The 230,686-nt window shown below is 48.9% G+C and carries 217 protein-coding genes, 1 tRNA gene, 1 other RNA gene, 2 pseudogenes, 2 riboswitches and 1 other annotated feature (2 of these 224 cut by a window edge); of the genes and pseudogenes, 156 read left to right on the top strand and 65 right to left on the bottom strand.

Annotated features, from left to right (window positions below; all coding sequences use genetic code 11):
• Positions 1–1,253: the 5' portion of an O-antigen ligase family protein gene (locus tag EXIG_RS13110; RefSeq protein ID WP_012371441.1), read on the bottom strand. It extends 37 nt beyond the left edge of the window; only the first 1,253 of its 1,290 coding nucleotides appear in the window; it begins with the start codon at positions 1,251–1,253; its stop codon lies beyond the left edge, outside the window.
• A gap of 328 nt (positions 1,254–1,581) precedes the next feature.
• Between EXIG_RS13110 and EXIG_RS13105 the strand changes: the two genes are divergently transcribed.
• The 13 genes from EXIG_RS13105 to EXIG_RS13045 are packed head-to-tail and all read left to right on the top strand — an operon-like array spanning position 1,582 to position 16,084.
• Positions 1,582–2,232, top strand: coding sequence for a YveK family protein (locus tag EXIG_RS13105; protein WP_012371440.1), 651 nt, complete (start codon positions 1,582–1,584; stop codon positions 2,230–2,232).
• Positions 2,233–2,254: 22 nt separating this feature from the next.
• Positions 2,255–4,126, top strand: coding sequence for a polysaccharide biosynthesis protein (locus tag EXIG_RS13100; protein WP_012371439.1), 1,872 nt, complete (start codon positions 2,255–2,257; stop codon positions 4,124–4,126).
• Positions 4,127–4,138: 12 nt separating this feature from the next.
• Positions 4,139–5,401: an oligosaccharide flippase family protein gene (locus EXIG_RS13095; protein WP_012371438.1), complete on the top strand. Its 1,263-nt coding sequence runs from the start codon at positions 4,139–4,141 to the stop codon at positions 5,399–5,401.
• 13 nt (positions 5,402–5,414) lie between these two features.
• Positions 5,415–6,707: a hypothetical protein gene (locus EXIG_RS13090; protein WP_012371437.1), complete on the top strand. Its 1,293-nt coding sequence runs from the start codon at positions 5,415–5,417 to the stop codon at positions 6,705–6,707.
• Complete coding sequence (locus tag EXIG_RS13085) at positions 6,697–7,734, top strand: NAD-dependent epimerase (protein WP_012371436.1); 1,038 nt, start codon at positions 6,697–6,699, stop codon at positions 7,732–7,734. The genes EXIG_RS13090 and EXIG_RS13085 overlap by 11 nt, the downstream gene beginning before the upstream one ends.
• Positions 7,724–9,073, top strand: coding sequence for a phenylacetate--CoA ligase family protein (locus EXIG_RS13080; protein WP_012371435.1), 1,350 nt, complete (start codon positions 7,724–7,726; stop codon positions 9,071–9,073). Before EXIG_RS13085 ends, EXIG_RS13080 begins: the two co-directional genes overlap by 11 nt.
• Before the next feature lie 12 nt (positions 9,074–9,085).
• A complete protein-coding gene (locus tag EXIG_RS13075; protein WP_012371434.1) occupies positions 9,086–10,429 on the top strand; it encodes a nucleotide sugar dehydrogenase in 1,344 nt (447 codons plus the stop codon).
• Positions 10,417–11,526: a glycosyltransferase family 4 protein gene (locus EXIG_RS13070; protein ID WP_012371433.1), complete on the top strand. Its 1,110-nt coding sequence runs from the start codon at positions 10,417–10,419 to the stop codon at positions 11,524–11,526. Before EXIG_RS13075 ends, EXIG_RS13070 begins: the two co-directional genes overlap by 13 nt.
• A gap of 16 nt (positions 11,527–11,542) precedes the next feature.
• Positions 11,543–12,163: a sugar transferase gene (locus EXIG_RS13065; protein WP_012371432.1), complete on the top strand. Its 621-nt coding sequence runs from the start codon at positions 11,543–11,545 to the stop codon at positions 12,161–12,163.
• On the top strand, positions 12,144–13,211 hold the full coding sequence (locus tag EXIG_RS13060; protein ID WP_012371431.1) for a lipid II:glycine glycyltransferase FemX: 1,068 nt from the start codon (positions 12,144–12,146) through the stop codon (positions 13,209–13,211). Before EXIG_RS13065 ends, EXIG_RS13060 begins: the two co-directional genes overlap by 20 nt.
• The gene (locus EXIG_RS13055) at positions 13,208–14,362 is read left to right on the top strand and encodes an aminotransferase class I/II-fold pyridoxal phosphate-dependent enzyme (RefSeq protein WP_012371430.1); all 1,155 of its coding nucleotides are present in this window, start codon (positions 13,208–13,210) and stop codon (positions 14,360–14,362) included. The genes EXIG_RS13060 and EXIG_RS13055 overlap by 4 nt, the downstream gene beginning before the upstream one ends.
• A 23-nt stretch (positions 14,363–14,385) precedes the next feature.
• A complete protein-coding gene (locus EXIG_RS13050) occupies positions 14,386–15,126 on the top strand; it encodes a hypothetical protein (protein ID WP_012371429.1) in 741 nt (246 codons plus the stop codon).
• Between the two features lie 34 nt (positions 15,127–15,160).
• Complete coding sequence (locus EXIG_RS13045; RefSeq protein ID WP_012371428.1) at positions 15,161–16,084, top strand: LCP family glycopolymer transferase; 924 nt, start codon at positions 15,161–15,163, stop codon at positions 16,082–16,084.
• A gap of 316 nt (positions 16,085–16,400) precedes the next feature.
• Here the strand turns inward: EXIG_RS13045 and EXIG_RS13040 are convergent, their stop codons facing one another.
• Both EXIG_RS13040 and EXIG_RS13035 read right to left on the bottom strand, forming a co-directional pair.
• The gene (locus EXIG_RS13040; RefSeq protein ID WP_012371427.1) at positions 16,401–17,012 is read right to left on the bottom strand and encodes an AmiS/UreI family transporter; all 612 of its coding nucleotides are present in this window, start codon (positions 17,010–17,012) and stop codon (positions 16,401–16,403) included.
• 152 nt (positions 17,013–17,164) lie between these two features.
• Entirely contained in the window at positions 17,165–18,418 is a 1,254-nt protein-coding gene (locus EXIG_RS13035; protein WP_148206637.1) for an SH3 domain-containing protein, read from the bottom strand.
• Positions 18,419–18,577: 159 nt separating this feature from the next.
• Here EXIG_RS13035 and EXIG_RS13030 point away from each other — a divergent pair, with 159 nt between their 5' ends.
• Positions 18,578–19,486, top strand: coding sequence for a Gfo/Idh/MocA family protein (locus EXIG_RS13030; RefSeq protein ID WP_012371425.1), 909 nt, complete (start codon positions 18,578–18,580; stop codon positions 19,484–19,486).
• A 68-nt stretch (positions 19,487–19,554) separates the two neighbouring features.
• Here EXIG_RS13030 and EXIG_RS13025 read toward each other — a convergent pair whose 3' ends face one another.
• The 3 genes from EXIG_RS13025 to EXIG_RS13010 form a co-directional block, all read right to left on the bottom strand.
• Positions 19,555–20,184, bottom strand: a complete 630-nt coding sequence (locus tag EXIG_RS13025) for a hypothetical protein (protein ID WP_012371424.1) — start codon at positions 20,182–20,184, stop codon at positions 19,555–19,557.
• Complete coding sequence (locus EXIG_RS15630; protein WP_012371423.1) at positions 20,181–20,870, bottom strand: zinc ribbon domain-containing protein; 690 nt, start codon at positions 20,868–20,870, stop codon at positions 20,181–20,183. Before EXIG_RS15630 ends, EXIG_RS13025 begins: the two co-directional genes overlap by 4 nt.
• A 188-nt stretch (positions 20,871–21,058) precedes the next feature.
• Positions 21,059–24,616, bottom strand: a complete 3,558-nt coding sequence (locus EXIG_RS13010) for a CDP-glycerol glycerophosphotransferase family protein (RefSeq protein ID WP_012371422.1) — start codon at positions 24,614–24,616, stop codon at positions 21,059–21,061.
• Positions 24,617–24,758: 142 nt separating this feature from the next.
• On the opposite strand from EXIG_RS13010, the gene EXIG_RS13005 reads away from it, so the two are divergent.
• Complete coding sequence (locus tag EXIG_RS13005) at positions 24,759–25,835, top strand: glycerate kinase family protein (protein ID WP_012371421.1); 1,077 nt, start codon at positions 24,759–24,761, stop codon at positions 25,833–25,835.
• 106 nt (positions 25,836–25,941) lie between these two features.
• On the top strand, positions 25,942–26,511 hold the full coding sequence (locus EXIG_RS13000) for a hypothetical protein (protein WP_012371420.1): 570 nt from the start codon (positions 25,942–25,944) through the stop codon (positions 26,509–26,511).
• A 108-nt stretch (positions 26,512–26,619) separates the two neighbouring features.
• On the opposite strand, the gene EXIG_RS12995 is transcribed toward EXIG_RS13000, so the two are convergent.
• Positions 26,620–27,099, bottom strand: a complete 480-nt coding sequence (locus tag EXIG_RS12995) for a glutathione peroxidase (protein ID WP_012371419.1) — start codon at positions 27,097–27,099, stop codon at positions 26,620–26,622.
• Between the two features lie 171 nt (positions 27,100–27,270).
• Between EXIG_RS12995 and EXIG_RS12990 the strand changes: the two genes are divergently transcribed.
• The 6 genes from EXIG_RS12990 to EXIG_RS12970 all read left to right on the top strand — a co-directional run bounded on the left by EXIG_RS12990 (position 27,271) and on the right by EXIG_RS12970 (position 33,494).
• Positions 27,271–27,465, top strand: coding sequence for a hypothetical protein (locus tag EXIG_RS12990; RefSeq protein ID WP_012371418.1), 195 nt, complete (start codon positions 27,271–27,273; stop codon positions 27,463–27,465).
• Between the two features lie 217 nt (positions 27,466–27,682).
• A riboswitch (cyclic di-AMP (ydaO/yuaA leader) is annotated at positions 27,683–27,835 on the top strand.
• 219 nt (positions 27,836–28,054) lie between these two features.
• Positions 28,055–28,135, top strand: a complete 81-nt coding sequence (locus EXIG_RS16245) for a potassium-transporting ATPase subunit F (protein ID WP_081432758.1) — start codon at positions 28,055–28,057, stop codon at positions 28,133–28,135.
• Between the two features lie 20 nt (positions 28,136–28,155).
• A complete protein-coding gene (kdpA, locus tag EXIG_RS12985; protein WP_012371416.1) occupies positions 28,156–29,796 on the top strand; it encodes a potassium-transporting ATPase subunit KdpA in 1,641 nt (546 codons plus the stop codon).
• Between the two features lie 17 nt (positions 29,797–29,813).
• The gene (gene kdpB / locus EXIG_RS12980; RefSeq protein ID WP_012371415.1) at positions 29,814–31,877 is read left to right on the top strand and encodes a potassium-transporting ATPase subunit KdpB; all 2,064 of its coding nucleotides are present in this window, start codon (positions 29,814–29,816) and stop codon (positions 31,875–31,877) included.
• Between the two features lie 13 nt (positions 31,878–31,890).
• Positions 31,891–32,412: a potassium-transporting ATPase subunit C gene (locus tag EXIG_RS12975; RefSeq protein ID WP_012371414.1), complete on the top strand. Its 522-nt coding sequence runs from the start codon at positions 31,891–31,893 to the stop codon at positions 32,410–32,412.
• Complete coding sequence (locus EXIG_RS12970) at positions 32,409–33,494, top strand: universal stress protein (protein WP_012371413.1); 1,086 nt, start codon at positions 32,409–32,411, stop codon at positions 33,492–33,494. Before EXIG_RS12975 ends, EXIG_RS12970 begins: the two co-directional genes overlap by 4 nt.
• Positions 33,495–33,614: 120 nt before the next feature.
• On the opposite strand, the gene EXIG_RS12965 is transcribed toward EXIG_RS12970, so the two are convergent.
• The gene (locus tag EXIG_RS12965) at positions 33,615–37,199 is read right to left on the bottom strand and encodes an SH3 domain-containing protein (protein WP_012371412.1); all 3,585 of its coding nucleotides are present in this window, start codon (positions 37,197–37,199) and stop codon (positions 33,615–33,617) included.
• Between the two features lie 198 nt (positions 37,200–37,397).
• Positions 37,398–39,431, bottom strand: coding sequence for a thioredoxin domain-containing protein (locus EXIG_RS12960; protein ID WP_012371411.1), 2,034 nt, complete (start codon positions 39,429–39,431; stop codon positions 37,398–37,400).
• A 761-nt stretch (positions 39,432–40,192) separates the two neighbouring features.
• Here EXIG_RS12960 and EXIG_RS12955 point away from each other — a divergent pair.
• On the top strand, positions 40,193–42,940 hold the full coding sequence (locus EXIG_RS12955) for a DUF8508 domain-containing protein (RefSeq protein WP_012371410.1): 2,748 nt from the start codon (positions 40,193–40,195) through the stop codon (positions 42,938–42,940).
• 24 nt (positions 42,941–42,964) lie between these two features.
• Here EXIG_RS12955 and EXIG_RS12950 read toward each other — a convergent pair whose 3' ends face one another.
• Positions 42,965–43,321, bottom strand: coding sequence for a hypothetical protein (locus EXIG_RS12950; protein ID WP_012371409.1), 357 nt, complete (start codon positions 43,319–43,321; stop codon positions 42,965–42,967).
• A gap of 355 nt (positions 43,322–43,676) precedes the next feature.
• Here EXIG_RS12950 and EXIG_RS12945 point away from each other — a divergent pair, with 355 nt between their 5' ends.
• Positions 43,677–44,555 carry a CAP domain-containing protein gene (locus tag EXIG_RS12945; RefSeq protein ID WP_012371408.1) on the top strand — a complete coding sequence of 293 codons (879 nt, stop codon included), beginning with the start codon at positions 43,677–43,679 and terminating at the stop codon, positions 44,553–44,555.
• A gap of 408 nt (positions 44,556–44,963) precedes the next feature.
• Here EXIG_RS12945 and EXIG_RS12940 read toward each other — a convergent pair whose 3' ends face one another.
• The 5 genes and pseudogenes from EXIG_RS12940 to tnpB all read right to left on the bottom strand — a co-directional run bounded on the left by EXIG_RS12940 (position 44,964) and on the right by tnpB (position 50,244).
• Complete coding sequence (locus EXIG_RS12940; protein WP_012371407.1) at positions 44,964–45,779, bottom strand: MetQ/NlpA family ABC transporter substrate-binding protein; 816 nt, start codon at positions 45,777–45,779, stop codon at positions 44,964–44,966.
• 34 nt (positions 45,780–45,813) lie between these two features.
• On the bottom strand, positions 45,814–46,479 hold the full coding sequence (locus tag EXIG_RS12935) for a methionine ABC transporter permease (RefSeq protein ID WP_012371406.1): 666 nt from the start codon (positions 46,477–46,479) through the stop codon (positions 45,814–45,816).
• Entirely contained in the window at positions 46,469–47,482 is a 1,014-nt protein-coding gene (locus EXIG_RS12930; protein WP_012371405.1) for a methionine ABC transporter ATP-binding protein, read from the bottom strand. The genes EXIG_RS12935 and EXIG_RS12930 overlap by 11 nt, the downstream gene beginning before the upstream one ends.
• Before the next feature lie 83 nt (positions 47,483–47,565).
• Positions 47,566–47,669, bottom strand: a riboswitch (SAM riboswitch).
• A 62-nt stretch (positions 47,670–47,731) separates the two neighbouring features.
• On the bottom strand, positions 47,732–48,919 hold the full coding sequence (locus EXIG_RS12925) for an aminotransferase class I/II-fold pyridoxal phosphate-dependent enzyme (RefSeq protein ID WP_012371404.1): 1,188 nt from the start codon (positions 48,917–48,919) through the stop codon (positions 47,732–47,734).
• Between the two features lie 162 nt (positions 48,920–49,081).
• Positions 49,082–50,244 (bottom strand): annotated as a pseudogene (gene tnpB, locus EXIG_RS12920) (IS200/IS605 family element RNA-guided endonuclease TnpB).
• 176 nt (positions 50,245–50,420) lie between these two features.
• Here tnpB and EXIG_RS12915 point away from each other — a divergent pair.
• Positions 50,421–52,031, top strand: coding sequence for an alpha-glucosidase (locus tag EXIG_RS12915; RefSeq protein ID WP_012371403.1), 1,611 nt, complete (start codon positions 50,421–50,423; stop codon positions 52,029–52,031).
• A 102-nt stretch (positions 52,032–52,133) separates the two neighbouring features.
• Here EXIG_RS12915 and EXIG_RS12910 read toward each other — a convergent pair whose 3' ends face one another.
• The 4 genes from EXIG_RS12910 to EXIG_RS12895 all read right to left on the bottom strand — a co-directional run bounded on the left by EXIG_RS12910 (position 52,134) and on the right by EXIG_RS12895 (position 54,742).
• Positions 52,134–52,862, bottom strand: a complete 729-nt coding sequence (locus tag EXIG_RS12910; protein WP_012371402.1) for an MBL fold metallo-hydrolase — start codon at positions 52,860–52,862, stop codon at positions 52,134–52,136.
• A gap of 103 nt (positions 52,863–52,965) precedes the next feature.
• Positions 52,966–53,769, bottom strand: coding sequence for an SMP-30/gluconolactonase/LRE family protein (locus EXIG_RS12905; RefSeq protein ID WP_012371401.1), 804 nt, complete (start codon positions 53,767–53,769; stop codon positions 52,966–52,968).
• 36 nt (positions 53,770–53,805) lie between these two features.
• Complete coding sequence (locus tag EXIG_RS12900; RefSeq protein ID WP_012371400.1) at positions 53,806–54,330, bottom strand: YceI family protein; 525 nt, start codon at positions 54,328–54,330, stop codon at positions 53,806–53,808.
• 148 nt (positions 54,331–54,478) lie between these two features.
• On the bottom strand, positions 54,479–54,742 hold the full coding sequence (locus EXIG_RS12895) for a metal-sensitive transcriptional regulator (protein WP_012371399.1): 264 nt from the start codon (positions 54,740–54,742) through the stop codon (positions 54,479–54,481).
• Positions 54,743–54,971: 229 nt separating this feature from the next.
• Here EXIG_RS12895 and EXIG_RS12890 point away from each other — a divergent pair, with 229 nt between their 5' ends.
• From EXIG_RS12890 to EXIG_RS12880, 3 genes are all read left to right on the top strand, one after another.
• Complete coding sequence (locus EXIG_RS12890) at positions 54,972–55,517, top strand: RNA polymerase sigma factor (protein ID WP_012371398.1); 546 nt, start codon at positions 54,972–54,974, stop codon at positions 55,515–55,517.
• Positions 55,517–56,275 (top strand): anti-sigma factor, encoded by a 759-nt coding sequence (locus tag EXIG_RS12885; RefSeq protein ID WP_012371397.1) that lies wholly within the window; start codon positions 55,517–55,519, stop codon positions 56,273–56,275. Before EXIG_RS12890 ends, EXIG_RS12885 begins: the two co-directional genes overlap by 1 nt.
• Positions 56,276–56,471: 196 nt before the next feature.
• The gene (locus EXIG_RS12880) at positions 56,472–58,514 is read left to right on the top strand and encodes a putative bifunctional diguanylate cyclase/phosphodiesterase (protein ID WP_012371396.1); all 2,043 of its coding nucleotides are present in this window, start codon (positions 56,472–56,474) and stop codon (positions 58,512–58,514) included.
• A 255-nt stretch (positions 58,515–58,769) separates the two neighbouring features.
• On the opposite strand, the gene EXIG_RS12875 is transcribed toward EXIG_RS12880, so the two are convergent.
• Genes EXIG_RS12875 through EXIG_RS12865 form a run of 3 tightly spaced genes read right to left on the bottom strand, consistent with a single transcriptional unit; the run spans position 58,770 to position 60,802 of the window.
• A complete protein-coding gene (locus EXIG_RS12875) occupies positions 58,770–59,117 on the bottom strand; it encodes an iron-sulfur cluster biosynthesis family protein (protein WP_012371395.1) in 348 nt (115 codons plus the stop codon).
• 51 nt (positions 59,118–59,168) lie between these two features.
• Entirely contained in the window at positions 59,169–59,897 is a 729-nt protein-coding gene (locus EXIG_RS12870; protein WP_012371394.1) for a TspO/MBR family protein, read from the bottom strand.
• Between the two features lie 59 nt (positions 59,898–59,956).
• On the bottom strand, positions 59,957–60,802 hold the full coding sequence (locus EXIG_RS12865) for a DegV family protein (RefSeq protein ID WP_012371393.1): 846 nt from the start codon (positions 60,800–60,802) through the stop codon (positions 59,957–59,959).
• Between the two features lie 186 nt (positions 60,803–60,988).
• On the opposite strand from EXIG_RS12865, the gene EXIG_RS12860 reads away from it, so the two are divergent.
• The 6 genes from EXIG_RS12860 to EXIG_RS12835 all read left to right on the top strand — a co-directional run bounded on the left by EXIG_RS12860 (position 60,989) and on the right by EXIG_RS12835 (position 65,971).
• Complete coding sequence (locus tag EXIG_RS12860) at positions 60,989–61,534, top strand: type II toxin-antitoxin system RelB family anti-toxin (RefSeq protein ID WP_012371392.1); 546 nt, start codon at positions 60,989–60,991, stop codon at positions 61,532–61,534.
• A gap of 13 nt (positions 61,535–61,547) precedes the next feature.
• Positions 61,548–62,645, top strand: a complete 1,098-nt coding sequence (locus EXIG_RS12855) for an ABC transporter ATP-binding protein (protein WP_012371391.1) — start codon at positions 61,548–61,550, stop codon at positions 62,643–62,645.
• Entirely contained in the window at positions 62,645–63,451 is an 807-nt protein-coding gene (locus EXIG_RS12850; protein ID WP_012371390.1) for an ABC transporter permease, read from the top strand. Before EXIG_RS12855 ends, EXIG_RS12850 begins: the two co-directional genes overlap by 1 nt.
• Positions 63,448–64,251 carry an ABC transporter permease gene (locus EXIG_RS12845; RefSeq protein ID WP_012371389.1) on the top strand — a complete coding sequence of 268 codons (804 nt, stop codon included), beginning with the start codon at positions 63,448–63,450 and terminating at the stop codon, positions 64,249–64,251. Before EXIG_RS12850 ends, EXIG_RS12845 begins: the two co-directional genes overlap by 4 nt.
• Positions 64,252–64,254: 3 nt before the next feature.
• Positions 64,255–65,328 carry an ABC transporter substrate-binding protein gene (locus tag EXIG_RS12840; protein ID WP_012371388.1) on the top strand — a complete coding sequence of 358 codons (1,074 nt, stop codon included), beginning with the start codon at positions 64,255–64,257 and terminating at the stop codon, positions 65,326–65,328.
• A 133-nt stretch (positions 65,329–65,461) separates the two neighbouring features.
• Positions 65,462–65,971, top strand: a complete 510-nt coding sequence (locus tag EXIG_RS12835) for a hypothetical protein (protein WP_012371387.1) — start codon at positions 65,462–65,464, stop codon at positions 65,969–65,971.
• Positions 65,972–66,003: 32 nt separating this feature from the next.
• On the opposite strand, the gene EXIG_RS12830 is transcribed toward EXIG_RS12835, so the two are convergent.
• The gene (locus EXIG_RS12830) at positions 66,004–66,612 is read right to left on the bottom strand and encodes a YktB family protein (protein WP_012371386.1); all 609 of its coding nucleotides are present in this window, start codon (positions 66,610–66,612) and stop codon (positions 66,004–66,006) included.
• Between the two features lie 128 nt (positions 66,613–66,740).
• Between EXIG_RS12830 and EXIG_RS12825 the strand changes: the two genes are divergently transcribed.
• Complete coding sequence (locus EXIG_RS12825; protein ID WP_012371385.1) at positions 66,741–68,438, top strand: GGDEF domain-containing protein; 1,698 nt, start codon at positions 66,741–66,743, stop codon at positions 68,436–68,438.
• Between the two features lie 422 nt (positions 68,439–68,860).
• Here the strand turns inward: EXIG_RS12825 and EXIG_RS12820 are convergent, their stop codons facing one another.
• From EXIG_RS12820 to EXIG_RS12805, 4 genes are all read right to left on the bottom strand, one after another.
• Positions 68,861–69,511, bottom strand: coding sequence for a homing endonuclease associated repeat-containing protein (locus tag EXIG_RS12820; RefSeq protein WP_012371384.1), 651 nt, complete (start codon positions 69,509–69,511; stop codon positions 68,861–68,863).
• 269 nt (positions 69,512–69,780) lie between these two features.
• Positions 69,781–71,430, bottom strand: a complete 1,650-nt coding sequence (locus EXIG_RS12815; RefSeq protein WP_012371383.1) for a peptide ABC transporter substrate-binding protein — start codon at positions 71,428–71,430, stop codon at positions 69,781–69,783.
• Positions 71,431–71,756: 326 nt separating this feature from the next.
• Positions 71,757–72,206 (bottom strand): thioredoxin-dependent thiol peroxidase, encoded by a 450-nt coding sequence (bcp, locus tag EXIG_RS12810; protein WP_012371382.1) that lies wholly within the window; start codon positions 72,204–72,206, stop codon positions 71,757–71,759.
• Positions 72,207–72,218: 12 nt separating this feature from the next.
• Positions 72,219–73,061, bottom strand: a complete 843-nt coding sequence (locus tag EXIG_RS12805; protein ID WP_012371381.1) for a hypothetical protein — start codon at positions 73,059–73,061, stop codon at positions 72,219–72,221.
• A 112-nt stretch (positions 73,062–73,173) separates the two neighbouring features.
• Here EXIG_RS12805 and EXIG_RS12800 point away from each other — a divergent pair, with 112 nt between their 5' ends.
• The 11 genes from EXIG_RS12800 (at position 73,174) to EXIG_RS12750 (ending at position 85,145) form a co-directional block, all read left to right on the top strand.
• The gene (locus EXIG_RS12800) at positions 73,174–73,461 is read left to right on the top strand and encodes a HesB/YadR/YfhF family protein (RefSeq protein WP_012371380.1); all 288 of its coding nucleotides are present in this window, start codon (positions 73,174–73,176) and stop codon (positions 73,459–73,461) included.
• A gap of 127 nt (positions 73,462–73,588) precedes the next feature.
• Positions 73,589–75,133: an L-glutamate gamma-semialdehyde dehydrogenase gene (gene pruA, locus EXIG_RS12795; protein ID WP_012371379.1), complete on the top strand. Its 1,545-nt coding sequence runs from the start codon at positions 73,589–73,591 to the stop codon at positions 75,131–75,133.
• Positions 75,134–75,210: 77 nt separating this feature from the next.
• Positions 75,211–76,722 carry a sodium/proline symporter PutP gene (gene putP, locus EXIG_RS12790; protein ID WP_012371378.1) on the top strand — a complete coding sequence of 504 codons (1,512 nt, stop codon included), beginning with the start codon at positions 75,211–75,213 and terminating at the stop codon, positions 76,720–76,722.
• A 174-nt stretch (positions 76,723–76,896) separates the two neighbouring features.
• Positions 76,897–78,093, top strand: a complete 1,197-nt coding sequence (locus EXIG_RS12785) for an Nramp family divalent metal transporter (RefSeq protein WP_167315852.1) — start codon at positions 76,897–76,899, stop codon at positions 78,091–78,093.
• Between the two features lie 201 nt (positions 78,094–78,294).
• A complete protein-coding gene (gene gatC / locus EXIG_RS12780) occupies positions 78,295–78,585 on the top strand; it encodes an Asp-tRNA(Asn)/Glu-tRNA(Gln) amidotransferase subunit GatC (protein ID WP_012371376.1) in 291 nt (96 codons plus the stop codon).
• 16 nt (positions 78,586–78,601) lie between these two features.
• A complete protein-coding gene (gatA, locus tag EXIG_RS12775; RefSeq protein WP_012371375.1) occupies positions 78,602–80,044 on the top strand; it encodes an Asp-tRNA(Asn)/Glu-tRNA(Gln) amidotransferase subunit GatA in 1,443 nt (480 codons plus the stop codon).
• Positions 80,045–80,057: 13 nt separating this feature from the next.
• Positions 80,058–81,491, top strand: a complete 1,434-nt coding sequence (gene gatB, locus EXIG_RS12770) for an Asp-tRNA(Asn)/Glu-tRNA(Gln) amidotransferase subunit GatB (protein ID WP_012371374.1) — start codon at positions 80,058–80,060, stop codon at positions 81,489–81,491.
• Between the two features lie 146 nt (positions 81,492–81,637).
• Positions 81,638–82,606, top strand: a complete 969-nt coding sequence (locus tag EXIG_RS12765; protein ID WP_012371373.1) for a diacylglycerol kinase — start codon at positions 81,638–81,640, stop codon at positions 82,604–82,606.
• A gap of 29 nt (positions 82,607–82,635) precedes the next feature.
• Positions 82,636–84,000, top strand: coding sequence for a 23S rRNA (uracil(1939)-C(5))-methyltransferase RlmD (gene rlmD, locus EXIG_RS12760; RefSeq protein WP_012371372.1), 1,365 nt, complete (start codon positions 82,636–82,638; stop codon positions 83,998–84,000).
• A gap of 178 nt (positions 84,001–84,178) precedes the next feature.
• Positions 84,179–84,823 carry a hypothetical protein gene (locus tag EXIG_RS12755; protein ID WP_012371371.1) on the top strand — a complete coding sequence of 215 codons (645 nt, stop codon included), beginning with the start codon at positions 84,179–84,181 and terminating at the stop codon, positions 84,821–84,823.
• A 16-nt stretch (positions 84,824–84,839) separates the two neighbouring features.
• Positions 84,840–85,145 carry a hypothetical protein gene (locus EXIG_RS12750; RefSeq protein WP_041261716.1) on the top strand — a complete coding sequence of 102 codons (306 nt, stop codon included), beginning with the start codon at positions 84,840–84,842 and terminating at the stop codon, positions 85,143–85,145.
• A 274-nt stretch (positions 85,146–85,419) separates the two neighbouring features.
• Here the strand turns inward: EXIG_RS12750 and EXIG_RS12745 are convergent, their stop codons facing one another.
• The 3 genes from EXIG_RS12745 to EXIG_RS12735 form a co-directional block, all read right to left on the bottom strand.
• Positions 85,420–86,601, bottom strand: a complete 1,182-nt coding sequence (locus EXIG_RS12745; protein ID WP_012371369.1) for a CDP-glycerol glycerophosphotransferase family protein — start codon at positions 86,599–86,601, stop codon at positions 85,420–85,422.
• Between the two features lie 21 nt (positions 86,602–86,622).
• Positions 86,623–87,777: a helix-turn-helix domain-containing protein gene (locus EXIG_RS12740; RefSeq protein WP_012371368.1), complete on the bottom strand. Its 1,155-nt coding sequence runs from the start codon at positions 87,775–87,777 to the stop codon at positions 86,623–86,625.
• Positions 87,778–87,945: 168 nt separating this feature from the next.
• Positions 87,946–90,189: a methyl-accepting chemotaxis protein gene (locus EXIG_RS12735; RefSeq protein WP_012371367.1), complete on the bottom strand. Its 2,244-nt coding sequence runs from the start codon at positions 90,187–90,189 to the stop codon at positions 87,946–87,948.
• Positions 90,190–90,365: 176 nt separating this feature from the next.
• On the opposite strand from EXIG_RS12735, the gene EXIG_RS12730 reads away from it, so the two are divergent.
• Together EXIG_RS12730 and EXIG_RS12725 are read left to right on the top strand one after the other, a co-directional pair.
• Positions 90,366–90,788 carry a CBS domain-containing protein gene (locus tag EXIG_RS12730; protein ID WP_012371366.1) on the top strand — a complete coding sequence of 141 codons (423 nt, stop codon included), beginning with the start codon at positions 90,366–90,368 and terminating at the stop codon, positions 90,786–90,788.
• A gap of 138 nt (positions 90,789–90,926) precedes the next feature.
• On the top strand, positions 90,927–93,728 hold the full coding sequence (locus EXIG_RS12725) for a putative bifunctional diguanylate cyclase/phosphodiesterase (RefSeq protein ID WP_012371365.1): 2,802 nt from the start codon (positions 90,927–90,929) through the stop codon (positions 93,726–93,728).
• Positions 93,729–93,921: 193 nt separating this feature from the next.
• On the opposite strand, the gene EXIG_RS12720 is transcribed toward EXIG_RS12725, so the two are convergent.
• Positions 93,922–95,628, bottom strand: a complete 1,707-nt coding sequence (locus tag EXIG_RS12720; protein WP_012371364.1) for a M3 family oligoendopeptidase — start codon at positions 95,626–95,628, stop codon at positions 93,922–93,924.
• A gap of 174 nt (positions 95,629–95,802) precedes the next feature.
• On the opposite strand from EXIG_RS12720, the gene EXIG_RS12715 reads away from it, so the two are divergent.
• From EXIG_RS12715 to EXIG_RS12680, 8 genes are all read left to right on the top strand, one after another.
• Positions 95,803–96,306, top strand: coding sequence for a PTS sugar transporter subunit IIA (locus EXIG_RS12715; RefSeq protein WP_012371363.1), 504 nt, complete (start codon positions 95,803–95,805; stop codon positions 96,304–96,306).
• A 164-nt stretch (positions 96,307–96,470) separates the two neighbouring features.
• The gene (locus tag EXIG_RS12710; protein ID WP_012371362.1) at positions 96,471–97,232 is read left to right on the top strand and encodes an ABC transporter ATP-binding protein; all 762 of its coding nucleotides are present in this window, start codon (positions 96,471–96,473) and stop codon (positions 97,230–97,232) included.
• A complete protein-coding gene (locus tag EXIG_RS12705) occupies positions 97,219–99,135 on the top strand; it encodes an FtsX-like permease family protein (protein ID WP_012371361.1) in 1,917 nt (638 codons plus the stop codon). The genes EXIG_RS12710 and EXIG_RS12705 overlap by 14 nt, the downstream gene beginning before the upstream one ends.
• Before the next feature lie 82 nt (positions 99,136–99,217).
• Complete coding sequence (locus EXIG_RS12700) at positions 99,218–99,904, top strand: response regulator transcription factor (protein ID WP_012371360.1); 687 nt, start codon at positions 99,218–99,220, stop codon at positions 99,902–99,904.
• Positions 99,901–100,893, top strand: coding sequence for a sensor histidine kinase (locus EXIG_RS12695; RefSeq protein ID WP_012371359.1), 993 nt, complete (start codon positions 99,901–99,903; stop codon positions 100,891–100,893). Before EXIG_RS12700 ends, EXIG_RS12695 begins: the two co-directional genes overlap by 4 nt.
• Complete coding sequence (locus tag EXIG_RS12690) at positions 100,886–101,650, top strand: ABC transporter ATP-binding protein (protein WP_012371358.1); 765 nt, start codon at positions 100,886–100,888, stop codon at positions 101,648–101,650. Before EXIG_RS12695 ends, EXIG_RS12690 begins: the two co-directional genes overlap by 8 nt.
• Positions 101,616–103,550, top strand: a complete 1,935-nt coding sequence (locus EXIG_RS12685; RefSeq protein ID WP_012371357.1) for an ABC transporter permease — start codon at positions 101,616–101,618, stop codon at positions 103,548–103,550. The genes EXIG_RS12690 and EXIG_RS12685 overlap by 35 nt, the downstream gene beginning before the upstream one ends.
• A 25-nt stretch (positions 103,551–103,575) precedes the next feature.
• Positions 103,576–104,205, top strand: coding sequence for a helix-turn-helix domain-containing protein (locus tag EXIG_RS12680; protein WP_012371356.1), 630 nt, complete (start codon positions 103,576–103,578; stop codon positions 104,203–104,205).
• 107 nt (positions 104,206–104,312) lie between these two features.
• On the opposite strand, the gene EXIG_RS12675 is transcribed toward EXIG_RS12680, so the two are convergent.
• From EXIG_RS12675 to EXIG_RS12665, 3 genes are all read right to left on the bottom strand, one after another.
• Positions 104,313–104,744 carry a hypothetical protein gene (locus EXIG_RS12675; protein WP_012371355.1) on the bottom strand — a complete coding sequence of 144 codons (432 nt, stop codon included), beginning with the start codon at positions 104,742–104,744 and terminating at the stop codon, positions 104,313–104,315.
• A 66-nt stretch (positions 104,745–104,810) separates the two neighbouring features.
• The gene (locus tag EXIG_RS12670) at positions 104,811–106,013 is read right to left on the bottom strand and encodes an ABC transporter permease (RefSeq protein WP_012371354.1); all 1,203 of its coding nucleotides are present in this window, start codon (positions 106,011–106,013) and stop codon (positions 104,811–104,813) included.
• On the bottom strand, positions 106,003–106,896 hold the full coding sequence (locus EXIG_RS12665) for an ABC transporter ATP-binding protein (RefSeq protein WP_012371353.1): 894 nt from the start codon (positions 106,894–106,896) through the stop codon (positions 106,003–106,005). Before EXIG_RS12665 ends, EXIG_RS12670 begins: the two co-directional genes overlap by 11 nt.
• Positions 106,897–107,074: 178 nt before the next feature.
• Between EXIG_RS12665 and EXIG_RS12660 the strand changes: the two genes are divergently transcribed.
• Both EXIG_RS12660 and EXIG_RS12655 read left to right on the top strand, forming a co-directional pair.
• The gene (locus tag EXIG_RS12660) at positions 107,075–108,013 is read left to right on the top strand and encodes a VOC family protein (protein ID WP_012371352.1); all 939 of its coding nucleotides are present in this window, start codon (positions 107,075–107,077) and stop codon (positions 108,011–108,013) included.
• A complete protein-coding gene (locus tag EXIG_RS12655; RefSeq protein ID WP_012371351.1) occupies positions 108,010–108,609 on the top strand; it encodes an alpha/beta hydrolase in 600 nt (199 codons plus the stop codon). The genes EXIG_RS12660 and EXIG_RS12655 overlap by 4 nt, the downstream gene beginning before the upstream one ends.
• Before the next feature lie 61 nt (positions 108,610–108,670).
• On the opposite strand, the gene EXIG_RS12650 is transcribed toward EXIG_RS12655, so the two are convergent.
• Positions 108,671–109,138, bottom strand: a complete 468-nt coding sequence (locus EXIG_RS12650) for a hypothetical protein (protein WP_012371350.1) — start codon at positions 109,136–109,138, stop codon at positions 108,671–108,673.
• Positions 109,139–109,498: 360 nt separating this feature from the next.
• On the bottom strand, positions 109,499–110,239 hold the full coding sequence (locus tag EXIG_RS12645; protein ID WP_012371349.1) for an SGNH/GDSL hydrolase family protein: 741 nt from the start codon (positions 110,237–110,239) through the stop codon (positions 109,499–109,501).
• Positions 110,240–110,282: 43 nt separating this feature from the next.
• Between EXIG_RS12645 and EXIG_RS12640 the strand changes: the two genes are divergently transcribed.
• Entirely contained in the window at positions 110,283–111,350 is a 1,068-nt protein-coding gene (locus EXIG_RS12640; RefSeq protein ID WP_012371348.1) for an acyltransferase family protein, read from the top strand.
• A 51-nt stretch (positions 111,351–111,401) separates the two neighbouring features.
• On the top strand, positions 111,402–111,734 hold the full coding sequence (locus EXIG_RS12635; protein ID WP_234944539.1) for an Asp23/Gls24 family envelope stress response protein: 333 nt from the start codon (positions 111,402–111,404) through the stop codon (positions 111,732–111,734).
• 50 nt (positions 111,735–111,784) lie between these two features.
• Here EXIG_RS12635 and EXIG_RS12630 read toward each other — a convergent pair whose 3' ends face one another.
• Together EXIG_RS12630 and secA2 are read right to left on the bottom strand one after the other, a co-directional pair.
• Positions 111,785–112,543: an SLAP domain-containing protein gene (locus EXIG_RS12630; RefSeq protein ID WP_012371346.1), complete on the bottom strand. Its 759-nt coding sequence runs from the start codon at positions 112,541–112,543 to the stop codon at positions 111,785–111,787.
• Positions 112,527–114,887, bottom strand: coding sequence for an accessory Sec system translocase SecA2 (secA2, locus tag EXIG_RS12625; RefSeq protein ID WP_012371345.1), 2,361 nt, complete (start codon positions 114,885–114,887; stop codon positions 112,527–112,529). The genes EXIG_RS12630 and secA2 overlap by 17 nt, the downstream gene beginning before the upstream one ends.
• A 276-nt stretch (positions 114,888–115,163) precedes the next feature.
• Between secA2 and pgmB the strand changes: the two genes are divergently transcribed.
• Positions 115,164–115,826, top strand: a complete 663-nt coding sequence (pgmB, locus tag EXIG_RS12620) for a beta-phosphoglucomutase (RefSeq protein WP_012371344.1) — start codon at positions 115,164–115,166, stop codon at positions 115,824–115,826.
• A 151-nt stretch (positions 115,827–115,977) separates the two neighbouring features.
• Here pgmB and EXIG_RS12615 read toward each other — a convergent pair whose 3' ends face one another.
• On the bottom strand, positions 115,978–117,432 hold the full coding sequence (locus EXIG_RS12615; RefSeq protein WP_234944538.1) for an N-acetylmuramoyl-L-alanine amidase: 1,455 nt from the start codon (positions 117,430–117,432) through the stop codon (positions 115,978–115,980).
• A 319-nt stretch (positions 117,433–117,751) separates the two neighbouring features.
• On the opposite strand from EXIG_RS12615, the gene EXIG_RS12610 reads away from it, so the two are divergent.
• The 4 genes from EXIG_RS12610 to chrA are packed head-to-tail and all read left to right on the top strand — an operon-like array spanning position 117,752 to position 121,643.
• Complete coding sequence (locus EXIG_RS12610) at positions 117,752–118,153, top strand: Rok-like winged helix domain-containing protein (RefSeq protein WP_012371342.1); 402 nt, start codon at positions 117,752–117,754, stop codon at positions 118,151–118,153.
• Between the two features lie 57 nt (positions 118,154–118,210).
• On the top strand, positions 118,211–119,254 hold the full coding sequence (locus EXIG_RS12605) for a glycosyltransferase family 4 protein (RefSeq protein ID WP_012371341.1): 1,044 nt from the start codon (positions 118,211–118,213) through the stop codon (positions 119,252–119,254).
• A 55-nt stretch (positions 119,255–119,309) separates the two neighbouring features.
• Complete coding sequence (locus EXIG_RS12600) at positions 119,310–120,431, top strand: DUF418 domain-containing protein (RefSeq protein WP_012371340.1); 1,122 nt, start codon at positions 119,310–119,312, stop codon at positions 120,429–120,431.
• A gap of 54 nt (positions 120,432–120,485) precedes the next feature.
• Positions 120,486–121,643: a chromate efflux transporter gene (gene chrA, locus EXIG_RS12595; RefSeq protein WP_012371339.1), complete on the top strand. Its 1,158-nt coding sequence runs from the start codon at positions 120,486–120,488 to the stop codon at positions 121,641–121,643.
• A gap of 80 nt (positions 121,644–121,723) precedes the next feature.
• On the opposite strand, the gene EXIG_RS12590 is transcribed toward chrA, so the two are convergent.
• From EXIG_RS12590 to EXIG_RS12580, 3 genes are all read right to left on the bottom strand, one after another.
• The gene (locus tag EXIG_RS12590; protein WP_012371338.1) at positions 121,724–122,155 is read right to left on the bottom strand and encodes a GNAT family N-acetyltransferase; all 432 of its coding nucleotides are present in this window, start codon (positions 122,153–122,155) and stop codon (positions 121,724–121,726) included.
• On the bottom strand, positions 122,130–123,161 hold the full coding sequence (locus tag EXIG_RS12585) for an LCP family protein (protein ID WP_012371337.1): 1,032 nt from the start codon (positions 123,159–123,161) through the stop codon (positions 122,130–122,132). The genes EXIG_RS12590 and EXIG_RS12585 overlap by 26 nt, the downstream gene beginning before the upstream one ends.
• 68 nt (positions 123,162–123,229) lie before the next feature.
• Entirely contained in the window at positions 123,230–123,871 is a 642-nt protein-coding gene (locus EXIG_RS12580; RefSeq protein WP_012371336.1) for a YigZ family protein, read from the bottom strand.
• Positions 123,872–123,970: 99 nt separating this feature from the next.
• On the opposite strand from EXIG_RS12580, the gene EXIG_RS12575 reads away from it, so the two are divergent.
• The 14 genes from EXIG_RS12575 to EXIG_RS12510 all read left to right on the top strand — a co-directional run bounded on the left by EXIG_RS12575 (position 123,971) and on the right by EXIG_RS12510 (position 134,773).
• Positions 123,971–125,143 (top strand): sensor histidine kinase, encoded by a 1,173-nt coding sequence (locus EXIG_RS12575; protein WP_012371335.1) that lies wholly within the window; start codon positions 123,971–123,973, stop codon positions 125,141–125,143.
• Complete coding sequence (locus EXIG_RS12570; protein WP_012371334.1) at positions 125,140–125,835, top strand: response regulator; 696 nt, start codon at positions 125,140–125,142, stop codon at positions 125,833–125,835. The genes EXIG_RS12575 and EXIG_RS12570 overlap by 4 nt, the downstream gene beginning before the upstream one ends.
• Before the next feature lie 134 nt (positions 125,836–125,969).
• Positions 125,970–126,815: a fatty acid kinase binding subunit FakB gene (locus EXIG_RS12565; RefSeq protein WP_012371333.1), complete on the top strand. Its 846-nt coding sequence runs from the start codon at positions 125,970–125,972 to the stop codon at positions 126,813–126,815.
• Between the two features lie 159 nt (positions 126,816–126,974).
• On the top strand, positions 126,975–128,189 hold the full coding sequence (locus EXIG_RS12560) for a helicase-related protein (RefSeq protein ID WP_012371332.1): 1,215 nt from the start codon (positions 126,975–126,977) through the stop codon (positions 128,187–128,189).
• Positions 128,190–128,428: 239 nt separating this feature from the next.
• A complete protein-coding gene (locus tag EXIG_RS16100; protein ID WP_234944537.1) occupies positions 128,429–128,833 on the top strand; it encodes a ComF family protein in 405 nt (134 codons plus the stop codon).
• 42 nt (positions 128,834–128,875) lie between these two features.
• Entirely contained in the window at positions 128,876–129,256 is a 381-nt protein-coding gene (locus EXIG_RS12550; RefSeq protein WP_012371330.1) for a flagellar protein, read from the top strand.
• Positions 129,257–129,292: 36 nt separating this feature from the next.
• On the top strand, positions 129,293–129,541 hold the full coding sequence (gene flgM / locus EXIG_RS12545) for a flagellar biosynthesis anti-sigma factor FlgM (RefSeq protein ID WP_012371329.1): 249 nt from the start codon (positions 129,293–129,295) through the stop codon (positions 129,539–129,541).
• Positions 129,542–129,636: 95 nt separating this feature from the next.
• Positions 129,637–130,044: a flagellar protein FlgN gene (locus EXIG_RS12540; protein ID WP_012371328.1), complete on the top strand. Its 408-nt coding sequence runs from the start codon at positions 129,637–129,639 to the stop codon at positions 130,042–130,044.
• A gap of 12 nt (positions 130,045–130,056) precedes the next feature.
• A complete protein-coding gene (gene flgK / locus EXIG_RS12535) occupies positions 130,057–131,586 on the top strand; it encodes a flagellar hook-associated protein FlgK (RefSeq protein ID WP_012371327.1) in 1,530 nt (509 codons plus the stop codon).
• A 7-nt stretch (positions 131,587–131,593) separates the two neighbouring features.
• Complete coding sequence (gene flgL, locus EXIG_RS12530) at positions 131,594–132,556, top strand: flagellar hook-associated protein FlgL (RefSeq protein WP_012371326.1); 963 nt, start codon at positions 131,594–131,596, stop codon at positions 132,554–132,556.
• A gap of 14 nt (positions 132,557–132,570) precedes the next feature.
• Positions 132,571–133,149 carry a DUF6470 family protein gene (locus EXIG_RS12525; RefSeq protein WP_012371325.1) on the top strand — a complete coding sequence of 193 codons (579 nt, stop codon included), beginning with the start codon at positions 132,571–132,573 and terminating at the stop codon, positions 133,147–133,149.
• Between the two features lie 4 nt (positions 133,150–133,153).
• Complete coding sequence (gene fliW / locus EXIG_RS12520) at positions 133,154–133,594, top strand: flagellar assembly protein FliW (RefSeq protein ID WP_041261712.1); 441 nt, start codon at positions 133,154–133,156, stop codon at positions 133,592–133,594.
• The gene (gene csrA, locus EXIG_RS12515; RefSeq protein WP_012371323.1) at positions 133,594–133,821 is read left to right on the top strand and encodes a carbon storage regulator CsrA; all 228 of its coding nucleotides are present in this window, start codon (positions 133,594–133,596) and stop codon (positions 133,819–133,821) included. Before fliW ends, csrA begins: the two co-directional genes overlap by 1 nt.
• Before the next feature lie 127 nt (positions 133,822–133,948).
• Positions 133,949–134,773, top strand: a complete 825-nt coding sequence (locus tag EXIG_RS12510) for a squalene/phytoene synthase family protein (protein WP_012371322.1) — start codon at positions 133,949–133,951, stop codon at positions 134,771–134,773.
• 49 nt (positions 134,774–134,822) lie between these two features.
• On the opposite strand, the gene EXIG_RS12505 is transcribed toward EXIG_RS12510, so the two are convergent.
• The 4 genes from EXIG_RS12505 to EXIG_RS12490 form a co-directional block, all read right to left on the bottom strand.
• Positions 134,823–135,725 (bottom strand): alpha/beta hydrolase, encoded by a 903-nt coding sequence (locus tag EXIG_RS12505; protein ID WP_012371321.1) that lies wholly within the window; start codon positions 135,723–135,725, stop codon positions 134,823–134,825.
• 30 nt (positions 135,726–135,755) lie between these two features.
• Positions 135,756–136,637, bottom strand: a complete 882-nt coding sequence (locus EXIG_RS12500; RefSeq protein WP_012371320.1) for a YitT family protein — start codon at positions 136,635–136,637, stop codon at positions 135,756–135,758.
• 81 nt (positions 136,638–136,718) lie between these two features.
• The gene (locus EXIG_RS12495) at positions 136,719–139,544 is read right to left on the bottom strand and encodes a sensor domain-containing protein (RefSeq protein WP_012371319.1); all 2,826 of its coding nucleotides are present in this window, start codon (positions 139,542–139,544) and stop codon (positions 136,719–136,721) included.
• A 530-nt stretch (positions 139,545–140,074) separates the two neighbouring features.
• Positions 140,075–141,217, bottom strand: coding sequence for a hypothetical protein (locus EXIG_RS12490; protein ID WP_012371318.1), 1,143 nt, complete (start codon positions 141,215–141,217; stop codon positions 140,075–140,077).
• A gap of 129 nt (positions 141,218–141,346) precedes the next feature.
• On the opposite strand from EXIG_RS12490, the gene EXIG_RS12485 reads away from it, so the two are divergent.
• Both EXIG_RS12485 and EXIG_RS12480 read left to right on the top strand, forming a co-directional pair.
• Complete coding sequence (locus EXIG_RS12485; RefSeq protein ID WP_012371317.1) at positions 141,347–142,006, top strand: response regulator transcription factor; 660 nt, start codon at positions 141,347–141,349, stop codon at positions 142,004–142,006.
• A complete protein-coding gene (locus EXIG_RS12480; RefSeq protein WP_012371316.1) occupies positions 142,003–143,268 on the top strand; it encodes a HAMP domain-containing sensor histidine kinase in 1,266 nt (421 codons plus the stop codon). The genes EXIG_RS12485 and EXIG_RS12480 overlap by 4 nt, the downstream gene beginning before the upstream one ends.
• Before the next feature lie 53 nt (positions 143,269–143,321).
• Here the strand turns inward: EXIG_RS12480 and EXIG_RS12475 are convergent, their stop codons facing one another.
• On the bottom strand, positions 143,322–143,825 hold the full coding sequence (locus EXIG_RS12475; protein WP_012371315.1) for a hypothetical protein: 504 nt from the start codon (positions 143,823–143,825) through the stop codon (positions 143,322–143,324).
• Between the two features lie 137 nt (positions 143,826–143,962).
• Between EXIG_RS12475 and EXIG_RS12470 the strand changes: the two genes are divergently transcribed.
• The 6 genes from EXIG_RS12470 to EXIG_RS12445 all read left to right on the top strand — a co-directional run bounded on the left by EXIG_RS12470 (position 143,963) and on the right by EXIG_RS12445 (position 150,598).
• Positions 143,963–144,445, top strand: coding sequence for a hypothetical protein (locus EXIG_RS12470; protein WP_012371314.1), 483 nt, complete (start codon positions 143,963–143,965; stop codon positions 144,443–144,445).
• 77 nt (positions 144,446–144,522) lie between these two features.
• Positions 144,523–145,353, top strand: a complete 831-nt coding sequence (locus EXIG_RS12465) for a GNAT family N-acetyltransferase (RefSeq protein ID WP_012371313.1) — start codon at positions 144,523–144,525, stop codon at positions 145,351–145,353.
• 411 nt (positions 145,354–145,764) lie between these two features.
• A complete protein-coding gene (locus tag EXIG_RS12460) occupies positions 145,765–146,157 on the top strand; it encodes a hypothetical protein (RefSeq protein WP_012371312.1) in 393 nt (130 codons plus the stop codon).
• A gap of 62 nt (positions 146,158–146,219) precedes the next feature.
• Positions 146,220–146,455 (top strand) — a binding site (T-box leader).
• A 94-nt stretch (positions 146,456–146,549) separates the two neighbouring features.
• Positions 146,550–148,064, top strand: coding sequence for a peptide ABC transporter substrate-binding protein (locus EXIG_RS12455; RefSeq protein WP_012371311.1), 1,515 nt, complete (start codon positions 146,550–146,552; stop codon positions 148,062–148,064).
• A 198-nt stretch (positions 148,065–148,262) separates the two neighbouring features.
• Entirely contained in the window at positions 148,263–149,546 is a 1,284-nt protein-coding gene (locus EXIG_RS12450; protein WP_012371310.1) for a methyl-accepting chemotaxis protein, read from the top strand.
• A gap of 224 nt (positions 149,547–149,770) precedes the next feature.
• A complete protein-coding gene (locus EXIG_RS12445; protein ID WP_012371309.1) occupies positions 149,771–150,598 on the top strand; it encodes a flagellin N-terminal helical domain-containing protein in 828 nt (275 codons plus the stop codon).
• Positions 150,599–150,998: 400 nt separating this feature from the next.
• On the opposite strand, the gene EXIG_RS12440 is transcribed toward EXIG_RS12445, so the two are convergent.
• Positions 150,999–151,829 carry an LAGLIDADG DNA endonuclease gene (locus EXIG_RS12440; protein ID WP_012371308.1) on the bottom strand — a complete coding sequence of 277 codons (831 nt, stop codon included), beginning with the start codon at positions 151,827–151,829 and terminating at the stop codon, positions 150,999–151,001.
• 128 nt (positions 151,830–151,957) lie between these two features.
• Between EXIG_RS12440 and EXIG_RS12435 the strand changes: the two genes are divergently transcribed.
• From EXIG_RS12435 to EXIG_RS12415, 5 genes are read left to right on the top strand one after another with little or no spacing between them, the layout of a single operon-like run.
• Positions 151,958–152,314: a flagellar protein FlaG gene (locus tag EXIG_RS12435; protein WP_012371307.1), complete on the top strand. Its 357-nt coding sequence runs from the start codon at positions 151,958–151,960 to the stop codon at positions 152,312–152,314.
• A 17-nt stretch (positions 152,315–152,331) separates the two neighbouring features.
• On the top strand, positions 152,332–153,894 hold the full coding sequence (gene fliD, locus EXIG_RS12430; protein ID WP_012371306.1) for a flagellar filament capping protein FliD: 1,563 nt from the start codon (positions 152,332–152,334) through the stop codon (positions 153,892–153,894).
• 12 nt (positions 153,895–153,906) lie between these two features.
• The gene (fliS, locus tag EXIG_RS12425) at positions 153,907–154,278 is read left to right on the top strand and encodes a flagellar export chaperone FliS (RefSeq protein ID WP_012371305.1); all 372 of its coding nucleotides are present in this window, start codon (positions 153,907–153,909) and stop codon (positions 154,276–154,278) included.
• Positions 154,275–154,628 (top strand): hypothetical protein, encoded by a 354-nt coding sequence (locus EXIG_RS12420; RefSeq protein WP_012371304.1) that lies wholly within the window; start codon positions 154,275–154,277, stop codon positions 154,626–154,628. The genes fliS and EXIG_RS12420 overlap by 4 nt, the downstream gene beginning before the upstream one ends.
• 27 nt (positions 154,629–154,655) lie before the next feature.
• Positions 154,656–154,835, top strand: a complete 180-nt coding sequence (locus EXIG_RS12415; RefSeq protein WP_012371303.1) for a hypothetical protein — start codon at positions 154,656–154,658, stop codon at positions 154,833–154,835.
• Between the two features lie 36 nt (positions 154,836–154,871).
• On the opposite strand, the gene EXIG_RS12410 is transcribed toward EXIG_RS12415, so the two are convergent.
• The 8 genes from EXIG_RS12410 to EXIG_RS12375 all read right to left on the bottom strand — a co-directional run bounded on the left by EXIG_RS12410 (position 154,872) and on the right by EXIG_RS12375 (position 161,979).
• Positions 154,872–156,620 carry a GGDEF domain-containing protein gene (locus EXIG_RS12410; protein WP_012371302.1) on the bottom strand — a complete coding sequence of 583 codons (1,749 nt, stop codon included), beginning with the start codon at positions 156,618–156,620 and terminating at the stop codon, positions 154,872–154,874.
• Between the two features lie 96 nt (positions 156,621–156,716).
• Entirely contained in the window at positions 156,717–157,385 is a 669-nt protein-coding gene (locus EXIG_RS12405; RefSeq protein ID WP_012371301.1) for a DUF2225 domain-containing protein, read from the bottom strand.
• 23 nt (positions 157,386–157,408) lie between these two features.
• Complete coding sequence (locus tag EXIG_RS12400; RefSeq protein ID WP_012371300.1) at positions 157,409–157,849, bottom strand: YaaR family protein; 441 nt, start codon at positions 157,847–157,849, stop codon at positions 157,409–157,411.
• 18 nt (positions 157,850–157,867) lie between these two features.
• Positions 157,868–158,758 (bottom strand): flagellin N-terminal helical domain-containing protein, encoded by an 891-nt coding sequence (locus EXIG_RS12395; protein ID WP_012371299.1) that lies wholly within the window; start codon positions 158,756–158,758, stop codon positions 157,868–157,870.
• Entirely contained in the window at positions 158,758–159,150 is a 393-nt protein-coding gene (locus EXIG_RS12390) for a flagellar protein FliS (RefSeq protein WP_012371298.1), read from the bottom strand. Before EXIG_RS12390 ends, EXIG_RS12395 begins: the two co-directional genes overlap by 1 nt.
• Positions 159,147–159,437 (bottom strand): EscU/YscU/HrcU family type III secretion system export apparatus switch protein, encoded by a 291-nt coding sequence (locus tag EXIG_RS12385; protein WP_012371297.1) that lies wholly within the window; start codon positions 159,435–159,437, stop codon positions 159,147–159,149. The genes EXIG_RS12390 and EXIG_RS12385 overlap by 4 nt, the downstream gene beginning before the upstream one ends.
• A gap of 9 nt (positions 159,438–159,446) precedes the next feature.
• Positions 159,447–161,378: a hypothetical protein gene (locus EXIG_RS12380; RefSeq protein WP_012371296.1), complete on the bottom strand. Its 1,932-nt coding sequence runs from the start codon at positions 161,376–161,378 to the stop codon at positions 159,447–159,449.
• A 94-nt stretch (positions 161,379–161,472) separates the two neighbouring features.
• Positions 161,473–161,979, bottom strand: a complete 507-nt coding sequence (locus tag EXIG_RS12375) for a competence protein ComK (RefSeq protein ID WP_012371295.1) — start codon at positions 161,977–161,979, stop codon at positions 161,473–161,475.
• A 250-nt stretch (positions 161,980–162,229) separates the two neighbouring features.
• Between EXIG_RS12375 and EXIG_RS12370 the strand changes: the two genes are divergently transcribed.
• The 15 genes from EXIG_RS12370 to EXIG_RS12300 all read left to right on the top strand — a co-directional run bounded on the left by EXIG_RS12370 (position 162,230) and on the right by EXIG_RS12300 (position 181,315).
• Positions 162,230–162,430: a cold shock domain-containing protein gene (locus tag EXIG_RS12370; protein WP_012371294.1), complete on the top strand. Its 201-nt coding sequence runs from the start codon at positions 162,230–162,232 to the stop codon at positions 162,428–162,430.
• 283 nt (positions 162,431–162,713) lie between these two features.
• On the top strand, positions 162,714–163,277 hold the full coding sequence (hpf, locus tag EXIG_RS12365) for a ribosome hibernation-promoting factor, HPF/YfiA family (RefSeq protein WP_012371293.1): 564 nt from the start codon (positions 162,714–162,716) through the stop codon (positions 163,275–163,277).
• Between the two features lie 217 nt (positions 163,278–163,494).
• Entirely contained in the window at positions 163,495–166,014 is a 2,520-nt protein-coding gene (secA, locus tag EXIG_RS12360) for a preprotein translocase subunit SecA (RefSeq protein WP_012371292.1), read from the top strand.
• Positions 166,015–166,081: 67 nt separating this feature from the next.
• On the top strand, positions 166,082–167,182 hold the full coding sequence (gene prfB / locus EXIG_RS12355; protein ID WP_012371291.1) for a peptide chain release factor 2: 1,101 nt from the start codon (positions 166,082–166,084) through the stop codon (positions 167,180–167,182).
• A 67-nt stretch (positions 167,183–167,249) separates the two neighbouring features.
• Entirely contained in the window at positions 167,250–167,753 is a 504-nt protein-coding gene (locus tag EXIG_RS12350) for a GNAT family N-acetyltransferase (RefSeq protein WP_012371290.1), read from the top strand.
• Between the two features lie 101 nt (positions 167,754–167,854).
• On the top strand, positions 167,855–168,724 hold the full coding sequence (locus EXIG_RS12345; RefSeq protein ID WP_012371289.1) for a YitT family protein: 870 nt from the start codon (positions 167,855–167,857) through the stop codon (positions 168,722–168,724).
• A gap of 110 nt (positions 168,725–168,834) precedes the next feature.
• Positions 168,835–169,197: a cytochrome c551 gene (cccB, locus tag EXIG_RS12340; RefSeq protein WP_012371288.1), complete on the top strand. Its 363-nt coding sequence runs from the start codon at positions 168,835–168,837 to the stop codon at positions 169,195–169,197.
• Between the two features lie 194 nt (positions 169,198–169,391).
• Complete coding sequence (ftsE, locus tag EXIG_RS12335) at positions 169,392–170,078, top strand: cell division ATP-binding protein FtsE (protein WP_012371287.1); 687 nt, start codon at positions 169,392–169,394, stop codon at positions 170,076–170,078.
• Positions 170,068–170,967 carry a permease-like cell division protein FtsX gene (gene ftsX, locus EXIG_RS12330; RefSeq protein WP_012371286.1) on the top strand — a complete coding sequence of 300 codons (900 nt, stop codon included), beginning with the start codon at positions 170,068–170,070 and terminating at the stop codon, positions 170,965–170,967. The genes ftsE and ftsX overlap by 11 nt, the downstream gene beginning before the upstream one ends.
• A gap of 41 nt (positions 170,968–171,008) precedes the next feature.
• Positions 171,009–172,412 (top strand): M23 family metallopeptidase, encoded by a 1,404-nt coding sequence (locus EXIG_RS12325; protein ID WP_012371285.1) that lies wholly within the window; start codon positions 171,009–171,011, stop codon positions 172,410–172,412.
• Positions 172,413–172,507: 95 nt separating this feature from the next.
• Entirely contained in the window at positions 172,508–173,929 is a 1,422-nt protein-coding gene (locus EXIG_RS12320) for a S41 family peptidase (protein WP_012371284.1), read from the top strand.
• A 19-nt stretch (positions 173,930–173,948) separates the two neighbouring features.
• Positions 173,949–175,112: a PDZ domain-containing protein gene (locus tag EXIG_RS12315; RefSeq protein ID WP_012371283.1), complete on the top strand. Its 1,164-nt coding sequence runs from the start codon at positions 173,949–173,951 to the stop codon at positions 175,110–175,112.
• A 166-nt stretch (positions 175,113–175,278) separates the two neighbouring features.
• Positions 175,279–177,246: an excinuclease ABC subunit UvrB gene (gene uvrB / locus EXIG_RS12310; protein ID WP_012371282.1), complete on the top strand. Its 1,968-nt coding sequence runs from the start codon at positions 175,279–175,281 to the stop codon at positions 177,244–177,246.
• Position 177,247: 1 nt separating this feature from the next.
• A complete protein-coding gene (uvrA, locus tag EXIG_RS12305; RefSeq protein ID WP_012371281.1) occupies positions 177,248–180,103 on the top strand; it encodes an excinuclease ABC subunit UvrA in 2,856 nt (951 codons plus the stop codon).
• A gap of 108 nt (positions 180,104–180,211) precedes the next feature.
• Entirely contained in the window at positions 180,212–181,315 is a 1,104-nt protein-coding gene (locus EXIG_RS12300) for a DUF4097 family beta strand repeat-containing protein (protein WP_012371280.1), read from the top strand.
• A 105-nt stretch (positions 181,316–181,420) separates the two neighbouring features.
• Here EXIG_RS12300 and EXIG_RS12295 read toward each other — a convergent pair whose 3' ends face one another.
• Positions 181,421–181,813: a hypothetical protein gene (locus tag EXIG_RS12295; RefSeq protein WP_012371279.1), complete on the bottom strand. Its 393-nt coding sequence runs from the start codon at positions 181,811–181,813 to the stop codon at positions 181,421–181,423.
• Between the two features lie 120 nt (positions 181,814–181,933).
• On the opposite strand from EXIG_RS12295, the gene hprK reads away from it, so the two are divergent.
• The 11 genes from hprK to EXIG_RS12240 all read left to right on the top strand — a co-directional run bounded on the left by hprK (position 181,934) and on the right by EXIG_RS12240 (position 191,094).
• Positions 181,934–182,869, top strand: coding sequence for an HPr(Ser) kinase/phosphatase (gene hprK, locus EXIG_RS12290; RefSeq protein WP_012371278.1), 936 nt, complete (start codon positions 181,934–181,936; stop codon positions 182,867–182,869).
• Positions 182,869–183,702: a prolipoprotein diacylglyceryl transferase gene (gene lgt / locus EXIG_RS12285; protein ID WP_012371277.1), complete on the top strand. Its 834-nt coding sequence runs from the start codon at positions 182,869–182,871 to the stop codon at positions 183,700–183,702. The genes hprK and lgt overlap by 1 nt, the downstream gene beginning before the upstream one ends.
• A gap of 4 nt (positions 183,703–183,706) precedes the next feature.
• On the top strand, positions 183,707–184,363 hold the full coding sequence (gene ppaX, locus EXIG_RS12280) for a pyrophosphatase PpaX (protein WP_012371276.1): 657 nt from the start codon (positions 183,707–183,709) through the stop codon (positions 184,361–184,363).
• Complete coding sequence (locus tag EXIG_RS12275; protein ID WP_012371275.1) at positions 184,347–184,829, top strand: acyltransferase; 483 nt, start codon at positions 184,347–184,349, stop codon at positions 184,827–184,829. The genes ppaX and EXIG_RS12275 overlap by 17 nt, the downstream gene beginning before the upstream one ends.
• 29 nt (positions 184,830–184,858) lie before the next feature.
• On the top strand, positions 184,859–185,239 hold the full coding sequence (gene kapB, locus EXIG_RS12270) for a sporulation phosphorelay system protein KapB (protein WP_012371274.1): 381 nt from the start codon (positions 184,859–184,861) through the stop codon (positions 185,237–185,239).
• Between the two features lie 96 nt (positions 185,240–185,335).
• Entirely contained in the window at positions 185,336–186,820 is a 1,485-nt protein-coding gene (locus tag EXIG_RS12265) for a tetratricopeptide repeat protein (protein ID WP_012371273.1), read from the top strand.
• Positions 186,821–186,880: 60 nt separating this feature from the next.
• The gene (gene trxB / locus EXIG_RS12260) at positions 186,881–187,843 is read left to right on the top strand and encodes a thioredoxin-disulfide reductase (protein WP_012371272.1); all 963 of its coding nucleotides are present in this window, start codon (positions 186,881–186,883) and stop codon (positions 187,841–187,843) included.
• 112 nt (positions 187,844–187,955) lie between these two features.
• Positions 187,956–188,825, top strand: coding sequence for an RNase adapter RapZ (gene rapZ / locus EXIG_RS12255; RefSeq protein ID WP_012371271.1), 870 nt, complete (start codon positions 187,956–187,958; stop codon positions 188,823–188,825).
• Positions 188,825–189,823: a gluconeogenesis morphogenetic factor MgfK gene (mgfK, locus tag EXIG_RS12250; protein WP_012371270.1), complete on the top strand. Its 999-nt coding sequence runs from the start codon at positions 188,825–188,827 to the stop codon at positions 189,821–189,823. Before rapZ ends, mgfK begins: the two co-directional genes overlap by 1 nt.
• A complete protein-coding gene (whiA, locus tag EXIG_RS12245; protein ID WP_012371269.1) occupies positions 189,820–190,776 on the top strand; it encodes a DNA-binding protein WhiA in 957 nt (318 codons plus the stop codon). Before mgfK ends, whiA begins: the two co-directional genes overlap by 4 nt.
• A gap of 81 nt (positions 190,777–190,857) precedes the next feature.
• Positions 190,858–191,094 (top strand): hypothetical protein, encoded by a 237-nt coding sequence (locus tag EXIG_RS12240; RefSeq protein WP_012371268.1) that lies wholly within the window; start codon positions 190,858–190,860, stop codon positions 191,092–191,094.
• A gap of 114 nt (positions 191,095–191,208) precedes the next feature.
• On the opposite strand, the gene clpP is transcribed toward EXIG_RS12240, so the two are convergent.
• On the bottom strand, positions 191,209–191,820 hold the full coding sequence (gene clpP, locus EXIG_RS12235) for an ATP-dependent Clp endopeptidase proteolytic subunit ClpP (RefSeq protein ID WP_255412930.1): 612 nt from the start codon (positions 191,818–191,820) through the stop codon (positions 191,209–191,211).
• A 153-nt stretch (positions 191,821–191,973) separates the two neighbouring features.
• Positions 191,974–192,049 (bottom strand) — tRNA-Arg (locus EXIG_RS12230).
• 167 nt (positions 192,050–192,216) lie between these two features.
• Between EXIG_RS12230 and EXIG_RS12225 the strand changes: the two genes are divergently transcribed.
• From EXIG_RS12225 to EXIG_RS12180, 10 genes are all read left to right on the top strand, one after another.
• Positions 192,217–193,359, top strand: coding sequence for an RNA polymerase factor sigma-54 (locus tag EXIG_RS12225; protein WP_012371266.1), 1,143 nt, complete (start codon positions 192,217–192,219; stop codon positions 193,357–193,359).
• Positions 193,359–193,619: a glutaredoxin family protein gene (locus EXIG_RS12220; RefSeq protein ID WP_148206692.1), complete on the top strand. Its 261-nt coding sequence runs from the start codon at positions 193,359–193,361 to the stop codon at positions 193,617–193,619. Before EXIG_RS12225 ends, EXIG_RS12220 begins: the two co-directional genes overlap by 1 nt.
• 117 nt (positions 193,620–193,736) lie before the next feature.
• Positions 193,737–194,762 carry a sugar-binding transcriptional regulator gene (locus EXIG_RS12215; protein ID WP_041262016.1) on the top strand — a complete coding sequence of 342 codons (1,026 nt, stop codon included), beginning with the start codon at positions 193,737–193,739 and terminating at the stop codon, positions 194,760–194,762.
• 53 nt (positions 194,763–194,815) lie between these two features.
• Positions 194,816–195,823, top strand: coding sequence for a type I glyceraldehyde-3-phosphate dehydrogenase (gene gap, locus EXIG_RS12210; RefSeq protein WP_012371263.1), 1,008 nt, complete (start codon positions 194,816–194,818; stop codon positions 195,821–195,823).
• Positions 195,824–195,946: 123 nt separating this feature from the next.
• Positions 195,947–197,131, top strand: coding sequence for a phosphoglycerate kinase (locus tag EXIG_RS12205; RefSeq protein ID WP_012371262.1), 1,185 nt, complete (start codon positions 195,947–195,949; stop codon positions 197,129–197,131).
• A gap of 27 nt (positions 197,132–197,158) precedes the next feature.
• Positions 197,159–197,911: a triose-phosphate isomerase gene (gene tpiA / locus EXIG_RS12200; RefSeq protein ID WP_012371261.1), complete on the top strand. Its 753-nt coding sequence runs from the start codon at positions 197,159–197,161 to the stop codon at positions 197,909–197,911.
• Entirely contained in the window at positions 197,912–199,459 is a 1,548-nt protein-coding gene (gene gpmI, locus EXIG_RS12195; protein ID WP_012371260.1) for a 2,3-bisphosphoglycerate-independent phosphoglycerate mutase, read from the top strand.
• Positions 199,460–199,532: 73 nt separating this feature from the next.
• Entirely contained in the window at positions 199,533–200,825 is a 1,293-nt protein-coding gene (gene eno, locus EXIG_RS12190; protein WP_012371259.1) for a phosphopyruvate hydratase, read from the top strand.
• A 323-nt stretch (positions 200,826–201,148) separates the two neighbouring features.
• Complete coding sequence (locus EXIG_RS12185) at positions 201,149–202,051, top strand: acyl-ACP desaturase (RefSeq protein ID WP_012371258.1); 903 nt, start codon at positions 201,149–201,151, stop codon at positions 202,049–202,051.
• Between the two features lie 13 nt (positions 202,052–202,064).
• On the top strand, positions 202,065–202,319 hold the full coding sequence (locus EXIG_RS12180) for a hypothetical protein (protein WP_012371257.1): 255 nt from the start codon (positions 202,065–202,067) through the stop codon (positions 202,317–202,319).
• A gap of 496 nt (positions 202,320–202,815) precedes the next feature.
• Here EXIG_RS12180 and EXIG_RS12175 read toward each other — a convergent pair whose 3' ends face one another.
• The gene (locus tag EXIG_RS12175) at positions 202,816–203,136 is read right to left on the bottom strand and encodes a hypothetical protein (RefSeq protein ID WP_012371256.1); all 321 of its coding nucleotides are present in this window, start codon (positions 203,134–203,136) and stop codon (positions 202,816–202,818) included.
• Between the two features lie 139 nt (positions 203,137–203,275).
• Here EXIG_RS12175 and EXIG_RS12170 point away from each other — a divergent pair, with 139 nt between their 5' ends.
• From EXIG_RS12170 to ssrA, 12 genes are all read left to right on the top strand, one after another.
• On the top strand, positions 203,276–203,608 hold the full coding sequence (locus tag EXIG_RS12170) for a hypothetical protein (protein ID WP_012371255.1): 333 nt from the start codon (positions 203,276–203,278) through the stop codon (positions 203,606–203,608).
• A gap of 158 nt (positions 203,609–203,766) precedes the next feature.
• Positions 203,767–204,747: a LacI family DNA-binding transcriptional regulator gene (locus EXIG_RS12165; RefSeq protein WP_012371254.1), complete on the top strand. Its 981-nt coding sequence runs from the start codon at positions 203,767–203,769 to the stop codon at positions 204,745–204,747.
• On the top strand, positions 204,744–205,622 hold the full coding sequence (gene rbsK / locus EXIG_RS12160; protein ID WP_012371253.1) for a ribokinase: 879 nt from the start codon (positions 204,744–204,746) through the stop codon (positions 205,620–205,622). The genes EXIG_RS12165 and rbsK overlap by 4 nt, the downstream gene beginning before the upstream one ends.
• Positions 205,619–206,008 (top strand): D-ribose pyranase, encoded by a 390-nt coding sequence (gene rbsD / locus EXIG_RS12155; RefSeq protein ID WP_012371252.1) that lies wholly within the window; start codon positions 205,619–205,621, stop codon positions 206,006–206,008. The genes rbsK and rbsD overlap by 4 nt, the downstream gene beginning before the upstream one ends.
• A gap of 14 nt (positions 206,009–206,022) precedes the next feature.
• Entirely contained in the window at positions 206,023–207,501 is a 1,479-nt protein-coding gene (locus EXIG_RS12150; RefSeq protein WP_012371251.1) for a sugar ABC transporter ATP-binding protein, read from the top strand.
• A gap of 1 nt (position 207,502) precedes the next feature.
• Positions 207,503–208,471, top strand: coding sequence for a ribose ABC transporter permease (gene rbsC, locus EXIG_RS12145; RefSeq protein ID WP_012371250.1), 969 nt, complete (start codon positions 207,503–207,505; stop codon positions 208,469–208,471).
• A gap of 27 nt (positions 208,472–208,498) precedes the next feature.
• Positions 208,499–209,413 (top strand): ribose ABC transporter substrate-binding protein RbsB, encoded by a 915-nt coding sequence (gene rbsB, locus EXIG_RS12140; protein ID WP_012371249.1) that lies wholly within the window; start codon positions 208,499–208,501, stop codon positions 209,411–209,413.
• Positions 209,414–209,554: 141 nt separating this feature from the next.
• A complete protein-coding gene (secG, locus tag EXIG_RS12135) occupies positions 209,555–209,788 on the top strand; it encodes a preprotein translocase subunit SecG (RefSeq protein WP_012371248.1) in 234 nt (77 codons plus the stop codon).
• Positions 209,789–209,888: 100 nt separating this feature from the next.
• Positions 209,889–210,629: an alpha/beta hydrolase gene (locus tag EXIG_RS12130; protein WP_012371247.1), complete on the top strand. Its 741-nt coding sequence runs from the start codon at positions 209,889–209,891 to the stop codon at positions 210,627–210,629.
• Positions 210,630–210,643: 14 nt separating this feature from the next.
• Entirely contained in the window at positions 210,644–213,001 is a 2,358-nt protein-coding gene (gene rnr / locus EXIG_RS12125) for a ribonuclease R (RefSeq protein ID WP_012371246.1), read from the top strand.
• Between the two features lie 32 nt (positions 213,002–213,033).
• Positions 213,034–213,504 carry an SsrA-binding protein SmpB gene (gene smpB / locus EXIG_RS12120; protein WP_012371245.1) on the top strand — a complete coding sequence of 157 codons (471 nt, stop codon included), beginning with the start codon at positions 213,034–213,036 and terminating at the stop codon, positions 213,502–213,504.
• A gap of 58 nt (positions 213,505–213,562) precedes the next feature.
• Positions 213,563–213,921: a transfer-messenger RNA gene (gene ssrA, locus EXIG_RS15785) on the top strand.
• A 245-nt stretch (positions 213,922–214,166) separates the two neighbouring features.
• Here the strand turns inward: ssrA and EXIG_RS12115 are convergent.
• Genes EXIG_RS12115 through EXIG_RS12105 form a run of 3 tightly spaced genes read right to left on the bottom strand, consistent with a single transcriptional unit; the run spans position 214,167 to position 216,775 of the window.
• A complete protein-coding gene (locus EXIG_RS12115; protein WP_167315851.1) occupies positions 214,167–215,963 on the bottom strand; it encodes an AIPR family protein in 1,797 nt (598 codons plus the stop codon).
• 18 nt (positions 215,964–215,981) lie between these two features.
• Positions 215,982–216,536 (bottom strand): BglII/BstYI family type II restriction endonuclease, encoded by a 555-nt coding sequence (locus EXIG_RS12110; protein WP_012371243.1) that lies wholly within the window; start codon positions 216,534–216,536, stop codon positions 215,982–215,984.
• The gene (locus EXIG_RS12105; RefSeq protein ID WP_012371242.1) at positions 216,536–216,775 is read right to left on the bottom strand and encodes a helix-turn-helix domain-containing protein; all 240 of its coding nucleotides are present in this window, start codon (positions 216,773–216,775) and stop codon (positions 216,536–216,538) included. Before EXIG_RS12105 ends, EXIG_RS12110 begins: the two co-directional genes overlap by 1 nt.
• Positions 216,776–216,873: 98 nt before the next feature.
• Between EXIG_RS12105 and EXIG_RS12100 the strand changes: the two genes are divergently transcribed.
• Positions 216,874–218,352 (top strand): DNA-methyltransferase, encoded by a 1,479-nt coding sequence (locus tag EXIG_RS12100; protein WP_012371241.1) that lies wholly within the window; start codon positions 216,874–216,876, stop codon positions 218,350–218,352.
• Between the two features lie 60 nt (positions 218,353–218,412).
• Complete coding sequence (locus EXIG_RS12095) at positions 218,413–218,922, top strand: GNAT family N-acetyltransferase (protein ID WP_012371240.1); 510 nt, start codon at positions 218,413–218,415, stop codon at positions 218,920–218,922.
• Positions 218,923–218,977: 55 nt separating this feature from the next.
• Here the strand turns inward: EXIG_RS12095 and EXIG_RS12090 are convergent, their stop codons facing one another.
• Positions 218,978–219,343: a winged helix-turn-helix transcriptional regulator gene (locus tag EXIG_RS12090; protein ID WP_012371239.1), complete on the bottom strand. Its 366-nt coding sequence runs from the start codon at positions 219,341–219,343 to the stop codon at positions 218,978–218,980.
• 204 nt (positions 219,344–219,547) lie between these two features.
• On the opposite strand from EXIG_RS12090, the gene hxlA reads away from it, so the two are divergent.
• The 3 genes from hxlA (at position 219,548) to EXIG_RS12075 (ending at position 221,658) form a co-directional block, all read left to right on the top strand.
• Complete coding sequence (gene hxlA / locus EXIG_RS12085) at positions 219,548–220,183, top strand: 3-hexulose-6-phosphate synthase (protein WP_026827605.1); 636 nt, start codon at positions 219,548–219,550, stop codon at positions 220,181–220,183.
• Positions 220,184–220,732, top strand: coding sequence for a 6-phospho-3-hexuloisomerase (gene hxlB / locus EXIG_RS12080; RefSeq protein WP_012371237.1), 549 nt, complete (start codon positions 220,184–220,186; stop codon positions 220,730–220,732). It begins immediately after the preceding gene.
• A 158-nt stretch (positions 220,733–220,890) separates the two neighbouring features.
• Positions 220,891–221,658, top strand: coding sequence for a hypothetical protein (locus EXIG_RS12075; RefSeq protein WP_012371236.1), 768 nt, complete (start codon positions 220,891–220,893; stop codon positions 221,656–221,658).
• A gap of 74 nt (positions 221,659–221,732) precedes the next feature.
• On the opposite strand, the gene hisJ is transcribed toward EXIG_RS12075, so the two are convergent.
• The gene (gene hisJ, locus EXIG_RS12070; protein WP_012371235.1) at positions 221,733–222,527 is read right to left on the bottom strand and encodes a histidinol-phosphatase HisJ; all 795 of its coding nucleotides are present in this window, start codon (positions 222,525–222,527) and stop codon (positions 221,733–221,735) included.
• A gap of 131 nt (positions 222,528–222,658) precedes the next feature.
• Between hisJ and EXIG_RS12065 the strand changes: the two genes are divergently transcribed.
• The 11 genes and pseudogenes from EXIG_RS12065 to EXIG_RS12010 form a co-directional block, all read left to right on the top strand.
• On the top strand, positions 222,659–223,480 hold the full coding sequence (locus EXIG_RS12065; RefSeq protein ID WP_012371234.1) for an ATP phosphoribosyltransferase regulatory subunit: 822 nt from the start codon (positions 222,659–222,661) through the stop codon (positions 223,478–223,480).
• A complete protein-coding gene (hisG, locus tag EXIG_RS12060; protein WP_012371233.1) occupies positions 223,481–224,089 on the top strand; it encodes an ATP phosphoribosyltransferase in 609 nt (202 codons plus the stop codon).
• Complete coding sequence (gene hisD, locus EXIG_RS12055) at positions 224,089–225,306, top strand: histidinol dehydrogenase (RefSeq protein ID WP_012371232.1); 1,218 nt, start codon at positions 224,089–224,091, stop codon at positions 225,304–225,306. The genes hisG and hisD overlap by 1 nt, the downstream gene beginning before the upstream one ends.
• Positions 225,306–226,277 (top strand): pyridoxal phosphate-dependent aminotransferase, encoded by a 972-nt coding sequence (locus EXIG_RS12050; protein ID WP_012371231.1) that lies wholly within the window; start codon positions 225,306–225,308, stop codon positions 226,275–226,277. Before hisD ends, EXIG_RS12050 begins: the two co-directional genes overlap by 1 nt.
• Complete coding sequence (hisB, locus tag EXIG_RS12045; protein ID WP_012371230.1) at positions 226,250–226,831, top strand: imidazoleglycerol-phosphate dehydratase HisB; 582 nt, start codon at positions 226,250–226,252, stop codon at positions 226,829–226,831. Before EXIG_RS12050 ends, hisB begins: the two co-directional genes overlap by 28 nt.
• Positions 226,828–227,415: an imidazole glycerol phosphate synthase subunit HisH gene (gene hisH, locus EXIG_RS12040; RefSeq protein WP_012371229.1), complete on the top strand. Its 588-nt coding sequence runs from the start codon at positions 226,828–226,830 to the stop codon at positions 227,413–227,415. The genes hisB and hisH overlap by 4 nt, the downstream gene beginning before the upstream one ends.
• Positions 227,388–228,092: a 1-(5-phosphoribosyl)-5-[(5-phosphoribosylamino)methylideneamino]imidazole-4-carboxamide isomerase gene (hisA, locus tag EXIG_RS12035; RefSeq protein ID WP_012371228.1), complete on the top strand. Its 705-nt coding sequence runs from the start codon at positions 227,388–227,390 to the stop codon at positions 228,090–228,092. Before hisH ends, hisA begins: the two co-directional genes overlap by 28 nt.
• The gene (hisF, locus tag EXIG_RS12030; RefSeq protein ID WP_012371227.1) at positions 228,086–228,835 is read left to right on the top strand and encodes an imidazole glycerol phosphate synthase subunit HisF; all 750 of its coding nucleotides are present in this window, start codon (positions 228,086–228,088) and stop codon (positions 228,833–228,835) included. Before hisA ends, hisF begins: the two co-directional genes overlap by 7 nt.
• A pseudogene (gene hisIE, locus EXIG_RS16265) lies at positions 228,832–229,447 on the top strand (bifunctional phosphoribosyl-AMP cyclohydrolase/phosphoribosyl-ATP diphosphatase HisIE). The gene hisF and the pseudogene hisIE overlap by 4 nt, the downstream one beginning before the upstream one ends.
• Before the next feature lie 222 nt (positions 229,448–229,669).
• Positions 229,670–230,335: a PAQR family membrane homeostasis protein TrhA gene (gene trhA / locus EXIG_RS12015; protein WP_041262008.1), complete on the top strand. Its 666-nt coding sequence runs from the start codon at positions 229,670–229,672 to the stop codon at positions 230,333–230,335.
• Positions 230,332–230,686, top strand: partial view of a TVP38/TMEM64 family protein gene (locus EXIG_RS12010; protein ID WP_012371223.1) — the 5' portion only. The gene runs 320 nt beyond the window's last position; only the first 355 of its 675 coding nucleotides appear in the window; the start codon lies at positions 230,332–230,334; the stop codon falls past the right edge of the window. The genes trhA and EXIG_RS12010 overlap by 4 nt, the downstream gene beginning before the upstream one ends.

Below are 230,686 nucleotides of genomic sequence, written 5' to 3'. Positions count from 1 at the left end.
CGGGTCGCATAAATCAAAAGACTGAGCCAGATGAAATAAAATCCGCTCGGTCGAATCAAAACACTTTCCGTGAACTGAAGCAACAGTAACCAAAGACTAAGCAACAACAAGCTGATCGATAACGGATCGTCGTGACGGTAATCCTGAATGAACCGGATGAGGATCAACAGAAAAGATCCGGCATATAGCAACAGTCCGAAAAATCCCAGTTCATACAGATAGACAATAGGCGTACTGTGAAACGTATACAGTGTACTCGGTCCGAGTTGTTGTTCAAGGCCGATCACAGCGGAGCCGATTCCGTGTCCGAACCAAAACCGGTCGAGAGAAGCGGTCAGGCCGGCTTGCCATAACTCACTCCGTCCGTTGAGGCTGATCAACTTTACGAATAACGGCTGGTTGAGGGACAGTGAGCCGATGAGAATCGCGGCACCAATCAGATAAAGCCCCGTCACCTGATAACGCAACCGATGGGCCGGGATCAATAAGATCGTCGTCAACAGCGCAAGCAGACAAAACGAGTAGAGACCGGTCTGTGAAGCACTGAGGACCAGACCGATGAAAATCACAAGCAGGATCATCCCGAACAGAACGAATGACCGGAGACTCCGGCGAGCAATCGACTGCAGGACAGACATCCAGGCGATGAGACCGCCGGGAACGAGCCATGCCGCCAACGTATTCGGATTATTGGTCAGACTGGCTGACCGGAGAAAACTGCCTTGCTCACCGACATAAAGTTGGGATAAGGACACGGGACCAAGTTGCAGCGTCTGAATGTTCTCGATCGGAACGTATTGTTTTCCGAATGAGACGATGAATGCATAAACAGCGAGACAGAAGGCCTGATAGAGAAGGATGAGGTTCAACAGCTGAAACCAACGGATGAAAGGTTGAAGCGTCAGTGATAGAACGATGATGACGAAAAGCCATGTCGTAAACAGATGGAGTAGGGCAAGCGAAGAATCGACAGCTGGACGAAAAAAGAAAATGATAGCGTGAAACGTGAGATAAAGTAAAAACGAAGTGACAAGTCGTTGGGTCAAGGCGCGTGGCGGAAAATACAAGGGACGGGTAACAAGATAAAGACCAGCGAACAGGATCAGATAGATCAGAGCAATCCAGATGTTCCAATGACTCGGCAGGACTTCGTCCGTGAAGGTGAGAGGACGTGTCCATAAATCGATCAGGACCCAGAGAGTCAGGAGGAATAAGCCAATCGATTCAGGTATATTGTCTGATTTTAACATCATTACTAGTATCTATCCACCCTTCATATAGGACTTATTACCGAATTTTCAGTATTTTAATCATCAAATTGGTATTTACCCTTCATTTACTAAAATTCATGCAGTTTTCACGGATGATTTTGAAACAACGGCGATCATTTTTTTGTGAATCGTCTTTTTTTTGTGAATCAATCTTTTTCGATGAACTAACGACACGCAAACATGATGACTCCTCAAAAAAATATAATCATTTCCACCAAGCTCTAATTGTTTTGGCAGTCGTTTGGAAATAAGGTGTAACCATAACCAGTGTCCATCCAACATGTCAGGTAGCGAGAAAGAGGTGAACCATGTGAATTCCATCCATCAAAAAAAGACATTCGGTGACCATCTGATGACATTAAAGAAAGGGTGGTGGGTACTCTGCTTACTGACACTGCTCTTAGCGGGTGCCGGATATGCCGTCAGCACCTATGTGATTCCACCGACGTATGAAGCGACTGCCTATATCCTGGTTGTCCCGCAACAAAATGCGGAAACGACTTCAACGACGACGCTTGTCAGTACCTACCAAGATATTTTAAGAAGCCCGGAAGTCATCGATCAGGTTGCTCAAAAAATGGACGTCACGGATAAGCGGATTTTCGATTTGACGAATCGTCTGACCGTCGCCAGTAATCTCGATTCGCAAGTTATCGCCTTGTCGGTCACAGATCGGTCGGCGGAGCAGGCAGCGATCCAGGCGAATACGATGACGGAAGTCTTCCAGGATTATGTTCCGCAACTGATCAAAACGAGCAGCACCGAAGTATTCTCGACAGCCCGGATTCCGACAGAACCGGTCTCGCCGAACATTCTGATGAATACCGCAATCGGCGGCATCCTCGGACTTCTCTTCGGCTTACTGATCGTCTACTCCCGGGCACTCGGAAAAAAGTCAGTCGCTGAAGAAACGAAAGAAACCTCTTACCCGCAAGCTGTCAGTCATCCCAGTCGTTCTTGATTTGAGAAAGGAGGAGCCGCTCATGCAAGCCCCGCCATTCCAGCAATATCGCCGGCATATGAAGATCGGTCTATTGCGACTGATCGATGCCTCGATCATCATTGCTGCGACGGTCGTGACCTTTTACTTTTTTAATCCGCTGAACCTCACGGCCAACTTTGAACTGATGGATGCTATCGAAATCGCTTTGATTCAATGGGTCGCCTTGACACTCGTCGCCCACTGGATGCGTTTTTACCAAATCATCTGGCGGTATGCCAGCCTGCGTGATTTAGGCGTACTGCTCGTCGTCGTTGTTGCGAGCAGCTTCGTTCTTCTCGGACTCGAGTACGCTCTGTTCGATTTTGCCGTCGAGCGTGCCGTCTTCCTTCAGACCGGTTTAGTCCTGAATGGCATCTTGTTCGTCCGACTGTTGATCCGCGGACGAAGTCTCGAGCTGAAACGGGAAAACCGGACGCTCGGGAAACGGACGTTAATCATCGGTGCCGGTGCCTCGGGGCAGATGATCACAAAAGAGCTGAAACAGAAAAAAGCCCATATTCTGAACGTCGTCGGGTTGCTCGATGACTTGACGGAACTGAAAGGAATGATGATTCACGGTGTCCCCGTCATCGGAACGATTGATCAACTCGAATGTATCATTGAAGAACATAAAATTGAAGCTGTCGTCCTGGCCATTCCGTCACTTGCCTATCCGGACCGGGTTGCTTTACTGAACCGGATCAAACAGACGAAAGTCGAAGCCCATACATTACCGATGCTTGTCGAACTGGCTTCCGGCAAGGTCTCCGTCAATCAGATGCGCGAAGTATCAATCGCTGACCTGCTCGGCCGGGAACCGGTTGAACTGGATATCACGGAGATTGAAAAGAGTGTCAGTCAAGCAACGGTGCTCGTTACCGGAGCCGGGGGATCAATCGGCTCCGAGATTTGCCGACAGCTGATTAAGTTCAAACCGGATCATCTGATTTTACTCGGTCACGGCGAAAACAGCATTTATCTGATCCGACGTGAACTGGAAGCCGTCACAGAAGGAATCACGCTCCATTCCGTCATCGCCGATGTCCAGGATGCGGACCGGATGATGGATGTGATGGAACGGTTTAAACCGGATCTCGTCTACCACGCGGCAGCACACAAACATGTGCCGTTGATGGAAGACAATCCAAGCGAAGCAGTCAAAAATAACATCTACGGGACGCGGAATGTCGCTCTTGCGGCAGAAGCGGCCGGAGTCAACCGATTCGTCATGATTTCAACCGATAAGGCGGTCAATCCGACCAGTGTGATGGGAGCGACGAAACGAATTGCCGAGATGGTCATCCAGCAGATTGCCCGCAACAGTGAGACGACGTTCGCTGTCGTCCGGTTCGGCAACGTGTTAGGGAGCAGGGGTTCCGTCATCCCGCTCTTTAAGGACCAGATTGCGAAAGGCGGTCCGATTACGGTGACGGACCCGGCCATGACGCGGTATTTCATGACGATTCCGGAAGCGAGCCGGCTCGTCATTCAAGCGAGTGTCCTCGCGGAAGGGGGAGAAGTCTTCGTCCTCGACATGGGCGAACCCGTCAACATCACGACGCTCGCCCGGAACCTGATTCATTTAAGCGGCTTTACCGAACAACAGATTCCAATCGTCTACAGCGGCATCCGAAAAGGTGAAAAGTTATACGAAGAGTTGCTCGCGACGGAAGAAGTACATGAAGAACGGGTCTTTGACAAGATTCTTGTCGGGAAAACACGACCGTTCGGATCCATTGATCCTTATTTACGGAACATCGCCTTGACGCTGGATGATGAACAGGCGTTACGGATGTATTTACTTGAAGCGACGAACCGGACCGACATGATGCCGGAGACGATTCCACCGGCGATTCGGATCGCCCGCGAATGAGGGGGAGACGAGATGAAATCTGTTCGGCAACTGTCACGATTTAATCTGATTTTCATTGCAGATACGGCCTATTCCCTCCATCAGTGGATGATTTTGACGCTGCTGATCAAGTGGAGCACACCGCTCAACATCGGTTACTTCAATTACGCGCTCGCCTTAACGGCACCGATCGTCATGTTTTGTTGGTTAAATGCCAGCACGATCCTGACGGCAGAACGGTCAGGCTTAAAAAACTTCAACCTGTTCATCAAGACCCGCTTTTCCTTATTATCGGTCGGAGTCTTCGTCCTGCTCGGCGTCTATTATTTCTTTGGGGAAGCCGATATCCTCTGGCTGACGTTACTCGTTTACCTGAACAAGTATATGGAATCCTTCGCTGATCTTGCCTACGGATTTCTTCAAGGGCATATGGCGTTCAAGGAAGTCGCCTTATCCAAGATTTTCCGCAGTCTCGTCAACGTCTCCGGGGCAGCCTTGATTCTTTTTACGACCCATTCGATTCACGGCTTCGTCTTAGCACTCGTCGCCGGAAACCTGATCATGTTGATCCTTTACGATTTACCGACCGTCCGGCGTGTCGGTCACGGATTTGATAACCAGCAGATGAGTGAACGGTATCAAACGGGACGGCAATTGTTCTTTAAAGCAGTCCCGCTCGGATTTGTCGCCTTATTGATCGCTCTCAATGCCAACATTCCCCGCCTGTTCGTCGGACATGCGATCGGAACGGAAGAACTCGGTTATTATGCGAGCATCGCGTATCTCCTGGTTCTTGGCAGCCTGTTCATTCATTCCCTTGTCGCCGTGTTACTACCGAACTTCTCTTCCGACAGCGGAGAGCGGCAAAGCTTACCGGAATTGCGGAAGCTGACCCGGTCGATGCTGCTCATGACGAATGCGGTCGGTATCCTGTTGATCATCGGGTCGATTTTCTTCGGCAAGTGGGGCTTGACGATTTTCTACAACGCCTCGTTTGTCCAGTACCATACGATTTTCGTCCTGATGATGGTCGCCTCGCTCTTCTTTTATAATTCGACCGTCATCCAAGCCTTGTTGACCGGATTTCAACAATTCCGGGTTCAGACGATTGCCATCTTCGGCAGTGTCATCGTCAATATCGTCGCCTGCAGCATCCTGATTCCGATGTACGGTTTATACGGAGCGACGACAGCTTACGGATTATGTGCCGTCACCCAAATCGGGCTGTTGATTCCGGCCCTTTATCGTTCGCTTTATCCACGAAAACTGACACTGGCAATTGAACAAAGCAGCTAAAGGAGGGAAAAGCATGCGGCCGATTCTGATTGTCGTCGTTCTCGAAGCCTTGCTCAGCCAATTGGTCCGACCGCTCTTTTTGACTTCTGAAGGTTACGTCGCAACTGTTCTTGCCATCAACTCGGTCTTGCTGATGTTTTATCTTCTCCGGCAAGCCGAGACGACACCGTTGTTCCTGATTTTCGTGACGGCGTTCCTGATCCGGCTGACATTGATGCTGGTTGATTTGGAACTGTTTCGGCTCCCGCCGCACAGCGGTGACGATACGGAAGCGTTTCATCTCGAAGGACTGCTGATTTATACCGACCCGACGATGTTCAACGAAGTCGTCCGGGGAAGTTACTCCAAATTTTTAGGAATCTTTTATCTTGCGTTTGGTCCGGAGCGGATGCTCGCCCAGTACTTCAATGTCATTCTCGGCGTCGTCTCGATCGTCATCCTGTCGAAAACGTTGCTGCTTTTGAAACTGCCGATGCATTACGTCCTTATCGCAACCGGTGTGTTTGCCTTCTTTGCCCAGGGCCTGTTGTTATCACCGATCCTCTTACGCGATCAGCTCGTCGCACTCGGAATCGTCTATACGCTCTACTACATGGTGCGCTGGACGCTTGATAAATCGGTGGCGAGTCTGACTTTCGCCTATCTCGGTTATTTGATCAGTACGATGTTTCATTCGGGTCTCGCAATCGGGATTCTGGTCCTCCTCATCTACTTCTCCTTTTATAATCACGAGACGCAACGGATGGATTTTGAAGCTTCGAAAGTACAGCGGTTGCTGGTCCAAGTCGTTATCGTCGGGTTCATCGTCTACAGCTTCCAGGACGTGCTGTTCGCGAAGTTCACCCACGTCTCGGAAAATGGTCAGCTGTTCAGCGGAATGAGTTATGACCGCGGAGGGTCGGCTTACTTGAACGGGCTGTCGGTGACCGGACCGTCGGATATGGTCCTGTACGCACCGTTGCGGATGATTTACTTCCTGTTCTCGCCGTTTCCATGGCAATGGTCGAGTGTGATGAACATCGCGATTTTCTTCGCCGATGCGGCTTTTTATCTCCTGTTAGCCGTCTTGACCCTGATGCATCTGAAGTATTTAAAACAACATTCGCTCGGAAGTGTGCTGCTGTTCATGCTGATTCTCTTCATCGTCAACGCCGTCATCTTCGGTCTCGGGACAGGGAATGTCGGAACAGCGATCCGCCACCGGTATAAACTGTTTCCGATGCTGCTGATTGCTTATACATCAATTCATTACATCCGCTATCAAGTGCTCCACCACTTCGAGGAGGTTGAGAAACGTGCAGAATAAGACGATTTTAATTACCGGGATTGCAGGATTCATTGGATTTCATGCGGCACGTCGCTTTATGGCGGAAGGGTACCGGGTCATCGGGCTGGATGAAGTCAACGATTATTATGATCCGACATTAAAAGAAGCCCGCTTGATGGAACTGGATCCGAATCGGTATACGTTTTACCGGGTGTCACTCGAAGATGCGACGGCGATCAACCGGATCTTCGAGACGGAACAAATTGACCTCGTGCTCCATTTAGCCGCCCAAGCCGGTGTCCGGTACAGCATTGATCGTCCCGATGTCTACATCACATCGAACATCGTCGGATTCCTGTCGATCCTCGAAGCCTGCCGGCATCATCCGGTTGAACAATTGATTTATGCTTCTTCGAGTTCCGTCTACGGATCGAATACGAAGATGCCGTTCGCGACGACGGACGCCGTCGATCATCCGCTCAGCCTTTATGCGGCTTCGAAAAAAGCGAATGAGCTGATGGCGCACACATACAGCAGCCTGTACGGCATCAAGACGACCGGTCTCCGGTTCTTCAGTGTCTATGGACCGTGGGGACGACCGGATATGGCCTTGTTCAAGTTCACGGAAGCAATCGCAAACGGACAGCCGATTGATCTTTACAACTACGGAGAGATGGGGCGGGACTTCACTTACGTCGACGACATCATCGAAAGCATTTACCGGCTGATGCAGACAGAACCCGCCGCCGACCCGGCATTTGATCAGGAAAATCCGTTGCCCGACCGGAGTAATGTTCCATACCGTGTCTTTAACATCGGCAGTCACAGTCCGATCCGGCTGAACGAATTCGTCTCCCTGATTGAAGAGCGGCTTGGTAAAAAAGCGATCAAACATGAAATGCCGCTGCAAGCGGGAGACGTTCCTGAAAGTTTTGCTGATGTTGAATCGTTGTTCGAGACGATTGGTTACCGACCGCAAACGACCATTGAAGCAGGTGTCCATGCATTCATCGACTGGTACGAACAGCATTACCGGCTGAAGGAGGAAGTCCAGGATGGCGCTTAAAGAAGAGATTTACTACAACTCCCCGATATTTATTCAGAATATTTTGACATCGATGTATGGAAAAAAGCTGATGCAGGAACGGTACGGTCCGGGATATGAGAAAAAACTTCAGGAGTTACGGGTCAAAGACCGGACCGTCGATTACCGCATCGAACAGCTCGAACGGTTGAATACGTTTCTCCTGTTCATCCAGGAACACACACCATATTACCGGAAGCTGTTTCAGGAGCACGACATCCGTCTTCCTTTTACGTCACTCGACCAGCTACAGACGATTCCGATCCTTGAAAAAGAAACGTTACGGCAACAAAACGAAGCCTTCATGTCAGAAGTCGATGCGCCGGTACGCGGCCGGACCGGCGGGACGAGCGGGAAATCGCTCCAAGTCGCCTTCATGCGGGAAGACGTCCAGGAACGGATGGCGCATCTTGATTACTTTAAAGAGTTGCACGGGTTTCGTTCCGGGATGCGACGCGCGAGCTTCACCGGGCGGACGTTAACCGCGATCAATCAGAAAAAACCGATCTTTTGGCGGAAGAACCGGCCACTCAATCAATTGTTATTATCCATCTTTCATATGAAAGAAGAAAATTTTCCGGCTTATATCGAAGAGTTGAACCGGTTTCGGCCGGCGGCACTCGATGGGACACCAACCGCGATGCTGGAAATTGCTTTATATCTTCTGAAACATGAGTTACGGCTCGACTTTCCCTTGGTTGCGATTTTCCCGACATCGGAAACGGTGACGCCGGAAATGCGGCGCTTACTCGAAGAGGCGTTTCAAGCGCCAGTTTTTGACCAATACGGTTCGTCGGAAGGGGCACCGATCATCTCGGAATGCCGGGAACGCAAACTTCATCTCCATCATGAGACGGGCATCATCGAACCGTACGGAGATGGAGGCGAAGTCGTCGTCACATGTTTTACGACCCGCGGTACACCGCTCGTCCGGTACCGGATCGGCGACCGGATGACACTCGGACAAGAGGCTTGCACCTGCGGACTGAACGGTCCGGTCATCGAGTCGATTGACGGCCGGGGAACGAGTTATATCGTCAGTGAGAAACGCGGCAAGGTTTTTGAAGGCGACATCACGACGATTGCCCGGGAACTGCCGAACTCGGTTCTACGCCTGCAGGTCGAACAACATGAGCTGAATCATGTAACACTGCGCTACATTCCCGACGAGCAACGATTCGTACCGAAACATGAAAAAATCCTCTTGCGGGAGATGCAGAAACTCCTTGGATCCTCGATGAAAGTCACGCTCGAGCCGGTCCAGCAGATGAAGCAGGAGCCGAATGGAAAAACACTGATCGTCAAACAGTCGATGAAATAGGAGGAATCCATCATGAACAAGGCAGTCAAACACATCGTAGATACGACAGCAGCCCAAACACGATCACTCCCCATCGCCAACCGTTCGATTGCCGTCGTCGGTCTAGGATATGTCGGGCTTCCCGTCGCTGTCGCCTTTGGTGAAAAAACGGAAGTCGTCGGCTTTGACATCAAAGAACAGCGGGTTGCCGAACTGAAAGAGGGCATCGATGCGACGCTTGAACTTAGTCCATTCGTTCTTAAGAATGCCGACGTCGAATACGTCACCGACGCAGCGGCACTCGGAGCAAGCGACTTCATCATCATCGCTGTTCCGACACCGATCAATGCGCAAAATCAGCCGGATTTGACGCCGCTCCTCCGTGCGTCGCAACTCGTCGGACGCCAGTTGAACAAAGGGGATATCGTCGTCTACGAGTCGACGGTCTACCCGGGAGCGACGGAGGAAGATTGTATCCCGGTCCTCGAAGAAGCATCGGGTCTGCAGGCCGGGGTCGACTTCTTCGTCGGCTACTCGCCGGAACGGATCAATCCCGGCGATCATGAGCATACATTTAAAACGATCAAAAAAATCGTCTCGGCCCAAAATCAAGAAACACTTGATATCGTCGCTGAAGTCTACGAAGCGGTCGTCGAAGCCGGCGTCCACCGGGCATCTTCGATCAAAGTCGCCGAAGCCGCTAAAATCATCGAGAATACACAACGCGACCTGAACATCGCCTTGATGAACGAACTGGCGATCATCTTCGACCGGATGAACATCGATACGCTCGAGGTCCTCGAGGCTGCCGGAACAAAATGGAACTTCTTACCGTTCCGTCCGGGACTCGTCGGTGGTCATTGCATCGGTGTCGACCCGTTCTACTTGACGATGAAGGCAGAATCACTCGGTTATCATCCGGAAGTCATCCTCGCCGGACGGCGGATCAACGACACGATGGGACGGTTCATCGCCACGTCGCTCGTCAAGAATCTGATTAAACAAAACATGCCGGTTCTTGGTGCACGAGTGACGGTGCTTGGTCTGTCATTCAAGGAAAACGTCAGCGATATCCGGAACTCGAAAGTTGCGAACCTCGTCAAGGAAATCGAAGAGTTCGGAATTGAAGTCCAGGTGACGGATCGTCTCGTCGAAAAAGGGGACGCGAAACGCGAGTACGGCATCGATTTAGTCGATTTAGCAGACTTAAAACCAGCCGATGTCGTCATCTTCGCCGTCTCGCATGAAGAGTACGTCGAAGGCAACTGGCTGCTTGCGCAACACCTGCTCAAAGTCGGTCGCGGCATCGTCATCGATATCAAAGGGATGTTGACGCCGTCAGAAAAACCGGAAGGGGTGCATTTATGGCGACTTTAAAAATCCTTCAGGTCTGCGCCCTCGATACGACGGCCGAGACGATGTTGCAACCGTTGCTGCTAGCCTTGCAAAATGCCGGACACGAAGTCGGGATTGCCTGTGCCGACACCGGGGCGGCATCGAAACTCGCTGCCCAAGGATTTACGATGCATGACATTCCGATCGAACGGAAAATCGACTGGACGAGTAACTGGAAGACGATTCGCTCGATCGTCCAGATTTTAAAAGACGAACAGTATGATGCCGTGCACGTGCACACACCGGTCGCGGCGGCCCTTGGCCGGGTCGCGGCGAAGCGGGCGGGAACGAAACACATCGTCTATACGGCACACGGTTTTTATTTTCACGAAAAGATGGGACGTGTCACGTATCAGCTGACGTATTCCGTTGAGAAATGGCTGGCACGGTTCGCGACGGATTATCTGTTGCTCCAAAGTCAGGAAGACTACGAACTGGCGAACCGGAAACGATTTAAAAATACGACCCGTCTGATGCATCTCGGGAACGGGATTGACTTGACCCGGTTCTATCCCCGACCTCGCCAAACGACCGGACCATTCACGTTTTTATTCATCGGCCGGATTGTTGAAGAGAAAGGAATTCTCGAACTGCTGACCGCTTTCGAGCAGGTCGTCTCGGTCCAACCGGACGTCCGGCTGATGATTGCCGGTGAGATGATGGAAAGCGAACGCGATCAGACGACGAAGCATACGTTCAGGAAACGGATCCGGGAAATCCCGAACATCGATTATCTCGGTTTCGTCGAAGATGTACCGGAACTGTTGCATCAAGTCGATGCGTTCGTATTACCGTCGCATCGGGAAGGTGTTCCCCGTTCGATCATCGAAGCGATGGCGACGGCGAAACCGGTCATTGCGACGAATATCCGGGGCTGTCGGGAAGAAGTGGTCGACGGAAAAACCGGTTACCTGGTCGAAGTACAGGACGAAACACAACTGGCCCGACGGATGCTCGAACTGGTCGAACAGCCGGACGTCGCGTCCGAGATGGGGCGGGCCGGATTCGAACGGGCGATGAAACACTTTAACGAAGCAGATGTCATCAAGCGGCAACTCAATCTCTTTTCGAACTTATGAGAAGGAGGACGTCATCATGAAACGGACATTCGATTTCACTGTCAGTCTACTCGCCATCATCGTCCTGTTGCCGGTCTACGCCTTCGTCGCCGTATTAATCTACACGAAGCTCGGACGGCCGCTTTTCTTCAATCAAGTCCGTCCGGGGTATAAAGGTGAACTGTTTAAGATCTATAAGTTCCGGACGATGTCGAACGAAACCGATGCGGACGGAAAGCTGTTGCCGGACGCCGACCGGATTCCAAAGTCGGTTGAATGGATCCGCCGTCTGAGTCTCGATGAAATTCCCCAGTTCTTTAATATCCTGCGGGGGCAGATGAGTTTCGTCGGACCACGTCCGTTGCTCGTCAGCTATTTGAATCATTACACGAAAGAACAGATGACCCGGCATGACGTTCTGCCCGGTCTGACCGGCTGGGCCCAAATCCACGGACGAAATGCAACGACGTGGCAGCAACGGTTGGAACAGGATCAGTGGTATGCTGCGAATCATACATTCCGACTCGATCTATACATCTTGTGGAAAACCGTGAAGATTGTCATTTCTTCAGAAGGGAACTCGACCGATCACCAAACAGGCATGGGCGAATTTAAAGGCCTTGACGGGGGTGTCCCTCATGATGTCGCTAAGCAATGAACGGCTGATTCACGATCCGTTGGAATGGGATGCGCTCGTCGCCCGGTACGGACTCGATTGTTATTATGAGTACGCTTACTTTAAACTGGCCCAAGAACCGGAAGCCGTGCCGGAGATGTACGTTCATCCTTCGGAGTTCGGGATTCTGATTTATCCGTACTTGAAACGCCGGATCTCCGGGACACCGCTTCAGGATTTGACGACGCCATACGGATACGGCGGACCGGTCTTCGTCGGACTTTGGTCGAGCGATCAAATCAAAGACATCCGGCGGCACTTTCTCGAGTATTGTCAGGCGGAACGGATTGTCAGCGAAACGATCCGGTTTCATCCGCTTCTTGAAAATGATGAGCTCGGGCGAAGCTGGTGTGAAACGACGACTGTCCTGCAGCAGACGGTGACGGTCGCGTTGAGCGAACCGTTCGAGGCGATTGAAAGTCAGTTCTCTTCGATGACACGGCGCAACATCAGAAAAGCCGTGCGGGAAGACGTGACGGTCCGGGTCGCCGGACAGGAGGAGTATGCCAAGTTCATCCGGCTTTACCGGCTGACGATGGACAAACATCAGGCGGATGCCCGCTATTACTTTACCGATCACTACTTTCGCCAGTTTCATGACGGGCGGCTGCCGGCGGAGTTGCTGGTCGCCGAACGGGAAGGGAAAATCATCGCCGGCTGTATCGTTCTCTACGGTCAACAGTTTGCGCACTATCATCTCGGCGCATCCGATCCGGCAGAACTGTCCGCCCGCCCGAATCATCTTCTGTTTGCGGAAATGATCCGCCGTGCCAAAGCACTCGGAAAAACAGCCCTGCATCTCGGAGGCGGAACGACACGAAACGAAGACGACAGCCTGCTCGCCTACAAACGTTCCTTCAGCAATCGTCAGACCTCATTCACGCTCGGCACATCGGTGCTTCACCCTTTACTGTACCGTCAACTATCCGAACAGCACTTCGCACACAACGTCCTGTCGTCACAGGACTGGTTTCCGGCCTACCGGACACCTGTCCGCCAACTGTCACCAAGGGGGGAGCAGTCATCATGAAACACATCCCGTTATCGATCCCACATCTCAGTGGTCAGGAAATGCGTTATGTCACGGAAGCCTTGGAAACGAACTGGGTTGCGCCGCTCGGTCCGAATGTCGAAGCCTTCGAAGCAGCAATGAAAACATACAGCGGTTCCGCTGCGACACTCGCGACGAGCAGCGGGACAGCCGCCATCCATTTGGCACTGGCGACACTCGGCGTGACGGCCGGAGATGATGTCTTCTGTCAGTCGTTGACTTTCATCGCTTCGACAAATCCGATCCGTTATGTCGGTGCACGGCCGGTTTTGATTGATTCCGAACCGGAGACGTGGAACATGTCACCGGCAGCACTGCGACGGGCGATGATTCAAGCCGCGACCCGGGGACGCCTGCCGAAAGCCGTCATCGTCGTCCATCTGTACGGCGTTGTCGCGAAGGTCGAAGAGATTGCCGCCATCTGTGAGGAGTATGATGTACCGCTGATCGAGGACGCGGCAGAATCACTCGGATCGACGATCAACGGTCGGATGACAGGCACGTTCGGAACATTCGGTATCTATTCGTTTAACGGCAATAAAATCATCACGACGTCGGGCGGGGGTATGTTGGTCTCAAATGACACCCGCTTGATCGAACGGGCCTTTTATCTCGCGACACAAGCCCGTCAGCCCGTCTTACATTATGAGCATACGGAAGTCGGCTTCAATTACCGGATGAGCAATGTCTCTGCCGGAATCGGACGCGGCCAGCTGGAAGTGATTGAAGAGCGGGTCGAAGCACGGCGGACCATTTTCGAACGGTATGTCCGGGCCTTTGAGACGGTCGACGCGTCACATTACCAGCAGGAAATCGAAGGAAGCCGCGCGAACCGTTGGCTGACGGCACTGACATTACCGGGCGGCATGCAGCAACGGGATGCGTTGATTCAGCAGTTGAAGCAAAAAAACATCGAGGCGCGTCCGGCCTGGAAACCGATGCACTTGCAACCTGTTTACCGGGATGTACCTTACATCACGGCGAATGAAGAAGATGTCAGCCGTCGTCTGTTCGAGGAAGGAATCTGTTTACCGTCCGCTTCACAAATGAGCTTTACGGATCAGGCACTCGTCATTCGTTTTGTTCGCCAAGGACTCGTTGAAGATGTTCGACGAAATGTTCAGTTATGAATGTGTGGGAGGGAGACATCGTGATGAGCGATTTGGAGGAAGCGATTGAAGCACTCCGTCTCGCTGCGAACGGGAAAAATGAACTGACGGCAAATACCTACTTTCGCTGGCAACTGAATACCCAGTATCCAAGCGTCGCGGAAATCCTGATTTTATTCGGATCATGGCAGATCGCTCTCGAACGGGCCGGCATCGGTACCGTCCGGGTAGCCTTCACCAAGTCGGATATCATCGAGGCCTTACGGGCCGCGAAGGAGGAACTGGAACCATTCACAAGTGCGACATATCGTGAATGGGCTCAGCAACATCAGGCGCCGAGCTTGACCGATATCGTCCATCAATTCAACTCGTGGCAGCAGGCATTATCGGAAGCAGAGATCTTAAAGGAACGGGTGCAGGAGATGGAGCGCCGGATCATCGAATCGTTACTCGAAGCACAAGAGACGTTATCCGTCCTGACGAGCCAGACTTATACGAAATGGGCAGCGGGCAAAAACCGGCCGACGGTGGCGACGATTGCGAGACGTTACGGATCGTGGAGCAATGCCCTGGAAATCATCGGGATTGAACAACCACGCAAACGCTGGACAGAAGAGGAAGTGTTACGCATTTTACGGGAAGCGGCAGCTGAAATGGATGGCTTGACGATTGCTCATTATCAGCGATTCAGTGAGGGACGGGAGGCACCGAGCATCGGTGTCATCACAGCCTTGTTCGGCAGTTGGAGCAATGCGGTGATGATCGTCTCCGACGAGCAATCGTAAATCGACTTGATCCGAAAGAAAAGGGGATATCGTGATGAAAAAATGGACGTGGCTGATCATAACAGTGGTTGGTATCGGGTTACTCGTTTTTTTCGGATCAGGTGGGTACATCCAACAGGCGGATCACCAGACGGGCAAGCAGGCGGAGGTGACGGATCCGGCACATGTCGAGGCGACGCCGCCGTCCCAACCGGCAAAAACCTCGAAGAGCAAACCGGCCAATCAGCAAAAGGCATTGTCGTTTTTATTACTCGGTGTCGATCAGCGGGGGAACGAAGCCGGGCGGAGTGATACGATCATCGTCGTCACGGTTAATCCGGCAACCGGAGAAAGCAAGATGCTCAGCATTCCCCGCGACTTGAAGACAGAAATCATCGGCGTCGGTTCGAACGACAAAATCAATCATGCCTATGCTTTCGGAGGTCCGGAAATGGCACGGGATACGGTCGAGCATTTATTGGACCTGAATATCGACTACTTCGCCGAAATCAATCTGAAAGGGTTCACCGATTTAGTCGATGCCGTCGACGGGGTGACGGTTGAAAATGATATTGATTTCTCTTACTACGAGATGCAGTTCCCGAAAGGTCAAGTCTCGTTGAACGCGAAGGAAGCGCTGGCCTACGCCCGGATGCGTCATGACGATCCGCGGGGCGACTTCGGACGGCAAATCCGGCAACGGCAGGTCGTCCAGGCCGTCGTGGATAAACTGACGGATGATTTTTCTTTGACACGCTTTAACGATGTGTTGACGGCACTCGGTCAAAACGTCAAAACCGATATTCCGTTCCCGGTCGTCCGGAAGCTTGCGACCGATTACCGGGACAGTCTGAAACAGGTCGAGACCTTGTCTCTTGAAGGAAGTGGCGGCATCGAATCGGATCACATCTACTACTGGCATCCGACAGCGGCTTCGCTGAAACAGGTCCAGACCGAGTTGAAAAAGGAACTGAAGTGATGGTTCAGCAACTGAGAAAAGCGTAATTCTTGTTAGGCGAGAAAAGGAGCTGACTCAAAAAAGAAACACTCATTCTTTCACGCCTTTTCCTCAGGCGAGACATACACCAGTTTTCCTGCCTGAATCAGGCAAAAACCCGGGTCTTATTTGTCTCTGACAGCGCAACATGCGCTTTTTCCTGTAGGAGTCGCGTGAAAAGAGTGTTTCTTTTTTTACGCGAAAAGGGTGGCAGATTCCAATTCTGCCACCCTTCTCTTTGTAGAATTTGACTTTTGAGTCAGCCTCTTGACGTCTGAGTCGGAATAAACGAAGCTTTTTAGTTTTTTGAACGGACGATTGTACGGACAGGGAGAAACTTCACAGCCGCATAGATGAAATATAAGACCGTCATGATGGCGGCTGCACTCCAGATGAGCTGGTAGTTGGCACCTGTCGTCCCGAACCGGAGACCGACGAGGGCAGGCACGATCAACGTCAACCAGCTGAGGACGATCGCGACACGAGCCGTCAGCGCATCGAGGCTCATATTCAATCCCATCCCGAGGAAAAACAGTCCCCAGAGGATGACCCAGAATAACCACGTCGCACCGCCGATGATGTCACCGGTACTGAAGCTGACACCGGCATAAAACAGCGCAGAGATGGCGACGAACAATGAGAACCAGCCGACACCGCTGCCGTCGAGACCAAACAAAAACGTGATGCCGACATACAGGTACGTAAAGGCGAATAAATAGATGCTCGCATACCCGAACGTCAGCGCCGGATCACCGGCTGCCCCGATGACGAGCCAAGTCGCGATGAAGGTCTGCAATAAACCGGTCAACAAACTAAAAAGACCGGCGCTCTTCAAATCGACTTTCCCGAACAGCGACAGACTATTTAAAAAGAGGGCGACGCCTCCGAATAACAAACTTACATTTCCCACGTGAATTCCTCCATTAAGACGTCAGACGTCTGATTGTTACTTCCACCATATGATGAATTCGCTTCCATTGCAAGTGAAATTTTTCAGGTGGAAATAACAAAAAAAGACTCCGGATATCACTTTCAGCAGAAAGCGAATCCGAGAGTCTGGTCTTAACGGTTGAGGACGGAACGTAATGTCGTTTCGGTTTGCGGAAGTGTTCCTTTTAACGTAACGAGACCGTAACGTGTCGATCCTTTTTTGATGAAGAAGACGCGTGTATAGGCAGATTCCGGCGTATAACCGGTCTTGCTCGCATAAACACGTGTGTCGCCTGGAAGTGACGTGTTCGTATGATACCACGTCAACGTCCGGGCATAAGGTCCTTTGACGGTCGTCTGGAACGATTTACGTCCGCTGACCGTCATCAGATAACTGTAATTCGCATACGTATTGGCAAGCTTCTGCATATCCGCTGCCGTCGTATAGTGGCTTGGATGATAGAAGCCGTGCGGATTCATGAAATGACTGGCCGACATACCGATGCGGCTCGCACGGCTGTTCATGAGCGAAACGAACTTCGATTCCGAACCGGCAGTCCGAACGGCAATCGCTTTCGCAGCATCGTTGCCGGAGCGGATCAACATCCCGTTTAACAGTTGGCGCATCGTGACTTTGTCACCTGAACGGAAACCGGCGGTGCTGCTGCCGGAGGGAACGGCTAACATCGAGTACGTCAACGTAAAGGTCTGATCGAGCGTTCCTTTTTGTGCCGCCGCGTCATAAGCGACGATTGCCGTCAGTAACTTCGTCGTACTGGCCGGATAACGGCGGGCAAAACTTTCTTTCGTCAGTTCATAGCCGGACGAACCGAGTTTGAAGTAACGCATCGATGCGACCGGATAGCTGCCGCTTGCCGGAGCCGGCGAACTTGTCGTCAGCTTTTTCGCAACCTGGTTCGAGACATAATAGTAGTTCGTTTTTCCTTTGACCTTATACCAGCCATTCGAATAGGAAACAGCGTTGAACTTTGATTTATATGTAGCATGCCGTTTGATATTTTTAGAAGAGGCCGTACTTGGTGACGTCCGGACATTCGCGCCTGCCGTCGAGTAAACGATAATCTTATATGTCTTGACGGAGCTGGATCCGACTTTTTTCGCGACCTGATTCGACAGGTAACGATAGGCGCCTCCGTCCTTGATCTTGTACCAACCGTTCGAATAAGACACAGCGGTAAACTTAGCTTTGTACGGGGCACGACGGGTAATGGTTGCAGATGAACTTGTGCTTGGCTTCGACCGGATGTTTGCCCCAATCGTCGACGTGACGATGACCTGATAGCTTGCTGCTTGAGCAGGCAGGGTCGGGAGACATAAGGTAAGAAGCAGGACGAGTGTCAAACCAATCCTGAATAATGATTTCATAAAAAAACTCATTCCCTCCTTTTGCAAAATATGTTCTTATCATAAAACAAAAAAAGGAAATTATCTTCTTTTTTAAAAAAATACTTTCACTACACGAACGGCATGAAACCGGCTAACATAGGGAATGAGAGCAAAAGACGTGTTCAAGGAGGAAATCAGATGAAGATTGCAATAATTGGTTTAGGGGATATCGCCCAAAAGGCGTATTTACCAGTCTATGCGGAGCGGACAGACTTAGAAGTCTATCTCGTTTCGACGGATCAGGACAAGGCAGAACGGTTGCGGAACGCTTACCGGTTTGCCGGGACGTTGTCTTCACTGGATGATGTCATTCGGGAAGGGATTCAAGTCGCGATGATTCACTCAGCGACGAAAGTCCACGCGGAACAGGCGAAGCAACTGCTTGCAGCCGGCGTCCATCTTTACATTGATAAACCGGTCTCACTCGAAGTCGAGGAAGTCCGGGCCTTAACAGAACAGGCGGAAGAACAAGGACTGCATTTCATCACCGGCTTCAATCGCCGGTTTGCATCAGCACACCGGGCATTACTTGAAGTCGAAGAACCGAATCTGGTCGTCATGCAAAAAAACCGGACATCCTTCATCGAAGATGCCAAGACATTCATCTTGGATGATTTCATCCATGTCGCGGATACCCTGCGTTTCTTGACCGGTCGAGGTGAAATCGAACAGTTGCAAGTCCGGGGTAAGAAAGTCGACGGATTGCTGCATCACGTGACGATTCAATTCGAATCGAACGGCATCACGGCGATCGGTATCATGAACCGGAACAATGGCGTGACGGAAGAACGTGTCGAAGTGATGGGACCAAATGAAAAACGGATTGCGACAGATGTGACGTCTGTGGAACGGTTAACGAAAGCCGGTACGTTACGCCTGCCGCTCGATAACTGGGAACCGACCCTGCAACGCCGCGGATTCGTCGAGATGGTCGATGCCTTCATTGAGACCGTCCATGGTCATCCGTCAGCGTCCGTCACGGGAAAAGACAGCTTGGCAACCCATGAGCTTTGTGCGGAAATCGTGAAACGGTTGGACGCACTGTAAGGCAGTTGAGACAGAAAAAACGACCGTGTCCTCTTCGATCATCGAGAGAACGCGGTCGCTTTTTTGTGTTAATCGACTTTTTTTAATTGATAGATCCGTTTTCCGCCCGGACCTTCGAAAGTTAAGGTCAGACCCGCGCGGCTGAAGACATAACTGACGAGCCATTCGGAGAGGGCGAGGCGGGCTGATAAATCCGGTTCGAAGCGGACTGTCTCCGTATCACTCCGCGGAGCATCGGGCATTCCGAAGTGCTGATACTGAACCGTCGCAAGCAACGTGTGCGGTTTACCGAACGAGATGTTGAGTTGACCCGTGGCCGGGAAGGTTGTTTCTTCCTGCCCATTATCGAGAATGCTGCGCTCGATTTGATAAGTACCCGCTGCCTGTTTCAAACGATCGAGCATCGCTTCAGCACTCAGCTGAATCGACTTCGCACGCAGGCGGATCGGATTATCCTGAGGCAATGGTAACTTTTCAATCGTTCTTGCAGTAGTGATGCTGTCTTCAAAACGGTAACTCGCGAACTGCGTTTCGAGCCGCACCATCAACTGAGCCGCATCATGCATCGGATCTTTACGGGACGATTGATCAACCGCCTGCGTATATTGTCCGAGGTCCAGCTCGTCCTGGATACGCGACGGTTCCTGCGAACATCCCATCAATAGACTACAGAACAGAAGCAGAATGACAATTCTCATGCGTCCACCTCCGTCCGGACGATGTGGATGATTTGCAGATGATCCGTATGTAACCGGACATTATAGCGGACATCATACGTGACGAGCTGTTGATTGACAGGCAGTTGATAGGTTTCGACCGTTCTGACCTGATAAGAATCCCCTTTTGAGACGAACCGTTTAAAATCAACGGTTTGGAGGCGCGGCGGAACCGGGCTGTCGGAAGCGGCATGAATCGTCCGTAAGGCATCGACTTCTGACTGGAAGACATCCAAGGTCGCGAACTGGATCGCGGAGAATGTTTCCAGCGTATCCGTCGTTTTGGAATAATTGGCCGTTTCCGGAACCGTTTGTGTATATTGGCGGACGAACTTCAGGATATCGTAAGAGGCCGGAGGACTTTCCGACGAATAAGTTTGATTGTAAGCAGAGGTCTCGTCAGACCAGTCCGACAGGGACAGGGCCTGGACGGGTGCAGCAAGCGTCGTGTGGGTCGAGTCGGTTTGCGTTAAAGCGTACCATGTCCCGATCGCTCCGACTGCAATCGCAAAAACGATAATAAAAGATAGGACGTAACGGTTGGACTTGACGGGTGTGACAGATGATTCTTCATCGAATTGCCGTTTTTTGAGGACAGGATGTTTGCAGTAGGAACATGCTGTCGCTTCTGTTTCCAACGGTGTTCCGCAAAGTGAACAACGTTCCATGAACCATCCCTCCTAATTGAAATGACACATTATTTTTTACAGAGAATAATATTTTTGAAATTCTAATTTAGAGTAACATTAATTGGAAATCAAATCAAAAAGCAATTGGCTGAAGCCGACGGTTGTTCGTCAGACCCCAAAAAAAGATTCCTTCCACCGTGTGGAAGGAATCTTAAAAACATAAGCTCTTAGACGGAATAACTGCCGTCCGACTGCTCGGTCATTTCAAGTGTATCTTCTGCAAAGTAGGTGTCAACGACACGTGATGCCGCCGACCCGTCTTCCATCGCACAATAGGATTCCCGGAAAGCATCGAGTCGTGACCGGTAGTCGCTCGTCAACTGCGGAATGTTGGCCAAGGCTTCAACGAAAGCATCTTCGGTCTCGAGAATCGGTCCCGGCAAGTCCTTGTAGTAGTCAAGATAGAAGCCGCGTAATGTATCGCGGTATAAATCGAGATCGTACGCATAAAAGAACATCGGGCGGTTCATATTCGCGAAATCAAAGAACACGGACGAATAGTCGGTAATCAATAAATCCGTGATCAAGTAGAGTTCCTGAATATCCGGATAACTCGTGACATCGATGAAACGTTCCCGGTGTTCAGCAGGAATCCGAGGTTTCTTCGTCACAAGAACGTGCGTCCGGATCAGGAAGACGTATTCGTCACCGAGTGCTTCCGCGACACGGTCGAAATCGAACGGATAGTCAAAGAAGAACTTTCCGTTTCCGAGCGACTGATGATCGCGGAACGTCGGTGCATACAAAATGACTTTCTTCTCATCCGACAATTGCAGTTTCGTCCGGATACTCTCGATGGTCTTCGGCTGATTGTTCGAGAAGAACAGATCATTCCGCGGATAACCGGATTCTAAAATCGGTCCATCATACCGGAAAGCACTTTTAAAGATCGTCGAGGCGTAAGCACTTGGAGACAACAGGACGCTCCATTGTTTGATCGAGTTCGTGACCCGGTCGACATACCCTTCGTCCCGTCCGTGAATCTCGTCCAAATCGAACAACATCTTTTTAAGTGGTGTCCCGTGCCACGTCTGAATGTACGTTGTCTCTTTCCGGCGTGTGAAGTAATGCGGGAAGTTTTGGTTGTTGACCCAGAACTTCGCCGTCGCCAAGTAATAGAAGTAAGCAGGAGACAGACGCTTGATGACTTTGGCATTCGGATCCCCGAGGTAAAGCCGCTTATTGTAGACCCAGACGACTTTGTAATCGAGGTTACGCCGTTTTAACTCTTCATAGATATAACGCGGGCTGTCGGAATACTGTTTCCCGAGTCCGCTCTCAAACACAACGAGTTTCGGATCGACCGGCAGTTTTTGCATGAGACGATAGGCCAGCTTCATCGACGGGAAGTAGTAACGATTTTTTCTATACAAGCGGTATAGAATATTCGCAGCTTCACTCGTCTCTAAACGTTCTAACCAGCTGGTTTGCTTTTTAAAATCAGTAATGTTTTGGTAAATCGTTTCTGCATAGGATGAATTGACCGGTCTCAAGAAAATATCCGCTCGCTTTTCATACTCATCTTCCATTTGGAACTGACGTGCAGCGGAAAGTTCCAATTGATCCAGTACTTCATCCGGTGTTTTGGAGATTGGACCCGGTAATTCTTTTTCCAGATCGTAATGGGATCCTTTAGGTCCAATGAAACGTCGACTGTCAAACTGGAAATAGAAAACAGGTCGTTTCAAGAAGCTGAAGTCAAAAGCAACGCTTGAATAATCTGTAATCATCAGCATACTTTCTTTCATTAGATCCTGAACATCACGTTCTCCCTGATTGATGACCGTAATCGGCAAGTCTTCGAAATGACTCGAATATTGTTGCATGTTCGGGTGCAGACAAAAAATAATTTCCATGTCATGAGCCGAAGCGAACTGATGGAGTCTTTCGCTCGATAACAGGGTCCGGTACTGCTCGTAGTACTCAGATTCAAAGAATTGGAGCGGTGTCTGTAACCAGGTACGCCATGTAGGAATAATTAAAATTTGACGTTTTACTTCGCAATCCTTTGCGAGCAAGGTATCGAAACGTGCCAGTCCAGTGACTCGAACTTCATGTTCCGGATAACCCATATCTTCTGTAACGACACGTTTTTCACGTTCGGAACTGACGAAAAACAAATCAGTATGGAACGACGGTGAATGCTTGCCGTAATGATTTTCTAAATTCTTCGTTCCGAGTACACCGTGTTGGAGGAAAACATGTTCTGCGTTCATCTTGTGATCAAAACGTTTTGAACGAACAGGATATAAATAATCTCCATGGTGCGTACCAATCACTTTTTTCGCCATAAGCGTGTGATAGATATGTTCTTTGGATTTAAACGGTAAGGCATGTCCCAGTTGATTTACTTTCTCAAATTCCGGCGAATTTTCGTCAATGACATAATAAACAGGACGGTCAGGATAGGTATCGCGCATATATTTGAAGAAGTGATAACCGTTATCCTGTGCCTTATAAGGACGTTCTCCGACAATCCATGTATTCTTTTCAGCAAACAACCGGTAAACCGGTGCGAATTTCATCATATGATTCAGATAATCATAGTTTTCATTCGTGAATTCCGTCATTTCGAACGAGAGATTTCGATGTCCGATCGTAAAGTAAGGATTGATGAGCATCGTGTGTCGATCGCTTCGGGCTTTTGTTTCTGAAATCAATTGGCGGGTGATGTAACGAGCACGACCGAGACGGAGCAATGTAGTCTCTGAACGATGATAGTATTCGAGCGAGACGAATGTATCATATACGCCTTCTTTTAAAAGTTGTTGCTGATGGTAAATATCTGTCCAATCAATCAGTGCTCGATAGGTATACCGGTAAAGTCCGAATTTCTCAGCACTTTTGGCATTGTCATACATCCAATCGATCGGGACTGCAACTTGTTCTCCTGTTTCCCGGTGGACCAGTTGCAATGTTCCTTTTTGAATAAAAGCATGGCGGGTAAAGATTTTCCCTTTAATTTCAGTTTGATTCGCAACAGGACGCTCGATGGAATCGATTTGCATCTTCGGTTTAACTTTAGGTTCTTTGTTTAACAGTAATCTTAAATTCCCTTTTAAATCCGTGTAGATATGAGCCGAATTTTGAAATTCTGAATCAATCAACGGCTTTAAAGGAGAAGAAATTCGAGTCTCGAGAAAACGTCCTAAGATAATTTCGCGGGTAAACAGTCCACCGTTAATCGAAGAACGACTCGGTAATCCTTTTGTTTCCCATTTTTTGAGCGTCGTTGGACGAAAATCTTCGAGGTTTTTTGAAAACTTCAACCAAAAAGAAAATCGACCGGTCGGCAAGTCCGTTTCGGATTCTGAATCAGTTTCTGCTAAATCTTCCGAAGCATCTGCCTCCAAGATCGAGATAGCCTCTTTCGTATCTTCTTCAAGAGACAGTTGTTCTTGCTCCGCTAACAGTTTGTTTTCTAATACCTGTTCAACGAGAGCAGGCAAGATATCATGTGTTAGAGAGAAAGAGAACTGGCCATCACCTGTCGGATGGGTATTTTGTAATTGAACTACTTCATTCAATCGATTATCACGAATGATCAGAGACTCAACATTCACTGAAGGATCAGACAAACGTCCACTCAAAATATGTTCTTGAAATGTTGAACTGAGTTGTAGCGTTTGTTTAAACTTAGCGCGACGTGAAATCGTCTTTTTGGGTTTTGGTAAAACTGAACTGCCGAATCGTGCCATTCGTAAAAGTGTCTTGGAAAGACTCACGGGGTAGAACCTCCTCATAAAAAATCGTTTGTTTTCGACGGCGAAAACAAACAGAACGTGTCGTGTGCATGACAATTATCATATCATATTTTCTTTTTTTTTGGATGGTCAAATTAAAGACAAGTCAGGGGAGGCAATCAAGATGCATCATTTCATCTGTATCGACAGCTTTAAAGGCTGTATCGGCTCGGAAGATGCAGCGCGTGCCATTGAACGGGGCATCCGGCATGCCGATCCTGACGCGACGATTGACTGGAGTCCGGTCGCAGACGGCGGAGAGGGCACGATTGATACGTTATTTGCCAACGGCTTTGAAAAAATCTGGGCTGCAACAATCGATTTAGCCGGTCGTCCGATTGACGTGGCCTATGCGCAAAAAGACCGGATTGCCGTCATCGAGGCGGCAAGCGTCTGCGGACTTCACTTGAAACGACCGGAAGATGAGGCCTTTTCGGTGCATACACGGGGCGTCGGTCGTCTCGTCCGGCAGGTGTTGACGACGGGTGTATCTGACGTATTTTTGGCTTTGGGCGGTACGGCGACGACCGATGGCGGACTTGGTTTCTTGGCAGAGCTGGGGGCTGACTTAATGACAGAAACCGGGGCACCGATTTCGTGGCAAACAAACCCGTTGATGGAAACGAAATACCTCCGTCTTCCAGCCATGTCCGTTCCCTTACATGTCTTGGCAGACGTCACGGCTCCATATGCCGGTGAACTGGGAGCCGCGTCCGTCTTCGGACCGCAAAAAGGATTGACTGCATCGGAAATTATTTTACTGGATGGACGGTTAAAGGAAATCGGACACCGGCTGCATATCAATCAAATCAAAGGAGCAGGGGCGGCCGGTGGTCTCGGCGGAGCGGCATACGCGCTTGGTGCTTCAATCGAATCGGGGGCAGACTTTATCTTGCCGATGATTAATGCGAGGGAACGGATGGAACGAGCCGATTATGTCTGGGCGGGGGAAGGACGGGTCGATCGTCAGACTGCAATGGGGAAGCTCCCGGCAAAGGTCATGGCATTAGCGGATCAGGCGGACGTTCCTTGTATCGTCCTTGCGGGTGAAGTGACGGAAAGGATGGAACAGGCATGGATTTGCGAAGTGATTCATGATCCGGATGAAGAAAAGACGCTTGATCCGTTCGTGACGAAACAACGTTTAACGCGGCGTGCTGAACAAATCGTCCGAAGGTTGCCGGCAGTGCGAGACAGGTGAATTCTTTTAAAATCAGGTGAATAGTTGAAAGGAACAGGTATGAACGGATAGGGCTTAGGGTAAAAGAAACTATATTACTCTATCAATTGGAAGGCAGGTCAACCTCATGATCAATCAGTCGATTCAACTGTCATTTCGACAAGTCCGTGCACTCGTCGAACATACCTTATTATTATTCAAGGAGCTCGATCAACAACTCGCCAACCGGGGATACGAACCGACTTTACCGGATGTCGTCCAGACAGAACACGGCATCAGTATTCATCAGACGAAGGACAGCGCCGAATCGCTTGTCCCGCATTTTTTGACCCGGTCTTACACACGTCAAAATGAAAAAGTGTTGAATCATGCTCTGATTGTGTCCGTTCAATACACGCATCCGCTTCATGAACGATTTGATCCTGTTGTCCTGGTCGGCGATGTCATGTTCAAAAATCCGAAGCAGACGACAAAACTGTTGCTTGATAAACCGTGGTTGCTGAAGTACGCCGCCTTCGAATCAACGGCTGCCGGATCATTTGAGCCGACCGGCAAACGTTTCCGGACCCAGCCGATTGAAGAAATCGAATGGCTGGATGTCTGGGGACATCCGTTTACGGAAATGCGAGATGTCGAAGATGTAAAAGTATTGGCGGAAGAAATGATTAAAGGGCATTTGGATCCGGGAACACCTTGAGTTACGTTGGATCAGCAATAAGAAAATAGAAAAAACGGGGGAACGGACGTTAAATCCGCTCCCCCTTTTGTCTGTTTGATGGAAAGATGTGCTTCGTACGAATCGATCTTAAACCGGAACGACAATCCGTTCGATAGCTGCGACAAGATCTGTCGGATTAGTTTTTGGTGCGAATCGTGTGACTTCCCCGTCACGCGTCACTAAAAATTTCGTGAAGTTCCATTCGACGTCCTGCTCGCCCGTCGTGTTCGGGGCAAGTGCTTTAAGTTCTGCGAACAACGGATGTGTCCCTTTCCCGTTGACTTCGATTTTTGAGAAGACAGGGAACGTCACGCCGTAGTTCATTTGGCAAAAACTCTGGATTTCTTCGTCTGTTCCCGGATCCTGTCCGGCGAACTGGTTACAGGGGAAACCGAGGACGACGAGTCCTTGTTTCCGGTAGTCCTGATGAAGTTGTTCCAGTCCTTCAAACTGGGGTGTCAAGCCGCATTTACTCGCTGTATTGACGATCAGCCAAGCTTGTCCCGGATAATCTTTTAACGTCGCTTCCGTACCGTCGATCCGTTGAAATGTCTGCTCCTGTAACATATCTGAATTCCCCCTTATGGTCTTAATCCCAGTGTAGCAAATGCCTCCGGCTTTCGCCTGAATGACGGTTATCAAGATGACAATCCCTTCACAATCCGGTGTCAGTCACCCTGAATCGTGCCGATATTTGATAAAATACAAAAGACTTTGGAAGGAAAGGAGAGATGCCACATGAGAAAGATGTTGAAACAATCGCGTTTTGTCATGATCGCGACGCTTTGTCTCGTCTTGGTCGCAAGTGTTGTGACACTGCTGACCCTCGGATTCGAACGTGATATTGTGATTCTTGTTTCTGGAGTGGTCGCCCTGTGGGTGACGATGCTAGCTCCTTTGACGGTCCAGGCCAAACTGAATGAGCAATCATAACCGGTGTTGATTCAAAAAAACCGCAGTCCGATTTCCTGCTGAAGGAATCGGTTTCTGCGGTTTTTTTTCTTCTATAGCATAGGCTAAAAAACACTATTTTTATAAAATAAGTCATCAAAAAGTCTGACTATATTTTTTTTAGAAATTCTATTTACAACGTCAAATAATCGGAGTAATATCCATCTCATCAACGAACACTAACATGTTAATGCTTCGATCTCAAAGTACGCCGAGTTCATGATTGAAGCGGGGGACCCAACCGTCACGACACGTGACACGGGGTGAATCTTCTCAGACAAGAGAAGTAGGGCAAAATCCTAGGTATGCCCGAATCCGACAGCTAACCTCGCAGGCGTTTTAGGAGGGAACGACTCTTATTCAGTGCTACCATTTTTTAAGGCGATGCTGGGGCCGTTACTGCCTCGCATCGTCTTTTTGTCGTGTTTAATTGTAAAAATATTGAATAATATGGAGGTAATTTCAACATGGGGGATATTTGGAGCATTCTTTTATTCGTCTTCTTTTTCGGAAGCTCGTTTTTGATGATCGGTCTGATTGAACGGATTCAATGGCGGGCAGGTGACCGGAAATGACATGGTTTTTGTTGGCAGTCGGTTGTCTCGTCTTTTTTTATCTGAGCTATTGTTTAATTTATCCGGAAAAATTCTAATCGCATAGGAGAAACAAATCATGTGGACTCAATTTTTACTTCAATTTTGGATTTTACTGGTCATCGCACTCGGAGCGGCCGTTTTGCTTGGGCGGTACATCGGAACGGTCTTTGCACCTGTAGGTATTCGAAAGACTGACTGGATTGGTAAGCTGGAGCGGCGTTTGTTGTTGCTGCTCGGTGTCGATGAACGAAAACAAGACCAGTCGTGGGTCGGGTATTCGAAAAGTCTGTTACTCGTCAACTTGCTGTTTTTTGTCGGAGGATACCTGTTACTGCGTTTTCAAGGGAGTTTGCCGCTGAATCCGAATGGAGCCGTCAATCTGGATTGGTCGACTGCTCTGCATACGACGATCAGCTTCATGACGAATACCGATCAACAGCACTACTCTGGTGAAGCGTTATCGTATCTGTCCCAGACATTTGTCCTCGGTACGATGTTGTTCGTCGCACCGACGATGGCCTTCACGGTCTGTATCGCCGTTATCCGCGGACTGGCGAATCAGCCGCTTGGAAATTTTTATGCGGATTTCGTTCGTTTTATTCTCCGGATCTTAATTCCGGTGTCCTTCCTGTTTGGATTGTTGCTGATTTTACTCGGCGTTCCGCAGACGTTTGGCGGAACGGTGACCGTGACGACACTCGAAGGAGCAAAGCAACTGATTTACCGTGGACCGATCGCGGCGTTTGAAGTCATCAAACAGCTTGGGAACAACGGCGCCGGATTCTTCGGAGCGAACGGAGCACATCCGTTTGAGAACCCGAACCAGTACGTTAACTTCATTCAGATGTTTTTGATGCTGCTGATTCCGATGTCACTTCCGGTCGCTTACGGAAAAATGATCGGTTCAGCGAAGCAGGGCCGTCTGTTCCTCGGCGTGATGACGCTCCTGTTTATCATGATGACGTTCGGCATGGCCGGCAGTCTCCTCGCAAATCCGACCGCACATGGTCAGGAACTCCGGTTTGGTCAAATCGGGACGATCTTATACAGCTCGATTACGACAGCGGCTGAAACCGGTGCTGTCAATGCGATGCATGATTCGCTTCATCCGCTTGCCGGGCTGATTCAGCTGGGCAACATGATGCTGAACGTCGTCTACGGCGGAACAGGAGCCGGTTTCCTGAACGTGTTGTTGTATGCGTTTGTCGCCGTCTTCCTGACCGGATTGCTGATCGGCCGGACACCGACCTTCCTCGGCAAAAAGCTCGAGACGTTTGAAGTCAAGCTGATGGCGATTACCTTACTCGTTCCACCGTTCCTCATTCTCGTCGGAACAGCAGTTTCAATGTACGTGGCACCGGGTGTCGGAGCGATTTCAAATCCCGGCTACCATGGTCTGTCACAAGTCTTGTATGAGTTCACTTCGGCTACCGCCAACAATGGTTCCGGTTTTGAAGGGCTCGGTGACGCGAATGTCTACTGGAATGTCTCGACTTCATTTGCCTTATTCTTTGGTCGTTACATTCCGTTGATTCTGATGCTGGCGATTGCAGGATCACTGAAAGCAAAACCAGCTGTTCCGCAAGATGAATTTTCGTTTAAAACAGATACCCCACTATTCGGTACAGTTTTCCTCGGTACGGTCGTACTCGTCGGTGCATTGACATTCCTGCCAGTGCTTGTACTTGGACCTATCGCGGATTGGCTGACGATGTGAACAGGAGATAATGAAAGATGATGGAACCAATCAAAGATCAACCTACTGGGCAGGAACCGAACGTTCCGGAAAAAGCGTCAACATCAGCCGTTAATCCGTCAATTGCAAAACAAGCGACACTGGATGCCTTTAAAAAATTAAATCCGGCGCATATGGTCAAACAACCGATCATGTTCGTCGTCTGGATCGGTTGTCTGCTGGCAATCGGTTATACGATTTTCATCGACGAGATGCGTGGTTTTAACTTAGCCGTCAGCATCATCCTGTTCCTGACCGTTCTGTTCGCGAATTTCGCCGAATCAATCGCCGAAGGACGCGGGAAAGCCCAGGCAGATTCTTTAAAAGCCTCAAAAGCGGATGTCATGGCGCGCAAACGGGTCGGGCAGATGATCGAGACTGTCTCCTCGGCGACACTGCGGAAGGGTGACGTCGTTTTCGTCCGGACCGGTGAATATGTACCGGGGGACGGCGAAATCATTAAAGGTCTCGCTTCGATTGATGAGTCGGCGATCACCGGAGAATCAGCACCGGTCATCAAGGAAGCCGGGGGTGACTTCTCATCTGTCATCGGCGGCACGTTAGTCGTCAGTGACGAAATTGAAGTCCGGATTACGAGTAACCCGGGTGAATCGTTCCTCGACCAGATGATTGCGCTCGTCGAAGGAGCAAGCCGGCAAAAAACACCAAACGAATTGGCGCTGTCGACGTTACTGACAAGCTTGACACTAATCTTTTTACTCGTCGTCATGACACTACCTGTCTTTACGAATTATTTAGGCTTTGATTTGTCCGGTCCGATTCTGATCGCCTTGCTGGTCTGTCTGATTCCGACGACGATCGGCGGATTGTTATCGGCGATCGGGATTGCCGGGATGGACCGCGTGACCCGCTTTAACGTCATTGCGATGAGCGGGAAAGCGGTCGAAGCAGCGGGAGACATTCAAACGATCATTCTTGATAAGACGGGTACGATTACATTCGGGAACCGGATGGCGTCCGACATTCTGCCGGTCGGTGCTGCGACGACGGAAACTGTCTTTTCCGGTGCGACACTCTCGTCACTCGCAGATGAGACACCGGAAGGCCGTTCGGTTCTGGAACTGGCTGAACTGCGAAACATGCCGATTGAACAAAAACAGTTGGACGGGGCGGAAATCATTCCGTTTCGGGCGGAAACGCGGATGTCGGGTCTTGATTTAGCCGACGGCCGCCGGGTCCGAAAAGGAGCCGGACAAGCGATTCAACAGTGGGTCGCGGACCAAGGGGGAGAGATTCCTAGCAATCTGCAGGAAACAGTCGATCAGATTTCACGGCTCGGCGGGACACCACTCGTCGTCGCCATCGATACGGAAATCTTAGGTGTCATTTATCTGAAGGATACGGTTAAGCCCGGCATGCGGGAACAGTTTGACCGCCTGCGGGAGATGGGAATCAAAACGGTCATGTGTACCGGCGACAATCCATTGACGGCAGCAACGATTGCCCGCGAAGCCGGAGTCGACGATTTCGTCGCCGAATGTACGCCGGAAGATAAAATCCGTGTCATCAAACGTGAGCAGGACGCCGGACACCTGGTTGCGATGACAGGCGACGGAACAAACGATGCACCGGCGCTTGCCCAGGCCGATGTCGGTCTTGCGATGAACAGCGGAACGCAGGCGGCAAAAGAAGCAGCCAACATGATTGATCTCGACTCCAATCCGACGAAAATCATCGAAGTCGTTGAAATCGGTAAACAGTTGCTGATGACACGCGGTGCGTTGACGACGTTCTCGATTGCCAATGATGTCGCGAAATACTTTGCGATCATTCCGGCAATCTTCATGGTCGCGATTCCGCAAATGGAACTGCTGAACATCATGCGTCTCGATTCCCCGACGACGGCCATCCTGTCGGCACTGATCTTTAACGCGATCATCATTCCGATGCTGATTCCGCTGTCGATGAAAGGTGTCTCGTATAAACCGATGACAGCGGATCAACTGCTCGGCCGGAATTTACTCATCTACGGTGTTGGCGGCGTCATCGTCCCGTTCATCGGCATTAAAATCATTGATGTCTTGCTCGCAAGCATCCTATAAGGAGAACAGAATCATGAAACAGGCCATTCGTGTGACGGTCTTCGTCACTGCGTTGTGCGGGATTGTTTTTCCCGCTTTGCTGACCTTGTTCGGTCAATTACTTGTTCCGGACAAAGCAGCCGGTTCACTGGTGCAGGAAAACGGAAAATTCATCGGATCGGAATTGATTGCGCAACCTTTCACGTCAAAACAATATTTCCACGGACGTCCGTCAGCAGTCGATCAATTAGCGGGATCATCTGCTGGGGATAACCTGGCCGCTTCGAACCCTGAGCTTGGCAAGAAGATGGCGGAATTCGCGAAACAGAATCAAGTGGACGGCGCTTCGCTTCCGGACGATGCCCGCGTGACGTCCGGTTCTGGCTTCGATCCGCACATCTCGCTCGACTATGCGCGGGCACAGGTCAAACGGATTGCAACCGAACGAAATCTCTCGCGTGATGCTGTTCAGCGATTAATCGATCAGGAAGCAGGGAATAATCAATATGTGAACGTTTTGATGTTGAATCTGAAACTTGATCGGAGTCCATCATGACACGCGGAAAGCTGAAGCTGTATATCGGCTCGGCTCCCGGTGTCGGGAAGACGTATAAGATGCTGGCGGATGCCCATGCGTTGGTCCGGGAAGGCAAGGATGTCGTCATCGGTTTGATCGAGACGCACGGCCGTCGGGATACGGCAGAGATGATCGGGGGGCTCGAACAGGTGCCGTTACTCGAAGTCCACTATAAAGAGAAAGTGTTTCTTGAAGTGAACGTCGAAGCGATCATTGCCCGCAAACCGGACATCGTGTTGATAGACGAACTGGCACATACGAATGCGCCGGGATTGATTCGGAAAAAACGATATCAGGATGTCTCCGTCCTGCTTGAAGCGGGCATCAATGTCTATTCGGCCGTCAACATCCAGCATTTCGAAAGCCTGCTGTTTAAGGTGAAAGAAATGACAGGGGTCGAAGTCCGGGAGCGGATTCCGGATCCCTTCCTCGGGGAGGCGGATGAGATTCTACTCGTGGACGTGACGCCGCAAACCTTGCGTGAGCGATTGGAACACGGAAAAATCTATAAAAAAGAGAAGATTGAACAGAGCTTAAATTCTTTTTTCTCCTTGCAAAACTTAGCGAGCTTACGGGAGTTATCGCTCCGGCAGGTCGCGGATGAAGTCGACGATCAAGTGTATCAAGCACGTCTCTTGATCGAAAAAGATCCGACCTTATTACAGGAACGAATTTTAGTCTGTGTCCAGTTGAATGAAAATGCGCGAAAGTTGATCTATCGTGGATTTCGGATGGCGAGCCGGATGAAAGCCGATCTTTACATTTTGACGATTCTACCCAAACCGGAAAACCAGTTGACGGCATCGCAAAAAGAAGTACTGGCGATGTTACGCGAAAGTGGAGCCCTGTTTGACGCAGAAGTCTTAATTCGGATTCAAGGGGAACGTTCGATTGCGGAAACCATCACGGCAGCCGCAAAACATCATCGCATCACACAAATCGTGCTCGGTCAATCCGCACGGACCCGGTGGCAGGAAATCCGGCGCGGTTCGATCGTCAATCAAATCATGCGCCAAAACCGGGGCATTGATTTGCAAATCGTCGCTGATGATCAAGTCTGACAGGGTGTCTCTTCCGCGTAAATGCAGGAGACGTCTTCCGTCAGATGGTGGCGGTCAAAGCACACAAAAAAATCCAGACCACGAATCGATGGATTCAAGGTCTGGATTTTTTTGTAGTTCTTAACGCGTAAAGACTGGAATATCAAAGACGGCCGTATAGCTGTCCATCTGTTCATACAGCTTGTAGATTTGGGTTGTTTGTTTGACCGCCCAGCCCATATCCGTCGCGTACTGGTGAACACCCGGACGCATCGGACTCCAACGCATTTTGTAGAGCGTGTTTTGGTCGTAAGCATTGTGGATGTATGTCGTACTGATGAATTCCGCACCACCGACGATGGCGGCTTCCGGTGTGAACCATCCTTTGCTGTACGCATACGCAGCACCTGTATTGATGGCATCGTAGTCATACGCACCGATTCCGTACATGTTGTAGACTGTTCGTCCGTTCCAGATGACACCTGTCGCAAGTTTCGACGTCCCGTTCCCTGTCTCGAGTAAAGCATGTGAGATCAGGTACGCTTCGTTGACCGAATACTTCGCGCCGGCATCGATGAAAGCTTGACCGCAACTGCCTGTCGTACATTTACCGAAGATACCTTTTGTCGCGAGGATGTTGTTCAACGTCGCCGCTGAAGCACCTGTTGATTTGGATAAATCAAGGAACTGGTAATAGGCAGACGATTGACGATCAACTTTGAGCGGATCCGCCGCATTCCGGACATCGGCTTCGAGTGCGTTCAACCAGTAAATCGTTGAATACTTTGTCGTCGTTGTGTAGACGCGCGGATACGTCGTGTAGAAGCCGCTGACGTTTTGATAGACCTTGATCATCACGCTTGGTTTGAACTGACCATAAACGTGACTGGCCGTCGTCGCACCGGAGCGGATGTTCAGCGGTGTCGTTGCCGTGACCGTGGCAATCGTTCCGTTGACCGGATCGAGGGCACCGCCGAGGCGAACGTAGTCAGCACTGACGTACATCAGTTTTGAAGCATACAAATCGGTTTGTGGGGGAGGATTCAGTTTCATTTGGGCACTGATGAAGCTGTCAAACGTATACGGTGTTGCGACTGAATTATAGACGTTCAGCTTGGCTGATGTCATGACCATTGTCCCGTTATACGCATAAAGCGTCTTCCCTTCATAAGAAACTTCATACCAGCTGCCGATTTTTCCGGTGACCGGTAAAACCGTATTCACAGGAATGGAAGCGACGAGTTGATATGCATCCCCGACATAAGAGCGGAGCGAAGTCGTTCCGGTTGCCCGGACAAACGATTTTTCGATCGGCTCATAAGCGATCGGTGAAGTCGGCTGACCAAGCTTGATATAACCTGTTTTTCCGTTGACCGTGACTTGATGCCACTGACCATTGGCGGATGTCGTCACAAGCGTTTTCGTCGTGTAGACATTCCCTTTGTTTAAGTTGGCGATGGTTGTGGCCGTATCTTTCGCATCACTTTTGACAGCAACCGGGGCGTCGAGCAGGAAGCGGGCTTCCGCAATCGTCGTCGTCTCCGAAAACTCCGTCAAAGTAGACGCTACTGCATAACCGCTCTTACCGGCATAGGTGATCTTCACCCAGTTGCCGATTCGTCCTGTCACCGTGATGACCGTTTTGTTTGGAATCGTCGTGACGGGAGCGTAAGATGGTCCGGCATAAGACCGGAGCGGTGTTGCTGCTGACGTTTTGTATTTTGTTGCCGGTAGGGCTTCGTAGGCAATCGATGTTCCTTGGTTGACGCGGACGTAACCGGTTTTTCCATCAATCGTCATCCGGTGCCACTGTTCCGCACGACCGTTCGTGATGACTTGTGTCGTATAGTAGACGTCATTTACCGAGAGTGTCGTCAACGTATCGGCTGTCGAGTGGTGCGATTTCTTTACGTCGACTGACTTCGATAAGACGAATCGTGAAGCCGGCAGTGTTTTTTTCGTAATCAATTCAGTCATCGTATCCGCAACAACATAACCGGTTTTCCCGTTAGCCGATACTTTATACCAATCTTGAATTTTTCCGATGACCTGAACATTCGTATTTGTCGCGATGGTTGCGACAGTCGCATAGGAATTTCCTGCATATGTACGCAGTATAGTCGTTTCTGTTGCTTTCATTGCCATGTTCTCTGAACTGTAATCGACAGGTTTCCCTTGATCGACCGGGATGTATCCTGTCTGACCGTCTTTTGTGACACGATGCCATTTAGACGAACCATTCGTGACGAGTTGATTCGTTTGATAAATATCCTTTGTCTTGAACATCGTGACGGTCGCAGCGTTGGCTTTCGGTGCTGCTTTCATCGCGACATCCGTTTCAAGTTGGATATCGGTCGCCGGAATCGGTTGTGTCGTCACATAATCCGTAAAGGTCGTACCGGCTGCGTAACCTGATTTTCCGTCATAAGAGACTTTATACCAGTTGCCGATCTGTCCTTGGATTTTGACGACGGTCCCGTTTGGAATCGTTTTGATGACACCGTACGAAGGACCGGCATACGAGTGCAACGCCGTTGCTGTCGTCGTCTTTAGAGAAAGATCATGGACCGTATAGTACTTGATCGTTTTTCCTTGATTGACTTTGACATAACCGGTTTTGCCGTCTTTTGAGACTTTATGCCACTGCTCGCCAAGTGGATTTGTCACGAGTTGCGTCGTATAGTAGACGTTTCCCGTTTGCAGGCTGGCAAGTGTCGCGACGGATGAAGCCGGTGTGGCTTTGATTTCAACGGAGTTCGACAACAGGAAGCGTGACGAGGCTAACTTGACCTTTGCCGTGTACTCTTTCAAAGCAGCAGTCAAAACGTAACCTGTTTTCCCGTCATACGTGACACGATGGTAGAGACCCGAAACTGCAGTCGATTTAACGATTGCTCCTTTTGGAAGTGTGACGAGCGGACGTTTCGTTCCGTCCGTCGTATCGTACAGGACAAGAGCCGATTTCGTTTGGAACGTCGTTTCCGGAATCGTCGTCACTTCCTGTTTAGAAGAGCCGGCGAATGCACCTTTATGCATATAACCTGACTTGCCTGCATAAGTGACATTGTACCAGTCACCGATTCGTCCGGTTGTTTGCAGGGAAGTCCCTGTTGGAACGACAATCTGCCGCGGATAGGCTGTACCGGCATATTGACGGAGGATGTAACCGTCTGTCGTTTTTAAAGCAGTCTTCGACATTTTCGTGTAGGCAATCGGTGTCGCGTTTAAGGCACGGGCATAAACCGTCTTGCCGTCATATTTGACACGATAAAAGATTTCGCCAACCGAATTCGTGATTTTTTGTGAACTGTAGTACGCATCCTGTTCATTTAAAGTAGCGATGACAGGAGCTGTCGCCGACGCTGATGTATAAAGGGGCGTCTTTTTCGAAACGAGGAACCGTTGTCCTTTAATCGTTTCTTTCTGATCAAATGCTGTTAGATATTTTGACGCGACATATCCCGTTTTTCCGCCGTATGCTACTCTTCTGAAATAGCCAGAAGACGACTCATACGTGGATGAAACGATAGTTCCGGTCTTGATCGTCAACAAGCGTTTCCGTGAAGATGTCGTCTTGTCATACAGATAAGTATCGGCAGACAGACGGTAGGTCGTTGCTTTGGTCGTCGCAGCTTCGAGTGAAGGGCTGTAAGAAACAAATATGCCGAGGACCAGGATAAAGCTGACCAGCATCTTCAAGGGTTTCGTGAATAGTGTCGTGTTCAAAGATCGTATCCTCCTAGTTAGAATTCGTCCGAAGACGTTTCGGGCTCTAGGATGTCAATTCTAAGATGTGAAATTAATTTGCCTATACTTACTATCGACAATAAAACATTTATCTACAGTATATTTAGAATTTTTTTGAAAAAAGGGGTTTAGTTTTTTAAAAAACCCTTCTGCTTTAGGAAACAGAAGGGAATTAAGTCATATTATGATTTTTTGAAGGAGTTCGGACAGGTTGGTCGTCGGTCGGTCGCACTGGAAATCATGGCACAGGTAGGCGGTCGGCTGTTGAGTCGGAGCATCGTACGTGGCAAGGAATGGAGCGATTTCGAGCAAGTCCGTTTTTGAACCGACGAGCAGTGAAAGTTCAGGCAGGCGGCGCTGATGGAGCTGCGTCAGAAACGAGGCGACGTCCGTGTAAGATTCCGTTAACACGATTAATTCCTTTGGTTCCATCAACGTCCGCGTGTAGACACTCAGAAGACTGGCGAAACCGGTCGGTTGAGATTTAATTTCGGAAGCAAGCGTCGAGAAGTTCCGCTGGGCCTGATCCCGGTAGTCGGTCCGGCCTGTCAGCTGGGATAAACGAAGCAGATTCGAGACAGCCGTGCTGTTACCGGCCGGTTTGACGACGTCATAAACATCTTTAGGCCGCATGAGTAACGTCTCATCCTCAAATGAAGTAAAGAAAAAGCTGCCGTCTTCGTCAGAGAAGTCCCCGATCATCCGTTCCGTCAGCCGGATTGCCTGCTTGAGATAGGGGATGTGCTGTGTCGTTTGATGCAGCTCGAGATAAGCTTCCGTCAAGAAACTGTAGTCATCGAGATAACCGTTTCCTTGAATATGACCTTGACGGTACCGGACGTGTAACCGGTCGTCGTCCATCAAATGGGTCTCAAGGAACGTCAAAGCCTGTCGGGCAAACTTTGTATACCGCTCATCGTTAAAAACACGTCCTGCTTTCGCATAGGCAGAAATCATCAAGGCGTTCCAAGACGTCAAGACCTTATCGTCACGGAACGGACGGGTCCTTTGACTACGGAAGAGCAACAAGGTCCGGCGCTCCTGCTCGAGTTGGATCAGGATATCTTGGACAGCGGTATTTCGATCAGCCGAGAGTTGCTGAATCGATTGACCGGTCCGCCGAAAAACAATCCGCCCTTCGAAGTTTCCTTGAGGCGTGGCTTGATAGAGGAGCGGGAAAACGGCGTCTTGTCCGAGTAAATCCGTCAGTTCATCGAATGTGAACGTATAAAAAAGACCTTCGCGACCTTCGCTGTCCGCATCTTCTGCCGAATAAAAGGCACCGTCCGGAGAGGACAAATCGCGTTCGATGTACGCAAAAATTTCTTCCGCATATTGTTTAAACCGTTCTCTGCCCGATACTTGATACGTTTCGATACATAATGTCGCAAATAAGGCATTGTCATACAACATTTTTTCAAAATGCGGGATTTCCCAGCGTTCATCGACCGTATACCGGTAAAGACCGAATCCAACGTGATCGGTGATTCCGCCATCCCGCATCGCGGTTAAGGTCCGCATGACCATTTGCAAGGCGGTCTCATCTTCTGCGAACCGGTAATAATCGAGCAGGAAAGTCAGCAACGAAGGCGATGGGAACTTAGGAGCTGTGCCAAACCCGCCGTTCTCCACATCATACTGACGCATCGCCTGATCAAATGTCTCGTGGACCAATGCCTCATCCAGTGGATCCTCTGAGTCGAAGGTCGTGACCGCCGTTAACGCCTGAATGATTTCTTGTCCGACTCGTTTGATTTTGTCCGGATCGGTCCGGTAATGTTCACTGAGTTGCAACAGAACCTGCCGGAAGCTTGGGCGGTTGAACTGCGGGGTCTTCGGAAAATAGGTGCCGATGTAAAACGGCGTCTGATCGGGGGACATGAAGACGCTGAGCGGCCAACCGCCCTGTCCGTTCATCATTTGGGCCGCTGTCATATAAATCTGATCGATATCCGGTCGTTCTTCCCGGTCGACTTTGATCGAGATGAACCGGTCATTCAGCATCCGGGCCGTTTCTTCGTCTTCGAAGCTTTCGTGTGCCAAAACATGGCACCAATGACAGGTCGAATAGCCAATCGACAGGAAAATCGGTTTGTTCGCCGAACGGGCAGCGGCAAACGCTTCTTCCCCCCATGGATACCAATCAACCGGATTGGTGGCGTGTTGGAGTAAATAAGGACTTTTTTCATTGATCAGTCGATTCGTCGCCATCTCTAAAACCTCGTTTCTTCTATAGTAATAGTCAGTCGTCTTTTGATAACCTTAACGATACCGGTGTTCGGGAAATGAATCAACAAAAGGACCCGTATCCAAAATAGAAGTTTCTTAAAAAAGATTGACTTTATAAAAAGAAACGTGGTATATTAAATTTTGTCATGAATCGGGGATGATCACTCATGTGAGAATCCATCACAAAAATACACAATTTAATAATCAGGTCAGGATTTTTAGACCTTACTGACAAATGAGTCAGACATAAGTCATCGCTTTTATTTTGTCCTTCTTCTGTTGAACGAGAAGAAGTTGACCCAGCAAGATAAACCTTCCATTCGATACTTTTCAGCTCATTTCCGAGCGAAATTCTAAAAATCCCAGTAAATACGCAACCCAACGCGTAACTTGATTCTTGCTAAAACGCTTGATTCAGCTGGCGCGGCCAAGGAGCCGTAACAACGAAAGAGAGGTAGGGCTTTCGTCGTTTCAGGTGTTTTGATCACCTGTATCCTCGATTCTCATGACACCTAAAAAAACAGACACGCTGAAAAGGCGTTTTTTTTTATGCCTTTTTTTAAAATTAATATACAAATGAATCTTAACATTCTTTACGTAAAGACGAATGATTATTTTTTGTAAGCGTTAACAATTAATTCTTTTACGAATATTAGTGTCTTTTTTTACATAAAATATACACTATTCATGAATTAATCTGATAATATAAAGAAGTGTCAGAAAATTCATAGGGGGTCAACATCATGAAGAACGTCAGTACGTTTGGGAAGTGGGCATTGGTCGGAGCATTAACAGCAGGAATTCTTCCACAAGCAGGCATTACGGTCGGGGCAGAAGGCGAAGGCGTCATCTTGTCCGAGTACATAGAGGGGTCAAGCAACAACAAAGCGATTGAAATTTATAATGGTTCGGGTCAAATCATCAATCTTTCAGATTACACGCTTGTTCAATATACGAATGGTGGACCGACAGAGTCAAAAATTACCCTGTCCGGAACGCTTGAGCCGGGGAAAACATTTGTCATTGCCAATTCAAGTGCAAACGCAGACATTAAAGGAAAAGCCCAACAAACAACAGGTTCACTCAACTTTAACGGAAACGATCCGGTTGCCTTGAAAAAGGGTGATGTCGTCCTTGATATCATCGGTCCGGTCGGCTCCAGTGCTGATTTCGCGAAAGATACGACACTTGTCCGGAACTCAAACGTAACAGCCGGTTCGAAAACATACGAACCGTCACAATGGACAAGCTTCCCGGTCGACACGTTAACAAATCTCGGGACGCACGCTGCTGAAGCCGGAGACATTTTAGTCGCACCGACGGCATCACCGGTCGGAGAAGTCGATCGCGGCGATCAAGTGACGTTAAACGGAGAAGGTACGATCCATTATACCGTTGACGGATCAACACCGACTGCTGAGAGTCCGGTCTACTCGGGTCCGATTACAATTAATGAAGAAATGACGATTCAGGCAGTAGCTGTCAAAGACGGAAAAACGTCTGCTGTTTCGACATTCAAATACTACATCGCACCTCCAATCACGAAAATCAGCAGCATTCAAGGAATCGCGCATACATCACCATACGCGGATCAACTTGTCCGGACGACGGGTGTCGTAACCTATGTCGTCGATGCGAATAACTTCTACATGCAGGATCCAAATCCGGATAACAACAGTAAAACGTCTGAAGGAATTTTAGTGTATGCGAAGAACCACGGCGCAGCCGTCGGACAGACCGTTGCAACGACAGGATACGTCAAGGAATGGTTGCTTGGCGGATACAGCGACAAGTTTGATACGGATCTCGCGGTGACGGAAATCAGTACCGTCAATCTTGTGAAGGGCACATTGAACTCAGGATTGCCGGCAAGTATCGTTCTCGGGGAAAACGGTGTCTTGATTCCGACGAAAGTCATCGACAACGATTCATTTGCTGAATTTGATCCGGCTGAAGATGCGATTGATCTATACGAAAGTGTGGAGGGGATGCGTGTCGCACTTCCGAATGCCATCGTTACGGGACCACAGGCCAACCGGACGATTCCAGTTCGTACGCAAACAGCAGATAAAATCTATACGAAACGCGGTACACCAATCCTGACAGAAGATAACGCCAATCCGGAGCGACTGTTCGTTGAAATGGGCAGCAGCTCGTACCGTGCGAAATCAGGGGACCGTTTCGAAGGAACAATCGAAGGGGTCATGAGCTATAACTATTCGGCGTATAAAGTACTCGCGAAAGCAGCGGATCTGCCGAAGCTGATTACGAGTGAAGTCGATCGTCAACCGACGAACATTGAAACGGGCGATTCACGTCTGACAGTTGCTTCATACAACGTGGAAAACTTTGCTTCGACGGCAGATGCCGGAAAAGTCGATCGTGTATCGGAAGGGATCGCGACATTCCTGAAAACACCAGATATCGTCGGTTTGACAGAAATGCAGGATAACGATGGTGCGACAGACAGCGGTACGGTCGATGCATCGAAATCGTTTGAGACATTGATTGCAGCCATCGAAGCGAAAACAGGTGTCCGCTATGCGTATACGGATATCGCACCGGAAGATAAAAAAGACGGCGGACAACCGGGCGGAAACATCCGTGTCGGCTTCCTCTACAATCCGGCGCGCGTCTCACTTGCACCAGGCGTAAAAGGAACAGCGACACAAGCCGTTGCCGTCGAAAACGGTAAGCTGACGAACAACCCGGGTCGGATTCAGCCGAACGATCCAAACTTCGACAGCTCACGTAAACCACTCGTCGGAGAATTCATCTTCAAAGGCGAATCGTATCATGTCATCGTCAACCACTTTAACTCTAAAGGCGGCGATGGAGCAGACTTTGGTAAAAATCAGCCGGTCGTTCGTAAGAGTGAAGTACAGCGTCATGCGATTGCCGGAATCGTCCAAAACTTCGTTAATGAACTGGAAACAGAAGTCAAAGATTCAAATGTCGTCGTACTCGGTGACTTGAATGACTTCCAGTTCTCGAAAACACTGGATATCTTAAAAGGCGACAACCTTTGGAATACAGTGGAAGATCTTCCGAAATCGGAACGTTATTCTTACGTCTATAACGGAAACGCACAGGTTCTCGACCATGTTCTGATTTCAAAAAACCTGAAGCCGTATACGTCTTCTGATATCGTCAACATCAACTCGGATTATATGGAAGCAGACGGTAGCGCGAGTGACCACGATCCAGCCATCATTTCGATTCAAGGGATGGAAAGTGCTGTCGCCGTTAACGGAAAAGCGGAAATCGGAAAATGGCGTGCCGTTCAAAAAGGGAACCATATCTTCATCGAACGTAAACTAGCCGGGAAATGGGACAAAGCGAGCGAAACACATGCCGGTCAACAAGGTGATTTACTTGAACTCCGTGTTTCTCAAGGACGTCCGTATATCCAGGTAAAAACGAAAAAAGGCAAAACGATTTGGCTTGAACTGTCGAATGGTTACAAATTAAAAGAAACAACGAAATACTAAGCGGTTGTATTAAAAAAAGCGGACTTAATTGTCCGCTTTTTTGTGTATTCGGATAAAGAGAGAGAAAAAGGACAGCAGACTAATCGTGAGGGTAAGCAGTAACGCGAGGTTTAACGGGATGACACGGAACATGTACGTAAAATGAATGATGATCAATAACAGGATAATGGCAAGACCGGGAAGAAATTGTTTGCGTAACAGATGACCGACACCCGGAACAAGGAGTTCGAAACCGAACCGTTGACTGATATGGACTTCTTCATGGGCATTAGCGAGACTGAATGAGACAGTCAACAACACTAAAATGAGCCATCCGGAAAACAGATACTGTTGAATCGGTAAAAACGTAATCGATTCATAGATAAAATAAAGTAGAATCATGGCATACTCCTTTGGAAGTAGAGGTTATATAGAATTTCCTTATTTTTTCCTTACGAGTTCTAATGATAGCGAGGGTTTTCAGGAACGGCAACAACATTTAAAGGGAATAAAAATAAAAGAATGTTCACACATTTTAACAACAGGGAAAGAATAGTTTATTTTATGTATGATAATGGTGTGAGAATGCGATAAATAAAGACGTCAGACCTCTTTTGCACAAAAAATCTGAGATGTGTCAAAACTGTGAAGCGGAACAGGGAATCGTGTGATTTCACTTGAAACGATAGCTTAGACTGTTCGAACAGACAGGTTTCTTTTAAAATGAAGTCAATGGAAGAACCGAGGAGGCAAGCAGATGAAAAAGTGGTTAGTACTCGGAGTAGCAGCGGTCGCTTTCTTTAGTTATGAAAATACCCCGATGGAACAAGCAGAAGCAGATTATCCGAAAAGCGGCGGAACGCTGATTGATCGATATACAAGTGAATATCCGGGTTATGACTGGGAAGTCAGACGGACGGCGACGGAAGAGTTCGTGGCGTTAACGAAAGACGGCAAGGATTACGGAAAGTACCGTTCGAAAAACGGTGTGACGACGCAAGGGGCCGTCTTAAATAAAGACACGGAAACGACCCTTGCGAAAAAAGGCTGGAAAGCCGTCAAGTCGTACCGGAAAGGCAATACGAACTATTTGCTGAATCTCGATCATGCCGCCGTCTATGAAAAAAAGGACCGGTATGTGACCTACTTCTTTGACCAGCACGACGGCAACAAAGTGAAAGCGACACTCGCGATACCAAAAGAGGTCGAAGCGAAGAAAAGTGGATTTTATGGCAAGGCGTCCAGTGCATTGCGGACAACGGACGAGAAGTTGATGTTGCGTCTGATGAACTGGGACCGGGCCGATTATAACCTCGGAGCACTGACGCCGTACAGTCCCTTAAAACCGGTCACACGGGCACACAGTGAAAACATGGCGAAGAATAACTTCTTCTCTCATACCGATCCGGAAAGACGTGATCCGTTTGACCGGATGAAAGAAAACGGAATTCGCTTTTCGGCAGCCGGAGAAAATCTGTCGATGGGCTATCCGAATGTCTTTGCAGCGCACTGGGGCTTGATGAACTCCAAAGGACACCGCGATAACATCATGAACAAGACCTTCGAACAGGCGGATACCGGTGTCGCGTTCCGTGACAATGCACCGTACTTTACGATTAATTTCCGGACACCCTGAAGCAACATTTAAAACGAAGTGTAAGTATCACCCCGATTTTGCGAAAGCAGAATGGGGGTTCTTTTGTGTGGATCAATCTGTAGATGGATGACGCACCACCTAGATTTGAATTCTATCTTGAAAAATGAGAGAAGGCTTTTGATTGACGAAGCCTTGTCTTCTCCGCTCGCTTTTCTCGGGCGGAACGCAAGCTAGCTGTCATCTGTTTGATGACCGGGTCTCGCCTGTTCCTGACGGAAGCGAAGCTTCCTTTTCCCATAGAAGTCGAGCGGAAGACGTGACTTCTCCAAGAGTCATCATTCAATGGAAAACCCCTGAAACCGTTCCACCTCTTTTTTGTAAAGGGAGGCAGCTGTTTCAGGGGTTTTATATCATTTTTAGATAAACTGATATACAAAAAGAGTTATGTTAGTTTGCCCAGTCCGGTTTACTGAATCCTTTGAATGATTTTTCGATAACGTTATTAAAGTCATCCGATTTGACGACAGCCGTCAAATCTTTCGCCAGTTGTTTATCGGCATTCGATGTTTTGATAGCGACCAGATTCCGGTACTGCTCGTCCATTTTTTCGAGTGCCAGTGCATCCAGTAAATCAAACTTCGCGGCTAACGCAAAGTTTCCCGGAACGGCAGAAATATCGACACTGTCAATGGCACGCGGCAGTTGGGCAGCTTCGAGCGGTTTGATGACCAGTTTCTTCGGATTTTTGACGATATCTTTTTCGGAGACTGTCAGTGGATCCACGTCGGCTTTCAGTTCAATCCAACCTTGGTCAGCGAGCAGGTTCAGTGCTCGGGCCTGATTCGTCGGATCGTTTGGTGTCGCGACTTCCGCTCCTGTCTTGACGTCATCCAGCGATTTGTAGGATTTGCTGTACAATCCCATCGGTGCCGTCGGGACAGTGATCAGTCCTTTGAGATCGAGGTTCTTTTCCTTGGCAAACGTCTTCAGGTAGATGGAGTGTTGGAACAGGTTGGCATCAATATCACCACTGCCGAGCGCGATGTTCGGTTGAATATAATCGCCGAACTCGACGATTTCGACGTCGTAGCCTTTCTTTTCAAGCCCGGGTTGAATTGCTTCTTTGACCATGTCACTGTAGGGACCGCTCGTTGCGCCGATCTTGATCGATTTATTGTCTTCTTTGGCACTGCTGTCACCGCAACCGGCAAGAATTCCGGCACCGAGTAATCCTGTTGCTAAAAAGGCATAACGTTTTTTCATCTTCATTCTCTCCCTTGAAGTTCTCTATTTGTAGTTACCGTTTATCAGCACGACGGGCCAGAACATTGCCGAGCCCTTGAATACTTTGAACAATGATGACGAGGACGACGATTGTCACAATCATGACGACATTATCGTACCGGTAATAGCCGAAGCGGATAGCCAGGTCACCGACACCGCCACCGCCGACGATACCCGCCATGGCGGAAAAACCGATCAGGCTGATCGTCGTTAAGGTGACGGCTTGAATAATGCTGGGAAGGGCTTCCGGTAAGAGTGCACTGATGATGATCCGAAACGGTGTCGCGCCGCATGCTTCCGCTGCTTCAATCAATCCCGGTGGAATCTCACGGAGCGATGTCTCGACGAGCCGGGCGAGAAACGGGATGGCAGCGACACTCAGACTGACGGAAGCCGCTGTCGGACCAATCGTGTTATCGAGTAATAATTGTGTCAATGGAATCAACGCGACGAGCAGGATGATGAACGGTAACGAACGGACGATATTAACGAAAAAGTCCAAGATGCTGCGAACGAAGACGTTCTGGAAAAACAATCCGCGGTCCGTGATGAACAACAAAATCCCGAGTGGAATGCCGACGATGAGAGCAAAGCCCAGTGAAATTCCGACCATTAAGGCGGTCTCACCTAACGCTTTCGCAAGCTCCGGTAACATGATTTCAATGCGTTCAAGCCACATCCTGGATCACCTCAAGTGTGTGAAGTTGTTCTTCGAGCCATGTCAGGGCCTTATTCACGTGAAGCGTCGGACCGGTCAAACTGACGATCAGCACTCCGAAAGCGACGTTCTGGATATAATCGACCTTGCCGTGAAGAATGCTGACGGAGATATCAAACTGTTTGATTGCTTCCGATAACGTACTTTCACCGGTCTTTTCACCCGTGAATTGCAGGCGGATGATTTTTCCCGGTGTCGTCCGCAAAATCCGTTCCGGCAACTCGATCTGGAGTGCCGTATCGACATAATGTTTCGTGACATCATGGGCCGGCTGACTGAACAGGTCATATGTACTGGCGACTTCGACGACTTCACCTTGTGCCATGACGGCAACACGGTGACAGATCTGTTTGACGACTTCGATTTCATGGGTGATAAGAATAATCGTCAGGCCAAGCCGTTCATTCAAGTCTTTCAGCAGTTCGAGAATTTGCAGCGTCGTGACCGGATCAAGAGCGGACGTGGCTTCGTCACATAACAGGACGCTCGGATTATTCGCAAGGGCACGGGCAATCCCGACCCGTTGCTTTTGACCGCCGCTGAGCTGACTCGGGAAATTCGTCTCGAAGCCTTCAAGCCCGACCAGGGAGACGAGCTCTTTAATCCGTTGCGGGAAGTCAGTCCGTTTGACGCCGGCAGCCTTTAAAGCGAAGGCGATATTGTCGGCGACATTCCGGGATTGAATCAGTTGAAAGTGTTGAAAAATCATCCCGATGTTCAATCGCAGTTCGCGTAAGCTGCCTTTTGAGAGATCCGACAGATTGATACCCGATACTTTAACCGTTCCTTGTGTCGGTGTCTCCAGTCCATTGATCAGACGGAGCAGGGTGCTTTTTCCGGCACCGGATTCACCGATGATGCCAAAGATTTCACCTTGCTGAATCGTTAAATTGACGTCGCGTAATGCAAAGATTGGTGTCCGGTCACGAACGAACCGTTTGGTGATTCCTTTAAATTCAATCATCTGTCGTTTCCTCCCTATACAAAAAAATCGCTTTTTTCCAGTTAAGAGCAACCAGAAAAAAGCGACGAAGTGTAAGATTTCGTAACTTATCTCTCAGAATGAAACATTCTGTAGGATGTGGCACCGTTCCTTAAAGGTGGTTGCCGGACGTCGTTGGGCCTAATCCCTCGGTCGCTCTCGATAAGTAGATATGCTGTTGGGACTTACTGTAACGGAAATCATTCCCATTTGTCAAACGTTTTTTCAGAATTATTCCGCAACGGTCTGACGAAACAGATTCAATTGACCAATCCGTTCTGCCGCTTCGACCAATCGTTCGGCGTCGGCAATCAGACTGATCCGGACGTAACCTTCCCCGTATTCGCCGAAGAAATGTCCCGGTGTGACGGCGACATGCGCTTCGTCGAGCAGGTGATCGGTAAAGCTTTGGGACGTGTAGCCGGACGGGACCGGCAACCAGACGAAGAACGAACCGCCCGGGATCGGTCCGTCCCAACCGATTTCCTGTAACTTTCCGAACAAGGCATCACGCCGGGCTTCATACAGAGCGCTCAGTTCGCGGACACACGTCTGATCGCTTGAAAGAGCGACGGTTGCTGCCTGTTGAATCGGCGTGAAAGCACTGACGTATAAGTGTTCCTGGTACGTCTCGATACTTGCGATGACGGACGGATTCCCGATGGCGAAGGCGATTCGGAAACCGGACATGTTAAAACGTTTCGATAATGAAAACAGTTCGATTCCGACGTCTTTTGCGCCTTCCGTCTGGAGGAAACTGCGGGTCGGACCGTCGAAGCTGATTCCGCCGTAGGCGAGGTCGTGGACGACGCAAATGTCGTTCGCATCAGCGAAGGAAACCGTTTGCTCGAAGGCTTCCGCTGTTGCCGTCGCCCCGGTCGGATTGCTCGGGTAGTTGAGGAACAACATCCGGGCCCGTTCGACATCTGTCGTATCAAGTAACGTGTAGTCAGGTAAAAAGGCATTTTCCGCAAGGAGCGGCAATGTGATCGGGTAAGCTCCGGCAAGGGCGGCGCCGGATAAGTAATCCGGGTATCCGGGATCAGGAACAATGACACCTTCACCGGGATTGACGATCGTTTGCGGTAAAGCGACGATACCGGCTTTGCTGCCGAGCAAAATGGCGACTTCAGAGGCCGGATCGATGTTTACGCCAAACTCTGACTGATAAAAATCCGCGACAGCCTGTTTGAGGAAATCGTGTCCGCGAAACGGCGGGTACTGGAGGTTTGAAGCGTCATTGATCGCTTCTTTCAAGGCATCCAGAATATGTACGGGTGTCGTCTGATCCGGTGTTCCCTGACCAAGCGTGATGACGTCATGACCGGCAGCCTTGACTGCACCGATCCGCTGGGCGAGCTCGGCAAAGACCGGAGCGGGTAACCGATCAATCGCAATAGATGGGGCGAAATGTTTCATCTGTCTTCCTCCTTGTTGGGTATTGTCGTCAAGGATAACGAATTTTCAGAAAAAAGAAAAGAGTTTTTTAATAATTGCTGATAATTGTTGAACTACCTCCACCTTCGCTTCGCTTAGAGGTGGAGGATTCCTGAGTTATCCGACCTAACGGTCGAAAATTGATCAGGCTAACCCCGTCGTCCCGACGGTTGAAGAAGCTAAGATACGTTCAGCTTCTCGTTTGAGATTCAATCCTGCGTTCACATCACGATTATGGTGGATCCCACAATTCGGACATGTCCATTCTCGCAAGCCTAGATGTTTCACGTCCTTGTGTTGATGACCGCAACTCGAGCAGAGTTGACTTGATGCGAAGGTCTTTCCGACCTTCACGACGGTTTTCCCATACCAGTCCGCCTTGTATTTGAGCATGCGGAAGAACTCCGACCAACTGACGTCTGAGATGGCTTTGCTTAACTTGCGATTCTTCTGCATGTTCTTCACCTGCAAGGTCTCGATGCCGATGACGTCGTGGTTTTTGACGATCTCAGTCGATACCTTGTGCAGGAAGTCAGTGCGCTTGTTGGCAATCTTCTCGTGGATACGGGCAACCTTTCGCTTCTGCTTCTGATAGTTCCTCGCCTCGGAAAGCTTGACTTTTTTATTCAGAGCGACGCGTTGACGACTGGAGAGCTTACGCTGTTCGCGTACCAGTTTCTTCTCAAGTGTTTGGAAGTAACGATCGTTCTTGTACATCGTTCCGTCCGACAGGGTGGCGAAGTTTTTGAGTCCGACATCGACGCCGATGGACGAACTGGCTTTCGGCATTTCGTGGATTTTCTGCTCAACGAGCAGGGAAACGAAATACTTACCTGAATCGTGGCATTTAAGATACGGCCTGTGATCTGTTTCGAATAGGCGAAACGTACCCATTTCAGCTTAGGAAGTTTGAGCTTTTTGCACACAATCGAGACTTCAGGAAGTTGAGACTTGCCCTGTATGTTGGTCTTGTACGACTGGACGGGGTTTCGCTTCGACTTGAATCGAGGGCGTTCATTCTGCTTCTTGAAGAAGCGGTCAAACGCATCGGCAAGGTATTTGACGCTCGTTTGAACAGATGTACTATCGACTTCTTTCAACCAGTCGAATTCCTGCTTCAACAAGGGAATTTCTTTGGAACAAGAGCCGTAGGACAGTCCTTTTCCAGTGGTCTTGTACGTTTCATCCCACTTCGCCAGGAAGTGGTTGAAGACGAAACGCGAACAGCCAATCGTCTTCGCGATCAGGATTTCCTGCTCTTTTGTCGGATAGATTCTGAATTTGTAGGCCTTGTGCTTCAACACCATTTTTCACCTCCTTTGAAGGGAATATACCCGAAAGACAGGCTGGCGATTCATCTCCCACTTTCACTTCGTTTAGAAGTGGGAGTATTCTCGCCTAATTTTGGTAAAAAGAACCGATGGCTTTCGTGTTTTTGATACACTAAACTAGAATACGATTGAATCACAAAGGAGATGATGGGATGAATCGGGCCTGGTGGAAAGAAGCCGTTGTCTATCAAGTGTATTGGCGCAGTTTTAAAGATTCGAACGGAGACGGGATGGGCGATTTACGCGGAGTAATTGAAAAACTCGATTACATCGCTTCCCTGGATGTCGATATCATCTGGTTAAATCCCTGTTATACATCACCGGATGTCGATAACGGATACGACATTTCGGATTATTACTCGATTATGCCGAAGGCGGGAACGATGTCGGATCTGGAAGAACTGATTGCGTCCGCCCATGAACGAGGACTGAAACTGATTCTTGATTTGGTCGTCAATCATACGAGTGATCAACATACGTGGTTTAAAGAATCCCGCAGCAGTCGGACGAACGAGAAAGCCGATTGGTACATTTGGCGGGACGGGGTCAAAGGAACGCCGCCGAACAATTGGCGGTCGTATTTCGCGCCGAGTCCCTGGACGTGGGATGAGACACGCGAGCAGTATTATTTCCATTCCTTTGCATCGGAGCAACCGGACTTGAACTGGGAGCATCCTGCTGTCCGGCAGGCCGTATATACGATGATGCGGTGGTGGGCCGATAAAGGAATCGACGGCTTCCGGATGGATGTCATCAATCTGATCAAGAAACGGGCGACGTATGATGATGTCGCAGATCCTTTGGAATTATCCTACTTAGGGAATCAACCGGGCATTCACGAGTTCTTACAGGAGATGCACCAAGAAGTACTGGCGGGAACCGATCTCTTTACCGTCGGTGAGATTCCGTTTGTCGGCCCGGAAGACGGGTTGCTGTATGTCGGGGAGGAACGGAATGAGCTGCGAACGCTGTTTCACTTCGAAGTCGCGGACGACATGGAGACGATGGATTTACCGCGCTTTAAACAAATCCAGAAGCGTTGGTATGAGGCGCTTTATCCGAGCGGTGTCGCGTCCCAATTCTTGAATAACCATGACCACACCCGTCAGGTGACCCGGTTCGGAAGCGAACGGTATCGCGTCGAAAGTGCCAAGTTACTGGGTTTGATGCTCCACACGTTACCGGGCATTCCGTACATTTATCAGGGCGAAGAAATCGGTATGACCGGCATTCGTTTTTCTGATCCGGAGTCCTATCAGGACGTTGCGTTTCGAAATCAGTACGCCGAACGGATTGCGGCCGGTGAATCACCCGGAACGGTCCTGTCATCGATGCAGTTGCGGGCGCGTGACAACTCACGAACACCGATGCAGTGGAATACGGACCAATCAGCCGGATTTACTATAGGGACACCATGGATGGCGGTCAATCCGAACTACCGTGACATTAACGTCGAAGCAGCGGAACAGGATCCGCATTCCGTGCTGGCTTTTTACCGGCAACTGATTGATTTACGGAAGACTCATCCGGTCATGGTTTACGGGGTTTATCGTGATTTGGCGATTCAAGATCCGTACCTGTATGTCTATGAAAGGGTCCTAGACGGAGTGGTTTGGCGGATTGTCTTAAACGTCCATGATGAACCGGTGACGACGACGTTCGGTTTACCGGAAGAACAGTTGATTTTGACGAATTATGAGACGGCGGACATCAATCGATTGGCACCGTACGAAGCCCGGTTGTACCAATACGAGATGCCTTAATTGGCGGTGACGGTCAACAGAAAAAATCCGGACATCTTCTACTCTTCATTTCTAAATGAGGAGCAGGAAAATGTCCGGATTTTTTTGAACCAGCTGATTTTTTTACGTATAACCGTTGCGCTTTTTCGAGGATAAGAGCTGTTCGAACCGGTCGACTGCCTGGCGCATATCGAAGCTTGGTGCGACGACGAGCGGTCCGTGACCAACCGCGAGGACGTCCGGTGTCAATTCCGTCAACTGATGTGCCGATTGGAGGGCGACTTCCTTATCCCAGGTCGCAAGCGACGGGAAGGGGAACTGCCAACGTGTGTCCCCCGACACCGCCAGACCACCTTGGGTTTGGAAGGCGTCACCGGCAATCAACGTCCTGCTGCCTTCATGCCACAGGGAGATGGAACCTGGTGTGTGTCCCGGAGAAGCAATGACACTTAAACTGCCGACCTGTTGACCGCTTTCGAGCAACCGATCCGGACGGGTTTTGATGTTTTTCGGAATCCCGCCTTTCAGCGGTGTCGTCTCGCCTTCACGCAACGACTCATCGCCGCTGAGGAGAGCGGCGTCCCGGTAACTGATTGAGACTTTGGCAAGCGGAAAAGCGCTCGCTAAAAAATCAAGGGATCCGACATGATCGGCATGAGCATGCGTCAGGATGATCGATTGTAACGGTTTGTCAAACGACTTGATGGCAGAATAGATGGCTTTGGCATTCAGTGAAATCCCCGTATCAATCAGGGTGAGACTGTCGGCTTCTTCGAATAAGTAACAGTTGACCGGAAAGAAGGACGGAGTTGTTTGCAGTTGATGAAGTCGTTCAATCGTCGAAATATGCATCCGGTTACACTCCCTCGTCATTAATATACACTTCTGTTTTAGTATCGCCTGTTTTAGTACAGACGTCCACAAAAAAACTCCCTCTCATGAGGGAGTAAATGTGTCAATACGTCACTTCGAAAACGGCTCCAGCATGTTCGGAATCGTCCCCGTCTGCTGCTGTCGTGACGAGTAACCGGTCTTCATACAGAATCGGGCAAGTCGGATTTGAAACCGGGAAATCGATATGGGCGAGTTTTTCACCGGTTTCAAGATTCCAGCGTGTTAAGCACGACCCAGCGTAATGGGCGATGAAGACATGACCTTCCGTATCTTTTGTCATGCCGTCCGGGAAACCATCTTCGTCCTCTAAATCGATTGCCACCCGACGGTTCGTCAAAGGTTGATCCGCAACATAGTCGAAGGCATAGACTTTTTTCGTTGGCGTATCGATGTGATAAAGTGTCTTACCGTCCTCGGACCAAACGAGTCCGTTCGAGTTCGTTAAGTTTTCGAGGAGGACATCGACGGAACCGTCATGACGCAGACGATAGAGGGAAGCGGTCTCGCCGTCCTCTTCATTGATACTTCCGGCCACATACTGACCCGATGGATCAAGTTTCCCGTCATTCATCCGGTCGGAGTCAGGAAGCGTCAATTGGGTTTCCAGTGAGAGGTGTCCTTCCTTTAAATCAAACGTTCCGAAACCATGTGCCGACGTGACACGAAGGAAATCCGGCGCATCCGTCAAAGCGATCGAGGTGATGGCACTTGGTACTTGGTACGGTTTTAAAGCCTCTGTCGTTAAATCATATGAAAAAAGAAGCTTGCCCGGAATATCGACGAAATAAAATCGTTTTGTTTTAGCGTCATAGACGGGCGACTCCCCGGTCTTACATGCAACATCAATAAAAAGTGAAACTGTCATCTGATTTCCCCCTACATCTACTATGATCTCTAATAATTACCCGTGAATGAACTCGAGGTGCAATTGGAACTTCACATCACTGCCGACCAGAACACCTCCGGCTTCGAGCGCGACGTTCCAGGTGAGATTGTAGTCTTCCCGTTTGATCTTCCCGTCGACTTCAAAACCGGAACGTGTATTACCCCAAGGATCAACACCGCTGCCTTCATACTCGACCTTAAACGTTTCTGTCCGCGTAACATCCTTAATCGTCAAATCACCGGTCACTTCATATTCGTCACCGGCGTGTTTTTTAAACGAAGTCACACGGTAAGTAATGTTCGGATACTGCTCGACATCGAAGAAATCAGCTGATTTCAAATGTGTATCGCGGTCCGCACTGCGTGTGTCTATCGTAGCGACCGGAATCGTTACGACAGCAGAAGCGTTTTCCAAATCATGTGCTTCTCCACTGACATCGAAGGTAAAGTCACGAAACTCTCCTTTAACCTTTGAAATCATCATGTGTTTGACTGAGAATGTGATGGAGCTGTGGTCCTGATCGAGTTGATACGTAGCCATATTCGGTTCCTCCTCATGTTCAAGTCACTTTTCGTCATGCCTTTTATTGTTCCTTTTTATCTCGATTCCAAAACATACAGCGGAAACAAAAATAAGTCTTGCACCGCATCCAAGCAGAGCAAGACTATCAACGATTCCAAGGAATCGATTAGCGGCTTTTTACCAGCAAGTTCACGGCTTCCTTAACCAATTCCTCCGTCTGTCCTTCGCCGGATTGTTCGGCTTCTTTGACACACTCGATCAGATTGGAGCTGACGACGACACCAATCGTCCGGTCAATGGCGGAGCGGGCAGCCGACAGTTGCGTGATGACATCACGGCAATCCTGTCCTTCTTCCATCATTCGCAAGATACCGCGAAGTTGTCCTTCGATCCGGCTGACCCGGTTCTTCATTTTACGATCGTAATCCATTCATTTTCCTCCATTCTAAGATGCAATCCGTCTGTTCGATACCTTTATGCTATGCCCATCACGGTATTGCTGTCAATCTAACCGCTTTTTTCAGCTATATTTTTTAGCGGAATAGGGAATATGGATGTGGTGGACAAAAAAATGAAATAAAGTGAAAAAACTAAAACGATTTTGCGTCAGCTTGCGTATACTATATGATAAGGCTGACTGATCACCAAGGAGGAGAAGGATGCATACTCAATCCGATGAATCGCTTTATCATCAGATGCGCAGTGGAGATGAACAAGCTCTCGAAGTACTGTATGACAAGTATGAAAGGCTGTTGTTTTCATTCGCTCATCGCTTTACGAACAATGATCGTTTATCAGAAGAAGTCATCCAGGAAGTCTGGATGAAGATTTGGAACGGACGGGTCGATTTTAATACCGATAAAGGAAAGTTCTCCTCTTGGATATTAACGATTACCCGCAATGCAGCGCTCGACTGTCTGAGACGCGAGAAACGCCAACCGACGATTGAAGTCGAGGAGCGGGACGGCGGATATGATGAACCGGTCGAACGGACGGTCATGCAGCGGGAAACAGCGACGGAAGTCCGCGATGCCGTCAATGAACTGAAACCCGATCAACAAGAGTTAATTGAACTCGTTTATTTTAAAGGCCTGACACAACAACAAATTTCAGATCAGCTTAATTTACCGCTTGGAACGGTGAAAACCAGAATAAGGAGTGCTATCCAGGCACTCCGGAAATTACTAGACGGGAGGGAACGTTGATGGAAGAACGTTGTCATGATTTAATCGATTACTTCAACGGAACATTATCAGCTGCCGATCGCGACGCGTTCGAGGCACACTTGGCGACTTGTGATGACTGCAAACAGGCGCTCCAAGAAATGCAAGACTTGATGCTGCCCATCGCGGAATCACTTCCGGAACGACCGATACCAACCGGCATGAAGTCAAGAATTCTCGGTGAAGTCCTTGGATCGACGAAACAAGGACAAAAACCGGTGCAAGCAGCAGTTGAAAAACCGGCTGTAGAGGAGACGCACTTGTCTGACCTCGACGCAGCACGATCGAAGAAAGAGAAAAAACGGTCTGTGCCGCTCGGATGGTTGATGAGTATCGCAGCCGCCTTGATCCTGTCACTTGGTGCCAACGCCTACTTCTTGTCGCAAGACGAGTCTTCTCCGGCGGAAGAGTTTGCGATGGACGAAGTCAAAGGAATGGGCAACTTTGAAAGTACGACCTCAATTAAGGGGTCAAGCATGATTTTTACAAAAGATGATCAGGAATTCATGCTTGTCCAACTGAAAGATTTACCGCCGCTGAAGAAGGGTGAGTTGTATCAACTTTGGACGATTCAAGGTGATACGCCTCGTGCGAACGGGGTCATCGAACAGGACGGGGAAGCGGCAGCTGTCTTCCCGATCAAAGGAGACGGAACAATTGATGCGGTCGCCATCACAGTCGAACCTGAACCGGATTTAGAAAAACCGACCGGCGAAGTCGTGGCTTCCGTCGCGTTATAACAATCAGTGAATGAGAGATAACAGTAAGGGGATGCGATATCAACAGCATCCCTTTTTTTGTTCGTTTTTCGAGTATATCCGCCTATTTTAGAAAAAAGCACACGCATTCTAATGAAATTTCTTCAGAAGACTGAAAAAATACCGGTAAGCAGACGATACTAATAGGAATGTCAGTCAAAAAAGAGAGGCACTTATCATGAATGAATGGATCACCTTAACGAAACATTACGAAGAGACATTGGTCATCCTATCGGTCATCGTGGCCATTGTCGGATCCTATGCCTCACTTGAATTAAATCGCCGGTTGGCAAAAGCCGTATCTTTAAAGAAAAGAGCATTGTTCGTCTCTTGCTTGACGATGGGATTATCCATTTGGGGTATGCACTTCGTTGGCATGGGGGCATTTGAGTTGGCGGTACCGGTCAAATACGACTGGGTGCTGATGTTCCTGTCAATCGTCCCCGCCGTGACGGCTGCCTGGATTGCCTTTTATCTCTTATATTATTCGGAGCTGACACGGAAAAAAGTCATCATTGCCGGAACGTTAATGGGGACGGGAATCGCCATGATGCATTATCTTGGTATGGTTGCGATGCAGTTCGATGGGGATGTCCGCTATGATGCGGCGTTATTCACGTTATCGATTGTGATTGCCATCACGGTCGCTTATGTCGCCCTCCTGTTGCTGTATATGACACGGCATGTCGATAAAAAACGAATTTTGATTCCCGTTGCCATCTTAATGGGGTTTGGTATTTCAACGATGCACTATGTCGGAATGCTCGGGACGACGTTTTGTGTTCCCGGTGCTTCGGGAGTGGACGTCTCAGCCAGCCCCGTCACATCAAATATCTTAAGCGACGTGGCAGTTCCGGTCTTTTTAATCGTTCTGTTGATCGTCGGACTGTATATTCATCTTGAACGGCGGGCCTTACAGATGATGGCGTATACGGATCATTTGACCGGATTGCACAATCGCCGTTGGCTGGATCATCATATGTCAAAAGTCGACGGACAATACAGCCGGACGAAAAAGCGGATGACGATGGCGTTGCTCGATCTGGACGGGTACAAATGGATCAATGATACATTCGGCTTTGATCAGGGAGACATCGTCATTCGGCAATTCTCGGACCGGATCAAAGCGTTACTTCGAGAAGATGAAGCCTGTATCCGTTACAATGGAACCCAATTTTTCCTGATTCAAAACATCCATCCCGATCTGCTCGAAGAGGCCTTCACGGATGTCCTGGAAGCAATCCGGCAACCGATTTTTCTCGACGGGCAGGAGATTCATTTGACTGCGACCATCGGCATCATCGTTCCGAATATTACGGATACACTGGAAATGCGGATTGGTCAGATGGAAAGCGCCCTGCGTGCAGGGAAAAATGAAGGACGGGACCGTTTTGTCATCTACGATGAACTGCTCCATTCGGATCGCCGGGAACAACAAATCGTCGGTTCCCTCCGTCGGGCCATGACGGACTTTAAAGAGTTTAATCTCGTCTATCAACCGAAAATTGCGCTGGCAACAGGCAAGGTCGAGCAGGCAGAAGTCCTGATTCGCTGGAATCATCCGAAATTCGGTTTCATTTCACCGGCGGAATTCATTCCGCTCGCTGAAAAGTACAGTCTGATCCATCGGCTGACCCAGTGGGTACTGCAGGAAACTGTCAAGCAAATGGAAGTCTGGCGGGAAGAGGATCACTTCATCCGTCAAGTCTCCGTCAACCTGTCAGCGATGCATTTCCGGTCGGAATCGCATAATTTGATGATCAAGGAAATCGTTCATCATTCGTTGAAGAACGGCGGAGAATTGCAACTTCAACTGGAGATTACGGAGACATCCGTCATGGAAAATCTGGAGCGGGCCTTATTGATGCTCGGAGAATTGAAGCAATTGAGTTTGACGATTGCGCTCGATGACTTCGGGACAGGACTGTCCTCGCTGACGCATTTAAAGCATTTACCGATCGATATCTTGAAGATTGATAAATCATTCATTGATGAAGTACCGCATGATGAGCGGGGAACGGCGATTACCGAAATGATCATCCAGTTGGCGAAGAGTCTTGGGATTGAAGTGGTGGCGGAAGGCGTCGAGACGCTTGAGCAGCATGAATTCCTGAAACGACTCGGATGTGACTATGGGCAGGGTTATTATTACAGCCGTCCGGTCAAGGTCAAGGATCTCGACCAGCAGACGATTGAACGAACTGTCCTGGATGTGGGCTGACAGCACATCCGTTCAATCCAATCCGTGTCTTTTTACGTATACTGGATAAGCACACGAGGAATATGTGTGCGATCATGGGGGACGCAATGGCTTCGTGAACGAATTCCGGGCAGGAATTTGTTCGACTTGTGCAAGATGCAGACAGAATCGCCGTACATTTCGATGGTTGCTCAGCTCTCTACTCAATCCAGTACCTGTCTGTCCATCACACTACAAAGGCAGCTTTCCACAAGGGAAGCTGCCTTTTTTGTCGTCTTACCGGTTGGCTGTCAACTGGCAGCCGGTCTGATCTGTAACGAGGACGTTCGTATTGAAGTATTGACCATCACTTTTTAGAATCAATGATTTTTTCTCGGGAATGTAATCAAGCGTCATTTCCTGATCGAGAAAATGGCTCGACCACCGTTTAACGAGGACCGGTCCGACGTTTGAATCAATCGTCATATCTTCGTCCGCCGCCCCTTCGACGAGCCGGATGCTGAAGATGCCGGAGTTCCCGCAACCGCATCCTTCCGTATCATAATAAAGATGCAGTTGACCGGGAGTATCCCCGCGTAACTGGTCGATGCGTGCCAGAGCCGTTTCTGTAAATGTGATATGCATGACATTCACTCCTTTGACTTCATTATACGCCGAACCGGGCAGAAAATAACGTTAGTTGCTCACGCGCATTTGCCGGCGCATCCGGACGAGCAGGAAGACATATCCGGCAAGCAGGACGACGACACTTCCGAGAACAACTGTATCAACAAGCCCGTTATCCGACTGGAAGTTGATTGCAATGTAAGCCCAGACGAAGACGAGCGGATAAATCGGATCGCGGTTAAAGAACATGAACAACAAGGCGAGAACTACACCAACACCAAGCATGATCATCGTCCAACCGGCATCGCCGATTCCAAGCCATGAGTTGATGTTTTCGGTATCGATGGTCAAGAAGATATTGGCAATCGTCGCAACCGATACCCAACCGAGGTAAAGCGAGAACGGCAATTTAAAGCGTAAGGCTTTTGTCTCGCGGTCGATTTTTGAGTAAATCACGATCAGTGAAACGAGAAGACCGACGATGACGACGACCGACAGCGGGAATAACTTGTATGAGAACGTAACAATCCAACCGGCATTGAACAGACAACTGATCAAGAACCACGGTCCGATTTTTTTTGCGATATCATGTTCCTTGAATTTCGGAATCGTCTGCATGATCAACCAGACGAGCAAAACAAGATAGATAAGTCCCCAAATCGAGAAAGCATAACCTGCGGGTTTGAAATAGGTCATGATCGTGTCCGAAATCCGTCCTGTCTTTCCACCGTCAAGCGCATTGACAGCGATCGTAAAAACAAAACCAAGCCAGTTGAGCCAAATCCATTTGTTTTTCAATACAAAAACCTCCTTTAATCTCTAAAGGAGGTTTACCCGGATATTTGACTCTTTAGACATCAGCGTCGGCTCGTCGGATTTAAGAACGACATGCCGATGGCCGGATTACCGGTATGTGAACCGAGAACAGGCGTTAAGTTATCGATGCGAACTGTGACATCGAACCGCTTTTCGAGATTCGTTTTCCACTCGAACGCCAAATCGTAGGCAGTTGCATGGAATAATGAAACATCAGTGACCGTTCCGCTCTCAAGCATTTCAACGAGATGGTCATAAATCTTCCCATGCGCTTTCTTGAACGTTCGAACCGTCTGATACGGTACGATTTTCCCTTCTTCGAAATGAAACAGAGGCCGCAATTGAAGTAAGTTACCGACAAACGCCTTCGTCGAGGAAATGCGTCCGCCTGCCTGCAGCTGATCGAGGTTCGCGACCGTGAACTCGATATGATGATCGAAGCGGCGCTCTAAAATATACTGCTCGATTTCTGTGACTGCCATTCCATCTGCTGCGAGTTGCATCGCTTCCGCAAGCAATTGGCCCGCCGGATAGATGCCGCAACGGGAATCGATGGCAATCAACCGGAATCCGGCAATTTCAGCCCCTTGAACAGAAGCGTTATACGTCCCGCTCAGCTCGCTTGAAAGATGGATCGCAAAGCCGATATCATACTGCTCTTTTAACCGTTCATAGTGTTCCGTGAACGTACCGATCGACGGTTGGCTGGTCGTGACCTTATGTTTCGCATCGATCCATTGATAGACGGTCTCGGCCTCGACATCGATGCCGTCCGTAAAACTTTCACCATCCTTCATGACAAGAAGAGGGACGACGGTCAAGTCTTCGTGCTGAGAAATCGAATCGGGCAAAATCGTCGTACTGTCTGTAATCCATGCAATCTTCATGCTGTTTCCTCCTTATTTTAGTACCTGGTATTAATTGTAGTTGTAAGCGTTATCGCTGTCAAATGAACCTTTAAATTTTTGAAACATTTTAGTTGATTAACTGGCCCAATACGCTATAATCGGTACGTGATTAGTAAACTTGAAGTCGTCTTATACTAAACTGTTATTTGGAAAGGAGGGCGCGGATTGCGGACGATCGGAAACAAAATCAAAAATCTGCGTCTTCAAAAAGGCTTGACGCAAGAGGAGCTTGGCGAACGGACGGATTTAAGTAAAGGATACATCTCGCAAATCGAACGTGAGATCAGTTCACCGTCGATCGAGACGCTGTTCAGTCTTCTGGAAGTACTCGGCATCTCGGCGAAGGATTTCTTTGATGAAGACACATTAAATCAAAAGGTCGTTTATTCGCAAAAAGATGTCACGCGTTATGAGGACCCGGAACAAGGGTATCATGTGACATGGCTGATTCCGGAATCGAATGAAAAGGAAATGGAGCCTGTCTTACTGCGATTGGCACCGGGCGGACACTTTAAAGCATACGAACCGTCCGGATCGGAAACGTTCGTCTATGTACTTGAAGGGGCGGTCACGTTGAAGCTTGGCCGGGAATCATTCGTGGCGACGCAAGGCGAGACGCTCTATTATAAAGCTTCAGAAATTCATCAGTTACGAAATGATTCAAAGGCGGAAACGAAAGTACTCGTGACGGCCACGGATTCGTACTTATAAGGAGGAATAAGATTTGGCAGACAACAATACGATCATTCAATTTACAGACGTGACAAAACGTTTTGACGATCAGACGGTTCTTGAACGCGTCAGTTTTGAAATTGAACGTGGAAAATTTTATACGCTGCTCGGACCATCCGGTTGCGGGAAAACGACGGTTTTACGGCTGATTGCCGGGTTCACTGAAGCGACGGAAGGCGATATTCTGTTCAATGGAAAACGGATCAACGATGTTCCCGCCAACAAACGGCAGGTCAACACGGTCTTTCAGGATTATGCGTTGTTCCCGCACCTCAACGTCTTTGAGAACATCGCGTTCGGATTGCGGATCAAAAAGATGAAAGACGCGGAAATCAAGACACGTGTGCTCGATGCGTTAAAGTTCGTCAACTTATCCGGATACGAAAACCGCGAAATCACGGAGATGTCAGGCGGACAGCGCCAGCGTGTCGCTATCGCCCGGGCGATCGTCAACGAACCGGAAGTCATCTTACTGGATGAACCGTTATCGGCACTCGATCTGAAACTGCGGACGGAAATGCAGTATGAGCTACGTGATTTACAGCGTCGTCTCGGCATCACGTTCATTTTCGTCACGCACGATCAGGAAGAGGCACTGGCGATGTCGGACGAAATCTTTGTCCTCAATCACGGTCTGATTCAGCAGTCGGGTACACCAACGGATATTTATGACGAACCGATCAACCGTTTCGTCGCTGATTTCATCGGGGAATCGAATATCATCCCGGGACGGATGTTGATGGATTACCGGGTCTCGTTCGCAGAAAAAGAATTTGAATGTGTCGACCGCGGTCTCGAATTAAATGAACCGGTCGAAATCGTCATCCGTCCGGAAGACTTGGAAATCACCAGCGTCGCCCAAGGGAAGTTGCGCGTGACCGTCGATTCCCAGCTGTTCCGCGGTGTTCACTATGAGATTGCCTGCATGGATGAAGTCGGAAACGAATGGCTCGTCCACAGTACGAAAAAAGCGACGGTCGGGGAACAGATCGGCTTGACGTTTGATCCGGAAGCGATTCACGTCATGCGTCTGAATGAGACGGAAGAGGAATTCGACAAACGGCTTGAGTCCTACGATGGGGTGCTGTGATGCAGAAGACACGTAACTGGTACCTGATTCCGTATAGTTTCTGGATTGCGTTGTTCGTCATTGCGCCGATCGTCCTCGTCGTCTATTATTCGTTTCTCGATCTCGAAGGACATTTCTCACTCGTCAACTACCAGAAGTTCTTCACCTCGACGTATCTGACGATGACGCTCAGCTCGTTTTGGTATGCCTTTTTGATCACACTGTTTTCACTGGCAATTGGTTATCCGACTGCCTATCTGCTGACGAAAACAAAGCATAAACAATTGTGGCTGCTGTTGATCATCTTGCCGACCTGGATCAACCTGCTCTTAAAAGCCTATGCTTTCATCGGTCTGTTCAGCACATACGGGTGGGCGAACCAGACGCTTGAAGCGATCGGAATCGGCCGGAAACAGATTTTGTTCACGGACTTCAGTTTCGTGTTTGTTTCCGTCTATATCTTCATTCCGTTCATGATCCTGCCGATCTTTAATGCGATTGAAAAATTGAACCCGTCACTTGTGTTTGCGGCCCGCGATCTCGGGGCCTCGAATTTCATGACGTTCCGCCGTGTCGTCTTTCCGTTGACGCTTGACGGTGTCAAATCGGGCTGTCAGCTCGTCTTCATTCCGGCGCTGTCGTTATTCATGATTACGCGTCTGATTGCCGGGAACCGGGTCATCACGCTCGGAACAGCGATTGAACAGCAGTTTCTTGTCACGCAAAACTGGGGAATGGGCGCGACGATTGCCGTCTTCCTGATTATTGCGATGGCAATCATTCTGGCATTAACGAGTACGAAACGGAAGAAAGGAGCGACGACATGATGAAACGATTAAAATTAGCGAATCTGTACCTGATCGGTGTCTTCATCATCTTGTACGCCCCGATTCTTTATCTGGCCTTCTACTCGTTTAACAGTGCCGATAACATGACAAACTTTGATTCCTTCACGTGGGATTGGTACAAGGAAGTGTTCCAGGATTCCCGTCTCTTGATCATCGTCTTAAATACGCTGGTCATTGCGCTTCTGTCCGCAGCGATTTCGACGATCATCGGTGTCCTTGGAGCGATCGGGATACAGGCGGTCCGCAAGAAACGGATTGAGACGTCGTTGTTGACGCTCAACAGTATCCTGATCGTCAGTCCCGATGTCATCATCGGGGCGTCGTTCCTGATCTTCTTTACGATGCTCGGCATTCAGCTCGGCTTTACGTCGGTCCTGTTGTCACACATCGCGTTCTCCGTCCCGATTGTCGTCATTCTGGTCCTGCCGAAACTGCAGGAAATGAGTCCGACACTCGTTGATGCAGCGCGTGATTTAGGAGCGAGCCGGCTTGATGTTCTGACGAAAGTCATCCTGCCGTACATTACACCCGGTATCTTTGCCGGCTTCTTTACGGCATTGACGTATTCACTCGATGATTTTGCGGTGACATTTTTCGTTACCGGAAATGGATTCACGACATTGTCCGTTGAAATCTATTCGCTTGCGCGGCAGGGGATTTCGATGAAAATCAACGCCTTGTCGACCGTGATTTTCCTGTTTACATTCTTACTCGTCATCGGCTATTACTTCCTGAACCAACGTTCTGCGATGAAGTTGTCCCGACCGGAGGTGAAATAATCGATGAAAAAACTCATTCAATTGTTTGTCGCGATTTTCTTGATTTCCGGTATCATCCTGTTTGCGTTGAACCGGTTGAACACGACGCAAGGTTATTCGGGCAAAAATGTCCTGAACATCTATAACTGGGGCGATTATATCGATCCGGAACTGATTGATCAGTTCGAAAAGGAATCCGGTATTAAAGTCGTCTATCAGACGTTTGATTCAAACGAAGCGATGCTGACGAAAATCGAACAAGGCGGAACGACGTACGATATCGCTGTGCCGTCCGATTATGCGATCGCAAAGATGATCGAAGAGGATTTAGTGTTGCCGATCGATCAACAAAAGATTCCCAATTTGAAGAACATCGATCCACGGTTCCTCGATTTATCGTTTGATCCAGGTAACAAGTATTCGATTCCTTATTTTTGGGGAACGGTCGGGATCGTCTACAATCAAAAACTGATTGACGGAAAAAAACCGACCAGCTGGAAAGATATCTGGGATCCGGCATTGAAAAATCAAATCCTTCTCGCAGACGGAGCACGTGAAGTGATGGGGATGAGTCTGAACAGTCTTGGCTATTCCTTGAACGAGACCGATGAAACGAAACTGCAGGAAGCCAAAGCCAACTTGATGGATTTGACACCAAACGTCAAAGCGATCGTCGGGGATGAAATTAAGCTTTTGCTTGCCAATGAAGAAGCAGGAATCGGTGTCGTCTGGTCCGGTGATGCCAATGAGATCATGAGTGAAAATGAGAATTTGAACTATGTGATTCCAAAGGAAGGATCAAATGTCTGGTTCGATAACGTCGTCATTCCGAAAACGGCTAAAAACGTCAAAGGTGCCCATGAATTCATCAATTTCATGCTGGACCCGAAAAATGCCGCTAAAAATGCGGATTATGTCGGATACTCGACGCCAAACAAAGCAGCGTTGAAATTGCTCGATCGGGACGTACGGGAAGACAAACGTTTTTATCCCGATAAAGAGGTCACGGATACACTTGAAGTATATGAAAACTTAGGAAAAGAAATGCTCGCTCATTATAATGAACTATTTTTAGAGTTCAAAATGCATAAGAAATAACAAGAAAAGTTGTTGCCCAAACGGGTAACAACTTTTTTTGAAATATTTTTTAAAGAAATGTATGTAAAGTGAATATTATTTCGAAAATGGGGGAATGAGATATTTATCAAAGCATTTCAAGGGGGAGCACATCATGAAACAAATTTTTGGTCTTATCTTAACTGCCGCACTTACCATGAGCCTCGTCTCAGGTCCTTCATATAACCAGTCTGCCGAAGCTGCGAAGCCGACGGATATCGATTGGTTGAAACAAGTTAAAACGACAGCGTCAAAAGCCAAATCCGTCGATGGAAAAGTGACATTGGAAAAAACGACGTTAGCCCAGGTACATAGCGCGTACAAAGGGGAAAAAAACTCGACGTGGTGCCAAAGCGGTAAAGGATTGGTCGCTCCGAACAAAGCAGTTCACTACTGCTCGACATTCGGTGTGCCTGACCGCAAAGCGAAAGTCTCAGCCATCGTCTACAATCCAAAAGTGATCGGCCGGACAATTACCGTCAAAGAAGTCAAAAAAGCGTACTCAACGGCAAAACTCGACAAAACATTCAACCTGATGACCGTTTCAACAAAAGAGGTCAACATTTATCTAAATTTAAATTCTGAACGTACACAAGTCATGTCAATTCTAGTAAAATATAACTAACGAACAAAGGATGACCTTTTGGGCCATCCTTTTTATTGAATTTTTTTATAGATTGGCACGAGTTGTTCATAGGTATTTCGAATCAATTTTACTAGATCTTCGTGCGACATCGCACTGACTTCTTCGGCAGAGACATGACGGCCGACCAAAAATTCCGCTTTCTTGACATCACGGAATCGTACCAGTCCTTGTTCCAGACCGGTCTCGTCAATCTGTTGTGCCTCTTTCTTCATATGATCGTAAGAAACAACGAAATCAGACGGAAGAGCGTGCAACAGTTCCTGATGATTCAGGAGTTTTGTCGCGTACTGTGATTTATTCGGAAGTTCGTAAATGTAAGCGAGCCAGATGAACAGATGATCATCAAATAAGCCGACTTGGAAATGCGGATGCTTTTTGTAGCCGCGTTTGTTTGGGGAAAAAGCCATCCATGTGTCCTTCGGGGGATTTACTTTCCGGCGGGCATGCTGTGCAATATGCACATACATATCTTCTGCCAGGTTGACCGTTAAATCGGGTGAGACTTCCTGTCCGATTTGTTTGAAAACGGGTTGAATCCGTTCCCGAATCGCGTCCATCCGTTGTTCCAGTCCTTCAATCTCAAATGTATCAAATGCTTCTTTCGTAAAATGTGTAGTCACTGATTTATCACCTCTATTGCTAGTGTAACAAATCAAAGCTTGAAGAATAGACCTCAATGCTCAAATGAGTGATAATCAGATTGTTTTTTTCATATATACACAAAATGTGTTAGGAAGGGGAAGTCAACATGCGTCGCTTTCAACAATATCTCCTTCGAAGCTGGATTGTATTTTTTCTTGTCGTCATCGGAATCGATTTACTGGCGAAATCAAGAGATTACAACCTGAGCATCGACTTTTTTACGTTTACGCTTGTTGTTGCACTCTCCACCATCTTTGTTATTGATCCGGTGCGCAGAAGACATATGAGCTTTACGTTCCATTTCGGATTCGTCCTGTTTACGTTTTTAACGTATGGACTCCTGTCTGCCATCTGTGTTGGACAATTGACGATGTTGATTTACCAATTGCGGACGTTCCATACCGCAATCGGCCGCCGGCGTATGCTACATAATTACCCGTTTAATGTCACGCTCGAGCTGTTATTGATTTTGCCTGCCGGACTAGCTTACAATGCGCTCGGCGGGACGCACGGAAAAGATTTTTTATTGATTGAAAACGTCGGACCGTTGCTCGTCATGGTCTTGATTTTATGGATCGTCTTACTGTTCCAGTATAAATTGTCGAACTTTTTACTTGGTGAAAACATCCCGAACAGTGTCATGCTACCGTTGCTTCGGTTTGAGGCAGTTGTCATTGCCGCCGAATTGCTGTTTGGAATTTTCAGTACGTTGATGGTTCAAAACAACGGCAACAGCGGTCTTGTCATGACAGCTTTTGCGCTGTTCATCATCAAACGGTCGCTTGGCAGTTCCGTCCATGCCAGTGACCGGATCGAGCACTGGGAACAGATTGAACGATTGAAGGAAGCAGCCTGGAAAGACGGCGATGCCCAGTTCATCATCGAACGGTATTTACGCCAATTGAACCATTTCGTTCGTCCGGATATCGCCTGGATTAAGTTTGATTTCGGTGAAGGGGAGTCGATTTATTATTCGTTAAAGGACGGTCGGAAATTAAAAGCGGATCATGTCCACGGCATCATCATTGAAGATATCATTGACGAAAAAGAAGAAGTGTTGCTTTACGGTATGCAACAGGAATGGGATATCCGCCTGTATGATTGTGTCCCGGAAGAAACGCAATCGATTCTGTTTATTCAGCCGGAAGCAACCGAAAAAATCAATTGCTCTTTATTTTTAGCATCTGAAGCGAGCGGCGAGTTCACAAAAGACTTTGGTTATGAATTGTACCGCGCGTTACGTGTCCTCTCCTGGGCAGTTGAACGGGCACAGGAGCGGGAACGTCTGTTGACGGACAGCCGGACGGACGCGATGACGAAATTACCGAACTACCGGGCGTTGCAGGAGTGGGGCGATCGCCGGATTCGGCAACGTGATTTATATCCATTCTCAGCCTTGATGATCGATTTGGACCATTTTAAACAGATCAACGATACATATGGGCATGAAGTCGGGGATATCGTTCTGTTTGAAGTCGCCAAGCTGTTAATGCAGGCGACGCGAATCACCGATCTTGTGGCCCGTTACGGCGGCGAGGAATTTGTTGTCTTGTTACCGAATACGGATCTGGAATCGGCTCAAATCGTTGCCGAACGGATTCGCGAGACGTTACATGCCAATCCGATTCAGGTTGAAGGAGATTCGTTAAGGATTACGGCAAGTATCGGTGTCGATACGTTAAACGAGCTGGGTGATTTAGCGAGTCTGATCCGCAATGCCGACCGGGCAATGTATATCGGTGCGAAGTTCCAAGGACGCGACCGTGTCGCATCATACCAAGAGTGGAAAGAACGTGTCATCTAAGCTTAAGATAAAGGTGCTGACTCAAAAGTCAGATTCTACAAAGAGAAGGGTGGCAGAATTGGAATCTGCCACCCTTTTCGTGTAAAAAAACACTCTTTTCACGCGACTCCTACAGGGAAAAGCGCGATTTTGCGCTGTCAGAGACAAACAAGACCCGGGTTTCTGCCTGATTCAGGCAGGAAAACTGGCTTGTGTCTCGCCTGAGGAAAGGGCGTGAAAGAATGAGTGTTTCTTTTTTGAGTCAGCCCCTTTTAACGTTCTGATAACGTGTGTAGATCGTGTGGAGAGCTCTTAAGTACCCGTAGTAAGAGGTAAGAACAGGAAGCTCTCTGAGGGCGTTAAATGAGACAAAAAAGCCCCGTTCTGCAAGAGAAGGAGGCTCAGTGATTATGAATGTATTTGAAGGAAAAATAAAAGCAGGATTATTGAGCTTGCTGGTTGCTCGTACGGATTTCGCTTTCAATCGCATGGATGGCCGCAGACCAAGAACCATACCGGTGCAGTAGAGCTTTCGTCGACGGTTTGTTGTTTCGTTTCGCCCATTCACGATAGGCTTCGAATGAGAGCGAGAAACCGACTTCTTCAATCGCTTGGCGCAGCGACGCAGCAAGCTCGGCTTTTGAATAGGTGACGCTCGCTTCTAATCCTGCGGCCGTACAGGCATCATGCCAAGATCCGAACATCTTCACGATATGATAATGACTCGGAGCATGATGAACCGATTTACGCCAGATTTGATATTTCTTTAAGGTGATGGTCGATCCGACATCCTGGGCGTACCGGTGAAACGATTTCAGGATTTCATCTTTTGTATATTTCGGAGCCCGCTCGAGTTCTTCCGGCTGTTGATCGATATGCCATTCATAACCGGCTGCTGATAAAGCTTCCGGCCAAGATCCGAACTGACGAATGATGGTTTCCGGTTGCGGCCAACCATGTTCGATGGCATAACGACGATAAATCGTCCGGCGGGGACGATCCTGGATGAGTTCGCCTAAAGCTTGGATGGCTTGAATCATTTCAAGTTGTTCTTCCGTCCATGTTTGCTGACTCGTAAGTACACGTTGTTTCAAGGGTGAGTCCTCCTTCCTAGTAAATCGTAATAGTTGAGGCAAAAGTCCTCTGTATAGAATATATCGGCACTTTTCCATTAATTATGAATAATTACCGTGAAATATTGTAAATAAAGTGAAAATCATTCTTCTGCTAAGTATAAATGGAAGTAATCCAAATGAAAACAGAATGTTACCAATTTTTAATGAACCGTATAAAAACAGTACATTTGTCTCATATGGAAAAAAAGACCAGACCCGCATGGAGCGAGACTGGTCTTAGGTCATACTTATTTTCCTTCGATATACGTCCATTTGAACGAAGTATCCGCACCGACTTTATGGTTGACGATTCCTTTAACGTACGGTTTACGTAAGAGGGAAGCACCGCGTTGGTACATAACTGAGATCGCTTGATCGTCTTCAAGTAAGACTTTCTCCGCATCTTTCAGTGACTGCCAACGTTTTGCTGCATCTGTTTCTTTCATCGCCGACTTGATGAGTGAATCGTACTTGTCGCTTGTGTACTTACCGCGGTTGTACGGTCCATCTGTCATCCACATGTCGAGGAATGTCATTGGATCCTGGTAGTCAGGGCCCCATCCTGCGAATGAAAGTTCGAACTGACCTTTAGACTCGAGGTCCAATTTGTTTTTGAACGGTTGCTGTTTGATTGTAACTTCAAGACCTGGAAGGTTTTTCTCCCACTCGCCTTTGAGGTATTCGGAGATTTTCTTCGAGTTGTCGTCATCGTATGAAAGAAGCTCAAGCTTGACGGATTTCTTACCGATATCCTTCAGACCTTTTTCGAACGAAGCTTTAGCCGATGAAGCATCGAATGATCCGAAACCTTCGTTGCCGTCACGGAAGTCTTTTCCGTCCGGACCTTTAGCGAATTCTTTTGGTACATAGTAGTAAGCAGGGATCGATCCGTTGTTTAAGAGGACGTTCGCCATCTGCTCTTTATCGTAACCAGAGTCGATTGCTTTACGGATGTCTTTGTTTTTGAGCAATTCGTTTTTGAAGTTCATTTGGATGTAGTACATCGACGCGTCAAGACGTGTATCGAAGTCTTCGCTATCTTTGTACTGATCAACGAACTCACTTGTCAGACCAACTGTATCGATATCACCTTTTTCGTACAGGTTGACGGCTGTTGATACTTCTTTAACGACTTTATAGTTGACTTCTTCGAGTTTGACCGTATCTGCATCCCAATACTGATCGTTTTTCTTGTAGCTCCAGCCGACTTCTGTTTTCCAGTCCGTCAGTTGGAACGGTCCGTTGTAAAGGAAGTTCTCCGGGTTCGTCGCGAAGTCTTTGCCTTTTTCTTCAACAAATTCCTGTTTGAGTGGCATGAATGAACCGAAGCCAGTCAATGCTTTGAAGTATTCAGCCGGTTGTGTCAGTTTGACTTCAAGTGTCTTGTCGTCAACTGCTTTGACACCGACGTCAGCCGGTTTTCCTTTTCCTGTGTTATACGCTTCAGCGCCATCGATGATATACATGATGTACGCATATTGCGATCCGCTTTTCGGATCAAGAACACGTTTCCACGCATATTCGAAGTCTTTTGCCGTGACGTCACTGCCGTCCGACCATTTAGAATCACGTAATTTAAATGTGTATGTAAGACCATCTTCAGAGACGTCTACACTTTCCGCAACACCAGGTGTCGGCTCTTGTTTTTCGTCGAGACGGAAGAGACCTTCCTGGACGTTGTTTAAGACTGTGAATGAAACTGAGTCTGTCGCAACGGTCGGGCTGAGTGCCGGGATGTCTGAACCGCTTGTCAGGTTAAGAACCTGTTTGTCCGACGCCTTTTTCGTATCAGTCGAACCTGAAGTATCTTTTGAATCATCTGTCGATGTACAAGCAGCGAGGCTTGATCCGGCGATGGCTAAAGCACCAACAAGTGCAAGTGTTTTTTTCGTTTTCATAATAATAAGTTCCCTCCCAAGAATGAATATATATGATTGAAAAATGAGTACCGATTAGAATAGCGATCCGGTGTCCTATTAAAAAAATAAGAGGGGTCATCGCCTTTTATTTTGTTGAAGAAAAGCACCGGATCAACTTGTTACCAATAATAAATACAATATTCAGAAAAATCAATAGTTTATTTTCAGATTATTTCAAATTGATTAAAATTTCGTGTAATATCAACGGTTTTTTTGTAAAAATAATTTTTCGGAAGGATAATATTGGGAGGTAAAAATGATTCCAAAATTAAAACACGCACATCAAATGGCGTGTTTTAATCCGGTCAGTTCAGTTGTTCGAGGAAGGAAAGTGCTTCTGTGACGTGATCTTTGACTTTCACGGAACGCCATTCCTGAATCAATTCACCAGATTCATTGATTAAAAAAGTAGAACGAACGATTCCATAATATTCCTTTCCGTAATTCTTTTTCAACTGCCAGACACCGTATTGCTCACAGACGGTATGGTCGACATCAGACAATAATTCGAATGGAAGTTCGTATTTTGAAATAAAATTCTGGTGACGTTTTTGACTGTCTGCCGAAATGCCGAGAATGACCGTGTTCTTTGCGGCAAAGGCTTCCGAAGCATCACGGAAGTCACACGCCTCCGTCGTACACCCAGGTGTCGAATCTTTCGGATAAAAGTAGACGATGACTTTTTTTCCGCGGAAATCACTTAGTGAAATCATCTCTCCCTGCGCATTCGGCAATGTAAAATCGACTGTATTCATGAATGGTCCTCCTCAACCCAGTTCCATATTCAACTGGTCAGCGTATTTTTCGAGTTTCTTTTGCAGACTTTCCTTTAACGGATCGAGCGCAATCAAATACTTTTCAAAGTCGGTGCCGGCTTTTGCCGTCTTCAGTAATAAGGATTGTTCCTCCCGGTACCAGTCGGCGTAATCCTCATAGTAATGGACAAGCGTCTCCGGATTTCCCTTGTTACCGAGGGCCGGACCATAAATCATCAGGATGTTACTGTTCATTTCAAGCGCCATGTAGTCCGTCTGGGCATTGACCCGGGTAAAGACTTCATCCTGCTTATCTTCTTTCGTATTCCCGACGGCTTCCGCCGCTTTCGCATTGACGCCGTATTCATCGGCATTAAAGGATTCAAACAGCGAGGCGAGGGTCGTAAAGACTTCGGGATCAAACTTCGTCGGCACGATGACGACTTTCCATTCGCCGTCCTGTTTTAAAAACAGTTTTGAAGCGCGGTTCGGTAAAGGCAATCCGTCTTCATCGTTGAATTCGTGAATGATGTAGGCGACGTTACCTTCCTGAAAACTTTTGACGACTTTACCCGGTTTGATCTTTAAATTCTTGGCGCCGAGTGTCGCGGCCCGCAACAACTTTTGATCCCCCGTATACTCAATCGCGGCAAGTGCTTCAGCATCAGCTGTACCGGACTGACCAACAGTTTGTTGATACGTCTTGTAGACATCAAGAACGTCTTGACTTGCCTGTTTCGTTTGTTTCGTTTCCGTCGACTTCGGGGATTCAGTATCAGTAGACGGAGCGGAATCGTTTCCGCATCCGGCGAGGATGATTCCCGTTGATACGAGTACCGTCAATAATCGTTTCATATTTCAGTTCCTCCTATATGAACAACATCTTTCATTATGTCTTCACCATACAGGAAATTCGCTTTTTTGAGTAGGGAATAGGTACACTAGCATAAAGGAGAGTGGGTTCACCATGAAAATTCACGTAACAGACGAAGCACTACAATATTTCAAAGAAGAGATGGAAGCAAAGGAAGGCGATACGATCCGCTTTTTCGCCAAGTACGGCGGCTCTACCGATTTAACGCAAGGGTTCTCAGTCGGAGTCCACATGGAGACCGTTGACCGGGCAGCGGTTGAAGAAACCGTCGACGGGATTCATTTCGTCGTCTCCGATCAGGATGACTGGCTGTTCCAGGGACAGGATGTCGAAGTATCCGTCCAAAATGAAGAGATTGTCTTTTCACAAGCTAAGCAATGAACAGCGGATGAAGAGGGCCGAAACGGTCTTCTTCATTTTTTTGTCTAGAATAATTGTAAGCGGCGACATGCTTCTGTACAATGGAGAATGTAAGCGATTAAAAGCAAGTATAAAAGGGGGAATAGAGATGATTCCGTACAAACACGAACCATTCACGGACTTCTCACAGGAAGCAAACAAGAAAGCGTTCGAAGAGGCGCTTGAACTTGTATCGAAAGAGCTTGGAAAAGATTATCCGCTCGTCATCGGGGGAGAACGTGTGACGACAGAGGACAAAATCGTTTCTGTCAATCCGGCAAACAAAGAAGAAATCGTCGGACGCGTTTCGAAAGCGACACAAGCACACGCTGAAGATGCCATGCAGGCAGCTGTCAAAGCATTTGAAACGTGGAAATTCGTCAATCCGAGTGTTCGTGCGGACGTCTTATTCAAAGCCGCAAACATCATCCGGAAACGCAAACATGAATTCTCGGCTTACCTCGTCAAAGAAGCAGGTAAACCATGGAACGAAGCAGATGCGGATACAGCGGAAGCGATCGACTTCCTCGAATACTATGCGCGTCAAATGCTTGTCTTAAAAGAAGGCAAAAAAGTCGAGAGCCGTCCGGGCGAATACAACCGGTACGACTACATTCCACTTGGTGTCGGTGTCATCATCTCACCATGGAACTTCCCATTGGCCATCATGGCAGGAACAGCGGTTGCTGCGATCGTGGCAGGTAACCCGATCCTCTTGAAACCAGCATCGACGACACCGGTTGTCGCTGCTAAATTCGTTGAAGTCATGGAACAGGCAGGTCTTCCGGCCGGCGTCTTGAACTTCATTCCGGGACCTGGGGCGGAAGTCGGCGACTATCTCGTCGATCACCCGAAAACACGTTTCATCAGCTTCACAGGTTCGCGTGATGTCGGACTCCGCATCAACGAACGTGCTTCAAAATTGAACGACGGTCAAATCTGGCTTAAACGCGTCATCGCGGAAATGGGCGGAAAAGACACGATGGTCATCGACGAGTCGGCTGATCTCGACTATGCGGCAGATATGATCACAAAAGCGGCATTCGGTTTCTCGGGACAAAAATGTTCAGCTTGTTCACGTGTCGTCGCACTCGATTCGGTTTATGACGAGTTGCTTGCGAAAGTCGTCGAAAACACAAACAAACTCAGTATCGGTAACCCGGTCGACGTGACGAACAACGTCGGACCTGTCATCGATGCAGCAGCGTTCAAGAAAATCACATCGTACTTCGATGTCGCGAAACAAGAAGGCCGGATTGCAGCAGGTGGTACAGCGGATGATTCGACAGGATACTTCGTCGCACCAACAATCGTCGCTGATGTCCAACCGACAGACCGTCTGATGCAGGAAGAAATCTTCGGACCGGTCGTTGCGTTCACAAAAGCAAAAGACTTCAAAGAAGCAATCGACATTGCCAACAACACGGAGTATGGTTTGACAGGTGCCGTCATCACTCAAGATCGTACGAACCAGGAATACGCACGTGCGAACTTCCATGTCGGTAACTTGTACTTCAACCGCGGTTGCACAGGTGCAATCGTTGGGTACCAACCGTTTGGCGGATTCAACATGTCAGGGACGGATTCAAAAGCAGGCGGACCGGATTACTTGACTTTACATCTTCAAGCAAAAACTACTTCTGAAATGTTCTAAAATGATGTTTAATAGATGAAACGGGTATGCAACCTGCATATCCGTTTTTTTTTTTTTTAGAAAAGGGGGAGCACGAGATGAACGGAATGTGGTTCGCGATTTTGTTGTATCTGGGTTTGATGGTCACACTAGGTGTCGTCGCGTATTATCGGACAAAAAACATGAACGATTATATGCTGGGAGGACGAACAATCGGACCTGTCGTCACAGCGCTCTCAGCAGGAGCCAGTGATATGAGTGGGTGGCTGTTGATGGGATTACCGGGTGCCATGTTTGCAACTGGTCTGTCCAGTGGTTGGATCGTCATCGGGTTATTGCTCGGTGCCTATGCCAACTGGCTACTCGTCGCACCACGTTTACGTGCGTATACAGCGCATGCCGGGGATGCCATCACGATTCCCGACTACTTTGAAAAGCGGTTCCACGATAAAAGTGGTGTCCTGCGTACAGTTTCAGCTGGAGTTATCTTAATATTCTTTATAATGTACGCTTCAAGTGGTTTTGTTGCCGGTGGTCGTCTGTTTGAATCCGTCTTCGGACTCGAATATACAACCGGCTTATGGATTTTGGCGGCTGTCGTCATTGCGTATGTCTTCCTCGGCGGATTCCTTGCCGTCAGTTGGACGGACGTCGTGCAGGGCATGATCATGGTCATCGCCTTGCTGATCGTTCCGGCTGTCACGCTGACGCTCAGCGGCGGAATCAATGAAACGCTTGAGACGATCCGTTCGACGGACGGTTCGAAACTCGAGCTGTTCAAAGGGCAGACTGTGATTGGGATCGTTTCCCTGCTGGCATGGGGACTTGGTTACTTTGGTCAGCCGCACATCATCGTCCGTTTTATGGCGATTCGAAACCTGCATGAAATGAAAGCGGCGCGCCGGGTCGGGATGATCTGGATGACGTTTTCGATCGTCGGGGCCATGATAACGGGATTATTCGGATATGCCTATTTCACACAACAAGGCGGAATACTCGAGAATCCGGAGAACGTTTTCATTCAATTGTCGCGTGACTTGTTCCCGGGTTTCATCACAGGGCTATTACTCGCAGCATTGCTCGCGGCCATCATGTCGACGATCTCGACGCAATTGCTCGTCTCGTCGAGTGCTGCAACCAATGATTTTTATCAGCGTTTCCTGAAACGGAATGCATCAGATAAAGAGTTGATGGTTATGGGGCGGATCATGGTTCTCGTCGTTGCACTGCTTGCGATCGCCTTATCATTTGGCGCGCAAAAATCCATTCTGACGTTGGTCGGATATGCGTGGGCCGGATTCGGTGCCGCCTTTGGACCGGTCGTCCTGTTCAGCCTATTATGGCGCCGGATGAACAAACATGGTGCCCTTGCTTCGATGATTACGGGATCGGTCGTCGTCATCGCCTGGATTTTAGTGAAGATGTACGTCAAAGATCTTCCGTTCTACATCTCGGAGATGTATGAAATGATTCCTGCATTCATCGCGTCTACCGTCGCACTTGTTGTCGGCAGTCTCTTGACGAAGGCACCAAGTCAAGCGATGTATGATGAATTCGATGAAGTACAAGCTCAACTTAAAGGAGCGGAGCAACAACGGAAAGTAGTTTGATGTTAGCAGAGAGAATGTCCGGTGCCTTGTGCGCCGGACATTCTTTTCTATAGAAGAAACTAACTTGGTGAACATATCTTTACATAAAGCATATATGTTGCCTATACGCAAAAAAAGCGTATACTAACAACTAAAGAGAGGTGAGGCAAAGTGGTAAGTCAACCGATCGTTCCAGTGGAGCGTTTGAAAAAAAGACACTATATCGGACCGGCTTTTGTCGCCGCCGTCGCTTACCTCGATCCGGGGAATTTTGCGATGAACATGACGGCAGGAGCCCAGTACGGATTTTTACTGTTGTGGGTAATTGTTGCCGCCAACCTGATGGCCGTGATGATTCAGACACTATCGGCCAAACTGGGGCTGGTCAGCAATACGAGCCTTGCGGAAGTCATTCGGGATGAACTGTCGCCGGTCATGCGAATTCTTTATTGGGCGCAGGCCGAACTCGTCGCGATGGCAACGGATTTAGCGGAGTTCGTCGGGGCGGCACTCGGTTTTAACCTGCTGTTCGGCATCGATTTGAAAATCGCCGCCTTGCTGACAGCGGTTGCTTCGTTCGTCATCCTTGGATTTGAACGGAAAGGGTTACGTCATTTTGAAGCTGTCATCGGAGCGTTAGTCCTCGTCATCGCTCTGGCGTTTGCGATTCAGGTCATTGAAGTTAAACCGGTCCTGCGCGATGTCGCCGGCGGATTGATTCCCGGATTTTCCGGAACGTCGAGCATTGTCCTTGCAGCAGGGATGCTCGGGGCGACGGTCATGCCGCATGCGATTTATCTCCATTCCGATCTAACGAAACGCCGGATGGGGACAATTGCGGATAAAAAAGGGTTGTTACGGATTCAAAAGATGGATATTTGGGCTGCGATGCTGATTGCGGGGGCAGTCAACGGCGCAATGCTTGTCATTGCCGCGACGGTCTTCTTCGGAACGAGCCAACAGGCAGAGACACTGGAAAGTATTTTTCACGGACTCGGGACGTCGCTCGGCGGCGCGGCACCTTATCTGTTTGGCGGAGCGTTACTGATTTCCGGACTTGCCTCGTCGAGTGTCGGGACGATGTCCGGGGATGCCATCATGCGCGGATTCCTGAAGATGGAGATTCCGATTTTCCTCCGGCGCAGTGTGACGATGTTACCGGCGATCCTCTTATTGTTATCCGGCTTTGACCCGACCAGGGCGTTGATTTGGAGTCAAGTCGCCTTATCGTTCGGAATTCCGTTTGCGTTAATCCCGTTGATCCGTGCCACATCCAGTGAACGGATCATGGGCAAATATAAAAATCAGCCGTTAACGAAAGGGATTTCCTGGACGATCGTCAGTATCGTCATCGTCTTCAATGTCTATCTGCTGGGGGATCTTTTATTTTGAATAATCAGACTTTTTGTTTTGCTTATCCACAGCACGGGTAATTCATTACTAGAAGCTTTCTGCCCGGAAGCTTTGCTACCCCTATAAGGACGATGGTGCGGACCTCCCCCCGATGCACCATCGTCTTTTTTGTCTGGACAAAAAGTGCTATGATTAGAAATAGTGTAAAATATATTGAAAAAGTTCCGGAGGTGGAATCAGATGGCAAAGATCAATGAAGAACAAGTCCGCCATGTGGCGCATTTAGCACGTCTCGCCGTAACAGATGAAGAGGTTCAACAATTTACCGTTCAACTCGAGAAGATTCTCGGGTTTGCTGAACAATTAAATGAGCTCGATACGACAGGGATCGAACCGACGACACACGTCCTCGATCTTAAAAACGTCTTGCGTAAAGACGAAGTACGCCCGTCACTTCCGCGTACGGAAGTAGAACGACTCGCACCTGATTGGGAAGACGGACAAGTCCGTGTCCCGGCAGTGTTCGAATAAGGAGGAGACCACCGATATGTCACTTTTTGAACATGGTGTAAAGAACTTACACACACTCGTCAAAGATGGGGAGGTCAAAGTATCTGAACTTGTCCAGGAATCCTTTGACCGGATTGACCGCGTTGATGGAAAAATCGGAGCCTTTTTGTCTCTGAATGAAGATGCTTTCGAACAGGCAAAACGGATGGACGAAATCGCGAAACACGAAGCGAACCCATTATTCGGTTTACCGATTGGTGTCAAAGACAACATCGTCACGAAAGGGATGACGACGACATGTGGTTCGAAGTTCCTCGAAAACTTCGTTCCGGCGCATGATGCGACGGTCGTCGAGCGTCTGCATGAAGCAGGAGCCATCACAATCGGTAAACTCAACATGGATGAGTTCGCGATGGGCTCATCAAACGAAAACTCGGCCTACAAGCCGGTTCGTAACCCATGGAACACAAAACACGTACCGGGCGGTTCGTCAGGCGGATCAGCAGCAGCTGTCGCGGCAGGCGAAGTTTTGTTCAGCCTCGGTTCGGATACGGGTGGTTCGATCCGTCAACCGGCTGCTTACTGTGGTGTCGTCGGCTTAAAACCGACATACGGTCTCGTCTCGCGTTACGGTCTCGTTGCCTTCGCCTCATCACTTGACCAAATCGGTCCATTGACACGGACGGTCGAAGACAATGCGTACTTATTGAGTGCGATTGCCGGACATTGTGACATGGATTCGACGTCAGCGAACGTCAACCCGACGGATTATACACAAGCACTGACAGGGGACATCAAAGGACTGAAGATTGCTGTTCCGAAAGAGTACTTCGGCGAAGGAATCAGTGAAGGCGTTAAGGAAAATATCCGTGCTGCCATCAAGAAACTTGAATCGCTTGGTGCGACGGTCGACGAAGTCTCACTTCCGAACTCGAAATATGCGCTCGCGACGTATTACCTGCTTGCTTCTTCAGAAGCCTCATCGAACTTGGCCCGTTTCGACGGAATCCGTTATGGTGTCCGCGCCGAAGCCGATGCACTCGAAGATGTCTTCAAGTATTCACGCGCTCAAGGTTTCGGTGACGAGGTCAAACGCCGGATCATGCTCGGCACATATGCCCTCAGCTCAGGTTACTACGATGCTTACTATAAAAAAGCACAACAAGCGCGGACGCTGATCAAACATGACTTCGACCAGGTCCTTGCCAACTACGACGTCATTATCGGACCAACTGCTCCGACTCCAGCCTTTGAACTCGGTGCCCAAAACGACGATCCGGTCACGATGTATGCCAATGATATCTTGACGATTCCAATCAACTTGGCAGGTGTTCCGGCAATCTCGGTCCCGGCCGGTCTTGTCGACGGATTACCGGTCGGTCTGCAAATCATCGGAAAACACTTTGACGAGGCGACGATTTATCGTGCGGCGCATGCATTTGAGCTTGCGACCGGCGGATTCGCGCTTCCGAAGTTATAAAGGAGAATGCCTTATGAACTTTGAAACGGTCATCGGTATTGAGGTCCATGCCGAATTAAATACAAATACGAAGATGTTTTGCGGCTGTGCCCGGGAATACGGTGCAGAAACGAACACGAAGACGTGCCCGATCTGTCTCGGACATCCCGGCGTCCTGCCGAAAATCAACGAAAAAGCGGTTGAACTCGCGGTTCGTGCTGCCATGGCGTTAAACTGTCATGTCGCCGATCAAACGAAATTCGACCGGAAAAACTATTTTTATCCGGATACACCGAAAGCCTATCAAATTTCACAGTTTGATCAGCCGATCGGTTTTGACGGCTACATCGATGCTGAGGTCGACGGCGAAACAAAACGTTTCCGGATTGAACGCGTCCACCTCGAAGAAGATGCCGGGAAGATGAACCACACCGGTGCCAACCATTCAGTCGTCGACTTCAACCGGACAGGTGCCCCGTTGATTGAGATCGTCAGTGAAGCGGACATGCGCTCACCAAAAGAAGCGGTCGCTTACCTCGAACGACTCAAGGAAGTCCTGCAATATGCCGGTGTCTCGGACGTTAAGATGGAAGAGGGTTCGTTACGTTGCGACTGTAACATCTCCGTCCGTCCATACGGTCAAGAGAAGTTTGGAACGAAAACCGAGTTGAAGAACTTGAACTCGTTCGGAAACGTCTTAAAAGGTCTGGAGTTCGAAGAAGACCGTCACCGTAAGCTGTTGTTATCCGGCGGTGTCATGCGTCAGGAAACACTTCGCTTTGACGAAACGAAAAAACAAACGGTCCTGATGCGGGTGAAAGAAGGCGCGTCCGATTATCGTTACTTCCCGGAACCGGATCTCGTCAAGCTGGTCCTCGACCACGACTGGAAAGAAGCAATCCGCGCCGGCATTCCGGAATTACCGGATGCCCGTCGTGTCCGCTACCAGGAAGCGCTTGGTCTGTCGGCGTATGATGCGAAACAATTGACGGTCACACGTGAGATGGCCGAGTATTTCGAAGCGACGATTGCAGCCGGTGCGGAACCGAAAGCCGCTGCCAACTGGACGGTTGGGGAAGTCCAAGGTCACTTGAACAAATCGACAGAAACGTTCGACACGATCAAGCTCACACCGGCCCGTCTTGCTGAAATGATCGAACTGATTGCCGGTGGAACGATTTCATCGAAAATCGCGAAACAAGTCTTTACGGCAGTCATCGAACAAGGTGTCGAACCACGCGCTTACGTCGAAGAACAAGGACTCGCGCAAATCTCGGACGAAGGACTGCTTCGCGGACTGGTCGTCGAGATGTTCGAAGCCAACCCGGCAGTCGTTGAAGAACTGGTCAACGGCCGTGATCGGAAAAAAGGGTTTGTCATCGGTCAAATCATGAAAAAAACAAAAGGAATGGCGAATCCGGCTCTGCTCGATCAGCTGTTCTACGAAGAACTCGAAAAATTAAAATAAGTCTTGCTGAAGCGCCGCTCTCCTCTCCTAAACCAAGAGAAGGAAGCGGGGCTTCTTTTTTTGCCTTTGTAATGTGCCGGTACTTCATGTAAAATAAAACAGTTATGTATCAAATGGATCGGTTGAGTAAAAAAGGAGAAAATCTTATGAGACCTAGAGCGCGAGTGATTTATAACCCGACTTCCGGGAAAGAGATGGTAAAGCGAAATCTGCCGTATATCTTAGACCGGCTGGAAGCAGCGGGTTATGAGACTTCCGTCTATTCGACGAAAGCGGTCGGTGACGCGACATATGAAGCAGCACGGGCCTGTGAAGCCGAATTTGACCTTGTCGTTGCTGCAGGTGGAGATGGCACGTTAAACGAAGTGATCAGTGGCATGGCATCGTATCCGGTGCGTCCGAAACTCGGTGTCTTACCGGTCGGAACGACGAATGACTTTGGCCGGGCGATGCGGATTCCTTTGACGATTGAAGGGGCGATGGATGTCATCTGTACCGGGTACACGATGCCCGTCGACATCGGAAAAATCGAAGGGACGACAGGCACCCACTACTTTATCAACATCGCAGGTGGTGGCATCATGACGGAACTTTCGTATGAAGTTCCATCAAAACTGAAGACGGCACTCGGACAGTTGGCGTATTACGTCAAAGGGATGGAAAAACTCCCGCAAATCCGTCCGACCTATGTCGAGCTCGAACACGAACGCGGGATTTTTAAAGGCGAAGTCATGTTGTTTTTGACTTCGAACACCAATTCTGTAGGCGGTTTTGAAAAACTTTCACCGAATGCTTCCCTCAATGATGGACGCTTTGATTTATTCATTTTGAAAAAATGTAATCTCGTTGAGTTAATCCGCGTCATGCGGTTGGCGTTAAAGGGAGACCACTTCTCTGATCCATGTATTGAACATGTGACGACGTCATTCGTCCGGATGCGAAATACATCCGAGATGAGCTTGAACATCGATGGCGAGTTTGGCGGAATTTGTGAAGGGGAGATGACGAATCTTCAATCGCATTTCGACGTCATGACGCCGAAGTTCCGGATCGACGAGATGGAAACGATCAATTTACAGCTACAGGCACAAGAACAGGAAACGAATCTCGCGTAAGACGCGGGATTTTCTAGGAGGAAAACAATATGATTCCAGTACAAAAAAACGATGAGCACGTCGTCGATATCGTCGACTTGACGCACGACGGTTCAGGAGTTGCCCGGATTGACGGCTACACGGTCTTCATTCCCGGTGCTTTGCCGACGGAACAAGTCAAAATCAGAATTACAAAAACGACGAAATCATACGGTTTCGGACGGATCATCCGTCAAAAAACGAAGAGTGTCGATCGTGTCGAGCCGCCTTGCCCGGTCTATAACCAGTGCGGCGGTTGCCAGTTGCAGCACCTCTCGTATGATGCGGAACTGAAATTCAAACACAACCGTGTTCGTGATGCGTTCGCGCGTCTTGCCGGTCTTGAGATTCCGGTCCACGAAACGATGGGCATGGAAGATCCATGGGGTTACCGCAACAAGGCACAAGTCCCGGTCGCGTTCCAATCCAACAAGTTAATGGCTGGTTTTTATCAAAAACGCAGTCACCGGATCATCGATATGGATTACTGTCTGATTCAAAATAAAGAGAATGACGATGCCATCCAAGCTGTCCGGAAAGTACTGGCTGACCTGAAGGTTCCGGCTTACGATGAAAAGAAAAACAGCGGTGTCATCCGTCACATCATGGCACGCCACGGGTACCACACAAACGAATTGATGATCGTCCTCGTGACGAAGGTCAAACAATTGCGCGGTGCTGATAAAATCGTCGAAGGCATCTTAAAAGCTGTCCCGAACGTTACATCGATTCAGCAAAACATCAACCCGGATGAGACGAATGTCATCCTCGGAAAACGGAACATCGTCTTACACGGACCGTCTGTCATCCGCGATCAAATCGCCGGATTGACGTATGAAATTTCACCGCATTCGTTCTTCCAGGTCAATCCGTTGCAAACGGAAAAACTGTACGGAAAAGCGCTGGAATACGCGCAATTGACAGGCGATGAAATCGTCGTTGATGCGTACTGCGGAATCGGTTCGATTTCATTATCGCTCGCCCAAAAGGCAAAACACGTCTACGGCATTGAAATGGTACCGCAAGCGATTGACGACGCACGCCGGAATGCAAAAGCTAACGGCATCGATAACGTTTCGTTCGAATACGGAACGGCAGAAACGGTCATGCCGGCACTCGTTAAAGGCGGCATCAAGCCGGACGTCATCGTCGTTGACCCGCCGCGTAAAGGCTGTGACGAAGAATTCCTCCGTGCTGCTGCTGAAGTCGCGCCAAAGCGGATCGTTTACGTTTCTTGTAACGCTTCAACACAAGCGCGTGACGCGAAGCTTCTTGCTGAACTCGGCTACAAGCTGATGGAAGTCACACCGGTCGATATGTTCCCGCATACGACACACGTCGAGAGCGTTGCCTTGTTCGTACGTGAAGAAAACTAATCAATCTAACCTTGAGACTCCATCGACGGAACGGAAATTTCGTTTCATCGTTGGAGTCTTTTTTTGTTCGAATTAGAGGTTATCAAGGGAAATCCGGACGAAACATTTTATTTTAAAAATGTGATAAAATGTAAATGTAAATTTATTTATTCCATTTTGAAGGGGAGAATGGTCAAGTATGGCTCATCAGAACGTTCAAGCATTTGGTACTTTTGTAAAAGTAGGGGACCGGATTCATCGGAATGAAACGTATCTGCAATGGGGCGAAGGGACGAACTCACTTGGCGCCTGCCTCTTGCTTAATCCCGGATCCGCAAGATTAACAAAGGATCTAGATACGGTTCTTCATGCGACTGGACGAGCGACTGGACCGATCCACGCGAATGATCCAACTATGAAACAGCTGATCCGGATCGTTGAACAGATTCATACGGATCATCAACCCTTATCCGGAAGATTCCACTTGTATAACTTGTTTCAACTTCGTCACGGGCAGAATGTTGAGTCCATTAAATACTTCGAAGAATTATCCCGACTTGGAATGTATGATTCGAGTGACTCCTTTGCGTCTGTTGAAGAATTAAAGACGCATCCCTGGTTGCTTATCGGTTGGGGTGTCGAAAATCGGAAATCATGGCTTCATCTCAATCAAGCGAAACAAGAGTGGATGAGACGAATTAAAGCATCAGGGGTTCCTTTTTTCGGAAAAGAAAAGCAGGGAACGACAGACTACTATCATCCGTCTCCTCAAAGGGTAGCCGATCGAAATGTTCGCTTTGGAGAACTTGTCGAGTTGCATCAAACCAAATTTCGTGGGAATTGAAACGGGGGACAATCATTTGAAGGGAACATGGGAAGAAATACTGGTACTACGCTTTGAAGGTGGACGTGTCACCTTGATGGGACAGAAACAACCGGACGGACAATGGGTGTTCCTAAAAGAAACAAACGAATCCGCATTTTTTGACGAAGAAGATGAAGATAATCTGAACGCCCTTCTTCAGACGAAGTCGTCTGTCGTTCATAGTTGGGAAGAAGCGACAAAGTTACTGGGAAAAGATTGGGAGAGAAAAAGACCTGCTTATGTTCATCCGGAATTTGAAGAGCTGGTGCCAAAGCAATCGCTCCGACGACCAAGAAGATGAACTAACTTAATCGGGTTTTTCTTAAAGTGATATACAAAAAACCGGAATGACTTTCTTCTTCTTGTATAGAAAAAGAAAGTCATTCCGGTTTTTTAGTGGTGCCGCAAAATAAAAATGCGTATGCAAAAGAGCAGGAAAGACGAAGACTCCTGCGGGAAAAGCGAAACCGGTGAGACCCCGGAAGACGCGTATGCGTCGAGGAGGCTCGCCGTTCGCCCGAGGAAAGCGAAGTCTTTCCTGCGAATCAATGCAGGTAAGGAAGCTTTATTTAATTTTATTTAAACAAAGCATCAACAACCCGTTGACTGGCTTTCCCGTCATCGAGGCTGCAAAAGCGTTCCTGGAACGCGGTGTATTTCTCTTCGTACTGTTTGGACTGTGTTGCAATGTCTTCGATATAATCGATGACCTGATCACTTTCTTTTAACAGTGGACCGGGAACGACCGCTTCAAAATCAAAATAGAATCCCCGGAGGATGGAAGCGTATTTCTCTAAATCATACGTAAAGAATAACATCGGACGGTTCAAGTGAGCATAATCGAAGAAGACGGACGAGTAATCCGTAATCAACAGATCACTGATCAGATACAGTTCCGCGATATCGCCGTAAGCGGACACGTCGTATGCAAACCCGTCAAACGCCGTCAAGTCCAGGTGTTCCGCAATCAAGTAGTGCATCCGTAACAGAACGATGTAGTCGTCACCTAAACGGGATTGAATCTGTTTCAAATCCAGTTTGAGATTAAACCGGTACTGACCTTTCGTTACGAACTCGTCGTCCCGCCAGGTCGGTGCATACAAGATGACTTTTTTACCGGGCGGCAATCGCAGTGACTGTTTGATCTGTCCGGCTTGTTGCTGACGGTCCGGCGCATACAACAGGTCATTTCGCGGATAACCGGTTTCAAGAAGCAGTCCCCGGAAATCAAAGGCCCGTTTGAAAATGGCGCTGGAATAGAGATTGGGTGAAAGCAGATAGTTCCATTCCTTGGCCTGGGCAGAAAAGTTCTTTTTGTACTGTTCGGTATTCGTACCCGGCATATGGACCTCATCCATGTCGAGTCCGAGCCGTTTTAAAGGAGTCCCGTGCCAGGTCTGTAAATACATCGTTTCCCGTCGTTTTTTTAAGCTGAGCGGCTGACGGGTGTTAAATATCCAGTACTGCGCCCGGGCCATCAGGTAATAGTATTTCGGGCTGTTCCGCAATACCCAGTTCGGACAAGCTGCCTTGACTGCGGCGTTCGGTTCTTTGGCAAAAATCCAGACGAGTTCAAGTTCCGGACGCTGTTTTTGAAGTGTCAGGTAGAGCGCTTTCGGATTGTCCGAATAACCGCGACCTAAAAAGCTTTCAAACAGGACAAGATTTTTTTGAACCGGAAGCTGTTGAAACAGCCGATAGAGAAGCAATCCTTTATGGATTTTCTTGCGGCGGATTTTCGTAAGTAGCTGTGTCATGTCATACTCCTTTAAAAAAGATTAAAAATGATGTTGTCTGTAATGAGTCGGTGTCTCGCCGGTCGTCTGTTTGAACGCCTGACTAAAATGACTTTGACTCGAGAAATGTAACTTGTTCGAGATCGTCAGCAGGGAATCATCCGTCGAACGCAACAGCCGTTTCGCTTCACGAATCCGTTCACGAATGACGTAACGCGCGAGCGGAAGTCCCGTCTCTTCCTTGAACAGGACGGATAAATAATTTGATGAAACGTGAATCGCCTGGCTGATGGACGAGACTGATAACGGATCATACAAGTGCTGCTGGATATAACGGATCGCGGCGAGTACGTGCGGCGAATGGCGCAACTCCTGAATCTGTTTGACGGCCTCTGCAAAGCTGACCGTGATCCGGACGTGGCGGTTACGCAGCTCGGAAATACTGTTTGCCGCTTCAATCGATTCAATCATCCGGTCGCTGAGCATAAAGGATTCATCCGGTTCCAGCCCGCCGTTAATCGCAGCCCGGGCGCTCAATAACACTGTGCCGAGCAACAGATTTTTTTCCGCCCGTAACGGCTGGTGCCGCGCGAGTGATCCGAATTCACCGTAAGCGGGTAGAGAGTAGGTCGTCGCCAAGCGTTCGCTTTGTCCGGACGAAATCCATTCGATGATCTGCTGTTCCCGCTCCCAGGCCTTGATGTAGGCAGTCGTTGCAGTATGAGGGGAAACATCGGCAATCAGCGGAATTTCCTGCTCTTCGCTTTCCGATTCGGTTCGGATGTCCCGTTTAGCGAGTTGCTGGCCGGTCAGTAAACGGTGGACCAGATGAGCGCAGTCGATCAACCGGTTTTCCGTCGTCCGGGTCAAGGCTTTATAAAATTGATGGAACGCTTCATCCTGAATGTGCGCACGGAACAGAGCCGATTGCAGTAAGACCGGACCGATCCGGTACTGTCCTTGTTCCTGGACGGGAATAAACAGGTAAGCCGTTCCATCTTTTAAGGTATACAGGAGCGGTGTCTGATCCGGTGCCGGCCATTCCTGTTCGATCGATAACCGGCTCGGATGCGAAGGCGCGGCAGGACTGATATCCAGTTTCTCACCGGTCAGGGACTGGTACGAAACAAAAAAGCCCGTCGTCCCGTAAAGACTTTCCGCGATTTGAATCAAATCTTCTGTTGATAAGGGCGACACTGGAGTTCCTCCGTTCTTTAAAAACGTGTTGTTTTCAGTTTACGTCGTGTCCCGATGATTGTATAGCAAGAATCATTTGAAGCCGAGAAGACATTTAAAAAAACAAAAGACATCAACGGCCCGTTTGTTCAGGCGGTTGATGTCTTTTTGAGTTGGAAGGAAAATCGTTTACCGGGGAGCATCGTCAGAAGAGTCTGAGTCAGCCGAATCAGCCGATTCATCGTCCTTTGACGTTTGCTCGGGTTCAGCATGTTCATCGAGTGAAGCCGCTACTTCGTCGTAAGACAGGTCGTGTACGAGTGGTTCAGATGTTTCAGCCGGAGGGAGAAGTTCGTCCCCGTCGATCGGTTCATCGACTTGGAAGTCGACGGTCAAGGCATGGAGTTCCGTTGCGATTTGCGCGAGATGAGCCGCTGCTGTCGTGACGGCTTCGATCGTCGCATTTGTTTCCTGGATGCTTGCGGCACTCGTCTCGATGCCGGCAGCATTTTCTTCCGTCAAGGCAAGAATCGTTCCCATCGCGTCAGAAACCTCTTCGGTCGCATGAGTCAGGGCACTGATATCTCCCGTCAAAGATTCTGTCCGGTTCGAGACATGCTGGACGGACCCGGCAATCTGTTCGAAATCGACTCCGGTCGTCTTGACCGATTCGAGCGAGTGTTTTAAGTCATCCATGACGCCGTTCATCGCACCCATCGCCGTCTGCGTTTCATGTTGGATGTTATCGAGTAACTGTTTGATTTGTTTCGCGGACTGATCACTTTCTTCGGCCAGTTTCCGCACTTCACTCGCGACGACGGCAAACCCGCGTCCCTGTTCCCCGACACGTGCCGCCTCGATGGCCGCGTTTAAAGCCAAGAGATTGGTTTGACTAGAGATGGCCTGTAACGTTCCGAGAATCTTGCCGATTTCTTCAGAGCGTTTGCCGAGGAAGTCGGATGTATTTTGAATCTCCTGTTCCAATGAATCAGAATGCTGTAACAGATCCGTGATAGTCTGTTTCGTCAGGCGACTGCCACGTGTCGCGGCAGAGGCGACAGATGCGACTTCGGTCAGTGTTTCGGTAGCGGCAGTCTGCATTGCGATCGATCGTTCTTTGACACCGTAAACCGCATGGGAAGAACGTTCCGCTTGTTTCGTCTGCGTTTCACCGGCAGCAGCGATTTCTTCCATTGTCTGTCCGATTTGAACCGATGCATTTTGAACATGAACGGCATTTGACGATAAATCGTGCGAAGCATCCCGGACGGTGCCGGCGGACTCGGTCATCGCTGTAATTGTTTGCCGGAGCTTTTGGCGCATGGCGTCAAAGTTTTCGCCGAGATCCGACAGTTCATCGCGGATCCAGCGTTTCGTGCGGTTCGTTGTGCGTAAATCACCGTTTGCGATGGCTAACGCCTCACGGCGAAGACCGGCTAACGGTCGATGGATGGAACGGCCGATGAGCCAGGCGATTAAAGTTGCCAAGGCGATTGCAATGACGAAGTTGATCAACGATTGTGTCAGCATTGCGTCCTTAGGAGCATACAACGAGTCATAATCGAGAACGACCGCCAGTTTAAAGCCCGTCTTCGAGGACAGTTGCCAGATGACGACGGATTTTTTTCCGCCGACCTCCATGATCGTCGAACCGGATTCCTGACTGATCATTTGTTTAGGGGCTTCGAAATACGCTTTTCCATCTTCGCGTAACTGGTCGACTTTCTTAAAGAAATAGTTTTTATTCGGATGCGTGACGATCTGACCGTCTTTTGTATAACTGAAGACAAATCCTTTTTGACCGATTTCAATCCGTTTCATGTCTTCCGATAACCGGTCGACACTTTTATAGACGGATAAGACACCTTTGATATTCGCCTGATCATCGAGCGCTGCTTTTGAAAAACCGATGACCGAAAGCTTGGTAGCTTGATCATAGTACGGTTCGCTCATCGCGACCGTACTCGAATTTTCCAACGCCTGTTTGTACCAGACGTCCTGGCGTGGATCGTATCCCGACGCGGCTTCCTGTTTCGGCCAATTTAAATAACCGCCCTTGGTATCCGCATATTGGACAAAGGAATTTTCGATTTTGGATGAACCGTATTTTTCGAGGACGCTGTAGATGTCTTTCGCTTTTTGGGACGGGAGTTCCGCTCCCGGTTCCGGTGTATTGCTTATGTAACTCGGCAGTTGTCCGTTCGTCCGGTTAAACGGGAGACCGGCCAACAGGGTCGTATCTTTTTTTGTGTCATCGATGATACGGGAGAAGGATTGCTCAAGCTGTTTTAAGGCCGTTTGGGAGGTCGAATCGACCAACCGTTCGACAGTCTGACTCGTCTGATTATATGAAAACCAGGTCGAGACTCCTAACGTGAGAGCGGGCAGTAAAATCAACCCGATGAAAAGCCGGCGTGTAATCGGAAGACGCATGTGTAATTCTCCTATCTTTTTAAATAGTCTTTAAAATCTGTCTATTCTGATTATCGGAAGGGTAGTACTAAATATGAAGGAATTGTGGGGAGATTTTCATGATTTGGGAACTGAACGAAACCTGAGTTCATGATAAAATAGAAGCGGTGTCACAGAGTGGCTAGGGAGGAACGAACATGAATATTGCTTTTTTCTTATTACCAAAAGACGAAGTGAAATACTTAGATCCTGAATCAACGGTCAGACAAGCACTTGAAAAGATGAAACATCATCGATTCACATCGGTCCCACTCGTTGATGACAAAGGAAAATATGCAGGAACCCTGACGGAAGGGGATGTCCTGTGGGCACTTGAAAAAAATCTTGAACATGCGGATTACGATCATGTTCTGCAAACCCGTTTAACGGATATCAAACAGCGTGTCCGGTACAAACCGGTCTCGATCACAGCACAGATGGAAGAGATGATTGAAGTCATCACCGATCAAAATTTCGTACCGGTCATCGATGACGGGAAACACTTTATCGGCATCATTCGTCGCCGTGACATCATTGACTATTTTGCTAAAAAAGTGGCACGCGAGAACGTTCAATACTAAAATCTAGTATAAAAAGCACTGATTTTCACGAAAAGTGGGAAGAAGTGCTTTTTATTGACCCTTTTTAACTGCTTTTGACTTCACGAACCGTCCCGACAAGACGATATAGAAACATAATGACAAGTTAGGGAGGACGATGTGTTGCGACGTTTATCACCAGTCTCCATCGTAGAAGCATTCCGAAAACGCTCCTACTACAAAACGTTCTCATGGATGATTTCAGTTATTGGTCTGTTAGCGTTGTTGATCGCGACGCAACAACTGGTAAAGAATCTGGAAGAAGGATATCAGTTCAAACGCTCAAGCGAGATGATGGATATTTTTGAACGACTCAATCAGGTTGAACGGGATGTGACGAATGAGTATTACCTCACCTTAAGTGAAACGACGGGAGATGCCGTTGCGACACGGACCGAGACGTGGCAACAAACGAAAACGGAACTGACGGCACTTGGCCGGCAGATCAAGCAGCTCCGGATGGAAGGACCTGCTCAAAAAGAACTCCTGTCTGAAATCAACCGGCTGCAGACCGGCGGATATCAGTCGGAGCATCAATTTTTTCAGGCAGCGACTGCCTATAAAAGCGAAGTCCTGTTCAACCAACTGTATTTGAGCGGCGAGACCGGGACCTATTACACGTTTTTCTCGAATCTCTTTTTGATGCAGGAAGAGCTTGGCCGGGCGGGACAGTTTTTAGTGAGCATTAACCGGGAGAATCAATTGAACTCGATTGATCTGTTGCGCCTTCGTCAGACACGCCAGGAGCTGAACTCACGGAACAACGCTTTGATCCAGTCCTTTTACGCAACGATGCGGCCGGAAGATGAAGAGCTTCGCCGGGATATCTCGGTGATGAGCAATCAGATGTACGCCTATTTACGAATGATCGATGCGACCATCAATCAACCGGAACTGAAACAATACGGAACGATGGACGAAGTGGCAAAGCGGTATCAAACCAGTATGTACCGGTCGTTTGATCAAGGGATTGCCGATGTTCAGACCGAAATGACGGATCATGGAAATACGTTGATCCGAAATGCCTGGCTGATGTTCATTGCGACGTGCTGTGTGATTCTGCTTCTGCTTTGGCTGACCTTATCCCTGTTACGGGCATTCCGAAAGGACTTACATATTTTGCAGGCGGAAGCCGACTTTTTTGCGGAAGGTCCGAAACAGTCGCATCATCAGGTGCCGGAGTTAAATGACTTCCATCCGGTCGTTGAAGCGTTCCGGACGATGACGACGATCATTTCCGGATTACTCGATTATAACGATAAAAAAACGATGGAAATCAAACAGAAGAAAGCAGAAATCGAATCCTTATTTTCTCAAAATACGAATCCGATTGTTGCACTCTCCTCTGATTTTCAACTGCTCAGCGGAAATGACCGTTTCAAACAGTTGGCCCAGTCGTCTGAATTGATGACAATCGAGGAACTGATTCATCCGGCAGATTTAAACCGTGTCCGCCGGACCCTCAACCGGGCAATCGACGGGTACAGCCAGACCATCCGTTGCCAGATGATTTTCAAGCAGGACATTCGGAACATGTTCGTCAACATCATTCATGTTCCTTCGAAAAACGGCAACGGAACGGCACTTTATCTGACCTGTCATGATGAGACCGATCAATTTAAGCGCGAAGAAAAGATCACGCAACTGGCCCTGTTTGATGTGCTGACCTCTTTGTTGAACCGGAACGGGTTTGAGCAAAAGATGGAGGAAGCCATCGCTGCGCCGCAACCGGGAGAACTGGTGACGATCGGCGTCCGGCAGTTCAGACGGATCAACGATATCTACGGACACAGTGCCGGTGATCAAATCCTAAAAGAACTGGCAAACCGCTTGCGTCACCATTTCATCGGGACAGGTTCAGCAGCCCGGATTGGCGGCGATGAGTTTGCCGTCCTGATTTTCCAACAGGAGATCGTTGATTACCGCGATCTGAAAACGATTTTGGAACGTCCTTACCGGATTGACGGTGAAAAAATCGATGTCAGTATCAGTATGAGTATGGTCCGTTATCCGGATGATGCGGTCGCGGTGACGTCGTTGCTGTCTTCCGTCGACATCGCGATGCAGCATGCGAAACGGGAACAGACCGGTGGACCGATCTGGTTTGAGTCCTGGATGAGTGAAGAATACCGGGAATCCGTCGTTCTCGAAGCCGAGTTGCGGGAAGCAATTGCCCGGAACGAACTGCAACTGTTTTATCAGCCGCAAGTCAATCTGAAAACTAAAACGGTCGACGGATGCGAAGCCTTGTTGCGCTGGTTCCATCCCGAGCGTGGGATGATCAGTCCGGCTGTCTTCATCCCGATTGCCGAACGGTCGATGCTGATTGAAGAAATCGGAATGTGGGTGGTCCAGGAATCCGTCAATCAGGTCAGACGATGGGAAGGGACACCGCTTGAGTCACTTCGTGTGTCCGCCAATCTATCCGTCAAAGAACTGGTCTCCGGCCGGATCGTCGAGTTGTTGACGAATGTCCGGGATCTTTATCCCGGGATTGAACAACGGATGGAGCTGGAAATTACCGAATCATTTGGTGTCTTTTCCGATACACGGGTCTTTGATGCCTTACAGACGCTGCATCGACTCGGTTACCGGCTGGCGATTGACGACTTCGGAACCGGCTATTCCTCGCTGTCGTATTTGAGCCGTTTGCCGATTCAACGACTGAAGATTGACCGTTCGTTCATCAGTGGAACGGATGCCTGTTCAAATGCTCCGTTAATCGAGACAATCATCCGACTCGCCCATACGTTAAAGTATGATGTCGTGGCGGAAGGGATTGAACAGGCCGAACAGGGAGAGAACTTACGAAAGCTCGATTGTGAGTATGGTCAAGGGTTCTATTACTCTCGTCCGATTCCGGCTGATGAATTCGAAATCTGGTATGACCGTTATCAAGAAGATATTAAACAATCCGGATGATCCATTCATCCGATATCATCTGCATACGAAAAGTGACCGCTTCCCGGCTGGTGTCGGGAGCGGTCACTTTTCGTTTGAATGGAACCGTCTTTAAATTCTTTTGATGAAATCAGAAACTAAAAAAACGAACCAAAGGATTTCCCTGATCCGGGATCCATCGGTTCGTTTTTTGATGTTTTTTCCTGCGAATCAATCACACACGATCGAGTGCAAGATCATCCGTTTCGGATAAATAGGCCTTGATCGGTTCGACGGCTGTCCCGACCGTTCCAGGAGCGAACGGGGATTTCAGTCCGGCACGTTCGACGAGTGTCAGGAAGCTTTCCGACCCACCCGCCTTACAGAGTTCAAGATACGATTTCCAGGCAGCTTCCCGGTCTTGCTCCATCCAGGCATAGAACTGGAAGGCACAGACTTGCGCCAGCGTATAATCGATATAGTAGAACGGGCTGCCGAAGACGTGGCCCTGTTGATGCCACCAAGCGCCTGAATCAAGATAATCATTTTCTTCATAGTTCCGGTGCGGCAGATATTTCTTCTCAATATCACGCCATGCCGTCCGGCGTTCAGCCGGTGTCAGTTCCGGTTGATTGTAGATGACATGTTGGAACTCATCAATGGCGACTCCGTAAGGCAGGAACGTCACGCCGCCTGCAAGGTGACTGAACTTGTACTTGGCCGTCTGATCGCCGAAGAATTCTTCCATCCACGGATAAGCAAAGTATTCCATCGACATCGAGTGGATTTCACAGGCTTCATACGTCGGGAAGCCGTATTCCGGCACGGTGAAGTGACGGCTTTCGTAGACCTGGAACGCATGTCCGACTTCGTGCGTCAGGACATCGATATCACCGGCCGTTCCGTTAAAGTTCGAGAAGATGAACGGGAGTTTTTCGTCCGCGATGTACGTACAATAGCCGCCGCCCGCTTTCCCCGGTTTCGCCGTCAAGTCGAGCGCACCGCGTTCAAGCATGTATTCGAAGAACTCATTCGTCTCCGGTGACATGTCGCGGTACATCTTTTTCCCGCCTTCGATGATGAACGCTTCTTCACCCTGCGGTGTCGCATTGCCGGTTTTAAAAGCAAATCCTTCATCGTAATAATAGAGAGAATCGACGCCGATCCGGCGCTGCTGGCGTTCTTTGAGAGATGTCGCAATCGGGACGATCGTCTCGAGAATTTGTTCACGGTAGTTTTCGACCATCGATTGATCGTAATCGACACGCAACATCCGGGCATAGCCGAGCTCGACGAACGACGGGAAACCAAGTGTCTTCGCGATGTCGGTCCGGACATGGACGAGTTTATCGTAAATCGTATCGATGGCGTCACCGTGTTCTTTTAAATAGCCGTAGCGTGCTTCAGAAGCGGCTTTCCGGACAGTCCGGTCGGCTGACTGGAGATAGGGGCCGAACTGGGACAAGTTCAATGTCTTGCCGTCGAATTCGATTTGCGCCGCCGACATCAGTTTCGTATATTCACTGGCCAGGCGATTTTCTTCCTGGAGTTTCGGAATGATTTCGTCAGAGAATGTTTTCAGACTGGCTTCCGCAAGTAAGAAAAGCTGTTTGCCCCACGTCGATTCGAGCGAAGAACGGAGAGGATGAGTCGTCAGTGCCTGATAATAACTCGAGACGTATCCTTGGTAAACCGGACCGGCTTCGTCAAAGAAACCCTGTTCTGTTTCGTAGAAACCGTCACGCGTATCGATCGTATGACGGATCTCCACCAACTGACTGGCTGTTTCAAATTGATTTCTAAGGGTATTAATCTCAGAGATGGCATTGTTTGCTGTATCGACATCTGTTGCTTCACGCAAGCGATCGATAGCAGCATGCATAGAAGTTTCAAGGACGTTCAGGTCAGGACGGACATATGTAAGTTCTGAAAATGTTAACATGTAAGCGCCTCCTTGTGATTTCTAACTATTATCACACAAAAATACTTGCAAAACCAGAGTTACAAACGTATGCTTTTTGTGAGAACGTGAGCGAGTTTGCATTTAACTGGCTCCTATAAAAAAATCGAATCTTCTTTAAGAAGAAAACGATCGAGAAAGTAGAGGGATAGTATCATGGGATTCTTTAAAAAATTGTTTGGTGGTAATGACGCAGGAAACACAAAAATCGCTTCTGCCCTTACAGGTAAAATCGTCAGCATCGAGAACGTACCTGATCAAGTTTTCTCGCAAAAAATGATGGGTGACGGTATCGCAATCGAGCCGACGGAAGGTAAAGTCGTTTCACCAATCAACGCAACGGTCGAAACAATCTTCCCTACAAAACACGCAATTGGTCTTAAAGGCGAAGATGGTCTTGAGTTGTTGATCCACGTTGGATTAGACACAGTTAACCTTAAAGGTGAAGGCTTCACGGCACACGTTCAGTCTGGCGATAAAGTTAAAGCCGGTGACGTCCTCGTTGAGTTTGATCTCGAATTCATCCGTGCAAACGCACCATCTACAATCACACCAATCATCGTGACAAACCACGATCAATTTACACTTTCTGCAGTACCGGCTGAAGGAACATCTGTCGTCGCAGGCGAAACAGAACTCTTCAAAGCAACACATAAATAATCATGTAACGAATACGTCCCCTCGTCTTAGACGAAGGGGCTTTTTTGTCGTCTCCTACCCGAACTTACTATTTTGTAAGATGAATGAAAGTCTGACCGATTCTTTGAAAGACGGATTGCTCGGTATACTGACAGCAAGATCAAGAATACGGGAGGAAACACATCATGAAAGCCATCTTACACGCAGAACAGATCACGAAAGTCTACCATACGAAAAACGCACGGCACGAGGCGCTCCGACCGACGACACTGACGATTCACGACGCAGAGTTCGTCAGTATCATGGGACCGTCAGGCGCAGGGAAGTCGACCTTATTAAATTTGTTGTCGACCATTGACCAACCGACGGATGGGACAATTCATATCAATGGAGAAGACGTGACGGGGATGAAAGAAAAACAGTTGGCCCGGTTTCGGCGGGAACAGCTCGGATTTATTTTTCAAGACTTTAACCTGCTCGACACGATGACGGTCGAAGAAAACATTGCCTTACCGCTGGCGTTACAACACATGCCGAAAGCCGATATTCTCGTCCGGGTCACATCCGTCGCCCGGGAGCTTGGAATTGAGGATCTGCTCGCAAAACGGCCGTCTGAACTGTCGGGAGGTCAAAAGCAACGGACAGCTGCTGCACGCGCCATCGTTCATCAGCCGTCACTGATCTTGGCGGATGAGCCGACCGGAGCACTCGACTCGAAATCAGCGACCGGTCTGCTTGAAGCCATGGTCGGCTTGAATGAACAGGGTGCAACGATTTTAATGGTGACCCACGATCCGGTGACCGCATCGTACGCGGAACGGGTGCTGTTCGTCAAAGACGGAGAATTGTTCCGGGAAATTCACCAGTTCGGGACACGCAAGGAGTTTTTCGAACAGATCATGGAAGTCCAACGTGAACTCGGAGGTGCGGTCCGTGAACTTGTTTAAATTAGCTTTCCGGAATTTAAAAAACATCCGGCAAAACATGATGTATCTCGGCGCAGTTACGTTCGCGATTTTGATTTATTATACGTTTTTAGCCATCCGTTCCAATGAGGCGATGTTACAAGCCAATGAACTATACGGGAAACTCGGGACGGTCTTTACCGGTTCAAGCGTCATCCTGGCTCTTTTTTCCGCCGTCTTCATCTGGTATTCGAGTGACTTTTTCCTGCGGCGCCGGAAACAGGAAATTGGTCTGTATGCGTTACTCGGTCTCGAACGTCAACAGATTGCCAAGTTGCTGTTTCTTGAGACGATGGGGTACGGACTGATCGGTCTACTGATCGGTGTTTTACTCGGAACGATTGCCTCAAAATACTTTGTCCAACTGTTGGCCTACGTCATGGGAATGACGATTGAAGCCGATTTCTCCATCAATGCCGGAGCAATCGGTCAGACGGTTGTCGTCTTTTTGACAATCTTCCTTGTGATTGCGCTCCGGTCAGCCCGGACGATTTATCGGTTTACCCTGATCGAGTTGTTTAAGGCGAAACAGCAGGTCGAAACGATTCCGAAAGTCCATCCGGTCCTGGCTCTTGTTTCCGTCCTGTTGATTGGTGTCGGGTATTATTTGACCGGGGAACCGTTGCTCGCACACTTTACGATTGTTGCGCCGGTCTTGATGCTCTGCATCATCGTCGGAACGTTCGGTACGATGAGCTATTTCACGATTTTTTTACTCCGTCTCCTCAGCAAACGTGGTCGCCATTATCGCGGTACGAACCTGATTTTACACGGACAGTTGCTGTCGCGGATTAAATCAAATGCCGTCATGTTGTCGACGATTACCGTCATCACGGCCGTCACCTTGACGACGGTCGGAACCGCGACGTCAATCTATTATTATATTGACCGAACAGTCGAGGAACAGATGCCATATAGTTTATCGATTGCAAGCCAGCAACAGGCAGCCGAAAAATTAATTCGGTCATCCGACCAAACGATTGAATCGCGGACGATGGTCAACGTCAAAACGGTGAATCATCCATTGAAGGAGTTACCAAATCCGTTGTCGTTTACGATGTCCTATCAGACATTCGGATTTGACGGCGAGCCGGGACAGTTCAGCTACATCAGTTATTCCGACTATCAGAAGTTGGCCAAAAGCAACGGGAAGAAGCAGTTGCCGGAACCGGGAGCCGGTGAAGCAATCGTGCTTGAGACGTTCAAAGGGAACGATTTGCTGAAGGAATCGGTCAAGTCACCGGTGGGCGTGACGTTTAAAGACGATCACTCGTCCTTTCGGATTACCGGTGCGACGAATTTACCAATCACTCAACTCTATGCGAAAAAACGGCTGGCTTTTGCCGTTTCGGATGATGTCTTTGCCATGATGCCGGAAAAAGCAGCGATGCTGACAAACTATCAGTTCTCGAACGAACGTTCAGATGACGGACTGATCGACCGACTGGAGCAATTGTACGGCAAAAAAGCGGAGACGGAGATGGCCGCTTATTATCCGGTCTATGCCATGACGACAGCGACGACAGGTCTGCTTGCCTTTGCCGCCGGATTCCTCGGACTCGTCTTTTTACTGGCGACGGGATCCATCATCTACTTTAAGATGCTCGCAGAGGCGGAAGAATCGAAACAACGGTTTACGATCATCCAAAAAATCGGCGTCGATCAGCAAGAACAGACCGGTATCATCCGGCAATCAGTCGGATTCATGTTCGTCCTGCCGTATCTGCTCGGTCTTGTCCACAGCCTGTTTGCGATGCAGGTCCTGGAAAAGTTATTAAATTATGATTTACGGTTACCGATGTCGCTTGCAATCGGTTGTTATACCGTCGTTTATCTCGTGTACTATCTCGTCACGGTACGCGCATATCGACGGATTGTCATCTAATGTAAATGGACAGGAGACGATTAATCGTTTCCAGTCCATTTTTTGTTCGGTATCATGGAAGAAGAAGGAGTTGAATCTGCAGATGGAAACGATTTTATTGGTAGAAGACGATCAACAGATTGCACTGTTATTAAAAGAATTGTTGGAACGGTATGATTTTAACGTCATTCATGAAGATGGATTAGGAGACGTCGTCGCTCGATTTGAAGAAACGCAACCGGACGTCATCCTGCTTGATGTCAATTTACCGAAGTTTGACGGATTTTACTGGTGCCGCCAGCTCCGAATGAAGACGCGGGCACCGATTCTGTTCATCTCGGCCCGGGTCGGGGAGATGGATCAAGTCATGGCACTCGAATACGGCGCGGATGATTACATCGTCAAGCCGTTCCAGGGAGCCGTCGTCATCGCGAAAATCAAAAGTCAGATTCGACGCGCTTACGGGACATTGTCGCAGGAAAGTGACGAGCGGACGGTCAGTCGTGACGGACTGACGTTATATTTGGACCGGTATATCGTCGAGCACGAGGACCGATCGATCGAGCTGTCGAAAAAAGAAGGACTGATTTTAGAGATGTTGTTGACGGTGAGTCCGCGGATCGTCAGTCGGGGTGACTTGCTGGAACGGATTTGGGATGATGAAGCGTTCGTCGATGAAAATACCCTGAACGTCAACATCACCCGTGTCCGGAAACGGTTGGCGGAAATCGGCATCGGGGGTCTTGAGACGGTTCGGGGAGTCGGCTACAAATTGGTCCTCGACAAATGAGACTTTTCTTTAAACATGCGATTCCGGGGGTTCTGTTCTTCAGTGGGCAGTTGGTAGCCTTGTTTCTTATCCTGTGGTTATACGATCTGTATCGTCCGGCAGCCTTTTTTTACATCGCGCTCTTAAATGCAATCGCCTTGCTGATTTATTTAAGTTACCGTTTCTTCAGTATGTTACCGTTGCTCAAACGATTGCAGACACCGATTGAGTCGGTTGCGGAACCGATCCGGGCCGACAGTGACGAACCGCTGGCAGCAGCCGTCGAGCACTTCTTGGAACGCCAACAGACCGTCTTTCGGAACAGCTTGTTTGCTGAACGACGGAAGGAAAAGGAACGGCACCGGTATGTCGACCAATGGATTCATCAAATGAAGACGCCGCTGTCGGTCATCGAGTTGATTCTGGAACATCCGGGCGAACAGTTCCAGGCGGACTTACGCCATGAAGTCGACCGGTTGCGGATCGGACTGGATCAGATGTTGTATTCGTCACGTCTCGAAGCGATCGAGACGGACTTAAAGGCGGAACGGCTAAATCTGCGGACGTTAGTGACGAGCATCATCAATCAGGAAAAACGGCTGTTCGTTAAAAATAAAGTGTACCCGAAGCTTGAGCTTGCACCGGAGCTGTATATCTATACCGACTCCAAGTGGTTCCGTTTTGTGGTCCTGCAGTTGCTGACGAATGCCGTCAAATACACGGCCGGTCACGGACATGAAGTCTATATCCGTGCCGTCGAACAAGCGGGGAAAATCGTGCTGACGATTGAAGATGACGGCGTCGGCATACCGAAACGCGATCTGCCGCGTGTCTTCAACGCCTTCTTCACCGGGGAAAACGGCCGGCGTTACGGCGAATCAACCGGAATGGGATTGTACTTCGTCAGTCAGATTTGCCTCAAGCTCGGCCATACCATTGAACTCGACAGCACGGAAGGGGTCGGGACGACCTGTCGTCTGACGCTCGTAGGAGGGAAACAAGATGATTGAAGTCAAACAGTTAGGAAAAGTCTATCCCGGAAAAGTGACGGAACAGCCGTTGACCGACATCAATTTTCGTGTGGAAGAAGGGGAGATGGTCGCCGTCATGGGACCGTCCGGCAGCGGCAAGTCGACCTTGATCAATCTGCTTGCGACACTAGATCAGCCGAGTTGGGGCTCGATTTTGATTCAAGGCATCGATACGGCGACGTTCAAACGGAAAGAAACAACCCGCTTCCGGCGCGAGACGCTCGGAATCATCTTTCAGGAATTCAACCTGCTTGATTCGTTGACGGTGGCTGAGAATATACTTGTTCCTTTGATGCTCAGCGGTAAAAAAACGAAGGAAGCCCGGGAAGAGATGCAACATCTCGCAAAACGGTTACAGATTGATGAGTTGCTTGATAAACAGGTCGACGAGGTCTCGGGCGGGCAACGGCAACGGACGGCCATCGGACGGGCTTTAATTCACGCACCGCGTCTGATGCTCGCCGACGAACCAACGGGGGCACTTGATTTTCAGGCGACGAAACACGTCATGGAGTTGCTGGCAGAATTGAATGTAGCCGGTATGACGATGGTCATCGTCACCCATGATCCGACGGTCGCCTCGTATTGCAATCATGTCCTGTTTCTGAAGGACGGCAGCATTCAGACGGAACTGTTCCGCGATGAACCGCGCCGGGTCTTTTTCCAGCGTGTCATCGAATCGCTCTCGTTATTAGGAGGGGATGAACATCACTTATCTGCAATACGCCCTACGTAACATCAGACGTTATCAACGTCTTTATTATGGCTATGCGTTAACGATCATCGTCGCGATGACGATTGCGACCAGTTACTGGAATCTCGTCGTCAGTGAATCGTTTCAGAACATCGCCAAAGTCCTGAGCCAATTGAATCAGGTCATCGAACTGACGATGATCTTTGTGTTCATTGCCGAAGTCATCATTCTGTTTTTCAGTATTTTATTCATCTATTCGACGACCTATACGATGCTCGAGCACCGGAAAAACGACTTACGGATCATGCGGACGCTTGGAAGCGGATTTTCACATTTTCTGAAATATTTTATGATTGAAATCCTGATTGTCGGCGGGCTCGCGATTATGGGCGGCATCACGCTCGGTGTTGTCCTGACGAAGCTGATGTTACTTTCGATTGAAAAAGTCATGTTCTTACCGCGCCTGACGATTGAGCTTTCCGTTCTTTCTTTTTTAGTATTGATTGCAGGAGCGATGTTGACGCTGTTGATTGCGACGGTCCTCGCGATTTATAGATTCCGTCCGGACCGGCCTGTCCGGACCCGTTCCCGGCTTCGTGTCCGGTTCGGTCTTGTGATGCAGGGAACGGCCGTACTGATCCTGTTTTACGGCTATTTCATGGCATTGACGCGGCAGGATAATTTTCTATTTGTCTTTCCCTTCATCATCTTCGTCGGTTCGTTCTTTTTCTGCCGCCACGTCATTCCGGTGGCGCTCAAACTCTACCGGCCCCGCCGGTTGTCGTTACGCAAGTTAATCGTCTCGGAAATCGCGGTTCAATTACGGACGAACAGTACACTGGTTGCCTTGGGGACGATTTTGACCTCCTGTGCCTTAACGGCTGTCGGTCTGATCTTTATCTTTCAAATGATCGGGTTTGACCTCTCGTCTGACAATCAGTTCGGACTGGTCTATTACGAGGAATCGTCTGTTCCGTCCGGTCGTCTGGAGACTCTGGAACGGACGATGACAAAAGCGTTTCCGGATAAATACCGGCAGGATGTCCGGCTCAAAGGCGGGAAGAGCCGGTACATGATTCCGTTGTCGGACTACAATCAGCTGATGAAGCATTTGGGTTACGAGCAACGGACGTTGTTGACGGACAAACAGACGTTTATGATTCCGGCCCGTCCGGTTCAAGTCGAGGAAGTGACGCCGACGATGAAAAAAGCAAAAGCGGAAATGAAGCAAGCCGGCTATCAGCTAGAACCAATGGCGGAGCACGGCCTGTTATTCGGATACAACGACCGGATTAAAACATTGTTCGTCGTCAGTGACCGAGCGTTTGCGACGATGAATCGTCCGGTCGCCCGGATCCGTGTCTTTGATACACCCTCGTACGCCGATTACGGGACAGAGCGTTGGACAAATTGGATGTCGATTGTCCGGGACATCCAATCGAAAACGGAGCTCGGTAAAAAAGCATCGGTTCCTTATCAATTGATCAATGAGACGGAAGATAAACTGGACGGGATCCGGATCATTCGTCTTGTCTCGTTTGTCGTCATCCTGTTGACGATCTGGCTGTTTGTCATCAATGCAAGCTTCCTGCACGTCTGGATGCAAATGACGGCGGAGCGTGAACAAAAACGGCTGAAGACCCTGTTTGCGCTTGGTTTCAGTAAAGAGAGCATTCGCCGTTTCCTGTTCATCAAATACGGTACGGTGTTGATGGTTCCGTACTTTATTTCGATTTTTCATGCCTGGTTACTCTTTCAAGTCATCATATCGGAAGGGGGACTCGAGATCGGTCCGTTTCTTCCGTTGTCCTTCACCTGGATCGGAATCGTCACCGGCTGTTATTTCATCAGTATCCTGCCGTTATGGGTCCGCTATCCGCGTTATTTATTAAAAAAATCGTGCGAAAGTTCGATGTATCCGATACCGGATTCGAGGGTATGATAATAGCATAGCGAGGAGGGGTAATATGCTGGACCATTCACCTTACCGGGGATACGGTGACCGCATCCGAATCTTACGGGAACGCGCCGGAATCTCCATCGATCAGTTAGCGGACAATCTCGGGGTCGCTCCCTATTTCATCCGCCGGACGGAACTCAGCGAAGTGTATCCGACAAAAGCTTATATCGAATCCTTGGCGGAAGCCCTGCATATCGATTCCAGTTATCTGGCACGGCATATCTGGACCGGGGAGTCCTTAAAATTCGTCATGCAGGAAAAAACGCCGCTTGAAGAAATGCGATTGGCGTATGAACAGACAATGGGACAAGACGAAACGATGATTGAACAGCAGCTGGAAGAACGGATGCGCCTGTTTGATTTGATGTATGATGAGGACGTCAAACGGATTGAACAGACGATGAGTGCCACGGAACAACGGATTTTTCATGAGCTGGTGGAGGCGGTCATGGAGGCGGGGGAATTGCAACGGGAAGACGCGGCAGAGACGTTTGAACTGTTTGCCGACAAACTCCCGACGATGCTTCAACTCGATGAATACCTCAACCGTCTGACGGAAGACACTGAGACGACGACAACCGATTGTTATACGGAGTTCAGCCGAAAGATTGACCGAACACGTTATCACCGCAAATGAACGACCGGAATTGATGTTCAGCCAAACAAAAAGAGGAAGACGGATCAAATGTCCGTTTTCCTCTTTTGTGTACACCGACGCTAAAGCCGGTGATGTTTTTTTAACGATTAACGCTGTGGCGCAGGACGTGGAGCCCGGCGTCCCTTTTGTCGTGTCCGTCCAATCAAGAAACCGATGATGGCATTTGCGATGACAAGCACCCAGCCGACATAGCCGAAGTTTAAAGTCAGACTGCCGAGCATGGCCTGCCATTTTAAAATCATCATGAAGTCTCCCCGAATCAGGAAACGAGCGACACAAACGAGTAAAACCGTCGTTCCGCCGATAAAGACGCCGATCCAGCTTCCGAATAAACGCGAGGACTGGATCCGTACAGCGACGAAAGACCAATAAAATAAACTGACGATGAATGTCACTCCGCCGTAAGCGAGGACCAGCTTCCATGTCTCACTTGCTTGTGGAAATTTCGTGAACATGACAAGGGACGAGACGATGGCGGCAGCTGTGAATAAAATCGCTGCCCAAAAACGAGACCGCATAACGTAATTCCTCCTCAAGGCTTTTTCTCACCTAACGATAGCGGAAACGGTTCGTCTTGTAAACTACTACTGGCGTCCGCCTAAAATACGGCGCAATTGCTTCAGCGGATTTGATCCGTAAAAGAGGACACCCCCGCGGTAGAATCGTGCTCCGACGAACAGGGCGAGTGAGATGCTGATCACCATCAGGATGAGTGATAACGCGACTTGCCAGACCGGGACTTCCGTCAGCATGACGCGTAGGAACATCAGCATCGGGGTAAAGAACGGCACGAATGACAGAATGACGACGGCCTGGTTCGTCGGAGCGTTCAGGCTGAAAATCGACACCGTGAAAGCAGCGACGATCAACATGATGACCGGTAAAGTGACTTGTTGGGCATCTTCGACCCGGCTGACGAGCGAACCGAGTGCGGCGAGGAGCGTCGCATACAGCAGATAACCGAGCAGGAAAAAGACGAACAGGTAAACAATCGTCTTGACGCTCAGGGAATCAAGCGACAGCTGATCAAACAGGCTGCTGCTTTGGGCACTGTAATAACCGACTCCGACGAGTAACGATAATTGAATCAGACTGACGGTGGCGATCGATGTGATCTTGGCCAGCATATGTTGAATCGGACTGGCGGCGGAAATCAACAACTCCATGACACGTGATGATTTCTCATTGGCGATTTCCGTCACGATCATGCCGCCGTAGATGGCAATCGTAAAGTACATCAGGAACAGCAACACATAGACGAGAGCCGACGCGGCGAATAATTCGTCCTCGCTCTTACCGCCGGTTGAGGTCAATTCCTGTTTCACGTCGATCGGAGCAGCAAGCGAAGCAAGCAATGCCGGATCGACGTCGGCGTCCGTAATGATCGTCTGGTCACGGACTTGTTTTAAAGCAGTCGACAGTTGTGTCTGCAACTCCTGTTCCGGACTGGCACTGATTAACGTCACCCGGTACGGATCGTCGGACAACAAAGCGACTGCGTCATACGTCCCTTTGTCGACGACTTGTCGTGCCTGCTTCAGGGAATAATCTTTTTCGGTGATCTTTGTTTTGATGCCGACTTCTTTTAGAACCGGAACGATCGGAGCTTCAAGCGAGCTGACGACCGCGATTTTCGGATCGTCTCCCGAGAACCAGTCGATGATCCGCTCGATGTTGCTGAATCCGACAAGGAACACGACCATCAGGACGGTCGAAATCAGAAAACTTTTCGCCCGTAATTTTTGAAACAGACTGAAACGATACAATGTCAGGAATTTACGGTTCATAACGTTTTCCAACCTCCTCAATGAAGATGTCTTGCAGGGATAATTGATCCCATACGAATCGCTCGACATGGAATCCTTCTGTAATCAAATGACGGAGCAGCAAGTCGGCCGCCTCTTTTGACTCGACTTGTAAGCTGTGACCGGTTCCGTCCGATTCGACTTGAAGAATTCCCGGCAGTGCATCCCAAAGCAGGGCAGGCGCATCGGTCGTCAATAAGACACGTGTCTTGCCGTATCCTGCCTTGATCTCCGGAAGATACCCTGCGACAACCGGTTTCCCGTGATCGAGAATGGCGACATGTTCACACAGTTCCTCGACATGATCCATCCGGTGGCTTGAGAAGACGATTGTCGTGCCTTCTGCCGTCAGTTTCCGGACCGCTTTTTTCAACTGTTCGACGTTGACGGGATCAAGTCCGCTGAACGGTTCGTCGAGGATTAATAAGTCGGGTTTATGTAGGACGGCAGAAATCAGCTGGATTTTTTGCTGATTTCCTTTTGATAATTGTTCGACCCGCATCTTTTCGTACTGCGGAATCTGGAAGTAGTTGAGCCATTCGAGTAAAGAGGCTTTGGCATCTTTTCGTTTCATGTCGCGGAGTTCAGCTAAAAAAATCAATTGTTCATCGACCCGGATTTTCGGATACAAGCCACGTTCCTCAGGAAGGTAACCGATTTTTGATAAAGGAATCGGTTGTCCTTTCCACGTGATCGACCCTTCTGTCGGTTGCAATAAACCGAGCAACATCCGGAACGTCGTTGTTTTTCCGGCTCCGTTCGCTCCAAGTAATCCGAAAATCTGTCCTTCCGGCACTTCGAATGATAAATCGTCGACCGCTGTGAACGACCCGAATCGTTTCGTGATGGCTTTAATTTCAAGCATGGAATCAGTCCTCCTTCATTCAGATAAAGTGCATGGTCCAGTTGAAGTATCTCTTATTCTTACGGGTAAATGGAAGAAAGGTTCCAAAAAAGAGATGTTTAAGCATAATGGTTTACTTTTAGTAAATGAGTTACTATTATTGTGTTAAAGGAAATGAAAGAAGGGAGTGCGAACGAATATGAAAACGAAAGGCATTCATCACATTTCAGCAATGGTCGGTAATCCACAGGAAAATCTTGATTTTTACGGTACGACGCTTGGTCTGCGTTTCGTCAAGAAAACGGTCAACTTTGACGATCCGGGAACCTATCACTTTTATTTCGGCAATGAATCGGGTAAACCTGGAACAATCATCACTTTTTTCCCGTTTGAAGGCATGCAGCAGGGGAAAGTCGGAGCGGGTCAAGTCGGAACGACGGCATATGCGATTCCGACAGGCAGCTATGACTTTTGGAAAAACCGTTTAACGGAAAAGTTAGTGACGTTCGAAGAAGCAGAACGCTTCGGCGAAAAGCAGCTTGTTTTCCAAGATCCGCACGGATTACAGATTGAGTTGGTTGAACGAAGCAAAGGTCCGAACAGTCGCTTTGAAATCGACGGGATCTCGACGGATGTCGCGATCAAAGGATTTGCCGGTGCGACGTTGTTGTCGCGTGATCCGGCCGATACGGCACGTCTTTTGACGGAAGCATTCGGATTAACGATTGCGAAACGCTCCGAGACGATGGACCGCTATACAGCGGAAGGCGAGTTCGGCAATACCATCGATATTTTGCATGCGAACGTACCGGTCGGCCGTCCGGGTGCCGGCACAGTCCACCATATTGCGTGGCGGGCCGACGACCAGACCCAACAACTGGACTGGATGAAACAAATCAATGCATTCGGATTGATGACGACGGAAGTGAAGGACCGTAATTACTTTACATCGATCTACTTCCACGACCGGGGGCGGATTCTGCATGAAATCGCAACGGACAATCCGGGATTTACGGTCGACGAAGCGTTTGAGCTGCTTGGAGAAGATTTGAAATTACCGGAACAGTTTGAAGCACACCGGGCGACGATTGAAGGACATGTCGCACCGATTACACTACCAAAGGGGAGACTTGTATGATTCATTTATTTGAACCGGCGAAACGACCGGGCGCACCGATTTTTCTTTTATTACACGGAACAGGCGGGACTGAACAGGATTTAGTCGGGCTCGTTCGACTTCTCGATCCGGAGGCCGGTTATCTGTCGGTCCGGGGTGAGGTGACAGAAAACGGGATGCCGCGGTTCTTTAAACGATTGGCGGAAGGTGTCTTTGATGAAGAGGATCTCGCTTTGCGGACAGCCCGTCTGATTGATTTCGTGAAAGAGACAAGCCGTACGTCCGGTTTTTCCCTTCAAGACGTCATCCCGGTCGGTTATTCGAACGGTGCGAATATCGCGGCAAATATGATGTTCGAAGAACGGTTGTTTGAACAGGCGATCTTGTTGCATCCGATGGTCCCGCGTCGCGGCGTGACGTTACCGGATTCGTCACAAGTTCGCGTCTTTATCGGAGCCGGAACCAATGATCCGATTTGTCCGGCTTCGGAGACGGAAGATTTAAAAGTGATTTTCGAACAGGCAGGGGCTACGGTCGATGTGACCTGGTCGAACCATGGTCATCAGCTCATCATGCCGACGATTGAAGCAGCAGCAAGTTGGCTTGCCCAAAAATAATCATAGAAAAAGAGCATGGAATCCAGGAAGCGTGTCCTGATTTTCTATGCTCTTTTTCCATTCAAGCAGGATGGTCACTCTTAGGACGGGAATAGACGATGAGGATACCACGTTCGACCAGTTCGTTCGCAAGTGTCTCGATGGCTTCTGGTGAAGTTTTCGTTCGGGTAATGTGTCGATAGAGATGACGGAGTTCACGGCGCATCGGTTTACGGATCAACCACATGCTGTCGATGATGAGGCACCAGGTCACGACGGTTTCATGACCGATGTAAAACTGGGTTTGCCGATTGAGGTACCGGATCCACCATTCATCCCGGGCCATCTTTAATAAAACGCCGGTAGTCAAGAGGACAGCCAATACAAGCGGAATGCTTTCGTAGATGGGGAGGCTCGCCAATCGATCGCGAAGTCCGGTTACGAAACTGAGCATCGTCCATCCAATGAGACCGATGACGAACCAATAACTAAAGTTGACTAGACTTCGTTGCTTCATCTGAAGTCGGGGTTTCAGGATTGGGGTTGACATCAGAATCACCTCCTTGTTAAATAATCGAATTTTCTGACAATTTATAGTTGTCTTTCTACTATAGTTACTTTTTCCCGAAACGTCTAGTCGTTAGACATAGAAAATGTGTTTCTTTCTTGACGAATTTCGTGTACGCTAAAAAAAGAAAGTGAACGGTTACATACAAGGGGGAGAAATGATGGATCAAGTCGTATGGATTGCAGTCGGTATCGTCGCGATTGCTGTATTTTCAGCATCGAGCGTCGCCGCATACATGGGTGTTAAAAACCAGGAAGACTGATGACATGGTGCCTGTCACCGCGTAGATGAACGTCGAAAAAAGGAGACTCCGTAAAAAACGGAGTCTCCTTTTTTCGACGTTCATTTGTTTTCCGTAATCTGAATCCGTTCCGCAAATGGTTTTAACGCATCACTCCATCGCAGGTAGCCGCCGCCGACTAGATGGAGTCCGTCGTACGTCATCCGGTTTTGAAGATAACCCTGTTGATTCGTCAACTCCGGACGTAAATCGACAAACGGAACACCGGCTGATTTGGCAAGCTGCTCGAGATTCCGGTTCAAGGCTTCGACGTCACGATTGACACGGACCGAATCGGAGTACTTGGGTGCGACGGGTAACGTTGACTGAATGACGACATCAATGTTATTTTTTCGCAGTGTCGTCACGATTGTCGTCATGTTTTCCGTGATCGTCGGAATCGGGGTGAAGTGCCGGATGTCGTTGATGCCGCCCATCAGGAAAACACGTTTCGGTTTCATCTCGACAATCAGGTCGAGGCGGGTCAGAAAGCCTTCCGTCGTATCACCGGGAATTCCGAAATTGACAATTGTCGGATCATTGAGCAGGATCCGCCAATCACCAAAATTCGTCATCGAGTCACCGAGCATGACAGAATTCGGTGATTTTGGGTATTGATAAGTATGGAAAAGACTATTCAAGCGGACGTAGTTCGGATTTTTCGTATATTGGAATGTCGAAATAGGCTGTGTGTTCGTCGCAGGAAAGGCCTGCTCGAATAACTCGATCGGTTTACGTCCGAGCAATAACGCGAGGAGGACGACGTTGGCGACGATCGAGAGAATGACTAGTGCTTTTTTCATAAAACAATCGTTCCTTTCGAGGGAGTATAAGGGGTAGTGTAACATGAATCGAAATCCGTGGTTTGATAATATCAAAGGATTCCTTGTCATTTTCGTAGTAATTGGTCATATGCTGACGGATTTACGGTTTGATTACGATGGAAAGTTACTCGAAACAGTGTACCTGGTCATTTATTCGTTTCACATGCCATTATTCATTATTTTAAGCGGCTACTTCTTCCGGGAAAATAAATACTTACATGTCATTCAACTGTTTGCCGTCTATTGTGTCTGGCAGATTTTGATTGGCTCATGGGCAACGTTTGGAGAAGGACTGCCGTTGTTATCCGGACAAAATCTCGGAACGCATCTGCTCCGGCCGTACTGGGCACTCTGGTATTTATTCGTCATGGTCGTCTGGTATATCGTCACGCCGTATGTCATCCATCTGCGCGGCTATGTCTGGTTCGGACTCGCTTTTGCCTTATTATACGGTTTTGAATTAGAAAACACCGGATTTCTGGCTTTACGAAAATTAATCATGTTCTATCCGTACTTCCTGCTCGGGAACTACTTGTCGGAACACGAATTCATCCGGATTTTCGAAATGCCGAAAAGCTTTAAACGGCGGATGAACGTCCGATTGATCGGCGGACTGGCTTTCGCAAGCGTCGTCGGTTTCCTTCTCTATGAAGCATGGCGCGACACACCACAGGAAATCGTCGCCTTGGCAAATGCATTCAAGCATCGTTTCCCGTATGTCGAACAGTATGACAGTGATGCCTGGGTTGGTGTGTTGAAGCACAGTGTCATCTATTTCCTGTCGATTACGGCGTCTCTAGGCTTTATGATGCTCGTCCCGATGCGTCGTCTGCCGCTCGTGACACGGGCCGGAGAGCTCAGTTTATATGTCTATCTGTTGCACGTTTTCTTCGTCATGGCATGGCGGCAGTATGTAACGACAGCCTTCGTACCGCAAACCTGGCTCGCCCTGCTGATCGTCATCGGTGTCGCCTTGTTGATTGTCGGCGTCATCATTCATCCGTTGATTGTCCGTCTGATGCGTCCGTTGATCGAAATCGATATTCGTCCGATCGTCGAAGAACGACAAGACCTTTCAAAAAAAGGTTAAATGCTATACACTTTAAAGTAGAGCGATTAATAGATGAAGGGCGTGGAAAGTATGTCGTATAACTTAAACAATGCGGATGGTGTCGTCAACGTTTCTCAACAAGTGATTGAAGTGATTGCCGGGGTAGCGGTTCAGGAAACAGAAGGAATTGCTTTTACTCAGGACGATTCGAAGTTACAGGAAAAACAGATGGTTAAGCTCGTGAAGGTCGAAGACGAGGACGGTGCCATTACGGTCAGTCTTTCGGTTCATATCAAATACGGGATGTCGATTATCAAGACAGCAGGAAAAGTACAGGAACGGATTGCCCAAGACATGGAAAACATGTTGGCATTCCAGCCGAAAGCGGTCAACGTTCGTGTCATCGGTTTATTAAAAGGATAATCCAAAAGGGGCTTTTCGTCATTGACGAGAAGCCCTTTTTTTTGAAGGAATTATTCCGGCAGGTACCGTAAAGCCAAAGCATCACTCGGATGTGCCGTGCAGTCAAACAGCAGGCGGACCGCTTGTTCGCTTTGCGGAGACACGGTCACCGAGGCATGCCGGGTTACGGCGACCACCTGATCACCAAGCAACAACTCAAACGCAAGTGAGTCGAGTTCGAGCGTTTGTCCACTCGGATTGCGGACCAGTAAAATGGACTCGACGATCTGTTCCTGTTTGAAAATTGAGACCGGCAACAAGGACCAGCCGTCTGTCGGTGGAGCAGGATGAGAGAAAGCAATTTGACGAATCAGGCGTTGCTCCGAAGCAGTAAAGGAATCATCGATGACGAGATCCGTTAACTGTTCATTGGAGAAAACCAGTTCGAGCGAAGCATCAAGCGTCGACAACTCGACGAACTGCTCTTCCTCCGAAAAGTCGAGCCAAAGCGGTAAGGTCGCTTTCGGAAGCAACACCGGTACCTCTTCAATCGTAAATGTCTTCCTTGCGACGAGCTGATCGCCTGACAGGACGAGGACAACCAGATCATTGAGCTGGAAAGAACGTTCAAGTGTATTTTGGAACAACGCAATCAGTTGCAACGGTTCCGTCTGCAATACTTGAAAGAGGTGGATAGCCAACTGATTCGGTCCGAGTTTCGGTAACTGATTGAGTGCGTACCGAAAAACATACTCGTCTTCTTTGACGATCGGCATATCTTCGGTAAAGTAAAGCGCAGGTTGAATTTCATCTTCAATCGACGGTTGCATGAAGCAGTCCTCCTTGCAGAGTGGTTTCTTCCAGACGGCATAGTCCGGAAACGACTTGTTTTTCAAAACTGAAGATCGCATAACGGAAATAATCCATACCTTCCCGTTCGAAAATCCGGACCGGCTGTTCTTGACCGTAGCTGCGTAAATGAATCCCTTCCTTGAGGGAATTCATCGCTGTCAAATGACTCGTCCACTGCTCATCGAGTGCCAGTAACATGAACCGTCGCGCCGTTTCTTCATCTTCGGTGATCTGTAAGGCCATTCGCTGGTCGACCGCAGCAATGAACGGTTCCAGTTGCTGTTTGATTGTTTCAATCGAGTCAGCCAGAGGCAGTTCGACCGGCTGATGCAACAATTGTTCCAGTTCCGTCGTCAATAATTCAATCGGCCATTCTTCCGGAACGAGGTCGTCCGTCAAATACTGATCGAGATAGGCGTGGACGGTCCGGGCGGCAAACGGCTGGACGAATTGGTCCAGTGTCGCCGAATCAACGATTTGATTGCGGAGACGATAGATGGCAAGACGTTGTTCACTGATGACTTCCTCGAGTTGGACGAGATCGTCACGGACGCTGCGGTTGACCGATTCGCAGGTTTCCTGCGCATAAGCCATCAGCTGCTGAGCTTCTTTTGCACTGATCGGACCGGTGACGGAACCGAGCTTCTTTTTGACGCGCTCTAACCGTTCACGGGCAAACCGTCGAGGCAGTTCATCTTCGAGCGACAGGTAGAAACGTGTCAGACCGGGATCTCCTTGACGTCCCGCCCGGCCACGCAACTGGTTATCGATCCGGACTGATTCGTGACGTTCCGTGCCGATGACGAACAGACCGCCTTGCGCTTTCGCCGCATCATCGAGCAGGATATCCGTTCCGCGTCCTGCCATGTTCGTCGCAATCGTCACCCGGCCGTGGCGGCCGGCGGACTCGATGATCCGGATTTCCTGGTCGACCGTTTTGGCGTTCAGAATCTCGTAAGGAATGTGCCGCTGATCGAGGACGTCGGCGACCTTTAAGGATTGTTCGATCGAAGTCGTTCCGATCAAGACCGGTTGCCCCGTCGAATGAGCTGTTTCGGTCGCTGCCGCAATCGCGCTGTATTTCTCAGGACTCGTCAAGAACAGGACATCCGCTTCATCGATTCGGATTTTCGGACGGTTCGGTGGAATCGATACAACATCCATCCGGTACGTCTTCAAAAATTCATCACGGGAAGTGGCAGCGGTCCCGGTCATCCCGCACACGTGTTGATAGAGACGGAAGTAATGCTGGATCGTGATTTGCGCTGTCGTCCGATTTTCTTCGGTCACGCTGACGTGTTCCTTCGCTTCAAGCGCTTGGTGGAGACCGTCCGATAAACTGCGTCCTTCCATCAACCGACCGGTGAACAGGTCGACGAGTGCAATCTTATCGTCCTTGACGATGTAATCAACGTCTCTTTGGAGAACGACATGAGCCCGCAGCGCCTGAATGACATAATGGAACAAGACAGCATGTTCCGCTGCAAACAGCTGATCGATGCCGAAAGTCCGCTCAATCGTCTCGATGCCTTGATCCGTTAAGGCGACCGCCTTGATTTCTTCATCGAACGTATAATCGGCGTCTTCTTTAAAGTCTTTGACGACATGACGGACCAACTGTTGTAAACCTTCGTGAACGGTGTCCCGTTCCGCCATGATGAGAGGGGTTTTGGCTTCGTCGATCAAAACACTGTCGACTTCATCGATTAACGCGAAGCGGAGGGGACGTTGCAGACGATCTTCCTGCCGCATGACCAAATGGTCCCGCAGATAGTCGAAGCCGAATTCCGTTCCGACTCCGTATGTAATATCAGCGGCATAAGCCTGCTGTTTTTCTTCGAATGACAGTTCTGCTGAATTGATGCCGACCGTCAAACCCAGGAAACGGTGAATCTGACCAATCTGTTCCGCATCACGCTGAGCGAGGTATTCGTTGACGGTGATGACATGGACCCCTTGACCGTGCAGGGCCTGGGTGAAACTAGCGAGTGACGCGACGAGTGTTTTTCCCTCACCGGTCGCCATTTCGGCGATATGTCCGGACAGAAGGGCGAGTCCGCCGATCAACTGGACATCGTAATGACGAAGACCGAGTGTCCGCTTGCTGGCTTCCCGGACAAGGGCAAAGGCCGTCACGGTGATTGCCTCGATTTTCTCACCGGCCTGCAGACGATTTTTCAAAGATGTGGTCAAAAGCTGTAGTTCTTCATCCGTTTTTTGTTCCATTTCTGCTTCTAAGCTGTTAATTAATAAAACGGTTTTTTCATAACGACGCATTCTGCGACTCTGTTCATCTATTAATTGTTTAACGCGCTGAAACATGATTGGTCACTCCTTCGGTTCGACTGTCAAACTCGCTTTTATTATAACAGTTAAAAATTGTAAAACGAATAGAAAAGAACGAAATAAGTAAAACATTCCCTTGAAATTGAAAACGGTTTCTTTCTAGAAAGGGAAACGATTTGGATTTGTTTTTTGATAACGCTTGCAAAGGGGAAGGGGAACAGGTAAAATAATTCTTGAGGCAAGTGCAATCGTTTGCGCAAATCATTCGATTTCTTGTCTTTCATGTACGATGGATGAAAGGATGGATGTCGGATGGCACCAACGATTGAAGCGGTCATTTTTGACTTGGACGGCGTAATTACCGATACAGCCGAGTATCATTATCTGGCTTGGAAACAACTGGGTGAGGAGTTGGACATTCCGTTCGACCGGGAGTTCAACGAAACACTGAAAGGCGTCAGTCGGACCGATTCACTGGAGCGGATTTTGATACTTGGCGGGAAGCAGGATGCTTTTACCGCTCAGGAAAAAGAAGCGCTCGCAACGAAAAAGAACGACCATTACGTCACGTTGATCCAACATATTTCAGAACAGGATCTTTTACCGGGAATCATTGCATTCCTGGATGAAATCCGTGCGACTGGGCTGAAAATCGGAATGGCGTCAGCTTCTAAAAATGCGTTGACTGTCGTTGAGGCACTTGGAGTCCGGCACTATTTTGATGACATCGTCGATGCGGCAACCGTCGCCCAGTCAAAACCACACCCTGAAGTGTTTTTACGGGCAGCAGAGGCGCTTGGCGTCGCACCTGAACGTTGCATCGGTGTAGAAGATGCAGCGGCAGGAATCACGGCCATTCACGCAGCGGGTATGTATGCTGTCGGAGTCGGTCCGGAAACGACGTTACATGAGGCAGACTATCGTGTCGATTCGACGGATTTGCTTTCCCTTGAGCAGATTCTAGCTAGTCGCTAATGAACATCCGCCATTCCCTGATGGCAGATGGTTTTATATGATCAATCTCTTTTCATGTGAGTACAAAAGGACCGCTTCCCTGAGCGGTCCTTTTGTCATATAAAAAACGCTCGTTCCGATAGACGGAATGAGCGTTTTACAGTCTTTGAACTTAAAGTGTCGCGAGAATACCGTCGGCAATCGCTTGGGCATAACGTGCCTGATAAGCGGGGTCTGCCAGTTTCGCACGATCTGACGCATTCGATAGGAAACCGAGTTCCGCCAGGACGGCCGGTGCCTGCGTTCCGCGAATGACAGCATAATTGGCAAAGTGGACACCGCGGTCGCGCATGCCGGCGTAACCTGTCAGCCGTTGCTGAATCGCCTGTGCGAGCTGAACGGAAGTTGTTCCCTTATAGTAGTAACTTTCCGCACCGGACGCACTGGTACCATTCGAAGCATTGATATGGATGCTGACGAACCGTGACGTCGACAAAGCGTTTGCCATCGCACTCCGGTCGCCGAGTGACGGATAATAATCGTTTGTGTAGCGTGTTAACGTCAAATCCACTTTTCCTGCCAGCAGACCGGCGACTTGACGGGCAACAGACAGGACGATGTCCCGTTCTGCGAGTCCTGCCCGGACAGCGCCCGGATCGTAAGCACCGTGTCCGGGATCGAGGACAATCAATGGACGATTAGCCGGACTCGGTTGAAAGAGCGTCAAATAAGTAGCTTCCACATAACCGCGACGTCCGTCAGCTGTTTGGACAGCTAAAAAACCACGTGTCTTATGAAGATTGTTTGTCACGACAACCGGTGTACCACGGCCGAGACGGGTGATTTGTCCGCTGAGAACGGAAGCGGATGCCCGTAAGGCGACGGTGCTTCCGGCATCAATCAGAACGTACATCTTGCTACCGCTGTAATCCGCCGTTCCGGCAGTCGGGACGGTCGGAGAAGCCGTCTCTTTTTTTAAATACGTCCCCATGACATATCCAGTTTTCCCACCGTAACTGATTTTGTGCCAGTTGGAGCTGACGGATAAGGACTGGACGACTTGATTGCTCGGAATCGTCATCAATAGAGCGCCAGATGTCGTCGGTGCAGTCCGGAAGTTCAGCCGTTCCGTCGTCGTATAGGCTGTCGACGATGCCGTCACTTTCTTTAGATAGGCACCCGATACGAAACCGGTTTTATTGTTATACGTCACTTTGTACCAATTGCCGTCACGGAAGCTCGACGTAACCGTCGTCTTGACCGGAATGGTCAAAAGGCGGACTGAAGATGTCGAAGCATCCTGACGCAACGATAAAGCATCCGTCGTCTGGTAGGCCGTCTTCGCGAAGGCCGTCCCGCTGACGACTTTCGTTAAGTATTGACCGAGTACGTAACCGGTCTTTCCGTTGTGGGTGACAAGGTACCAGTCACCGATCCGGTAGTTGGACGTCAGCGACGTTTTTTTCGGGATCGTCGTTAATTTTTTGGAGGAAACTGAGTCGGACGAACGTAAATTCAGTAAATCTGTCGTTTGATAGGTCGTTTTCGTAAACGTTACGCCGGAAGCAGCCGATACTAATGAGGACGGAAAAGCGATGGTCACCAGAAGCAAAAGTACTAGCGTCATTGTGAGGATTTTAGTTAATTTGTCCATTAAATTTCCAGTCTCCTTTTAAGTAGAATGAATACTTAGAAATGCTTATATAGTCAATTAAGTATTTTTAAAATAGTTTAATTTATAATTTATCTGTTCCGTTCTATCTCCTTTCTGTTAATATGAAGTGTAGTCAAGTGACAACCAACGAGAGAAAAATATTACAGAATAATTAAATGTATAATAAAATTATATATTAAAGAGGAAAATTGTATCTTATTTTATTTCAAAAAACATACAATTGAAACATAATTGAAATATTTATGTTTAATTTAGGAAAGTGGGTTAACAAATGGGATCGAGTGAACATATCTACCGAGAACTGATGGAAATTGAAGAGGAATACCGTCGTCTGCAACGGCGCGCTGAATATTTAATCGCAGAATTAAGTCGGGGAACAAGTGATTCGGCAAAAGAAGTTGCCGTGACACAGGAGCGTCCGCTCAAGCAACGCCGAGTCAACCAACGTTACCCACTGGAAGTTTATGTCCATCAAATCAGCGACTTGATGCGTGAACGTGAATCAATGTCGGCACGGGACATTCAAATGGAACTGGAACTCCGGTACCGTCACCAAATCAGCAACATTTATCAACTGATGGCAAAAGTGGAACAAGCGAATCCGGCGATTAAAAAAGTCGGACGTGGCATCTATACATATGATCCATCTGCAGAAGTCCCAATCTTCATGTGAGCCGCTCGTCGGCTCTTTTTTTTTATGATATAATTCGCGCAGGAGCGTGATGTTATTATGTTATGGACGGCGTCCATTGTCTGTTTTATCGCGGCCTTACTGATCACACCCGTCGTAAAACGCTTTGCGATTGCCGTCGGTGCCGTTGACAGTCCGGACGCGCGAAAGGTACACGTACGAATTATGCCGCGTTTAGGCGGTCTTGCGATTTACATTGCATTTATGATCGGTTACTTTATTTTGCAACCTTCAAGCCCGTATGCGACACATATTCTGGTCGGAGGCTTTGTCGTGATTTTGACAGGCGCACTCGATGACCGTTTTCAATTAAATGCCCGGCTGAAACTGATGGGGCAGATCGTCGCGGCCGTGGTCGTCTTAAACGGCGGGATCCGGATTGAGTTTATCAATCTGCCGTTTGATCAACAATTGTATCTCGGCTGGTGGAGTGTCCCGCTGACGTTTCTCTGGGTCATCGGCATCACAAATGCCGTCAATCTGATTGACGGACTCGACGGACTGGCGGCAGGGGTTTCAAGTATTGTCCTGCTGACGCTGATCAGCCTGGCCGTCATTCAGGGCAATGTCTACGTGACGATTGTCGCGATTCTTTTATTGATGAGTACATTTGGTTTTCTGTTCCACAACTTTTATCCGGCCAAGATTTTCATGGGAGACACCGGTGCGTTATTCCTCGGATACATGTTGGGTGTTTTGTCGTTGCTTGGTTTCAAGAACGTCACCCTGTTTTCACTCGCGGTGCCGGTCATCCTGCTCGGCATCCCGATTTCCGATACGCTGTTTGCGATTGTGCGCCGGGTATTACAAGGAAAACCACCGTTTGCACCGGATAAAGCCCATCTTCATCACCGGTTACTCGATCTTGGATTTACGATGCGGCAGGCGGTACTCGTCATTTACGGATTGTGTGCCGTCTTCGGGATGACAGCGGTCCTCTTTTCACAAACGACTTCGCTTGGAGCACTCGTTTCCTTGCTGATGTTATTGCTCGTACTCGATATTTTAGTCGAATCGCTTGGATTACTGGGCGAGCGCTATCGACCGTTACTGAATTTGCTGGAACGAATGACATCAAAATGACCAATCAGCCGCTCAAAGGAATTTGGGCGGCTGATTTGGCGATAGGGGAGTCGAGATGAATCCGATTGAAAGAGCCGACCGAATTATCTATCTGGATGTGTTGCGGGGATTCGCTTTATGCGGCATCCTCTTTGTTAATATGCCGAGCTTTCTCGGCGAACGTTTCACGCGCGAAATGGGGAGCACCGATCAGCTGTTGCGTCTCCTGTTTGACTTGTTCATCCAAACGAAATTCTATACGCTGTTCAGCGTTTTATTCGGAGCCGGCTTCATTCTATTCATCCACCGGTTACGGATGAAGCGAAAATCACTGTGGATTTTCGTCCGCCGTTTACTCGCTCTATTTCTGTTCGGTCTCATCCATCTGCTGTTCTGGAGAGGAGATATCCTGCAGACCTATGCCCTGTGCGGTCTGATGCTGCTTGCGTTCGTTCAGACACGACCGTCGACGAAGCTGTGGGCCGCTCTCGCCTTACAGCTGTATGTCTTCTTTCGGTATCTGTCGATTTATCAATATGCCGAGTCCGTCGGCGACCGGTCGATTCCGGACCCGGATACGACGCTGCAATCAATCGTGGCGGCACATGACGTCGCGGCATTCGTCATCTATCATGCGACCGTTCAATTGCCGCACGGTTTAACGAATTCTCTGGCAATCTGGCCGGAAATTCTTTCCCTGTTTTTAATCGGAGCCTACTTGATGGAACGATTCACGGTCCGTCCGCCGGCGACCCGGACGATTCGTCTTGTGTTTGGTGCCAGTCTGTTGCTGTCGTTGCCGTTGCTCTATCCGATTGTTCAGATTCATCAAGGGCGTTTCCCGGACGGATTGGCCAATTACTTTTTCGTCTGGCTGTCGGGTCGTACCCTTGCTGTCGCATATGCGGCGGGAATTGCCTTACTCGTCCGGTTTGGGCGTCCGTTAAGCGGATTTCAAGTATTGGGACGGATGGCGTTGACGAATTACCTCATGCAGACGGTCATCTTTACACTGGTGTTGTTCATGACCGGACGGTACGGGACGATTCCGCTCTGGCAAGGTACGTTGCTCGTCATCGCGGTATTGGTTGTACAAGTCATCTTCTCGAGCTGGTACTTAAAGCGCTATCGTCAAGGGCCGGTCGAGACTTTTTGGAGAACTGTCACATATGGACGGAAAAAATCACGAAACACCTGAATGGTCACAGAAAATTTACAAAGTTTTCGTATAATTCAGCGTAGAGGTGATCGGATGAACAGATGGATCGAAATTTTCATCGTCTCATTAAAACTTGGATTAACGTCATTTGGCGGACCTGTCGCCCATTTAGGGTACTTTTACGAGGAATATGTCAAACGAAGGAAGTGGGTGGGTGAGAAAGCATACGCCGATCTTGTCGCCCTTTGTCAATTTCTGCCCGGACCGGCTTCGAGTCAGGTCGGGATGGGGATTGGTCTCGTTCGGGGAGGCGTCGTCGGTGCGATCGTCTCATTCATCGGCTTTACGTTACCGTCGAGCATTTTACTGATTCTGTTCGCAGTGCTCGCAACCGAATTCGATTTGACGGAAGCAGGCTTCATTCACGGTCTCAAGCTTGTTGCCGTCGCGATCGTTGCAGACGCCGTGCTCGGTATGGGGACAAAACTTGCCGTCGGTCCGAAACGGTTATTTTTGATGTTGCTGGCGTTGGCCGGTGTCTTGTTGATCGCCCATCCGCTCGCGCAAGTCGGTGTCCTGCTGCTTGCAGCCGTGCTTGGATTATTTCTGTTTAAGGACGAACCGGAAAGTGGAGGCGGACTCAATATCCGTGTCCCGAAATGGCTCAGTATCAGTGCTTTGATCCTGTTCATCGTCCTGCTTGTCGTAACACCGTTCCTTGCGGCGAATGCCGCGGGGAATCTTCAGCTGACGAGTATCATGTACAGTGCCGGTGCCCTCGTGTTTGGTGGTGGACATGTCGTCCTGCCGTTTTTACAGCAATCTCTGGTGCCGGACTTTTTGACAGGTGATAGTTTCCTGGCCGGTTATGCGGCAGCGCAAGCTGTTCCGGGGCCACTCTTTACGTTCGCGACGTATCTTGGGACGGTCGTGAACGGACTAATGGGCGGAATCCTGGCGACGCTCGCGATTTTCCTGCCCGGATTTTTACTTGTCCTTGGAGTCTTGCCGTTTTGGGACCGGGTCCGCGGCAATAAACAGGTCGGACGGATGTTGATTGGTGTCAATGCAGCAGTCGTCGGTATTCTGCTCGCTGCGTTATATGATCCGATCTTCACGTCGAGTGTCAAAACAGGAATCGATTTTTTGATCGTTTTCGGACTGTTTTGCCTGCTCCGTTTCTACAAACAATCACCGCTCCGGATTGTGATCCTCGGTGCAGTGATGGGATCGATCATGGGATGGTTCTGATTGACGTCAAACGTACGAGTATTTACAGCTAAAAAGGGGTGACGGATATTGATATCCGTCACCCCTTTTTCTATGATTCGTTACACATCAAGTGCATCGTCACGTTCGAGTGTCACGAGAACGATTGCATCCCGTCTGACTTGATGAACAGGCCGGAATCCGAATTGGCGATACAAGGTGATGGCCGGTTCGTTTAAGGCGGCCGTCGAAACGATACGAAGCGCTTGATGTTCCAAGGTATGCCGGATCAATTGCGTCGCGATGCCCTGACGAAAAGAATCCGGGGAGACGAGCAACCGGGTGATCGTTTCCCCTTCGACGGTCAAAGCGCCGACGAGCCGTTCGTCGAGACGCGTGATGTAACCGGCCGGTTGTTCTTCGTGAAGTGCTGCTTCCGATTGAAGAAGCGGCGGAAAGAAAGTGGCGCCGATTAAATCGGCCTCGACGCGGTACGCTTGTTGCTGGAGCCGGTACAGTTCGGGATAATCAGTTGCTTTCAACGGTCGAATCATTGGAAACCTCCGGTGTAGTGGTCGAATCGTCAGCCGTCTCCGGTAAGTTCAGCTGTTCCTTTAACATTGTTTTCGCATCGGCGAGTGAACTCGGGTCGAGCTGATAATAGTAGGCACCGTTGATTTTTGTATCCGTTCCCTTTAAGTCAATCCGGTTGACGGTGTTCAAGGATTTGACGAACGGTTGTAATTGGAACGCTTCCGTCAGGGACATGTTCGTCGTGAAATTATCACTCGTCGCATCCATCAGTTTATTCAGCTTCGTGATGGATCCAAATGACGTCGATTGGTCGATGATCGCCTGGACGACCTGTTGTTGGCGTTTGGTCCGGCCGATATCGCCTTCCGGATCCTCGTAACGCATCCGGGCGTAGGCAAGGGCTTCCTCACCATTTAACCGTTGAAGACCGGGTTCGAGCTTGACGCCGCCTTTTTTATCGGAGGAGTTCAACGTATCGATCGGTAATTTGACATCAACGTCAATGCCGCCGACGGCATCGACGATCGCCACAACACCGTTGAAGTTGATCGAACCGTAATAATCGATCGGGATATCAAGTAACGTTTCGACGGTCTCAATCGTTGAATCAATGCCACCGAATGCATAGGAATGATTGATTTTATCTTCGTACCCGACAGACGGAATCATGACGAGGGAATCACGGGGAATACTCAGTAAATTGACTTGTTTATCCGTTTTGTTGAACGTTGCGACAATCATCGTATCGGCGCGTGAAGACGTATCGCCGGGACGTTCATCCGTTCCGACGAGCAGGACGGAAAAATGATCTTTCGTTAAGTCAACGGCAGCAGCCCGTTTGTCTGATTTATCTCCGCGCGACAGTTCGACTTCCGATTGTTTAGCTGTTTGAAACGTTTTGTTGGCGACATAGGCAAATGCAGCACCTCCGGCGATGAACACGACCAGAAAGACGGTGACGAACACTTTAAACCACGACCGCTTTGGTTTTGGTTTGGCAGAACGGGATCGTTTGGAATCATCCACGGTTCATTACTCCTTACTTTACTGAATTATTAGAAAACTTTTAAATTCTTTACAATCAGTATAGCAGGTCAAGGTTGAATGTCACGGTCGACGTAGCGCGAATCGGTTTTCTCAAGCAGAGCCTGTCCGTTCGTCAAATTCGTCATCCACTCAAAAAAAGCAGGGACGGCGGTTTCTTCGACCCAGACATCGATTTTGACATGATCGAGATAATGAATCTGATCGATGATGTGTTCGGTTGCCCGTAACTCATTCTCCAGCTTTCCGAGCCACGTATAATCGACTGTGACTTCGACTAAATCGTGGGCAATCCGCTCCACGATACCGACAGCGTTCAACCCTTCCGAGACACTGGAACCGTAAGCCCGGATCAAGCCGCCGCCGCCGAGCTTGATGCCGCCGAAGTAGCGCGTGACGACGACGACCGTATTGCGGAGATTCCGTTTTTTTAAGACTTCCAGCATCGGGACGCCTGCCGTTCCGCTCGGTTCCCCGTCATCGTTGGCTTTTTGAATCTCATTGTGTTCACCGATGACGTAAGCGGAGCAATTATGATTGGCATTCGAATGTTTCTTTTTGAGATCGGCAATGAAGGCTTGAGCCTCTTCTTCCGAGGTGGCACGCGCCAAATATGTAATAAATCGTGACTTTTGGATAATGATTTCATGGAAACCGTTTTCTTTTACTGTATAATAATTAAATAATGTCATAATCAAAAATGTCCTCCTCGTTAACTAGTTCTTTCTAGCATAACGACGATTTGAGAGAGAGACAACCGTGGGGGACTGGCAAGGAACGGAGGGAGTAGTATGACGAATGAGATGGGGGAGCGACTGTCCTTGAATGATATCGTACAGAACATCATTGGTGTCGTAGAAGAAAGCCGGGAAGAAATCGTCCGGATTACGGAAAGTTCACGGGAACAGTATGCTGAAATCCAGCAGGAGTTACGGGAACTGAAGACACGCGTTCACGACTATATTAAAGAAGCGGAACGGCTAGAACGACATATTAAGGATTCGAAAGCGCGACTCGTCATCGTGAGCAAGAACTTCGACAACTACTCAGAACAAGACATCCGGACTGCTTATGAGACAGCCAACGCACTCCAACTCGAATCGTTCATCAACCAACGTGATGAGATGAACTGCCGAAAGCGCCGGGACGAGCTGGAACGCCGTCTCGTTCAACTGGATGAAACGATTGAACGTGCCGACATGTTGATCAGCCGGGTTTCCGTCGTGCTGAACTTCCTGACGGACGACATGCAGGTCATGAACGAAAAGTACGAAAAAGCAATGCAAAAACAGGAGATGGGCTTAAAGGTCTTCCAATCGGCAGAAAATGAACGGCGCCGCCTGTCGAGGGATATGCATGACGGTCCGGCGCAGACACTTGCACATGTTTTGATCCGCGCCGATTTAATTGAAAAGATTCACCAACATAACGGTGCAGAAGCGGCCTTTGAAGAGATCCACCGTCTGCGGAAATTGATCCGTGACGGACTCGCCGATATTCGCCGTATCATTTACGATTTACGTCCGATGACGCTTGACGATCTCGGATTCGTCCCGACACTGGAACGGTATTTACGGCATATGCAGGAAATTTCTAATATTCCGATTCACTTTAATTATCTCGGTGGCGGGGAACGGATTGAATCCACCTATGAAGTCGCTGTCTTCCGAATTGTTCAGGAAGCGGTCCAAAATGCAGTTAAGCATTCCAAAGCAGTGGACATTCGTATTATCATAGAACAGTATCAACATTCTGTTAGGATTCATGTCAAGGATAACGGGATTGGATTTGACTTTAATTCCATTGTCGAATCGTGTGATGAGTCATTCGGACTGATCGGGATGCGGGAACGGATTGAATTGATAGACGGTGAGTTTGAGATTGAGACGCAGCCGGGTAAAGGGACAGTCATCAAGGTAAGGATTCCAGTTGAGGAATCCGGAGCGAGAGGAGAAACACTGTGAATAACGAGCAAGTAAAAGTAGTCATCATCGACGATCATCAGTTATTCCGGGAAGGCGTCAAACGGATTCTTGATTTCGAAGAAGAATTCGTCGTCGTCGCGGAGGGCGAGAGTGGAGCAGACGTGATTCCACTCGTTGAAGCGCATCAGCCTGATATCGTCTTAATGGATATAAATATGCCGAAAGTCAATGGCGTCGAAGCGACGAAACGTCTGATGGAAGTCCATCCGGAAGTCCGGGTCATCATTTTGTCGATTCATGACGATGAAACCTATGTCATGCACGCGCTTGGCGCAGGTGCGGTCGGTTATCTCTTAAAAGAAATGGCGACGGATGAACTGGTGAATGCGATCCGGTCCGTGTACCGGGAAGGCGGATACGTTCACCCGAAAGTCACACCGAACTTGTTACAGGAGTACCGTCGTCTGATGAAGATGAAGCAGACGATGTCTTCGCAACCGATTGAAAAACGTGTCGCCGAAGCACCGTTACATGTGTTGACACGCCGGGAATGTGAAGTCTTACAGCTGCTCGCGGACGGCTTCTCGAACCGGGCGATCAGCGATACGTTGTTCATCAGTGAGAAGACCGTCAAAAACCATGTTTCTTCTATTTTACGTAAAATGAATGTGCCCGACCGGACCGGTGCTGTCGTCGAAGCGATTCGCCGCGGCTGGGTCGTCGTCGTTTAAGTACGGACGGAAGCCGAATCGGCTCCGTCTTTCTTTTTTTCAAACTTCAACCTGTGATATGATAAATAAGCGATTGTGACCTGTCAGAATACCTTATGTCACGACGGAACTCTTAAAAGCGAGGAAATTCACGAATGAGCCAAATTGTGATTTTAACGGATAGTACTGCCTATCTGCCAACTACCTATTGTGAAGAAAACAATGTCCATGTTGCACCGCTTAGTGTCATCTTCGACGGAGATGCGTATCGTGAAGGACTCGATATTTCCGTACCTGATTTTTATCAACGCATTCAGACCGGAAGCTTACCGACGACATCACAGCCGAACATCGGCGATCTCGTCGAATCGTTTGAACAGTTGCCGCAGGGAACGGATATCATCGGCATCACGTTATCGAGTGGAATCAGCGGGACGTACCAGGCACTACATACGATCAACATGATGGTCGAACACGTCGAGGTGCATCCGATTGATTCCCGGATTTCCTGCATGCCGCAAGCCTTCCTGGTCAAGGAAGCGGTTCGGATGCGTGACGCCGGCGCGACGGCACTTGAAATCGTCGCCCGTCTTGAAGCATTAAAAGACGTCATCCGTGCCTATTTCGTGGTCGATGACCTCGAACACCTGCACCGCGGCGGACGTCTCAGCATGACGCAGGCCGTCGTCGGCTCTTTTCTTAAAATCAAACCGGTTCTTCATTTCGTCGACGGGAAAATCGTTCCGTTCGAAAAAATCCGGACGTTCAAACGTGCTGTCAAACGGATTGAAGAAATGATGGATGAGACGATTCAAGGAACCGGTGCCGGATATGTCATCGGAGTCATCCATGCGGAAGATTCATCGAAAGCGGAAGCGGAAATTGCCGTCCTGCAAGAACGGTTCCCGGACGCCCGGATGGAGATGAGTGTGTTCGGTCCGGTCATCGGAACCCATCTGGGACCCGGTGCAATCGGTATTACCTGGTATCAAGAAGCGTAACCCTGTATTATCCATAGGACATACAACGAACAACGGCGTATCTGCGAAAGCAGATACGTTTTTTTCGTCCCGTTATTCCAAATAGGGGCTTTCAAGCGGCGGCAGGAAGTCCGTCCGTCTTGCCGAAAGGGAGAGTCAGTTGACGAAAGGAAGTGACTTATGGATTTACGTGGACGATTGATTCCCGACTACCGGATCGACACGCCGGTCGATGCTCCTCTTGAATACCGGCCGGCTGTCACATGGCGTTGTGAGCGATGCGGAAAGTTACCGACCCGGGGACCGTGTACGTGCGGGAAACGCTGTTATTACTGCAGACATTGTTTGATTTTCGGCAAACTGCGGACGTGTGACCGTCTTGTCACGGATCCGCGTCCGCTCGACCCCGTCCGTCCCGATCATCATACGGAACTGAACTTGACGAGTGATCAGCAACGGATTGCCGAGGCAATCGTCCGGACGATCGATCAACGGAAACGGTTGCTCGTCCATGCCGTTTGCGGCGCCGGTAAAACACCGATGCTGTTTCCGGGGATCGAACGGGCACTCTCGACGAATCGCCGTGTTCTGATCACGGCACCGCGGGCGGATGTCGTCCGGGAATTGACGGGGCATCTGAGACGTGCGTTTCAACAGGCGACGATCGTCTCCTTGTTCGGAGGATCCGAAGACCGGCTTGGGATCGGCGATATTACAATCAGTACGACCCACCAATTGATTCATTACCGGGCTTGTTTTGACGTCGTCTTCATTGATGAGGTCGATGCCTTTCCGTACCGGACCGATCGGACGTTACACCGGTATGTCCGGCAGGCGACGGCTCCCGGTGCTTCCCTGATTTTACTCAGTGCGACCCCTTCACTCCGCGATCGACGACTGCCGACAGTCCGTCTGATGCGCCGGTATCACGGGTTTCCGTTGCCTACACCCCGCCTGCAGGTTCCTTACGGGAAACATGACGTCGTGGACTGGGTCCTGACGCATGCGGGTAAACCACGTCTGTTGTTCGTACCGCAAGTCGAGGCGCTTGAAACATGGCAGACCTGTTTACAGCAGCAGGGCATCACGTGTGAAACCGTCCATGCGGCCGATCCGGACCGGATTACGAAAGTCGCCCGGTTCCGTCAAACGACGGGTGTTCTGTTGACGACGACGATTCTCGAGCGCGGCGTGACGTTGATCAACGTTCAGGTCGCTGTTCTCGATGCCGATCACTCCTTCAGCAGTGCGGCCCTGATTCAGATCAGCGGGCGGGTCGGACGAAGTGCTGATTTTCCGGAAGGGGACGTCGTATTGTTTGCCAATGACCGGTCCGACGCGATGTACGAAGCGATTGATCACATTAAACGAGCGAACCGGGAGGGATTTCGATGAACTGTCACCTGTGCGGACAGGACTTTTTACCCGTTTGGACGTTATCAAATGTCTGGACTAGGCAAACCCTGTGTCCGACCTGTAAAATAGAATTTGTAAAAAGAGGGGAATGCGAAGGATGTGAGGATTGCGGCAAACCGGGACCGCCGCTCTGTCCGGATTGTCAAAACTGGCGCAACCAGGGACAGCGATTGGTCACGCACCCGCTATTTCTTTATCAGACACAAGCAAAGGCGTTCATGAAACGGTATAAGTTTCTCGGGGACACGGCTTTGCTCGACGTGTTTAAAACAGAGCTCAAGAAGGTAAAAGTCAAACAGGAATGGATTGTCCCGGTTCCGCTCAGTCCGGAGCGGTTGGGCGAGCGCCGCTTCAATCAGGCGGAACTGATCGCCCGGATGATGCGGGGACGGATCCGGCTTGTGCTGGAACGGACGAACGGAGTCGCATTCAGTCATCAGACGAGGCACGAACGACTGGAACGGGACAATCCGTATCATGTCATGCAACCGGTGACCGGAAAAACGATTTTACTGGTCGATGATGTCTATACGACCGGAACCACCTTGCACCAAGCGGCTTCGCGGCTCTATGAAGCCGGTGCGAAAGAAATTTCTGCGGTAACTTTATTTCGAAGTGTTTAAAAAATCTTCATTCCTGCCGATATTCAATATGAGGTGAAGGAAATGGATGTATTAAACTGCAAAACTTGCGGGAAGTTATTTGTTCGTCAATCTTCTGATCTGTGTGTCGATTGTATCAGAAAAGATCATACTGATTTTGAGAAGGTGCGTGAGTTCCTGCGAGAACGGCGAAAAATCCGAACCTCACCTAAAGATGTTGAGATGGCTATCGGAGTAAAGAGAGAAACGGTCTTCCGTTACATCAAAGAAGGGCGATTGTTGATCTCTGAAATTTCTCAGATGGAGATCATGTGTGAGAGTTGCGGGAAGCCCTCCCGTGATGGCACGATTTGTGCCGAATGTCGTGAGAAATTACGACGTGAACTCGCCCAAGCGATGCTTGATTCTTCTACCCCTTCGAAACCGCGAACGTATCGAACTTGAATTAAGAATCTTGTAGTCTAGAAAGCAGGTGTTCACATGCGAATTGATTCTACGAAGTGGGTTAACATGCCTAAGACGTACGAAAGAAATCAAAAAGTAGAAGGAACAGAACCAACACGTACGAATCGTCCGGATGAAGTGACGATTTCAAGCGAAGCACGTCTGCGCTTCAACGAAACGACGCCTTCACGGACCGAAAAAATTGAATCTCTTCGACAAGCCATTCAGGATGGAACCTACAAACCGGATGCGAAGAAAATCGCGGAACGTTTCTTGAACTTGTAAGAAGACTAACTTAGACAATAGGGGCGACTCGGGGCACGGATGCGCGGGTCGCTTTTTATATGAACGAATCGAGACAAAAGAGGAGGACAGGACGGATGGAACTCATCGATCAGCTGACGGCGGAACATGCCGCATTACTTAAACTGGCAGAAGAAAAAAAACAGGTTTTGATTCAAAATGATATGCAACGTCTTTCGCAGCTCGTCAAGGAAGAGCCGATTCATTTGAAACGAATCGAACAGTTGGAGCAGCAACGCCTCGCGCAGATGGGCACGATGACGATGACGGAGTGGCTGCAAACCCACCCGGAGGATGTCGATTCCATGCGTCGGTTGCTTCAGACGATCGGGCAGTTAAAAGTACTCAACGAATTAAATGCTGAGCTGCTCACCCAGTCGTTACATTACTTAAACTGGCATCTGGAACTGCTGATACCAGAAGCTGATGATTTTACATATGGTCAGTCCGCGCTTGATCGCGCACATTTCAATCGAAATGCTTAAGGAGGCAAAGACATGGGTTCAACATTCATGGGGATTGAAACCGGTCGTCGCGCACTGACGACGAACCAATGGGCGCTCCAGTCGACGGGAAACAATATCGCTAATGCAGGAACGGCCGGATTTTCACGGCAACGTCTGGTCATGGCGACGACGGAGCAACTGTCGATGGCCATCGGAACCGGCAAGATGGGACAAATCGGGACCGGCGTCCGGGGAGAAATTCTCGAACGCGTCCGTGACGTCATGCTCGATAAACAATACCGTGATGAAGCGACGAAAACCGCGTATTACGGAACAAAAGAAGCGGCATTCGGACGGATGGAAGACATCATCAACGAACCGTCGGATACAGGACTTGCGAAAGCGTTTGACGGGTTTTGGGAATCACTTCAGACATTGTCGACGAATCCGCAGGACTCCGGTGCCCGCAGTGTCGTCCGTCAAAAAGCGGAGACGCTGACACAAACCTTTAACTACATGTCGAAATCGCTCAGTCAGGTCAAGGAAGATCTGAAAAGTGAAATTGACGTGTCAACCAAAAAAGTCAACGATCTGTTCAAGAAAATCCATAACATCAATGCTGAGATTCATACAGTCGAGCCGCTTGGTGTATTGCCGAACGCTTTATATGATGAACGTGACCGGTACATGGATGAGTTGGCGCAGTATGTCGATTTCGAGAAAGTATCTGTTGATGCGGAAGCCATTACGCAGGGGAAACTGGGTAACGCTACAAAAACTGCGGAAGGACGCATCGATATTCTTGTTAAACTGCCAAATGGAAACAAGTTGAGAGCTGTCGACTCTGATGTTGCTCAAGCAGGAATATTGTCGTTTACAACAAACGATAAGGGATTGTATACCGGTTTTGAAACCAATAGCCAAACCATCAGCTTTGATGCGGCCGGCGGCGGATTCGCAAATGGACGCATTGCAGGATTACTGGAAATGTACGGACAGATCAAAAACGGTCAGCCAACCGGTGAATTCGTCAAGATGCAAAGCAATTTGGACGAGATGGCGACGACGTTCGCGACGGCATTCAACGCGGCGCATGCGGCTAACTTCAAAAAAGACAAGACGAACGGAACGGATCAATTTTTCGTCGCAACGAGCGGTTCAATTTCAGCAGCGACGATTGCCGTCGGTCAAGATATTAAAGGCAGTCTCGATAATATTGCCACGTCGACAGACGGAAATATCGGCGATAGCGCCGGGGCACTGAAACTCGCTCAAATGAAGACGACAAGTCTTCTGTTTGCCACGTCCGTGACAACGACGACGATCGGTTCGTTTTACCAAAATGTCATCGGAGACATGGGTGTCGCGACCGATCAGGTAGGACGACTGGGGCAAAGCTCGGCTGTCTTGATGGACAGCGCCGAACAGCGCCGGATGTCCGTTTCGGCCGTGTCGATCGATGAAGAGATGACGATGATGATTCAGTATCAACATGCATACAACGCGGCAGCGCGTAATATTACGACCGTCGATGAGATGCTCGATAAAATCATCAACGGTATGGGAATCGTAGGACGGTGATGACTAAATGCGCGTAACACAGACGATGTTGACGAAAACGAATATCGGTTACTTATCAGCCAGTTATCAAAAGCTGAGCTCGATGCAGGAACAATTGATCAGCGGGAAAAAGATCCAACGCCCATCGGAAGATCCGGTTGTCGCGATGCAGGGAATTCGTTACCGGACCGAGGTCCGGGAAGTTGAACAGTTCAAGAAAAACGTCAACGAAGCGACCGGCTGGATGGATTTGACGGATTCCGCCCTCAATGAAGTGACGTCGGCGATGAGCCGGGTCCGGGAATTGACGACGCAAGCCGCGACGGATACGTATGATGCGACACAACGAAAAGCGATTCAAAGTGAAGTCGGTCAGCTGATTGAACATATCGGGACGATGGCCAATACGAAATATAACGAAAAAGGTATCTTCAACGGCACGGCGACGGACAAACCGTTCGTATCGATCGAAGGGCTCCGCGATTACCTGACATCTTCCGGCAAGCCGGTCGACTCGGTCTTTACAGACGGCGATCCGGCAACGAAAGGCAGTGAAATCATCCAGTACGAAATCTCATCTGGCATTCAGGTCCAGGTCAATGTCTCGCCGACGGATGTCTTTAGTCCGGAAACGTTTACGACCCTGAAAAAGTTATATGACGCGCTCGGCGGTGTTTCGGAAACCGGCGGAACTGCGGACAGCTCAAACAACGGTGCCCAGTTGTCGGCGATGCTGAAAGACCTCGATGTGATGGTCAATCAGACGGTCGAAACGCGGGCCGATCTCGGAGCACGGGTCAACCGGCTCGAACTGAATGCGTCCCGGCTCGAAGATCAGGAAATCATCGTCAAGACGGTCATGTCAGACAATGAAGACATCGAAGCGGAAAAAGTCATCATGGAACTAAAATCATACGAAACGTTACACCGGGCAGCACTCAGTGCCGGCGCACGGATCATTCAGCCGACCCTGCTTGATTTCTTACGTTAAGGAGGTGACGTCTGATGAATCTGCCGCACCTTGAGATGCGTCAAACGTCAGCGAAGATCGGTATCCAGACGACACGGGCGAAGCTTGAGCAACACCAGGCACCGGCGACATTATCAATCGAACAGCCGCAAGGAAAACTCTCGATCGAGACCGTCGCCGCACGGCTCGAAATCGATTCGACGCAGGCGCTGATTGAGTCGGGACGGATTCCGGCTTTGGAATCGGTCCAGCGTTATGCAGACTACGGCCGCCAGATGGGGCAACAGGCAACAAGTCAGGCGTCGGCGGAAGGCGATCAGATGATGCGGATCGAACAAGGCGGCAATGCCGTCGCCCGTGTCGCGAAGTCACGGGATACACCGCCTGCCGAAGTGACGACGCTTGGCTTTGTCCCGCGCAGTCTCGAACGGGTCAAAATCAACTATACACCGGCAGAAGTGCAGCTCAATTACACGGCCGAACGACCGCGAATCGAGGTTCAGGTCAATCGTCCCGAATTGACGGTCACGGAAGGTACGGTCGATATTTATCTGCGGGAACAAAATCAACTGGACATGTGGCCGGTCGGCGGCATGTTCGATGGGGAAGGATAATCATATGCAAATCACTACTGATTTTTTTGGTCCGGTTCAAGTCGACGAAAGTGAAATCATCACCTTCGCTTCGGAAGTACCGGGTTTTCCGGAAGCACGCCGCTTTATCCTCTTACCGTTCGGGGAAGGGGTTCCATTTTGGTCCTTCCAATCGATTGACCAGCCGGAGTGCGCTTTTGTCGTAACGAATCCATTTTGGATCGATCCGGACTACGTGTTTGAGTTACCGGAATCAGCGAAAGAGCAGCTTGGTATCCAGGAAACGGCACAAGTCGCGGTCTATACGACGGTCACGTTACGCGAACCGTTCCAGGAGTCGACGACCAACCTGCGGGCACCATTCGTCATGGAGACGAAACGCCGTCAAGCGAAACAAATCATTCTCGATGAAACGTATGCGAACCGTCGGATGATCGGCAGTCTGACTGAAGTAGGTGGCCGCTGATGCTCGTCTTAAAACGCAAAACGGGAGAAGCGATTCAAATCGGGGATGACATCGAGCTGACGATTCTCGCCATCGAAGGGGATCAAGTCAAACTAGGCATCCATGCGCCCCGGCAAATCGACATTCACCGGAAAGAAATCTATCTCGCGATTCAGGATGAAAACGCGGAAGCCTCACAGAGCACCGGTCTGATGAGCCAGTTGCTGAAACAACGGACCGATTCATAAGCAGGACAGGACGGACTTTCATGTCGGTCCTGTTTTTTCGTTCAACAAAAAAATGCTCATTTCTTTTGAATCGTGTATAGTAATGTAGAGAAAAGAAACCTTTTTGACTAAAGAGGGAGTGTAAGGGATGAATGAGACGAAGCAGCTGAAGAAAGATGCGAATCGTGTATTAAAAGCGACGAGCCGGACCTTTTATATACCGATCAGCCGTCTGTCACAGGAACTACAGGAAGCCGTCGGAGCTGCTTACTTATGTATGCGGGCGATCGATGAAATCGAGGACCACGAGGAATTGCCGACCGAGGTCAAGACGACCTTACTCCGGGAAACGGCCTTAATGATGCGCGGGACGTTCGACGCGCACGCCTATCAGGCGATGATTGCAGATTATGCGGATCAGTTGCCGGAAGTCACGTTACGTCTTGCGGAATGGATCGCGTATTGTCCGGCCGGTATTCGGGCGAAAGTCCTCGACTCGACGGCCGAGATGGCGGAAGGGATGGCCACTTGGGCCGAACGGGACTGGACAGTCAAAACAGAAGCAGATCTTGACGAATACACGTATTACGTTGCGGGACTCGTCGGTGTCATGTTATCCGACATCTGGTACTGGAAAGCCGGTATCGTGACGGACAAACAACAGGCAATCGGATTCGGACGGGGACTGCAAGCGGTCAACATCCTGCGGAATCAACAGGAAGACGCAGAACGCGGTGTCGGCTATTTCCCACCCGGTTGGACGACGGAGACGATGTTCGAATATGCCCGGGAAAATCTGGCGGAAGCCGATGCGTACCTCGCGTCGATTCCGAAACAGACGACGATTTATGAATTCTGTAAGATTCCGCTTGCGCTCGCCCACGGAACGCTCGATGCTTTGGCGAAGGGCAAAGAAAAACTGAGCCGCCCGGAAGTCTTGAAGATTGTCGGGAGTGCCGTGCTAAAACGTTAATGGACAAACAAAAGGAGACATTGTTCCTCGGGAACAGTGCCTCCTTTTTTTAACGGATATCTTCGAGATACGACAGGATTTTATTTTCATAGGCTTTCCGGTCGTGTTTGTACGACTGGACGTGACCGCCGTTTTCCGTCACGTATAACTCGGACCGCGGTGCTGCTTTTTGCAGCCGCATGCTTTCCGTGACCGGAATCGCGTCATCGTCTTTCCCGTGAATCATCAGGATCGGGTAGTCGATCCGGCGAATCGCTTCAATCGGTTGGACGCGTTCCGGGTTTAAGCCGGTCAAAGGTGGTGTCACCTGCAGGATGACCGGCGTGAACGGGAAGTTCGGCAGACCGCTCCAAACCGGCAGATTCGTCTCGAGATAGTTCTTGAGATCACTGAACGGACTGTCGGCGATGACACCGGCGACTTCGGCTTTTGGTGCCGTGACGAGAGATGTCGCCGCTCCCATCGAGATGCCGTAGAGGACGACCGGTTCCGAGGCGCGTGATTTCGCGTAGCGGACGGCAGTCAATAAATCATCCTGCTCCTTTGCACCGACCGTAACGCGTTTTCCTTCCGATTGACCGGAGCCGCGGAAATCAAACGTCAGGACGTTATAGCCGGCCTGATGGAATTTCTTGAACAACGGCAGGATCGGGACATCATTTTGCTCCCGGTTTTTTCCGTACCCGTGGGCAAAAACGATTGTCAACTTGGCGTCTTCACTCGGAATCCACCAGCCGGATAAACGGGTCCGGTCTTTGTAAGAGCGGAACGAGACGTTTTCGTAAGCGAGACCTTCCGCCTTTTTCGGATTGGTCGTCAACGGTTCCCGGGGCGGCTCCGTCAAAGAAGAACCGACATAAGCAGAAATTCCGACAATGGCAATCAGGACTAAGACAATCAGTATAACCAGTCCGGCAATCAGTTTCTTGCGGTGTTTTTTCAACAGCGACACGGCGATTCTTCCTCTCTGCAGTAGGATACGTTAATGAATATCTTTTTTCTTGAAACGACCGCCATGGACATCATGGATGTTGCCGATCGCGATAAAGGCTTCCTCATCGAAGTCCCGGACGATTTCCTTCAGTTTCGTTTCTTCCAACCGGCTGATGACACAAAAGATGATTTTTTTGTCGTCGCCGGAAAAGGCACCTTCCCCGTTCAGGTACGTCATCGTCCGACCGAGCCGGTCCATGATGGCAAGACCAATCTCTTCATGATTTTCAGAAATAATCCAGACACTTTTCGACTGATCGAGTCCGTCGATGACGACATCAATCGTCTTGAAGGCGATGAAGTAGGTAATCAAGGAATACATGGCCCGGTCCCATCCGAACACAAAACCGGCTGCCCCTAAAATGAAGACGTTAAAGAACATGACGATTTCGCCGACGGAAAACGGGGTCGAACGGCTGAACGAGACAGCCAAAATTTCGGTCCCGTCGAGTGAACCACTCGCCCGGATGACAATCCCGACACCGATTCCGAGAATCAACCCGCCGAAGACGGTTGCGAGGAGATCGACCCGTGTCATCGGACCGATGTCTTCCAGTAACTTCGTCGCAATTGCCATGACGGAAATGGCGTAAAGCGTCGACAAGGCAAACGTCTTCCCGATTTGTTTATAACCGAAAAAGATGAACGGGATGTTGAGAAAGAATAACCACAACGCGAGTGTTGAATCGGTCAGTTTCGATCCGATGATGGAAATACCGACAATTCCACCATCGATGATACTGTTCGGGACAAGGAATCCTTTGAGTCCGATGGCGAAAATCACGGCACCGATCGTGAGTAACAGCAATCGGCGGACCAGTTGCCATTTCGTCGAACGGCGGTGTCGTTTGGCCTGTTCAGCTGCGAGCATCGAACCCCTCCTTTTACATACACTTTTCATTACTATAACAAAAAAGCACTAAGGCACGCGAGAACGACCTTAGTGCTTATTTCACCCGTTGTAGCGTAAGGTTTGGAAAAATCGTAAGACCAGTTCCGCTTCCTGCGTCGTCGTATAGCGTCCGGCATATTGTCCGTTCTCAAAAGCAGTGACAGTCAGAGTACAGGAGACCAGCTGCAACCCTTCCGACAACCGGACTTCAAACGTCGCGGTTTGCAGAGGCAAGGGCGTATCAGTCGTAAAGTAGAGATGACGTGTACTCGTCCGGTGGGCTTGAATCTCGGAAAAACTAAAGTCGAATGTCTGATTTTGATGCTGCAGCATCTTGATCTTGCCTTGGACCGTGAAGCTCGGGATGTTATCCGACGCAAGCGAACAGGCTTCGATCGGATAGAGAACTTCCCGGATCAGAAAACTTTCCATGACGGCCGCGGACACCGGTCGGCTGAATAAATACCCTTGGATGTTCGGACATTCAAGAGCCCGGAACGTCTCGAGCTGTTGAATCGTCTCGATGCCCTCGGCGATGACAGCCAGATTAAACTCCTTCGCCATATAGAGAATACTTTTGATGATCGCTTGTGCTTTCGTGTCTTCCGCGATATGCGTTGCAAACTGGCGATCAATTTTGACGACGTCAATCGGATACCGTTGCAGATAGACCATCGACGAATAACCCTTGCCGAAGTCATCGAGGGCAATCCGGACACCGAGCCTGCTGACATGCTCGAGCGTCCGGCTGATGTTCGGGTCATCCATGATCAATGCCGCTTCGGTGATTTCCAGTTCCAGCAGCTCGGCCGGCAAGTGATACGCAGCCAGTATCTGTTCAATCTGGTGTTCGAATCCGGGAATCAAAAACCGTTTCGGTGAGACGTTGACGGACACCGGAACGAGATCGGCACCGGCACTGGACCAGTCAAGCATTGCCTGGCATGCCGTCTCGACGACCCAGTCGCCGATTGCGATATGCAGGGCACTTTCCTCGGCAAGCGGGATGAAATCATTGGGCGGAATCCGTCCCCATTCCGGGTGTTGCCAGCGGATTAACGCTTCGAGACCAATGATTTTCCCGGTCCAGCTGTCGACTTTCGGTTGATACTCGAGAAACAGTTGCTTCCGTTCAATCGCATAATGTAAATCCTGTTCGAGCCGGTAGCGGCGGTAATAATCGATATCCAAGTTTGAAGCGTAATGATGGACGGCACTTTGGTTTTCCCGCCGTGACCGTCGAAGCGCCGTATACGAATGTTTCATCAATTCAATCGGATCGTTGCTGTCGTCCGGAAAACGACTGATGCCGATCGAAACACGGGTGAACAAGGCATAAGGATCAATCAAAATCGGTTCGACGGATAAAGACAACAACGTTTCCGCATAGGACGTGATATCGTCCTTGAGGCTCGACGGGACGAGCATCGCGTATTCGTCACCGCCAAGGTGTCCGAAAAAGACTTCGTCCGGTCTCGAACGATTGAGGAGGGCGCTCGTCGCCTGAATCCACTGGTCACCGGAAGCATGACCAAACGCATTGTTAATATCCGAAATCCGGTTAAACGAAATCGATAAAATCGAAAATGGCGTGTTCGCCTGCATCCAGTTACGGATCGTATCCGTCAACGACAGCCGGTTCGGGAGACCGGTGATCGAATCATACATCGCCAGCTGTTGCAAGCGTTCCTCATACTCTTTTTGAAGTGTAATGTCGTGCATGATGCTGTTCGTGTAGGCAATCGAACCGTCCAGCTGGAAGACCGGAATTTGCTGGTCCTCAATCCATTTCATACGCCCGTCCGGGAACAGCAGACGATACTGGATCGTACTCGGCTTTCCGGACGTCAGCCGGCGGATGAACTGTTTCATCGCCGGTACGTCACGCGGATCGAGTCGCTCGAACAGCCAGTCCCGACTGAGGATCAGATCGTGCGGCAACTCTTCGAAAATCTGGAAAAATCCTTTGGAATGAAACAACAGGTGTCCGGTTGATAAGTCGATTTGTGAAATAGCGGCTTCGAGTGCTTCATAGATTTCACGCGTCTGTTCCCGTTCGCGTGCCAGTTCACGGCGCGCTTCGCTGACTTCTGACAAATCATAAAGAATCAGAGAAATCAATCCGGTCGGACCGTCGCGTCGTAATGCCTTCAGGCGTAACAGTTGATATTCGTAGTCGGCATTCAGGACGGATACTTCCTGTTCGAACGTATCGATTTCTCCATCAAGCAGGCGGATCATCTGAAAGCGGAGCGGATCAAAATCACGCGGATGGATACGTTGATGTAACTGTTCATTCGTAAAGGGTTGCACCGGATTGGACTCGATGCCTAAGTACTTGATTAACGAAGGTGAATACTCGATCGTCCGGCTCGTTGGATCGTAGTGAAAGACGACCAGTTCCGGAATCTGTTCTGTCAGTTCCAGTTGCGACCGGATATGGACGACATCATCCTCCAACTGTTTTTCGCGTGTGATGTCGCGTGCAATCCCGTACACCCCAACGACATGCCCATCCTGTTCAATTGGCATGTTCGTGATTTTGAGCGTCAGCCGGTGTTGATCGGCATGCAGACCTTGTGCCGTATAGTGGACCGTCTCACCGGCCAGAGCCCGCTCGAAAAATGCCGTCACGGACGCATGCTGCTCCGGTGGATTGAAGACGGCGAAATGATTATATAAAGTTTCTTTCGAATAGCCGAGCATCCGTGGAAGCTGTTCGTTGAAATAGATGATTTCACCAAGGTGATTAAAGAAAAAGACAGCATCTGTACTTTGCTGAAAAAAAGGTTCCACACGTTCTGGGCGTGACAGCTCTAACCCGCCAATCAGCAGAGGGGATGTAGATGAACGACTCAGTCGTTGCATCGCGTCGAAAAAAGTCATAGACAAATCTCCTCACTCGAATTTTTTCTCTCACTCTTAGTATCGGAGTAAACGAAGATCAATTGCAATCAAAGTTCGAAGAATAGACTTTTTTTTCAAAAAAAGCGAATCATTTTTTGGAGAATGGGAGGAAGTGGAATGGAAAAGAAGGGGGTGGGACGGGAAGTCTGCTTTCTTTCGCTCGATTTTCTCGGGCGGAACGGAAGCCGCGGTCGTCGTGACCGTCGACCGGGTCTTCCTTGTTCCTGTCGGAAGCAGAGCTTCCTTTTCCCGTAGAAGTCGAGCTTCGAAAGCAGACTCCGACAAATCATTCTTTCAGAATGAGAACGTAAGAACGTAAGAACGTAAGAACGTAAAAGACAAAAAGACAAAAAGACAAAAAGACAAAAAGACAAAAAGACAAAAAGACAAAAAGACAAAAAGACAAAAAGACAAAAAGACAAAAAGACAAAAAGACAAAAAGACAAAAAGACAAACCCCGCCGATGCCTGTTGAATGGCACATGTCGAAGTTTGTCCGTGATTTACACATCAGATGGCAAGGTCAACCGAAGTGTCACTGGCATTTGGATCAGATTGATCCGGACGGTCGGAACCGTTCATATCAGGACCGTGATGACGTCCCGGTTCGTGTCCGCCGCGTGGTCCTTGCTGGAGGTCATCGTAACTTGAGACTTCATCGGCCCGTTCCTGCATCCGTTCTTTTATAGCGGTCGCTTGTTTTTTTGTGATGGCACCACTTTTGACTTTCGCATCGATCGCTTTCGTTTGTTCAGCAAGGACAGCCTTTTCAAATTCAGCAAACGAAATCTTATTCGCTTCCGCGAATTCGGGTAATGGTTGGTTTGCCGCTTTGAATTTCGCCGCATCGAGATTCAATCGCTTCAGGATGGCAGATGTCGTATCACCGAAGACATCATGACCCGGTCCACCGTGTTCGCCTGGTCCATGTTGACCGCGGTCCGGTAAGTCATCATAGCTGTTGGCATCGGAAAACTCTTCCGTCAGACGGGCTTTGATCTCGGTCGCTTGTTTTTTCGTCATCTTCCCGTCTTTGACGAATTGATCGAGCTGTGTCGTCTGCGCTGCAAGCAATGCTTTCTTGTAATCCGCGAACTTAATCGACTGGGCTTTCGCATAAGCGGCAAGCGATTGGTTGGCGGCATCGAATTTATCTTGGCTGAGACCAAGTGCTTTCAAGACGTCGGCAATCAATGATTCGTTGAAGAAGCCACCTTTGTCACCGTGATGTCCTTTTGGCATCTGTTCTTTTAAATCGGCATAACTCGAAACGCCGCTAAAGCGTTCCGTATGATGTTTTAACATATCCGCTGCCTGCGATTTCGTTAAGTCATCGGATTTGACGAGGGAAGCAAGCTGTTCTTTTGCGGCGGCGAGTTCCGCCTTTTTATAGTCACTGAACGAAATTCCTTTTTGTTTGGCCAGGTCGGCGATTGATAAACCTTTTTCACGGGCAGCATCGACCTGTTTTTCTGTCAGGTTTAATTTTTTGAGCAGTAATGTAAAGTCGAGTCGTTTCATCCCTTCAAAATGTGGACGTTCTGATTTCGTTTCTGTTGAGCTGTCGTCATTGGTTGCAGCATATGCAGACGCGGCTCCTACTGTTAGTGCGCTGATTGTCAGTGCGGTGATCCATTGTTTTTTGAATTGCATGGGTGATCACTCCTTTCACCCTTTATGTTAGCGGGCATCCGAACAGAAGTTGTGAGGAAGTTGCAAGGAAATCGTAAAGAAACGTCAACCGCTTAAAAAAGACGGTACACTACAAGTGGAGGGATGCAGATGAACATTTTAGTGATTGAAGATGAACTGAAGCTGGCACAGGTGACGGAACGTTTCCTGCGCCATCATGGCTATACAGTCACGCTCGCGGCGTCACTGGCGGAGGCGAAAACAAAACTTGCGCATGCATCGTTTGACGCTGTCCTTGTCGACGTCCGGCTGCCGGACGGGGACGGTTGGTCGCTCGTCCCGGGCATCAAAGCGACGGTCCCGGCACCGGTCGTCTTCATGCTAACATCACGCGGGGAAGCGGACGACCGGGTGTTTGGACTCGAACTGGGAGCGGATGACTATCTCGTCAAACCCGTAGTCCTGAAGGAACTGATCATCCGGCTCGAGCGGGCGTTGAAGCAACGCTCGCCGGTCGGACGGAAGTTAGGTGACGTAACGATTGATGAGAAGGCGCGCCGTGTCCAAAACGGATCGGACACGGTCAGTCTCGCGAAAATGGAATTCGAACTGTTGGTCTACTTCTTTGAGCACATGGGCGAAGCACTGACGCGCGATCAAATTCTCGATGAAGTCTGGGGCTATACATTCGGGGGCGATACGCGGACGGTCGATACTCACGTCAAACAGTTGCGCGATAAACTGCCGACGATTAAACAGCAGTTGAAGACAGTTCACCGGGTCGGCTACCGGTTGGAGGCGATTGAATGAGTAAACTGATGCGTAAGTTTTTACTGGCAGTCCTTGCCCCGTTATTGATCATGGGTGTGCTCAGCTTTAGTCTGACGGCGTTTCTCGTCAACCGATTTGCAGAAGGAGAACGTTACAGCCAGCTGACGCGGGAAGCGAACATCATCAAAGAGGCACTGGCAGAAGACCGTCCGGTTCCTCGGGAAATCCAAGGATTCATCACGCGTGACGGGGTGACGGAACGAATCGGAGGACGGGGCCGGCAAGTCGTCGAGTTGCCGATTCTGAATGATTTGCAACAACAGGACAGCATCGAAGTCCAAGGGAACCGGCTGTTGACATATCAGTTGACGAGCGGTGATACGGTCATCACGACGATCCGTGAAGCACCACTCGCAAGCAGTGCCTTGGACGGCGTCTATCTGGCGATTGGTGTAGCGTTACTTGCCGCTTTACTGCTGGCAACCGGACTGGCCTATTACATGGGACGGCAATTCATTCGGCCGATCATGGAGCTTCGGATGGTCGCCAAACAGATCGGCGACGGACGAAAAGATGTCCTCTTACCGGACCGACCGAATGATGAAGTCGGGGATCTGATTCATGCCGTCGACGAGATGCAGGAACAGCTGATCCAAAAAGAAGCCTTGCAGAAATCGTTTATTGCCGGGATCACCCACGATTTGCGGACGCCGCTCGCCATCATCCGCAATGAAACGGAAGCTCTGGCGGCCGGTGTCATTCCGGTCGACGAACTGCCAGACGTCACGAGCAGTATCATCGAAGAAACAGATCGGCTCGGGCTGTTGATTGACGAGACGTTAGTTTATTCGAAACTGGCCGGCGGGATGATGCCATTGGACCGGACAGAAGTGGCACTCGATCAATTAGTTGAGGAAACAGCGGAACGGTTACAATCGACGTTCCAAAAAGACGGTCTCCGTTTGACGGTCGAGACAGTACCAGTTCGACTTTCGCTGGATCGGCGGATGTTTGAACGGGTTCTCGTCAACTTCCTGGTGAACGCTCAAGTCGCGGCGCCGGTCGGAAGCGAGGTGTTAGTCCGGCTGACAGCAACCGAGTTGACGGTCGAGGATGCCGGGAATGGTGTCGCGGAAAACGCCCGTTCGACGATTTGGGATTTGTATGTCAAACAGACAGGCGGCTCCGGGCATGGTCTCGGTCTTGCGATCAGTCGGTTGATTCTCGACAGTCACGGGCTGGCGTACGGTGTCCGGGATAGCGCACTTGGCGGCGCCTGCTTTTATATTCAGTTCAAATAATCTGTGCAAAAAAAGTCCCGTCTTTCACCAAAGTGAAGAGCGGGACTTATTGGTTATTCGGAATCGTTGGCTTGAACGAGGCTTGGTTTGACGAGCGTATAGAACTCATCGCTCATCCCGACGCGACTGCCCATCTGACAAGCGAGTTCGAGTGTCTCCTGGTAGAATTTCGCGACCAGGTTATGGTTTTTGATGTGCATGTCTTTCATCGCTTTTTCAACACCGAGGACGACTTTCGCGATTTGATCATCGGCATCATTCCGGACAGGAACGACGTTTTCCGGCAGATCGACTTCTTTGTCGTGTCCGTTAAAGCGGAACGACGCCCCGAAGCCGAGGTGCTCAAGGAAGAAGTGCGGTAACAATTTACCGGCGAAGAACTGGTGCCACTCTGATTCTTTCATCGTATCCATATCACGTTTGAACGATGTCGTTGCGAGTGCGTAGCGGTCATGTGTATCTTTCATGAACTTCTCGAGGATTGGTACCTGCATCGCAAACGAATTCTTCAGCAGATTATCGAGCTGTTCTTGCGTTAATAGTTCTTGTTCAGCCATCAGTTTAACCCCATTTCGTTTCGTTAGTTCTATCGTAAGAAATTTAGACAATTCCGTCAAATCTTTTTCAAGAATAGAGTTTACCTATTTCACAAAAGGGAATTGATTTACTATCGAAGAGTTAAGGGGGAGTTAGCATGAAACGAGTAGCAATGACAGGGGTATTAATCGGAGCATGTCTAATTCCAGTGACAGCTTTCGGCGCAAGTAACGTGACGTATAAAACAGGCACGATCCAAAACAAGGACTTCGGCTACTCCGTCAAGGCGACGACCGCCTTACAGACAGCGATCAAGCAGGACAAAGTCGATGTCGTCAAAAACAAAACGGTCAAGACGAAATACGGTACCGTGACACGCAGCGGAACGTTTTCGCTCTACTATAAAGTAAAGGGCAAAGATCAAATGCTCGTGAACTTGAACTTTGAACCGAAAAAATTAACGAAAAAACAATTTGAGAAACAAGTCGGATTCGGCACGTATCTCGGGACAAAAGGCAATAAAACGTACTACTATGTCCAACCGACCGAAGCGGTCAAAGGGGCAGCCGGCAAAGAGAAAATTGCTAAGCTCATCACAAGTGATGTTCCGACGATGATGAAAACATTTAAATTAAAATAAGGAAACTGCAAGGAGCACCAGCTTTTGCTAGTGCTTCTTTTGATGGTCCGATATAGTAAAGGTTGAGGTGAAGTGAAATGGAATGGACAGTAACAGAAGTCAAACAAACAACAGAAGTCTTACAACTTGAGAAATGTGTCAACGATCATGACGGAATTGAACTGAAAGTCGCGGCGGATTGGGTCGGACAAAACGATTTCGCAGTCTACGACGACACGAAGTTGGTCGGATACCTGCAGGCTTTTGCCTACTTGCCGACCGAATGGGAAATCAATGTCTTTGTTGATCCGGATTACCGGAAACAAGGTATCTTTACACAACTCGTCGAAGCGGCAAAAGAAGCAGCCCGTCCGCAAGGCGTCGAAGCATTTACGTTCGTCATTGATGATGAGAGTAAATCAGGTCAGGCCGTCCTTGGTCAGCTCGGTACCGAATACCGAATGACGGAATATAACATGGTTCTGAAAAAAGCCCAGTTGTTCTTAAAAGCGGATCCGGATTTCGAACTGCGGGAAGCGACAGCAGACGATCGTCCATTCATCGTCGAGACACTCGGTTCGTCATTCGGCAATACAGCGGATGAAGCAGAATCGATCTATCAAGCGATTGAGTCAGACGATCGTGTGACGTACATCGGCGTCGCAAACGGTCAACCGGTCGGTGTCATCCGCGCCTATCTTGCGTCTGACACACAGGCGAGCATTCACGCGTTTGCCGTCCGTCCGGAAGCACAAGGCAACGGATACGGCAAGAAGATGCTGAAGCTGATGGTCCAGGCGATGTTCCGGACTGGTCGGACACAGCTTGAACTTGATGTTGAGACAGACAACGCACGGGCGCTTGATTTGTATAAAGATGCCGGATTCGTTGTCGGACGTGGGTATCAGTTCCACGTGCTCGGCTTATAATCGTTTTGCAGAAAGTCCACGTGAGTGGGCTTTTTTATATATAGTTCAAAGACCAAAGGTCTATCCGCTTTTAACGAGATACGATATCGTTTCCGGTTGTCCGTTGGCTTGCTTTCCTCGGGCGGAACGCAAGCCGCGATCGTCTTTCAGCCGACCGGGTCTTGCCTGTTCCTGACGCAAGCCGCGATCGTCTTTCAGCCGACCGGGTCTTGCCTGTTCCTGACGGAAGGGACAAGCCCTTCCTTTTCCCGCAGGAGTCGCGCCCGGACACCGAAAACTGAGGTATTGAAAAAATGGTGGCATTGGGCGAAATGAAAAGATAAAAACAAGTTTACATTCTGAAAGAAATCTGAAACCTTCTCTCGGTTTTGTCGTATACTACACATATGGAAAAAAAGAGGAGGCGACGTCATGAACGATCGACAGAATTCATTACGGACGTTGAAGTGGGTATCAGGTGGAATGGAAGCGGTGCTCGGGATTCCGTTTTTAGGTGGTTCGATTGTCATTTTCTCAGGTTACAATGCCCTTTGGTTAATGCTCGCGTTTCACATCGTGGTCGTCGTCTTGACGGCACGAGCGGGTCGAGTGTCAAAAGGGAACATCGTCGGAATTGTCGCGTCGACAGTCGGTGTCATTCCGGTCGTCGGGATGCTGTTGCATATGGCGGCAGCGATCACGATTTTACTGGAGGCGGCATTCGGAAGCCGGATTCTCACGCGGACACATGTACAACGCGTCGAACCGATTCGTCCGCGTCCGGTCCGGAAAGAACAGGAACGCAAAGAGGATCATCCGTTCTAAGCTTTTTTCGTTGACAGGATAAAACAAGCCGTGTAAAGTAAACAACAAGTTAAGCCATATCAAACAAATCAACGACGCGGAGTAAGTACCGTCAAGACTGCCGACAAAGCGAGTCAGGAAAGGTGAGAGCCTGACGCGGTAAGCTGATCAGGGAATGGACCGCTGAGAGCCTGTTGAACGATTCAGTAGACAGGACGGTTGCCCCCGTTACCGGGCTAGCTGGTTGTTGGACCAGCGACAAGAGGAGATTTTTAATCTCAACTAGAGGTGGCACCGCGCGGATACAGGCGTCCTCTATGCATCAGCTTTTGCTATGCATAGAGGGCGTTTTTTGTTTTACGTCAAGGAACGCCGAATCATCCAACGCACATTATCTTTAGGAGGAATTATTCATGAAAAAGACATTGATCGCGGCGGTAAGTACGGCGTTCCTGCTTGCAGGATGCTCGACAACGGACACGGAAACAGCAACACCCAATAAAAACGAAAAGAAAGTTTTACACACGATGGAAAGTTATGATCTCCTGTCGGTCGACCCCGCAGATGCTATCACGTCAAATATCTTTAACCAGATTTACGAAGGATTGTACCGGTTTGATGCAAGCAATGAACTGGTCCCGGCAGCAGCGAAGTCGCACAGCGTGTCGGAAGACGGAAAAGTCTATACGTTTAAACTCGACCCGAACGCGAAATGGTCGGATGGCAAACCGGTTACAGCAGAAAACTTCCGGTATGCGTATGAGCGCGTCATCGAGACGAACTCACCGTTCGCGTACCTGCTCGAGCCGGTCAAGGAAACAAAAGTCATTGACGATCAGACGTTACAGATTGAACTGAAACGCCCGACACCGTACTTCCTCAGCATGACGACGTTTGGCACATACATGCCGGTCCGGGAAGACATCGTCAAAGCACAAGGCGAGAAGTTTGGAACCGATCCAAAAACAAACGTCTACAACGGACCGTTCACGTTCAAGAAATATCAGGCGGAGCAAGGCTATACGCTCGCAAAAAACGCGGACTACGCCGACCGGAAAAACGTCAAGATTGACGAAGTGGATGTCAAAATCATCAAGGACCCGATGCTTGCGATCAACCTGTTTGAGACAGGCGAACTCGATGTCGCACCACTGAACTCGGAAAACGTCGTCACGTACAAAAACAAAAAAGAGTACAACACGTTCAGCGACTCGCGGATGTTCTTCATCCGGATGAATCAAAAAACGGATGCGCTGAAAGATCATAAGACCCGTCAGGCGATTGACGCGGCTTATGATAAAAAAGCACTGACGGAAACGTTACTCGGCAATGGTTCACTGCCGGCGGATTACATCGTTCCACAAGAGCTGGATTCAAACTATGATAAGACACGGCAGATCGAATCATCGTTTGATACGGCACAAGCGAAACAAGTCCTCGCTGATCAAAACCTCGAGCTGACGATGATCATTGAAGATGACGATGTCTCGAAGAAAATCGGTGAGTACATCCAAGGTTCACTGAAACAACAAAACGTCGACGTTAAACTGTTGTCACTCCCGAAAAAAGAGCGGTTGGCGCGAGAAGGACGAGGGGATTATGACCTGTCACTCGCGAGCTGGGCTCCGGACTATCAGGATGCGACAACGTACCTGAACCTGTTCATGACCGGCAACCCGTTCAACATGATGGACTACTCGAACAAGAAGTACGATGGACTGTTGAAACAAGCGGAAAACGAACTCGATCAGGATAAACGTCTGGCGCTGTTAAGTAAAGCGGAAACGATGTTGCTTGACGATCAAGCGATTTCACCGGTCTACCAACGGAAGAACACCTTCCTTCAAAATACGGAAGTCAAAAATCTCGCCCGTCACAATGTCGGAACAGATATTTCGTATAAATACGTTCAGATTGACCGCAAGTAACGTTCTAAACTTACAGATACCCAATCGACTTTCTTTCTATAGGAAGTGTTGATTGGGTATTTTTATGCATATCGTTTCATTTGTGATGAAAGTGGCATAAGGAAGAACTGTAAAATCAGGTCAATTCTATTAAAGCGTTCTCAGAAGTGACCGATAGAGAAGGTGATGAGATTTGAAACAGGAAAGGGAGTTTCGAAGATGAGTAGATTACGCAAAAATTTAAAGATGCGGTTGTTTGTCTGGGTCTTGGCGATTTCAGTCATTACTGGTGGGATTTCAGCACAGTTGACATTGTTCTTACACCGGGGACTAAACGTGGCGGACGGAACATCGATTTGGTTCGGCGCTGGGATTGGGTTAGTTTTATCCATCATTGGTTCAGCATTGATTCAATTGATTCTCCGTCAACCAATCAAAGCGATTGAAAAGGCGACGGAAACAGCGCGCGAAGTCGCAAACGGTAATTTCAACGTCGATTTCGAAGAAGCAAAACGCGGCGACGAAGTCGATCAGTTAATGCATGAACTCGAAGTCATGGTCTTACATATCCGCAAACAAGCCACACAGATGGGCAATTCAAGTGATAAATTGACGGCGTCAGCGCAGGAAATCGCGGCTGCTGTCCAAGAAGGTAATGCATCAGGCGAAAGCATCCGCTCTGCGATGGCAGAGCTCTCGACGAAGATGAACGAAAACGTCGATCAAGCCTACTTGTCGATGGATGCGCTCGGTGCCGTCAAACGGACGATGGATGAAGTCGCCAAAGAAATGAATGAAGCGTTAAAATCGGCGACGGTCATGCAGACGGAAGCCGAGAACGGTAAAACGCTCGCGACAGATTCTGTTGAAGCGATGCATATGATTTCAAGTAAGATGGAACAATCAGCAACACTCAACAGTCGTCTGACAGGCATGACCGGTGAAATTTCGCGGATTACCGATGTCATCAGTGACATCTCGGCCCAGACGAACTTACTCAGTCTCAATGCCTCGATTGAAGCAGCTCGTGCCGGTGACGCTGGACGCGGATTTGCCGTTGTTGCCGCGGAAGTTAAAAAACTGGCGGAACAGACAGCGACGTCGGCGAAAGAAATTACCGATTTGATTTCCGGTGTCAAACGTCTCGTCAACGATACAGCCAATGCAATGACGGACGTCCAAAAAGAAGTCGCAACCGGTGTTGGCCTCGTTGAACAAGCGGGATCATCGTTTGAAGAGATTCATCAGTCAACGGAAAGTGTCTATTCACGCGTCCAGTCGGTTGATCAGCTTGTCATTAAGTCGGATAAGGAAATCGATCAGGTCGGTTTAACGACGGCGAATATTCTCGCGATGGTTGAAGAAGCATCAAAACACGCGGAACAAGTTCTCCAAGCTTCAAGTCATCAAGCAGCGTCACTCGGCGAAGTCAACGGCGCAATGGAAGAGCTCGTCGCCGTTGCAGAACAATTACAGGAAGAGACAGGCGCGACACGTCTTTAAAAGTGAAATCGTAGACGATACATTCGTCTGCGATTTTTCTTTGAAGTTTTTTAATTTTTTTTGAGAGAAACTGTTAAACATTTCGGGACGGCGACGATATATAGAGTGGAAGCAGTCATCGACTACAACCACCGTGCTACTCTTGGGCCGGCCAGGGGGCACATCTCGGCGAAGACGGATCTTCAAAGAGACAAAAAATTCATTCCTATGGAGGGAAAATTAAAATGATTATCAATCACAACATTACAGCACTTAACACACACAACAAACTTTCGGCGGCAACTGCTGCTCAAGGTAAATCAATGGAGAAACTCGCTTCAGGTCTTCGTATCAACAAAGCGGGCGATGATGCAGCTGGTCTTGCAATCTCTGAAAAAATGCGTGGACAAGTTCGTGGACTTGATCAAGCGTCACGTAACGCACAAGATGGTATTTCAATGATTCAAACGGCTGAGGGTGCATTAAACGAAACACACGATATTCTTCAGCGAATGCGAGAACTTTCTGTACAAGCATCGAATGGTACTAACAACACTGAAGATTTAGCTGCAATTAAAGCTGAAGGTGATGAGCTTGTTACAGAAATCGATCGTATTGCTTCTTCTACAAAATTTAACGGTAAAGATTTAATTTCTTCTGCAGCAGTAGATGTTGATTTACAGATTGGTGCTAATGATGTTGCAAGCGCAGCTTATGAGAAACTTACTCTCAAACTTTCTAGTACTAAGGCAGATACAACGACTTTACTAGGTGCAACTACGTTAGATGTTTCAGCAGGTGGTGCTTCGACTGCTAAAATTGATACAGCTATTGGGAAAGTAAGTACTGCTCGTTCATACCTTGGTGCAAACCAAAACCGACTCGAGCATACAATCAATAACCTTAAAACATCTTCTGAAAACTTAACGGCTGCAGAATCACGTATCCGTGACGTTGACATGGCGAAAGAAATGATGAACCAAACAAAGAACTCGATTCTTGGACAAGCTGCACAAGCAATGTTGGCTCAATCGAATCAAACACCCCAAGGCGTACTTCAACTCCTTCGGTAATTTGATTTCACCGGGCGTCTGATCGAGTAACTGATCAGAGCATGACTGGGTGAATTGCTGGAACTCCTTAGAGCCTTGATGTACGACAACGTGGCTGGAAACGGTGAGCGTGACCGTTCTGAAAAACGTCAAGGATTGGACAATCAGCAGCCAAGCACCTGTAGGGAAACCTTGGTGAAGGTTCAACGACTAGGATAGACGACCTAATGGAGACTTCTGATGGTTATGAAATCCGTACTCCGTAAACGGCGGGGGAAGCGCCCAGCTCCTAGTATACCTAGGATGAAGATATAGTCTTATCATTAGCGAAAGTTAATGCGCGTAGCAAGCGAACCAACAGCCGCAAGGCGTTCTCCAATTACTCCGTTAATCGTAATTGGTCGTATAGCTTACTTAAAGGTCATGGACTTGTTCCATGGCCTTTTTTTAGTTGTCCAAACTTATAAGTGACGGACCAGTGTGTCCGGTTGAGTTTTTCAGCAATGGCTTGCGTCGTCCATCCACTTGTTTTGAGTTCTAAAATAGTAGTGCACTCTTCTGATGTATATGGTCTTGAAGGATTTGATGGAAGTACTTGATACTCTGGATGTTCATGCTGAAGTTTGTTGAGACGAGCTTCCCAATCTAACTTATAAGAAAACTTTGGTAAGTCCACTGTATATGGTGCAACTTGCTTCAAAAATGTGATCGTATCTGTGACACGAGTCGTTTTCAAGAAATAACCGCAACCGTTGGAAGTTTTTGATAAACGAAAATTGAGATGGAATGTCTGATTCAACCAATTACAAAAAGGAATCAGCTCTTCTTTTGAAAACGACTGTAGATAAAGTGCGATGGAAGGTGTCACATACAACTGATTGGCGTGGTTCGTGCGTTTAGAAATCATAAGTGAACCGTCATCTAAATAGAGTGTCAATAAAAATAACGGATGTGTACAACGCGAGAGCAGTTCAAATGGAATTACCTTTTTATGATGTGGATAAAAATAGGGATACAGTTCGGTCATTAGAGGGAGTGATTTGGAGACGAGATTATTTTGACGAATATATAGGAGGTCGGGAAATTGACATTGTTTCCATTCCCGATAAAACCGCTGTGGCTCACCAAAGTGCTCTCGATAACTATTATTTTTTCGCCGAGATTTTGGATAACATTTTGTAATTTCACCATCTGCTAAAACACTTGCCAGTAAGATAGCTTGTTGAGCTTTTGATAATGTATCGATCAGCATAGTAAAGCTCCTTTCATAAAAGAACATACGTTCCTTTATTCCCGATTTTGAGAACTTTAAAATAAAACTAATAAAAAGAATGGTCCAAACCGATATACTACATAGAGAAGAAAAAGGAGTGTTTGTCCATGAATTCCATCAATACGGAAATCCGGCTTCACCTGCCTGAAAATGTGTTACCTTACGAAGCGACACGGAATGTCTTCGTTGAAGCAAATCAAGAAGAGTTGGCACAGGACGGCATCGTCATCTTACCGACACCGCAACATATTACGAAGTTCGAAACGGCCATTGAGAAGGCAAATGTCCAACTTGAAGCGCAGCGAACGGGTTTAAAGTTCGTTAAACATGAAAAACTTAATGAATTTTATATTCAAGTCGTCGATACGAATAATAACGTCGTTCAAGAAATTCCGAGCAAAAAGGAACTTGATTTTTTCGCAGCTTTTATGGAATTTAATCAATTGATCGATAAACGGATTTAACAGAAAGGACTGATTGGATGGCAGGAATACGTCTTAGTGGTCTCGCAAGTGGGATTGATACAGAAACTATGATCAAACAATTGATGCAAGTAGAACGTGCACCGGTTGATCGCTTGTCACAAAAGAAACAAACGTTGACGTGGCAACGTGATGCTTACCGCGAAATGAACCGTGGTTTGCTCGATTTACGGACAGCAGCAAGTGATATGTTGTTATCGAAAAACTATATCGCGAAGACGGCAACTAGTTCGGACGCATCAAAAGTTGTCGTGACTGCAAGTCCGGGGGCAACAGCTGGTAGTGTGACGATTGATGAGATAGGTCAGTTAGCGTCAGCGGCCTCTGTAACGATGACGACAACTAAGGGGAGTTCATCCGATACTACGCTTGCTGCGAGTGGGATGTTTAACGTGACAAATGGGAAAGTTAACATTCAAATCAACAGCTTTGCTGCTGACGGAAAAGCAATCAGTGAAACGATTTCGTTGGATGCAACCCAAAAATTGTCTGATTTGACATCAGCCATTAATGGTAAGACGAGTCTTGGTATGAATGCCGTTTACAATGATATTACGGGAAAGTTAGTCTTAACCAAAACAAATACTGGGAAGCTGAATCCTAATGGAGCCGATATCACAGTGATCGATGCGAATTTAGGGACAGAAAAAGTAAATTCTCAAATTGACGGTGTGGGGCAAGACGGCAAAAATGCCAAGTATACGATTGGTGGACAAGAGCTTGAGCAGCGGACTAATACATTCACGCAAAACGGTCTGACGATTACGTTAAACGGTACGTCTACAACAGCCACAACGATTAATACGAAACTCGACACGCAAGCAAACTTTGATTCCATTAAGAAGTTTGTTGATAAGTATAACGACTTGATTGATAAGATGAATAAAAAAGTCCGCGAAGAAAAATACCGTGATTTCCAACCATTGACGGATACGCAGCGCAAAGAGTTAAGTGAAGATGAAGTCAAGAAGTGGGAAGAAAAGGCGATGAGTGGTGCCCTGAAAAATGACAGTTTCCTTCGCGAAGGAATGGACGCGTTTCGTAGTGCGATTTCTTCGAAAATTGATACAGGCTATTCCTATACGGTCGACTCAAAATCAGTGGGATTAAATTATATGTCGCAAATCGGGATTACCTCAACAAGTGACTTCCGGGATGGCGGTAAGCTCAAAATCGATGAAGCGAAACTAAAGAAAATGCTCGAAGAACAGCCGGAGGGTGTCTACAAACTGTTTACAGCAGATGCTCCCGAACCTGTGAAGAACCCTGATGGTTCAATTACACCAAATCCAGGCGGACTTGACGGATTTGTCCGGCAAATCCAAGGCTTCGCGACAACGATGCGCGATAAAATCTCGAAGGTCGCCGGGCTCGATGGTGCGGTCGCGACGACGTATCGTCTCGGTAAATCGTTAGCTGATCTCGATAAGAGTATGGTGACGTGGGAAGATAAGTTAAAAACAAAAGAGAATGCCTACTACCGTCGCTTTGCTGCGATGGAACAAGCGATGAACCAAGCGAACAGCCAATCGGCGACACTCGCTTCATACTTAGGACAATAAGGAGGACTTCAGATGGCAAACCCATACGCGACGTACCAAACGAATTCTGTTACAACAGCACTACCGCAAGATTTGACGTTAATGCTGTATGAAGGACTGATTAAATTTTCAATGCTTGCCAAACGGGCAATCGAACAAGGGTTAATTGAACAAAAAAATACGAACATCCAAAAAGCGCAAGCGATTATCTTGGAGTTGCAACTGACGCTCAACCAGTCGATTGCTTTGTCAAAAGACTTGAATAATTTATACGATTACATGCAGGGTCGTCTGATTGACGCCAACGTTAAGAATGATGTCGTGGCAATCGACGAAGTGATCGGTTTTGCGGAAGAGTTCCGTGAGACGTGGAAAGAAGCGATGAAACTCGCGCGTCAACGATGAGTCCGCTTGATCCGCTCCGTCTGAAGACCAAACATCTGATGGAACTGCTGGAACACACACCGGAGGAAGACGTCTATGACGAATGGCTATTGAAGATTCAGAACCTGCTCAATGAACGGGAAGCATTCATTGCAGCGCACTCGAACTTACTCGCCGGTGCCAATCAAGCCATTATTCAGGAGCTTGTCGCCGACAGTCAAAAAATCGACTTGAAATTATCGTCAGAAACCGCTAAATTAGGGGTACAAATCAATCAATTGCGTCAGACGAAAACAAGTCGGAAATCGTATATCGATCCGTATGAAGAAGTCGAAGGCAGTTTTTCACCATATTTTGATTCTCGTCAGTAACTTTCTAGCCTTAGGGAGGGATCGCGCGTGACAAAACGTGAAGACAAGAAACGAAAAGTCGTCAAACCATTTTATCGCTCTGACGGCTCGTACGATCAGTTTATCGAACCGGATGTCGAGTCGGAATCCTGGGAAGAAGCGGAACGACCGATTTCTGATTTACCGGATGCGTATGAAGAAGAAAAATATCGGCGCGAGTCGTTGTAACGAAAAAAGGATCTTCCACCTGCGGAAGATCCTTTTTCATTTGAACCGATAGGCATTTTTTTCATGCTGTTTGACACTGTACATCGCTTCGTCGGCCCGGATCAACAGCAGACTTGTCGTCGCGCCGTCTTCCGGATACCGGGCAATCCCGATCGAAGGTGTAACCGACATCGCCGTCCCCTGGAACCAGAACGGTTGGTTAAGTTGGTCAATCAAGTCTTCCGTGTAGCGGATCGTCTCTGCTTTCGAACGGGGTAAGAAGACGATGAACTCGTCACCGCCGAGCCGGGCCGCGACTTCGTGTTCCTCGAGATGGAGCCGGAGTCGGTTCGCCGTCTCTTGCAGGACATAGTCACCCGCATCATGACCGTACGAATCGTTGACCTGCTTAAACCCGTCGAGATCAAGGAACAGCAACGAACCGGCGTCAATCTGCGCCAACCGTTCTTGCAGGAAATCTTCGAAGTACCGGCGATTCGGTAACCGTGTCAAGGCGTCGTGATAGCCGAGCTCCTCCAGCCACTGTTGCTGCTCGAGTTTTTCCGTAATGTCGGATAACAGAACATAGACATAATCATGGTCCGGCACCGGGATCAGTGTCGTTTCATAGGTCAGGTCATGGTCCTGTAAGAGCAGTTTCAGGCTGCTCTCCAGTTGAGTGATTTTCTGCTGTACCTGATTCAATAAACGTTCCGGAATCTGTTCGCCGAAACTGACATGTGCCGCCGGATTCATCGCTTGCACGGCACCGGTTCGCGTGATTTGGAGAATCGGTTGCGGATGGTCTAAAAACAGCCGGCGGTACTCTTCTTTCCGGATTTCCAGCAGGGCGGTTTTTGCTTTGACCCGATCGGCGAGATCGAGCTGGACGACTTCGTGTTCCTGTAACAGTTGTCGGTTCAACCGTTCGGACAGGACTTGCCGCACCAAGAACAGTGAAAATAAAATCGTGACCGCTAAGAGGTAGACAATCCGGGGGACATCAAAAAATGTAATCCAGATTAACAGCGAAACAAGGCTGAGGTAAGGCAGGTACGGTCGTGACAATTGCCGCTGTCCGGACGCGACAGACGGCGCATCATGGAAATACAGCAACAGCCTCCAAAGACTGACCGGATAAAGCGGTAAAAAGAACGCCGCGAGATCCAGTTGGTCGCGGACTAAAAAAATATAATATCCGAGGTTCGTCACGCAAAACAGGGCAACCGACTGGACCAACAGTTGGTGTTTTTTTCCGCGCAGTCCGGTCGTATAGAGCATTAAAAAAGCCAGTAACAGAAGAGAAAAACAACAGCAATATACCGTCATCGCGACCAGTTCAAGCGGCGTCCGGGCGAAGTCGGGGAGCCGCCGTAAAATCAGGACATAACTGAAGACGAACACCATACCAAAAAGAATAAAACCGTCAAGATACAGCAAGCGGTTTTGCTGGAACGACGACCAGTCAATCAACCGGAACAGAACAAGGGCCGTCATGAATAAAAAGAGCGTTAACGTAACGTTCGCGAGTGCATCCGACCAGACAGGATGAAACCGGCTCGGCAATAAAGCCAACACGAAGTTAATCACAAGACCGAGCCAAAACAGCAGCACGGCTTGACCAATCAAGCGGTACGGGTGCTGGGACGGCTTGAGGAAGTGGAGATAAGCCAAGCGGGCACAATAGCTTAAACCGATTAACGTACTGGTGCCGGCAATCATTGGTGTGATGACGGGATCAAACGTCATGAATAAAACCAAATAGATGAGACCGAGATAGAGGATGAGAGTGGAGCGCCGGGTCATGGGTTCGCCTCCTTTCTAAAATAGAGTAGTTATAGTTCTGTTTCGGCATGAAGTCAGAAAACCCTGTTTCATCTCGCACATCGAAGACGAACAGGGTTAGAGGTCGTGCTGTTCCCGGTACAGTTCCCAGTGGTGCCGGGCATCCTTCTTGACCCGGTCGGAGACCGTTTTACTTTGAAAGATGACGCTGTACCAGGTGCGGGCTTCGGTCGTCCGTTCCAGCACGGCATGCAGATCGGCGAGTCGGAGCAACAGAACATCTTCCGGAATTCCGGTGTCCACCGGATCAGTATACGATTCATAAAGTGCTTCATACTTCACAACAGCCCGCTCCATCCAGAGCAGTTCCTGTTCGTGATTGCCGATCAAACGATACAGCCAGGCAATCCGGACGCCAAGCATCGCTTGGATAGCGTCTTTTTGCCGGGTGATCTGCGCGGTATAGAGGCACAGTTTATAGAGTTGCAGGGCTTGGTCTGCTGTTCGTTCGGTTGCCGCAAACGGCAGGATTGGTAGTGTCGGCAAGATGTTGGTTGCGAGCGTCTCCCGGACGTCGGGTGGCAACTTACCGAACGTATCGTGAAACAGGAACCGGCAGTGTGTGCACTGGACCGGCTCATAATAGTAGACGTTCGATCCTTTGTAATGGATCATCCCGTCACGATCCGTTTTGTCGACTCGGATATGGCGACTCAAGACCCGTTTCGTCTCTGTTTCTTTCAGACAATAGGGGCAACGGCATTTTTTAAGATAGAGGTCGGGCATCGGGGTGGCTCCTCAAGATGAATTTAGACAAAAACGTTGACGAGCATTCCTTTGATTTCGCCGATTTGATCCAAAATCTCAAGGCGGCGTGATTCGCCGGAAATGACGTTGTCGGTCAGTTGGAGCAGTTTAGCGTCGACCTGTTCGACGACCTTATAGATTTTCATCCGACCGCGGCGGTTGAAGCCACGTTTTTCTTCAATTTGTTGCGATTGATCAAGAGCATCCTTCAGGAAATCCTTGATTTTTTCTTTATAGGCTTCGAGGTGTTCGATCGTCTGACTTTCCGCCAGCAGTTGACCGTGTTCTTCAACGAGCATCAATTTTTGCTGGAGGCGTTCGTAGCCTTTATGCTCGCGTTTATCTTGCATCAGAGCCGAAAACGTCGTCGATGCTTCCACCTCGCGTGGTCCGGTCTTCGGTGTCTGCAGACGGCTTGTTTCTTGGATGCGCCGGATGTCCATCGGTGATTCCACCTTTCGTTAGTTGAGTAATTGTAAGACGCCTTGCGGCAAGGCGTTGGCTTGCGCGATCATCGCCATGCCCGATTGATTGAGAATGTTGTACTTCGCATACTCCATCATCTCACGTGCCATATCGGTGTCACGAATCCGTGACTCGGATGCCGTCAGGTTTTCCTTGCTGACGCTGAGGACGGATGACATTGCTTCGAACCGGTTTTGGATCGCGCCGAGTTGCGCCCGTTGTTGGGAAATCGTATCGATCGCCTTCGTGTACAGACTGATTGCTTGCTCGGCGTCACTGCTCGTCATGACGCTGAGCGCGTATTCCGGTGTGCCGTCGTCACTCGGGAAATCGAGAGGACGGACATTTTCGTTCAGTTGTGTCGTCGAGGCGATCCCGATGTTACGTGCCCGCATATCATTGATCGTCAAAGAGATGCCTTCACTCGCACCGGCGTTTGTCTGGATAAAGACGGCATTGTCTTTTCCGTATCCACCTGTCAGTAATTTTTTGCCGTTAAACTGTGTCGTCTCGGCAATCCGTGAGACTTCGTTCGTCAACTGGTTGATTTCTTCCTGAATCGCTGTCCGGTCTTCCGTCGCGAGTGTTCCATTACCGGCTTGGACGGCCAGTTCCCGCATCCGTTGCAACAGATTGTGCGTCTCACTGAGTCCGCCTTCGACCGTCTGGACCATCGAAATGCCGTCGAGGACGTTTTGTTCCGCTTTATCAAGCGCTTTAAGACGGTTCCGCATCTTTTCAGAAATTGCGAGACCGGCCGCGTCATCAGCACCGCGGTTGATTTTTTGACCGCTCGACAGTTTATCCATCGTCGTTTTAACGTTCAGCTGATTGGCGCTTAAGTTTCGGTAGGCTTTCAAAGCCTGTACATTGTTTGAAATCCGCATTAATAGTCCATCCCTTCGTAACGCTCATGGTGTGCCGCCCGAACGAGGGGACGGTCTTTCTTCAGACTGGCTGCTTGCCAGGTGACGAGCAATTCTTCCGTCAGTTGCAACAATTCTTCCAAGCGTGTTGGTTCGATGTAAGCCTGTAACGTCTGTTCGGCTAAGTAGTAGTACAGTTGATCGAGTTGTGCCGTGATGATGCCGCCTTCGTCGTTCAGTCCGGCCTGCAGTTTCTCGAGCAGCTGGTACGCTTTTTGCAGACGGACGTTGACGGTATCGAACCGGCGCTCGTCGCGACCGATGATCGCCTGGTCATATTGAAAGACGAGTCCTTTTAACATCGTCTCCGTCAATTGTTGCGGAGTCATTTGATACAGTTCCTGTTCGGTCATGAGTTCCGTCCTTTCGCGTGATCGAGTTCTTCAATCAACAGTAGCAATTCAGCCATCACATCATAGAGTTGCGGGGGAATCGCCGTTCCGAGATCGAGGTCAAGCAGATGACCGAGCAACGACGTATCCTGTTCAATCGCGACGCCGCTTGCCCGGGCTTCCTGTAAAATCCGGTCCGCTGCGGCACCCGTTGCCCGGGCGACGACGATTGGGGCATTGCCCGACGCTTCATCATACCGGAGGACGGCCGCTGACTTGCGGTGTTTTAAATCAATTTTCTGGTACATAGGGCCTCCTTAAATCCGGTAGTCGTAACCGGTTGGTGTCTCGTCCGGTTTGACGGTTTCCGGTGTCGTTTGGTCTTTCGTAAAGGCATCAAACCGGATCCGGACATCCTGATAACCGGTCGCCTGCAGGGCTTCCGTCGTCCGTTCGAGAAACGGCGTTGCCAGGCGCTCGAGGAGCGGGAAATCATTTTCAATCGTAATCTGCATCTTCCGGTTGACCGTTTCGACACGGACGCCGATGTCGCCGAGGCGTGGGGTCTCGAGCTGGACGTACAACGTGTTGTTTTCCCAGTCGATGACTTCATCCGGTCGTTTATTTTGTAAGTGGACGTGCAGTCCGGCCGTCCCTTCGACAAGCTGGACGGGCAGGGCGAGCAATAGTTGCTGCAGTTGCTGGTTATTGTCCGGTTTATTGACCTGTTGCTGCGTATTCAGAAACGTTTGCAGTTTTGCCGCTTCCGGGTTCGCTGCCGGTGTCGCGAGTTTCAATTCTGCCGTCTGCAACTGGAGCGTTTTTTGGACTGTCTCCTGCAGGACACGCGGACTGTTTTGTCCCGGCTCATAGGGAATCGGTCGTTGTCCGGTCGAAGCCGGCTGGTTTGGTGATACCGGCTGGCTTTGCGACGGAACCGGCGTTTGCGGGTTGGCAACAACCGGCCGTAAGCCCGGATTCAGTTCCGATAAGTAAGCGGTCCGGACGTTTGCCGGGGAGTAGCGGAACGCTTCCAGCGCCAGGCGGACTTCCTGGACGACGGCTTTTGCTTCCGTCCCGCGTCCGAGCAGGGCCAGTTCTGTTCCGCGTTCGAGTTTCGACAACAGTTGGATCAGTTGTTTTTCGTCACGCATGCTCGTATGTAACATCGCGTCCGTCTGCTGGAACGTTTGCCGTAGGCGGTTCGCCGTACTTTCAATCACTTGGGCCATCTGGAGTGGGCGTTCTTCGACAAGCGGTTCGATTTGCCGCAGTTGCGAGACGATCGTTCGCTGCTCACGCCGGAAATCATTGGTCACTTCGGCCAGCCGGGGTGTCACTTCAGCGATGACCGTCAAATTCGACCGGATCGGTGCAGCGGACGGAACGTTTTTTTCCGCCGGTGCTGCTTGTGCTTGCGCAATGACAGCGGTCAGTTGTTCCAGTTTGCTTGGCGCTGGTCGCTCCGAGAGTACCGGACGTTCACTCGGGAAATAAGACCGCAACTGTTCACGGACTTCTGGTAGTTCACCGCGGTCGATTTGGGCGAGGAGATCCGGTCGGGCGTCTGCTGGGACATGCGCCGCAATCTGCCGGAGGGCGACCGGTGTTGCTTGATCGATATCGTGATGCGTCGGAAGCGTCGCACGGGCAACATCGAGCGCGATGACGTTGCTGAGCGTCGGTTTCTCGAGGACCGCCTGGCGCTCCGGTAAGACGTCGACCAACGAATCGGTTGAGCCGAGCAACTGGGCAATCAGGACGTCGGCGTCAGCCGGCAACGCACTGTCGGACGGACGGGTGACGAGTTGTAAGACTAAATCTTTATACGTCCCTTGCAGGGCAGCGACGAGCCGGGCAACCGTTTCCGGCGTCTGAGGCAGTTGACCGGTCGCAAGCAACCGGGCGACGGCTTGTTTTAATTCCGGCGGTAGATTGTCGAGTAAGGTCGCATCGACACCAGACGAATCCGGTTTCGTTGGTCCGGTTACCGGGACATCGGGCTCGGTCTGTTCCGTTACCTGTTCGATCAGATAACCTTCTGCCGTCTGGCCTTTGACCTGGAATTGAAACGTGCCTTCCGGAACATCACCGGTGAAGGTCATCTCGACCTTCTCGCGGCCGACCTGGACGAGAGCTGTATTCGGACCCGTCTTTTCGAGGACGGTCCCGCTGTATGTTTTGGTCTCCGATAAGGTGGTCGTGGGGGCGGAACGGGTCGGACTCGTTGGATTCATCTGGATATTCATCGATGAACCTCCTTTCTTGAAAAATTCTTCATCTTATTATATATCGGCACAAACAAAAAAGGATTGAGCGAAATCATCGCCCAACCCATTTTTTTTACGATTTGATTGCATTAAAGCGGTCCTCTAATGTCATCGCGTTCAATTGCTGGTAACGAGCCATCAGCTCGCCGGTTGCTTTCATTTGGTTGCGGACGATGTAAGGAGAGGCGTTTACGGGAAGGATCATGCCGTTACGAGTTTTGAGTTTAGTCTGTCCGTCTTCCTCGATGACTTCGGACATGTGGCTCCAGGCGTACCACTCGCAATCATCACGTTTTGGTGATTTGGTAGGGAAAAAGACGAGACCGAGTGTCGGTTCGATGACGACAGGGACTTTTCCTTTCACGGAAGAGACACGTTTGGCGGTGACGATCCGTTCCTCGATGGAACTGTTGTACTGTCTGCAGGAGAGCTGCAGGAGTTGATACGGACGAAGCGGTGTCATGATCGTTGATCCGTCTTCCAGGACGATGATGGATTGTTTCATCATGTCATAGCACGGTAAGATCGCAACGGTCCGTTTCGTGATTCGATACTTTTCGTCATTATGGAATGGTCGCATTCGACTACATCCTCCTTAGATAGGACAATGGATAAAATAGGTAATTACTAACGATATAATACAATACTACACCTGTAATGACAATGTAATTTTTTGAAAAATAGAGCAATAAATAAGGAAATTTAATTCAATTGAATATTTAATTCAAATTAATCAGAATTTTTAATTGTCAATAATTGCTTCTTTTGATAGTATACTCGGTAGAGAGCTTGCTCTCGCAATCCAGTTTGCGAAGGGAACGTGAATTCGAATGGAACAAGGTAAAGTAAAATGGTTTAATGCTGAAAAAGGTTACGGCTTCATCGAGACATCGGATGCAAAAGACGTCTTCGTCCACTTCTCGGCAATTCAAGCAGATGGCTACAAATCACTTGAAGAAGGCGAAGAAGTAGAATTCGAAATCGTCGACGGCGATCGTGGCCCGCAAGCGGCAAACGTCTCGAAACTGTAATCCTGTTAGCAGCCACCACCGTTTTTAGGAATCTCCTAAAAGCGGTTTTTTTGTTTCATCTCAATTTGTTAAGGGTATATACGCTAATATCAACAGGCAACAACTATTATAGTACGCTAAGGTTCGAGGTGGATGTTCAACAGAATGTCATCGTTTTCATTTCCTTGCATGGCTTATCGTGGTATAATAATTACGAACCAAAAGAATTTTGAATCTTCAGAAGGAAACGACTGAAGGGATGACGAATTCATAGGTTCAACCGGTTACTTAAGGAGGAGTTTACATGATCTACAACATTCGCGGTGAAAACTTGGACGTCACAGATGCTCTCAAGGATTACGTCGAGAAAAAGCTTGAAAAGTTAACTCGTTATTTTACAACTCCTACGGAAGCGCAAACGGCTTATGTCAATCTCAAAGTCAACAATGAGAAGCAAAAAGTCGAAGTGACGATTCCAATGCCAAACCTCTTGCTACGGGCGGAGGATGTCAATGGCGATATGTACGCAGCCATCGACCTCGTCGTCGATAAGCTTGAACGCCAAATCCGGAAACATAAAACGAAGATCAACCGGAGAGGCCGTGCCAAAGATGGCGGTATTGGGGAGTACTTCAAAACGCTCGAAGGACCGGAGGCAGAAGCACCTGTCTACGAAGAGGATGAAGCGGAACTCGAACTCGTTCGAACAAAACGTTTCACACTCAAGCCGATGGATACGGAAGAAGCGATTCTTCAAATGGATATGCTCGGTCACACGTTCTTCGTCTTCTCAGACGCAGAAACGGGTAACACGAACGTCGTTTACCGTCGGAAAGACGGCCGTTACGGCTTAATTGAACCAGAATAATGAATTGACAGAGGGCTTACTCTTCGGAGTAAGTCCTCTTTTGGTATAGCAAAAAACTATTCATAATAAGAAATGGTCTCAGACTAAAGTTGGATTTCAAATGACGTGAACGGTCCGCTTGTTGAAATTTGACGTCGTATTCGGTACACTGAATAAAGGAAAAATCTCGGAATTCTGTTCGTTTAAAGAATCGTTCGAAGTAAGGGGACTGTAAGGCATGGCTAATTTTCTAAAAGAGTTATTCGCACCGACGAAACGTGTTCTGAAAAAAGCAGAAAAAGCGGCGGATGCCGTGGAATCATTTGAGGCACAAGTCGCTGCCTTATCGGATCAGGAATTAGAAGGAAAAGCGGTCGAATTCCGGACTCGTCTTGAGAACGGGGAAGACCTCGATGATATTTTACCGGAAGCTTTTGCGGTCTGTCGCGAAGTTTCAACACGTGTCCTCGGGATGCGTCATTACCGTGTCCAATTGATTGGTGGATACGTCTTGCACAACGGCGATATCGCCGAAATGAAAACGGGGGAAGGGAAAACGCTTGTCGCGACACTTCCCGTCTATTTGAATGCCCTCGCCGGCAACGGCGTTCATGTCATCACCGTCAACGAATACTTGGCGAAACGTGACCGGGACATCATGGAACCTCTTTACGCAGCACTCGGCTTGTCGGTTGGTCTGAACTTGTCGAGCATGTCACGCCAGGAAAAACAAGCGGCGTACAGCTGTGACATCACATACGGAACGAACAATGAGTTTGGCTTCGATTACTTGCGTGACAACATGGTCCTTTATAAAGAAGACCGCGTCCAGCGTCCGCTTTACTTTGCGGTCGTCGATGAAGTCGACTCGATTCTCGTTGATGAAGCACGGACACCGTTGATCATCTCCGGTTCTGCCGAAAAATCAACAGCGCTTTATTCGCAAGCCGATATGTTTGCGAAAATGATGAAAGCGGATGAAGACTATACGGTCGACATCAAGACGAAAAGTGTATTGCTGACGGAACAGGGAATCGACCGTGCTGAAAAATACTTCGGCATCGATAACTTGTTTGCGCTCGATCACATTGCCTTGAACCACCACTTGAGCCTGGCGCTCCGTGCCAACTCGGTCATGCACCGGGACGTCGATTACATGGTTCGTGAAGACGAAGTCATGATCATTGACCAATTCACGGGACGTGTCATGGAAGGCCGCCGTTATTCGGAAGGTCTGCACCAGGCGATCGAAGCGAAGGAAGGCGTCGAGATTCAACGTGAATCGATGACACTTGCGACGATCACGTACCAAAACTTCTTCCGGATGTACACGAAGCTTGCCGGAATGACCGGGACAGCGAAAACCGAGGAAGAAGAATTCCGTAACATCTATAACATGCATGTCGTGCCGGTTCCGACGAACAAACCGATCGTCCGGGACGATCAGCCGGACTTGATCTTCAAGACGATGAACGGGAAGTTTGCCGCAGTCGCGGACGAAATCGAACGTGCTCACCGCGAAGGACAACCGGTCCTCGTCGGTACGGTTGCCGTCGAGACATCAGAGTTGCTCAGCAGCATCCTCAAAAAACGTGGCATCCGCCATGAAGTCTTGAACGCGAAAAACCATGCGCGGGAAGCAGAAATCATCGAGAATGCGGGACAACCGAACGCGGTCACGATCGCAACGAACATGGCCGGTCGTGGTACCGACATCAAGCTCGGACAAGGTGTCATCGAAAAAGGTGGTCTTTACATCCTCGGGACGGAACGTCACGAATCCCGCCGGATCGATAACCAGCTCCGTGGTCGTGCCGGACGTCAGGGAGATCCGGGGGCATCCCAGTTCTATCTGTCACTTGAAGATGAATTGATGCGTCGTTTCGGATCGGATTCGCTGCAATCGATGATGGATCGTCTCGGAATGGATGATTCGCAACCAATCGAAAGCCGGATGGTTTCACGTGCCGTTGAATCGGCTCAAAAACGGGTCGAGGGAAATAACTTCGATGCGCGGAAGCAGGTTCTCGGATACGATAACGTCATGGCCGACCAACGGAAAGTCATGTACGCGGACCGGGCGGCGATTCTTGATGCCCAGTCGGTTTCTGACATCGTCCGTCCGATGGTCGAACAGACGATTGAAGCGGGTGTCCATCAGTACACGCCAATCGAGTTCGTTCCGGAAGAGTGGAGCATCGCTGCATTAGCAGAGTGGGCCAACCAGACACTTGCGCTCGAAGAAAAAGTCTCCGAGCAGGATCTGTTCGGCAAGGAACGCGAAGAAATCATCGAACTGTTAAAAGAACGGACTTTTGCCCATTACGAGCACAAACGATCGGAAGTGCCGGCTGAAGCGTTTGACGAGTTCGAGAAAGTCATCGTTCTCCGCGCCGTCGACCAGCACTGGATGAACCATATCGATCAAATGGATCAATTGCGTGAAGGGATTCACTTACGCGCTTACGGTCAGAACGATCCACTTCGTGAGTATCAATCGGAAGGTTCGATGATGTTTGATACGATGAACGCAGCGATTGCGGAAGAAGTAACACAGTTCGTTCTTCGGGCGGATCTTGATCCGAACCTGAAACGCGAAAAAGTCGTTAAAGACGAAGTCGCCGTTTCCGGTAAAGAGGACAAGGTCGTCAAGAAAGCACCGGTCCGGAAAAATCCAAATGAACAAATCGGACGTAACGACCCATGTTGGTGCGGATCCGGTAAAAAATATAAGAACTGTCACGGCCGTCAGGCATAAGTGACGAAGCGGCTGAGAGAGGCGGGAGATTCCTGCCTCTTTTGACGGAAAGAGAAGGTGGAACACAATGGAATTAGCAGAAATACGCAATACCGCCGAGTGGATGGAAAAGAAACTCGATGAATACAAGGCATCACTCGATCTCGAGACGAAGATCTCACGCATCGAGGAGCTTGAAAACGAGATGACGTACCCGGACTTCTGGAACAATCAGGAGTCGGCTCAAAAAGTCATCGACGAATCAAACGGTCTGAAAGCGATGGTCGATAAATACCAGCACCTCGCGGACGGTCACGAAAACATCGTTTTAACGTACGAATTGATTAAAGAAGAGCCGGACGTTGAACTTCAGGAAGAACTGGAGTCGGAACTCGGCGACATCAAAAAGAAATTTGATGAGTTCGAACTTCAAATCTTATTGAACGGCGAATACGATGCCAACAACGCGATTCTCGAATTGCACCCGGGCGCCGGCGGAACCGAGTCACAGGACTGGGCGTCGATGTTGTTACGGATGTATCAACGTTTCTGCGACAAGCAGGGCTGGAAAGTCGAAACGATGGACTATCAGCCGGGTGACGAAGCCGGTGTGAAATCGGTCACGCTCCGGATCCAGGGGCACAACGCCTATGGGTATTTGAAAGCGGAAAAAGGGATTCACCGTCTCGTGCGGATTTCTCCGTTCGACTCGTCAGGCCGTCGCCATACGTCGTTCGTGTCGTGTGACGTCATGCCGGAATTCAACGATGATATCGATATCGAGATCCGGACAGAAGACTTGCGTGTCGATACGTACCGGGCATCCGGTGCCGGTGGACAGCACATCAATACGACGGACTCTGCTGTTCGGATTACGCACGTTCCGACAGGTGTCGTCGTTTCATGTCAGCAGGAACGGTCGCAAATCAAGAACCGTGAAGCGGCAATGAAGATGTTGAAAGCAAAACTTTATCAACGTGAAATCGAAGAAAAACAAAAGAAACTCGACGAAATCCGTGGTGAAAAATCAGATATCGCCTGGGGCAGTCAGATTCGTTCATACGTCTTCCACCCATACAGCATGGTTAAGGATCACCGGACGAACTACGAAGTCGGGAATACGCAAGGCGCGATGGATGGGGACATCATGGGCTTCATCGATGCGTACCTGCGCTTAATGAATATGTAAGTGGATATCCCGTCGGCCTTTGTGTCGGCGGTTTTTTTCTACCAATTCGATTGAAGGAGCGAAACAGATGCAGATTCGTACAGAAATATTCAAAGACGCGGCCGGAATTCGGCTCGTCCATCAAGCCGCGTTTGGACAGCGGACGGAAGCCGATCTGGTCGAAGCGTTACGGGAAGATGAGGCGTCGCTCCCGCATTACAGCCGCGTCGCTGTAACGGACAAGGGCGAGATTGTTGGGCATGTCTTACTCAGCCGGATTTACATCGAAGACATTCCGTCGCTCGCACTCGCGCCGGTCGGTGTCAAACCACACTGGCAACGCAAAGGCATCGGCTCGGAACTGATCCGCCAAGTGATTGAAGATGCCCGGGAAGCCGGCGAGTCACATATCGTCGTCCTTGGGCATGACAGTTATTATCCGCAGTTCGGATTCGAGCGGGCTGTCGATTATGGCATCGAAGCACCATTCCCGGTCCCGATGGACGTCTTTCTGGTCATGCCGCTCGAACGGCAGGCGTTAAAAGGGATTGCCGGAACAGTCCGGTACTCGAAACCCTTTAGTGCGGTATAAGAGAACCACTGCGAGTTGCTCAGCCCTTCTAGTCGCTCCTCTGTTTTTCCGCTAAAATGAAAAACGGGTTGTAGAACTTATATAAGGGGAAATGTAACGTTATGACATCAACACGTCAGGAAGTCGTCCGCGACTATGTGTATTTATTACTCGGTTCCGTCTTTGTCGCTAGTGCCTTCAGTTTATTTTTGGCACCGAACCAGTTGGCCTCCGGAGGCGTCAGCGGTCTGTCGATCGTCTTAAACGATCTGTTCGGAATTTCACCGGGCTTGTTTCAGCTGATTGCCAATATCGTTTTGCTGGCGATCGGCTGGATGATTCTCGGGATGGGCTTCGGCGTCAAATCGCTCGTCGGCTCAATCTTTTTACCGGTCGTCATCCTGGTTTATGAACGGTTCGAGGTGCCGGCAGCGACGATGAATCCGATGCTTGCTGCGATTTTCGGCGGAGCCGGCGTCGGGATTGGTCTCGGTTTGATTTTTAAAGCCCGTGCCTCGACCGGCGGGATGGATCTGATTGCCCAGATTCTGCATCGCTTCACGAAAATCCCGCTCCATTTCTGTATCGCCTTGCTCGACGGGACGATCGTCATCAGTGCCGCCATCATCTTTTCGCTTGAGATTGGGTTGTATGCCCTCGTCGCCTTGTTCATTACGATCAAGATGATTGATGTCGTGCAACTTGGTATCACGAACGATAAGCTGGCCTACATCATCTCCGATCAACGGGAAGCGCTCGTCAAAGAGATTTTCCAGACGCTCGACCGGGGAGCGACAGAAATTGAAGCCGCCGGTGCGTTTACCCGGACGCGCAAACCGATGCTGATGGTCGTCGTCCGTCAGGGGGAAATCACGACGCTTAAAGAAATCGTCAAACATATCGATCCGAACGCTTTTCTGGTCGTCAGCGAGGCCCACGAAGTGCTCGGGCTCGGTTTCTCGGACGACAAACGTTACCGGAATGTGCCGTAAACGTTTGGAAAGAGTGAAATTTTTGTGAAATCACGCTTAGAAAGTACTGATAACGGTTATACTCTAGTAGATAACGATGTCGTTTTGTACTTAACTAAGGGGGAATAAGAATGAAATTGAAAAACCTTTTACTCGCAGCCGGACTCGGTGCGACACTTGTACTCGGTGCATGTGGCAGTGATGATTCGAGTTCATCGGATACATCGAAGGACGAATCGACGATGAGCGATGATTCGTCAAAAACAAATACAGCCGTCGACGCTGAAAAAATCTTCGCCAACAACTGTGCTTCGTGTCACGGGAATAATCTCGAGGGAAATGTCGGACCGAACTTGACGAAAGTCGGAGCGAAATATTCTTCGGAAGAAATTCAAAAAATCATCAAAAACGGTAAAGGGCAAATGCCAGCCGGTATCCTGAAAGACGACAAAGAAATCGTCGCCGTTGCGGATTGGTTAGCTGACAAAAAATAATTATGTGATAGTATGGGGCTAGAGATGACGAACATGACAAATGTTCGCTGTCCGGCTCCCTTTTTTTATGTAAATCAGCCGGAAATGACATTTGATTGTAATGTGCTTAAAAATTGTTGCCTGTTATAATGGGGGTCGGTAGGCGTTAAGACCTATCTGATCAGCATCAGTAATCAAGTAAGGATGTGAAGCAAGTGATCAAGATGCAACAAGTCAGCAAAATTTATCCGAACGGTGTCACGGCACTTCGTGAAGTCAATTTGACGATCAACCAAGGCGAATTCGTCTATATCGTTGGTCCATCCGGAGCCGGGAAATCGACATTCATGAAAATGATGTATCGCGAAGAACGTCCGACAAGCGGTTCGTTTTTATTTAAAGGAATTGAAGTAGGTAAGTTGAAAAACCGCCAAATCCCCGAACTTCGTCGCCAAATCGGCGTCATCTTCCAAGACTTTAAACTACTCCCGTCCTTGACGGTTTATGAAAACGTCGCGTTCGCCCTTGAAGTTGTCGGTGAAGACAAATCTCAGATCCGCAAGAAAGTACTTGAAGTACTCGATCTCGTGAAGTTGAAGCACAAGGAACGGAACTATCCTGATGAATTATCCGGTGGAGAACAGCAACGGATCTCGATTGCGAGAGCCATTGTCAATCGTCCGTCACTTGTCATCGCCGATGAGCCGACAGGAAACCTTGACCCGGATACAGCATGGGAGATCATGGAAGTATTTGAAGAGATTTATCGCCGTGGGACAACGGTCGTAATGGCGACCCACAACCGAGATATCGTCAATAAGATGCGTCATCGCGTCCTCGCAATTGACGGTGGAAAAATCGTCCGAGACGAAGAGAAAGGAATGTACGGCTATGAAGTTTAATGGATTCCGTCATTTACGGGAAGGGGCAAAAGGTCTCGTCCGAAACGGCTGGATGACATTCGCTTCCGTCAGTGCCGTTACCGTGACCTTATTACTCGTCGGGATTTTTGCGATGGTCATGTTCAACGTCAACAAGATTTCCGATAACGTCGAAAAAGACGTCGAAATTCAAGTGTTCGTCGAACGAGAGTCCGATCAGGCAAAAATCGATGCAGTTGGAAAAAAACTAGAACAGATGCCGGGTGTTGAATCTGTTCGTTACAGCTCAAAAGAAGAAGAACTGGACCGCTTCAAGGAACAGCTTGGCGAAGGATCACAGGCCTACCAGTCGGTTGAGAAGGATAATCCGCTCCACGACCGGTATATCGTCAAGGCAACTTCACCAAATGAGACAGAAACTATTGCAAATACCGTCAAAAAAATGGAAAATATAGATAGTGTTGAATATGGCGAAGATTATGTTGAGAAGATGTTCAACTTCCTTGAAGGGGTTCGGATCGGCGGAATCATCCTGATTGTCGGTTTGACATTCATGGCGATGTTCCTCATTTCGAATACGATCAAGGTCACGATTTTCTCACGTCGCCGTGAGATTGAAATCATGCGACTCGTTGGTGCAAAAAACGGCTTCATCCGTGCACCGTTCTTCATCGAAGGACTGCTGATGGGGGTACTCGGGGCACTGATTCCGATTGCTGTCGTCTACTTCGGATACGAAGTGACGTACAATGCATTGCAACCACAACTCGTATCATTGAATGCCTCAATTTTCACCTTGATTCCACCGGGTGAACTGTCGATTCAAGTGTCTGTCATTCTGCTCGCACTCGGTGCCTTCATCGGTGTCTGGGGATCAACGACGTCACTTGGCCGTTTCTTGAAGATTTAAATTCTGAAAATCAAATAAAAGATAGAGGAGAGATGCTTCTCATGAAGGTCCGATTCTGTTCTACCGTCCTAAGCTTGGCATTAATTGGTTCAAGTGTATCCGTTCAGGCAACGTCCAAGGAAGATTTGTTGAAGGAACAACAGGAGGTCGAGTCCCGTCTGCAAGAGACGGAACAATCGCAGAATCAGACATCGGAGAAGTTAGTCTTGACGAAACAGGAGCGCAAGGAAGCAAAAGCGCGCCTGGATGAAGTCAACAGCCGTCTGGAAGATTTAGCGAGTAAAATTGCGGATCAACAGGCGGCTGTTTCTGTTGCCAAAGAAGAACTGGCGATCGTCACCCGGGCCGTCAGTCAAACGGAATCGAAACTCCGGACACAGGAAAAATTGATCGGGGACCGGTTGCGGTCCGTCCAACGGGATGGGGATGTCAAATACATCGAAGTATTGCTCGATGCCAAGGATTTCGGAGATTTGATTTCGCGTTTCAGTACTGTCAGCGAAATCATCAAGCAGGACGACGGTGTCCTGCAGACGTACCAGGCGAACGTCAAACAGTTAACCGAACAACGGTCCGAGCAGGAACTCGTACTCGGACAATTAAAAAAAGAGCAGCGGAAGCTGTTGATTTTGCAGACCCGGATCATCGCGGAATCAGAAGTCAAACGGACGTTGGTCGTCCGGTTGAACAGTCAGGTCGAACAGTTGCAACAGGAACAGTTCACGAAAGCGGAAGAAGCGGCGATCCTTGAAGACCAGCAACGTCTGATCAGCCGTCAGTTGGAAGAGTTGCGTGCGGCCGAACTACGGGCGCAACAGGAAGCAAAAGAACGTGCCGAAGCGGCGCAAAGAGCAGCCGCTGCCCGGGAAGCGGAGGCGGCTGCAGAAGCCGAGCGGCAGGCAGAGCAGAAAGCAAAAGCAGAAAAAGAACAGCAAGAACAAAATCAACCAGCGTCCCGTCCACCGACGGCTTCGGAACCGGTGACGGAAACACCTTCTGCCCAACCGGAGACATCGGAACCGGGCGCAATCGTAAAGCCTTTCCTGTTGCCTGTCACAGGTTATGTCTCGTCCCCGTTCGGTCCCCGCAACAACCCGTTGACCGGGAAGTCGGAACGGCATACCGGACTGGATCTCGTTAATGCCAAAGGAACCCCGATTAAAGCAGCGGCCGGCGGGATTGTCCTCCGGGCCGGCAGTGCGACCGGCTATGGAAATGTCGTCATGATTACACACCTGATTGACGGGAAAGTCTGGACGACGGTTTACGGTCATCTCGATTCGGTTTCGGTCAAGGCGGGACAAACGGTCATGCCGGGGGATATCGTCGGCAAACTCGGTTCAACCGGCTGGTCGACAGGGCCGCATCTCCACTTTGAGATCCATCGCGGTGAGTGGGCCGTCGGACAACCAAATGCGGTTGATCCGGCACCGTACATCTTATAACTTCAACGAGCGACTGACGAAAAGATAGGGTAACCTATCTTTTTTTGCTATACTGAAAAAAATAGCAGGTTTACACCAGAAACGAGGAATTACGCGTGAAAAAATCGACAACGGCCGTCATAGCGGTCAGTACGTTTGGTTTGGGTCTTGGAGCAGGGGCTGTCGGGATGTTAGCGGCAGGTGGAACGGATTCAGTGGCGACGAGTTCTTCGTCTAACGCAACGGGAGATTGGAAAAAAATTGATCAGGTCAGACAGATGATTTCCCAAAATTATCTCGAGGACGTGACGGATCAGGAGTTGCTCGAAGGGGCACTGACGGGAATGACGGAAGTCCTCGACGATCCGTATTCCGTCTACATGGACGAATCGGAAACGGCATCGTTCAACACGAATTTGTCGTCTTCATTCGAAGGCATCGGTGCGACCCTCGAACAAAAAGGCGAATCGATTGTCATCGTCTCACCAATCAAGGGATCGCCCGCTGAAAAAGCCGGTATCAAACCGGGGGATATTATTTTAGAAATTGACGGTAAATCAACAAAAGGACAGAAAACGGATCAAGCGGTCAAGAAAATCCGCGGCGAAAAAGGGACGAAAGTCGTCTTGATGATTCAACGCGGCGGACAGGATCCGATGAAGATTTCAATCGTCCGCGATACGATTCCGATTGAAACCGTCTATTCGAAGACGGAAAAAGTCAACGGCAAGACGATTGGTGTCCTGCAGGTGACACAATTCTCGGATCCGACGGCAAAAGAGTTCGAGAAACAACTCGCAGCCCTCGAGGAGAAAAACATTGATGGTCTTGTCATCGATGTCCGGGGAAATCCGGGCGGCTTGCTGACAGCTGTTTCACAAATGATTGCGCCGTTCATCCCGAAAGACACACCGATTTTCCAGGTGGAAGACAACAAAGGGGAGCGGACGCAGGAATTCGGGAAAGCGGAAGAGAAGAAACCTTATAAGCTCGTTGTCCTCGAAGACAGCGGATCGGCCTCGGCTTCGGAAATTCTGGCCGCCGGGTTAAAAGAAGGCGCCGGTGCCGAAGTAGTCGGGACGAAATCGTTCGGAAAAGGAATCGTCCAAAGCGCTTATGATTTAAAAGACGGCAGTGATTTAAAGCTGACGACGAATAAATGGCTGACACCGGACGGCAACTGGATTCATAAAAAAGGCGTCAAGCCGACGGTCGAAGTCAAACAGCCGGATTACTTTAACGTCACGAAGATTTTGACGGATAATAAGACGCTTGCAAGCGGCGATTACGGCAAGCCTGTCGAAAACGCACACCTGGTTCTTGAAGCGATCGGTTTTGATCCGAAAGGACAGGACGGTTACTTCGGCGATACGATGAAACAGGCGGTCGAGCGTCTCCAAAAAGACGCGAAGCTTGAGGTGACCGGAAAAATCAATCAGGTGACCGCTTCCGAGATGGAAACACGTCTCCTGAAGAAACTGGAAGACGAAAAAAATGATGTCCAGCGTATCAAGGCGTTGGAAGTCGCTGCACAATAACTTACAGAAAGAGGTCTGAATGGGCGTGGAATTACTCGATGGAATCGGTTGGACAGTGATTAGTCTCTTCGCTAGTCCAATCTTGTGGTTAGCAGTTCTAGTCAGTTTTTTACTCAGTATGCGACGTGTCAAACGTGAACGGAATCTGTTCCGGTCACGCACGCGTAGCAAACGGACCGATCTCTTCGAAACGCTTATTCCGGGCTTCGTGGTTGGTCTTGTCTTATCCGTCATCAGTGTGAGTTTAACGTTGACGGTCTCAACAGAGTTTCTGATCGCCTTCATGGTGTTGACGTTCCTGATTATGTTGACCGGTGTCATCCGCTTCAATTTACCGCTCGGACCGCTCGTCCTGCTTGCCGGCGTCACCTGGTTCATGACGGGTGACCGGGTTGACAGTCTCCGGGATGTCACGGTCAGTGACTGGCTGTTGCTTGCGGCCTTGTCCTTGGGAGCTGAACTGGTACTGTTGATCTGGCGGGGGAAAAAGAATTTATCACCTTCCTTGGTCTTATCGAAGCGGGGACGTTACATCGGCGGACTTTCGTCGAATAAACTGTGGCTGATTCCGCTCGTCGTCTTTGTACCGGGCAGCAGTTTGGAAACGCTCATTCCACAATGGTCGTTTCCGGAGTTCGTTCCGATTGTCCTGTTTTTGCCGATCGGATTCAGTTTCCTCTTTACGGGACAGTTGCCGGACCAGTTAATCCGTCCGCTGATCCAGGGACGACTGCTGACGTTCGTCTTGTCCGTCGTGCTTGCGGCAGGTGCCTTCCTGACCGGACAGGCTGTCTGGTTATACGGGTTACCGGTCCTGCTCATGATTCACCTGATTTTGCATCAGCGGATTAAACGACTCAACCGCTCGCAGACACCGCTGTTCCTCAACGGAAAACGCGGGGTCGTCATTCTCGGAACGTTACCGGAGAAGCCGGCTTCTGAGATGGGACTCGTCCCGGGCGAAGCGATTTATAAAGTCAATGGAGAGTTCGTCGAGTCGGAGAAGTCGTTTTACGAAGCGATTCAAAAACACAAACCGTATCTTCGCCTGGAAGTCATGAATCACAACGGGGATGTTCGGTTCGCACAGCGGGCTTTTTATGAACAGGATCATCATGATCTCGGGATTTTGTTCGTCAGTGAACCCGGAAACAAACGGACGAAAATCCGGACCCTGCAGTGACTTGAGTTTAAAATTCAGCGTAAAAACAGTTCAGCCTGCGGGCTGGACTTTTTCTTTTCGTGAAAAACGGGTAACTTTTAAATAAAGCACTTCAAAATCGAATGTTTGTTCGCAAAGTGGTACAATAGAAATAGATTTTGTGAACTGGATGAGGGGGAAGAATACGATGGATTTTGAGTTAGTATCACCATTTGAACCGGGTGGCGATCAGCCGGAAGCGATTAAAAAATTGATTGCAGGCGTCAAGAACGGTGAACGCCATCAGACGTTGCTCGGCGCGACAGGGACAGGGAAAACCTTTACCGTCTCGAACGTCATCAAAGAGATTAAGAAGCCGACGCTGGTCTTGGCACACAATAAGACGCTTGCTGGTCAGCTGTATTCGGAGTTCAAAGAGTTCTTCCCAAATAACGCGGTCGAATATTTCGTCAGCTTTTATGATTATTACCAACCGGAAGCCTATGTACCGTCGACAGATACGTTCATCGAAAAAGACTCATCAATCAACGATGAGATTGACAAGCTGCGTCACTCAGCGACAGCTTCCCTGTTCGAACGGGAAGACGTCCTGATTGTCGCGTCGGTGTCGTGTATCTATGGTCTCGGTAATCCGGAAGAGTACAACAACCACGTGCTGTCGCTCCGTGTCGGAAACGAGATGGGACGAAACGAGATGTTGCGTCGTCTGATCGACATTCAATATGAACGAAATGATATCGATTTCCAGCGCGGGCGGTTCCGTGTTCGGGGGGATGTCGTTGAAATCTTCCCGGCGTCCCGCGATGAACAGTGTGTCCGGATCGAATTTTTCGGAGATGAGATTGAACGAATCCGTGATATGGACCCATTGACAGGGGAAATCATTGCCGACCGGGAACACATATCGATTTTCCCGGCATCCCACTTCGTGACGGGGGATACCCGTCTGCAAAAAGCGATTACGAACATTGAGGCTGAGCTCGAAACGCAACTCGCGAAGATGCGGGAAGACGGTATGCTGCTCGAAGCCCAGCGGCTCGAACAGCGGACGAATTATGACCTTGAGATGATGCGCGAGATGGGTTACTGCTCGGGGATCGAAAACTATTCCCGTCACTTGAACTTAATGCCCCCGGGCTCGACACCGTACACGTTGATCGATTACTTCCCGAAAGACTTTTTACTGGTCGCCGATGAGTCGCACGTGACGTTGCCGCAAATCCGCGGGATGTACAACGGGGACCAGGCCCGGAAACAAGTCCTCGTCGACCACGGCTTCCGTCTGCCGTCAGCGAAGGACAACCGGCCGCTCCGGTTCGAGGAATTTGAGGAAAAGGTCAGCCAAGCGATTTATATCTCGGCGACACCCGGTCCTTACGAAATCGAACATACAAAAGAGATGGTCGAACAAATCATCCGTCCGACCGGACTCGTTGATCCGACGATCGAGATTCATCCGATTACCGGTCAAATCGACTACTTGATGGATAACATCCGCGAACGTGTCGCGAAAAATGAACGAGTGCTCGTGACGACATTGACGAAAAAAATGTCGGAGGATTTGACGGATTATCTGAAGGAGCATGGCGTTAAGGTCAACTACATGCACTCGGAAATCAAGACGCTTGAGCGGATTGAAATCATCCGCGATTTACGGCTCGGGAAATACGATGTCCTCGTCGGGATCAACCTGTTGCGGGAAGGACTGGATATTCCGGAAGTCTCACTCGTGACGATACTTGATGCCGACAAGGAAGGATTCCTGCGTTCGGAACGGTCACTGATTCAGACGATCGGTCGGGCAGCCCGAAACTCGGAAGGGCACGTCATTCTGTTTGCCGATAAGATGACCGACTCGATGCAGCGAGCGATTGATGAAACGGAACGGCGGCGCAACATTCAGCTCGCCTTTAATAAAGAACACGGTATCACGCCGAAAACGATTCAAAAGGATGTCCGTGGTGTCATCAGTACGACGATCGAGAGCGACGATACAGTCGAAAAACTCGAAAAGTTCAACAAACTGAAAAAACCGGAACGCGAAACGTTGCTCGAGCAGCTCGACCAAGAGATGCGTCAAGCGGCGAAAGACATGCAGTTTGAACGGGCAGCAGAATTGCGTGACCTTATCTTAGAATTGAAAGCAGGTGCCTAAGTTGGCAGAAAAAAAGAACAAAATCATCATCAAGGGCGCTCGCGTCAATAACTTACAAAACATCGATGTCGAAATTCCGCGCGATCAGCTCGTCGTTCTGACGGGCTTATCGGGATCGGGGAAATCATCGCTCGCGTTCGACACGATTTATGCGGAAGGGCAACGACGGTATGTCGAAAGTCTGTCCGCTTACGCCCGTCAGTTTTTAGGTCAGATGGACAAACCGGATGTCGATGCGATTGAAGGACTCAGTCCGGCCATTTCAATTGACCAAAAGACAACGAGTAAAAACCCGCGTTCGACGGTCGGGACGGTCACGGAAATCTATGACTATCTCCGTCTGCTCTATGCCCGGATCGGAAAACCGATCTGTCCGAATCACGGGATTGAAATTTCGAGCCAGACGATCAGTCAGATGGTTGACCAAGTGATGGAACTGCCGGAACGCAGCCGTCTGCAAATTCTCGCGCCGATCATTTCCGGACGAAAAGGTGCTCATGTCAAAGTCTTCGAAGATTTGAAAAAAGAAGGTTTCGTCCGCGTCCGTGTCGATGGAGAAACGATTGATTTGACGGATGACATCGAACTCGAGAAAAATAAAAAACATTCGATTGAAGTCGTCGTCGACCGGGTCGTTGTTCGTCCGGACGTGGAAGCCCGCCTCGCGGATTCGCTTGAGACGGCACTTCGTCTTGCGGACGGCCGCGTCATCGTCGATACGATGGACGGGAACGAACTGTTGTTCAGCGAACACCATGCCTGCCCGATCTGCGGCTTCTCGATCGGTGAACTTGAACCACGGATGTTTTCGTTTAACTCGCCGTTCGGAGCTTGTACATCGTGTGACGGACTCGGGACGAAACTCGAAGTCGACGTTGATCTCGTTGTACCGCATCCGGATAAATCGTTGAACGAAGGGGCGATCATCGCCTGGGAACCAACCAGTTCACAATATTATCCGCAGTTGCTTGCGGCTGTCTGCAGCCACTTCAACATCGACATGGATACACCGTTCGAACAGCTGTCGGACGAACACCGCGATATTCTGTTGAACGGTAGCACGAAGGAAGAAATCCAGTTCCGTTATGAAAATGACTTTGGGATGGTCCGCAATACGTCATTGTTCTTTGAAGGTGTCCTGAACAATTTACAACGACGCTTCAAAGAGACATCGTCCGACTACATCCGGGAACAGATGGAAGGGTACATGGCGAAAAAAGCCTGTCCGACATGTAAAGGACACCGCTTAAAACGCGAATCCCTCGCCGTCAAAGTGTCAGGAATCCATATCGGTGAAGTGACGAAGATGTCCGTCAAACAGGCCGTCGTCTTTTTTGAAGAGTTGCCAGACAAATTATCCGAGAAGGATCAGACGATTTCCCGGATGATTGTCCGCGAAATTCATGAACGGTCGTCGTTCCTCGAGAACGTCGGACTCGATTATCTGACGATCTCGCGGGCTGCCGGTACATTGTCCGGCGGAGAAGCACAACGGATTCGTCTCGCGACGCAAATCGGGTCACGGCTGACCGGTGTTTTGTACGTCCTTGATGAACCGTCAATCGGACTCCACCAGCGTGATAACGACCGGCTGATCAATACCCTCAAGACGATGCGCGATCTCGGAAACACGTTGATTGTCGTCGAACATGATGAGGATACAATGATGGCAGCGGACTACCTGATTGATATCGGACCGGGAGCCGGTGACCACGGCGGATTCGTCACGGCAGCGGGACGTCCGGAAGAACTGATGCAGGATCCGAATTCTTTGACGGGACAATACTTGTCCGGCAAGAAATTCATTCCCGTCCCGTCTGAACGGAAACAACCGGACGGTCGGGCGTTACGGATTCACAAAGCGTCGGAAAACAATTTGAAAAACGTCGATGTCGACATTCCGCTTGGTTTGTTCGTCGCCGTGACCGGGGTATCCGGTTCCGGGAAATCGACATTGATCAATGAGATTCTCTACAAGACGATTGCCCATGAGATGAACCGGGCGAAGGAAAAACCGGGGGCCCATAAAGGGATTTCAGGACTCGACCAAATCGATAAAGTCATCGATATCGATCAGTCGCCGATCGGTCGGACACCACGTTCGAACCCGGCGACGTATACCGGCGTCTTTGACGATATCCGCGACGTCTTTGCCTCGACGAACGAAGCAAAACTTCGCGGGTATAAAAAAGGCCGCTTCAGCTTCAACATCAAAGGCGGACGCTGTGAAGCCTGCCGCGGCGACGGCATCATCAAGATTGAGATGCACTTCCTGCCGGATGTGTATGTGCCGTGTGAAATCTGTCACGGCAAACGCTACAACCGCGAAACGCTGGAAGTAAAATATAAAGGCAAGACGATTGCCGATGTGCTCGAGATGACAGTTGAAGATGCGTTGGAATTCTTTGAAAAGATTCCGAAAATCAGTCGGAAACTGCAGACGATTGCCGACGTTGGTCTGACCTACATGCGTCTCGGACAACCGGCGACGGAACTGTCCGGCGGAGAAGCACAACGGGTCAAGCTGGCATCCGAGCTGCATAAACGTTCGACCGGGAAAACAATTTATATTCTCGATGAGCCGACGACCGGGTTACACGTCCACGATATCGCCCGATTGCTGAAAGTCTTGCAACGACTCGTCGACAACGGAGACACGGTGCTCGTCATCGAACACAACCTGGATGTCATCAAAACAGCTGACTATTTGATTGATCTCGGACCAGAGGGCGGAGACGGCGGCGGGAAGATTGTCGCGACCGGAACACCGGAAGAAATCGCAGCGGTCAAGGAATCCTATACCGGTCATTACCTGGCTCCTGTTCTCGAACGAGACACGGCCCGAATCAAATCATGAAACTTTTTTGATTCAGGAATCGTAAAAAGGGAAGTAAGGAAAGTAGAACGAAGTAAATAAGCAAGTCCCATCGATTAACGTGTACCAGATCAGAGGAGGGAACTATTGATGAAGCAGGATATGCGCCAACTGATACTTGAACAAGTGAAAGAAGGAAAGCTGACGATTGACGAAGCACTCGATAAACTCGAACGCCTTGAAGCCATCGATCAGAAACCGTCGTCTTCAAGTGAGCATAAATACGTGGACGAACCGGAACAATACGACCGGGTCGACCATTATACGGTCGACTCCTTGACATCAAAAGTCATGTCAGCTTTTGACGGCCTCGTCAACCGGATCAAAGAAAGTGACTTGTCACTCAATCAAACGTCCGGACCGAACGTCACGTACGTCAAACAATTCCCGTTCAGCGGTGAGACGATTCATTTGGATTTATTTAATGCCAATGCCATCGTCGAACCGGGTGACTTGGAAGAGTGTGAGTTGACCGTTACCGGTCGCCCGCTCCGTCAAGTGAACGAAGAACAAGCGCTGGAGCAACTGCAGGCAGCACTTCAGCACTCTGTTTCTGCGAACACGTTATCGATTCGTCTGAAGGATAAACGCGTTCGCGCGACGGTTCACTTGAAGATTCCGCGCCGTCACTATGAATCACTCGTCTTGCAGACGTTAAACGGTGAAGTCACGTTATCGTCGCTTGATGCGACGTCAGTGCAACTGATGACAGCGAACGGACGAATTCATGTCCGTGACCTGTTCAGTGAAGAAGTGAAGACGTCAACCGCCAACGGTTCGATCGAAATCGAAGAATCGGAAATCAAGTCGTTAAGAGCGAAAACGGCCAACGGTCAAGTCATTGCGACCGGCGTGTTTGAGCGGTCTGATCTGAAGACGGCGAACGGTAACGTCCGGTGTGAACTGAAGACAGTCCAGGATGCGAAGATCCAAGCGTCGTCGCTTGCCGGAAGCATCGCCTTGATGTTGCCGCACGGTGCAGAAGTCTACGGTGAACTGGAAACGAACTTCGGCGGTCTGAACTGTAACCTCGACGAAATGGAATTGATCCGCGATCAAAAAGAAGTCGTCAACCGGAAACTCCACTTCCTGTCAGGTCGTGGTCGGACTCCGAAGATTGAAGTCGCCGCTGATACGAAGACGGGCACGATTTCCGTCACGCACGGTGTTCACTTAAGTCCGCAAGCTTTATAATCCGAGTCCTGTCCCTTGATTCATAAGGGGCAGGATTTTTTTGCCAAAAAAAAGACGACCCGCTATCAGAAGATAGGGAGTCGCCGGATGAAATGCCGGTACGAATTAATAATTGTAGTCTTGATCCATCATCGGATCGTCAAAATTCATGTTTTCGAAGTTATTCATGTCATATCCAAACGATAAAAGTGTGACGACACCGACAATGGCAAGAACGATCGAGAGAATGATCAAGCCGATTCCCATCCAGCTCTTGCGGCGTGAGCGGTTCCAATAGAAAATGATAGCTAAAATGTACGAGATAAACGAACCGCTGATGAAGATTCCGATAATCGAGATAATGAAGAATAATAATGCCGTTTGGTCCTGATTGCGCGAATAGGCTTTCCACATATCGATCAAGGCGATGATCAGGTAAACAAAGCCGACGATGGCGAGAATTGCGAATAAAATCATGATGATAATAATGCCGATTCCGCTGCCTGTTGATTCCATCATAATAAAACCTCCTTTTTTTCCTATCTGTACTCCATTCCCAAGATTGTCCACTTCTAATCGAAATCCTTGATTTTGAGAAAAATATGGTACAATACTTCAAGTGAAAGGGGCTGATTGAGCGTGCAACCAAAAGTGCGAACAGCTGAAATCGTAAAGCAATTCAATTTAAAAATCGTTACCGGAGAAGAAGGACTGCATCGTCCGATTTTGACGGCTGATCTTTGTCGACCGGGTCTTGTCCTCGCCGGCTATTATGCCTATTACCCGGCAGAACGTCTGCAGATTCTCGGGAAAACGGAATTGACGTTTTTCAACAACCTGACGTATGAGGAACAGCTCGAGCGGGCAAACGTTCTCTGTACGGATGAGACACCGGGAATTTTGATTACACGTGGTTTTGATGTACCGGAAGCAATCGTCAAGGCGGCGGACGAAACGAACGTCCCTCTTTTGACGACGAAGGGACATACGACATCGGTCGAATCACAAATTACGAACTTCCTCGAAGCGGAGCTCGCACCGACAACGGCAATGCACGGCGTGCTCGTCGATATCTACGGCGTCGGTGTTTTCATCAAAGGGGCAAGCGGCGTCGGGAAATCCGAGACAGCTCTTGAACTCGTCAAACGGGGACACCGTTTAGTCGCCGATGATTCGGTCGAGATTCGTCAGACCGGCGACGGCATCCTTGTCGGGACCGCTCCGAAATTGATTCAGCATCTGCTTGAGATTCGCGGAATCGGTATCATCGATGTGATGACGTTATTCGGTGCCGGTGCCGTTCGTTCGCACAAGAAAATCAGCCTCGTCTGTAATTTGGAAATCTGGGATCAGGCGAAAGTCTACGACCGCGTAGGACTGGACCAGGAAACCTTACAAATCATCGATACGGAAATCCCGTTCTTGACGATTCCGGTTCGTCCCGGACGAAACCTGGCTGTCATCATCGAGGTGGCTGCCATGAACTATCGTCTAAAAAACATGGGCATCAATACAGCAGAAGAATTTGCAGGGCGTCTCGCGCAAGCGATTGAAGATGGGAACGGTGGTCTTTGATGGGAACATTAGCGAGTGTCCAACCGACGTTTGACCGGGTGGCGATCGAAATCGGGCCGATTCCGATCTATTGGTACGGGATCGTCATCGCGCTTGGCGCGGTCGTCGGTCTGATGATTGCAATCTTTGAATCCAAACGGATCGGCTTTAACGAAGAATATGCCGTCGATGTCGTCATCTGGTCGATTCCGATCAGTATCATCTGTGCCCGGATTTACTACGTGGCGTTCGAATGGGATTATTATGGTCAGAATCTCGATCAAATCATCAACATCCGCCAGGGCGGCATTGCAATTCATGGTGCCATCATCGGTGCGATTTTGACCGTCCTGATTTATACGCTCAAGAAAAACATCTCGTTTTGGCAAATTGCCGATATTTTGGCACCGTCGCTCTTGTTTGGACAAGCGGTCGGACGCTGGGGCAACTTCTTTAACCAGGAAGCCCACGGTGGCGAGACGACATGGACCTTCCTGCAGGATACGTTGCACTTACCGGACTGGATCGTCAATCAGATGTATATTGACGGGGTCTATTACATTCCGACGTTCTTATATGAAAGTATCTGGAATATCATCGGTGTCATCCTGTTGATTGTCTGGCGGATGAAGTTTAATCCGCGACGCGGTTATGTCTTCCTCGGTTACCTGATCTGGTACTCGATCGGACGTTTTTACATCGAAGGCTTACGGACGGACAGTTTAATGATGGGCGGCGGTCTTCGGACGGCGCAAATCGTCTCGATCTGTCTGATCATCTTCGGCGTCATCATGCTGTTTATCCGAAAAAATGCTGTCCGTTATTTGGACGGAACAAAACGGGAGGCGAAATGAACCGATGATTCAAACGATTCTCTTTGATCTCGACGGGACGTTGATTGATACGAATCCCCTCATTTTAAAAAGTTTTGCTCATACGCTCGATTATTATTATCCGGACCGGACCTTTACGGAAGCAGAACTGCTTCCGTTCATCGGACCGACGCTTGAAAAGTCATTCTCGGAATTAAATGCGGACCAATGGAAAGAGATGGTCGCGTTTTACCGGAGTTACAACATCGCGATGCATGATGCACTTGTTCTTGAGTATCCGGGTGTGCTCGACGGATTACGCCGCTTAAAGGAACAAGGCTACAAGATGGCAATCGTCACTTCAAAAAGCCGGCGCGTGGCGTTAAAAGGAATCGAACTGTTTGGACTTTCGCATCTGTTTGACGCGGTCATTGCGGCAGACGACGTGACGGAAGAAAAACCGGCCGTCGAACCGTTTGAGAAGGCGATGGCCTTGCTCGGTTCAACACGGGAAGAAACAATCATGGTCGGTGACAACGATACGGACATCCACGGCGGGAAAAATGCCGGTCTGAAAACCGTTGCCGTCGGCTGGGCAATCAAAGGACGTCCGTATCTCGAAGCGCTCGAACCGGATTTGATCATTGATTCGATGGAACAGTTGGGTGACTGGATCGAGGCCGAAAATGCCACGGCGGACTGACCGGTATCACGTCGGAGCGACAAATCCGCTCTGGCACATGTATCGGACGGTATCGTTCTTTAAAGTCATGTGGTGTTTCATCATCATTACGATTGGCCGGTTCTCGCCGTCGCTCCGCTTCAAGAACAGTCTCTACCGGACGTGTTTGCGGATGAAGATCGGCGACCGGACGGCACTGGCGTTGATGGTCATGCCGGATACGATGTTCCCGGAACGGATTACGATCGGCTCCAATACGGTCATCGGCTTCAATACGACGATTCTCTGCCACGAATATTTGACGACGGAATACCGGATCGGCAACGTGACGATCGGAAATGACGTGTTGATTGGCGCAAACGTGACGATTTTACCCGGCGTGACGATTGGGGACGGTGCGATGGTCGGAGCCGGTTCCGTCGTCCATCGGGATATTCTGCCCGGGGAACGCGTGTCGAGTCAGCCGCTCCGCCGGCACGAAATGTGACGAAAATGTGAGAGGAAGGAGAGGACAAGATGAGTCATATCCGCTTTACGTATAAAACAGGAAAGTATTTCGGAAGATTATTTGCCGAACGTCCGCAAGGGTTGGTCGTCGAGGTACTGGCCGTCGAGAAACACCCGATTCAAGGTGATCTGCACAATCCGAATCAGGTCGACGTGCCCCTCTTCCATGTCCGTACTGCCTTACACCCGCACGAAAAAGTAACGGTTGCTCCCGGTGTCGTTTATGCCTATGAAGGTGAGATTCCGAGCTACGCCGAAAGCTTACGCCAAGCGTTCGACAAAGAAGTCGAACGGTTGAATGGACAAAACCCGCAAGCGGATGCTTTCGTACAAAAATGCTTAGAGAATTACAAGGAACTGGAATCGATTTATGCGAAACGTTGGGGATAAACCCCGGCGTTTTTTTCTGTTGCAACGGTTTCCGAGATAGGTTATTCTTGTCTCTGCAACTACGAAACCAGATTTAGATCTATGGGGGCTTGAATCATGATGGAATTAACTGAATACAAAGCAGACCCCTTTGCGATTACAACGCGCCAAGCGGAACTTTTTTATTTCCGCGGACGGAAGGCGCACCGGGAAGGGCGACTGGAAGAGGCGGTTTATCACCTTGATGAAGCAACGACGCTTCAGCCGAGTGATGTCCGTTATCTTTTACGTTACGCTCGTGTTTTGTTCGAGACAGGCGAAATCAATCATGCCAATGATGTCTTGAAACAAGTGCGGACGCTCGACCAGTCAAATACGGAATCCTTGTTTTATTTAGCGAATAACTACGCGCATGTCTCTTTATATGAAGAGGCGAAAAATTACGCGCTTGAATATTTATCCAGTGCACCAAACGGGAAACACGCAGAGGCATCGGCCGCGCTCGTGGAATTAATCGATCTCGAACAAGAGATGGAAGATGACGATGAGGATGAATTGATTCGTTTACATGCTCAGGCACAACGTCAAATCGACAAAGGGATGCTCTTTGCGGCGCAGGAAACACTCGAATCCCTGATCGTCCAGTATCCGACCTTCTGGCCGGCATACAACAATCTTGCCATCGTCGAGTTTTACCTTGGTGAAAACGACCGGGCGTTTGCTTCACTGGAACAGGTCCTCGATGGAAATCCGGGAAACCTGCATGCTCTCTGTAACACGCTTGTGCTGTTGCACGAGATGGGACAGGATGAAGAAGCGCATCGTTTATCGAACAAGCTCGAGCATGTCCGCTCTGTGAATCTTGAAACACGCTACAAGGTCGCTTCGACGCTTGCGATCATCGGTCGTCACGATTTGGCTTACGAAGAACTGAAGTTACTGGAACGACGCGGCTACCGTGGAGATCCGCTGTTCGGACACTGGCTGTCGATCTCAGCTTTCAAAACGGGACACGTCGAAGAAGCAGCTGCGTTCCTTCAATCAGAAGAAGCGCAAAGTATGCGGGAAGAACAGGAAGCTTACGACATCCGTCATAATCTCCAGTTCCGCTCGGCTTTGATTCAAGCCTTGAAGACGGAAGATGATGTCTCACGGATTTTTACAGCGTTGTTACTCGGCAAGCTGAATGATGAAGAAGCGAAACTCGCGTTATCGATGATGCCGGAAGTAACGGATCATCCGGACGTCCTCTTGCTGACGGAACAAATCATTCATGAGATGAACGGGGAGCACGACGTCGTCGATGCCCGGATTCACCGTGCCTTGATGACGATCCGCCTTGCGGAACGATTTGTCTCGGATGAAGAACGGATGAGCCTTGAAGGTGATTTTTACGAACGGTTTGCGCGACTCGTCTTGAGTGGTGAGACGTTTGATTCGGTCGAACAGTCGGCTGCGGCTCTGATTTATTTATTCCACGATGTCCGCGACGGTATGTTGATTGAAGACTGTGCGGCACTCGTCCACGTTTCCTTTGAGGATACGGCAACGGCGATCCGTGCCTATCAACGACTTTTAAACCCGGCCCGTGCAAAGTGTTAGACGTTTGTACGATTCTCACCTATACTCAAGTTACAACGAAAATACAGATGGGGTGGAATCATGACAGAAACTGAACAGAAAATTTATGACGTCATCATTATTGGTGCCGGTCCTGCCGGAATGACAGCAGCACTTTACGCATCACGTGCGAACCTTTCAACACTGATGATCGAACGCGGTATTCCGGGCGGACAGATGGCCAATACGGAAGATATCGAAAACTATCCCGGTTATGACAGTATCTTAGGACCGGATCTTTCGCAAAAAATGTTCGACCACTCAAAAGCGTTCGGCGCAGAATATGCTTACGGCGATGTCCGCAGCATCGAAGACGGTCCGGCATTCAAGACCGTCCATGCTCACAACAAGGATTACCATGCCCGGGCGATCATCATCGCTTCAGGAGCACAGTATAAGAAAATCGGTGTTCCGGGTGAGGAAGAACTCGGCGGACGCGGTGTATCTTACTGTGCAGTCTGTGACGGCGCGTTCTTTAAAGAAAAAGAACTGTTCGTCATCGGTGGCGGTGACTCTGCCGTCGAAGAAGGTGTCTACCTGACGCGCTTCGCGAAAAAAGTCACGATCGTTCACCGTCGTGAAGAATTACGTGCTCAAAAAATTCTTCAAAAACGGGCATTCGACAATCCGAAAATCGATTTCATCTGGAACCATACGGTCAAACAGATCAACGAAGATAACGGAAAAGTCGGCGGCATTGAACTGATCAATACGAAAACGGCGGAAACAACGACGTATCCAATCGATGGCGTATTCATCTACATCGGGATGAACCCGATCACAGGATATGTGCAAGATCTTGGTATTCTGAACGACCAAGGCTATGTCGTGACAAATGAAGCAATGGAAACGAATATCAAAGGCATTTTTGCAGCCGGCGACGTCCGTGAAAAAACACTTCGTCAAGTCGTCACAGCGACAAACGACGGTTCGATTGCCGCGCAAAACGCGCAACACTACATCGAAGCCTTGCTTGAAGAATTACAGGAATCATCACAAGTCTAATTCAAGATCCAGCTTGGTTGGGAGGCTCTTCCATCAAGCTGGCTCTTTTTTTATGTTATACTGACATGAGAGTAAAAAATACACACGGAACTGTTGTCTGGAGGGCGAAGAGATGGAACAGAATCAACCGCAACTGGTCATCATTACAGGAATGAGCGGCGCCGGTAAAACGGTCGCCATGAACAGCTTTGAAGACTTGGGCTATTTTTGTGTCGACAATTTACCGCCTACTTTACTGCCGCAATTGATTGAAGTCATTGGACAGGTACGTCCGAAAATCGCCGTCGCCATTGATACACGGGCTCGTGATTTCATTGACAGTTTCTTTGTCGTCTATGAAGATTTGAAAAAAACGAATCTGCAAATCCGGATGCTGTATCTCGATGCCCGTAATGATGTACTCGTCCGCCGGTACAAAGAATCCCGCCGCTCGCATCCGCTTGCACCGACTGCGTCTCCGCTGATCGGTATCGAACGGGAACGGACACTGCTCGAAGGGTTCCGCGATAAAGCCCAGTTGCTGATGGATACGAGTGATATCAAACCGCTTGCCTTAAAAGAACGGATTTTAAAAGAGTTTACAGAAGGGGAGCGGATTCCGTTCACCGTCAACGTCATGTCGTTCGGATTTAAGCACGGCCTGCCGCTCGACGCTGATCTCGTGTTTGACTTACGTTTCTTACCGAACCCGTTTTATATTCCGGAACTCCGACCGAAGACCGGTCTCGATCTGGAAGTCTCGTCGTACGTCATGCAGTGGCCGGAAGCGAAGCTGTTTTATAAAAAGCTCGTCGACATGCTCGAATTCCTGATTCCCCAGTATGAACGGGAAGGAAAATCGCAGCTCGTCGTGGCACTCGGCTGTACCGGCGGCAAACACCGGTCGATTACGTTTGCCGAAGCGATCAGTAAAGAGTTTAAGAACCAATACCATATCGTGACGAATCACCGGGATTATGTCCACGCGAAGGAGGAGAAGTGATGAAATGGGAACGAAAAGTCGTCGCTATCGGCGGAGGAACGGGCCTATCGACTCTCTTGCGCGGGCTAAAACACTATCCGCTTGATATCACGGCCATCGTCACCGTCGCCGACGACGGGGGCAGTTCCGGCCGTCTGCGGACAGAGTTTAACATGTTACCGCCGGGCGATATCCGGAACGTCATCGTTTCGCTCTCAAAATCGGAGACGCTGATGGACCGGATCATGCAGTACCGCTTTGAGACGGGAGAAGGGCTGCACGGGCACTCACTCGGTAATTTGATGCTGACGGCAGCGACGCAGCTCTGTAACGGCTCCTTCGTCGAAGCGATCGGTGTCATGGGACAACTCTTGAATGCCGAAGGGAAAGTCTATCCGGCGACGGAACGGACGATTACGTTATGCGCCGAGTTTGAAGACGGAACGATCGTCAAAGGGGAATCCCTGATTCCGAAAGTCGGCAAAGTCATCGAGCGGATTTTCCTCGAGGAAGATGATGTCCGTCCGGTTCCGGAAGCGATTCAGGCGATTCTTGATGCTGATGTCATCGTCCTCGGTCCCGGCAGTCTCTATACGAGTGTCATTCCGAACGTCCTGATTGAGGAAATCCGGGACGCCATCAGTCAATCGCTTGCGCCGGTCGTCTATATTTGTAACGTCATGACGCAGCCGGGTGAGACGACAGCCTTTACGGCAAACGATCACCTGAATGTCCTGGAAAAGTTCCTCGGCAAAGGGGTCATCGATACGATCATCGTCAACAACGAATCGATTGATGTCAGTTACCTGCGGAAGTATCAAAAAGATCATGCCGACATCGTGACCTACGATGAATCGAGTTTTGAAGAAGCTGGAATTGAAGTACTCGCGGACGATATTGTGGATTATAACCACCACTTCATCCGTCATGACTCAGACGCCGTGGCAAGCCTGGTCATGCGGAAAGTCCTATCCATCCGACGTGTGCGTCAATTCGAAGGGAAGGAGGAATTGACGTGAGTTTTGCATCAGAAGTCAAAAAAGAATTAACGCAAATCGCCATCACCGATCACGAAATGAAGGCGGAACTCGCCGCTTTGGCCCGGATGAACGGAGCCATCTCATTCGGACTCGGACGTGGTCTGACACTGGATATCTCGACGGAAAACGCATCGATTGCCCGCCGTATTTATTCCTTGCTCAAACGGGCGTATGCCGTCCATCTGGATTTACTGGTCCGGAAAAAAATGCGCTTGAAGAAAAATAATGTCTACATCGTCCGCGTTAAACAACAAGCGGATAAGATTTTACAGGACCTCGGGATTTTAGGGGAAGGATTTACGATGATCCGTTCAATCAGCGATTCGATTCTCAAGGATGAACGCCGTGCCCGGGCGTACCTGCGCGGCGCCTTTTTAGCCGGCGGATCGTTAAACAATCCGGCGACGTCTTCGTACCATCTGGAAATCTTCAGTCTGTACGAAGAACATAATGCCGCCTTGCGCAGCCTGACAAATCAGTTTGATTTGAATGCAAAAGCCATCGAACGGAAAAAAGGACATATTCTCTACATCAAGGAAAGTGAGAAGATTTCTGATTTTCTGAAGCTCGTCGGAGCGACGTATTCGATGTTACGGTTTGAGGATGTCCGGATTTTAAAAGATATGCGGAATTCAGTCAACCGGCTCGTCAACTGTGAGACGGCAAACCTCAACAAGACGGTTGGGGCGGCACTGCGCCAGGTCGAGAATATCAAGTTTCTGGAACGGACGGTCGGACTCGACGTTTTGCCGGATAAATTAAAAGAAATCGCCATCTTGCGGGTCACACATCAAGACGTGACATTACAGGAGCTCGGTGAGATGGTCGAGAGCGGTTCCATCTCGAAATCCGGGATCAATCATCGATTGCGCAAGATTGATCAAATCGCGGATAAAATCCGAAACGGGGAGTCGATGACCGGGGCTCTTTAGGGAGTAACTTGCGAGATGAACCATAGTCTACTATAATATATAGTCGATGCAACTAAATGTTCGAATTAAGGAGTTTTTGAAATGGCTAATGAGAAAAAACGTATTTCGCTGACAGTTGATGCGAAGTTTGATGAAGTGCTTACGAAAAAAGCGAAAACGATCGGTGTACCAAAAAGTACGCTCGTCGCCTTTGCGACATCGTTGTTCCTGAAGCAATTGCAGGCGGAAGAAGAACTTTCACCACATGCGAACGGAATCTACACATTGATTCGCGAAAACCATGATATCGTGTCTGATATCACAGATTTGATCGACTAAAAAATAGGACCTCTGTCCGCGTCTGTTCTGAGAAGAGTGACGCAAAGGACAGTGGTCTTTTTTGTACACACAAAAAAACCGTCCTCGCAAATTGCGAAGACGGTCAGGTGAAGATTAAGCACGTTCCATGACGCGGTCGATTAAACCGTAGTCAGCTGCTGCTTGAGCAGACATGAAGTTATCGCGCTCTGTATCACGCTCGATGACTTCAAGTGGTTGTCCTGTGTTTTCAGCCATGATTTTGTTGAGGTGCTCACGCATTTTGATGATGCGTTCCGCATGGATTTTGATGTCCGATGCTTGACCTTGTGTACCACCGAGTGGTTGGTGAATCATGATTTCAGCGTTAGGAAGAGCAAAACGTTTTCCTTTAGCGCCGGCTTGGAGCAAGAATGCACCCATTGAAGCAGCCATTCCGATACAAATCGTTGAAACTTGTGGTTTGATGAAGTTCATTGTATCGTAAATCGCCATACCTGCTGTGATTGAGCCACCCGGGCTGTTGATGTAAAGCGAGATTTCTTTATCTGGATCTTCTGCTGCTAGGAAAAGTAACTGGGCAACGACTGAGTTGGCGACGTTGTCGTCAATCGCGCTCCCGAGAAGGATGATCCGGTCTTTGAGCAAACGTGAATAGATATCGTAAGCACGTTCCCCGCGGTTGGTTTGTTCGATGACTGTTGGAATTAACATAGTCTTTGCCTCCTTATGGTTGGTATGTAGCACATATTCGACTTGTCCTTATCATAATCCTTTGGTCAATATTGGTCAAAAGATACGCTGTTGGTTTTATGTATTTTTCCTGAAACAGTTCCTGTTAAACATATCAGTATAGAAAAAAGGCAATACCGTAAACGGCATTGCCTGAAGATTCAAGTATGGTACACCCGGAGAGATTTGAACTCCCGACACCTGGTACCGGAAACCAGTGCTCTATCCCCTGAGCTACGGGTGCATGTTTGTACTGAACAATTAATAGTATACCGACATTTTTTCAGAAAAGCAATACTAGATTTGCGAGTTTATTGATTTTTTGTCAAAACGTAAGAGACGATGGAAGACGTATCCTTCCTATATAATGAAAGTGGAATCAAATTAAACGAGGAAACGGGAGGTGAGCGGATGGAACAGAGACAGGAACAAGCGCAACGTCTTGTGATGTCGGCAGCCCAGTTGTATCAATTGACGGTTTTGGAAGAAACGCAGGCGGAACTCGAGGAGCGGCTGTACCGGATCATCCGTCGTGCCGGACGCAGCGAACATAATGGAAGAAAAATGATTCCGCCGGATTTAGAGCAGGTTGCAGACCGGATTGATTCGTTTGAAGCGGAACTTCTTCAGCAAATACGTTTAGAATCGGTCAGACAGGAAATAAGATATATGGCGGAACAACTCATCATGTACTTAGACGCGGATGGATTACTCAGAACGACAGACGAACGATTAGCGGTCTTGCTTGATAGTGAGGAGCCGATGATCAGGCAAGCACGACAACTGCTCCAGCAATGTGAACCTACCGGAATTGCGGCACGCTCGGAAGCGGAGTGTCGCTTGTTGCATGCCATCGAGCTCGAAGATGACCGTTTGATGGATTTGCTTACTGCACTGTCGGACGGACAGCCGTTAAAAGCCGTACTGGATGATGAAACAGAGCGGCGACAGATGAAGCAAAAGATGGAACGGTTGCCGAAGACACCGGTCTTACCAGTATCCACCACCATGACGATACCGGAAGCCGATATCAGTTGGTCGGATGATCAGGTGCAAATCCAGTGGTCTTCCTTGCCGATTGATACGTCCTGGACGGATCTCGCGGAAGCAAAACCGTTTCTCAGCGCTTATGAACGACGGCGTAACACGTTGCGTGCAATCCTCGATGTCATCGTGGAACGGCAAATCCGTTGGTTCAAAGGGGAACTCCATTTAGAACCGTTGACGAAAAAAGAGGTCGCCAAACAAACGGGATACCATCCGTCGACGGTTGGTCGGGCAATCGTCCACAAAACGATTCGGACGATCCATGGAACGCTCGAGCTTGAAAATTTTTTCGTCTCGAAGACGCAAAGCGGCACATCGAGCTTTTTAATCAAAGCCCGAATCGCACAATTGATTCAGGAAGCGACCTCGCCGCTGTCGGATCAACAGATCGTCAACCGTCTCGACCTGGAAGGCATCCGGGTCGCAAGACGGACAGTCGCGAAGTATCGGGCGGGTCTGTACTTGACCCGGTCCGACATGACGAAACGACGAGAGGCGAATGAATGATGCCATCAAAAGAACACACGACCTTAACACTGTATTCACGTCCCGGATGTACGCTATGTGAGGAAGCCGCCTTCTTACTTGATTTCGTGCTCGATGAATTTCCGGATTGGACATTCGAAGAAGTGAACATTGAAGAAGATGCTGCGCTCAGTCTCCGGTTTTTATATGAAATTCCTGTCGTCATGCATCAGTCTGAAATTTGGAGTTATGGCAAATTTGAGACAGAGACGATAAGAAACCGCTTACTTGAAAAAAGTTAAAGGGCGAGGCTTGAATCCTTGTACGAGGGCTGTTATGATAAGGATGTACCAAGTGGGACAAGATATGACACGCGGGACGTAAAGTGTCCAGCAACTTGAGAGGAGCGGGAATACATGATTCGGCAGTTAGTACAGATCCAAAAACGAATCGTGCCTGATCTGATCGAAGAAATGCAGACACGTTACGACATACTTCATTATGTCCGGCTCATGCAGCCGATTGGTCGGCGGACACTGGCGACAAGCCTTGGCTTGACGGAACGGGTGTTACGTCGGGAAGTGGACTTCCTGAAAGAGCAGGGATTGCTCGAAGTGGCGACACAAGGAATGTCTTTGACAGATGAAGGGCGGATCGTCTTACGAAGTATGCACAGCGTGATGGCAGAACTGGCCGGAATTTCTGATATGGCGAAAGCCTTAAAGGAAAAACTGGGCGTCCGGGATGTCGTCATCGTACCAGGAGATTCGGATCAAACCTTCTGGGTGCAACGCGATATGGGACGTGCGACGGTCGCACGTTTGAAACGAGAACTTTCTTCATCTGTACACAACACGATTGCAGTCACAGGAGGTACGACGATGGCTTCCGTCGCGGCGATGATGTCGCCTGATAAGGAAAACCGTCCGATGACATTCGTGCCGGCACGTGGGGGCTTAGGTGAAACCCTTGAATTACAAGCGAATACGGTCTGTTCACGGATGGCATCCCGTGCACAAAGTGATTATCACTTATTGCACATTCCAGACATGGTCAGCAAGGAAACGTTTGTGAAGATGGTGGAAGAGCCAAGCATTAAAAATGTGTTACAAATGATTAAAGATGCCTCAATCGTGGTACATGGAATTGGTGAGGCAAAAACGATGGCAAAACGTCGTCGCGCTTCAGCCGAGTTACTGGAACAGCTTGAACAAGAACACGCGGTAGCAGAAGCATTTGGGTATTACTTCGATCGGGACGGAAAGATCGTGCATCGGGTGAAGACGGTTGGTCTTCAACTGGACGACTTAAAACAAGTCGAACACGTCATCGTCGTCGCCGGAGGACATTCCAAAGCGGAAGCCATCAACGCGTATGTCAAACAGTCCCCGGACATCATCCTGATTACGGATGAAGGGGCAGCAACAACGATTTTGAAAGGGTAGCCCCCTTTTGAATAATAGATAACTCGCTTTACATTAAAAGGAGGAAAATTATCATGGCAGTAAAAGTTGGTATTAATGGATTTGGACGTATCGGACGTTTGGCACTTCGTCAAATTCTTCAGTTTGACGGAATCGAAGTAGTAGCAATCAATGACCTTACAGACACTAAAATGCTTGCGCACCTCTTGAAATATGATACGACTCAAGGTCGTTTCGACGGAGAAGTTGAAGTACACGACGGTTACTTCCTCGTCAACGGTAAAGAAATCAAAACACTTGCTAACCGCAACCCAGAAGAACTCCCATGGGGCGAGCTCGGTGTTGACATCGTTCTCGAATGTACTGGTTTCTTCACAGACAAAGAAAAAGCTGAGCTTCACTTGAAAGCTGGAGCTAAGAAAGTCGTTATCTCAGCACCTGCTACTGGCGACATGAAAACAGTTGTCTTCAACACGAACCACGAAATTCTTGACGGAACTGAAACAGTTATCTCTGGTGCTTCATGTACTACGAACTGTCTCGCGCCTATGGCTAAAGTTCTTCAAGATAACTACGGAATCGTTCAAGGTCTTATGACAACGATCCACGCTTACACTGGCGACCAAAACACACTCGACGCTCCACACCCTAAAGGTGACTTCCGTCGTGCACGTGCAGCGGCAGCTAACATCGTTCCTAACTCAACTGGTGCTGCTAAAGCAATCGGTCTTGTTCTTCCAGAACTTCAAGGTAAACTTGATGGCGCAGCACAACGTGTACCAGTTGCTACAGGTTCACTCACTGAGCTCACAACAGTTCTCGAGAAGAAAGTAACAGTTGAAGAAGTTAACGCAGCTATGAAAGCAGCAGCTAACGAATCTTACGGTTACACTGAAGACGAAATCGTTTCTTCTGACATCGTTGGTATCTCTTACGGATCACTCTTCGATGCAACACAAACGAAAGTCGTTACAGTCGGCGACAAACAACTCGTTAAAACAGTTGCTTGGTACGACAACGAAATGTCTTACACTAGCCAGCTCATTCGCACACTCAAACACTTCGCAGAAATCGCTAAGTAATTCGAGCAATTAAATAGCAATTGAATAAGAGCGGAAACGATACAGTCTCCGCTCTTATTGCGGAAAAAAGTCTGGAGGGGCGCATCAGCCCCTCACTATACGTATGAGACGGAGGACGAATGTATGAATAAGAAATCAATTCGCGATATCGATGTAAAAGGAAAACGCGTGTTTACACGTGTGGACTTCAACGTACCGCTAGAAGACGGCAAAATCACAGATGATACACGCATCCGTGCTGCCCTTCCGACAATCAAACACTTGGTTGACGGTGGAGCGAAAGTCATCCTCGCAAGCCATATGGGACGTCCAAAAGGCGAGAAAAACCCTGAGTTCTCACTTGCACCAGTCGTAGCACGCCTTAGCGAACTGCTTGGTAAGGACATCAAGCTCGTTGAAGAAGCATACGGTCCGGTCGCTGAAGAAGCAGTCAGCAAGCTTGAAGAAGGAGACGTCATCGTTCTTGAAAACGTTCGTTTCTACCCAGGCGAAACGAAAAACGATCCTGAACTCGCAGAAGGTTTTGCGAAACTTGCAGACGTTTTCGTCAACGACGCATTTGGTGCAGCGCACCGTGCGCACGCTTCTACAGAAGGAATCGCCCATCATGTCGAGACTGCTGTAGCAGGATTGTTGATCGAAAAAGAACTTCAAGTTCTCGGTAAAGCTCTCTCAAACCCGGATCGTCCGTTTACAGCGATCATCGGTGGTTCGAAAGTCGCTGACAAAATCGGCGTCATCGATCACTTGCTTGATATCGTCGACACGTTGATCATCGGCGGAGGATTATCTTATACATTCCTCAAAGCTCAAGGTTATGAAGTCGGTACGTCACTTCTTGAAGTCGACAAAATCGAACAGGCGAAGGAATTCATGAAAAAAGCAGAAGACAAAGGCGTGAAATTCTTGATGCCGGTTGACTGTGTCATCACGAAGGAATTCGGCGAAGAAACATATGTTGGATCACGCGACATCGACAGTATCCCAGCGGATCACATGTCACTCGATATCGGTCCAAAAACGGTAGAACTGTATGCAGAAGCAATCAAGGCTTCGAAACTTGTTGTCTGGAACGGACCAATGGGTGTGTTCGAACTTGATAAATATGCAAACGGAACAAAAGGTGTCGCTCAAGCATTAGCGGACAGCGATGCATACTCGATCATCGGTGGTGGAGATTCTGCTGCAGCGGCTGAGAAGTTTGGTCTTGCAGATAAAATGAGTCACATTTCAACAGGTGGCGGCGCAAGCCTCGAGTTCATGGAAGGAAAAGCTCTTCCAGGTGTCGAAGCGCTTAACGACAAGTAATCTAAAGTTCACAAGGGAGTGTTTTCAATGCGTAAACCAATTATCGCAGGTAACTGGAAAATGAATCTTACCCTCAAGGATGCTGTGGCATTCGCTGAGGAAGTCAAAGGAACTGTACCCGCTTCTTCGAAAGTCGACGCGGCTGTCTGTGCACCGTCTGTATTCCTTGCACACTTGACAGAAGCGACAGCTGGAACGGACCTGAAAATCGGCGCTCAAAACATGTACGACCAAGAGAGCGGCGCATTCACAGGTGAAATCAGCCCAGTGATGCTCAAAGAACTTGGCGTAACATACGTCGTCCTCGGTCACTCAGAACGTCGTGAGTACTTTGGAGAAACTGATGCATTCATCAACAGCAAAACGAAAAAAGCATTCGAGCATGGTCTCGTGCCAATCGTTTGTGTCGGTGAAACACTCGAAGAACGCGAAGGCGGAAAATTCGAATCAGTGATCCGTGAACAAACAACGAACAGCTTAAAAGGTTTGACAGTCGATCAAGTCAAAAACCTTGTTGTTGCATATGAGCCTGTCTGGGCAATCGGAACAGGAAAATCAGCAACAGAACAAGACGCACAAGATTCTTGTAAATTCGTTCGCGATGTCATCGCAGCTGAATTCGGTACGGAAGCTGCAGAAGCAGTCCGCATCCAGTACGGCGGTAGTGTCAAACCGGACAACATCAAAGAATATATGGCTCAGCCTGACATCGACGGTGCTTTAGTTGGTGGCGCAAGTCTTGAGACAGGATCGTTCCTCAAACTCTTGGAGGCGATTTAAATGAAAAAACGTCCAGTCGCACTGATCATCCTTGATGGTTTTGGTATGCGTGACGAGGAGTTCGGAAATGCTGTTACGGCAGCAAACAAACCGAACTTCGACCGGTACTGGGAACAGTACCCGCATACACTGTTGAATGCGAAAGGAGAATACGTCGGTTTGCCTGAAGGTCAAATGGGGAACTCAGAAGTGGGTCATTTGAACATCGGTGCAGGTCGCGTCGTCTACCAATCGCTATCCCGAATCAACAATGCCATTAAGGATCGCTCGTTCTTCTCGCGTCAAGCGATGAACGATGCGGCAGGTCACGTGAAGAAATACGGTTCAGCCCTTCATATCTTCGGTCTGGTCTCTGACGGTGGAATTCACAGTCACATCAACCACTTGTATGCGGTGCTTGAATTCGCGAAACTTCACGAAATCGAAAAAGTCTATCTCCATGCTTTCACGGATGGCCGCGATTGTGATCCACAATCCGGTGCCGGTTTCCTCCGGGATGCCCAAGCGAAGATGGATGAATTAAACGTCGGTCAATTCGCAAGTGTCTCCGGTCGTTATTATGCGATGGACCGCGACAACCGCTGGGAACGCGTCAAGAAAGTTTATGACGTCATCACGTTCGCAGACGGTCCGACAACAAAAGACCCAATCGCGATGGTCGAAGCTTCGTACAAAACAGACGTGACAGATGAGTTTATTGAACCAACGGTAGTCGTGCAGGAAGACGGTACTCCAGTAGCACCGATCCACGATAATGATGCGATCATGTTCTTCAACTATCGTCCGGACCGTGCGATTCAGCTCGCCAAGACGTATAAAGAAAAAACAGGCTTCACCGGTTTTGAATTGCCGGACAACGTACCGAAGAACCTGCTGCTCGTCTCCATGACGAAGTACTCGGATGCGATTGATACGGACATCGTCTTCCCACCGGAAGATATCAAAAACACGCTCGGTGAAACGTTATCAAAACAAGGCCTTAAACAATTACGGATTGCGGAAACTGAAAAGTACCCGCACGTCACGTTTTTCTTTAACGGTCAACGTGAAGAGCCGTACGAAGGAGAAGATCGGATTCTGATCCCATCTCCAAAGGTCGCGACATACGACTTGAAACCGGAAATGAGTGTCTATGAAGTCACAGAAGCACTCGTTGACGCAATCAACTCGGACAAACATGACGCGATCATCCTCAACTTCGCCAATCCCGATATGGTCGGTCACTCGGGTATGCTCGAGCCGACGAAAAAGGCAATCGAAGCGGTGGATAAATGTCTGGGGCAAGTCGTTGACTTGATTATCAGCAAAGGTGGCGCAGCCATCATCACAGCCGACCACGGAAACGCGGACAAAGTCCTCAACGCCGATGGCAGCAAGATGACGGCGCACACGACAGAACCTGTTCCATGTATCGTCACGGTCGAGGACGTCGAACTCCTTAAGCCATTGACTGGCGTACTGGCAGACTTGGCACCAACTGTTCTCGATTTACTCGGAGCAGATCAACCGGCAGAAATGACCGGGAAATCGATTGTATTAAAGAAATAATCCCGTCAATCGATGGACTTGTCACTGTCTCACTACAAACTAATCTTTCTCAAACAAAAAGGAGCGAATTTAAATGTCAATGATTACAGAGATTTATGCACGCGAGATTCTTGATTCACGCGGTAACCCAACGGTAGAAGTAGAAGTTTATACAGAAGACGGCGGCTTTGGTCGCGCACTCGTCCCATCAGGCGCATCGACTGGTGAGCACGAAGCAGTTGAGCTTCGCGATGGCGACAAATCACGTTACCTCGGTAAAGGTGTCTTAAAAGCAGTTGACAACGTCAACGAAAAATTAGCACCTGAAATCATCGGTTACGATGTCTTCGACCAAGCTGGAATCGATAAAAAAATGATCGACCTCGACGGTACGAAAAACAAAGGTAACTTCGGTGCCAATGCAATTCTTGGTATCTCAATGGCTGCTGCACGTGCTGCTGCAGATGAGCTTGGTCTTCCACTTTACACGTACCTCGGTGGATTCAACGCGAAAACATTGCCAACTCCAATGATGAACATCATCAACGGTGGATCACACGCTGACAACAACGTTGACTTCCAAGAGTTCATGATCATGCCTGTTGGAGCTCCAACATTCAAAGAAGCTCTTCGTATGGGTGCTGAAATCTTCCACGCGTTGAAATCAGTTCTTAGCGGAATGGGTCTTAACACAGCAGTCGGTGACGAGGGTGGATTCGCTCCAAACTTGAAATCAAACGAAGAAGCAATCACAGTTATCCTTGAAGCAATCGAAAAAGCTGGCTACAAAGCAGGCGAAGATGTTTACCTTGCAATGGACGTCGCTTCTTCTGAGTTCTACGACAAAGCAGCTGGAAAATACAACCTCGCTGGCGAAGGCAAAGTCCTTTCAACAGAAGAGCTTGTTGAATTCTATGCACAACTCGTTGACAAATACCCAATCATCTCAATCGAAGATGGCTGTGACGAAAACGACTGGGATGGCCACAAACTTCTTACAGATCGTATCGGACACAAAGTCCAACTCGTTGGTGATGACTTGTTCGTAACGAACACAGAGAAACTCGCTGAAGGTATCGAAAAAGGCATCGCGAACTCGATCCTCATCAAAGTTAACCAAATCGGTACGTTGACTGAAACATTCGACGCAATCGAAATGGCGAAAAAAGCTGGTTACACAGCAGTCGTTTCTCACCGTTCTGGTGAAACAGAAGATTCAACAATCGCTGACATCGCTGTTGCGACAAACGCTGGTCAAATCAAAACTGGTTCACTTTCACGTACAGACCGTATCGCGAAATACAACCAACTTCTCCGCATCGAAGACATGCTTTCAGACGTTGCTGTCTACGACGGAATCAAATCATTCTACAACCTCAAGAAGTAATTTTGGGTTGATGATTTAAAGTGTATTGTACATTCACTGTACAGCCGATGCCTCCTATTCATACGAATAGGAGGTTTTTTTATATCTATGATCAATTTAGTAAAAGGAATTGAGTTCACTCCAAAATGCAAACGCCGGTTTCGATCGCTCACAATGAGCCGACTTAGTTCTAACCGTTACAAAAATCAAATTTTTAGGACCTTTCTTTTACTACCTGGTCATTAAAATGTTATAGTTATAAATAAGTTTAAGCACAATCATTATAAGGCTTAACTACATTTGAACGGATGAAGGTTCAAAAAACATCTAAAGGAGAAATGATCATGTTAAATTCAGATTTAGATATACGTTTAGAACCACGCATTAAAGAGTTGTACCGACTACATAAGGAGCGTTCAGCCAATATTGACTGGAGTTATCACGAATTCATTCCATGGGACAAGGCGATGTCGTTCAAACGGGTTCCTTGGGAAGAGAGTCAAGTCACGCTTCCGGAAGGTGTCATCGTTGCCGTAGAAACCGCCTTACTGACAGAAGTGAACTTACCTTGGTATACGTCACATTTGGATTACACGTTTAAAAACTCGATGGAAGTCATCAATGATTTCGTCCGCACGTGGACGGCGGAAGAAGACCAGCACTCAAGCTTACTCGAAACGTATTTACTCGTAACACGAAACGTCAATCCGACACGACTGCATCAATTAAGAAGACGCGTCGTTGAAAGCGGCTGGTTCCCGGACTTTACGAATCCATTGGCGACGATGGCGTATACGTCGCTCCAGGAGCTTGCGACACTCGTTTTCTATAACAACGTAGCGCGAGTAGCCGGAGCACACGATAAAGACCTGGCGACACTGCTCCGCCGTTTGGCAAAAGATGAAGCCCTTCATTATGCGTTCTACCGCGACACGGTGAAAGCGCACCTTGAACTCGATCCAAACTTCATCGTGTTCTTTGAAGATGTCATCATCAATTTCTCGATGCCGGGTGCGATCATGCCGGACTTTACCGAGCGTATGAAGACCATTGCGATTGATACAAATTACGGACCCCTTCAATACTTTGACCAGGTATTAGATGTCGTCGTGAAATACTGGGATATTGAGAACTTGCAACCGACGAGCGAAGAGGCCAAACAATCACAAGCGAACATCATGAAATATCACGGGCGTTTGAAACGAATCAAGGATCGCCAATCAGCAAAAAATAAGATCGATGCATGACGAGGGGAGAATAATGAAAATGACGTGTGAAATATGCGGAAAAGAAACGAATAACCAAGTCAGTTATTTGGAACTGAACACGTGGGAATTCAATTCGTTGAAGACAGAAGAAAAAGACTTTTATCCGATTTGTTACAGCTGTTTTGACAAGCATACGAACGAGTTCATTGATCAGGAAATGGATCTTGAATTAAGAAAAAAACGTTCGCAGATGGTGAATAAAGAAGTCGAGGCAGAAATCGAAGCTATTCTTGAAGTCGAAAATTAAGTAAGTAATCTACGGATTGAGTTGACAGTTTCCCGCTTGGCGGGAGGCTGTTTTTTTGCGTTGAGTATGGTTTGACAAAACTAGCCGTTCGTTTTCTTTTCTAAGGTTAGGTGCAAAGAGAGCACGCTTTTTTTCACGCGCTTTCCTCAGGCGAGACACAAGCCAGTTTGTCTGCCTCATTGAGTCAGGCAATCGGGTCTTGTTTGTCTCTGACAGCGCAAGCAGGCTTGCGCTTTTTCCTGTAGGAGTCGCGTGAAATGCGTGATAACAGTTTCATAGGAAAGCGGAAAAACATTCATAGCTCGACTTACTTCTAAGGGAAAAGGAAGCAACGCTTCCGTCAGGAACAGGCGATATCCGGAGATCTGAAAAAAATCCGCGGCTCGCGTTCCGCCCTAGAAAAGCGAGCGAATGAATAATTTTGGGTACATATAAAAAACGAGACCGACTAAACGTCGCATCCCGTAGTATCAAAATAGAATTATACTGCTTAAAATCAATCCTCGATAAACGTAACGAGGTAATGATGGGCAGAATAGAGTGGAGCACGCGTGACGAAGAACTCGGGTAAGTTGACATCGATATCGAGTTCACGTAAAGTTTGCGGATCGAGACACTCCTGGACGAGACGTTTGATATCGCTGAGTAATTCATCGTGCAAGTTCGCTTCCGCTGCGAAGGAACGTTTGGCTTCATCTTTTAACAATAAAACGACTGGAGGAAGACCGCGTAGTAAGTCGACCTGAAGTGGTTGTTCGTTGCGTTGAAAAAAGTCGTTTAAGCAACTGACGACCTTCATTGAATGTTCTTCTTTCATCGGTCGGACCCCCAACTTTTTTTAAGTAGCTGTTACTATCAAGCTATTCCCTAAAGTCAGATAGGATATGCAGACAAACTGGAATCGGTGCATTAACGGATTCAATAACCGGGTACAGAAAGAGGTAGGGGGGATGAATATGCTATTTCGTTATTTATTTTTGGGTATGGACCCCGCGATTGACGACATTCAATTACGAATCATCTATTTTACGGAACTGATTTTCTTTATCGGTCTGTATCAGATTACGAGTCGCTTTTCACGTCAAAGCATGATTCTCGGAACGGTCCTTGGCATCACGGGTCTGATTGCGCTTCTACCGGGAGCCATCTATATTCTGCGGTATAACCCGGAAGATGCAATCATCGACATTACATTCCTGTTGATTTACTTATTGGAGCCGCTCGCGATTTTAGCATTTCTTGTCGCCTTGTTTCGACGGTTATATCAAAAACGCCATCCCAATCACTGAAGAAGTCCGGACAAACGTTCTGCTGCAACGTTTATCCGGACTTTTTTTGTTGTATTCCGAAAAAAATAAAATATATTTTCGTAAAAAAGATTGATGTGTAACCGGTTACACAATATGATACATATTGTAAGCGTTATCAAAAGAAAGAGGTGGCGAACATGTCGACCATCCGGGAAGTAGCGAAAGTGGCAAATGTCTCCGTTGCGACCGTCTCACGTGTCATGAATGAGAAGGGATATGTCAGCGAAAAAGCAAGAACAGCAGTCCTGCAAGCGATTAAGCAGCTCGATTATCGACCGAACCGGGTCGCCCGGTCGTTGTTCCAAAAACGATCTGGTCTGATTGGTCTGATTGTCCCGGACATCACCAATCCTTTTTTCCCGCAACTCGCACGGGCTGTGGAAGATATGGCACATCAGCACGGATTTCAGGTGATTTTGTGTAACACGGATGAACAGTTTCAGAAAGAACAAGAATATATTCAGTCACTCGAAGCGATGCATGTTGACGGATTGATCATCACGACCAACTATTCGAACAATCCGAACTATGAAAAACTCGAAGTACCGATCGTCGCCCTGGACCGTGTGTTACAGGGAGCGATTCCGACAGTGACCTCAAACGGGCATGACGGCGGAAAAAAAGCCGCTCAGTTTCTGCTCGATCACGGGGCAACCGAACTGGTCGTCATCAGCGGTCCGTCGAAATTGCCGACGATTAAAAAACGCCGGGATGGATTTGAGGAAGTTGCCGGGAAACACCTCGTCGCAAGTATCGAGTCGCCGTTTCATTTTCAGGGGGCGCTCGGAGCAGCCAACTACTTATTTGACCATTACGACTGTAACGGGATTTTTGCAGCAAACGATGTCATTGCAGCAGCGACGATCCAGGTCGCAGCGGAGCGGGGAATCGCGATTCCGGAACAGTTGCAAATCATCGGCTATGACGGGATTGAACTCGGACAGATGATTTCGCCGCCCCTGACAACGATTGCCCAACCGATTTATCAGATGGGCGAGCTGGCGGCAAAATTACTGATTCAACGGATTGAAGGAAACGAGATTGCAGCCGTCCATCACGAACTGATGGTCGAAGTCATTGAACGGGAAACAACGAAGCGGAAGGATGAACAGTTATGAAACAAATCAGTGTAGTCGGAAGTATCTCGATGGACTTAGTCGTCGAAAGCGATCGTCGTCCGTCAGCAGGCGAAACGGTTATCGGATCCGCTTTCCATACGGTACCGGGAGGCAAGGGGGCGAACCAAGCGGTTGCGATTGCCCGGCTCGGCGGTCACGTCGAAATGGTCGGCTGTATTGGCGACGATGCGAACGGCGTGGCAATCCGTCAAAACTTCGAGACGGAGCACGTCGGGACGACCCATCTGCAGACGATTGCGGATCAACGGACCGGAACAGCACACATTACGCTGGCAGAAGGCGATAATTCAATCGTCGTCGTCCAGTCGGCGAACTTAGCGGTTGTCTATGACGAGAATCAACTCGACAGCCTGCTTGGTCAGGCAGACATGATTTTGTTACAGCTCGAAATTCCGCTCGCGACCGTCAAACAGGTGGCGCGTTACGGCAAGACCCACGGGATTCCCGTTGTCTTGAATCCGGCGCCAGCCATCGTCCTTGACGACGAGTTACTTGCAGACGTGACGTATTTGACTCCAAATGAACATGAATGTGGTTTGATTTTCGGACAACAGCAACCACTCGAACATTGGTTGACGCAATACCCGAATAAATTGATTGTGACGGAAGGCAGCCGGGGTGCCCGCTTTTATGACGGCGAGGCCATCGTGACGGTTCCTGCGATCAAGACGGACGTCGTCGATACGACAGGTGCCGGTGATACGTTCAACGGTGCACTCGCAGTCAGTCTGACCGACGGGGCAACATTAACTGAAGCAATTCGCTTTGCCAATAAAGCAGCCGGTATGTCCGTCCGCGCGCTCGGCGCACAAGGCGGGATGCCGACACATGAACAGATGGAGGTTGAAGCATGAAACGACACGGCATTTTAAACAGTCAGATCAGTAAAGTCTTAGCCGATCTTGGTCATACCGATACGATTGTCATTGCCGACTGCGGTCTGCCGATTCCGGCCGGTGTAGCACGGATTGACTTGGCACTTGAACTCGGAACACCATCGTTCGTCGATGTCGTCCGGATCGTTGCCGACGATATGGCCGTTGAACAGGTGACACTGGCGACAGAAATCAAAGCAGCTAATCCGGTTGCACTCGAGGCCGTGATGAAACTCGACGTACCGCAAGACTATGTGTCGCACGAAGCATTCAAGGAATTGACGAAGCAGGCGAAAGTCATCATCCGGACAGGTGAAGCGACACCGTATGCGAACGTCATCTTACACGCCGGCGTCATTTTTTAAGGGGAGGAAGTACGATGCAAATTGAGATGACAGGTATCACAAAAGCGTTTGGTCCCGTTCCCGTCTTGAAGGGAGTCGACTTCACCCTCGCGACCGGTGAGATTCATGCCTTAATGGGAGAAAACGGTGCCGGAAAATCGACTTTGATGAAAATTCTGACCGGCGTTCATAAAGCCGATCAAGGAACGATTCTCGTCGACGGCGTCGAACAGCAATATAAAAATCCGAAACTGGCGGAAGAAGCGGGGATTGCCTTCATTCACCAGGAACTGAACATTCTGCCGGATTTAACGGTCACGGAAAATCTGTTTCTCGGACGGGAACTGAAGTCCCGCTTCGGTGTCCTGAAACAGGCGGAAATGAAACGGCTCGCTGAACGGGAGCTGGCGGAACTGAACGTCTTCATGGACGTTAATCAGCTCGCCCGGACGTTATCAGTCGGACAACAGCAGATGATCGAAATCGCCAAAGCGTTGATGACGGACGCGAAGGTCATCATCATGGATGAGCCGACGGCCGCTTTGACGGAACGCGAAATCCGCGCTCTGTTCAGTGTCGCGACAGCTTTACGCGAGCAGGGAGTCTCGATCGTTTATATCTCGCACCGGATGGAAGAAATTTTCGAACTGTGTGACCGGATCACGGTCTTACGGGACGGGGTTTCCGTTTCGACGCACCGGATTGCCGACACTTCGTTTGAACAGATCGTCCGTGAAATGGTCGGACGTGAGATGGGGGAACGGTATCCGGAGCGGCAAGTGACGCTCGGTCAGACGGTCCTCGAAGTGACCGGGGCGACCGGAAAACGGTTCGAAGACGTGTCGTTCTCTGTCCGGGCTGGGGAAATCGTCGGCTTTTCCGGCTTAATGGGCGCAGGACGGACAGAAGTCATGCGCGGCTTGTTCGGGATCGACCGGATGAAAGCCGGAACGATCAGCTTGAACGGTAAAACCATTAAAATCAAATCACCGCATGATGCAATCAAACAAGGACTCGGTTTCCTGACGGAGGACCGCAAAGGCGAAGGCTTGTTCCTCGACTTTTCACTCCGGGAAAACATCTCGCTTCCGACAATCCGGTCGTTATCGAAGTCCGGTGTCATCTCCGATCAGTCGGAGCGGCAATTCGCGGAAGGCTATCTGAAGTCGTTATCCGTCCGCCACAGCTCGATGGACCAACCGGCAAAATCCTTGTCCGGCGGAAACCAGCAGAAGGTCGTTCTCGCAAAATGGCTCGGCACGAAGCCGGATGTCCTGATTCTCGACGAGCCGACACGCGGTGTCGACGTCGGGGCGAAAAAAGAGATTTATATGATTATGGACGAACTCGCCGCAACGGGTGTCGCGATCATCATGATCAGCTCGGATCTGCCGGAAATTCTCGGCATGAGTGACCGCGTCTATGTAATGCGCGAAGGACAGATGAGCGGCATGCTCAACCAAGAAGAGGCAACGCAAGAGAGTATCATGACGCTTGCGACAGGAGGACAATGACATGGAATTGATGCAAGGGAAACTGACAGAAAAGAAACCGAGACGACTTGGGATTGGTCAAAAGCTGGGTCCGCTCGCCGGACTGTTCGCCATCATTCTCGTCGTTTCAATCATGGAACCGGACTTTTTAACGCTTAATAACTTATTTAACATCTTACGCCAAGTTTCGATCAACGCCTTGATTGCCTTCGGAATGACGTTCGTCATCCTGACGGGTGGCATTGATTTGTCGGTCGGCTCGATTCTCGCCTTGTCATCCGCGTTCGTCGCCGGTCTGATGACCGACGGAACGTCAGCGATTCTTGCTGTCCTCGCCGGCTTGATCGTCGGGGCAATCATGGGCGCGTTAAACGGAATGGTCATCTCACTCGGGAAAGTCGCACCGTTCATCGCGACCCTCGCGACGATGACAATCTTCCGTGGTCTGACACTCGTCTACACGGACGGGAAGCCAATCACGGGACTCAGCCAGGGCGGCTGGTTCGAACTGTTCGGACGCGGCTACTTCTGGATCTTCCCGGTCCCGGTCGTCACGATGTTGATCGCCTTTGCAGTTCTTTACTTCATCCTGAAGAAAACGACGTTCGGGCGTTACACATATGCGATCGGCGGTAACGAAGAAGCAGCAAAACTGATGGGGATTCAAGTCAACAAAGTGAAGATTATGATTTACGCGCTGTCCGGTTTAATGGCAGCACTCGCCGGAATCATCCTGACGTCGCGTCTGAACTCGGCGCAACCGACGGCCGGAACATCGTATGAGCTTGATGCCATCGCAGCCGTCGTCCTCGGCGGAACGAGCTTATCCGGTGGACGCGGTTGGATTGTCGGGACATTAATCGGCGCCTTGATCATCGGAACACTGAACAACGGACTCAACCTGCTTGGTGTGTCGTCGTTCTTCCAGCTTGTCGTCAAAGGGCTCGTCATCCTGTTCGCCGTACTCGCGGACCGGAAACAAACTACGTGATTTACCATCCAAAAGGAGGATATTGATATGAAAAAATTGCTCGCACTTGTCATGATGGCGTTAATGGTCTTCGCAGCGGCTTGTTCGACGGAACAACCGGGCAGTGACACGGAAAAGGAAAAGAAAACAAAAGACTTTAAGATCGGTCTGTCAATTTCGACACTCAACAACCCGTTCTTCGTTTCACTGAAAGACGGCGCGGAAAAAGAAGCAAAAGCACAAGGCGCAACACTTCAAGTCGCAGATGCACAAGATGATGCGGCGAAACAAGCAAGTGACATCGAAGATATGATTCAGAAAAAAGTCGATCTCATCCTGATCAACCCAACAGATTCAGCAGCAGTCGGTGCAGCGGTTCAGACAGCAAACGATGCTGACATCCCGGTCATCACGGTTGACCGGAACGCAGAAGCCGGTGACGTCATCGCGCACATCGCGTCGGATAACGTCGCAGGTGGAAAACAAGCCGGTGAATACATGATCGAACTCGTTGGGGACAAAGCGAAAGTCGTTGAACTTGAAGGAATTCCAGGTGCTTCTGCAACTCGTGACCGCGGTGAAGGATTCCACGCAGCAGTCGACGGTAAACTTGACGTCGTGGCGAAACAATCAGCAAACTTTGACCGGGCGAAAGGTCTGTCGGTCATGGAAAACATTCTTCAAAACAACAAAGATATCAAAGCCGTCTTCGCGCACAACGATGAAATGGCACTCGGTGCGGTTGAAGCGTTGAAAGCAGCGGGCATGGATGATGTCAAAGTCATCGGATTTGACGCAACAGACGATGCAGTCAAAGCAGTCAAAGACGGTAAAATGGCAGGAACCGTTGCTCAGAAACCGGCAGAAATCGGTAAAATGGGTATCGATACAGCGATCAAACACTTAAAAGGCGAGAAAGTCGACAAGAACATTCCGGTCGAACTTGATCTCATCAAACAATAAGCATCACTGCCAGCCGTCTGATTTTGTCAGCCGGCTGGTGTTTTTTTGAAGGTAAGATGAACTTCATGAATCTATACCTTGTTCCCGTAGTTGTTTTTCTCTATAATGAAAGAAGCGTATATTACTGAAGGAGGATCATCGATGATCATTCATAACGTGGCTCTTGTCGGCCTCATCGTCGTTTCCGTTCTTCTCATCATCGTCGTTCTCTTGATGTCGGGCCGTACGGCTGGACTCGGAGCACTGACAGGTGGAGCAGAACAATTATTTGGTCGCCAAAAAGCCCGTGGCTTGGATGCGGTCCTAAACCGTGTAGCGTCTATCTTAGGGGCATTATTCTTTATTTTGGCGTTACTCGTCGCTTTTTATAAGTGAGTACTGAAACGACAGCCGTCCGATCGCGCTGTCGTTTTTTCGTATTTCTCGATTTCTAAATTTTCATTTTGGGGTATAGAGTTAGAGGGGGAATCATTTTATGAAAATCACATTACCAAAACCATTCTTTTTTGAAGGCGGCAACCGGGCTGTTCTGTTGTTACACGGCTTTACCGGATCAAGCGCCGATGTCCGGATGCTCGGACGTTACTTGCAAAAACACGGATATACTTCACTCGCACCACAATATAAGGGGCACGCTGCCCCACCCGAAGAGCTGACGAAGACCGGGCCAGCCGACTGGTGGCAAGATGTTCTCGATGGCTATGAAGAATTAAAAGCCAAAGGATATGACGAGATTGCCGTTTGCGGACTGTCGCTCGGCGGAGTCATGTCGCTTCGACTTTCGATGCATCGTCCGGTCAAAGCGGTCATTCCGATGTGTGCGCCGGCTTACATCAAAAGTGAAGAGGTCATGTATGCAGGAGTCACGGAGTATGCAAGAGAATTTAAGAAGCGAGAAGGAAAATCGGCGGAAGAAATCGAGCAGGAGATGGCAGTGTTCGAACCGATGCCGACCTTAAAAGATTTGCAAGGCTTGCTGAAAGACACACGCGATTCACTCGAAGATGTCTATGCACCGACGCTTGTCATCCAGGCCCGCAACGATCACATGATCAACACCGATTCAGCGAACATCATTCACGACGGTGTCAGTGCCTTACAAAAAGATTTGATCTGGTATGAGAACTCAGGTCATGTCATTACGCTCGACAAAGAAAAAGAAACGCTCCACCAAGATATCCATGAATTTCTGGACGGCTTGAACTGGAGCCACTAATTGGAGGTGTCACGTTGGAATTACGTGAACGAATACTAGAGGTCATCGGAGCGGAAGAACGTCCGTTGTCGATTGATCAATTAACGAAAAAACTGGAATTAACAGATACGGCACAGTTCAAGGAACTGATCCGGACATTAAATGAGCTGGAAGATGAAGCACTCATCGCACGGACCCGTTCGAACAAATACGGGACACTGGCGCAAATCGGGCAAGTCGCCGGAAAAATCTCGGTCCACCAACGCGGATTCGGATTCGTTTCACCGGAGGACGGTTCAGCAGGCGATATCTTCCTGCCGGCACCGGAACTCGGCAATGTCTACAACGGGGACCGTGTCCTCGTCAAAGTCTTTGCTGAATCAAACGGCGGAGACCGCCGCGAAGGCAAGTTACTCAAGATTCTCTCACGCGGACCGGCTGATTTCGTCGGAACGTTCGTCAGTCCAAAAGGACGGATTGAGTCGATTGCCTACATCGAGCCGGATGATTCGAAGCTGACGTTCTTACCGGTCGTCGCAAACGAAGATACGCTTGGTGCCGTCGACGGGCATAAAGTCCTCGCACGGATCACGAAGTATCCGGACGGCCGTTACGCCGGAACCGCAAAAGTCTTACAAATCATTGGCCATAAAAACGATCCGGGTGTCGATATCCTGTCGATTGTCCACAAGCACGGCATCAATGTCGACTTCTCGGACGCAGCGATTGCGGAAGCAAATGACATTCCAGATCAAATCGATGAGAAAGATATTGTCGGTCGCGTCGACTTACGCAAGGAAGTCACGGTCACGATTGACGGTGCTGACGCAAAAGACTTGGATGACGCAGTCCACGTCAAGAAGCTCAGCAACGGCAACTACGAGCTCGGTGTTCACATCGCCGACGTCTCACATTACGTCAAGGAAGATTCACCGCTCGACGAAGAAGCCCGCGAACGCGGAACCAGTGTCTATCTCGTTGACCGGGTCATTCCGATGATTCCGCACCGTCTGTCGAACGGGATCTGTTCACTCAACCCGCACGTTGATCGGTTGACACTGAGCTGCATCATGGAAATCGACCAGAACGGTGCTGTCGTCAATCATGAGATTTTACAGAGTGTCATCAAGACGACGGAACGGATGACGTATACCGATGTCCGTAAAATCATCGAACGCGAAGACGAAGAAGTGGTCGCGAAATATCACGATCTCGTCGCTAACTTCGATCAGATGGCGGAACTGGCTGCGATTCTCCGCGAACGCCGCTCGCGCCGTGGCGCGATCAACTTCGACTTCCCGGAAGCAAAAGTCCTCGTCAACGAAGAAGGCAAGACAAGCGAAATTATCCTCCGCGAACGGTCGGTTGCTGAAAAACTGATCGAAGAGTTTATGCTCGCCGCGAACGAAACGGTGGCGGAACACGTCCAACACCAAAAACTGCCGTTCATGTACCGGATCCACGATGAGCCGAAAGCAGAACGTCTCGATACGTTCTTCAAGTTCATCGCTAACTTCGGGATCAATGTTGAACGCAAAGGCGAGTCGGTCGCACCGAAGACGTTGCAATCGATCCTGAACGCCGTGGAAGGTGAACCGGAAGAAGCTGTCGTCAGTACGGTCATGTTACGGTCGCTCCAACAAGCGAAATACGACGTCGAACCGATTGGTCACTTTGGTCTGTCGACCGATTTCTACACGCACTTCACGTCACCGATCCGCCGGTATCCGGACTTGATGGTCCACCGTCTCCTGCGCGAGTACATCATTTTTAATGATAAATCGCAAAAGACACAGGACCGCTATTCTGCGATCCTGCCGGAAATCGCCGATCACGCCTCAAAACGGGAACGTCGTGCCGTTGACGCGGAACGCGAAACGAATGCGCTCAAAAAAGCCGAGTATATGGAACAACACATCGGTGAGACGTTTGAAGGGGTTGTCAGCGGCGTGACCAACTTCGGGATGTTCGTCGAGTTACCGAACACGATCGAAGGACTCGTTCACATCCAGGCGATGACGGATGACTTCTACCGGTATGACGAAGCGAACTATCAATTGATGGGCGAACGGACGAAACAACAGTTCCGGATCGGCGACGTCGTCGAGATCAAAGTCACCGGTGTCAACATCGATGAGAAGACGATCGACTTCGCAGTCGTCGGGATGCCGGAACGCCAACCGAAAAAACGCTTTGAGTCGAAGACGATCCGTTCAAGCGGCGGCCGTCCGGGACAAAAACGCGACGACAAGAAAGACGACCGTCGCGGGAAGTCGAAGCGTCCGAGTAAGCCGAAGGACCAGTCGAAAGGCAAAGGCTTCGCGCTGAAGGACAAGAAGGATAAACCGCCGTTCCATAAAGCGGTCTCGAATAAAAAACGGAAGCGCAAATAAGCGCTTCTGTTTAGAAATGTGGTGGAAGAGAGATGCCAAAAGGTACAAGTTCAAAAGTATTAGCCAACAACAAACGGGCGTCGTTTGATTATGCGATTGAAGATACGATCGAAGCGGGTCTCGTCTTGACGGGAACCGAAATCAAATCGGTCCGTAAAGGAAAAATCAGTATCGGCGACGCGTTCGTCCGGTTCGACGGCGGGGAAGCGATTCTCTGGAACTCGAACATCGCGCACTTCGAACAAGGGAACCGGTACAACCACGAACAGCTCCGTCCGCGGAAACTGTTGCTGCATAAAAAACAGATTGCGACCTTGATGGGATCGGTCTCGCGCGACGGTTACACGATCGTACCGCTGAAGATATACATCAAGAACGGTTACGCGAAATGCCTGATCGGACTCGGACGCGGGAAGAAGAAATTCGACAAACGCGACGATCTGAAGAAAAAGGATGCGAAGCGAGATATCGACCGCGCATTACGCGACAAGCAAAAGTATTGAACCCGTAACACTTTTCTGCTATTATAATAGTATTCGGAAAGCCCCAATTTTATATCTTGGGGACGTTACGGATTCGACGGGGGTAGTTCGGTCTTCTGTGGCGTGTCGAGGGGTCGGCCTCGTTAAAACGCATCAGCCATAACTGGCAAAACTAACACACAACTCGCAGCAGCTTAATAGCTACTACGGATCCTAGCAGCCGTCGCCTGGTCGGCTGATTTCTAGGGTCTCACTTTAAACAGGCTACGCTTGGACCCTTCCGTCTGGAGGGAAAGAGAAGAGATGGAATCAGACTGGTCGGACGGACGCCTGTCAATTGGCAGCCTGACGACGAGATCCCAATAAATTGACTACACACGTAGAAGCTTAAGTATACGATGCCTTCGGACGTGGGTTCGACTCCCACCGTCTCCATACCCTGAAATTTTAAGAATTTCAGAACAATCAACTTCAGATGGTTGATACCAGATTGTAAATAAACCCTCATTTCTATACCGAAATGAGGGTTTATTATGCGTAAATAATTTAAGTGTCATGTATACAACAACTAATTTGAAGTAGACTTTTCGAATGTTTAGAATTGGATTATTTATTTAATCCGAATATCATATCTAGTGAATTGATATTTTACTTATTTGTTTATGACAATTTGATTTTTTAATTTATACTATTGGTATTTGAGATGGGTCTAAAAAATTTACTAACTGTGTTTTAAATTTAACCTGAATCAATTTTCTAGTATCACTTATCGGAGTTGTAGTATGGAAAGTTCTAATCATGTACTCAAGTAAGTCGATACAATGTTTTATTGCTAAATCGTGATTTAAATACATATACAGAATATAAAAAACCTTTTGTTCTGATTGTGAGAATTTAGAATTAATGTACTCTATTCTGATGTCTTCTCTAAGGTAAATTAACTGTAACACTTCATCTAAATTTAGACTTTCAGGGAAAATCTCTTGATATAATTCTCTAAATAGTTTTTTCTTTTGGCTACTGACTTTTTCAGGATTTCCATTTGCGGAATAAATTATTTGAGCAAGTTCGGCCATATCAATCCTTAAAACTGGATGTTCTATATCCGTACCTACTACACCAGCTTTGCGTGCATAAACAATATTATGTTGTTTTAAGTGTTTTTCAATAAGTATCTGAATTTTACTGATAGATTTGAGATTTAAATCAGAAATTGAATTTTGGCTATTAGTGTATTCTGCAATTAAGTTTTTTAAGTCACTTTCTGTAGGGACTTTATAAAGCCTTACTAAAACGTGAGAATTAAAAATAGGAGTTAAGATATCACTAATTTCGTCATCAGTTTTTCCGTTTAGTTTAAGATTATTTACAAAATTAAATATTGAAGAAAGTGTTTGTCCACCATTCACTATTTGAAAATTAGATAAGCTGACTTCAAATTTATTTATTCGCTTAACAGATTCTATTGTTTCTGCGACAATTGTAATTCCATTATTATATAAAAAGAATTTATCAGGTTCTTTTTCTAAAGTACTCAATATTTTTTTGTTATAAGGAGTATTTCCTAAGAATCCTCGAACATTATCGTAAAGTAAAGACTGATCCATTTTTAAAGAATAAGCAGTTCTCCATTTTTCTAGAGGGGGATTTATTTCAATAGGGAATAAATCATCCTTACAAGTTAATCTAAAAATTTCGTTTATAGGAAGCTTAACTATTTGTGAAAGACTAGTGGTTTGGCTATCTAAATTAAACGATATTAAATCTTCATTTGGTATTACAAAAACAGCTTTTTTATTATTAGTAGAGTCGTTGTAAAAAGACATTATTTCTTCTAAAGTAATACTATTAACAGTCAAATTGTACTTTTTACGTAGAGTATCAACGTAACTTTCGCTCTGTGGATGAATACCATTGTTTTCATTAGAAACCATAAATAAATTAATATTGCAAATAAATTTACTATCGCTATTCGTATACGTTTTTAAAATGTTTAAAATCCTATGTGTGTATGAATTTACTGACTCATCTAAAGTAGTTGTTTCTTCAAACAAAAAATCTAAAAATTTTGTGCTTCTATTTATATCTGTATCACTAATATGACTTTCGCTAAATCTATTTCTATATTTAAAATTAAATAAATTTATATTTATTTGAGAACCTGATAATTCTGATATGTTGACTACATCTATTCCATAGTCATCCATACCTTGTGTGTTAATTCCTTTGATCTCGTTTAAGTATCTAACGTCTATAATTTTAGTTAAAGTATCATCTACAATTTCAAAATCATTATTTTCAAAATCATCTTGAAAACCTAAAACATTTTCCAATATCAAATGATAAAATCCGTACCGTGCTAAATTCTCTTCACTCAATTGTGAAATTCGAGTTTGATCATTCTTTAATAGTAATTTTAAAAGTTTTTTACTGTTATCTCTAACAATCTTATATTCGTTTACCGACGCCACTAAGCTCACCTTTTTCTTAAGGAATTATTAATCTGCATCAATGCCGATTACTATTACAGGAATATCTAAATTTGAAACACCACGATTTTCTAAATCCCATGTAATTTGTTCGTAATAAGAGACTCCTGTTGACATGTATTTTGCAAAAGCTTTCATAGGAACGATTTCAATTCCAACTTCAATATAACCTTTATTTTTAAATATCGGCATCTTGCTACAGATGTCATATGCCATAAAAGCATACTTTCCGAACTGTACTTCGACACCAACTTCATTTTTAACAAAGTCCATTTCTCTATGAGCTAAAGTGTCAGAAATATCTGGATTATCGCTAGAATAAATAGCTTCGTGCTTTAATTCTTTCCAGCCCAAAGGATTTAAAATTTTTTTTAGTTCTTTGTTCAATGCTACGGGACTATATAGCATCTTGCCTAGGGATGTTTTTTCTTTACTTATTTTTGTTTTAAATTTAGAAGCATCGATCGATTTGATCGCGCTGAGAATTTCATTAAGTTCATTTGAATAAGATTCTTTTATAACACTGTTACCATTGTTGAATGAATAGATAGCATCAATTTTCATTAGTTCTCATCCTTACTTTTTTCAATTAGTGAGTCAATAGAAGTTGATAATACATTAGCGATTGCAACTAGCTCAATATCAGTTACTTCTCGAGTTTGATTTTCAATTTTTGATATCATAGGTCTATCTAAATTAGTTCCGGAAGTAAGCAGTTTTGCAGAAAGTTCTTCTTGTGTGATACAATTTTCTTTTCTTATTCTTTTTAAATTTTTTCCAATTAAATTTCTAATATTGTTCATGGATTGTATGCACCTTATTTTATAAAGATTCTTTTATTTGATTTTAGTATAATTTTCATGTTAAAATGTGTGATAACCACACATCTGGGGGTTTGTAAATGTTAAATTCTGTCGAAAATTTAAATATGCAAGATTTAAATCAATATATTAATGGAAGCTCTTTGTTCCTGAAGGAATATTTTGAAAAAACTATACCTTTCGTTGATCTCATAGTTACTTCTCCACCATACTGGGATATGAAAGATTACGGAGAAGTTAAAGAACAAACCGGTTTTGGACAAGAGTATGCTGCTTATTTAAAAGATATAAAGAAAATATTTGAAGGTGTTTATCATATAGCTAAAGATAGTGCATCAATGTTTGTTATTGTTGATACTATGAAAAGAGACGGTAGAATGATTAGGCTCCCAGATGATATATCAAGAGAGCTTGAAACAGTAGGGTGGGTTCATCAAGATACTATTATCTGGGATAAAGGGAAAACATTACCTTGGTCTAGAAAAGGTCAGATGAGAAATGTTTTTGAATATGTTTTAATGTTTACTAAAGGAAAATCGACTAGCTATAAGTACTATATAGATAGAATAAAAACCACTGATAAACTGAAAGAATGGTGGATAGATTATCCAGAAAGATATGGTCCACAGGGGAAAGTACCAGATAACATTTGGGAATTTTATATTCCTACTCAAGGAAGTTGGGGTTCAAAAAAAGACTTTGGTGAGGAAGAATTTCGGCATGCATGTCCATTTCCTCCTGAAATGATGGCAAGATTGATATTATTGGCAACAGACGAAAATGATGTCGTCTTTGATCCATTTGCGGGTACTGGTGTACTCTTAGCAACTGCTGAAAAAATGAATAGACGATTTTTAGGGTTTGACACAAACCCGGATTATAAAAAAGTTTTTGAAAGTGTTACGAAAGAGTTAGTAGATGAAAAATGGAATGAAATTGAATCGTACTACAACTATCAAAATCGATTAAAAAAAATTTTAGAAGAATCTATTTATAAATTGAGAGTTTTGAAATATCCTAAAGCTGTTATAAAATCAATGAGAAATGCTATAAAAAAAAATCCTGGTTGGGTTGCTAATAATTTTTCATTAATAATCGCTATTGAAAATAAACTTGAGAAAAATGAAGTTTCACTAAAAAATAAAACAATAGGGAAAGTGGATTATTATTTTGTTTGGAATGATAAGGAGACTATTGTTCAAGCTAAAAATCAGATATTAGAATTGATTTCGAAAGCACCGTTCACTAAGTATGGTTTAATTGTAAATGTAAATGTTCTTCTAGTAGAAGAAATGTCTTTACTCCTAGACCAAATACCCAATGTATTAAATGTATATACACAAGGTAACACTACTAATTCTGTTTCCGTGGTTGACATCAAAAATTTCTTCGAGTTAGTTAAAAGTAAATCTTTGATCTCTGAATTTGATAAAGATATTCCACCGCTCTTAAGTAATGTGAAGATAAAATACGAAGACTATGAAATGTTACCAGCTGAGAAATATGAGAAAAAAGGGTACAGTAAAGAAATAAAACAATTATCTATGTTATTAAAATAGGTTACCTTATATTGTTAGTTTTATACTCAAGATCGAGTGTAAGAAACGGAGCTGACATCTATGATACGACGTGCCACCTTGATGGACGGAAAAGCCTTATCGGACTTGATGCGACGGATTGATCGGGAAACGAAATATATGTTGTATGAACCGGAAGAACGCAGCATGTCGACGGAACAGGCAGAAGCGTTCATTGAACGATTTGGTCAGGCAGCAAACTCAGATATCTTCGTCGTCGATGTCGATGAACAACTTGTCGGCTATGTGCTGGTCGTCGGTGGAAAACCAAGTCGAATCCGTCACCGGGCGAACCTTGTCATCGGCTTGCTCGATGCCTATACGGGGCGCGGGCTTGGTGCCGGATTACTCGAAGCAGTCGATGCCTTTGCCGTTGAAGCGGGACTCGTCCGGATGGAACTGACAGTCCGGAAAGATAACCTGCGGGCAATCGAGCTTTATCATAAGTTTGGTTTTAACATCGAAGGCACACGAATTGCCTCGCTGTTCATTGACGGCGAGTACGTCGACGAACTGGCGATGTCGAAGATTTTTACAACAGAAGAAATCTAAAAAAGATGCTCGGTTGCCTCCTCTCAGATTGAGACGGGACAGACGAGCATCTTTTTTATTGGGATAATTTTTGTTGTTCGAACTCGACTTCGAGGACATTTTTGGCATAATCCTTGCCCCAGTCATACATCGCATCCAGAATCGGCATCAGGCTGTAGCCGTGTGGCGTCAATGAATATTCGACCTTCGGCGGAACGACCGGATAGACTTCCCGGTGGATGATATGGTGATCTTCCAGTTCCCGTAACTGATTGACGAGCATCCGTTGCGTAATGCCGGGCATCAGACTTTTCAGCTCTCCGAAGCGTTTGGTGCCTTCTTTCCCAAGGTGCCAAAGAATCAGCATCTTCCATTTCCCCCCGATGATCGATAGGGTCAATTCTTTTTCACAGTTAAACTGCCGGTCTTCAAAATGTGGCATCGTCCCACCTCCTTTTTTAGTATAGCCCTCTTGTCATCGACAGTATACTTTTCCGCACTATGTATGAAAAATCGCACTATGTAAATTAAAAGTGCGTACTTCCCAATTTCGTCTATGAGGATTATATTTAGTCATGTTCCTTCACGAACGTCAGAAGGAAGTGCCAGGATTCATAAATAGAGAGAAGAATGGGAGAGATCAATGATGAAATTACAATTAGCAATCGATTTAGTAGATACAGCAGGTGCCATCGCTTTAGTCAAAGAAATTGGGGAAGAAAACTTGGATATCGTTGAGATCGGGACACCGGTCGTCATCAACGAAGGGCTTCGTGCCGTTAAAGAAATGAAAGCGGCATTCCCGAACTTAACGGTTCTCGCCGACCTAAAAATCATGGATGCTGCCGGCTATGAAGTCAGCCAAGCTGTCGCACACGGTGCTGACATCGTGACGATTCTTGGAGCAGCCGAAGATATGTCGATCCAAGGTGCCGTTGAAGAAGCGAAAAAATCAGGCAAGAAGATTTTGGTTGATATGATTGCTGTCAAAGATATCGCGACACGTGCGAAAGAACTTGATGAACTCGGTGTTGACTACATCTGTGTCCACACAGGTTACGATCTTCAAGCCGTCGGTCAGAACTCGTTCGAGGATCTCGCAACAATCAAATCAGTTGTTAAAAATGCAAAAACAGCAGTTGCGGGCGGCATCAAGATGGAGACATTACCGGAAGTCATCGCAGCACGCCCAGACCTCATCATCGTCGGTGGCGGAATTACCGGACAAGACGACAAACAAGGAACAGCGTCAACGATGCGTCGGATGCTGCAAGAGGCGTAAATGACACATATTCAAACGATTTTACAAGAGCTGACGTCGACGGTCGAAGCGATTGATCAAGCCGAGACGACGCAACTCGCCGAAGCCGTTCTGAAGGCAGACCGGATCTTTCTCGCTGGAGCCGGTCGCTCCGGCTTGATGGGCAAAGCGTTTGTCATGCGCCTGATGCACATGAACTTCGATGCGTACGTCGTCGGTGAGACGGTTACAGCGAACTTGCGTGAAGGAGACTTGCTGATCATCGGATCAGGATCCGGTGAGACGAAAACACTCGTCCCGATCGTCGAGAAGGCGAAACAGATCGGTGGAACCGTCGCGGTCGTCACGATTGAGCCGACGTCGACACTGGCGAAGTTAGCGGACTTAACCGTCAAACTGCCGGGAGTGCCGAAAGAGCGAACAGCCACGGCGGATGAAACGGTTCAGCCGATGGGATCATTGTTTGAACAAACGATGTTGCTGTTTTACGACGCATTGATTCTTCACATCATGGCGGCGAAACAACTTGATTCACAAACGATGTACGGCAAACATGCTAATTTGGAATAGAAGAAATCATAAGACCGGTAGACGTGTGTGACACGTTTGCCGGTCTTTTTGGTATAATTTTCAAAAAGGTATTCCCATTTGTGTGAGTTTATTCGGATGACAGAAAGAATCGACTTGTAATAATGAGAGAAACGAAGGGGTAGAAAGGAGGACGGGGAATGCGTTTTGTAAAGCCGATGACAATCATCGTATTGATCAGCAGTTGTCTCCTGTCGGGATGCATGTCTGAGACGGAAGAACCTGTCGTGAAACCGCCTGCTGACGTTAAATCAGTAAAACCAGTTAAAGAAAAAAATGAGGTGGAGGAATTTTTAATCAAAGAGCCATCGAAAGATGCGGATACACCGGGAAAAGCGGCCGTCGAACAGATTCAACTGACATTTAAAAATGGACAAACGGCTGTCCCGACCGAAGACGATGTCTTGTCGGAAGCAATTCTCGGTCAAAAAGCGGTTGTCAGTCTGCATGCACCGAAAGCACAGAATAATTACATCATCTTATTTTACGAACGGTCTAATCGCTGGACATTAACCGGGATTCTTCCAGTGGCAGGTCCAAGTAAGTCCGAACGTTCGAAATCACGTGGCTTGAAGCTTCCGTTTCAAACGTTTAAGAAAAATGAAATGGTCTGGAATGACGAAAAAGACGCTTCGACCACGTGGACGTTTACCGGGAAACAGTCTATTATCACAGTCTCGAAGCTGTCACAGCAGACGATCGACGATAAGCGGTCAGCAAGTGTGACATTATCAAATGGCATCACAGCATACACCCACGAGACGAGGCGGGAAGCCAGCTTGTCTTATCAGGATGGCGAACAGACGGTTCTCTTAGGTGGTAACGTCCCGCTTGCCAGTCTTAAAATACTTGCGGAATCATTGCCTTCCGTGAACTCAGGATTGTTTCCGTATCCTGAAGCAGAATAAAAAAATCGCCGTTTCCCGCATCTCCTGACAGAGTTGATGAAAACGAGCGATTCTTTTTTTACATATTTAATGTCTTACCACTTCATGTCAAAATCAGCCCCGACGTCTTTCGCCAAATGCGCATCTGATCCGTAAACGAGCGGAATCCCTAAAGACTGCGTGAGTTGTAGGAGTTCCGGGTAAGGATAGGAAAGACCGCACAACGGTTTCCGCAATCCTGCCGTATTGAGATCGAGCGTAAAGTCGGCCTGCCGGATTTTCCGAACCGTCTCATCCAAGTTTGCCGGCGTCTGCTCGAGCGGATAAGCTTGAATGAACTTCGTCGGCAACGTCAGGTGACCTAGACGTTTTGGTTGATGCGTGCCGAGGTTCGTCATGACGAGTGCCTGGATACCTTCGTAATAGCGTTCATGAGCCGCCGTGACACTGCCTGTCGCCGTGACGATCTCACCAAAACTTTCTTTGCTGAAGTCGACCATGTAATACCGGTCCTCGATCCAGAGGTAATGGAGCGACAGGATGCCGTCCGTCAGCTCGGGACCGTAACGGGCGATGATGTCGCGCGTGCCGTCGACGTCATGTTCCCAGTAGTCAAACTCCATCCCGATCCGGATGTCGATATCGTTTTTGTATGTGTCGCGTAACGTCTTCAGTTCTTCGATGTAGCGTTCGGCTGTCGCAAACGACATCCCGGAATCGTTGTCGGGTGCCGGATCGACGAGTCCTTCCGGAAGCGGAGCGTGCTCGGTGAAGCTGATCCGTTCGAGACCTTGTACCAGGGCGCGTTCGATATACGCTTCAAGTGGATCCTTTGTTCCGTGCGGACAATACGGGCTGTGGACGTGACCGTCCCATTTAATCAATTGCATGACAAAACCTCCAATATGTTTTTTTCAGTACGAAAACAGGCAAAAGGATTGACAATCAAACCACAAAAAAGGTATCTTATCGTTAAATAATTTAGCATGGTACAGTGATAACAAGATAAAGGAGTGGCGACATGCAATCATTTTCTACGATTCGACTCAAAGACGGGGCGACGGACTACGTCGGGCCATCAGCTGAACGCCTGCAACGTGTCATCCGCCAACTCGAGGATGGACTCGAACAATCTAACTATACCCGATTAATCACCCCTTTAATTGAAGAAGTCGGTGGCCGGGAACAAATTCGGATGGATTTTACGACAAGTGTCGCGCGGGCGCTCAGTGAGCGGGGCCGCGAACAATATAAACGGGTCTTTTACAGCGGATCGGTTTTCCAGCCGGAAGAGAAGTTCCAGGTTGGTTTTGAAGAACGCGGTGTCATCGCGGAAGTCGAAGCGATTCAGCTTGCCGTCCGACTCGTCGAAGAGTTGACGGGAAAAGAAGTGACGTTGTCGATCGGCGACGCCGGATTGATTGAACACCTGATTGAAACGCGGGTCGGTGATCACCACCTGCGGGATCAAGTGACACAGATGTTGCGGTTACGGAACGTCATCGAACTGAAACGGATTGCCCGGGAACTCGATGATGCCTTGCTTGCGAAACTCCCGCTCTTGTTTGGTCGCGAAGGGGCGGAACAGATTTTGCCGTATGTCGACGAAACCCGCTTGAATGCCGTCATTGATTTAGCGGACGCCGTCAATGCCGATCTCGACTTCGGACAGATGGGGCTGCAGACATACTATGATGGCGTGACGATCCACGGTTTCATCGAAGGTGTGACCGAGCCGGTGTTGGTCGGAGGACGATACGACCGGCTGTACGAACAATTTGGTCAGGAACAACAAGCGTTCGGGATCGGATTTTCCGTCGAACGACTCGCGGAGGTGCTCTAAATGCGGATTGGGATTACGAAAGGCCGGCTGTCGAAAACGACGGAAAGGTATTTAAAAGAAGCGGGCGTCGAAACGTGGGGGGCGATTGAACGTGAATTGATCGTCAAACGCGGCGAACACGAATTCGTCTTCATGAAAGGGTCGGATTTGATTCCGTACGTCGCCCAAGGTGTCCTCGACGTCGCGATCACCGGCAGCGACATCCTGCTCGAATCGGATCAGGAATTGTCGGAACTGGCCGAACTGCCATTCGGGATTTGCCGGATGTCGGTTTGTGCGAAAGAGCCGTTGCAGTTCGAAGGCGGACGCCGGGTCCGGATTGCGACCAAATATCCGGTCATCGCGAAACGTTACTTCAGTGAACTTGGTGTCGATGTCGATATCGTGCCGCTGAACGGTTCGGTTGAACTGGCACCATTGCTCGGTCTTGCCGATGCGATCGTCGATATCGTTGAAACGGGTGAAACACTCCGGGCGAACGGTCTCAACGAATATGAAAAAATCATCGATATCAACGCCCGATTCTTTACAAGCGAGTGGACGTTGAAACGCAAACGCGTCGAAGTGATTCAATTACTCGAACAGCTGACAGAAGGAGTGACACGGTAATGGCAACGACAAAAAACTTCAGTGTCGACCGCGAGACGGAGCAAGCCGTCCGGTCGATTCTGGAACAAGTGGCAAACGACGGCGATGCAGCCGTTCGTCGCTATACAAGTGAATTTGACCGTGTTGATTTGACAGACTTCCGTTTGGATGAAACGAAGATTCAAGAAGCGTTTGATCAAGCCGATCCGAATCTGGTCGACTCGTTAAAACTGATGGCGACTCGACTCGTTGAGTGGCACGAACAAGAATTGCCGTCCGACATCGAGCTCGTCGAAGCGGACGTCACCCGTCGCCAACGGTTTGTTCCGGTTGACTCGGTCGGGATTTATGTCCCGGGTGGAGCAGCAAGTTATCCGTCGACCGTCCTGATGAACGCGATTCCGGCTAAAGTCGCCGGCGTCGAGCGGGTCGTCATGGTGACACCGGTCACTGGACTCAGCATGGAAGTATTGGTCGCGGCGAAAATTGCCGGTGTGACAGAAATCTATACGATCGGTGGCGCCCAAGCCGTCGCTGCCTTGACGTTCGGTACGGAATCGATTCAAGCAGTTGATTTGATCGTCGGACCGGGTAACCGGTTTGTTGCCGAAGCGAAACGTCAAGTCTACGGCATCGTCGGCATCGACTCGGTCGCCGGACCGTCGGAAGTCGTCGTCATCGCTGATGAGACGGCGCATCCGGACCGGATTGCTGCGGATCTCCTCGCACAAGCAGAACACGACCGGGATGCGGTTGCGATTGCCTTTGTCCCGACGGAAGCGATGAAAGCGGACGTCGATGCGAACATTGAACGCCGGCTGCAACAGTTACCGCGCCAGGAGATTGCACGCCGGGCGATGGAAAACGGTGGTGTCTTCGTTGCCTCACTTGATGATGCGATTGAAGAAGCCAACCGCTTGGCAGCCGAACACTTGGAGCTCGCTGTCGCGAACCCGCAAGAGGTCGTCAAGTTGATCCGTCACGCGGGGATGATTTTCCTCGGACATGAAACACCGGAAACGCTGGGCGATTACGTCGCCGGGACGAACCACGTCTTACCAACATCCGGGACAGCCCGCTTTGCGTCCGGCTTATCGGCACGAACGTTCTTACGTCACCAGACGATGCTCGAAGCGACGCGGGAAGGTGTCGCTCGACTAGCCAATGCCGCGAAAACCGTTGCCCGGGTCGAAGGACTCGAAGCACACGCACAAGCGATAGAAGTGAGGGAGAACTGATGCGATTACACCAAAACGAACGATTTACGGCACACAGCCGGGTTGGAATCGAGACGATCAAACAACTCGTCGAGACGTTTCCGATCAATGAATACCCGGTCGAAGTCATCGACCAAGCGAAAGCATCGTACAGCGCCTATGCCGGTGTCCGTCCGACGCAACTCGTGGCCGGGAATGGCTCCGATGAACTGATTGGCTACCTCTGTGCCCGCTACGCCGGTCCAGAGTCACCGGTCATCGCCTCGCAACCAGACTTCGTCATGTATCAGTTTTATGCCGACCGCGCACGGGCCGACTTCAGTAAAGTCCCGTTGCTCGACGGGATGGCACTCGATGTCGACGGACTGCTCGCTGCACCGGGCAACATCATCTTCCTCAGTCACCCGCATAATCCGTCGGGGATTTTACGCAAGGAAGCGGATGTCCGCCGATTGCTCGACAGTGGAAAATATGTCGTGATTGATGAAGCTTACATCGACTTTGCCTTTGAGCAATCGATGGTCGGTTTACTCGACGAGTATCCGAACGCGATCATTCTCCGGACGTTGTCGAAAGCGTTTGGCCTCGCGTCCTTGCGACTCGGCTTCCTGATTGCGAGTGAACAGGTCGTCGCGGAAGTCGAATCAATCAAGTCGCCGTATAACGTTTCTGGACTCTCGGCTGCGGTCGGGATTGCCATCATGGCAGAGCCGGAACTGGATCTCGTCTTGGAAGAGACGTTCGCGAGCCGGGACACGATTGCCCGTCTGGTCGAACCGCTTGGTAGAACGTACCCGAGTGCTGCGAATTTTGTTTACGTCGAATACGATCAAGCTGAACGCTTCACCGAACGTTGTGCCAACGCCGGACTGCGGATCCGTTTGTTTGACGGAGCCTTCCGTGTCAGTTGCGGTTCGACGGAAGCGATGGAAATCTTAGAGAAATGTGTAGAGGAGGAACTGCAATGCGTCGTGGGACAAGTGAACGAGTAAGTTCAGAATCAGAAATCAAGGTCGCGGTCGACCTCAGTGGCGGACCGGTTGAGATTAAGACAGGTGTCGGCTTCTTTGACCACATGTTGACGTTGTTTGCCTTCCAGGCCCGGATTGGTCTTGTGATTGAAGCGAAGGGCGATCTCTGGATCGATGCCCACCATACGGTTGAAGATACGGCCATCGTTCTCGGAGCTGCCTTGACGGAAGCGTTAGGCGACAAAGCCGGCATCGAACGGTACGGCGAATCACGTGTGCCGATGGACGAGACGCTTGCCTCGGTCGTCCTCGACTTCAGCGGTCGTCCGTATACGGTCTTCCTCGCCGAATTCAAAAATCCGAAGCTCGGTGATTTTGATACGGAACTGGCGGAAGAGTTTTTCCAAGGCTTGTCCCGCAGTGCCCGGATGACGATTCATGCCCAAGTCCTTTACGGATCGAACACACACCACATGATCGAAGGACTGTTCAAGGCACTGGGGCGGGCTGTCCGTCAAGCAGTTGCCGTAACCGGTGACGGCGTCCCGTCGACGAAAGGACTGATTGACCAATGATCGCGATCGTAGATTATGGTGTCGGCAATATCGCAAACATCGAACGGGCGTTAAAAGAGCTCGGAGAAGCCGTCATCGTCACAAGTGATCTGGAATTACTTGGACAGGCGGAAGCGCTCGTTTTACCGGGGGTCGGTGCCTATGCGCCGGCAATGGCCCGGTTAGAAGAGACGGGATTGATTGAGTTCTTACAGGAACAAGCGACGAAAAAACCATTCCTCGGGATTTGTCTCGGGATGCAACTGTTGTTTGAATCAAGCGATGAAGACGGACAGACAGAAGGGCTCGGTATTTTACCGGGAACAGTCGAAAAGTTGCCAAGTGACGTCCGCTTGCCGCATATGGGCTGGCATCAATTGAAGAATCACGGCGAAGCGGTTTATTTCGTTCACTCGTACGGTGCGGTCTGTGATCCGGACTGGATCGTCGACTCGGTCGAATACGGACGACTCGTCCCGGCCATCGTCCAAAAGGACTTGGTGACAGGGATGCAGTTCCACCCGGAGAAGAGTGGCGAAGTCGGACTGAAATTACTTAAGGAATGGAGAGAGACGACATGCAACTCTACCCAGCAATCGATTTAATGAGCGGACAGGCCGTCCGGCTCAAACAAGGTGATTTTCAACAGCAGACCTTTTTCGGGGATGCGTTGACGATTGCGAGACGGTTTAAAGAAGACGGTGCGACAGCGATTCACCTGATTGATCTCGATGGCGCAAAAGCCGGTGAACCTCTTCACTTGAGCCTGATCGCGGACATCAAAAAAGAAACCGGTTTGTTCGTTGAAGCCGGCGGCGGCGTCCGCAACATCGAAACGGTCGAAGCCTACGTCGGCGCCGGGATTGATCGGATTTTAATCGGCACGGTCGCACTCGAAGACGAAGCGTTGCTCGAACAGATGATTGAGCGGGCCGGTGATAAGTTGGCTGTGGCACTTGATGCCAAAGACGGCATCGTTCAGACACGTGGCTGGCTCGAAGCGAGTGACTGGACGCTCGAACGGGCGATCGAACACTTGATTCAAAAAGGCATTAAGACGTTCTTATACACGGACATCTCCCGCGACGGGATGATGCAGGGACCGGATGTCGACGGACTCGACCTTTTAAAACGGGACGGCGTTGAACTGATTGCGTCCGGGGGTGTGACGACGGTTGAAGACGTCGCCCGCTTAAAAGAGATCGGGATGGACGGTGCCGTCATCGGTCGTGCCTTGCTCGACGGTTCGTTGTCGTTGAAAGAGGTGCTTCGCGTATGTTGATGAAACGGATCATTCCCTGTCTTGACGTCAAGGAGGGACGCGTCGTCAAAGGCGTGAAGTTTCAAAATCTGCGTGACCTCGGCGATCCGGTCGCCGTCGCGAAATACTATTACGAACAAGGAGCCGATGAGTTGGTCTTACTTGATATCTCGGCGACACAGGAAGGCCGCGACACGATGCTCGATATCGTCGAACGGGTGGCGGAAGTCATCTACATGCCGTTTACGGTCGGCGGCGGGATCAAGACACTCGAAGATGCAAAACGTTTGATCCGTGCCGGTGCCGATAAAGTCTCCCTCAATTCGTCGGCGTTACAGAATCCGCAACTGATTCAGGACATCAGCCGCCTGTTCGGTGTTCAGGCGACGGTTGTCGCGATTGATGCTAAACGGACAGGGGACTCATGGGGTGTTTTCTCGCACGGCGGTACGCAAGCCGTCGGACGGGATGCAATCGAATGGGCGAAGGAAGCGGTCTCGCTTGGAGCCGGTGAACTGCTTGTCACGTCGATGGACGCCGACGGAACAAAGGATGGCTACGATCTCGAGTTGATTCAACGTTTGCGTGAGGTCGTCAACGTTCCGTTGATTGCGTCCGGCGGGGTCGGAACACTCGAACACTTGGCGGAAGGACTCGAAGCGGGAGCCGATGCAGCACTTGCTGCCTCGATTTTTCACGAAGCGACCTATACGATGCCGGAAACAAAAGACTACCTGAAGGCGAGAGGAGTCAACGTCCGATGATCGAATTGAATTTTTCAAAAGGACTCGTCGCGGCTGTCATCTTGGATGAAACAACAAATGATGTCCTGATGGTCGGTTTTATGGATCAGGCCGCGTATGATAAGACGCTTGCAACCGGACTCGTCACCTTTTTCTCGCGGACGAAAAACCGGCTCTGGACGAAGGGCGAGACGAGCGGACATACGCTCGAACTGCGCCGTATGTGGATCGACTGTGATCAGGACAGCTTATTGATTACCGTGAAAGCGAACGGACCGACGTGCCATACCGGCAACCGGACTTGTTTCTATACTGAAGTGGAGGTGCCGCATGCTACATGAACTCGAAAAAACTGTAAAAGAAAAAATCGCGTCACAGGATGAGGCGTCTTATACGAATTATCTGGTCAAAGCAGGCCGCGAAAAAATCGCCAAGAAATTCGGGGAAGAAGCGTTTGAAGTCGTCCTCGCGGGCGACGATACGCTCGCGGAAGAGACAGCGGATCTGCTGTATCACCTGACTGTGCTTCTCGCGGACCGGGGTGTTTCGTTTACCGACGTCGAAGCTGTTCTAAACGAACGTCACGGAACGAAATCGACCTTTAAGGATCGTCCGGATATCGAAAAATGGTAATGACCGACTCTACATTCCGAAAACCGGATGTAGAGTTTTTTTATGTAGAAACGGGGAAATACAAAAGAAAACTGTCAATAAATCGTCAGAACATTTTGATAGGCATTTAGTAGAAAGCGGGCGTATAATCAAGAACATAGCAGGTTTGTTCAGAAAGTAGGTGTTGTATTGGTTACAAAAAAAGAAATTACGAAAACGATCAAAGACCAGTCAAAAGAAACGATTGAGGAGTTGCTTGCCAAAGGCGATTCGCTGAAAGAAGAAGTGGCCAGTGCCATTACCCACGGGCTCGGTGTCATCTTCAGTATCGTCGCGCTTGTCATGTTGATTTTGCAGGCAACGAAGTCAGGCAGTGCCTGGAACATCACCGCCGTCAGTATTTTCGGGGCAACGATGATTTTACTGTATCTGTTCTCGACGTTGATGCATTCGCTTATGCATACGAAAGCCAATAAAGTATTACAAATTCTCGATCACGCGGGCATTTACTTATTGATTGCCGGCAGTTATACACCGTTCGCCCTGATTACGTTACGGGGACCGCTCGGTTGGACATTGCTCGGAATCGTCTGGGGTGTCGGGATACTCGGCATCATCTGGAAACTGTATTCGACCGGTAAACATGTCTGGATTTCGAATGCCTCGTACCTGATTCTTGGCTGGTGTTGTCTGTTTGCGATCAAGCCGATGTATGAAGCACTCGGATTACAAGGATTTTTACTTTTGCTTGGCGGCGGTCTCGCCTATTCACTCGGCGTCATCTTTTACGTCTGGGCCCGCTTGCCTTATAATCACGCGATTTGGCATCTGTTTGTCCTTGCCGGCAGCGTCCTGATTTTCTTATCGATTTTCTATTACGTTGCTCCGGCACCGGCGCCGCTGTCTTGAAAAACTTAAAGTTACGGGACTGGCTCCCGTTTACCCTCTACATGCTGATGGGTGCCGGACTGCTCCTGTATTTCCGTTTTTCGGGAATGATGGAGCAGTTTGATATTCAGGCCTTGTCTGACTGGATTCGTCAGCAGGGCGCTTTCGGCATGTTGCTGTACATATTGGCGTATACGATCCGTCCGCTCGTCTTTTTTCCGGCGAGTCTGCTGACGGTGTTTGGTGGTTATACATACGGTCCGTGGGTTGGCACACTGCTTGACGTCGTTGGGGCAGGGACCGGCAGTTTGCTAAGTTTTTGGATTGCCCGTCTGCTCGGTCGGCGCGGCATCGAAAAAATCATCGGAACCG

This window comes from Exiguobacterium artemiae 255-15, assembly GCF_000019905.1.
In the GTDB taxonomy this organism is placed as follows: Bacteria; Bacillota; Bacilli; order Exiguobacteriales; family Exiguobacteriaceae; genus Exiguobacterium_A; species Exiguobacterium_A artemiae.
The sequence above is the reverse complement of the archived record's forward strand: the minus strand, read 5'-3'. Positions and strand labels throughout refer to the sequence as shown.

Bases quoted from the DNA above. Each gene is read 5' to 3' on its own strand.
- EXIG_RS12875 (WP_012371395.1), bottom strand. From the start codon at position 59,117: ATGCATATCACATTTACAGAAACGGCTCTGGCACGCATCGACCAGTTA.
- EXIG_RS12655 (WP_012371351.1), top strand. From the start codon at position 108,010: ATGATTCATTTATTTGAACCGGCGAAACGACCGGGCGCACCGATTTTT.
- EXIG_RS13005 (WP_012371421.1), top strand. From the start codon at position 24,759: ATGCATCATTTCATCTGTATCGACAGCTTTAAAGGCTGTATCGGCTCG.
- EXIG_RS12465 (WP_012371313.1), top strand. From the start codon at position 144,523: ATGGAATGGACAGTAACAGAAGTCAAACAAACAACAGAAGTCTTACAA.
- hisD (WP_012371232.1), top strand. From the start codon at position 224,089: ATGGCAACGACAAAAAACTTCAGTGTCGACCGCGAGACGGAGCAAGCC.
- EXIG_RS12955 (WP_012371410.1), top strand. From the start codon at position 40,193: ATGAAGAACGTCAGTACGTTTGGGAAGTGGGCATTGGTCGGAGCATTA.
- rbsD (WP_012371252.1), top strand. From the start codon at position 205,619: ATGAAACGACACGGCATTTTAAACAGTCAGATCAGTAAAGTCTTAGCC.
- EXIG_RS13000 (WP_012371420.1), top strand. From the start codon at position 25,942: ATGATCAATCAGTCGATTCAACTGTCATTTCGACAAGTCCGTGCACTC.
- EXIG_RS12455 (WP_012371311.1), top strand. From the start codon at position 146,550: ATGAAAAAGACATTGATCGCGGCGGTAAGTACGGCGTTCCTGCTTGCA.
- EXIG_RS12325 (WP_012371285.1), top strand. From the start codon at position 171,009: ATGAAGGTCCGATTCTGTTCTACCGTCCTAAGCTTGGCATTAATTGGT.
- EXIG_RS12890 (WP_012371398.1), top strand. From the start codon at position 54,972: ATGCATACTCAATCCGATGAATCGCTTTATCATCAGATGCGCAGTGGA.
- EXIG_RS13080 (WP_012371435.1), top strand. From the start codon at position 7,724: ATGGCGCTTAAAGAAGAGATTTACTACAACTCCCCGATATTTATTCAG.
- lgt (WP_012371277.1), top strand. From the start codon at position 182,869: ATGGGAACATTAGCGAGTGTCCAACCGACGTTTGACCGGGTGGCGATC.
- EXIG_RS12495 (WP_012371319.1), bottom strand. From the start codon at position 139,544: ATGACTTTTTTCGACGCGATGCAACGACTGAGTCGTTCATCTACATCC.
- EXIG_RS12130 (WP_012371247.1), top strand. From the start codon at position 209,889: ATGAAAATCACATTACCAAAACCATTCTTTTTTGAAGGCGGCAACCGG.
- EXIG_RS12380 (WP_012371296.1), bottom strand. From the start codon at position 161,378: ATGAATATCCAGATGAATCCAACGAGTCCGACCCGTTCCGCCCCCACG.
- rlmD (WP_012371372.1), top strand. From the start codon at position 82,636: ATGATTCCAGTACAAAAAAACGATGAGCACGTCGTCGATATCGTCGAC.
- EXIG_RS12745 (WP_012371369.1), bottom strand. From the start codon at position 86,601: ATGACACAGCTACTTACGAAAATCCGCCGCAAGAAAATCCATAAAGGA.
- EXIG_RS12670 (WP_012371354.1), bottom strand. From the start codon at position 106,013: ATGAACCGTAAATTCCTGACATTGTATCGTTTCAGTCTGTTTCAAAAA.
- EXIG_RS13030 (WP_012371425.1), top strand. From the start codon at position 18,578: ATGAAGATTGCAATAATTGGTTTAGGGGATATCGCCCAAAAGGCGTAT.
- hisJ (WP_012371235.1), bottom strand. From the start codon at position 222,527: ATGCAATTGATTAAATGGGACGGTCACGTCCACAGCCCGTATTGTCCG.
- csrA (WP_012371323.1), top strand. From the start codon at position 133,594: ATGCTCGTCTTAAAACGCAAAACGGGAGAAGCGATTCAAATCGGGGAT.
- EXIG_RS12800 (WP_012371380.1), top strand. From the start codon at position 73,174: ATGAAAATTCACGTAACAGACGAAGCACTACAATATTTCAAAGAAGAG.
- EXIG_RS12610 (WP_012371342.1), top strand. From the start codon at position 117,752: ATGGGATCGAGTGAACATATCTACCGAGAACTGATGGAAATTGAAGAG.
- gpmI (WP_012371260.1), top strand. From the start codon at position 197,912: ATGAAAAAACGTCCAGTCGCACTGATCATCCTTGATGGTTTTGGTATG.
- EXIG_RS12935 (WP_012371406.1), bottom strand. From the start codon at position 46,479: ATGTGGCTTGAACGCATTGAAATCATGTTACCGGAGCTTGCGAAAGCG.
- EXIG_RS16245 (WP_081432758.1), top strand. From the start codon at position 28,055: ATGACATGGTTTTTGTTGGCAGTCGGTTGTCTCGTCTTTTTTTATCTG.
- eno (WP_012371259.1), top strand. From the start codon at position 199,533: ATGTCAATGATTACAGAGATTTATGCACGCGAGATTCTTGATTCACGC.
- EXIG_RS12410 (WP_012371302.1), bottom strand. From the start codon at position 156,620: ATGACCCGGCGCTCCACTCTCATCCTCTATCTCGGTCTCATCTATTTG.
- flgM (WP_012371329.1), top strand. From the start codon at position 129,293: ATGCGAATTGATTCTACGAAGTGGGTTAACATGCCTAAGACGTACGAA.
- EXIG_RS12500 (WP_012371320.1), bottom strand. From the start codon at position 136,637: ATGCTCGCAGCTGAACAGGCCAAACGACACCGCCGTTCGACGAAATGG.
- EXIG_RS12590 (WP_012371338.1), bottom strand. From the start codon at position 122,155: ATGATTCGACCGTTGAAAGCAACTGATTATCCCGAACTGTACCGGCTC.
- secG (WP_012371248.1), top strand. From the start codon at position 209,555: ATGATCATTCATAACGTGGCTCTTGTCGGCCTCATCGTCGTTTCCGTT.
- EXIG_RS13045 (WP_012371428.1), top strand. From the start codon at position 15,161: ATGAAAAAATGGACGTGGCTGATCATAACAGTGGTTGGTATCGGGTTA.
- EXIG_RS13065 (WP_012371432.1), top strand. From the start codon at position 11,543: ATGAAACGGACATTCGATTTCACTGTCAGTCTACTCGCCATCATCGTC.
- EXIG_RS12640 (WP_012371348.1), top strand. From the start codon at position 110,283: ATGAATCGAAATCCGTGGTTTGATAATATCAAAGGATTCCTTGTCATT.
- EXIG_RS12110 (WP_012371243.1), bottom strand. From the start codon at position 216,536: ATGAAAATTGATGCTATCTATTCATTCAACAATGGTAACAGTGTTATA.
- chrA (WP_012371339.1), top strand. From the start codon at position 120,486: ATGAACAGATGGATCGAAATTTTCATCGTCTCATTAAAACTTGGATTA.
- EXIG_RS12765 (WP_012371373.1), top strand. From the start codon at position 81,638: ATGAGACCTAGAGCGCGAGTGATTTATAACCCGACTTCCGGGAAAGAG.
- EXIG_RS12905 (WP_012371401.1), bottom strand. From the start codon at position 53,769: ATGACAGTTTCACTTTTTATTGATGTTGCATGTAAGACCGGGGAGTCG.
- EXIG_RS12315 (WP_012371283.1), top strand. From the start codon at position 173,949: ATGGGCGTGGAATTACTCGATGGAATCGGTTGGACAGTGATTAGTCTC.
- tpiA (WP_012371261.1), top strand. From the start codon at position 197,159: ATGCGTAAACCAATTATCGCAGGTAACTGGAAAATGAATCTTACCCTC.
- EXIG_RS12910 (WP_012371402.1), bottom strand. From the start codon at position 52,862: ATGCATATTTCGACGATTGAACGACTTCATCAACTGCAAACAACTCCG.
- EXIG_RS12660 (WP_012371352.1), top strand. From the start codon at position 107,075: ATGAAAACGAAAGGCATTCATCACATTTCAGCAATGGTCGGTAATCCA.
- EXIG_RS12695 (WP_012371359.1), top strand. From the start codon at position 99,901: ATGAGACTTTTCTTTAAACATGCGATTCCGGGGGTTCTGTTCTTCAGT.
- EXIG_RS12295 (WP_012371279.1), bottom strand. From the start codon at position 181,813: ATGATGGAATCAACAGGCAGCGGAATCGGCATTATTATCATCATGATT.
- EXIG_RS12550 (WP_012371330.1), top strand. From the start codon at position 128,876: ATGGATGTATTAAACTGCAAAACTTGCGGGAAGTTATTTGTTCGTCAA.
- EXIG_RS12405 (WP_012371301.1), bottom strand. From the start codon at position 157,385: ATGCCCGACCTCTATCTTAAAAAATGCCGTTGCCCCTATTGTCTGAAA.
- hisF (WP_012371227.1), top strand. From the start codon at position 228,086: ATGTTGATGAAACGGATCATTCCCTGTCTTGACGTCAAGGAGGGACGC.
- EXIG_RS12150 (WP_012371251.1), top strand. From the start codon at position 206,023: ATGCAAATTGAGATGACAGGTATCACAAAAGCGTTTGGTCCCGTTCCC.
- EXIG_RS12665 (WP_012371353.1), bottom strand. From the start codon at position 106,896: ATGCTTGAAATTAAAGCCATCACGAAACGATTCGGGTCGTTCACAGCG.
- EXIG_RS12105 (WP_012371242.1), bottom strand. From the start codon at position 216,775: ATGAACAATATTAGAAATTTAATTGGAAAAAATTTAAAAAGAATAAGA.
- EXIG_RS12835 (WP_012371387.1), top strand. From the start codon at position 65,462: ATGAAACAAATTTTTGGTCTTATCTTAACTGCCGCACTTACCATGAGC.
- EXIG_RS12930 (WP_012371405.1), bottom strand. From the start codon at position 47,482: ATGATTGAATTTAAAGGAATCACCAAACGGTTCGTTCGTGACCGGACA.
- EXIG_RS12600 (WP_012371340.1), top strand. From the start codon at position 119,310: ATGAATCCGATTGAAAGAGCCGACCGAATTATCTATCTGGATGTGTTG.
- EXIG_RS12635 (WP_234944539.1), top strand. From the start codon at position 111,402: ATGTCGTATAACTTAAACAATGCGGATGGTGTCGTCAACGTTTCTCAA.
- EXIG_RS13070 (WP_012371433.1), top strand. From the start codon at position 10,417: ATGGCGACTTTAAAAATCCTTCAGGTCTGCGCCCTCGATACGACGGCC.
- EXIG_RS12175 (WP_012371256.1), bottom strand. From the start codon at position 203,136: ATGAAAGAAGAACATTCAATGAAGGTCGTCAGTTGCTTAAACGACTTT.
- fliW (WP_041261712.1), top strand. From the start codon at position 133,154: ATGCAAATCACTACTGATTTTTTTGGTCCGGTTCAAGTCGACGAAAGT.
- EXIG_RS12675 (WP_012371355.1), bottom strand. From the start codon at position 104,744: ATGCGGTCTCGTTTTTGGGCAGCGATTTTATTCACAGCTGCCGCCATC.
- EXIG_RS12185 (WP_012371258.1), top strand. From the start codon at position 201,149: ATGTTAAATTCAGATTTAGATATACGTTTAGAACCACGCATTAAAGAG.
- EXIG_RS12970 (WP_012371413.1), top strand. From the start codon at position 32,409: ATGACACGCGGAAAGCTGAAGCTGTATATCGGCTCGGCTCCCGGTGTC.
- EXIG_RS13060 (WP_012371431.1), top strand. From the start codon at position 12,144: ATGATGTCGCTAAGCAATGAACGGCTGATTCACGATCCGTTGGAATGG.
- EXIG_RS12345 (WP_012371289.1), top strand. From the start codon at position 167,855: ATGACATCAACACGTCAGGAAGTCGTCCGCGACTATGTGTATTTATTA.
- EXIG_RS12420 (WP_012371304.1), top strand. From the start codon at position 154,275: ATGAGTCCGCTTGATCCGCTCCGTCTGAAGACCAAACATCTGATGGAA.
- EXIG_RS12470 (WP_012371314.1), top strand. From the start codon at position 143,963: ATGAAACGAGTAGCAATGACAGGGGTATTAATCGGAGCATGTCTAATT.
- EXIG_RS12240 (WP_012371268.1), top strand. From the start codon at position 190,858: ATGGCTAATGAGAAAAAACGTATTTCGCTGACAGTTGATGCGAAGTTT.
- EXIG_RS12400 (WP_012371300.1), bottom strand. From the start codon at position 157,849: ATGGACATCCGGCGCATCCAAGAAACAAGCCGTCTGCAGACACCGAAG.
- EXIG_RS12865 (WP_012371393.1), bottom strand. From the start codon at position 60,802: ATGAAGATTGCATGGATTACAGACAGTACGACGATTTTGCCCGATTCG.
- EXIG_RS12050 (WP_012371231.1), top strand. From the start codon at position 225,306: ATGCGATTACACCAAAACGAACGATTTACGGCACACAGCCGGGTTGGA.
- EXIG_RS12440 (WP_012371308.1), bottom strand. From the start codon at position 151,829: ATGCTGATCGATACATTATCAAAAGCTCAACAAGCTATCTTACTGGCA.
- EXIG_RS12300 (WP_012371280.1), top strand. From the start codon at position 180,212: ATGAAGCAGGATATGCGCCAACTGATACTTGAACAAGTGAAAGAAGGA.
- EXIG_RS12995 (WP_012371419.1), bottom strand. From the start codon at position 27,099: ATGTTACAGGAGCAGACATTTCAACGGATCGACGGTACGGAAGCGACG.
- hxlB (WP_012371237.1), top strand. From the start codon at position 220,184: ATGACACATATTCAAACGATTTTACAAGAGCTGACGTCGACGGTCGAA.
- EXIG_RS12265 (WP_012371273.1), top strand. From the start codon at position 185,336: ATGATGGAATTAACTGAATACAAAGCAGACCCCTTTGCGATTACAACG.
- trxB (WP_012371272.1), top strand. From the start codon at position 186,881: ATGACAGAAACTGAACAGAAAATTTATGACGTCATCATTATTGGTGCC.
- EXIG_RS12475 (WP_012371315.1), bottom strand. From the start codon at position 143,825: ATGGCTGAACAAGAACTATTAACGCAAGAACAGCTCGATAATCTGCTG.
- EXIG_RS12615 (WP_234944538.1), bottom strand. From the start codon at position 117,432: ATGACGCTAGTACTTTTGCTTCTGGTGACCATCGCTTTTCCGTCCTCA.
- EXIG_RS13075 (WP_012371434.1), top strand. From the start codon at position 9,086: ATGAACAAGGCAGTCAAACACATCGTAGATACGACAGCAGCCCAAACA.
- pgmB (WP_012371344.1), top strand. From the start codon at position 115,164: ATGGCACCAACGATTGAAGCGGTCATTTTTGACTTGGACGGCGTAATT.
- EXIG_RS12630 (WP_012371346.1), bottom strand. From the start codon at position 112,543: ATGCAACCGTCGATTGAAGATGAAATTCAACCTGCGCTTTACTTTACC.
- EXIG_RS12730 (WP_012371366.1), top strand. From the start codon at position 90,366: ATGAATATTGCTTTTTTCTTATTACCAAAAGACGAAGTGAAATACTTA.
- smpB (WP_012371245.1), top strand. From the start codon at position 213,034: ATGCCAAAAGGTACAAGTTCAAAAGTATTAGCCAACAACAAACGGGCG.
- EXIG_RS13050 (WP_012371429.1), top strand. From the start codon at position 14,386: ATGAGCGATTTGGAGGAAGCGATTGAAGCACTCCGTCTCGCTGCGAAC.
- gatB (WP_012371374.1), top strand. From the start codon at position 80,058: ATGAACTTTGAAACGGTCATCGGTATTGAGGTCCATGCCGAATTAAAT.
- EXIG_RS13090 (WP_012371437.1), top strand. From the start codon at position 5,415: ATGCGGCCGATTCTGATTGTCGTCGTTCTCGAAGCCTTGCTCAGCCAA.
- EXIG_RS12275 (WP_012371275.1), top strand. From the start codon at position 184,347: ATGCCACGGCGGACTGACCGGTATCACGTCGGAGCGACAAATCCGCTC.
- EXIG_RS12940 (WP_012371407.1), bottom strand. From the start codon at position 45,779: ATGAAAAAACGTTATGCCTTTTTAGCAACAGGATTACTCGGTGCCGGA.
- rapZ (WP_012371271.1), top strand. From the start codon at position 187,956: ATGGAACAGAATCAACCGCAACTGGTCATCATTACAGGAATGAGCGGC.
- EXIG_RS12225 (WP_012371266.1), top strand. From the start codon at position 192,217: ATGGAACAGAGACAGGAACAAGCGCAACGTCTTGTGATGTCGGCAGCC.
- EXIG_RS12485 (WP_012371317.1), top strand. From the start codon at position 141,347: ATGAACATTTTAGTGATTGAAGATGAACTGAAGCTGGCACAGGTGACG.
- EXIG_RS12805 (WP_012371381.1), bottom strand. From the start codon at position 73,061: ATGAAACGATTATTGACGGTACTCGTATCAACGGGAATCATCCTCGCC.
- EXIG_RS12605 (WP_012371341.1), top strand. From the start codon at position 118,211: ATGTTATGGACGGCGTCCATTGTCTGTTTTATCGCGGCCTTACTGATC.
- EXIG_RS12735 (WP_012371367.1), bottom strand. From the start codon at position 90,189: ATGCGTCTTCCGATTACACGCCGGCTTTTCATCGGGTTGATTTTACTG.
- EXIG_RS12065 (WP_012371234.1), top strand. From the start codon at position 222,659: ATGCAATCATTTTCTACGATTCGACTCAAAGACGGGGCGACGGACTAC.
- EXIG_RS15630 (WP_012371423.1), bottom strand. From the start codon at position 20,870: ATGGAACGTTGTTCACTTTGCGGAACACCGTTGGAAACAGAAGCGACA.
- EXIG_RS12885 (WP_012371397.1), top strand. From the start codon at position 55,517: ATGGAAGAACGTTGTCATGATTTAATCGATTACTTCAACGGAACATTA.
- putP (WP_012371378.1), top strand. From the start codon at position 75,211: ATGAACGGAATGTGGTTCGCGATTTTGTTGTATCTGGGTTTGATGGTC.
- pruA (WP_012371379.1), top strand. From the start codon at position 73,589: ATGATTCCGTACAAACACGAACCATTCACGGACTTCTCACAGGAAGCA.
- EXIG_RS12700 (WP_012371360.1), top strand. From the start codon at position 99,218: ATGGAAACGATTTTATTGGTAGAAGACGATCAACAGATTGCACTGTTA.
- EXIG_RS12680 (WP_012371356.1), top strand. From the start codon at position 103,576: ATGCTGGACCATTCACCTTACCGGGGATACGGTGACCGCATCCGAATC.
- EXIG_RS16100 (WP_234944537.1), top strand. From the start codon at position 128,429: ATGAAACGGTATAAGTTTCTCGGGGACACGGCTTTGCTCGACGTGTTT.
- rbsB (WP_012371249.1), top strand. From the start codon at position 208,499: ATGAAAAAATTGCTCGCACTTGTCATGATGGCGTTAATGGTCTTCGCA.
- EXIG_RS12385 (WP_012371297.1), bottom strand. From the start codon at position 159,437: ATGTACCAGAAAATTGATTTAAAACACCGCAAGTCAGCGGCCGTCCTC.
- EXIG_RS12575 (WP_012371335.1), top strand. From the start codon at position 123,971: ATGACGAATGAGATGGGGGAGCGACTGTCCTTGAATGATATCGTACAG.
- EXIG_RS12180 (WP_012371257.1), top strand. From the start codon at position 202,065: ATGAAAATGACGTGTGAAATATGCGGAAAAGAAACGAATAACCAAGTC.
- ftsX (WP_012371286.1), top strand. From the start codon at position 170,068: ATGAAGTTTAATGGATTCCGTCATTTACGGGAAGGGGCAAAAGGTCTC.
- hisG (WP_012371233.1), top strand. From the start codon at position 223,481: ATGCGGATTGGGATTACGAAAGGCCGGCTGTCGAAAACGACGGAAAGG.
- EXIG_RS12715 (WP_012371363.1), top strand. From the start codon at position 95,803: ATGGGATTCTTTAAAAAATTGTTTGGTGGTAATGACGCAGGAAACACA.
- EXIG_RS12850 (WP_012371390.1), top strand. From the start codon at position 62,645: ATGCAGAAGACACGTAACTGGTACCTGATTCCGTATAGTTTCTGGATT.
- gatA (WP_012371375.1), top strand. From the start codon at position 78,602: ATGTCACTTTTTGAACATGGTGTAAAGAACTTACACACACTCGTCAAA.
- EXIG_RS12690 (WP_012371358.1), top strand. From the start codon at position 100,886: ATGATTGAAGTCAAACAGTTAGGAAAAGTCTATCCCGGAAAAGTGACG.
- gap (WP_012371263.1), top strand. From the start codon at position 194,816: ATGGCAGTAAAAGTTGGTATTAATGGATTTGGACGTATCGGACGTTTG.
- EXIG_RS12095 (WP_012371240.1), top strand. From the start codon at position 218,413: ATGATACGACGTGCCACCTTGATGGACGGAAAAGCCTTATCGGACTTG.
- EXIG_RS12710 (WP_012371362.1), top strand. From the start codon at position 96,471: ATGAAAGCCATCTTACACGCAGAACAGATCACGAAAGTCTACCATACG.
- fliS (WP_012371305.1), top strand. From the start codon at position 153,907: ATGGCAAACCCATACGCGACGTACCAAACGAATTCTGTTACAACAGCA.
- gatC (WP_012371376.1), top strand. From the start codon at position 78,295: ATGGCAAAGATCAATGAAGAACAAGTCCGCCATGTGGCGCATTTAGCA.
- cccB (WP_012371288.1), top strand. From the start codon at position 168,835: ATGAAATTGAAAAACCTTTTACTCGCAGCCGGACTCGGTGCGACACTT.
- EXIG_RS12950 (WP_012371409.1), bottom strand. From the start codon at position 43,321: ATGATTCTACTTTATTTTATCTATGAATCGATTACGTTTTTACCGATT.
- kdpA (WP_012371416.1), top strand. From the start codon at position 28,156: ATGTGGACTCAATTTTTACTTCAATTTTGGATTTTACTGGTCATCGCA.
- EXIG_RS12975 (WP_012371414.1), top strand. From the start codon at position 31,891: ATGAAACAGGCCATTCGTGTGACGGTCTTCGTCACTGCGTTGTGCGGG.
- EXIG_RS12100 (WP_012371241.1), top strand. From the start codon at position 216,874: ATGTTAAATTCTGTCGAAAATTTAAATATGCAAGATTTAAATCAATAT.
- fliD (WP_012371306.1), top strand. From the start codon at position 152,332: ATGGCAGGAATACGTCTTAGTGGTCTCGCAAGTGGGATTGATACAGAA.
- EXIG_RS12650 (WP_012371350.1), bottom strand. From the start codon at position 109,138: ATGTCAACCCCAATCCTGAAACCCCGACTTCAGATGAAGCAACGAAGT.
- EXIG_RS12075 (WP_012371236.1), top strand. From the start codon at position 220,891: ATGCGTTTTGTAAAGCCGATGACAATCATCGTATTGATCAGCAGTTGT.
- EXIG_RS13100 (WP_012371439.1), top strand. From the start codon at position 2,255: ATGCAAGCCCCGCCATTCCAGCAATATCGCCGGCATATGAAGATCGGT.
- EXIG_RS12490 (WP_012371318.1), bottom strand. From the start codon at position 141,217: ATGCAATTCAAAAAACAATGGATCACCGCACTGACAATCAGCGCACTA.
- EXIG_RS12435 (WP_012371307.1), top strand. From the start codon at position 151,958: ATGAATTCCATCAATACGGAAATCCGGCTTCACCTGCCTGAAAATGTG.
- EXIG_RS12900 (WP_012371400.1), bottom strand. From the start codon at position 54,330: ATGGCTACGTATCAACTCGATCAGGACCACAGCTCCATCACATTCTCA.
- mgfK (WP_012371270.1), top strand. From the start codon at position 188,825: ATGAAATGGGAACGAAAAGTCGTCGCTATCGGCGGAGGAACGGGCCTA.
- uvrB (WP_012371282.1), top strand. From the start codon at position 175,279: ATGGATTTTGAGTTAGTATCACCATTTGAACCGGGTGGCGATCAGCCG.
- hxlA (WP_026827605.1), top strand. From the start codon at position 219,548: ATGAAATTACAATTAGCAATCGATTTAGTAGATACAGCAGGTGCCATC.
- EXIG_RS12825 (WP_012371385.1), top strand. From the start codon at position 66,741: ATGCGTCGCTTTCAACAATATCTCCTTCGAAGCTGGATTGTATTTTTT.
- EXIG_RS12880 (WP_012371396.1), top strand. From the start codon at position 56,472: ATGAATGAATGGATCACCTTAACGAAACATTACGAAGAGACATTGGTC.
- EXIG_RS13035 (WP_148206637.1), bottom strand. From the start codon at position 18,418: ATGAAATCATTATTCAGGATTGGTTTGACACTCGTCCTGCTTCTTACC.
- hisH (WP_012371229.1), top strand. From the start codon at position 226,828: ATGATCGCGATCGTAGATTATGGTGTCGGCAATATCGCAAACATCGAA.
- EXIG_RS13055 (WP_012371430.1), top strand. From the start codon at position 13,208: ATGAAACACATCCCGTTATCGATCCCACATCTCAGTGGTCAGGAAATG.
- EXIG_RS12450 (WP_012371310.1), top strand. From the start codon at position 148,263: ATGAGTAGATTACGCAAAAATTTAAAGATGCGGTTGTTTGTCTGGGTC.
- ppaX (WP_012371276.1), top strand. From the start codon at position 183,707: ATGATTCAAACGATTCTCTTTGATCTCGACGGGACGTTGATTGATACG.
- EXIG_RS12220 (WP_148206692.1), top strand. From the start codon at position 193,359: ATGCCATCAAAAGAACACACGACCTTAACACTGTATTCACGTCCCGGA.
- EXIG_RS12755 (WP_012371371.1), top strand. From the start codon at position 84,179: ATGGCTCATCAGAACGTTCAAGCATTTGGTACTTTTGTAAAAGTAGGG.
- EXIG_RS12565 (WP_012371333.1), top strand. From the start codon at position 125,970: ATGAGCCAAATTGTGATTTTAACGGATAGTACTGCCTATCTGCCAACT.
- EXIG_RS12915 (WP_012371403.1), top strand. From the start codon at position 50,421: ATGAATCGGGCCTGGTGGAAAGAAGCCGTTGTCTATCAAGTGTATTGG.
- bcp (WP_012371382.1), bottom strand. From the start codon at position 72,206: ATGAATACAGTCGATTTTACATTGCCGAATGCGCAGGGAGAGATGATT.
- EXIG_RS12395 (WP_012371299.1), bottom strand. From the start codon at position 158,758: ATGCGGATTTCAAACAATGTACAGGCTTTGAAAGCCTACCGAAACTTA.
- EXIG_RS12350 (WP_012371290.1), top strand. From the start codon at position 167,250: ATGCAGATTCGTACAGAAATATTCAAAGACGCGGCCGGAATTCGGCTC.
- EXIG_RS12090 (WP_012371239.1), bottom strand. From the start codon at position 219,343: ATGCCACATTTTGAAGACCGGCAGTTTAACTGTGAAAAAGAATTGACC.
- hpf (WP_012371293.1), top strand. From the start codon at position 162,714: ATGATCTACAACATTCGCGGTGAAAACTTGGACGTCACAGATGCTCTC.
- EXIG_RS13095 (WP_012371438.1), top strand. From the start codon at position 4,139: ATGAAATCTGTTCGGCAACTGTCACGATTTAATCTGATTTTCATTGCA.
- EXIG_RS12375 (WP_012371295.1), bottom strand. From the start codon at position 161,979: ATGCGACCATTCCATAATGACGAAAAGTATCGAATCACGAAACGGACC.
- kdpB (WP_012371415.1), top strand. From the start codon at position 29,814: ATGATGGAACCAATCAAAGATCAACCTACTGGGCAGGAACCGAACGTT.
- EXIG_RS12460 (WP_012371312.1), top strand. From the start codon at position 145,765: ATGAACGATCGACAGAATTCATTACGGACGTTGAAGTGGGTATCAGGT.
- rbsC (WP_012371250.1), top strand. From the start codon at position 207,503: ATGGAATTGATGCAAGGGAAACTGACAGAAAAGAAACCGAGACGACTT.
- EXIG_RS13025 (WP_012371424.1), bottom strand. From the start codon at position 20,184: ATGAGAATTGTCATTCTGCTTCTGTTCTGTAGTCTATTGATGGGATGT.
- rbsK (WP_012371253.1), top strand. From the start codon at position 204,744: ATGAAACAAATCAGTGTAGTCGGAAGTATCTCGATGGACTTAGTCGTC.
- EXIG_RS12580 (WP_012371336.1), bottom strand. From the start codon at position 123,871: ATGACATTATTTAATTATTATACAGTAAAAGAAAACGGTTTCCATGAA.
- hisA (WP_012371228.1), top strand. From the start codon at position 227,388: ATGCAACTCTACCCAGCAATCGATTTAATGAGCGGACAGGCCGTCCGG.
- EXIG_RS12205 (WP_012371262.1), top strand. From the start codon at position 195,947: ATGAATAAGAAATCAATTCGCGATATCGATGTAAAAGGAAAACGCGTG.
- secA2 (WP_012371345.1), bottom strand. From the start codon at position 114,887: ATGTTTCAGCGCGTTAAACAATTAATAGATGAACAGAGTCGCAGAATG.
- prfB (WP_012371291.1), top strand. From the start codon at position 166,082: ATGGAATTAGCAGAAATACGCAATACCGCCGAGTGGATGGAAAAGAAA.
- EXIG_RS12645 (WP_012371349.1), bottom strand. From the start codon at position 110,239: ATGAAAAAAGCACTAGTCATTCTCTCGATCGTCGCCAACGTCGTCCTC.
- EXIG_RS12685 (WP_012371357.1), top strand. From the start codon at position 101,616: ATGAACATCACTTATCTGCAATACGCCCTACGTAACATCAGACGTTAT.
- EXIG_RS12945 (WP_012371408.1), top strand. From the start codon at position 43,677: ATGAAAAAGTGGTTAGTACTCGGAGTAGCAGCGGTCGCTTTCTTTAGT.
- EXIG_RS12370 (WP_012371294.1), top strand. From the start codon at position 162,230: ATGGAACAAGGTAAAGTAAAATGGTTTAATGCTGAAAAAGGTTACGGC.
- EXIG_RS12445 (WP_012371309.1), top strand. From the start codon at position 149,771: ATGATTATCAATCACAACATTACAGCACTTAACACACACAACAAACTT.
- EXIG_RS12990 (WP_012371418.1), top strand. From the start codon at position 27,271: ATGAGAAAGATGTTGAAACAATCGCGTTTTGTCATGATCGCGACGCTT.
- EXIG_RS12925 (WP_012371404.1), bottom strand. From the start codon at position 48,919: ATGAAACATTTCGCCCCATCTATTGCGATTGATCGGTTACCCGCTCCG.
- EXIG_RS12165 (WP_012371254.1), top strand. From the start codon at position 203,767: ATGTCGACCATCCGGGAAGTAGCGAAAGTGGCAAATGTCTCCGTTGCG.
- EXIG_RS12540 (WP_012371328.1), top strand. From the start codon at position 129,637: ATGGAACTCATCGATCAGCTGACGGCGGAACATGCCGCATTACTTAAA.
- EXIG_RS12480 (WP_012371316.1), top strand. From the start codon at position 142,003: ATGAGTAAACTGATGCGTAAGTTTTTACTGGCAGTCCTTGCCCCGTTA.
- hisB (WP_012371230.1), top strand. From the start codon at position 226,250: ATGCGTCGTGGGACAAGTGAACGAGTAAGTTCAGAATCAGAAATCAAG.
- EXIG_RS12720 (WP_012371364.1), bottom strand. From the start codon at position 95,628: ATGTTAACATTTTCAGAACTTACATATGTCCGTCCTGACCTGAACGTC.
- flgL (WP_012371326.1), top strand. From the start codon at position 131,594: ATGCGCGTAACACAGACGATGTTGACGAAAACGAATATCGGTTACTTA.
- EXIG_RS12525 (WP_012371325.1), top strand. From the start codon at position 132,571: ATGAATCTGCCGCACCTTGAGATGCGTCAAACGTCAGCGAAGATCGGT.
- kapB (WP_012371274.1), top strand. From the start codon at position 184,859: ATGAGTCATATCCGCTTTACGTATAAAACAGGAAAGTATTTCGGAAGA.
- EXIG_RS12510 (WP_012371322.1), top strand. From the start codon at position 133,949: ATGAATGAGACGAAGCAGCTGAAGAAAGATGCGAATCGTGTATTAAAA.
- EXIG_RS12170 (WP_012371255.1), top strand. From the start codon at position 203,276: ATGCTATTTCGTTATTTATTTTTGGGTATGGACCCCGCGATTGACGAC.
- EXIG_RS12560 (WP_012371332.1), top strand. From the start codon at position 126,975: ATGGATTTACGTGGACGATTGATTCCCGACTACCGGATCGACACGCCG.
- flgK (WP_012371327.1), top strand. From the start codon at position 130,057: ATGGGTTCAACATTCATGGGGATTGAAACCGGTCGTCGCGCACTGACG.
- EXIG_RS12960 (WP_012371411.1), bottom strand. From the start codon at position 39,431: ATGGCGACGAATCGACTGATCAATGAAAAAAGTCCTTATTTACTCCAA.
- EXIG_RS12390 (WP_012371298.1), bottom strand. From the start codon at position 159,150: ATGACCGAACAGGAACTGTATCAAATGACTCCGCAACAATTGACGGAG.
- EXIG_RS12845 (WP_012371389.1), top strand. From the start codon at position 63,448: ATGATGAAACGATTAAAATTAGCGAATCTGTACCTGATCGGTGTCTTC.
- EXIG_RS12840 (WP_012371388.1), top strand. From the start codon at position 64,255: ATGAAAAAACTCATTCAATTGTTTGTCGCGATTTTCTTGATTTCCGGT.
- EXIG_RS12815 (WP_012371383.1), bottom strand. From the start codon at position 71,430: ATGAAAACGAAAAAAACACTTGCACTTGTTGGTGCTTTAGCCATCGCC.
- EXIG_RS12895 (WP_012371399.1), bottom strand. From the start codon at position 54,742: ATGGATTACGATCGTAAAATGAAGAACCGGGTCAGCCGGATCGAAGGA.
- secA (WP_012371292.1), top strand. From the start codon at position 163,495: ATGGCTAATTTTCTAAAAGAGTTATTCGCACCGACGAAACGTGTTCTG.